This window comes from Nocardioides luteus (assembly GCF_015752315.1).
Taxonomy (GTDB): domain Bacteria; phylum Actinomycetota; class Actinomycetes; order Propionibacteriales; family Nocardioidaceae; genus Nocardioides.
In genome coordinates, this window is record NZ_JADOVJ010000001.1 from 1937568 (window position 1) to 2163350 (window position 225783).

General features: G+C 69.8%; 220 protein-coding genes, 2 pseudogenes and 1 riboswitch (2 of these 223 running past the window's edge). Of the genes and pseudogenes, 132 read left to right on the forward strand and 90 right to left on the reverse strand.

Features of this window, described 5'->3' with window-relative positions; translation table 11 throughout:
- Nucleotides 1-379, reverse strand: the 5' portion of a protein-coding gene (locus HD557_RS09285; protein WP_196873689.1) for a lysoplasmalogenase. The gene continues 287 nt to the left of window position 1, outside the view; the window shows 379 of its 666 coding nt (coding positions 1-379); the start codon lies at nucleotides 377-379; its stop codon lies off the left edge, out of view.
- A gap of 77 nt (nucleotides 380-456) precedes the next feature.
- Between HD557_RS09285 and HD557_RS09290 the strand changes: the two genes are divergently transcribed.
- The 4 genes from HD557_RS09290 (at nucleotide 457) to HD557_RS09305 (ending at nucleotide 7789) form a co-directional block, all read left to right on the forward strand.
- On the forward strand, nucleotides 457-3108 hold the full coding sequence (locus HD557_RS09290) for an FtsK/SpoIIIE family DNA translocase (RefSeq protein WP_196873690.1): 2652 nt from the start codon (nucleotides 457-459) through the stop codon (nucleotides 3106-3108).
- On the forward strand, nucleotides 3105-5090 hold the full coding sequence (locus HD557_RS28945) for a helix-turn-helix domain-containing protein (protein WP_196873691.1): 1986 nt from the start codon (nucleotides 3105-3107) through the stop codon (nucleotides 5088-5090). The genes HD557_RS09290 and HD557_RS28945 overlap by 4 nt, the downstream gene beginning before the upstream one ends.
- A 279-nt stretch (nucleotides 5091-5369) precedes the next feature.
- Nucleotides 5370-6740 carry a glycoside hydrolase family 16 protein gene (locus HD557_RS09300; RefSeq protein WP_196873692.1) on the forward strand — a complete coding sequence of 457 codons (1371 nt, stop codon included), beginning with the start codon at nucleotides 5370-5372 and terminating at the stop codon, nucleotides 6738-6740.
- Between the two features lie 32 nt (nucleotides 6741-6772).
- Nucleotides 6773-7789, forward strand: coding sequence for a LacI family DNA-binding transcriptional regulator (locus HD557_RS09305; RefSeq protein ID WP_196873693.1), 1017 nt, complete (start codon nucleotides 6773-6775; stop codon nucleotides 7787-7789).
- A gap of 9 nt (nucleotides 7790-7798) precedes the next feature.
- Here the strand turns inward: HD557_RS09305 and HD557_RS09310 are convergent, their stop codons facing one another.
- Together HD557_RS09310 and HD557_RS09315 are read right to left on the reverse strand one after the other, a co-directional pair.
- Complete coding sequence (locus HD557_RS09310; protein WP_196873694.1) at nucleotides 7799-8521, reverse strand: response regulator; 723 nt, start codon at nucleotides 8519-8521, stop codon at nucleotides 7799-7801.
- Nucleotides 8518-10185 carry a sensor histidine kinase gene (locus HD557_RS09315; RefSeq protein ID WP_196873695.1) on the reverse strand — a complete coding sequence of 556 codons (1668 nt, stop codon included), beginning with the start codon at nucleotides 10183-10185 and terminating at the stop codon, nucleotides 8518-8520. Before HD557_RS09315 ends, HD557_RS09310 begins: the two co-directional genes overlap by 4 nt.
- A 202-nt stretch (nucleotides 10186-10387) precedes the next feature.
- Here HD557_RS09315 and HD557_RS09320 point away from each other — a divergent pair, with 202 nt between their 5' ends.
- From HD557_RS09320 to HD557_RS09365, 10 genes are all read left to right on the forward strand, one after another.
- On the forward strand, nucleotides 10388-11335 hold the full coding sequence (locus tag HD557_RS09320; protein WP_307785572.1) for a Bug family tripartite tricarboxylate transporter substrate binding protein: 948 nt from the start codon (nucleotides 10388-10390) through the stop codon (nucleotides 11333-11335).
- The gene (locus HD557_RS09325; protein ID WP_196873696.1) at nucleotides 11332-11865 is read left to right on the forward strand and encodes a tripartite tricarboxylate transporter TctB family protein; all 534 of its coding nucleotides are present in this window, start codon (nucleotides 11332-11334) and stop codon (nucleotides 11863-11865) included. The genes HD557_RS09320 and HD557_RS09325 overlap by 4 nt, the downstream gene beginning before the upstream one ends.
- Nucleotides 11866-11875: 10 nt before the next feature.
- Complete coding sequence (locus HD557_RS09330) at nucleotides 11876-13402, forward strand: tripartite tricarboxylate transporter permease (protein ID WP_196873697.1); 1527 nt, start codon at nucleotides 11876-11878, stop codon at nucleotides 13400-13402.
- Nucleotides 13399-13821, forward strand: a complete 423-nt coding sequence (locus HD557_RS09335; RefSeq protein WP_040754989.1) for a universal stress protein — start codon at nucleotides 13399-13401, stop codon at nucleotides 13819-13821. Before HD557_RS09330 ends, HD557_RS09335 begins: the two co-directional genes overlap by 4 nt.
- A gap of 165 nt (nucleotides 13822-13986) precedes the next feature.
- A complete protein-coding gene (gene rimO, locus HD557_RS09340; RefSeq protein ID WP_196876343.1) occupies nucleotides 13987-15378 on the forward strand; it encodes a 30S ribosomal protein S12 methylthiotransferase RimO in 1392 nt (463 codons plus the stop codon).
- Nucleotides 15379-15388: 10 nt separating this feature from the next.
- Nucleotides 15389-16030, forward strand: a complete 642-nt coding sequence (pgsA, locus tag HD557_RS09345; protein ID WP_008357302.1) for a CDP-diacylglycerol--glycerol-3-phosphate 3-phosphatidyltransferase — start codon at nucleotides 15389-15391, stop codon at nucleotides 16028-16030.
- Between the two features lie 154 nt (nucleotides 16031-16184).
- On the forward strand, nucleotides 16185-18158 hold the full coding sequence (locus HD557_RS09350) for an ExeM/NucH family extracellular endonuclease (RefSeq protein ID WP_196873698.1): 1974 nt from the start codon (nucleotides 16185-16187) through the stop codon (nucleotides 18156-18158).
- A 60-nt stretch (nucleotides 18159-18218) separates the two neighbouring features.
- Nucleotides 18219-18704, forward strand: coding sequence for a CinA family protein (locus tag HD557_RS09355; protein ID WP_008357299.1), 486 nt, complete (start codon nucleotides 18219-18221; stop codon nucleotides 18702-18704).
- 60 nt (nucleotides 18705-18764) lie between these two features.
- Nucleotides 18765-19052: a helix-turn-helix domain-containing protein gene (locus HD557_RS09360; protein ID WP_040754988.1), complete on the forward strand. Its 288-nt coding sequence runs from the start codon at nucleotides 18765-18767 to the stop codon at nucleotides 19050-19052.
- 117 nt (nucleotides 19053-19169) lie between these two features.
- Entirely contained in the window at nucleotides 19170-19406 is a 237-nt protein-coding gene (locus tag HD557_RS09365) for a hypothetical protein (RefSeq protein ID WP_008357295.1), read from the forward strand.
- On the opposite strand, the gene HD557_RS28950 is transcribed toward HD557_RS09365, so the two are convergent.
- Nucleotides 19403-20155, reverse strand: a complete 753-nt coding sequence (locus tag HD557_RS28950; protein ID WP_196873699.1) for an Fpg/Nei family DNA glycosylase — start codon at nucleotides 20153-20155, stop codon at nucleotides 19403-19405. The genes HD557_RS09365 and HD557_RS28950 overlap by 4 nt on opposite strands.
- A 4-nt stretch (nucleotides 20156-20159) precedes the next feature.
- Complete coding sequence (locus HD557_RS09375; protein ID WP_196873700.1) at nucleotides 20160-24830, reverse strand: Lhr family ATP-dependent helicase; 4671 nt, start codon at nucleotides 24828-24830, stop codon at nucleotides 20160-20162.
- A gap of 50 nt (nucleotides 24831-24880) precedes the next feature.
- On the opposite strand from HD557_RS09375, the gene HD557_RS09380 reads away from it, so the two are divergent.
- Nucleotides 24881-25459, forward strand: a complete 579-nt coding sequence (locus tag HD557_RS09380; RefSeq protein WP_196873701.1) for a hypothetical protein — start codon at nucleotides 24881-24883, stop codon at nucleotides 25457-25459.
- Nucleotides 25347-26828: pseudogene (pdxR, locus tag HD557_RS09385) on the forward strand (MocR-like pyridoxine biosynthesis transcription factor PdxR); the annotation flags it as partial. The gene HD557_RS09380 and the pseudogene pdxR, both read left to right, overlap by 113 nt.
- Here pdxR and HD557_RS09390 read toward each other — a convergent pair.
- The 5 genes from HD557_RS09390 to HD557_RS09410 form a co-directional block, all read right to left on the reverse strand.
- A complete protein-coding gene (locus HD557_RS09390) occupies nucleotides 26715-28127 on the reverse strand; it encodes an APC family permease (protein WP_445321540.1) in 1413 nt (470 codons plus the stop codon). The pseudogene pdxR and the gene HD557_RS09390 sit on opposite strands and share 114 nt — an antisense overlap.
- 74 nt (nucleotides 28128-28201) lie before the next feature.
- Complete coding sequence (locus HD557_RS09395) at nucleotides 28202-29032, reverse strand: SDR family oxidoreductase (RefSeq protein ID WP_008357283.1); 831 nt, start codon at nucleotides 29030-29032, stop codon at nucleotides 28202-28204.
- Nucleotides 29029-30573, reverse strand: a complete 1545-nt coding sequence (locus HD557_RS09400; RefSeq protein ID WP_196873703.1) for a class I adenylate-forming enzyme family protein — start codon at nucleotides 30571-30573, stop codon at nucleotides 29029-29031. The genes HD557_RS09395 and HD557_RS09400 overlap by 4 nt, the downstream gene beginning before the upstream one ends.
- Nucleotides 30570-32159, reverse strand: a complete 1590-nt coding sequence (locus tag HD557_RS09405; RefSeq protein WP_196873704.1) for a succinic semialdehyde dehydrogenase — start codon at nucleotides 32157-32159, stop codon at nucleotides 30570-30572. Before HD557_RS09405 ends, HD557_RS09400 begins: the two co-directional genes overlap by 4 nt.
- Before the next feature lie 8 nt (nucleotides 32160-32167).
- Nucleotides 32168-33508, reverse strand: a complete 1341-nt coding sequence (locus tag HD557_RS09410; RefSeq protein ID WP_196873705.1) for a cytochrome P450 — start codon at nucleotides 33506-33508, stop codon at nucleotides 32168-32170.
- Between the two features lie 121 nt (nucleotides 33509-33629).
- On the opposite strand from HD557_RS09410, the gene HD557_RS09415 reads away from it, so the two are divergent.
- Nucleotides 33630-34796 carry an NAD(P)-binding domain-containing protein gene (locus HD557_RS09415; protein WP_307785574.1) on the forward strand — a complete coding sequence of 389 codons (1167 nt, stop codon included), beginning with the start codon at nucleotides 33630-33632 and terminating at the stop codon, nucleotides 34794-34796.
- Here the strand turns inward: HD557_RS09415 and HD557_RS09420 are convergent.
- Nucleotides 34706-35125: a pyridoxamine 5'-phosphate oxidase family protein gene (locus HD557_RS09420; protein WP_008357276.1), complete on the reverse strand. Its 420-nt coding sequence runs from the start codon at nucleotides 35123-35125 to the stop codon at nucleotides 34706-34708. The two genes, HD557_RS09415 and HD557_RS09420, sit on opposite strands and share 91 nt — an antisense overlap.
- Nucleotides 35126-35663: 538 nt before the next feature.
- Between HD557_RS09420 and HD557_RS09425 the strand changes: the two genes are divergently transcribed.
- The 3 genes from HD557_RS09425 to HD557_RS09435 all read left to right on the forward strand — a co-directional run bounded on the left by HD557_RS09425 (nucleotide 35664) and on the right by HD557_RS09435 (nucleotide 38484).
- Entirely contained in the window at nucleotides 35664-36938 is a 1275-nt protein-coding gene (locus HD557_RS09425) for an HNH endonuclease signature motif containing protein (protein ID WP_196873707.1), read from the forward strand.
- Nucleotides 36939-37020: 82 nt separating this feature from the next.
- Nucleotides 37021-37752, forward strand: a complete 732-nt coding sequence (locus HD557_RS09430; RefSeq protein WP_196873708.1) for a hypothetical protein — start codon at nucleotides 37021-37023, stop codon at nucleotides 37750-37752.
- Between the two features lie 36 nt (nucleotides 37753-37788).
- A complete protein-coding gene (locus HD557_RS09435) occupies nucleotides 37789-38484 on the forward strand; it encodes an aspartate/glutamate racemase family protein (RefSeq protein ID WP_196873709.1) in 696 nt (231 codons plus the stop codon).
- Here HD557_RS09435 and HD557_RS09440 read toward each other — a convergent pair.
- Both HD557_RS09440 and HD557_RS09445 read right to left on the reverse strand, forming a co-directional pair.
- Nucleotides 38474-39061, reverse strand: a complete 588-nt coding sequence (locus HD557_RS09440; protein WP_196873710.1) for a GNAT family N-acetyltransferase — start codon at nucleotides 39059-39061, stop codon at nucleotides 38474-38476. The genes HD557_RS09435 and HD557_RS09440 overlap by 11 nt on opposite strands.
- Nucleotides 39058-41172 carry a HelD family protein gene (locus HD557_RS09445; protein ID WP_196873711.1) on the reverse strand — a complete coding sequence of 705 codons (2115 nt, stop codon included), beginning with the start codon at nucleotides 41170-41172 and terminating at the stop codon, nucleotides 39058-39060. The genes HD557_RS09440 and HD557_RS09445 overlap by 4 nt, the downstream gene beginning before the upstream one ends.
- 139 nt (nucleotides 41173-41311) lie before the next feature.
- On the opposite strand from HD557_RS09445, the gene HD557_RS09450 reads away from it, so the two are divergent.
- From HD557_RS09450 to HD557_RS09480, 7 genes are all read left to right on the forward strand, one after another.
- Nucleotides 41312-41671 carry a hypothetical protein gene (locus tag HD557_RS09450; protein WP_307785575.1) on the forward strand — a complete coding sequence of 120 codons (360 nt, stop codon included), beginning with the start codon at nucleotides 41312-41314 and terminating at the stop codon, nucleotides 41669-41671.
- A gap of 55 nt (nucleotides 41672-41726) precedes the next feature.
- Entirely contained in the window at nucleotides 41727-42656 is a 930-nt protein-coding gene (locus HD557_RS09455; RefSeq protein WP_307785576.1) for an ABC transporter ATP-binding protein, read from the forward strand.
- Nucleotides 42656-43486: an ABC transporter permease gene (locus HD557_RS09460; protein ID WP_196873712.1), complete on the forward strand. Its 831-nt coding sequence runs from the start codon at nucleotides 42656-42658 to the stop codon at nucleotides 43484-43486. The genes HD557_RS09455 and HD557_RS09460 overlap by 1 nt, the downstream gene beginning before the upstream one ends.
- 1 nt (nucleotide 43487) lies before the next feature.
- On the forward strand, nucleotides 43488-44300 hold the full coding sequence (locus tag HD557_RS09465) for an ABC transporter permease (protein WP_196873713.1): 813 nt from the start codon (nucleotides 43488-43490) through the stop codon (nucleotides 44298-44300).
- Nucleotides 44301-44371: 71 nt separating this feature from the next.
- Nucleotides 44372-45514: a methyltransferase domain-containing protein gene (locus HD557_RS09470; RefSeq protein ID WP_008357265.1), complete on the forward strand. Its 1143-nt coding sequence runs from the start codon at nucleotides 44372-44374 to the stop codon at nucleotides 45512-45514.
- Nucleotides 45515-45539: 25 nt separating this feature from the next.
- Nucleotides 45540-45734: a DUF3046 domain-containing protein gene (locus HD557_RS09475; protein ID WP_008357264.1), complete on the forward strand. Its 195-nt coding sequence runs from the start codon at nucleotides 45540-45542 to the stop codon at nucleotides 45732-45734.
- On the forward strand, nucleotides 45731-46987 hold the full coding sequence (locus HD557_RS09480; protein WP_196873714.1) for an MFS transporter: 1257 nt from the start codon (nucleotides 45731-45733) through the stop codon (nucleotides 46985-46987). Before HD557_RS09475 ends, HD557_RS09480 begins: the two co-directional genes overlap by 4 nt.
- A 53-nt stretch (nucleotides 46988-47040) precedes the next feature.
- On the opposite strand, the gene HD557_RS09485 is transcribed toward HD557_RS09480, so the two are convergent.
- Both HD557_RS09485 and HD557_RS09490 read right to left on the reverse strand, forming a co-directional pair.
- Nucleotides 47041-47682 (reverse strand): DUF305 domain-containing protein, encoded by a 642-nt coding sequence (locus HD557_RS09485; RefSeq protein ID WP_196873715.1) that lies wholly within the window; start codon nucleotides 47680-47682, stop codon nucleotides 47041-47043.
- A gap of 94 nt (nucleotides 47683-47776) precedes the next feature.
- Nucleotides 47777-48217: a DUF6153 family protein gene (locus HD557_RS09490; protein WP_196873716.1), complete on the reverse strand. Its 441-nt coding sequence runs from the start codon at nucleotides 48215-48217 to the stop codon at nucleotides 47777-47779.
- A 130-nt stretch (nucleotides 48218-48347) separates the two neighbouring features.
- On the opposite strand from HD557_RS09490, the gene HD557_RS09495 reads away from it, so the two are divergent.
- The 8 genes from HD557_RS09495 (at nucleotide 48348) to HD557_RS09530 (ending at nucleotide 54450) form a co-directional block, all read left to right on the forward strand.
- Nucleotides 48348-49094: a DUF4396 domain-containing protein gene (locus tag HD557_RS09495; protein ID WP_231380241.1), complete on the forward strand. Its 747-nt coding sequence runs from the start codon at nucleotides 48348-48350 to the stop codon at nucleotides 49092-49094.
- Nucleotides 49095-49355: 261 nt separating this feature from the next.
- Nucleotides 49356-50405 (forward strand): recombinase RecA, encoded by a 1050-nt coding sequence (gene recA / locus HD557_RS09500; RefSeq protein WP_008357256.1) that lies wholly within the window; start codon nucleotides 49356-49358, stop codon nucleotides 50403-50405.
- Nucleotides 50406-50418: 13 nt separating this feature from the next.
- Complete coding sequence (locus tag HD557_RS09505; protein WP_307785577.1) at nucleotides 50419-51162, forward strand: regulatory protein RecX; 744 nt, start codon at nucleotides 50419-50421, stop codon at nucleotides 51160-51162.
- On the forward strand, nucleotides 51159-51659 hold the full coding sequence (locus HD557_RS09510; protein ID WP_008357251.1) for a phosphoribosyltransferase: 501 nt from the start codon (nucleotides 51159-51161) through the stop codon (nucleotides 51657-51659). The genes HD557_RS09505 and HD557_RS09510 overlap by 4 nt, the downstream gene beginning before the upstream one ends.
- Nucleotides 51660-51682: 23 nt before the next feature.
- Nucleotides 51683-52378: a GNAT family N-acetyltransferase gene (locus tag HD557_RS09515; protein ID WP_008357249.1), complete on the forward strand. Its 696-nt coding sequence runs from the start codon at nucleotides 51683-51685 to the stop codon at nucleotides 52376-52378.
- A gap of 40 nt (nucleotides 52379-52418) precedes the next feature.
- Nucleotides 52419-53261, forward strand: coding sequence for a PPK2 family polyphosphate kinase (locus tag HD557_RS09520; RefSeq protein ID WP_008357247.1), 843 nt, complete (start codon nucleotides 52419-52421; stop codon nucleotides 53259-53261).
- Nucleotides 53258-54040: a HipA family kinase gene (locus HD557_RS09525; RefSeq protein ID WP_196873717.1), complete on the forward strand. Its 783-nt coding sequence runs from the start codon at nucleotides 53258-53260 to the stop codon at nucleotides 54038-54040. The genes HD557_RS09520 and HD557_RS09525 overlap by 4 nt, the downstream gene beginning before the upstream one ends.
- The gene (locus HD557_RS09530) at nucleotides 54040-54450 is read left to right on the forward strand and encodes a DUF3037 domain-containing protein (protein WP_008357243.1); all 411 of its coding nucleotides are present in this window, start codon (nucleotides 54040-54042) and stop codon (nucleotides 54448-54450) included. Before HD557_RS09525 ends, HD557_RS09530 begins: the two co-directional genes overlap by 1 nt.
- A 139-nt stretch (nucleotides 54451-54589) precedes the next feature.
- Here the strand turns inward: HD557_RS09530 and HD557_RS09535 are convergent, their stop codons facing one another.
- The 4 genes from HD557_RS09535 to HD557_RS09550 form a co-directional block, all read right to left on the reverse strand.
- Entirely contained in the window at nucleotides 54590-55333 is a 744-nt protein-coding gene (locus tag HD557_RS09535; protein WP_008357242.1) for a sirohydrochlorin chelatase, read from the reverse strand.
- Between the two features lie 76 nt (nucleotides 55334-55409).
- Nucleotides 55410-56153 carry a phosphoadenylyl-sulfate reductase gene (locus HD557_RS09540; RefSeq protein WP_008357240.1) on the reverse strand — a complete coding sequence of 248 codons (744 nt, stop codon included), beginning with the start codon at nucleotides 56151-56153 and terminating at the stop codon, nucleotides 55410-55412.
- On the reverse strand, nucleotides 56150-56320 hold the full coding sequence (locus HD557_RS09545) for a hypothetical protein (protein WP_008357238.1): 171 nt from the start codon (nucleotides 56318-56320) through the stop codon (nucleotides 56150-56152). Before HD557_RS09545 ends, HD557_RS09540 begins: the two co-directional genes overlap by 4 nt.
- Nucleotides 56317-58041, reverse strand: coding sequence for a nitrite/sulfite reductase (locus HD557_RS09550; protein WP_196873718.1), 1725 nt, complete (start codon nucleotides 58039-58041; stop codon nucleotides 56317-56319). The genes HD557_RS09545 and HD557_RS09550 overlap by 4 nt, the downstream gene beginning before the upstream one ends.
- A gap of 465 nt (nucleotides 58042-58506) precedes the next feature.
- Here HD557_RS09550 and HD557_RS09555 point away from each other — a divergent pair, with 465 nt between their 5' ends.
- The 3 genes from HD557_RS09555 (at nucleotide 58507) to HD557_RS09565 (ending at nucleotide 60895) form a co-directional block, all read left to right on the forward strand.
- Complete coding sequence (locus tag HD557_RS09555) at nucleotides 58507-59949, forward strand: glycine hydroxymethyltransferase (protein ID WP_196873719.1); 1443 nt, start codon at nucleotides 58507-58509, stop codon at nucleotides 59947-59949.
- Nucleotides 59950-60033: 84 nt separating this feature from the next.
- Nucleotides 60034-60570 carry a GNAT family N-acetyltransferase gene (locus HD557_RS09560; protein WP_050800611.1) on the forward strand — a complete coding sequence of 179 codons (537 nt, stop codon included), beginning with the start codon at nucleotides 60034-60036 and terminating at the stop codon, nucleotides 60568-60570.
- Between the two features lie 34 nt (nucleotides 60571-60604).
- Nucleotides 60605-60895: a hypothetical protein gene (locus tag HD557_RS09565; RefSeq protein ID WP_196873720.1), complete on the forward strand. Its 291-nt coding sequence runs from the start codon at nucleotides 60605-60607 to the stop codon at nucleotides 60893-60895.
- A 104-nt stretch (nucleotides 60896-60999) separates the two neighbouring features.
- Here HD557_RS09565 and HD557_RS09570 read toward each other — a convergent pair whose 3' ends face one another.
- Nucleotides 61000-61743: a class I SAM-dependent DNA methyltransferase gene (locus HD557_RS09570; RefSeq protein WP_196873721.1), complete on the reverse strand. Its 744-nt coding sequence runs from the start codon at nucleotides 61741-61743 to the stop codon at nucleotides 61000-61002.
- Nucleotides 61744-61901: 158 nt separating this feature from the next.
- Between HD557_RS09570 and HD557_RS09575 the strand changes: the two genes are divergently transcribed.
- Entirely contained in the window at nucleotides 61902-63263 is a 1362-nt protein-coding gene (locus HD557_RS09575) for a cation:dicarboxylate symporter family transporter (RefSeq protein WP_196873722.1), read from the forward strand.
- On the opposite strand, the gene HD557_RS09580 is transcribed toward HD557_RS09575, so the two are convergent.
- A complete protein-coding gene (locus HD557_RS09580) occupies nucleotides 63260-63952 on the reverse strand; it encodes a response regulator (RefSeq protein ID WP_008357223.1) in 693 nt (230 codons plus the stop codon). The two genes, HD557_RS09575 and HD557_RS09580, sit on opposite strands and share 4 nt — an antisense overlap.
- A complete protein-coding gene (locus tag HD557_RS09585) occupies nucleotides 63949-65553 on the reverse strand; it encodes a sensor histidine kinase (RefSeq protein WP_307785578.1) in 1605 nt (534 codons plus the stop codon). Before HD557_RS09585 ends, HD557_RS09580 begins: the two co-directional genes overlap by 4 nt.
- Nucleotides 65554-65699: 146 nt before the next feature.
- On the opposite strand from HD557_RS09585, the gene HD557_RS09590 reads away from it, so the two are divergent.
- Nucleotides 65700-67052 carry a cation:dicarboxylate symporter family transporter gene (locus tag HD557_RS09590; RefSeq protein ID WP_196873724.1) on the forward strand — a complete coding sequence of 451 codons (1353 nt, stop codon included), beginning with the start codon at nucleotides 65700-65702 and terminating at the stop codon, nucleotides 67050-67052.
- A 56-nt stretch (nucleotides 67053-67108) separates the two neighbouring features.
- Here the strand turns inward: HD557_RS09590 and HD557_RS09595 are convergent, their stop codons facing one another.
- Nucleotides 67109-67453: a hypothetical protein gene (locus HD557_RS09595; RefSeq protein WP_196873725.1), complete on the reverse strand. Its 345-nt coding sequence runs from the start codon at nucleotides 67451-67453 to the stop codon at nucleotides 67109-67111.
- Between the two features lie 257 nt (nucleotides 67454-67710).
- On the opposite strand from HD557_RS09595, the gene HD557_RS09600 reads away from it, so the two are divergent.
- Genes HD557_RS09600 through HD557_RS09610 form a run of 3 tightly spaced genes read left to right on the forward strand, consistent with a single transcriptional unit; the run spans nucleotide 67711 to nucleotide 70843 of the window.
- Nucleotides 67711-69012, forward strand: a complete 1302-nt coding sequence (locus tag HD557_RS09600) for an ABC transporter substrate-binding protein (protein ID WP_196873726.1) — start codon at nucleotides 67711-67713, stop codon at nucleotides 69010-69012.
- Nucleotides 69009-70004, forward strand: a complete 996-nt coding sequence (locus tag HD557_RS09605) for a carbohydrate ABC transporter permease (RefSeq protein ID WP_008357214.1) — start codon at nucleotides 69009-69011, stop codon at nucleotides 70002-70004. Before HD557_RS09600 ends, HD557_RS09605 begins: the two co-directional genes overlap by 4 nt.
- Nucleotides 70004-70843, forward strand: a complete 840-nt coding sequence (locus tag HD557_RS09610) for a carbohydrate ABC transporter permease (RefSeq protein ID WP_196873727.1) — start codon at nucleotides 70004-70006, stop codon at nucleotides 70841-70843. The genes HD557_RS09605 and HD557_RS09610 overlap by 1 nt, the downstream gene beginning before the upstream one ends.
- A gap of 84 nt (nucleotides 70844-70927) precedes the next feature.
- Here HD557_RS09610 and HD557_RS09615 read toward each other — a convergent pair whose 3' ends face one another.
- Complete coding sequence (locus tag HD557_RS09615) at nucleotides 70928-72583, reverse strand: acyl-CoA dehydrogenase family protein (RefSeq protein WP_196873728.1); 1656 nt, start codon at nucleotides 72581-72583, stop codon at nucleotides 70928-70930.
- 37 nt (nucleotides 72584-72620) lie between these two features.
- On the opposite strand from HD557_RS09615, the gene HD557_RS09620 reads away from it, so the two are divergent.
- From HD557_RS09620 to HD557_RS09630, 3 genes are all read left to right on the forward strand, one after another.
- Complete coding sequence (locus HD557_RS09620; RefSeq protein ID WP_008357208.1) at nucleotides 72621-73715, forward strand: potassium channel family protein; 1095 nt, start codon at nucleotides 72621-72623, stop codon at nucleotides 73713-73715.
- A gap of 229 nt (nucleotides 73716-73944) precedes the next feature.
- Entirely contained in the window at nucleotides 73945-74229 is a 285-nt protein-coding gene (locus HD557_RS09625; RefSeq protein WP_008357206.1) for a DUF3263 domain-containing protein, read from the forward strand.
- Nucleotides 74230-74613: 384 nt separating this feature from the next.
- Nucleotides 74614-76950, forward strand: a complete 2337-nt coding sequence (locus tag HD557_RS09630; RefSeq protein WP_307785579.1) for a M4 family metallopeptidase — start codon at nucleotides 74614-74616, stop codon at nucleotides 76948-76950.
- 61 nt (nucleotides 76951-77011) lie between these two features.
- Here the strand turns inward: HD557_RS09630 and map are convergent, their stop codons facing one another.
- Genes map through HD557_RS09645 form a run of 3 tightly spaced genes read right to left on the reverse strand, consistent with a single transcriptional unit; the run spans nucleotide 77012 to nucleotide 79538 of the window.
- Nucleotides 77012-77785 (reverse strand): type I methionyl aminopeptidase, encoded by a 774-nt coding sequence (gene map, locus HD557_RS09635; protein ID WP_008357203.1) that lies wholly within the window; start codon nucleotides 77783-77785, stop codon nucleotides 77012-77014.
- 59 nt (nucleotides 77786-77844) lie between these two features.
- The gene (locus tag HD557_RS09640) at nucleotides 77845-79098 is read right to left on the reverse strand and encodes an RNA polymerase sigma factor (protein ID WP_196873729.1); all 1254 of its coding nucleotides are present in this window, start codon (nucleotides 79096-79098) and stop codon (nucleotides 77845-77847) included.
- Nucleotides 79095-79538, reverse strand: a complete 444-nt coding sequence (locus HD557_RS09645) for a YciI family protein (protein WP_040754983.1) — start codon at nucleotides 79536-79538, stop codon at nucleotides 79095-79097. Before HD557_RS09645 ends, HD557_RS09640 begins: the two co-directional genes overlap by 4 nt.
- Before the next feature lie 114 nt (nucleotides 79539-79652).
- On the opposite strand from HD557_RS09645, the gene HD557_RS09650 reads away from it, so the two are divergent.
- A complete protein-coding gene (locus tag HD557_RS09650; RefSeq protein WP_196873730.1) occupies nucleotides 79653-80423 on the forward strand; it encodes a GNAT family N-acetyltransferase in 771 nt (256 codons plus the stop codon).
- A 9-nt stretch (nucleotides 80424-80432) separates the two neighbouring features.
- Here HD557_RS09650 and HD557_RS09655 read toward each other — a convergent pair whose 3' ends face one another.
- Entirely contained in the window at nucleotides 80433-81377 is a 945-nt protein-coding gene (locus HD557_RS09655) for a D-2-hydroxyacid dehydrogenase family protein (protein WP_196873731.1), read from the reverse strand.
- Nucleotides 81378-81475: 98 nt separating this feature from the next.
- On the opposite strand from HD557_RS09655, the gene HD557_RS09660 reads away from it, so the two are divergent.
- Both HD557_RS09660 and HD557_RS09665 read left to right on the forward strand, forming a co-directional pair.
- Complete coding sequence (locus HD557_RS09660; protein ID WP_008357196.1) at nucleotides 81476-82108, forward strand: ClpP family protease; 633 nt, start codon at nucleotides 81476-81478, stop codon at nucleotides 82106-82108.
- Nucleotides 82105-82710 carry a ClpP family protease gene (locus HD557_RS09665; protein ID WP_196873732.1) on the forward strand — a complete coding sequence of 202 codons (606 nt, stop codon included), beginning with the start codon at nucleotides 82105-82107 and terminating at the stop codon, nucleotides 82708-82710. The genes HD557_RS09660 and HD557_RS09665 overlap by 4 nt, the downstream gene beginning before the upstream one ends.
- 21 nt (nucleotides 82711-82731) lie before the next feature.
- On the opposite strand, the gene HD557_RS09670 is transcribed toward HD557_RS09665, so the two are convergent.
- Nucleotides 82732-83052: a helix-turn-helix domain-containing protein gene (locus HD557_RS09670; protein WP_196873733.1), complete on the reverse strand. Its 321-nt coding sequence runs from the start codon at nucleotides 83050-83052 to the stop codon at nucleotides 82732-82734.
- Nucleotides 83053-83380: 328 nt separating this feature from the next.
- Nucleotides 83381-83764, reverse strand: coding sequence for a hypothetical protein (locus HD557_RS09675; protein ID WP_196873734.1), 384 nt, complete (start codon nucleotides 83762-83764; stop codon nucleotides 83381-83383).
- Between the two features lie 123 nt (nucleotides 83765-83887).
- On the opposite strand from HD557_RS09675, the gene HD557_RS09680 reads away from it, so the two are divergent.
- A complete protein-coding gene (locus HD557_RS09680; protein WP_196873735.1) occupies nucleotides 83888-84364 on the forward strand; it encodes a hypothetical protein in 477 nt (158 codons plus the stop codon).
- Nucleotides 84365-84377: 13 nt separating this feature from the next.
- On the opposite strand, the pseudogene HD557_RS28150 reads toward HD557_RS09680, so the two are convergent.
- Nucleotides 84378-84578, reverse strand: a pseudogene (locus HD557_RS28150) (MBL fold metallo-hydrolase); the annotation flags it as partial.
- 17 nt (nucleotides 84579-84595) lie between these two features.
- On the opposite strand from HD557_RS28150, the gene HD557_RS09690 reads away from it, so the two are divergent.
- On the forward strand, nucleotides 84596-86119 hold the full coding sequence (locus HD557_RS09690; protein ID WP_196873737.1) for a recombinase family protein: 1524 nt from the start codon (nucleotides 84596-84598) through the stop codon (nucleotides 86117-86119).
- A gap of 188 nt (nucleotides 86120-86307) precedes the next feature.
- Here HD557_RS09690 and HD557_RS09695 read toward each other — a convergent pair whose 3' ends face one another.
- Nucleotides 86308-86640, reverse strand: coding sequence for a hypothetical protein (locus tag HD557_RS09695; RefSeq protein WP_196873738.1), 333 nt, complete (start codon nucleotides 86638-86640; stop codon nucleotides 86308-86310).
- A gap of 40 nt (nucleotides 86641-86680) precedes the next feature.
- On the opposite strand from HD557_RS09695, the gene HD557_RS09700 reads away from it, so the two are divergent.
- From HD557_RS09700 to HD557_RS09730, 7 genes are all read left to right on the forward strand, one after another.
- Nucleotides 86681-86839, forward strand: a complete 159-nt coding sequence (locus tag HD557_RS09700; RefSeq protein ID WP_196873739.1) for a hypothetical protein — start codon at nucleotides 86681-86683, stop codon at nucleotides 86837-86839.
- Nucleotides 86839-87855, forward strand: coding sequence for an AAA family ATPase (locus tag HD557_RS09705; RefSeq protein WP_196873740.1), 1017 nt, complete (start codon nucleotides 86839-86841; stop codon nucleotides 87853-87855). The genes HD557_RS09700 and HD557_RS09705 overlap by 1 nt, the downstream gene beginning before the upstream one ends.
- 228 nt (nucleotides 87856-88083) lie before the next feature.
- Entirely contained in the window at nucleotides 88084-88296 is a 213-nt protein-coding gene (locus HD557_RS09710) for a hypothetical protein (RefSeq protein WP_196873741.1), read from the forward strand.
- On the forward strand, nucleotides 88293-88535 hold the full coding sequence (locus HD557_RS09715) for a hypothetical protein (RefSeq protein WP_196873742.1): 243 nt from the start codon (nucleotides 88293-88295) through the stop codon (nucleotides 88533-88535). Before HD557_RS09710 ends, HD557_RS09715 begins: the two co-directional genes overlap by 4 nt.
- Nucleotides 88536-88776: 241 nt before the next feature.
- Nucleotides 88777-89001: a hypothetical protein gene (locus tag HD557_RS09720; protein WP_196873743.1), complete on the forward strand. Its 225-nt coding sequence runs from the start codon at nucleotides 88777-88779 to the stop codon at nucleotides 88999-89001.
- Between the two features lie 348 nt (nucleotides 89002-89349).
- Nucleotides 89350-90507 (forward strand): phage major capsid protein, encoded by a 1158-nt coding sequence (locus HD557_RS09725; RefSeq protein WP_196873744.1) that lies wholly within the window; start codon nucleotides 89350-89352, stop codon nucleotides 90505-90507.
- Between the two features lie 297 nt (nucleotides 90508-90804).
- Nucleotides 90805-91422 carry a hypothetical protein gene (locus HD557_RS09730; protein ID WP_196873745.1) on the forward strand — a complete coding sequence of 206 codons (618 nt, stop codon included), beginning with the start codon at nucleotides 90805-90807 and terminating at the stop codon, nucleotides 91420-91422.
- 64 nt (nucleotides 91423-91486) lie between these two features.
- Here HD557_RS09730 and HD557_RS28955 read toward each other — a convergent pair whose 3' ends face one another.
- The 5 genes from HD557_RS28955 to HD557_RS09750 all read right to left on the reverse strand — a co-directional run bounded on the left by HD557_RS28955 (nucleotide 91487) and on the right by HD557_RS09750 (nucleotide 93853).
- The gene (locus HD557_RS28955; protein ID WP_196873746.1) at nucleotides 91487-92212 is read right to left on the reverse strand and encodes a DUF4145 domain-containing protein; all 726 of its coding nucleotides are present in this window, start codon (nucleotides 92210-92212) and stop codon (nucleotides 91487-91489) included.
- 178 nt (nucleotides 92213-92390) lie between these two features.
- Nucleotides 92391-92603, reverse strand: coding sequence for a hypothetical protein (locus HD557_RS09740; RefSeq protein WP_196873747.1), 213 nt, complete (start codon nucleotides 92601-92603; stop codon nucleotides 92391-92393).
- A 2-nt stretch (nucleotides 92604-92605) separates the two neighbouring features.
- A complete protein-coding gene (locus HD557_RS28635; RefSeq protein ID WP_269210636.1) occupies nucleotides 92606-92737 on the reverse strand; it encodes a hypothetical protein in 132 nt (43 codons plus the stop codon).
- 79 nt (nucleotides 92738-92816) lie between these two features.
- Nucleotides 92817-93194, reverse strand: a complete 378-nt coding sequence (locus HD557_RS09745; protein WP_196876579.1) for an SCO4402 family protein — start codon at nucleotides 93192-93194, stop codon at nucleotides 92817-92819.
- Nucleotides 93173-93853 (reverse strand): MBL fold metallo-hydrolase, encoded by a 681-nt coding sequence (locus HD557_RS09750; protein WP_196873748.1) that lies wholly within the window; start codon nucleotides 93851-93853, stop codon nucleotides 93173-93175. Before HD557_RS09750 ends, HD557_RS09745 begins: the two co-directional genes overlap by 22 nt.
- A 149-nt stretch (nucleotides 93854-94002) precedes the next feature.
- On the opposite strand from HD557_RS09750, the gene uvrA reads away from it, so the two are divergent.
- Both uvrA and HD557_RS09760 read left to right on the forward strand, forming a co-directional pair.
- Nucleotides 94003-96957: an excinuclease ABC subunit UvrA gene (uvrA, locus tag HD557_RS09755; RefSeq protein WP_196873749.1), complete on the forward strand. Its 2955-nt coding sequence runs from the start codon at nucleotides 94003-94005 to the stop codon at nucleotides 96955-96957.
- 76 nt (nucleotides 96958-97033) lie between these two features.
- On the forward strand, nucleotides 97034-97459 hold the full coding sequence (locus tag HD557_RS09760) for a Rieske (2Fe-2S) protein (RefSeq protein WP_196873750.1): 426 nt from the start codon (nucleotides 97034-97036) through the stop codon (nucleotides 97457-97459).
- Between the two features lie 47 nt (nucleotides 97460-97506).
- On the opposite strand, the gene HD557_RS09765 is transcribed toward HD557_RS09760, so the two are convergent.
- The 3 genes from HD557_RS09765 to HD557_RS09775 form a co-directional block, all read right to left on the reverse strand.
- On the reverse strand, nucleotides 97507-98790 hold the full coding sequence (locus HD557_RS09765; RefSeq protein WP_196873751.1) for a pyridine nucleotide-disulfide oxidoreductase: 1284 nt from the start codon (nucleotides 98788-98790) through the stop codon (nucleotides 97507-97509).
- Between the two features lie 70 nt (nucleotides 98791-98860).
- Nucleotides 98861-99880, reverse strand: a complete 1020-nt coding sequence (locus HD557_RS09770; protein WP_008357177.1) for a hypothetical protein — start codon at nucleotides 99878-99880, stop codon at nucleotides 98861-98863.
- A gap of 107 nt (nucleotides 99881-99987) precedes the next feature.
- Complete coding sequence (locus HD557_RS09775) at nucleotides 99988-101049, reverse strand: LacI family DNA-binding transcriptional regulator (RefSeq protein WP_196873752.1); 1062 nt, start codon at nucleotides 101047-101049, stop codon at nucleotides 99988-99990.
- A gap of 177 nt (nucleotides 101050-101226) precedes the next feature.
- Between HD557_RS09775 and HD557_RS09780 the strand changes: the two genes are divergently transcribed.
- The 10 genes from HD557_RS09780 to HD557_RS09825 all read left to right on the forward strand — a co-directional run bounded on the left by HD557_RS09780 (nucleotide 101227) and on the right by HD557_RS09825 (nucleotide 114153).
- Nucleotides 101227-105210 (forward strand): GH92 family glycosyl hydrolase, encoded by a 3984-nt coding sequence (locus HD557_RS09780; RefSeq protein ID WP_196873753.1) that lies wholly within the window; start codon nucleotides 101227-101229, stop codon nucleotides 105208-105210.
- 60 nt (nucleotides 105211-105270) lie between these two features.
- Nucleotides 105271-107247 (forward strand): excinuclease ABC subunit UvrC, encoded by a 1977-nt coding sequence (uvrC, locus tag HD557_RS09785; RefSeq protein ID WP_196873754.1) that lies wholly within the window; start codon nucleotides 105271-105273, stop codon nucleotides 107245-107247.
- 3 nt (nucleotides 107248-107250) lie between these two features.
- Nucleotides 107251-108117 (forward strand): RNase adapter RapZ, encoded by an 867-nt coding sequence (gene rapZ, locus HD557_RS09790; protein ID WP_008357169.1) that lies wholly within the window; start codon nucleotides 107251-107253, stop codon nucleotides 108115-108117.
- Nucleotides 108118-108119: 2 nt separating this feature from the next.
- Nucleotides 108120-109100, forward strand: a complete 981-nt coding sequence (locus tag HD557_RS09795) for a gluconeogenesis factor YvcK family protein (protein ID WP_008357167.1) — start codon at nucleotides 108120-108122, stop codon at nucleotides 109098-109100.
- Nucleotides 109101-109160: 60 nt separating this feature from the next.
- Nucleotides 109161-110147 (forward strand): DNA-binding protein WhiA, encoded by a 987-nt coding sequence (gene whiA, locus HD557_RS09800; RefSeq protein WP_008357163.1) that lies wholly within the window; start codon nucleotides 109161-109163, stop codon nucleotides 110145-110147.
- Between the two features lie 184 nt (nucleotides 110148-110331).
- Nucleotides 110332-111330 carry a type I glyceraldehyde-3-phosphate dehydrogenase gene (gene gap, locus HD557_RS09805; protein ID WP_008357161.1) on the forward strand — a complete coding sequence of 333 codons (999 nt, stop codon included), beginning with the start codon at nucleotides 110332-110334 and terminating at the stop codon, nucleotides 111328-111330.
- A gap of 38 nt (nucleotides 111331-111368) precedes the next feature.
- Entirely contained in the window at nucleotides 111369-112592 is a 1224-nt protein-coding gene (locus tag HD557_RS09810) for a phosphoglycerate kinase (protein ID WP_196873755.1), read from the forward strand.
- Nucleotides 112592-113401, forward strand: coding sequence for a triose-phosphate isomerase (gene tpiA, locus HD557_RS09815; RefSeq protein ID WP_008357157.1), 810 nt, complete (start codon nucleotides 112592-112594; stop codon nucleotides 113399-113401). Before HD557_RS09810 ends, tpiA begins: the two co-directional genes overlap by 1 nt.
- Before the next feature lie 30 nt (nucleotides 113402-113431).
- Complete coding sequence (gene secG / locus HD557_RS09820) at nucleotides 113432-113662, forward strand: preprotein translocase subunit SecG (protein WP_008357155.1); 231 nt, start codon at nucleotides 113432-113434, stop codon at nucleotides 113660-113662.
- A 131-nt stretch (nucleotides 113663-113793) separates the two neighbouring features.
- Nucleotides 113794-114153 (forward strand): RNA polymerase-binding protein RbpA, encoded by a 360-nt coding sequence (locus HD557_RS09825; protein WP_008357153.1) that lies wholly within the window; start codon nucleotides 113794-113796, stop codon nucleotides 114151-114153.
- Between the two features lie 127 nt (nucleotides 114154-114280).
- Here the strand turns inward: HD557_RS09825 and HD557_RS09830 are convergent, their stop codons facing one another.
- The 6 genes from HD557_RS09830 to tkt all read right to left on the reverse strand — a co-directional run bounded on the left by HD557_RS09830 (nucleotide 114281) and on the right by tkt (nucleotide 122366).
- Complete coding sequence (locus HD557_RS09830; protein WP_196873756.1) at nucleotides 114281-115249, reverse strand: type IV toxin-antitoxin system AbiEi family antitoxin domain-containing protein; 969 nt, start codon at nucleotides 115247-115249, stop codon at nucleotides 114281-114283.
- Nucleotides 115250-115419: 170 nt separating this feature from the next.
- Entirely contained in the window at nucleotides 115420-116604 is a 1185-nt protein-coding gene (locus HD557_RS09835) for an endonuclease (protein WP_008357149.1), read from the reverse strand.
- A 148-nt stretch (nucleotides 116605-116752) separates the two neighbouring features.
- Complete coding sequence (pgl, locus tag HD557_RS09840) at nucleotides 116753-117496, reverse strand: 6-phosphogluconolactonase (protein WP_196873757.1); 744 nt, start codon at nucleotides 117494-117496, stop codon at nucleotides 116753-116755.
- Complete coding sequence (gene pgi, locus HD557_RS09845; RefSeq protein WP_196873758.1) at nucleotides 117493-119148, reverse strand: glucose-6-phosphate isomerase; 1656 nt, start codon at nucleotides 119146-119148, stop codon at nucleotides 117493-117495. Before pgi ends, pgl begins: the two co-directional genes overlap by 4 nt.
- Nucleotides 119148-120251: a transaldolase gene (gene tal, locus HD557_RS09850; RefSeq protein ID WP_008357144.1), complete on the reverse strand. Its 1104-nt coding sequence runs from the start codon at nucleotides 120249-120251 to the stop codon at nucleotides 119148-119150. The genes pgi and tal overlap by 1 nt, the downstream gene beginning before the upstream one ends.
- 3 nt (nucleotides 120252-120254) lie before the next feature.
- Complete coding sequence (gene tkt, locus HD557_RS09855; protein ID WP_196873759.1) at nucleotides 120255-122366, reverse strand: transketolase; 2112 nt, start codon at nucleotides 122364-122366, stop codon at nucleotides 120255-120257.
- Between the two features lie 171 nt (nucleotides 122367-122537).
- Between tkt and HD557_RS09860 the strand changes: the two genes are divergently transcribed.
- Nucleotides 122538-123476 (forward strand): heme o synthase, encoded by a 939-nt coding sequence (locus tag HD557_RS09860; RefSeq protein ID WP_008357142.1) that lies wholly within the window; start codon nucleotides 122538-122540, stop codon nucleotides 123474-123476.
- A 169-nt stretch (nucleotides 123477-123645) separates the two neighbouring features.
- Here HD557_RS09860 and HD557_RS09865 read toward each other — a convergent pair whose 3' ends face one another.
- From HD557_RS09865 to HD557_RS09875, 3 genes are read right to left on the reverse strand one after another with little or no spacing between them, the layout of a single operon-like run.
- A complete protein-coding gene (locus HD557_RS09865) occupies nucleotides 123646-124548 on the reverse strand; it encodes a COX15/CtaA family protein (protein WP_231380242.1) in 903 nt (300 codons plus the stop codon).
- Nucleotides 124545-125330 carry an ABC transporter permease gene (locus HD557_RS09870; protein ID WP_196873761.1) on the reverse strand — a complete coding sequence of 262 codons (786 nt, stop codon included), beginning with the start codon at nucleotides 125328-125330 and terminating at the stop codon, nucleotides 124545-124547. The genes HD557_RS09865 and HD557_RS09870 overlap by 4 nt, the downstream gene beginning before the upstream one ends.
- Complete coding sequence (locus tag HD557_RS09875; RefSeq protein WP_008357136.1) at nucleotides 125323-126285, reverse strand: ABC transporter ATP-binding protein; 963 nt, start codon at nucleotides 126283-126285, stop codon at nucleotides 125323-125325. The genes HD557_RS09870 and HD557_RS09875 overlap by 8 nt, the downstream gene beginning before the upstream one ends.
- Before the next feature lie 247 nt (nucleotides 126286-126532).
- Between HD557_RS09875 and HD557_RS09880 the strand changes: the two genes are divergently transcribed.
- Both HD557_RS09880 and HD557_RS09885 read left to right on the forward strand, forming a co-directional pair.
- Nucleotides 126533-127174, forward strand: a complete 642-nt coding sequence (locus HD557_RS09880) for a glyoxalase (protein ID WP_196873762.1) — start codon at nucleotides 126533-126535, stop codon at nucleotides 127172-127174.
- On the forward strand, nucleotides 127140-127610 hold the full coding sequence (locus HD557_RS09885) for a PPOX class F420-dependent oxidoreductase (protein ID WP_196873763.1): 471 nt from the start codon (nucleotides 127140-127142) through the stop codon (nucleotides 127608-127610). Before HD557_RS09880 ends, HD557_RS09885 begins: the two co-directional genes overlap by 35 nt.
- A 6-nt stretch (nucleotides 127611-127616) precedes the next feature.
- On the opposite strand, the gene HD557_RS09890 is transcribed toward HD557_RS09885, so the two are convergent.
- Nucleotides 127617-128213: a methyltransferase domain-containing protein gene (locus tag HD557_RS09890; protein WP_196873764.1), complete on the reverse strand. Its 597-nt coding sequence runs from the start codon at nucleotides 128211-128213 to the stop codon at nucleotides 127617-127619.
- Between the two features lie 68 nt (nucleotides 128214-128281).
- Here HD557_RS09890 and HD557_RS09895 point away from each other — a divergent pair, with 68 nt between their 5' ends.
- The 8 genes from HD557_RS09895 (at nucleotide 128282) to HD557_RS09930 (ending at nucleotide 135036) form a co-directional block, all read left to right on the forward strand.
- Nucleotides 128282-128665 (forward strand): hypothetical protein, encoded by a 384-nt coding sequence (locus HD557_RS09895; RefSeq protein ID WP_040754980.1) that lies wholly within the window; start codon nucleotides 128282-128284, stop codon nucleotides 128663-128665.
- Between the two features lie 135 nt (nucleotides 128666-128800).
- On the forward strand, nucleotides 128801-129532 hold the full coding sequence (locus HD557_RS09900; RefSeq protein WP_196873765.1) for a helix-turn-helix transcriptional regulator: 732 nt from the start codon (nucleotides 128801-128803) through the stop codon (nucleotides 129530-129532).
- Nucleotides 129529-130947 carry a Fe-S cluster assembly protein SufB gene (gene sufB, locus HD557_RS09905; RefSeq protein WP_008357130.1) on the forward strand — a complete coding sequence of 473 codons (1419 nt, stop codon included), beginning with the start codon at nucleotides 129529-129531 and terminating at the stop codon, nucleotides 130945-130947. Before HD557_RS09900 ends, sufB begins: the two co-directional genes overlap by 4 nt.
- A complete protein-coding gene (sufD, locus tag HD557_RS09910; RefSeq protein WP_196873766.1) occupies nucleotides 130947-132128 on the forward strand; it encodes a Fe-S cluster assembly protein SufD in 1182 nt (393 codons plus the stop codon). The genes sufB and sufD overlap by 1 nt, the downstream gene beginning before the upstream one ends.
- Nucleotides 132125-132883 (forward strand): Fe-S cluster assembly ATPase SufC, encoded by a 759-nt coding sequence (gene sufC / locus HD557_RS09915; protein WP_008357128.1) that lies wholly within the window; start codon nucleotides 132125-132127, stop codon nucleotides 132881-132883. Before sufD ends, sufC begins: the two co-directional genes overlap by 4 nt.
- Nucleotide 132884: 1 nt before the next feature.
- Nucleotides 132885-134138 (forward strand): cysteine desulfurase, encoded by a 1254-nt coding sequence (locus tag HD557_RS09920; RefSeq protein ID WP_196873767.1) that lies wholly within the window; start codon nucleotides 132885-132887, stop codon nucleotides 134136-134138.
- A complete protein-coding gene (gene sufU / locus HD557_RS09925) occupies nucleotides 134138-134590 on the forward strand; it encodes a Fe-S cluster assembly sulfur transfer protein SufU (protein ID WP_231380243.1) in 453 nt (150 codons plus the stop codon). Before HD557_RS09920 ends, sufU begins: the two co-directional genes overlap by 1 nt.
- Before the next feature lie 110 nt (nucleotides 134591-134700).
- Nucleotides 134701-135036 carry a metal-sulfur cluster assembly factor gene (locus tag HD557_RS09930; RefSeq protein ID WP_050800687.1) on the forward strand — a complete coding sequence of 112 codons (336 nt, stop codon included), beginning with the start codon at nucleotides 134701-134703 and terminating at the stop codon, nucleotides 135034-135036.
- Nucleotides 135037-135105: 69 nt separating this feature from the next.
- On the opposite strand, the gene HD557_RS09935 is transcribed toward HD557_RS09930, so the two are convergent.
- The 6 genes from HD557_RS09935 to HD557_RS09960 form a co-directional block, all read right to left on the reverse strand.
- Nucleotides 135106-136284: a NosD domain-containing protein gene (locus HD557_RS09935; RefSeq protein WP_196873768.1), complete on the reverse strand. Its 1179-nt coding sequence runs from the start codon at nucleotides 136282-136284 to the stop codon at nucleotides 135106-135108.
- 26 nt (nucleotides 136285-136310) lie between these two features.
- Nucleotides 136311-136493 (reverse strand): hypothetical protein, encoded by a 183-nt coding sequence (locus HD557_RS09940; protein ID WP_196873769.1) that lies wholly within the window; start codon nucleotides 136491-136493, stop codon nucleotides 136311-136313.
- Nucleotides 136494-136498: 5 nt separating this feature from the next.
- Nucleotides 136499-137425 (reverse strand): carbohydrate ABC transporter permease, encoded by a 927-nt coding sequence (locus tag HD557_RS09945; RefSeq protein WP_231380244.1) that lies wholly within the window; start codon nucleotides 137423-137425, stop codon nucleotides 136499-136501.
- On the reverse strand, nucleotides 137422-138291 hold the full coding sequence (locus tag HD557_RS09950; RefSeq protein WP_040754978.1) for a carbohydrate ABC transporter permease: 870 nt from the start codon (nucleotides 138289-138291) through the stop codon (nucleotides 137422-137424). Before HD557_RS09950 ends, HD557_RS09945 begins: the two co-directional genes overlap by 4 nt.
- Nucleotides 138292-138369: 78 nt before the next feature.
- Entirely contained in the window at nucleotides 138370-139683 is a 1314-nt protein-coding gene (locus HD557_RS09955; protein ID WP_196873770.1) for an ABC transporter substrate-binding protein, read from the reverse strand.
- A 100-nt stretch (nucleotides 139684-139783) separates the two neighbouring features.
- Nucleotides 139784-140791 carry a LacI family DNA-binding transcriptional regulator gene (locus tag HD557_RS09960; RefSeq protein WP_196873771.1) on the reverse strand — a complete coding sequence of 336 codons (1008 nt, stop codon included), beginning with the start codon at nucleotides 140789-140791 and terminating at the stop codon, nucleotides 139784-139786.
- 171 nt (nucleotides 140792-140962) lie between these two features.
- Here HD557_RS09960 and HD557_RS09965 point away from each other — a divergent pair, with 171 nt between their 5' ends.
- Entirely contained in the window at nucleotides 140963-142315 is a 1353-nt protein-coding gene (locus HD557_RS09965; RefSeq protein ID WP_196873772.1) for a glycoside hydrolase family 172 protein, read from the forward strand.
- Between the two features lies 1 nt (nucleotide 142316).
- Nucleotides 142317-143588, forward strand: a complete 1272-nt coding sequence (locus tag HD557_RS09970; RefSeq protein WP_307785580.1) for a glycoside hydrolase family 32 protein — start codon at nucleotides 142317-142319, stop codon at nucleotides 143586-143588.
- Here the strand turns inward: HD557_RS09970 and HD557_RS09975 are convergent.
- Nucleotides 143536-144087 carry an Lrp/AsnC family transcriptional regulator gene (locus HD557_RS09975; RefSeq protein ID WP_196873774.1) on the reverse strand — a complete coding sequence of 184 codons (552 nt, stop codon included), beginning with the start codon at nucleotides 144085-144087 and terminating at the stop codon, nucleotides 143536-143538. The two genes, HD557_RS09970 and HD557_RS09975, sit on opposite strands and share 53 nt — an antisense overlap.
- A gap of 68 nt (nucleotides 144088-144155) precedes the next feature.
- Here HD557_RS09975 and ald point away from each other — a divergent pair, with 68 nt between their 5' ends.
- Nucleotides 144156-145271 carry an alanine dehydrogenase gene (gene ald / locus HD557_RS09980; protein ID WP_196873775.1) on the forward strand — a complete coding sequence of 372 codons (1116 nt, stop codon included), beginning with the start codon at nucleotides 144156-144158 and terminating at the stop codon, nucleotides 145269-145271.
- Nucleotides 145272-145363: 92 nt separating this feature from the next.
- Here the strand turns inward: ald and HD557_RS09985 are convergent, their stop codons facing one another.
- The gene (locus HD557_RS09985; RefSeq protein WP_196873776.1) at nucleotides 145364-145705 is read right to left on the reverse strand and encodes a WhiB family transcriptional regulator; all 342 of its coding nucleotides are present in this window, start codon (nucleotides 145703-145705) and stop codon (nucleotides 145364-145366) included.
- Between the two features lie 307 nt (nucleotides 145706-146012).
- On the opposite strand from HD557_RS09985, the gene HD557_RS09990 reads away from it, so the two are divergent.
- The 7 genes from HD557_RS09990 to HD557_RS10020 all read left to right on the forward strand — a co-directional run bounded on the left by HD557_RS09990 (nucleotide 146013) and on the right by HD557_RS10020 (nucleotide 151544).
- A complete protein-coding gene (locus tag HD557_RS09990; protein ID WP_196873777.1) occupies nucleotides 146013-147281 on the forward strand; it encodes a dicarboxylate/amino acid:cation symporter in 1269 nt (422 codons plus the stop codon).
- 64 nt (nucleotides 147282-147345) lie between these two features.
- Nucleotides 147346-148200 (forward strand): GNAT family N-acetyltransferase, encoded by an 855-nt coding sequence (locus HD557_RS09995; protein ID WP_196873778.1) that lies wholly within the window; start codon nucleotides 147346-147348, stop codon nucleotides 148198-148200.
- Between the two features lie 26 nt (nucleotides 148201-148226).
- Nucleotides 148227-148772, forward strand: coding sequence for an ASCH domain-containing protein (locus HD557_RS10000; protein WP_008357099.1), 546 nt, complete (start codon nucleotides 148227-148229; stop codon nucleotides 148770-148772).
- 10 nt (nucleotides 148773-148782) lie between these two features.
- A complete protein-coding gene (locus HD557_RS10005; protein WP_196873779.1) occupies nucleotides 148783-149139 on the forward strand; it encodes an MmcQ/YjbR family DNA-binding protein in 357 nt (118 codons plus the stop codon).
- A gap of 229 nt (nucleotides 149140-149368) precedes the next feature.
- Nucleotides 149369-150121: a hypothetical protein gene (locus HD557_RS10010; RefSeq protein WP_196873780.1), complete on the forward strand. Its 753-nt coding sequence runs from the start codon at nucleotides 149369-149371 to the stop codon at nucleotides 150119-150121.
- Entirely contained in the window at nucleotides 150118-150879 is a 762-nt protein-coding gene (locus tag HD557_RS10015; protein ID WP_196873781.1) for an OmpA family protein, read from the forward strand. The genes HD557_RS10010 and HD557_RS10015 overlap by 4 nt, the downstream gene beginning before the upstream one ends.
- A gap of 50 nt (nucleotides 150880-150929) precedes the next feature.
- Complete coding sequence (locus tag HD557_RS10020; protein WP_196873782.1) at nucleotides 150930-151544, forward strand: acVLRF1 family peptidyl-tRNA hydrolase; 615 nt, start codon at nucleotides 150930-150932, stop codon at nucleotides 151542-151544.
- Nucleotides 151545-151554: 10 nt separating this feature from the next.
- Here HD557_RS10020 and HD557_RS10025 read toward each other — a convergent pair whose 3' ends face one another.
- The gene (locus HD557_RS10025) at nucleotides 151555-151983 is read right to left on the reverse strand and encodes a hypothetical protein (RefSeq protein WP_196873783.1); all 429 of its coding nucleotides are present in this window, start codon (nucleotides 151981-151983) and stop codon (nucleotides 151555-151557) included.
- A 90-nt stretch (nucleotides 151984-152073) separates the two neighbouring features.
- On the opposite strand from HD557_RS10025, the gene HD557_RS10030 reads away from it, so the two are divergent.
- Nucleotides 152074-152985 carry a phosphotransferase gene (locus HD557_RS10030; RefSeq protein ID WP_008357086.1) on the forward strand — a complete coding sequence of 304 codons (912 nt, stop codon included), beginning with the start codon at nucleotides 152074-152076 and terminating at the stop codon, nucleotides 152983-152985.
- Between the two features lie 10 nt (nucleotides 152986-152995).
- Here HD557_RS10030 and ypfJ read toward each other — a convergent pair whose 3' ends face one another.
- Nucleotides 152996-153997: a KPN_02809 family neutral zinc metallopeptidase gene (gene ypfJ, locus HD557_RS10035; protein WP_231380245.1), complete on the reverse strand. Its 1002-nt coding sequence runs from the start codon at nucleotides 153995-153997 to the stop codon at nucleotides 152996-152998.
- A gap of 15 nt (nucleotides 153998-154012) precedes the next feature.
- Here ypfJ and abc-f point away from each other — a divergent pair, with 15 nt between their 5' ends.
- Nucleotides 154013-155611, forward strand: a complete 1599-nt coding sequence (abc-f, locus tag HD557_RS10040) for a ribosomal protection-like ABC-F family protein (protein WP_008357082.1) — start codon at nucleotides 154013-154015, stop codon at nucleotides 155609-155611.
- Here abc-f and HD557_RS10045 read toward each other — a convergent pair.
- The 5 genes from HD557_RS10045 to HD557_RS10065 are packed head-to-tail and all read right to left on the reverse strand — an operon-like array spanning nucleotide 155608 to nucleotide 159689.
- Entirely contained in the window at nucleotides 155608-156840 is a 1233-nt protein-coding gene (locus HD557_RS10045; protein ID WP_008357080.1) for a cytochrome P450, read from the reverse strand. The two genes, abc-f and HD557_RS10045, sit on opposite strands and share 4 nt — an antisense overlap.
- 35 nt (nucleotides 156841-156875) lie before the next feature.
- Complete coding sequence (locus tag HD557_RS10050) at nucleotides 156876-157460, reverse strand: GTP-binding protein (RefSeq protein WP_008357078.1); 585 nt, start codon at nucleotides 157458-157460, stop codon at nucleotides 156876-156878.
- Nucleotides 157441-157800, reverse strand: a complete 360-nt coding sequence (locus HD557_RS10055) for a DUF742 domain-containing protein (protein WP_008357075.1) — start codon at nucleotides 157798-157800, stop codon at nucleotides 157441-157443. Before HD557_RS10055 ends, HD557_RS10050 begins: the two co-directional genes overlap by 20 nt.
- A 4-nt stretch (nucleotides 157801-157804) precedes the next feature.
- Nucleotides 157805-158191, reverse strand: coding sequence for a roadblock/LC7 domain-containing protein (locus tag HD557_RS10060; protein ID WP_008357073.1), 387 nt, complete (start codon nucleotides 158189-158191; stop codon nucleotides 157805-157807).
- Complete coding sequence (locus HD557_RS10065) at nucleotides 158181-159689, reverse strand: ATP-binding protein (protein WP_196873784.1); 1509 nt, start codon at nucleotides 159687-159689, stop codon at nucleotides 158181-158183. Before HD557_RS10065 ends, HD557_RS10060 begins: the two co-directional genes overlap by 11 nt.
- A 226-nt stretch (nucleotides 159690-159915) precedes the next feature.
- Between HD557_RS10065 and HD557_RS10070 the strand changes: the two genes are divergently transcribed.
- Nucleotides 159916-161799, forward strand: coding sequence for an ABC transporter ATP-binding protein (locus HD557_RS10070; RefSeq protein ID WP_196873785.1), 1884 nt, complete (start codon nucleotides 159916-159918; stop codon nucleotides 161797-161799).
- An 8-nt stretch (nucleotides 161800-161807) separates the two neighbouring features.
- Here the strand turns inward: HD557_RS10070 and HD557_RS10075 are convergent, their stop codons facing one another.
- A complete protein-coding gene (locus tag HD557_RS10075) occupies nucleotides 161808-162695 on the reverse strand; it encodes an SURF1 family cytochrome oxidase biogenesis protein (protein ID WP_196873786.1) in 888 nt (295 codons plus the stop codon).
- A gap of 66 nt (nucleotides 162696-162761) precedes the next feature.
- Here HD557_RS10075 and moaA point away from each other — a divergent pair, with 66 nt between their 5' ends.
- Nucleotides 162762-163781: a GTP 3',8-cyclase MoaA gene (gene moaA, locus HD557_RS10080; RefSeq protein WP_196873787.1), complete on the forward strand. Its 1020-nt coding sequence runs from the start codon at nucleotides 162762-162764 to the stop codon at nucleotides 163779-163781.
- 48 nt (nucleotides 163782-163829) lie between these two features.
- Here moaA and HD557_RS10085 read toward each other — a convergent pair whose 3' ends face one another.
- The 3 genes from HD557_RS10085 to HD557_RS10095 are packed head-to-tail and all read right to left on the reverse strand — an operon-like array spanning nucleotide 163830 to nucleotide 165331.
- The gene (locus HD557_RS10085) at nucleotides 163830-164783 is read right to left on the reverse strand and encodes a nucleoside hydrolase (protein ID WP_196873788.1); all 954 of its coding nucleotides are present in this window, start codon (nucleotides 164781-164783) and stop codon (nucleotides 163830-163832) included.
- A gap of 24 nt (nucleotides 164784-164807) precedes the next feature.
- Nucleotides 164808-165002, reverse strand: coding sequence for a hypothetical protein (locus tag HD557_RS10090; RefSeq protein WP_008357063.1), 195 nt, complete (start codon nucleotides 165000-165002; stop codon nucleotides 164808-164810).
- On the reverse strand, nucleotides 165002-165331 hold the full coding sequence (locus HD557_RS10095) for a DUF3099 domain-containing protein (RefSeq protein WP_196873789.1): 330 nt from the start codon (nucleotides 165329-165331) through the stop codon (nucleotides 165002-165004). The genes HD557_RS10090 and HD557_RS10095 overlap by 1 nt, the downstream gene beginning before the upstream one ends.
- Before the next feature lie 140 nt (nucleotides 165332-165471).
- Between HD557_RS10095 and fabG the strand changes: the two genes are divergently transcribed.
- From fabG to HD557_RS10110, 3 genes are read left to right on the forward strand one after another with little or no spacing between them, the layout of a single operon-like run.
- On the forward strand, nucleotides 165472-166212 hold the full coding sequence (gene fabG / locus HD557_RS10100; RefSeq protein ID WP_307785581.1) for a 3-oxoacyl-ACP reductase FabG: 741 nt from the start codon (nucleotides 165472-165474) through the stop codon (nucleotides 166210-166212).
- Nucleotides 166213-166214: 2 nt separating this feature from the next.
- Nucleotides 166215-166988, forward strand: coding sequence for an enoyl-ACP reductase FabI (gene fabI, locus HD557_RS10105; RefSeq protein ID WP_196873791.1), 774 nt, complete (start codon nucleotides 166215-166217; stop codon nucleotides 166986-166988).
- 17 nt (nucleotides 166989-167005) lie between these two features.
- Nucleotides 167006-167512 (forward strand): SixA phosphatase family protein, encoded by a 507-nt coding sequence (locus HD557_RS10110; RefSeq protein ID WP_196873792.1) that lies wholly within the window; start codon nucleotides 167006-167008, stop codon nucleotides 167510-167512.
- Nucleotides 167513-167544: 32 nt separating this feature from the next.
- Here HD557_RS10110 and serB read toward each other — a convergent pair whose 3' ends face one another.
- Both serB and HD557_RS10120 read right to left on the reverse strand, forming a co-directional pair.
- Nucleotides 167545-168789, reverse strand: coding sequence for a phosphoserine phosphatase SerB (gene serB / locus HD557_RS10115; RefSeq protein ID WP_008357052.1), 1245 nt, complete (start codon nucleotides 168787-168789; stop codon nucleotides 167545-167547).
- Between the two features lie 34 nt (nucleotides 168790-168823).
- Nucleotides 168824-169606: a hypothetical protein gene (locus HD557_RS10120; protein ID WP_307785582.1), complete on the reverse strand. Its 783-nt coding sequence runs from the start codon at nucleotides 169604-169606 to the stop codon at nucleotides 168824-168826.
- 53 nt (nucleotides 169607-169659) lie between these two features.
- Here HD557_RS10120 and HD557_RS10125 point away from each other — a divergent pair, with 53 nt between their 5' ends.
- The 5 genes from HD557_RS10125 (at nucleotide 169660) to HD557_RS10145 (ending at nucleotide 173617) form a co-directional block, all read left to right on the forward strand.
- Complete coding sequence (locus HD557_RS10125) at nucleotides 169660-170457, forward strand: ABC transporter ATP-binding protein (RefSeq protein WP_008357048.1); 798 nt, start codon at nucleotides 169660-169662, stop codon at nucleotides 170455-170457.
- A 91-nt stretch (nucleotides 170458-170548) separates the two neighbouring features.
- A complete protein-coding gene (locus HD557_RS10130) occupies nucleotides 170549-171010 on the forward strand; it encodes an NfeD family protein (protein WP_008357045.1) in 462 nt (153 codons plus the stop codon).
- A gap of 46 nt (nucleotides 171011-171056) precedes the next feature.
- Nucleotides 171057-172166, forward strand: coding sequence for an SPFH domain-containing protein (locus HD557_RS10135; protein WP_196873793.1), 1110 nt, complete (start codon nucleotides 171057-171059; stop codon nucleotides 172164-172166).
- Nucleotides 172167-172928, forward strand: coding sequence for a sulfite exporter TauE/SafE family protein (locus HD557_RS10140; protein ID WP_196873794.1), 762 nt, complete (start codon nucleotides 172167-172169; stop codon nucleotides 172926-172928).
- Nucleotides 172929-172954: 26 nt separating this feature from the next.
- Complete coding sequence (locus tag HD557_RS10145; RefSeq protein ID WP_196873795.1) at nucleotides 172955-173617, forward strand: nitroreductase family protein; 663 nt, start codon at nucleotides 172955-172957, stop codon at nucleotides 173615-173617.
- A gap of 50 nt (nucleotides 173618-173667) precedes the next feature.
- Here HD557_RS10145 and HD557_RS10150 read toward each other — a convergent pair whose 3' ends face one another.
- The 3 genes from HD557_RS10150 to HD557_RS10160 form a co-directional block, all read right to left on the reverse strand.
- On the reverse strand, nucleotides 173668-175464 hold the full coding sequence (locus HD557_RS10150; protein ID WP_196873796.1) for a BCCT family transporter: 1797 nt from the start codon (nucleotides 175462-175464) through the stop codon (nucleotides 173668-173670).
- A 170-nt stretch (nucleotides 175465-175634) separates the two neighbouring features.
- Complete coding sequence (locus HD557_RS10155) at nucleotides 175635-176738, reverse strand: NAD(P)/FAD-dependent oxidoreductase (protein ID WP_196873797.1); 1104 nt, start codon at nucleotides 176736-176738, stop codon at nucleotides 175635-175637.
- Nucleotides 176735-177292, reverse strand: a complete 558-nt coding sequence (locus tag HD557_RS10160) for a type 1 glutamine amidotransferase domain-containing protein (protein ID WP_196873798.1) — start codon at nucleotides 177290-177292, stop codon at nucleotides 176735-176737. The genes HD557_RS10155 and HD557_RS10160 overlap by 4 nt, the downstream gene beginning before the upstream one ends.
- Nucleotides 177293-177471: 179 nt before the next feature.
- On the opposite strand from HD557_RS10160, the gene HD557_RS10165 reads away from it, so the two are divergent.
- The 3 genes from HD557_RS10165 to HD557_RS10175 are packed head-to-tail and all read left to right on the forward strand — an operon-like array spanning nucleotide 177472 to nucleotide 181197.
- Nucleotides 177472-178872 (forward strand): ethanolamine ammonia-lyase subunit EutB, encoded by a 1401-nt coding sequence (locus HD557_RS10165; protein WP_196873799.1) that lies wholly within the window; start codon nucleotides 177472-177474, stop codon nucleotides 178870-178872.
- Nucleotides 178869-179627 (forward strand): ethanolamine ammonia-lyase subunit EutC, encoded by a 759-nt coding sequence (eutC, locus tag HD557_RS10170; RefSeq protein WP_196873800.1) that lies wholly within the window; start codon nucleotides 178869-178871, stop codon nucleotides 179625-179627. Before HD557_RS10165 ends, eutC begins: the two co-directional genes overlap by 4 nt.
- 40 nt (nucleotides 179628-179667) lie before the next feature.
- Nucleotides 179668-181197: an amino acid permease gene (locus HD557_RS10175; RefSeq protein ID WP_196873801.1), complete on the forward strand. Its 1530-nt coding sequence runs from the start codon at nucleotides 179668-179670 to the stop codon at nucleotides 181195-181197.
- 23 nt (nucleotides 181198-181220) lie between these two features.
- Here the strand turns inward: HD557_RS10175 and HD557_RS10180 are convergent, their stop codons facing one another.
- Nucleotides 181221-182162, reverse strand: a complete 942-nt coding sequence (locus tag HD557_RS10180; protein ID WP_196873802.1) for an alpha/beta hydrolase — start codon at nucleotides 182160-182162, stop codon at nucleotides 181221-181223.
- Between the two features lie 12 nt (nucleotides 182163-182174).
- Complete coding sequence (locus HD557_RS10185; RefSeq protein ID WP_196873803.1) at nucleotides 182175-183593, reverse strand: hypothetical protein; 1419 nt, start codon at nucleotides 183591-183593, stop codon at nucleotides 182175-182177.
- Between the two features lie 38 nt (nucleotides 183594-183631).
- Between HD557_RS10185 and HD557_RS10190 the strand changes: the two genes are divergently transcribed.
- Entirely contained in the window at nucleotides 183632-184897 is a 1266-nt protein-coding gene (locus HD557_RS10190) for a glycosyltransferase (RefSeq protein ID WP_196873804.1), read from the forward strand.
- 35 nt (nucleotides 184898-184932) lie between these two features.
- On the opposite strand, the gene HD557_RS10195 is transcribed toward HD557_RS10190, so the two are convergent.
- A complete protein-coding gene (locus tag HD557_RS10195; RefSeq protein ID WP_196873805.1) occupies nucleotides 184933-186285 on the reverse strand; it encodes a hypothetical protein in 1353 nt (450 codons plus the stop codon).
- Nucleotides 186286-186598: 313 nt separating this feature from the next.
- On the opposite strand from HD557_RS10195, the gene HD557_RS10200 reads away from it, so the two are divergent.
- From HD557_RS10200 to HD557_RS10210, 3 genes are read left to right on the forward strand one after another with little or no spacing between them, the layout of a single operon-like run.
- The gene (locus HD557_RS10200) at nucleotides 186599-187984 is read left to right on the forward strand and encodes a condensation domain-containing protein (RefSeq protein ID WP_196873806.1); all 1386 of its coding nucleotides are present in this window, start codon (nucleotides 186599-186601) and stop codon (nucleotides 187982-187984) included.
- The gene (locus HD557_RS10205; protein ID WP_196873807.1) at nucleotides 187981-189438 is read left to right on the forward strand and encodes a condensation domain-containing protein; all 1458 of its coding nucleotides are present in this window, start codon (nucleotides 187981-187983) and stop codon (nucleotides 189436-189438) included. The genes HD557_RS10200 and HD557_RS10205 overlap by 4 nt, the downstream gene beginning before the upstream one ends.
- Complete coding sequence (locus HD557_RS10210; RefSeq protein WP_196873808.1) at nucleotides 189419-190789, forward strand: condensation domain-containing protein; 1371 nt, start codon at nucleotides 189419-189421, stop codon at nucleotides 190787-190789. Before HD557_RS10205 ends, HD557_RS10210 begins: the two co-directional genes overlap by 20 nt.
- A 28-nt stretch (nucleotides 190790-190817) precedes the next feature.
- On the opposite strand, the gene HD557_RS10215 is transcribed toward HD557_RS10210, so the two are convergent.
- Genes HD557_RS10215 through HD557_RS10225 form a run of 3 tightly spaced genes read right to left on the reverse strand, consistent with a single transcriptional unit; the run spans nucleotide 190818 to nucleotide 193381 of the window.
- Nucleotides 190818-191765 (reverse strand): ABC transporter ATP-binding protein, encoded by a 948-nt coding sequence (locus HD557_RS10215; RefSeq protein ID WP_196873809.1) that lies wholly within the window; start codon nucleotides 191763-191765, stop codon nucleotides 190818-190820.
- A gap of 4 nt (nucleotides 191766-191769) precedes the next feature.
- Complete coding sequence (locus tag HD557_RS10220) at nucleotides 191770-192567, reverse strand: ABC transporter permease (protein WP_307785583.1); 798 nt, start codon at nucleotides 192565-192567, stop codon at nucleotides 191770-191772.
- Nucleotides 192560-193381 (reverse strand): ABC transporter permease, encoded by an 822-nt coding sequence (locus HD557_RS10225; protein ID WP_307785584.1) that lies wholly within the window; start codon nucleotides 193379-193381, stop codon nucleotides 192560-192562. Before HD557_RS10225 ends, HD557_RS10220 begins: the two co-directional genes overlap by 8 nt.
- 137 nt (nucleotides 193382-193518) lie before the next feature.
- On the opposite strand from HD557_RS10225, the gene HD557_RS10230 reads away from it, so the two are divergent.
- The 3 genes from HD557_RS10230 (at nucleotide 193519) to HD557_RS10240 (ending at nucleotide 196124) form a co-directional block, all read left to right on the forward strand.
- Nucleotides 193519-194694 (forward strand): LLM class flavin-dependent oxidoreductase, encoded by a 1176-nt coding sequence (locus HD557_RS10230; protein WP_196876355.1) that lies wholly within the window; start codon nucleotides 193519-193521, stop codon nucleotides 194692-194694.
- Nucleotides 194691-195338 carry an FMN reductase gene (locus tag HD557_RS10235; protein ID WP_196873811.1) on the forward strand — a complete coding sequence of 216 codons (648 nt, stop codon included), beginning with the start codon at nucleotides 194691-194693 and terminating at the stop codon, nucleotides 195336-195338. The genes HD557_RS10230 and HD557_RS10235 overlap by 4 nt, the downstream gene beginning before the upstream one ends.
- A 117-nt stretch (nucleotides 195339-195455) precedes the next feature.
- Nucleotides 195456-196124, forward strand: a complete 669-nt coding sequence (locus HD557_RS10240; RefSeq protein WP_196873812.1) for a response regulator — start codon at nucleotides 195456-195458, stop codon at nucleotides 196122-196124.
- 33 nt (nucleotides 196125-196157) lie between these two features.
- Here HD557_RS10240 and HD557_RS10245 read toward each other — a convergent pair whose 3' ends face one another.
- Nucleotides 196158-196685 (reverse strand): YbhB/YbcL family Raf kinase inhibitor-like protein, encoded by a 528-nt coding sequence (locus HD557_RS10245; protein WP_196873813.1) that lies wholly within the window; start codon nucleotides 196683-196685, stop codon nucleotides 196158-196160.
- A gap of 82 nt (nucleotides 196686-196767) precedes the next feature.
- Between HD557_RS10245 and cobA the strand changes: the two genes are divergently transcribed.
- The 3 genes from cobA (at nucleotide 196768) to HD557_RS10260 (ending at nucleotide 200060) form a co-directional block, all read left to right on the forward strand.
- The gene (gene cobA, locus HD557_RS10250; RefSeq protein ID WP_196873814.1) at nucleotides 196768-198006 is read left to right on the forward strand and encodes a uroporphyrinogen-III C-methyltransferase; all 1239 of its coding nucleotides are present in this window, start codon (nucleotides 196768-196770) and stop codon (nucleotides 198004-198006) included.
- 113 nt (nucleotides 198007-198119) lie between these two features.
- A complete protein-coding gene (locus tag HD557_RS10255) occupies nucleotides 198120-198923 on the forward strand; it encodes a TrmH family RNA methyltransferase (protein ID WP_196873815.1) in 804 nt (267 codons plus the stop codon).
- Nucleotides 198924-199049: 126 nt separating this feature from the next.
- Nucleotides 199050-200060, forward strand: a complete 1011-nt coding sequence (locus HD557_RS10260; RefSeq protein ID WP_196873816.1) for an IS481 family transposase — start codon at nucleotides 199050-199052, stop codon at nucleotides 200058-200060.
- Here the strand turns inward: HD557_RS10260 and HD557_RS28160 are convergent.
- Both HD557_RS28160 and HD557_RS10275 read right to left on the reverse strand, forming a co-directional pair.
- Complete coding sequence (locus tag HD557_RS28160) at nucleotides 200057-201031, reverse strand: GNAT family N-acetyltransferase (protein WP_008356999.1); 975 nt, start codon at nucleotides 201029-201031, stop codon at nucleotides 200057-200059. The two genes, HD557_RS10260 and HD557_RS28160, sit on opposite strands and share 4 nt — an antisense overlap.
- Before the next feature lie 41 nt (nucleotides 201032-201072).
- Nucleotides 201073-202116 carry a LacI family DNA-binding transcriptional regulator gene (locus HD557_RS10275; protein ID WP_307785585.1) on the reverse strand — a complete coding sequence of 348 codons (1044 nt, stop codon included), beginning with the start codon at nucleotides 202114-202116 and terminating at the stop codon, nucleotides 201073-201075.
- Nucleotides 202117-202270: 154 nt separating this feature from the next.
- Between HD557_RS10275 and HD557_RS10280 the strand changes: the two genes are divergently transcribed.
- The 7 genes from HD557_RS10280 (at nucleotide 202271) to HD557_RS10310 (ending at nucleotide 211116) form a co-directional block, all read left to right on the forward strand.
- A complete protein-coding gene (locus HD557_RS10280) occupies nucleotides 202271-203539 on the forward strand; it encodes an extracellular solute-binding protein (RefSeq protein WP_008357001.1) in 1269 nt (422 codons plus the stop codon).
- Nucleotides 203540-203576: 37 nt separating this feature from the next.
- Nucleotides 203577-204575: a carbohydrate ABC transporter permease gene (locus HD557_RS10285; RefSeq protein ID WP_008357002.1), complete on the forward strand. Its 999-nt coding sequence runs from the start codon at nucleotides 203577-203579 to the stop codon at nucleotides 204573-204575.
- Nucleotides 204559-205434 (forward strand): sugar ABC transporter permease, encoded by an 876-nt coding sequence (locus HD557_RS10290; RefSeq protein ID WP_196873818.1) that lies wholly within the window; start codon nucleotides 204559-204561, stop codon nucleotides 205432-205434. The genes HD557_RS10285 and HD557_RS10290 overlap by 17 nt, the downstream gene beginning before the upstream one ends.
- A gap of 14 nt (nucleotides 205435-205448) precedes the next feature.
- Nucleotides 205449-207074: a glycoside hydrolase family 13 protein gene (locus HD557_RS10295; protein WP_231380247.1), complete on the forward strand. Its 1626-nt coding sequence runs from the start codon at nucleotides 205449-205451 to the stop codon at nucleotides 207072-207074.
- 155 nt (nucleotides 207075-207229) lie between these two features.
- Complete coding sequence (locus HD557_RS10300) at nucleotides 207230-207967, forward strand: NUDIX hydrolase (RefSeq protein WP_196873819.1); 738 nt, start codon at nucleotides 207230-207232, stop codon at nucleotides 207965-207967.
- Entirely contained in the window at nucleotides 207968-209125 is a 1158-nt protein-coding gene (locus HD557_RS10305; protein WP_196873820.1) for a 5'-methylthioadenosine/S-adenosylhomocysteine nucleosidase family protein, read from the forward strand.
- Nucleotides 209122-211116: a hypothetical protein gene (locus HD557_RS10310; protein ID WP_196873821.1), complete on the forward strand. Its 1995-nt coding sequence runs from the start codon at nucleotides 209122-209124 to the stop codon at nucleotides 211114-211116. The genes HD557_RS10305 and HD557_RS10310 overlap by 4 nt, the downstream gene beginning before the upstream one ends.
- 203 nt (nucleotides 211117-211319) lie before the next feature.
- Here HD557_RS10310 and HD557_RS10315 read toward each other — a convergent pair whose 3' ends face one another.
- Nucleotides 211320-212330 (reverse strand): IS481 family transposase, encoded by a 1011-nt coding sequence (locus HD557_RS10315; protein WP_196873822.1) that lies wholly within the window; start codon nucleotides 212328-212330, stop codon nucleotides 211320-211322.
- Nucleotides 212331-212456: 126 nt separating this feature from the next.
- The gene (locus HD557_RS10320; protein ID WP_008356997.1) at nucleotides 212457-213146 is read right to left on the reverse strand and encodes a Pr6Pr family membrane protein; all 690 of its coding nucleotides are present in this window, start codon (nucleotides 213144-213146) and stop codon (nucleotides 212457-212459) included.
- Nucleotides 213147-213373: 227 nt separating this feature from the next.
- Here HD557_RS10320 and HD557_RS10325 point away from each other — a divergent pair, with 227 nt between their 5' ends.
- From HD557_RS10325 to lhgO, 3 genes are all read left to right on the forward strand, one after another.
- Nucleotides 213374-214273: a patatin-like phospholipase family protein gene (locus tag HD557_RS10325; RefSeq protein ID WP_196873823.1), complete on the forward strand. Its 900-nt coding sequence runs from the start codon at nucleotides 213374-213376 to the stop codon at nucleotides 214271-214273.
- Nucleotides 214274-214396: 123 nt separating this feature from the next.
- Entirely contained in the window at nucleotides 214397-214744 is a 348-nt protein-coding gene (locus HD557_RS10330; RefSeq protein ID WP_196873824.1) for a YciI family protein, read from the forward strand.
- On the forward strand, nucleotides 214741-215925 hold the full coding sequence (lhgO, locus tag HD557_RS10335; RefSeq protein WP_196873825.1) for an L-2-hydroxyglutarate oxidase: 1185 nt from the start codon (nucleotides 214741-214743) through the stop codon (nucleotides 215923-215925). Before HD557_RS10330 ends, lhgO begins: the two co-directional genes overlap by 4 nt.
- Nucleotides 215926-215931: 6 nt before the next feature.
- On the opposite strand, the gene def is transcribed toward lhgO, so the two are convergent.
- Nucleotides 215932-216546, reverse strand: coding sequence for a peptide deformylase (def, locus tag HD557_RS10340; RefSeq protein WP_196873826.1), 615 nt, complete (start codon nucleotides 216544-216546; stop codon nucleotides 215932-215934).
- Nucleotides 216547-216641: 95 nt separating this feature from the next.
- Between def and HD557_RS10345 the strand changes: the two genes are divergently transcribed.
- The 4 genes from HD557_RS10345 to HD557_RS10360 all read left to right on the forward strand — a co-directional run bounded on the left by HD557_RS10345 (nucleotide 216642) and on the right by HD557_RS10360 (nucleotide 220780).
- The gene (locus HD557_RS10345; RefSeq protein WP_196873827.1) at nucleotides 216642-218006 is read left to right on the forward strand and encodes an acyl-CoA dehydrogenase family protein; all 1365 of its coding nucleotides are present in this window, start codon (nucleotides 216642-216644) and stop codon (nucleotides 218004-218006) included.
- A complete protein-coding gene (locus HD557_RS10350) occupies nucleotides 218006-219220 on the forward strand; it encodes an acyl-CoA dehydrogenase family protein (RefSeq protein WP_008356987.1) in 1215 nt (404 codons plus the stop codon). Before HD557_RS10345 ends, HD557_RS10350 begins: the two co-directional genes overlap by 1 nt.
- A 19-nt stretch (nucleotides 219221-219239) precedes the next feature.
- Nucleotides 219240-219776: a nucleosidase gene (locus HD557_RS10355; protein WP_196873828.1), complete on the forward strand. Its 537-nt coding sequence runs from the start codon at nucleotides 219240-219242 to the stop codon at nucleotides 219774-219776.
- Nucleotides 219777-219859: 83 nt separating this feature from the next.
- Nucleotides 219860-220780: a patatin-like phospholipase family protein gene (locus HD557_RS10360; RefSeq protein WP_231381038.1), complete on the forward strand. Its 921-nt coding sequence runs from the start codon at nucleotides 219860-219862 to the stop codon at nucleotides 220778-220780.
- A 108-nt stretch (nucleotides 220781-220888) separates the two neighbouring features.
- Here HD557_RS10360 and galK read toward each other — a convergent pair whose 3' ends face one another.
- Both galK and HD557_RS10370 read right to left on the reverse strand, forming a co-directional pair.
- A complete protein-coding gene (gene galK, locus HD557_RS10365; protein WP_196873830.1) occupies nucleotides 220889-222049 on the reverse strand; it encodes a galactokinase in 1161 nt (386 codons plus the stop codon).
- A gap of 50 nt (nucleotides 222050-222099) precedes the next feature.
- A complete protein-coding gene (locus HD557_RS10370) occupies nucleotides 222100-222675 on the reverse strand; it encodes a LysR family substrate-binding domain-containing protein (RefSeq protein ID WP_196873831.1) in 576 nt (191 codons plus the stop codon).
- Nucleotides 222676-222791: 116 nt separating this feature from the next.
- Nucleotides 222792-222855: riboswitch (guanidine-III (ykkC-III) riboswitch) on the forward strand.
- A gap of 10 nt (nucleotides 222856-222865) precedes the next feature.
- On the opposite strand from HD557_RS10370, the gene HD557_RS10375 reads away from it, so the two are divergent.
- Nucleotides 222866-223180: a DMT family transporter gene (locus HD557_RS10375; protein ID WP_040754974.1), complete on the forward strand. Its 315-nt coding sequence runs from the start codon at nucleotides 222866-222868 to the stop codon at nucleotides 223178-223180.
- A 108-nt stretch (nucleotides 223181-223288) separates the two neighbouring features.
- A complete protein-coding gene (locus HD557_RS10380; RefSeq protein ID WP_196873832.1) occupies nucleotides 223289-223972 on the forward strand; it encodes a TetR/AcrR family transcriptional regulator in 684 nt (227 codons plus the stop codon).
- A gap of 4 nt (nucleotides 223973-223976) precedes the next feature.
- Here the strand turns inward: HD557_RS10380 and HD557_RS10385 are convergent, their stop codons facing one another.
- A complete protein-coding gene (locus HD557_RS10385; RefSeq protein WP_196873833.1) occupies nucleotides 223977-224525 on the reverse strand; it encodes a hypothetical protein in 549 nt (182 codons plus the stop codon).
- Between the two features lies 1 nt (nucleotide 224526).
- Nucleotides 224527-225783, reverse strand: the 3' portion of a protein-coding gene (locus HD557_RS10390; protein WP_196873834.1) for a primary-amine oxidase. The gene runs 738 nt beyond the window's last position; 1257 of the gene's 1995 nt are visible here — the last part of the coding sequence; its start codon lies off the right edge, out of view; the stop codon is at nucleotides 224527-224529.

Sequence of the window (225783 nt, forward strand, 5' to 3'; positions counted from 1 at the left end):
TCGGGATCGCGAGCACGATCGCCGCGGCGAAGCCGGCCCAGGACCACGCGGGGGCGTCGAGGCCGAGGGTGAGGAAGGTCACGGCGTACGCCAGGTGGCCGACGAAGAACAGCCCCACTCCGCCGAGGAAACGGCGGGTCGAGGACCCGATCATCGAGATGTCCCCGAGCATCCCGAAGAAGAGCGCGACGAGCAGCCACCAGGCGGCCGGCTCCCCGCCGCTGACCAGCCCCATCAGCACCGTCAGCCCCATGAGCCCCACCATCACCAGCGGCTTGGTGACGTAGTGGAGCCGTCGCCAGCCGAACCACACGCAGGCCCAGTCGGTGACGGCATCGACGGCGGTGAGGAGGGCGACCAGGACTGTCAGGCTCTGCATGGCGGCAAACTACACTGCTGCAACACACCCCCATGGGGGTCCCGGAGCCCGGGCGCCCGGTCGAATACCCTGCTTGTATGGCGACCCGTACGTCTTCCCCGCCGGGTTCGCGGAGCTCGACCACCACCAAGAGCACCCGTCCCCGGAGTACGACCACGACAAAGCGAGCAACGGCCACGAGCCGGGCCCGCTCCAAGGCGACGCCGGCCAAACGCCGTCCAGCCGCCAAGAAGAAGACGACGAACCGTACGCCACCCCGTGCCGTACGCAGCGGGCCCAGCCCGATCGCGGTCCTCTTCGACGCCATCTTCTCGACCATCGCGAGCCTGTGGCTGGCGATCGCCGGGGGAGTGGCCGCCGTCTTCCGCGTCGGCGGCCAGGCTGCCAGCGACCTCGAGCCGGAGCACCGGCGCGACGGCGCCGGCCTGTTCCTGATCGGCCTCGCCGTCCTCGTCGCCGCCGGCGTCTGGTTCCAGCTCGGCGGACAGTTCTTCGACGTCGTCCGCATCGCCGTGGCCGGCGTGGTCGGCAAGGTCGGCTGGCTGGTGCCGGTCGGCCTCGTCGTCGCCGGCGCGCGACTGATGCGCGACCCGGTCGACGCCGCCCCGGTCGGGCGGCTCGCGATCGGCTGGGCCGCGTTCCTGATGGCGACGCTCGGCATCATCCAGATCGCCAACGGCAACCCGCAGCCCACCTCGGGCGACAGCACCGAGCTGCAGTGGGCGGGTGGCGCCATCGGCTACGTCGTGGCCAGCCTGCTGCTCGACGTCCTGCGCTCGACGGCCGTGGTCGTCGTACTCCTGTCTCTTCTCGTCGTCTTCGGTGTCCTGGTCATCACCGGGACCCCGCTCTACCAGGTGCCGGGCCGGCTGGTGGAGCTGCGCGACCGGGCCCTGGGCCTGACCCCGCCCGAGGAGCTGAGCGAGAGCGGCACCAACATCCGGCGGGTGCGCCGGAGCGGCAAGCTCTTCGCCGACGACGACACCTTCGACCCGGAGGGCTTCGAGCCCTACGAGACGCCGCTCCTCGAGGAGGAGAAGCCGAAGAAGAAGCGCAAGAAGGACGGGCTCGACATCGCGCTCGCTCTCGACGACGACTCGGACGCCGACACCCAGCCCGACGAGGTCGTGGCGAGCGACGCGGCCGGCCTCATGCCCGCGGTCTCGGACAGCGGCCCGAAGCCGGGAGCCAAGCGCGACCTCGAGCCGCCGCCGCACGCGGAGCTGCCGCAGCGCGTCGAGCAGCTGATGCTCGCCGGCGACGTCGCCTACACCCTCCCGGCCAGCGACCTGCTCAAGCCCGGCTCGCCGCACAAGGCCCGCTCGAAGGCCTCCGACGACATCGTCAACCGGCTCCAGGCGGTGCTGGAGGAGTTCAACATCGACGCCGCGGTGACCGGCTACACCCGTGGCCCGACGGTCACCCGCTACGTGGTCGAGCTCGGCGCCGGGGTGAAGGTCGAGAAGATCACCGGGATCCAGAAGAACATCGCCTACGCGGTGGCCTCCGCCGACGTACGCATCCTCTCGCCGATCCCCGGCAAGTCCGCCGTCGGCGTCGAGATCCCGAACTCCGACAAGGAGATCGTCACCCTCGGCGACGTGCTCCGCTCCAACGCGGCGCGCGGCGACCACCACCCGATGATCACCGGTGTCGGCAAGGACGTCGAGGGCGGCTTCGTGGTCGCCAACCTCGCCAAGATGCCGCACCTGCTGGTCGCGGGTGCGACCGGCTCGGGTAAGTCGTCCTTCATCAACTCGATGATCACCTCAGTCCTGATGCGGGCGACGCCCGACGAGGTCCGGATGATCATGGTCGACCCCAAGCGGGTCGAGCTGAACTCCTACGAGGGCGTGCCGCACCTGATCACGCCGATCATCACCAACCCGAAGAAGGCCGCCGAGGCGCTGGCCTGGGTCGTACGCGAGATGGACATGCGCTACGACGACCTGGCCAACTTCGGCTTCCGTCACGTCGACGACTTCAACAAGGCCGTCCGCGCCGGGAAGGTGCAGGTCCCGCCCGACTCCGAGCGGGTCCTGTCGCCCTACCCCTACCTGCTGGTGATCGTCGACGAGCTCGCCGACCTGATGATGGTCGCCCCGCGCGATGTCGAGGACGCGGTCGTACGCATCACCCAGCTCGCCCGCGCCGCCGGCATCCACCTGGTGCTGGCCACGCAGCGGCCCTCGGTCGACGTCGTCACCGGTCTGATCAAGGCCAACGTGCCCTCGAGGCTCGCCTTCGCGACCTCGTCGCTGGCCGACTCGCGCGTCATCCTGGACCAGCCCGGCGCGGAGAAGCTGGTCGGTCAGGGCGACGGGCTCTTCCTGCCGATGGGCTCCTCCAAGCCGATCCGTGTGCAGGGCTCGTGGGTCTCCGAGTCCGAGGTCAACGCGGTCGTGAAGTCGGTCAAGGGCCAGCTCGAGCCGGTCTACCGCGAAGACGTGACCGCACCCGCGGAGTCCAAGCGGGTGCTGGACGACGACATCGGCGACGACATGGACCTGGTCATCCAGGCGATCGAGCTGATCGTCTCGACCCAGTTCGGGTCGACCTCGATGCTGCAGCGCAAGCTGCGCGTCGGGTTCGCCAAGGCCGGCCGCCTCATGGACATCCTCGAGTCGCGCGGCGTGGTCGGTCCCTCCGAGGGCTCCAAGGCACGCGACGTACTCGTCAAGCCGGACGAGATCGACGGCGTCATCGCAACGATCCAGGGGGAGATGTGAGCGAGAACCCAGTGACGGCCGAGACCGTCGACCCTGAAGAGACCGTCGAGACTCCCGACGTCGATGTCGATGTCGATGTCGTCGAGGTACGCCGCAACGGCCGGCTCGCACTGGTGGTGGCGCTCGCGTCGCTGCTGGTCGGCCTCGCCTTCGTGCTGCGCGGCGGCATCGAGGGCTATCTGGTCGGTCTGATCCTGCTCGCCGTCGCGGCGGTGCAGGGCTGGACGGCCTGGGACTCCCGGATGCCGCTGCTGCTCGTGGACGAGCAGGGCGTACGTCTCCGCTTCGGCCAGACCTGGCAGGGCATCCCGTGGTCGAAGATCGAGTCCGTCGAGCACACCCCGCGTCCGGACGGGATCGAACGGTTCTGGAAGGACGGCCGCATCGGCGTGCTGCTGCACGACGAGGACGAGGTGCTCGACGAGCTCTCGCCGACCGCGCGGCGCCAGGCGATGCTGACCGAGCGTCTCTACGGCCTGCCGTTCTCGCTTCCGCTGGGCCTCTCGACCCGCGTCCTGGGCGCCGGCGACGATGTCACCGAGGCCATCGCGGTCGTCGCCGCCGAGGGTGTCGAGGTCGTCGAGATCGATCCCGGTCTCGACGCCGAGCCGGAGGCGGAGCCCGAGGACGACAGCGCCGAGGACACCGGCGGTGAGGCCGTCGACGAGGCCGTCGACGGCATCGTCGGGGCCCCGGTCGAGGACGGCGACACGGCCATCCGGCCGCCCCTGCCTGCGGGGGCCGGTGACACCAACCCCCGGATGCTCCGGGTCTTGGACGAGCCTGATATCAATGCCGCGGACGCGGCGGACGAGGCGGGGCAGGACCAGGTGGATCGGGACACTGAGACGACCGGAGTGACCGCGCGCAGCGCGGAGCAGGACGAGACGACGACCAAGACCGACGCCGAGCCTGCGCTGAAGGCCGAGGCGAAGGCGGAGCCGGTCGCGCCGCTTCGCGAGCCGTCGACGGCGGTCCGGGTCGACGTACGCTACGTGCCCGAGGAGCCTCAGGAGACCATCGCGGTCCACGGCGCGAACGCGCTCCAGCTGGAGCCGGCGGAGTCCGACGTCGTGGACGCAGAGACGGAGCCCGACGAGGAGACCCAGGTCTTCGCGATCGAGTCGGCCGACGAGGACGCCGAGCCCGAAGGCGTTCGGCCGCTCGCCGAGCCCGAGGAGGGCATCAAGGCGCTCGCCCCTTCGACGAGCTCTGTGCGCCGGATCGACGACGTCGACGACGAGCCCACCGAGGTGGTCCCGACCAAGGTCCCGGAGATCGGTGCCGAGATCGCTGCCGCCCGTCGCCGGCTCGCCCTCGACGTCGAGGGCCTCGCCGAGTGGACGCGGATCCGTCCGCACGTGATCGAGGCGATCGAGGTCGACGACTTCGGCCCCTGCGGTGGCGACTTCTACGCCCGGGGCCACCTGCGTACGCTCGCCCGTGTCCTCGGCATCGAGGTCGCGCCGCTGCTGCGCACCTACGACGAGAAGTACGCCTCCGGCCCGGTCAGCGCGCGCGCCGTCTTCGAGGCCGAGCTCGCCCACAGTGCGGCGATCCGCCCGGTCCGGCGGATGCGTGGCGGTCCGTCCTGGTCGGTCCTGGTCGCCGCCGTGATGGCGGTCATCCTGGTCTGGTCGGTCGCCCGTCTGGTCATCGACGGCACCCAGCACGAGCCCCAGGCCGGAGCGATCCAGCTCGACGGCTCGGCCGGCACCGACAGCCCCTACGGCAAGTCCTCGCCGGTCCCGGTGACCATCTCCGCCGCCGGAGGCGGTGCCCACGTCGTCGTACGCGACTCGCGCGGCAAGGTCGTCTTCAGCGGCGACCTCGCCTTCGGTGAGTCCAAGCAGCTCCAGGTCACCCCGCCGCTGCGCGTCCAGACCTCCGACGGCTCGCTCAAGGTCGCGGTCGGGGAGAGCAAGGCCAGGGCCCTCGGCAAGACCGGCGAGGCCGCCCAGCGCACCTACACCGCCAACTGACCCAACCCGCCGACTCGGCGCGTCTGTCCCGATGCAGCGCGCCGAGTCGGCGTCTCTGTCTCGCCTGACGCGCTCGAGTCGGCGCAACTGTCTCAAACCCGCGGGACATTAGCGCCGACTCGACGGTTGTGAGCGGGACAGTTGCGCCGGGTGGGCGGGATCTTAAAGAGTTCGGCGTTTGGTGACGCGCGTCACATCGCTTTGGGACCATGACATCCGAGAGAGCGCTCTCACGAGTCGCAAGGGCTCATCGCTCGTTCATTCGGAAAGCGAGTCATCATGAGAAGTCTCAAGGCATTAGGAGCCGCCGTCGTCGCGGCGGGTGTGGTCGCGGTGGCGATCCCGCTGTCATCGTTCGGACAGGCGTCCGAGGCGTCGGAGCCGGGCACGCCGGCCGGCTGGACCAAGGTGTGGAGCGACGACTTCACCGGTGCGTCCGGGTCCCGGATCAACACGAACAACTGGATCTACGACATCGGCCACTCCTACCCCGGAGGTGCCGCCAACTGGGGCACCGGGGAGATCGCGTATCACACCGACAGCACCCAGAACGTCTACCAGGACGGCGGCGGCAACCTCGTCATCAAGCCGATCCGCGACGGCGCCGGCAACTGGACCTCGGGTCGCATCGAGACCACCCGGACCGACTTCCAGCCGCCCGCGGGCGGCGTGCTCCGCGTCGAGAGCCGCATCCAGATGCCGAACGTCACCGGCGCGGCCGCGCAGGGCATCTGGCCGGCGTTCTGGATGCTCGGCGAGCCCTTCCGGGGCAACTACTGGAACTGGCCGGGCATCGGCGAGATCGACATCATGGAGAACGTCAACGGCGCCAACCAGGTCTGGGGCACGCTGCACTGCGGCACCTCGCCCGGCGGCCCGTGCAACGAGACCACCGGCCTCGGCGGGACCATCCAGGGCTGCCCCGGCTCGACCTGCCAGTCCTCGTTCCACACCTACGCGATGGAGTGGGACCGGAGCACCAGCCCGCAGCAGATCCGGTTCTACGTCGACAACACGCACTACCACACGGTCCGCTCGGACCAGGTCGACGCGACCACCTGGAACAACGCGACCAACCACGGCTTCTTCATCATCCTCAACGTCGCGATCGGTGGGGGCTGGCCCGGCAACCCGACCGCGGCGACCGCGTCCGGGGTGCCGATGCTGGTCGACTACGTCGCGGTCTACTCCAAGGGCGGAGGCACCACCGAGCCGACCGACCCGCCCGCACCGGGCAGCCGGGACGCCTACTCGACCATCCAGGCCGAGTCCTACAACGATCAGAGCGGCACCCAGACCGAGGCGACCACCGACACCGGCGGCGGCCAGAACGTCGGTTACCTCAGCAACGGCGACTGGCTCCGCTACGACGGCGTGAACTTCGGCTCGAGCGCGGCGCGCACGTTCTCGGCCCGGGTCGCCTCCGGTGCTCCCGCCGGGGTCAGCGGCCTGGTGGAGGTACGCCTCGACAACGTGAACAACGCCCCGATCGGCAGCTTCTCGGTGGCCAACACCGGAGGCTGGCAGAGCTGGCGTACGGTCCCGGGCAGCATCAGCGGGGTGACCGGTACGCACACGGTGTTCCTGCGCTTCACCAGCGGCCAGCCGGCCGACTTCGTCAACCTCAACTGGTTCACGTTCTCCCGGTGACCGTCGGAGCCAAGAGGCGATAGGTTCCACTCATGAACGAGACCCCGGCCGGCCGGCCGACGCTGGAGACGGTGGCCCGGGCGGCCGGGGCCTCGCGAGCGACCGTCTCGCGCGTCGTCAACGGCTCCACGACGGTGCGCCCCGACATCGCCGAGAGCATCCGCCGGGCCATCGCCGACCTGGGCTACGTGCCGAACCCGGCGGCGCGGAGCCTGGTGACGCAGCGTACGGACTCCATCGCGCTGATCCTGCCCGAGTCCGCCACCCGGGTCTTCTCCGACGACGCCTTCTTCCCGGGTGTCATCCGCGGTGTCGGCGAGGCGCTGGAGAAGGCCGACAAGCAGCTCGTCCTGCTGCTCGCCTCGACGCAGTCGAGCCACGACCGGATCCTGCGCTACGTGCACGGGCGCACCGTCGACGGTGTCGTGCTGGCCTCGATGCACGGTGCCGACACGCTGCCCGAGGAGCTGCGGGCGGCGGGCGTTCCGGTGGTGACCAGCGGGCGGCCGCTGGGCGAGGCCACCGTGCCCTACATCGACGTCGAGCACGCCAGCGGCGTGAAGGCCGCGATGCGCCACCTGATCGGCCTCGGCCGGCGCCGGATCGCGACCATCGCCGGGCCGCAGGACATGGTCGCCGGGCGCGAGCGGCTGGCGGGCTACCTCGCCGGCCTCGAGGCGCTGCCGGGCGCCGTTCCGCTGGTCGAGGAGGGCGACTTCATGCGCCAGTCCGGCATCGACGCCATGGAGCGGCTGCTCGAGCGTGATCCCGAGATCGACGGCGTCTTCGCGGCCTCCGACCTGATGGCCGACGGCGCCCTGCGTACGCTGCGACGGCTCGGCCGCCGGGTGCCCGACGACGTCGCGGTGATCGGGTTCGACGACGTCGAGGCGGCCCGGTTCACCGACCCGCCGCTGACCACGGTGCACCAGCCGATCCACGAGATCGGCACCCGCCTCGCCGAGCAGATCCTCCGCCTGGTGGCGGGGGAGGAGGTCGAGGCCTCCGTGGTGCTTCCGACGAGGCTGGTGATCCGGGAGTCGGCCTGAGCCGGCCTTCTAGGAGATCGCGCGGTAGCGGCGTTCGGGCCGCCCGGCGGTGCCGTAGTTGAGACGTACGCCGATCCGGCCCGTGCTCGCGAAGTGCTCCAGATAGCGGCGCGCGCTCACCCGGGAGACCCCGATCGCGTCGGCGCACTCGGTGGCGCTCAGCTCGCCGGCGGTCTGCAGCGCGGCCAGGACGGCGCGGGCGGTCTCGGCGCTGAGCCCCTTCGGCAGCCGCTCACGGGCCTCACGAGCGCCCTGGTGGCTGAAGACCTCGTCGATGCCGGCCTGGACCTCGTCGCGGTGCTCGGCGCCCTCGGCCTCCTCGGCACGCTGCCCGATCCGGGCGAGCGCCTCGCGGGAGCGGCGTACGTCGTCGAGCCGGGCGGCCAGGTCCTCGAACGGGAACGGCTTGACGACGTAGTGGGCGGCGCCGCCGGCCGCGGCCGCGCGCACGGTGTCGGCCTCGCGGGCGGCGGTGATGACGATGACGTCGGTGTCGTCGCCGCGGCCGCGCAGCCGCCGCAGCAGCTCGATGCCGCTGAAGTCGGGCAGGTGCACGTCGAGCAGCAGGACGTCGGGGGAGAGGCGCGCGGTCTCCTCGAGCGCCTGCGCGCCGGTGGCGGCCACGCCGACGACCCGGAAACCCTCGACGCGCTCCACGAAGCGGGTGTGGATCGAGGCCACCATGAAGTCGTCCTCGACCACGAGCACGGTGAGCTCCGGTGTGGACGTCATCGGGTCTCCTCGGGGTCAGCGGTGGTGGGTGGTGCGAGCGGGACGGCGCCGGGCAGGGTCGCGACGAAGACCGCGCCCGGGCGTTCCGCCGAGCCGGTATTCTCCACCTCGACCTCGCCGCCGCGTGTGCGGCACACCAGCTGCACCAGCGCGAGCCCCACCCCGCGGCCGCTGGCGTCGCGTGGTTTCGTGCTGAAGCCGCGCCGGAAGATCTCCGGCAGCCGCTCGACCGGTACGCCGCCGCCGGTGTCGGAGACACGCACGGTCACGGTCTCGCCCTCGGCCCTCAGCAGTACGCCGACCCGGCCGTCGAGCGGCCCGACCAGCGCGGCAGCGTCGACGGCGTTGTCGACCAGGTTGCCGAGGACGGTGACCACGTCGGCGGAGCCGTCGGAGGTGAGCCGGGGGAGCGAGCTGGCGGCGTCCAGGTCGATGCTCACCCGCCGCTCGGCGGCCAGGCTGGCCTTGGCGATGAGCAGGGCGGCCACCGCCGGGTCGTCGATCCGGGAGGTGATGTGGTCGCTCAGCGCCGCCCGGCGTGCGGTCAGCCCGGTCACGAACTGGCCCACCTCGGCGTACTCCTCCAGCTCGAGCAGACCGGTGATCGTGTGGAGCTGGTTGCTGAACTCGTGGGTCTGGGCCCGCAGCGTCTCGGTGACGCTCTCACGGGCGTTGAGCTCGCTCTGCAACGCGACCAGCTCGGTGCGGTCGCGCAGCGTGGTGACGGTGCCGGCGGGGCGGCCGGCGTGGTGGACCCGGTTGCGGTTGAGCACGAGCACGCGGTCGCCGGCGACCAGCGGCGCGTCGTGGACCTCCTCGGGGCCGCTGAGCAGGGCGAGGGTCTCGGCGGGCAGGCCGAGCCCGTCGAGACGGCGCCCGGTCGGGTCCTCGCTCAGTCCGAGCAGCTCGCGGGCGCTGTCGCTCATCAGGCTGACCCGGCCGTCGGCGCCGACGGCCAGGACCCCTTCGCGGATCGAGCGCAGCAGGCCCTCGCGGTGGTCGGCGAGGGCGGCGATGTCGCGGGGCTCCAGCCCACGCGTACGCCGCTTGATCAGCCGCGCCAGCAGCCACGAGCCCAGCACCCCGAGCGCGAGGCCGGCCAGCAGCACGGTCAGGGCGTCGGCCCAGGTGCGGGCGAGCCGCTCGGTCAGCGGTGGGTAGTCCTCGGTCACCACGACCACGCCGACGGAGCGCGGGGCCTGCGCGTCCGGGCCGGTCGACCCGCCGCCGTAGACCGGCACCTGGGCGGCGATCGCACGCCGGCCGGCGTCGTCGATGTCGCCGGACCAGGCCCGGCTCGCCTCGCGGCCGCCGAGGTGCAGCTTCTCGCCGAGCCGGGTGGGGTCGGTGGCGACGAGCACCTCGCCGTCGAGGCTGGTGAGGTAGCCGGTGTCGGCGCCCGCGTCCGCGGCCCGGGTCTGGAGGTAGAAGGCCAGCGCCAGCCGGTCGGGCGTGCCGGTCAGGCCGTCCTGCACGGCCGCGGTGCCGGCCAGGCTCTCCGCGGCGGCGCGCAGGCGGTCCTCGCGGGAGTCACGGAAGTCGGCGTCGCTCTGCCGCAGGGACACGATGCTGGTCGCCACGACGACGAGAAGCAGCACCGAGAGCTGCAGCACCAGCACCTGTCCGGCCAGCGACAGGTGGCGGCGCGAACCCTGTGACCACAAGTTCCACAACCTCCTTTGGTTGCCCAATGGTGACGGCGGTCACCGCGGGCTGTGACCATCGCCACTGACCGTTTCATCCCCTGAGTCTGGAGGCCAGCCGTTGTCGACCGCGACATCGCAGTCCCCGCCCCGGCCGCCGCTGCGGACGCAGCGCCGTCGGGCAGCGAGCATACGCCGTACTCGCGCCCTCACCGTCGTGCTCGTGACCTGCCTGCTCGCCGCGGTGTCCGCCTGTGGCGTGACCCGTGGCGAGGAGTCCCGTGACCTCGACATGTGGATCCCGAACAGCCCCGGCGGCGGCTACGACCAGACCGGCCGCGCGGCCGTCGGCGTGCTCGACCGCGACAACATGACCGGCGGCGACATCCAGGTCACCAACATCCTCGGCGCGGGCGGCTCGGTCGCGATGTCCCGTCTGATGAGCGAGGAGGGCAACGGCAACCTGCTCATGACCATCGGTCTGGGCGTGGTCGGCTCGACGTACTCCTTCGGCGTGGACGCGCGCCCCCAGGACGCCACCCCGATCGCCCAGCTCATCGAGGAGCAGGAGGGCGTGCTGGTCCCGGCCGACTCGCCGTTCAAGACCATCGACGACCTGGTGAAGGCCTGGAGCGAGGACCCCGAGTCCGTCGTCGTCGGCGGCGGTTCCTCGCCCGGTGGCCCCGACCACCTCTTCCCGATGCAGCTGGCCAAGGCCGCCGGCATCGACCCCAAGGAGGTCAAGTACGTCACGTACGACGGTGGTGGCCCGCTCACCAGCGCGCTCCTCGGCAACAAGATCGACGTCGGCTTCTCCGGTCTCGCCGAGTTCGAGGGCCAGGTGAAGGCCGGCGAGCTCCGGGTCCTGGCCACCTCCGGCGACGAGCGCGCCACCGGCGTCTTCGCCGACGCGCCCACGCTGACCGAGAGCGGCATCGACCTGGTCTTCCTCAACTGGCGCGGCATCCTCGCCCCGCCGGGGATCAGCGACGAGCGCCGCCAGGAGCTCATCGACCTGCTCACCCGCATGCACGACTCCAAGCAGTGGCAGCAGGCGCTGAAGGACAACGGCTGGACGGACGCGTTCGTCACCGGCGACGACTTCGACAAGCTGCTCGTCGAGCAGGACCAGCGCGTCGCCTCGACCCTGAAGGAGCTGGATCTGCTGTGAGCGTCCACGAGACCCAACCCTCGGCACCGGCCGAGTCCCGGCCCGCTCAGCGCCGGATCGACGTCGGCCAGTTCGGCCTGGCCGCGTTCATGGTCGTCGTCGGGATCTACACGATCGTCGACGCCGCCGGCCTCGACGTCGGCTTCGCCGACCCCGTCGGCCCCCGTGTCTTCCCGTACGTCATCGGCACCGGCCTCGTCCTGGTCGGCGTGCTGCTGGCGGTCGCCACCGCCCGCGGCTCGCAGCCGGAGCCCGAGGAGGGCGAGGACGTCGACCTGAGCTCGTCGGCCGACTGGGTGACGGTCCTCAAGCTGGTCGCGGTGCTGCTGTTCACGGTCGCGACCGTGAACCTGCTCGGCTGGGCCATCTCCGGCGCGGTGCTGTTCGCCGGCGCCGCCTGGTCCCTCGGCAGCCGCACGCTGGTGCGCGACGTGATCGTCGGGCTCGTCCTGGCGATCGGCAGCTGGTACGCCTTCTACGTCGGTCTGGGCATCCCGCTCACCCCTGGCGTACTCGACGGGATCCTGTGAGGACTGACTGATGGAGAACTTCGAACTGCTCATGGGTGGACTCGAGTCCGCCCTGACCCCGATGAACCTGCTCTACGCCGCCATCGGCGTGCTGCTGGGCACCTTCGTCGGCGTGCTCCCCGGCATCGGACCGGCGATGGCCATCGCGCTGCTGCTCCCCGTGACGTACCGGCTCGAGCCGACCAGCGCGTTCATCATGTTCGCCGGCCTCTACTACGGCGGCATGTACGGCGGGTCCACCACCTCGATCCTGCTGAACACACCGGGGGAGTCCGCCTCGGTGATGACGGCGCTGGAGGGCAACCGGATGGCCAGGGCGGGGCGTGGCGCGCAGGCGCTGGCGACCGCTGCGGTCGGCTCGTTCGTCGCCGGCACCATCGGCACCATCCTGGTGGCGTTCTTCTCGCCGGCCCTGGCCGACGTGGCCGTCGAGCTGGGGGCGCCGTCGTACTTCGCCCTGATGGTCCTGGCGCTGGTCATGACCACGACGGTGCTCGGCACCTCGGCCCTGCGTGGGTTCGCCGCGCTGTTCCTCGGACTGACCATCGGCCTGGTCGGCCTCGACCTCAACACCGGTCAGCCGCGGCTGACCTTCGGCGTGACCCAGCTCGTCGACCGGCTCGACATCGTGGTCGTCGCGGTCGGCATCTTCGCCCTCGGCGAGGCCCTGTGGGTGGCCGCCCACCTGCGCCGGAAGCCGGCGCACGTGATCCCCGTCGGCCGTCCGTGGCTGTCGCGCGACGACTGGGGCCGCTCCTGGAAGCCGTGGCTGCGCGGCACCGCCTTCGGGTTCCCGTTCGGCGCGCTCCCGGCCGGTGGCGCCGAGATCCCGACCTTCCTCTCGTACCTGACCGAGCGGAAGCTCTCCAAGCACAAGGAGTTCGGCAAGGGCGCCATCGAGGGTGTCGCCGGTCCGGAGGCGGCCAACAACGCCTCGGCCGCCGGCATGTTCGTGCCGATGCTCGCCCTCGGGCTGCCGGTGACGGCCACCGCCGCGGTGATGCTCTCGGCGCTCCAGGGCTACGGGATCACCCCGGGTCCGCAGCTGATGACCGACCACGCCGACCTGGTGTGGACGCTGCTGGCCAGCCTGCTGATCGGCAACACCCTGCTGCTGGTGCTCAACCTGCCGCTGGCACCGCTGTGGGCCCGGCTGCTGCGGATCCCGCGTCCGCAGCTCTACGCGGGCATCCTGTTCTTCGCCTGCCTGGGTGCGTACGCCACCAACCTGGACCCTTTCGACATCGGGCTGCTGGTCGCGTTCGGTCTGCTCGGGCTGATGATGCGCCGTTTCGGCCTGCCGGTGCTGCCGCTCATCCTGGGCGTCATCCTCGGGCCGCTGATGGAGACCAAGCTGCGTGAGGCGCTGACGATCTCGGGTGGTGACTACGGTGGGTTGCTGAACGAGCCGCTGGCGGTGGTCGTCTACGTTCTGATCGCGTTGTTCATCCTGGGCCGGCCGTTCATCGCCCGGGTCCGGGCACGGGCCGACGAGTCGGCCACCGTCGAGGACGAGAAGGAGCTGGTGAACCGATGAGTGAGACTCCCGCAGGTGGCTGGGTGGTCGTGGCGTGGGCGCCCGACGTCTACGGCGCGGTCGCGCTGGACTGGGCGCTGGCCGACGCCGAGCGCCGCGACCGTGGCGTCGTGGTCGTCAACGCCTCCCGGGGTGACGCCCTGGTCGACAACCGCTACGCCTTCGACGAGCAGCTCGCGGAGCTCGAGCGCCGGCTGTCCGAGTCCGGCCGGCCGCACGAGATCCGGCAGTCCATCGACCCGGACGTCGGCGGTGCCGTCCTCGACGCCGCCGAGCAGCTCGACGCCCGGCTGATCGTGGTCGGGCTGCGGCGGCGTACGCCGGTGGGCAAGCTGCTGATGGGCAGCGTCGCCCAGCGGATCCTGCTGGGCGCTTCCTGCCCGGTCCTGTCTGTGAAGCCGGGCTCCGTCCCGGACTGATCGACACCGCCGATCGACACGGGTCCGGCGCGAGGGTTCGGTGTCCGGGGCGTGTGCCCGTCATACTTCACGGTGATGAGCACTGCCACCGAACCCTCCGCCGAGACCGCCCCGACCGACCAGCAGGCCGACCAGAAGGCCGACCAGAAGGTCGTCTCGGTCGCCATGGTCACCCTCGGGTGCACCCGCAACGAGGTGGACTCCGAGGAGCTCGCCGGACGGCTCACCGCCGGAGGGTTCCGGCTGGTCGCCGACCCGGACGAGGCCGACACGGTGGTCGTGAACACCTGCGGGTTCGTCGAGCAGGCGAAGAAGGACTCGGTCGACACGCTGCTGGAGGCCGCCGACCTCAAGGAGACGGGCAAGGCCCAGGCGGTCGTCGCGGTCGGCTGCATGGCCGAGCGCTACGGCAAGGACCTGGCCGCCGAGCTGCCCGAGGCCGACGCGGTGCTCGGGTTCGACGACTACCCCGACATCGCCGCCAAGCTCCGCTCCATCCTGAGCGGCGAGACCCACCACCCGCACACGCCTCAGGACCGGCGTCTGCTGCTCCCGATCTCTCCGGTCGAGCGCGACGCCTCCGCCATCTCGGTCCCCGGTATGGCGGCCGTCGACCAGGTACCGGGTTTCGCGGGACGTACGCGGCTCGACGACGCGCCGTGGGCGCCGCTGAAGCTCGCCTCGGGCTGTGACCGCCGCTGCACCTTCTGCGCGATCCCGCAGTTCCGCGGCTCGTTCGTCTCGCGGCGCCCCTCCGACGTGCTCCACGAGGCCCAGTGGCTGGCCGAGCAGGGCGTCAAGGAGCTCTTCCTGGTCTCGGAGAACTCCACCTCCTACGGCAAGGACCTCGGCGACATCCGGCTGCTCGAGACGCTGCTGCCGGAGCTGGCCGGCATCGACGGCATCGAGCGCGTACGCGTCTCCTACCTGCAGCCCGCCGAGACCCGGCCCGACCTGCTCAAGGTCATCGCCACCACGCCCGGCGTGACGCCCTACTTCGACCTGAGCTTCCAGCACGCCTCCAACGCCGTCCTGCGCCGGATGAAGCGGTTCGGCGACCCGGAGAGCTTCCTGGGCCTGCTCGAGCAGATCCGCGGCTACGCGCCCGAGGCCGGGGTGCGGTCCAACGTCATCGTCGGCTTCCCCGGCGAGACCGAGGAGGACCTCGAGATCCTCACCGACTTCCTGGTCGCCGCCCGCATGGACGTCACCGGCGTCTTCGGCTACTCCGACGAGGAGGGCACCGAGGCCGCCGGATTCGACGCCTCGCTCAAGCTGGACGAGGACGAGATCCGCGCCCGCGTCGAGCACGTCAACGAGCTCGTCGAGGAGCTCACCGCCCAGCGGGCCGAGGAGCGGATCGGGGAGCAGGTCGTCGTGCTCGTCGAGGAGACCTCGGACGGTGAGATCTGGGGCCGGGCCGCCCACCAGGGCCCCGAGGTCGACGGGATGACCTCGCTCGACGGCGACGTCGACGGCGTACGTCCAGGTGATCTGGTGACCGCGACCGTCATCGCCTCCGAAGGCGTTGACCTGGTCGCTTCGGTGAACGGTTAGGGTGCAGCCCGTGAACGAGCAGCAGCCCCAGAACGCCGAGCCCGTCGTCAAGACGAGCAACTGGAACATCCCCAACGCGCTGACCACGCTGCGGATCCTCGCCGTCCCGTTCTTCGCGTGGGCGCTGCTCGCCGACGGCGGTGACAACCCGACGCTGCGCTGGATCGCCTTCGTGATCTTCGCGCTGGCGATGATCACCGACAAGATCGACGGTGACCTGGCCCGCAAGCACAACCTGATCACCGACTTCGGCAAGATCGCCGACCCGATCGCCGACAAGGCGGTCACCGGGATGGCCTTCATCGGTCTCTCGATCGTCGGCGACATCTGGTGGTGGGTCACCGTCATCGTGCTGCTGCGCGAGTGGAGCGTCACGCTGCTGCGGCTCTCGGTGCTGAAGAAGATCGTGATCGCGGCCGACCAGCTCGGCAAGATCAAGACCACCGTCCAGGCGGTCGCGCTCGGCGGGCTGCTGCTGCCGCTGCCGCACGGTTCGGCCCACGGCGGCGCCTTCGGCGACGCCCTGGTGTGGGAGCTGCTCTTCTACGCCTTCCAGATCTGTCTCGCGGTCGCAGTGGCCCTGACGATGTGGTCCGGCTTCCAGTTCTTCCAGGGCGTGTGGAAGCAGCGCGCGTCCCTCCGGTCCTCGTAGATCTCCAATTTCGGGTAGTTGTAACTCCGTTACCGGACGTTCATCGAAGATCCCCGCGAAGAAGGCGTACGCGGCGTTATTGTCGCGTTCCGGTCGGTGCTGAATCGGGCAGACCGCCCATCGCCTTCTACCTTCCACACGCGGGGAGTCATCCATGTTCTCAGCACGTCAGGTGCTCGGTTCGGTGGTCGGCCTGACGGCCGCCGTCGCCGGCATCGGCGCGGTCGCCATCCCGACCGCGCGCGCCACCACCACGGCCGAGGCCGTCGCGATCGCCGACATCCAGGGCACGGGCACCACCAGCCCGCTCGCCGGCCAGACCGTCACCACCAGCGGCATCGTCACCGCCGCCTACCCCTCGGGCGGGTTCTTCGGGTTCTACCTCCAGACCCCGGGCACGGGCGGCACCCTCGACCTCGGGTCCCACGACGCCTCCGACGCGGTCTTCGTCTACCAGCCCCGCTCGGCCGGTGCGGTCACCGTCAAGCCGGGCGACGCCGTGACCGTGACCGGCGAGGTGACCGAGTACGCCGGCCTGACCGAGGTCTCGGTGCCCACCGCCGCCGGCATCGTCACCGACGGCACCGGCACCATCGAGCCGGTGGTCTCGCAGTGGCCGGCGACCGACGCGCAGAAGGAGTCGCTGGAGGGGATGCTCTTCGCGCCCCAGGGCGACATCACCGTGAGCAACACCTACGGTGTCGAGAACTTCGGCGAGCTCGGCCTCGCCCAGGGCGACCGCCCGCTGATCCAGCCGACCGAGGTGGCGCGTCCCGGCTCCGCCGAGGCCGCGGCCGTCGCCGCCGACAATGCCGCGCGCGGGATCGTGCTCGACGACGGCTCCTCGACCACGCTGCGCCCGCCGACCAGCCGCACCATCCCCTACGTCTCCAACACCTCGCCCGTCGTGGTCGGCGCCTCCGTCGACTTCCGCGGCACGGTGATCCTCTCCCAGGGCGGCTCGCCCTCGGCGCCCACCTACCGCCTCCAGCCCACCCAGGTCGCCACCGCCGACCCGGCGTCGTGGCCGGCGGACTTCGGTGACGTACGCAGCGACGCCCCCGACGAGCGCAAGATCGGCCGCCGTGCCGACGTGAAGATCGCCTCCTTCAACGTGCTCAACTACTTCACCACGCTCGGCGACGCCGACGACGACAACGTCGGCGACGGCGGCTGCACCGCCTACAAGGACCGCGCCGGCGACGGCAACAGCGTCAGCGGCGGCTGCGACCAGCGCGGCGCCTGGGACCCGGCCGACTTCGGCCGCCAGCAGTCCAAGATCGTCGCCGCGATCAACGCGCTCGACGCCGACGTCGTCGGCCTGATGGAGATCGAGAACTCCGCGCGCCTCGGCGAGACCCCCGACGAGGCGACCAACTCGCTGGTCGCCGCGCTCAACGCGGCCGCCGGTCGCAAGGTCTGGACGGCCAACCCGTCCTCGGCCGAGCTGCCCGACGCCTCCGGCGCCGACGTGATCACCAACGCGATCATCTACAAGCGCTCGGCCGTACGCCGCCTCGGTGAGGCCCGCGCGCTGGGCGACCAGAGCGGCGACGACCAGGCCTTCGGCAACGCGCGTGAGCCGATCGGTCAGATCTTCAAGCCCGCCGACGGCGGTGCGCCGTTCCTCTTCGTGGTCAACCACTTCAAGTCGAAGGGCTCGGCCGGCCCGTGGCCGGGCGACGCCGACGCCGGCGACGGCCAGGGTGCCTCCAACGAGTCGCGGGTCCGCCAGGCCACCGCGCTGGTCTCGTGGGTCTCCTCGGTGCGGTCCGAGACGGGCGTCACCGACGTCGCGCTCGCCGGTGACTTCAACTCCTACACCCAGGAGGACCCGATGCAGGTCCTCTACGAGGCCGGCTTCGCCGACTCCGAGACGCTCAGCGGCAACGAGGAGTACAGCTACTCCTTCTCGGGCCTGTCCGGTTCGCTCGACCACGTGCTGCTCAACCGGCACGCTCAGCGCCGCTTCACCGGCTCCGACATCTGGTCGATCAACTCGGGGGAGTCGCTGCTGCTGGAGTACAGCCGCTACAACTACACCGGCATCGACCTGCACGCCGACTCGCCGTACCGCTCCTCCGACCACGACCCAGTCGTCGTCGGACTGACGCGCAACGCCGGCTAGACGCTCACCGCTCGCGCGGCCCGGTCACCGTTGTGGTGACCGGGCCGCTACGTTTGCCCTATGGCAGCTGTCGATGACCTTCATGCCGCACTGCGGGACGCCGGCGCGACCCTGGCGACCGCCGAGTCGCTGACCGCCGGACGCCTGGCCGCGATGCTCACCGACCCGCCCGGGGCGTCGAAGACGTTCCGCGGGGGCTTCGTGACGTACGCGACGGAGCTGAAGCACCTCCTGCTGGGCGTCCCCGTCTCGGTGATCGAGACTGTCGGGGTGGTCTCCGCGGAGTGCGCGGCGGCGATGGCCGCGGGGGCGCGGGAGCGTTCGGGGTCGACGTACGGGCTCGCGACCACGGGTGTGGCAGGCCCGGAGGAGCAGGAGGGAAAGCCCGTGGGCACGGTCTTTCTGGGCGTTTCCGGTCCACACGGCGAAACAACGGCGCAACTCGGGCTGTCGGGCTCGCGTGCGGAGATCCAGCGTGATACGTGTTTGTTCGCTGTTGATGAACTACTCGGACTACTTCGGCGGGAACATCGAAGGGTCAGGTAGCGTTGGGGCAGGACGTCACCCAGATGTCGGTGACTTGTGAACTGTAGGAGGCTGACCGCAATGGTGCTCTTCCGTCGACTTCTCGGCGAGGTGCTTCGTGCCCAGCGGCTCGAGCGCGGGATGACCCTGCGCGAGGTCTCCGCGGAGGCGCGAGTCAGCCTCGGCTACATCTCCGAGGTCGAGCGTGGCCAGAAGGAAGCCTCTTCCGAGCTCCTCGCCTCGCTCTGCAGCGCTCTCGACGTGGCTCTCTCCGATGTGCTCCGCGACGTCTCCGACGCGGTCGCCCTCGAAGAGGCCACCATTCTGCGGATGCCCGTTCGCGCCGCTGCCGACGCTGCCGCCGCCTGATCGTTCCCGATCGGGGAGATTTTTCCTTCGGCGTGTCTCAAAGCCGGCGCGCCCATCTCCTTGCTGACGTGGGCCCACCACGGGCCCGCGCATTCATGGGGAGATGGTGCGATGCGCATGGCAGTCGAGAACGAGCTTCCGGACCTGACGGTCCCGGGCCCGCGGGGCGAGGGCGACCCGGTTTCTCCCGACCTGCTCGAGGCTGAGCTCTTCGGGCTGGAGGAGACCCTGAACATCCTTCGCGAGGAGTTCACCTCCGTCGCTCCCGGTGAGCGTGCGCACGTCGCCCGCCACATGCGCGACACCCGGGTCCGGATCGCCCAGATCCGGTTGCGCCTGCTGCACGGTCGCTAGGGCTGGCACCTCGCGCAGTAGTAGGCCGGGCGCTCCTTGCCGGGCGGGCCGACCTTGGCCACGGTCACGGTGCCGCCGCAGCGGCGACAGGCCCGGCGGCCGTAGACCCACATCTGGCGGGAGCGGGACCAGTCGGCCTGCATCAGGTCACGGGTGCGCTGGAGGATCCGGGGGAGCCGGTCGCCGGCCTCTGCGACCGTACGCAGCGGGTTGATCCCGGCGATGAAGCACGTCTCCGCGGCGTAGATCGTGCCGATCCCGGCGAGGTTGGTCTGGTCGCGCAGCGCCTCGAAGAGCGGCCGCTCCGGCTGGTCGCGGAGGCGCTGTATGGCTGTGTCGGGGTCCCAGTCGTCGGCGAGGATGTCGGGGCCGAGATGGGCGACCAGCTGCTCCTCCTGGTCACGGGGGACCAGCTCGACGATGCCGAGCAGGAAGCCGACCGCCTCGGTGCGTTCGGTGCGAAGCACGACGCGCGCCTGGAAGCCGGGCTTGGGCCAGCGCCGGCCTGCCTCGAGGATCCGCCAGGACCCCTCCATCTTCAGATGCGTGTGGAGCGTCCACTCGCCGGTGCGGTGGTCGATCCGGGTCAGCAGGTGCTTGCCGCGGGTCGCCGTGCCGAGGACGGTGCCGCCGGAGAGGTCGGCCGTGGCCAACTGCGGAACCCGGAAGTCCGTACGCGTCAGCACCTGCCCCGCCAGCCCCTTGTCGAGGGAACGGGCGGTGCGGAGCACGGCGTCGCCTTCCGGCACGTCCTCACCTGCTCTGCGAGGTCAGGCGCAGGCCGCGCGGGGTGGCGATGAAGCCGGCGTACTGCAGCGCCTGACGCAGCGGTGTCTCGCCGGACCCGAGGAGCGGGGCGCCGTCGGCCTTCTCGACCGTGAGGCGTCCCAACGCGCCACGGCGGACGGCGTCGGCGAGGGCCTCGGCGGCGGGCTCGAGCAGGTTGGGGTCCTCGGACCAGGTCAGCAGCGTGCGGCCGCCGCGCTCGACGTAGAGCGCCAGCTCGCCGTCGACCAGGACCACGATCGCGCCCGCCTTGCGGCCCGGTCGGTGACCCTCCTCGGAGACCGGCCAGGGGAGCGCCGCGCCGTAGGGGTTGGCAGGGTCGGTCGCGGCGAGCGCTACGGCGACCGGCTTGTCGCTCGGCTCGACCCGGGAGAAGGTACGCAGCCGGTCGACCGAGCCGGCGGTGCCGAACTGGGCGGCACCCAGGCCCTCGACGAAGTAGCCCCGCCGGGCGCGTCCGGACTCCTCGAAGGCGCTGAGCACCTTGTAGACCGCGGCGAACCCGCCGGGCGTGCGCTCGGACTGGACCGCACCGCGGGTGACCACGCCGTGGCGGTCCAGCAGCCGCTCGGCCGCGGCATGGGCGCGCTTGGTCGGGTCGGGATCCGGCTCGGGCAGGATCGTCCAGCGCCCGGCGGTCTCCGGGAGGCTCGCTCGGGCCGGCATCCGCGCACCGCCGGTGTAGCGGCCGCCGCGAGCTCTTGGCGGTGGGCGCCGGGAGCGGTGCGAGGGCGTGCCGGAACGGGTCAGCGCCCGCAGCGGCAGCAGGGTGTCGTTGCTGACCCGGCCCGACCAGACCAGCTCCCACAGCGCCGCGCTCAGGTCGGCGTCGCTCGGCGTCTTCTCGTCGCCGGCCGCCACGGTCCGGGCGAGCTGGTGGAAGAACCAGGCGCCGCCGGGCTCGAGGGCTTCGAGGAGCCGCTCGGCCAGCGGGCCCGGTGGCATCTCGGTCGGTGGCGGCAGGGTCAGCTCGGCGGTGTCGGCCGGGTGCAGCGAGACCCAGCCGTCGGTGCCGGGCAGGGTGCCGTGACCGGCCCAGAGCACCTCGCCACCCGCGGTCAGCTCGTCGAGGAAGGCCGGCTCGTAGTCGACCACCCGGGCCGGCAGGATCAGGGTCTCCAGCGCGCTGGCCGGGACCGGGCAGCCGGCGAGCTGGTCGACGACGCTCAACACCCCGTCGACCCCGCGCAGCGCACCCTTGCGTACGGATGTCTTCTGCCACGCCGGCAGGAACCGGCCCAGCGCTGCCGGCTCGACCGGCTCGACCTCCTTGCGGAGCCGGGCCAGCGAGCGCCGCCGCAGCATCCGCAGCACCTCGGCGTCACACCACTCCAGGCCGCTGCCGCCCGGCCGGAACTCCCCGTCGAGCACCCGACCGCGTGCCGAGAGCCGCGCCAGGGTGTGTCGCACGACCGCCTCGCCCAGCCCCAGCCTGGCTGCCACGTCGGCTGCCGTGAACGGCCCGTGCGACCGCGCGTAGCGCGAGACCAGGTCGCCCACCGGGTCCTCGACCGGCTCGGTGAACGCCGACGGTACGCCCGGAGGGACCGCCACCCCCAGCCCGTCCCTGAGCCTGGCCACGTCCTCGACCACCGCCCACCGGGCCTCCCCGGCGACCCGCACCTCGACCACCCGCCGAGCGGTGGCGAGATCCGCCAGCACGTCAGAGACCTCACTGCCCTCGCTGGTCGAGCCGGATTCGTGAGGAACGAGCGAATCCGCGTCGAGACCAACACGGTCCATGTCGGCGCTCGAATCGACTGTGTTGGTCTCGACACGCTCGCTGGCGCTCGCGGCTCGACCAGCGGAGTGTTCCGTGCGGGCGGTGATCTCCTCGAGGGTCAGTGGACCGATGGTGCGGATGAGGTCGGTGATGCCTTCGGCGCCCCGGGCCTTCCGCCCCGGAGCGAGGCGCTGGAGCTCGGACTCGACCTCGGCCAAGACCTCGGGGTCGAGGAGCTCGCGGAGCTCGGCACGGCCGAGGAGCTCGGCGAGAAGGCCCTGGTCGAGGGTGAGCGCGGCGGCGCGGCGCTCGGCGAGGGGTGAGTCGCCCTCGTAGAGGAACTGGGCGACGTAGCCGAACAGGAGCGACTGGGCGTAGGGCGACGGGGTGGGCGTGGCGACGTCGACGATGGAGATCTCGCGACGCTCGATCCGCTGGAGGAGGCCGACGAGAGAGGGCAGGTCGTAGACGTCGCGGAGGCACTCGCGGACGGCTTCGAGGATGATCGGGAAGCTCGGATACTGCGAGGCGACCTCGAGGAGCGCGGCGGAGCGCTGGCGCTGCTGCCACAGCGGCGAGCGGCGGCCGGGGTCGCGGCGGGGGAGCAGCAGCGCACGAGCCGCGCACTCGCGGAACCGGCTGGCGAACAGCGCCGACCCGCCGACCTCGGTGGTGACCAGGTCCTCGATCTCGTCGGGCTCGAAGACGATGATCTCGCCGGTCGGTGCCTCGGCGTCGGTGTCGGGCAGCCGGATCACGATGCCGTCGTCGCTGTCGATCGCCTGCCCGTCGACCCCGTAGCGCTCCCGGATCCGGGCGTTGATCGCCAGCGCCCACGGAGCGTGGACCGGGCGGCCGTAAGGCGAGTGGACGACCAGCCGCCAGTCGCCCAGCTCGTCGCGGAACCGCTCCACGACGATGTTGCTGTCGGAGGGGAGGACGTTGGTCGCCTCGGCCTGCTCGTGCAGGTAGGTGACCAGGTTGGCGGCGGCGTAGGCGTCCAGGCCGTCCTCCTGCGCCCGCGACTCCGCCTTCTTCGCGGGCATCGCGGCGAGCTCGCGGGTGTAGGCGCCGACCGCCTCGCCGAGCTCGGCGGGCCGGCCCAGCGAGTCGCCCTTCCAGAACGGCAGCCGCCCCGGGATCCCGGGCGCCGGGGTCACCAGCACCCGGTCGTGGGTGATGTCCTCGATCCGCCACGACGTCGCGCCCAGCGCGAAGACGTCGCCGACCCGCGACTCGTAGACCATCTCCTCGTCGAGCTCGCCGACCCGGCGCCCGGCACCCTCGCCCGCGATGAAGACGCCGAAGAGACCGCGGTCGGGGATGGTGCCGCCGCTGGTGACGGCCAGTCGCTGCGCTCCCGGACGGCCGGTCACGGTCCCGGCGACGCGGTCCCACACGATCCGCGGTCGCAGCTCGGCGAACTCCTCGCTCGGATAGCGCCCGGCGAGCAGGTCGAGGGTCGCGTCGTAGGCGGAGCGGGGGAGGGTGGCGTACGACGCCGTCCTCCTGACCAGCGCGAACAGCTCCTCGACGTCCCAGGTGTCCAGGGCGGTGGCGGCGACGATCTGCTGGGCGAGCACGTCGAGCGGGTTGGCCGGCAGGCTCATCGACTCGATCAGGCCCTGCCGCATCCGTTGCACGCTGACCGCGGTCTGCGCGAGGTCGCCGCGATGCTTCGGGAACAGCACCCCGCGAGACACCTCGCCGACCTGGTGGCCGGCTCGCCCCACGCGCTGGAGCGCGGAGGCGACGCTCGGCGGTGACTCGATCTGGACGACGAGGTCGACCGCGCCCATGTCGATGCCGAGCTCGAGACTGGAGGTGGCCACCACCGCCGGCAGCCGGCCGGACTTGAGGTCGTCCTCGATCAGCGCTCGCTGCTCCTTGGACACGCTGCCGTGGTGGGCCTTGGCGATCACCGGGGCCGCCCCGTGGGACTGCCCGGACTGAGCCATCACCTGGGCAGGAGGCGGTCCGGTCTGGAAGACCCGGTCGGAGGCGATCTCGTTGAGCCGCGCGGTCAGCCGCTCCGCGATCCGGCGGGAGTTGGCGAAGACGATGGTCGAGCGATGGGCGGTGACCAGGTCGGCGACGTGCTCCTCGACGTGCGGCCAGATCGAGGAGGCCCGCTGCGGGTCGTCGTCCTCGTCGTCGCTGTAGGGGCTCGGCGCCGTCATGTCCTCGACCGGCACGACGACGCGCAGGTCCCACCGCTTCTCGGCCGGGGGCGCGACGATGTCGACGGGCTGGGCGCCACCGAGGTAGCGCGCGACCTCCTCCAGCGGCCGCACGGTCGCGGAGAGCCCGATCCGCTGAGCCGGCTTCTCCAGCAGAGCGTCGAGACGCTCCAGGGTCAGCGCCAGGTGGGAGCCGCGCTTGGTCGCCGCGACCGCATGGACCTCGTCGACGATCACCGTCTCGACGCTGCGCAGCGTCTCGCGGGCCTGGCTGGTCAGCATCAGGAACAGCGATTCGGGGGTGGTGATCAGGATGTCGGGGGGAGTGGTCGTCAGGCGCCGCCGGTCGGCCGCGGTCGTGTCGCCGGAGCGCACCCCGACGCGTACCTCGGGCGCCTCGACGCCCAGCCGCTCGGCGGTCTGCCGGATCCCGACCAGCGGGCTGCGCAGGTTGCGCTCGACATCCACGCCGAGTGCCTTGAGCGGAGAGATGTAGAGGACCCGGCACCGCTCCTTCTTCTCCGGCACCGGCTCGGTCAGCATCTTGTCGATCGACCACAGGAAGGCGCTCAGCGTCTTGCCCGACCCGGTGGGCGCCACCACCAGCGCGTTGCGTCCCGCCCCGATCGCCTCCCAGGCGCCGGCCTGCGCCGCGGTCGGCGCCGCGAAGGCAGCCGTGAACCACGTGCGGGTCGGGTCGCTGAACTGCGCCAACGCCGATGACGTGTCGCTCATAGGGACAAACCTAGTCGCGACCACCGACACTCAGCGGCCACACTGACCCCATGCATCTCATCAACCTCTTCGGCCCGCCGGCGGTCGGCAAGATGAGCGTGGGCAGGGAGATCGCGGCACGTACGCCGTGCCGGCTCTTCCACAACCACGCCACGATCGAGCCCTTGCTGGAGGTCTTCGACTGGGAGATGCCGTCGTTCGGGGTGCTCAAGTCGGAGTTTCGGCGACGGGTGATCGAGGAGGCGGTGGCCTCCGAGCTCCCGGGCCTGATCTTCACCTTCGTCTGGGCGCTCGACCTGCCCGAGGACACCCGGGCGGTCGAGACGCTGGTCGCCCCGGTGGCCGCGGCGGGTGGAAGGATCGACTTCGTCGAGCTGTACGCCGATCTGCCGACCCGCCTGGGCCGGGAGGGAACCCCGGAGCGGCTGGCCGCGAAGCCGTCCAAGCGCGACACCGAGTGGGCCAGAGCCAACGTGGTGGACTGGAACGAGCGCCATGAGCTCTCCACCGGCCCGGATGTGCCCTTCCCGCTGGACTTCCCGCACACCGTGGTCGACAACACTCGCCTCTCCGCGGCCGAGACCGCCGAGGAGATCATCACCCGCCTCGGACTGCCCACCCGTCCCTGAGCTGCGCCCGGGGTCCGAAAAGCATGGCGCGCCCGACGCCCAGGTGTGGTCCAATCCCGCTGTGGATCTTGCGCTCGATCTGACGGACCGGTCGGTGAGGTCCGCATCGCTCTACCAGGCGCTGCGCGACGCGCTCGGCGACGGCAGGCTGAAGGCGGGGGACCGGCTCCCGCCGAGCCGGGCCCTGGCCAAGGACCTCGGCATCTCCCGCAACACGGTCGCCACGGTCTACGAGCGCCTGGTCGCCGAGGGGTTCCTGGAGTCGCGCGTGGGCGCGGGGACGTACGTCGCGGCCGCCGCCGGAACTCGCAGAGCCAGCGCCCCAGGATCCCTGATGCCGCGCCCGGGCTGGCAGTGGGCGCCGCGGCCGACGAGCGCGGAGGCGGTTGTGCCGGCGTACGACCTGCGGGTGGGGATCCCCGATGCCGAGCTCTTCCCGTTCGACACCTGGCGACGGATCCTGGCGGCGGAGTCGCGGCTGCGCGGCCACAGCCCGGGCACCTACGCCTCGCCGGCCGGGCTGCCGAGGCTGCGCGAGGCGCTGGCGCACACGGTGGCCTACCACCGCGGGGTGCGGGCCGACCCGGGGCAGATCGTGGTCACCAGCGGCACCCAGCAGGCGCTCGACCTCATCGCCCGCGTCCTGCTCGAGCCGGGCGACATCGTGGCTGTCGAGGATCCGGGCTACCCCTCCGCGCGCGACCTGTTCGCCTCCCACGGCGCCCGCGTGGTGCCGGTCCCGGTGGACGAGGAGGGGCTGGTTGTCGAGCAGCTCCCGGAGCAGGCACGGCTGGTCTACACGACCCCGAGCCACCAGTTCCCGCTCGGCGTACGCCTCTCCCTCCCACGCCGCCGAGCGCTCCTCGACTTCGCGAACACCCACGGCGCGGGCATCGTCGAGGACGACTACGACAGCGAGTTCCGGTTCACCGAGCGACCCCTGGAGCCGCTGCACGCCCTCGACGACCAGGGCCGGGTGATCTACGTCGGCACCTTCTCCAAGTCGCTGCTGCCGAGCCTGCGCACCGGCTACCTGGTCGCACCCGGCTCCCTCGTCGACAGCCTCCTGGCCGCCAAGCAGCTCGGCGACGGCTTCGGCCCCGTCCAGCCCCAGGCCGCCCTGGCCCGCTTCCTGGAGGAGGGCCTGCTCGCCCGTCACGTACGCAAGGCGTCCAAAACGTACGCCGAGCGCCGCTCGATCCTCTTGCAGCATCTCGACACCTGGCCGGTCGAGGTGTTCCCCTCGGCCGCCGGCCTACACCTCTCCGCTCAGGCAGATCTCCCCGCCGACCTGGCCGAACGCGCCGCCGCCGAGGGGCTTGCCCTGGACACGATCGCCGCTCACCGCCTGCTGCCCGGCCGCGACGGGCTCTTCCTGGGCTACGGAGCCGTTCGGACCGACAGCCTCCCACGCGGGCTCGAGCTGCTGGCCACGCTGGCGGGCTGGGCGTGAGCGCACCAGCGACCAGGCCAGGCCGGCGCCCGCGCAGAGCAGCGGACCGAGCAGGTGGGCCCCGGTGAGCGCCAGCAGCACCAGCGCCGCGACCAGCGAGCAGACCGCGGCCCACCACGACCGCGAGCCGCGCGGCAGCAGCCGCAGCGCGGCGGCGGCCCCCACGACGTAGAGCAGCGAGAAGGTCCCCGAGGCCATCAGCAGGCCGATGTCCGTGGAGACCCGGGCGAGCCAGATCGCGGCGAGGGAACCGAGCGCGACCGCACAGATCGCGAGCAGCGAGCGGCGGGGGATGACCACAGCTGGGTCGGCGAGGAACCGGGGCAGCGAACCCTCGCGCGCCAACGAGGCCCCGAGGCGCGAGCCCCCGGCGAAGTAGGCGTTGATCGCGCCGATGGTCAGCATGACCGCGACGACGGCCGTCACCGGCCGCGCGCCCTCCCCGAAGCCGAGCACGAGCAGGTCGGACAGCGGTGCCGAGCTCGACGACGACCCGATCGCCGCGACGGTCACGAACGCGATGCCGAGGTAGAGCACCGTCACCACCCCGAGTGCCAGGTACGTCGCCCGGCGGATGTCGCGCGCCGGGTCACGGTACTCGGCCGAGAGCGAGGAGAGGATCTCCCAGCCCGCGAACGCCCACACCAGCATCGCCGCCGCGGTGCCGACCGAGCCCCACCCGTGCGGCGCGAACGGCGTCAGCCGCCCGAGCTCCGCGTGCGGCAGTGCCACCAGGACCGCCACCGCGAGCAGCACCGCGATCGCCCCGGCGATCGCCAGCTGCACGCCGCCGGACACCTTGATCCCGAACCAGTTCATGACGGTGACCAGCACGATGATCGCCGCCGTCGCGGCCAGCGACATGTTCTGGCCGCCACCGAAGGCGTCGGCGACGTAGGCCCCGCCGAACCCGGCCGCCACCGGGGCCCCGATGCCGATCGTCAGGTAGAACGTCCAGCCCACCATCGTCGCCACGTGCTGGTTGAAGGCCAGCCGGGCGTACGTCGCCACCCCGCCGCCGTCCGGATGCCGTGCCCCGAGCGCGGCGAAGGTCGTCGCCAGCGGCACCGAGAGCACGATCAGGGCCAGCCAGGCCACGAGCGAGGCCGGTCCGGCCTCGCTCGCCGCGAGGGCGGGCAGGGAGATGACACCGGTGCCGAGCACCGCACCGAGGGTGAGAGCCGCGCCCTGGGGCACGGAGAGTCCGTTGTTCACGCCTCCGACGCTAGTGAGCGCGGAGCCCTCCGCGCCCGGCCAATCGACCGCTCGTCTCCTGGGCCAATCCACCCCTACCGGACGTTGCGCCGCACCCGCTCCTCGTAGGCCGCCCGCGCTGCCGGGTCGACGCCGGCGAGCAGCTGCGAGGCGTTGGTGGTCCGGTCCACGAAGTCCTGGAACCGGCGCGGCATCGCCTGGGTGATCTTGGTCAGCGTCTGGGTCCAGTTGGGCACCCAGACCTCGGGCCGCGGCTCGCGGATGACCGACTCGATCGCCTCCGCGACGTCCTCGGCGGTGACCGGCTTCATCCCCTTCGCCGGTGGCACCCCGTCGGCCAGCTCGGTCTGCACCACGGTCGGAAGGATGAGGGACACGTCGACCCCCGCGGGTGCCAGCTCGAGACGCAGCGCCTCGGAGAAGCCGACCACGGCGAACTTCGAGGCCGAGTAGGTCGCCGCGTCCGGCACCGGCACCCGGCCGACGGCCGAGGCGACGTTGACGATGTGGCCCTGGCCGCGGTCGACCATGGCCGGAGCGACGGCCTTGATCCCGTTGATCGGGCCATGCACGTTGACGTCGAAGATCGCCCGGGTGAGCGCGTCCTCCTCCTTCAGGACCGACCCGAGCGGCATGATCCCGGCGTTGTTGACCAGCACGTCCCAGGGGCCTAGCTCCGCGACCGTGTCGAGGAAGCTGCGCCAGGACGCGGGGTCGGTGACGTCGAGACGCGCGGCCATCACGCGCGGCCCGAACTCGCCGACCACGTCGGCGAGCAGGTCCGGGTCCAGGTCGCCGACGGCCACCTTCGCCCCGGCGCGCGCGAGCCGCTCGACGGTGGCGCGGCCGATGCCACGAGCGCCTCCGGTGACGATGACGGCGGATCCCTCGATCTGGCGTGTCATGACTCTCCTTCGCTGGTGCGGACCATGCTGCGTACGGCTTTCCGGTCGGTCTTGCCGACGCTGGTGACGGGCACGGCGTCGAGGATCCGCACCTCGCGGGGGTACTTGTGGGCGGCGAGCCGTGTCTTCGCGAACGCGATCAGCTCCTCGGGCGTGGTGCGCGCGCCGGGATGGAGCGCGACGACGGCGACCACCTCCTCGCCGCGCTGGGCGTCGGGGCGGCCGACGACCGCGGCGGCGGTGACCGCCTCGTGGGCGAGGAGGGCGTCCTCGACGTCGCGCGGGAAGACGTTGAACCCGCCGCGGATGATCAGGTCCTTGATCCGGTCGTCGACGTAGAGGTAGCCGTCGGCGTCGAAGTGGCCGATGTCGCCGGTGTGCAGCCAGCCGTCGACGACGGTGGCCGCGGTCTGCTCGGGATCGTTCCAGTAGCCCTGCATCACCCCGGGGCCACGGACCCAGATCTCCCCCTCCTCGCCGGTCGCGACCGGTTCGCCGGACGGCCCGGCGATGATCACCTCGGCGTGGGACAGCGGCTTGCCGACGCTGCCGGGCCGCGACTCCTCCAGCGTCGAGGCGGCGATCACCGCGCTCGACTCGGTGCAGCCGTAGCCCTCCAGGATGGTCACGCCGAACGCCTCCTCGGCCTTCTCCCGCAGCGCCGGCAGCAGCGGTGCGCCACCGCTGCCGAAGGAGCGCAGCGCGCTCAGGTCGTAGTCCTGATACGGCTGGTCGAGCAGCATCTGCAGCATCGACGGCACCACCGTGCTCGACTCCACCCGGTGCTCCTGGGCGAGCTCGAGCCACCCCTTGGCGTCGAACCACCGCTGCAGCACCGAGCTCTGCGGGCGAGAGGAGTGCAGGCCGCTGATGACCACGATCAGGCCGTACGCATGGGAGAGCGGCAGCGGCAGCAGCCACCGGGTCGTGCCCTGGCTCTCCCCGACCCGGTGGAGCGCGTGCCCGGACTCCCACAAGCCGCGGTGGCTGAGCATCACGCCCTTCGCCCGGCCGGTCGTGCCGCCGGTGTAGAGCAGCGCCGCGAGGTCGTCGTCGCCGCGGGGCGCGATGTCGATCGGGTCGGCGCTCTCCAGACTCTCGTACGCCACCACCCCCGCCCCCTCCTCGACGCCTCCGGCGACGATGACGGTGAGCTCGAGGCCCTCGGAGGCCGCCTGGATCAGCGGCAGCAGCTCGGGCGTGACGATCGCGGCCCTGGCCCCGGAGTCCTCCAGGATGTGGCGCAGCTCGGGTGGCGTCTGCAGGAAGATCACCGGCGTCACGACCGCGCCGGCGCGCCACAGGGCGCGGTAGCTGACGAAGACCTCCGGGGTGTTCATCGTGAGCACCACGACCCGGTCGCCCGGCTCGATCCCGAGCTCCCGCAGGCCGCCGGCGACCCGGGCGGACCGCTCGGCGATCTCTGCGGAGGAGTGCCAGGTGCCCTCGAAGAAGACCATCGGATGGCCGCCGTGGCGGGCGTAGGACTCCTCGGCCAGCACCGCCAGGTTGTGCTTCCCCGGCGCCGTCGGCCCGCTCATCGTGCCCCCAGCTTCCTCAGGGCCTTGAGCTGTCCGTTGCCGAGCTGCACGAACTTCTCGACCGTCTGCCCCTTGAACGGCCCGATCGGGCCCATCCGCGAGGCGGCGAGGGTCTGGGCGTCGGTGAACTTCCGGATCCCGTCCGCGCCGTGGCGGCGACCGAGCCCGCTCGAGCCCATGCCGCCCATCCCGGCCTCGATGCTGCCGGCCGCCAGGGCCGCGCCATCGTTGATGTTGACCGCACCCGCACGGATCCGGCGGGCGATCATGTCGGCCTCGCGTACGTTCTTGCTGAACACGCTCGCGGAGAGCCCGGCCTCGCCCTGGTTGGCGATCCGGACCGCCTCCTCGTCGCTGTCGGCGCGGTAGAGCGCCACCACCGGGCCGAAGGTCTCGCCCAGGCAGAGATCCATCTCGGACGTGACCCCCTCCAGGACCGTCGGGGCGAAGGCGAACGGGCCCACCTCGGCGAGCGGCTCACCGCCGGCGAGCACCGTCGCGCCCTTGGCGACCGCGTCGGCGACGTGGGCGGTGACCTTGTCGAGCTGGGCCTGCGAGGCCAGCGAGCCGACGTCGGCCGAGTAGTCGAAGGTCTGCCCGACCACCTGGCCCTCCGTCTCGGCGACCAGCGCCTGGCGGAACGTGTCGTAGACGTCCGTGTGCACGACCACCCGCTCGATGTGGACGCACATCTGGCCGGTGTTGGCGAAGGCGGCCATCACCGTGCCGCGGGCGGCCTGGGCGAGGTCGGCGTCACGGCGGACGATGAGCGGGTTCTTCCCGCCGAGCTCGAGAGAGGCGCCGATCAGCCGGCCCGCCGCGCGCTGGGCCACGATCCGCCCGGTGGCCGTCGAGCCGGTGAACGCGATGTAGTCGACGTTGTCGACGACCGCCTCGCCGGTGGCGGCGCCCGGTCCGGTGACGACCTGCCACACGTGCTCGGGCAGCCCCGCCTCGGCCATCAGCGCCCGCGCCCACAGCAGCGTCAAGGGAGCCTGCGGGTCGGCCTTGCTGATCACGGCAGACCCGGCGAGGAGGGCCGGGATCGCGTCGCCGACCCCGAGATAGAGCGGGTAGTTCCACGGCGAGATGATCCCGACGACCTGCTTCGCCACCCGCACCTCCTTCACCGAGGTGACGCCGGGGATGGCGCCGCGGACGCGCTTGTCGGCGAGGTAGGCAGGGGCACGCCTGGCGTAGTGGCGGGCGATGTTGCCGACCTGCAGGACCTCCTGCCAGGCGTGGAAGCGGGCCTTGCCCATCTCCCACTGGATCAGGTCGAGCACCTCGTCCTGGCGCTCGACCAGCAGGTCGTGGAACCGGAGCATGACCTCGGCACGGTCCCGGAGATCGAGCGTGGCCCAGTCGGGCTGGGCCGCCCGGGCGGCGGCCGCCGCCTCGGCGACGTCCGCGGCCGTCACCGACGGCACCGGGGCGGTGGGCAGGGCGTCGTACGGTGCGATCGCGGTCAGCGTGCCCTCGCCGCCCGAGACCGGAGCCGAGACCCACCGGGTCCAGGAGGCGAGCCGTGACTCGTCGATCCAGCCAGGACGTACGCTCGCGGCCTCCGTTGTCTTCGTCGTCATCGGTCTCCTCAGATCCGGGTCAGGTGGATGGGGTTGCCGTCCTTCGGGAACGGCAGCGAGCTGTTGTCGAGGGGCGCGCGGTAGCCGGGGGAGACGCTCCACCGGTAGTCGCGCAGGAGCCGGTGCAGGATCGACTTGACCTCGAGGCCGGCGAAGTAGAGGCCGATGCACTTGTGCACGCCCCCGCCGAACGGCTCCCACGCCATCCGGTGGCTCTTGTCCTCGCGCCGGTGCGGCGCGAACCGCTCGGGGTCGAAGACGGTCGGGTTGGTCCAGTAGTCCTCCATCATGTGGCTGAACTGGACCCCGACCATCACCGCGGTGTCGGCGGGGATGCGTACGCCGAGGAGCCGGGTCTCCTTGACCGTACGCCGGATCAGCGCCGGCACCGGGGCCCGCAGCCGCAGCGCCTCCTTCATCACCAGGTCCAGGCTGGTGAGGCTCTCGATCTCGGCCATCGTGGGGGCAGGGCCGAGGGCGAGGGACTCCTCACGGCAGCGCTGCTGCCACTGCGGATGCTGGCCCAGGTACTGCAGCATCGTCGAGGTGGTGATGGTCGAGGTGTCGTGGGCGGCCATCATCAGGAAGATCATGTGGTTGACGACGTCCTCGTCGCTGAACCGCTCGCCGTCGTCGGTCTCGATGTGGCACAGCACCGAGAAGATGTCGTCGGTCTGCTGCGCTCGTTTGGCCGGCAGGTAGTGGCGCAGGAAGCCCTCCAGCACCTTCCGCCCGCGGAACGCCCGGCCCCAGCGAGTGAACGGCACATCGGCACGTACGACGCCCGCGGCGGCCTGCACGCAGGCGATGAACGCCCGGTTGACCCGGTCCATCTCGGCGCGGCTGGTCTCGGCCGCGCCGCCCATGAAGATGTCCGCGGCGATGTCGAGGGTGAGCTGCTTGAGCCGCGGATAGGACTGGAACGCCGGGGCGTTGGCCCAGCCGCGCACGCCGTGCGCGATCGCCGGGTGCATCGCGGTGGTGTAGGCGGAGAGCCGATCCCGGGTGAAGGCCTCCTGCATGATCCGGCGATGGACGTGGTGCTCCTCGAAGTCGAGCAGCATCAGGCCCCGGTCGAAGAAGGGGCCGACGATCTGCCCCCAGGCCGGCCCGTTGGCGTACGCCTTGTCCTTGTTGCGCAGCACCGCCTCGCAGGCGTCCGGGCCGAGCACGACCACGCCGGTCTCACCGGCCCGGAAGAACGGCGAGACCGGCCCGTACGTCTCCCACTGGTGCCGGTAGAAGCCGACCGGGTCGCGGGAGTAGTCCAGCAGCCGGCCCATCCAGGGGAGTCCGCGGTCGCCGGGGGCGAGTCGTGGGACCTCGCGAATCGTCTCGGCGGCTGTCATGGTGTCTGATCCATCGTGTCCGACCTCCCGATCCGAGTCTCAGTCGAGGGTAGTCAAGTAGAACGTGTTCCCGCAGCATTCCGTGGGTATGGAATTTATTCGGTGCGTTGTTGAGGTGTCTGTGGAGAGCTACGAGTCAGTGGTGATCGGTGCCGGCCAGGCCGGGTTGTCGGCGTCCTACCACCTCAGCCGGCTGGGCGTACGCCACGTGGTGCTCGACGCCGAGCGGCGCCCCGGTGGCGCCTGGCAGCACCGTTGGGACTCGCTGACCATGCACGACGTGCACGGCGTGGCCGACCTGCCCGACGGGCGGGCGCCGGGCGATTCCGGCGAGCGGGCCAACGTCGCGGTGCCGAGCTGGTTCGGGCTCTACGAGTCCCTGCACGACCTGCCGGTGGAGCGCCCCGTCTCGGTGAGGTCGGTGACCTCCGTCGGAGATCTGCTCGCGGTGCACTCGGCCGACGGGCGCACCTGGTTGACCAAGACCCTCGTCAACGCGACCGGAACCTGGACCCGGCCGTTCGTCCCGCACTACCCGGGCGCCTCGACGTTCCTGGGGGAGCAGGTGCACACCCACGACTATCCGGGTGCTGCTCACTTCGCCGGGAAGCGCGTCGCGGTGGTCGGCGGGGGAGCTTCGGCGGTGCAGTTCCTCGGCGAGCTCGCGCCGCTCACCCCGGTGCTCTGGATCACCCGCCGCGAGCCGGTCTGGCGCACGGACTTCGACGCCGATCGCGGGCGCGAGGCGGTGACGCTGGTCGCCGAGCGGGTCGAGGCCGGCCTGCCGCCGGCCAGCGTCGTCAGCGTCACCGGCCTCTCGTTGCGTCCGCAGGAGCAGGAGGCCGCGCGCCTCGGGGTCTACGAGCGCCGGCTGCCGATGTTCTCCCGGATCGAACCGTTCGGGCTGCGGTGGGAGTCGGGCGCGTTCGAGCCGGTCGACGCGATCCTGTGGGCCACCGGGTTCCGGCCGGCGATCACCCACCTCGCGCCGCTCCACCTGCGCAGCTCCCACGGCGGGATCCCGCTGCTGCGCGAGTCGGCCGACGTCCAGACCGCGGTCACCGCTGCGTACGACCCGCGTGTCCAGCTCGTCGGCTACGGGCCCTCGGCGAGCACCATCGGTGCCAGCCGCGCCGGGCGGGCTGCCGCGCGCGCCGTTCGGCGGCAGCTGGCCGACCCTCAGGTGGCGGCGGAGTCTCAGAAGGCGCCGAGGTCGGCCGAGAGCCAGTTCTCCGGCGAGAGCCGCACGGTCACCTCGGGCGGGAAGTTCGCCGCCTCCGCCAGGTAGGGCCCGACCGCCTCCGGTGGCAGATACCGTCGCGCCATCGCCTCCGACTCGCCCTCGGCGGCATCGGCGATCCGCACCGGACCCTCGACCGACACGTAGCGCACCGTCGGGTCCAGGCGCTCCACCATCAGCGTGCAGCGTCCCGCGGCCTTGATCAGCCGGGTCTTCAGCGAGTCCTTCCCGGTCACGAACCACACCTCGCCGCCGGGTGTGTAGTCGTACCAGATCGGCACCGTCAGCGGCCCCTGGCCGTTCTCTCTGCTCACCGAGAGGGCAGCGATGAGGGGCTGGGTCAGGAGCTCTTGGCGGTCTGCGAGTGGGATTCCCATGTTCTTGACCGTACGTCGGGAGCTGTGGGGGTGCTCGGTGTCGACTGACTGCCCGGTGGTCGAGCTTGTCGAGACCACGTTCCGGTGGTCGAGCTTGTCGAGACCACGCGCCGCGGACCAGCGATGCCCCGGTGGTCGAGCTTGTCGAGACCACCCTGCGCGCAACCGTTCTTCGTGGCCGGTATGGGCCGCCGACCCTTTCCTGAGGGTCTTCTCGATCTGGTCCGGCGTCAAGGACGGGCCTTCGGCCCGCCGGCTTCGCCGGCCGCTTCGCGGTCCTGGACTCCGGACCAGATCGAGAAAGATTTGGCTGGTTATCGGGGCGGCGGCCCGGGTGTGGCGCAGCGAGATTCTTGTCTGTTCAGGTCGGTGTTGAGGGGTGGAAGGGTGGCCCCGTTCGGGCCACTTACCATCCACAGGAGCGACGTCGTTCGCTAACCGCGAAAGTGGCTTTGACCTGGTGAAATAGGAGGATCGATCGGCTTTTAGGAGGTAGAATCAGACCCATCACAGCACACCTCTGAAGGAAGGATCGGTGATGAGTCTCGGGCGCGAGATCGACCACTGGGGCACCAATCCCGGCGATGCGATCGACGCTGCTCTGAGCGCCATCGAATCCGCCCTCCGCGACCTGCTGTCCAGCGACCCCGTCTATTGGCGGACCGATCAGAAGAAGGACCTCCTCGAACGACTTGAGAAGCTCCAGGCCCAACAGGCCGCCTTGAAGTTGCGGGTCCTCACGTCTGCTGGTGACATCGCCGAACAGACTGGCGCGAAGGACGCGGCGGGGTGGATGCGGACCGAGCTGCTCGTCGACACCGCGGTCGCCCGGTCTCAGATCAAGCTCGCCGCCAGTGTCGCGAAGTACGAGTTCGTTTCGGCTGGTCTCGCTGAGGGTGTGGTGTCCCCGGACAAGGCGCGGGTGATCACTTTGGCGTTGGACAAGATCGACGCTGATCCGGTCGCGAGCGCCGAGGACCTGATGCTGGCTGAGAAGCTCCTGGTCGACTACGCCACCAGGTTGACCGCCAACGAACTCCGCATCGTCGGCAAACGGATCCTCCGCGAGATCGACCCCGCAAGGTTCGAAGACGCCGAAGCCAAAGCCCTGTTGGCTGAGGAAGAACGAGCCCAGCAGAAGACCGCGCTGCGGGTGTGGGACAACCACGACGGCACCATCGGGTTCGACGGTGTTCTCCCGGTCTCGGTGGGGATGAGGTTCAAGCGGCTGGTCGAGGCCTACGCCCAGCCCCGCAAGCAGCGGCTCATCGACAAGGGCGCGCCCCTGCCGCCGTGGGAGCGACTGATGGGTCAAGGATTCGCCCGGCTCCTGGAGACCATCGACCCCGCATCTCTGCCCCGCCATGGTGGGGACGCGACGACCATCAACGTGATGATCAGCCTCGCCGAGCTCCGCAAAGACCTCGGCATCGCGACTCTGGGTTACGACGAGACCAACGGCACCACCATCAGTGCAGCCGAGGCCCGCAAGCTGGCCTGCAACGCCACCATCATCCCCTGGGTCCTCGGCGGCGACGGTGAAGTCCTCGACGCGGGTAGGGCGAGCAGGTTCTTCCAGCCGATCCAGCGCAAGGCGCTGCGGCTCCAGCAGAAGTGCTGCCAAGCCGAAGGGTGTGACATGCCACCTGAATGGTGCGACGCCCACCACCTCAACCCCTGGGCCGCCGGCGGCAAGACCGACCTCAAAGACGGGGCGTTGTTGTGCCTGCATCATCACCGTCTCGCGCACAACCCCGCCTACTTTCACGAACGACTACCCGACGGCACCATCCGATTCACCCGCCGTCCCTGAGACGCAGCGCGGGAACAGTCTGCGCCGAAAATGAGTATCGGCGCTCACGCCAGGCCCGATGAGGCCGTCGAGACTGGCTGACATGAAGACCTTGTGGGCCGTGCTTGCCGTCGTGGCGCTGACACTCGCCGCAGGTGCCGGCGCGTTCTGGGCGTGGGCTCAGGGATCGCCGGCGGAAGCGCGGACGCACACGCGCGCGGTGGCGATCTTCAACGCGATGGAGACCTATCCCGGCAGGACTGCCTATGACCAGGCGCGGGAGGGGGAGCGGCAGGGAGACGTGGAGATCCTGGTGGCGTCCGACAGTCCCGAGGACGGCAGGCGGATCGTGCTGGCGATCACGGCGCACCACGCGTGCCGGACGAACTGGGAGTGTGCCACCCGGATCTGGCCCGACTCCTCGAACACTTACTCTGCCACCCGCTGCTTCGAGTGGTCCGAGCCGCGCGAGTGGGACACTGCCGACGAGGTCGACTGTCCGAGCGAGCCGGAGATCGACACGACGACCGCGCAGTCCGTCGACCTGCCGAAGGATGCCGAGGTCCGGCTCGAGGCAGCCCTGGGCGCGGACGACGCGGCGGCGAGCGTACGCGCCCTCAACGATCTCCCGGGGCTCGAGGTGCAGTCGGAGGGGACGCGGGTCTACGTCGCCTCTGGTGGGATCACCGGCTACTGGACCGGGCGGATGTCCACCGACTGCGTGCTCGGGTGGAAGGTCGGTGGCGAGGTCGAGGGCGTACGTCTCTCCGCAGGTCCTCACGAGGATCCGGTGAGCTGTGGCTGGGAGGACGCTCGAGCCCGCGCGGAGGTGTGACGTTCGCGGTGTTGGCCGCCCGGGCAGACTGAGGGCATGCGACGGATCGGTGTGCTGGGCGGGATGAGCTGGGAGTCGACGGCGGAGTACTACCGCCTCCTCAACGAGATCACCGCGAAGCGGCTCGGCGGGCTGCACTCCGCCGACCTGCTCGTACGCTCGGTGGACTTCGCCGAGATCGAGGAGATGCAGGTCTCCGGCGACTGGGAGCAGGCCGGGGCCCGGCTGGCCGAGGAGGCTGCCACGTTGAGCGGGGCCGGGGCGGAGGTGATCGTGCTGGCCACCAACACGATGCACAAGGTGGCCGGGGCGCTGGAGGAGACGTACGGGGAACGTTTCCTGCACCTGGGTGACACGACCGCGGTGGCGGTGCGCGCGGCCGGGGTCGGGCGCGTGGGGCTGCTCGGCACCGGGTTCACGATGTCGCAGCCGTTCTACGCCGACCGGCTCCGTGGCCACGGCCTCGACGTCATCGTCCCCACCGAGCCGGACCAGGAGACCGTGCACCGGATCATCTACGAGGAGCTGTGCCTGGGGACGTTCCTGGACAGCTCGCGTCAGGCGTACCTCGAGGTCGTCGACCGGCTGGTCGCCGCCGGCTGCGAGGGCGTCATCCTCGGCTGCACCGAGATCGAGCTGCTGCTGCCGATGGAGACGTACGCAGGTGTGCCGCTGTTCCCGACGACCCGGCTGCACTGCGAGGCCGCGGTCGAGGCGGCCCTCAGCCTCTAGCGGCCCACTCCTCGGCCAGGATCGCGTAGGAGAGCCCGTCGAGCCAGCCCCGGGTGCGGTGCAGGGAGTCCTTGACGGTGTGCGACTCGCGGCGCATCCCGAGGCGCTCCATGAGCCGCCAGGAGGTCACGTTGTCGGCGAAGCACTCGGCGATGACGCGACGCAGCCCGAGAGGGCCGAAGCAGACGTCCATCACCGCGCGTACGGCCTCGGTCGCGTAGCCGTTGCCCTGGTGGGCGGGGTCGATGGTCCAGCCGAGCTCGGCCTGGGTGCCGTCGGCCTGGTTGCGCACCTCGGTCTGCGACCACGGGTCGGTGACCCGCAGCATGAGGTCGCCGACGATGACGCCGTCGCGCTCGATCACCAGGGCGGGCCCGAGGACGTCGGGGCGCTCGAAGATCCGACGGTAGGCGTCGATGTCCGCGAACGCACTCGTCACCCACTCGGAGACCTCGGGGAGGCCGCGGAAGGCCCAGGTCGGCTCGATGTCGGCGGGCGTCATCCGCCGGATCACGAGCCGTTCGGTACGCAGCGGCCACTCGGCCTTCACCAGCGGGTCAGGGCGGGTGTCGATCATGCGTCCACCTTCGCACCAACACTCTCCGGGATGCCACCCAGTTCTTCGGGAAGGCCGCCCTGGGTGAGCTCGGTGCGCACCACCAGGGACGTGACCGCGCGGGTGAGGCAGACGTAGAGGCGGCGCAGGCCGGTCTCGCGGTCGGGCTCACCGGCCACGATCGCCGTCGGGTCGGAGACGACGACGTGGTCGAACTCGAGACCCTTCGCCAGCGAGGCGGGGACCAGGTCGAGATGGGCGTCGAACTCGGTCTCCGCGTCGGCCGCGCTGACCTCACCGAGGGCGATCTCGGCGAAGGCGAGCCCGGCCTCGGTCAGCTCGGCGCGCACCGCCGCCAGCGCGGCGTCCGGCACGATCAGCCCCACCGACCCGGCCCGGTCGAGCACGTCCGCCAGTGCCTCCACGACGGTCGCGGAGGTGAAGGTGAGGTCGCCGCGGGTGCGGCGCACCGCGACCGGCGGCTCCAGGTCGGGAGCGATGTGGGGGAGGAGGCGGGCGGCGTAGGCGATCACGTCGGCCGGCACCCGGAACCCGCGGGTGAGCTGCTCGACATGGCCGTCCGGCTTGCCGAGATGGGCCAGCGCATCGGCCCAGGACGACGAGGCCCACGGCGTGGTCGCCTGGGCGAGGTCACCCAGGATCGTGAGCGAACCCGTCGTCGAGCGGCGGCCGAGGGCGCGCAGCATCATCGCGGAGAGATCCTGGGCCTCGTCGGCGACGATGTGGGCCACGGACGGCGTACGGTCGAGCAGGTCGGCGATCTCGTCGAGGAGCACCAGATCGGCCAGCGACCAGCGGGCCGCGCCGGCCGAGCGGGGCGGCTTCTCCCACCGCAGCAGCGCCTGCTCTTCCTCCGAGAGCACCCCGTCGGCGATCTGCGCCAGCCATTCCGCGTCGGTGAGCAGCCGGAACAGCACCCGGGCCGGCTTGAGGTCCGGCCACAGCGCGGTCGCATAGTCCTTGACCGGCTTCGTCCGCGCCACCGCGTCGTGCACCCGGTCGTCGGGGGAGTCGCCGGACCGCTCCATCTGCACGAGCACCCGGTGGGCCAGGGCCCGCGGCAGCAGAGCCCGGCCGGCTGCGTACCGGAGATCGTTGGCGCGCAGCCCCTCCACGGCCTCGCGCGCCTCCGAGGCCGGCACCCGCCAGCGTCGCGAACCGCGCGGGACCACCAGCGCCTCCGCGGGCTCGCCGACGTGGGACCAGACCGCCCGGCGGAGCACCTCGGCCATGCGTACGTCACCCTTCAGCGTCGCCACCGGAGCGGTGTCCTCCGAGCGGATGGTGCCGTGGTTCTGCCCGTTCTCGGCGACCAGCTCGGCGATCGTCGCCTGCTTGGCCTCGATCTCGCCGAGCGCGGGGAGGACGTCGCGGATGTAGCGCAGGAACGAGGCGTTGGGGCCGACGATCAGGACCCCGCGGCGGGTGAGCTGGTCGCGGTGCGCGTAGAGGAGGTACGCCGCCCGGTGCAGCCCCACGGCCGTCTTCCCGGTGCCCGGCGCACCCTGCACGACGATCGTCTGCGACAGGTCGGCCCGGACCAGGACGTCCTGCTCGGGCTGGATGGTGGCGACGATGTCGCGCATCGGCCCCACACGGGGCCGCTCGATCTCGGCCTCGAGGATCGCCGAGTGCTCCTGTGCAGGCCCGCCGTCGGTCAACGACTCGTCCTCGAAGGCGGTCAGCTCGCCGTGGGAGAACCCGTAGCGGCGCCTGCGCGCCAGCCCCATCGGCTCGGTCCGCGAGGCCCGGTAGAACGGGACGCTGACCGGGGCGCGCCAGTCGACCACCATCGGGTCGCCGGCGCTGTCGGTGATGTGGCGGCGGCCGACGTGGAACGACTCGGCTCCCGCGGCGGCGGTCCGGTCGATCCGGCCGAAGAAGAGCGGCACCTCCGGGTCGTCCGCGAGCTGCTCGAGGCGGTGCGCGAGCGTCGCGTCGAGGATCTCGGCGCTGACCCAGTTGCCGGCGTCGGAGGAGTCCAGCGACTCGACCCTCCGGCGCATCCGGGCCAGGTCCTGCCGGGAGGCGTCCAGATGGGCTCGTTCGGCGTCGAGCTCGCCGAGGTCGTCGTGGTTGGCTTTCTCGTCGAGTGTCCCGTCTATGGGCATGGCTGGTTCATCGCTTCTCCGTGGCGGCCGGGTGATCGATCGGGCGTGGGGTCAAAGGCTCCAAGATAGGCGAGCCCGGAGTGGCTGCCCAACAGGTTTATCGAGGCGCGCGTTGGGCACCGGGAGGCACAATAAAAGCGTGAGCCTGTTCGATCGACTTCGGCGCCGCGGGACGCGGATGAGCCGTCCCACCGGCGAGAGCTACACCGGATCCACCCGGGTACGCGCCTCGGACTCCACCGACCAGAAGCATCTCGAGCAGTTCATCGAGACCCGGCGGGGCGTCGAGGGGTTCGTGGAGCCGCGCACGGTCGTCAGCGAGGTGACCCTGCTGCTGGTCGCCCACGACGGCGAGTGGACCCGGCGGCGGGTGCCGTCGGCGCAGTGGGCGCACAAGTTCGCCAACAAGCACAAGGTTCCGTCCTACGACGCGGCCGTGGTCGGCGTACCGCAGCGGATGCGCGACTACAACCGGCGCCGGAAGCAGCAGGGCGGGTAGGCGCCGGCCGGAACTCGCTCGAAAGTGTCGGTGCGCGCATCTAGTCTTTGCCGACGTGGGTGAAGACCTGATGATCTCGGCGCGTGGCCTGCGCAAGTCGTTCGGCGACTTCGAGGCGGTGCGCGGCATCGACGTCTCGGTGCGGCCCGGGGTGGCCTTCGGCTTCCTGGGTCCCAACGGTGCCGGCAAGTCCTCGACGATGCGGATGATCTGCTGCGTCTCGCCGCCGACCGGGGGAGAGCTGCGGGTCTTCGGGATGGACCCGGCCAGGGAGGGGCCGAAGATCAAGGCACGGCTCGGGGTGTGCCCGCAGGAGGACACCCTCGACGTCGAGCTCAACGTCTACGACAACCTCTACGTCTACGGCCGCTACTTCGGGCTGCCGCGAGCCGAGGTCAAGGGCCGGATCGAGGAGCTGCTCGACTTCGTCCAGCTCACCGAGAAGGCCAAGGCGAAGGTCGACGACCTCTCCGGCGGGATGAAGCGGCGGCTGACCATCGCCCGGAGCCTGATCAACCGGCCCGAGATCCTGGTGCTCGACGAGCCGACCACGGGGCTGGACCCGCAGGCCCGCCACGTCATCTGGGACCGGCTCTTCCGGCTCAAGCAGGCGGGCGTGACCCTGCTGCTGACCACCCACTACATGGACGAGGCCGAGCAGCTGTGCGATGAGCTCGTGGTGATGGACCAGGGCCGGATCGTGGCCCACGGCACGCCGCTGGGGCTGATCCAGGAGCACTCCACCCGCGAGGTCGCCGAGCTGCGCTTCGGCGTCGGCGAGCACGAGGCGCTGGCCGCCAAGGTCGAGGACCTGGCCGAGCGGGTCGAGGTGCTGCCCGACCGGCTGCTGCTCTACAGCGACGACGGCGAAGCGGTCATCGAGGCCGTCCACAGCCGCGACCTGGCCCCGGTGGCGACGCTGGTGCGGCGCTCCTCGCTCGAGGACGTCTTCCTGCACCTGACCGGCCGGACACTGGTGGACTGATGACCGACTACGCCGACACGGGCCCGGCCACCGCGCCGACCGCGCCCTCGGGGCTGATCGCCGGTGCGCTGCGGATGGGCGACTACTGGCTCACGGTCCTGGCGCGCACCTGGAAGGGCGGGGTGATCACCACCTTCGTGACCCCCTTCTTCTACGTGCTGGCGCTGGGCGTGCTGCTGGGTGGGTTCGTCGACGCCGACCCGGCCACGCTCGAGGGCGCTTCGACCTACCTGGCGTTCGTGGCTCCCGGCATGGTGGCCGCTCACGCGATGACGATCGCCTTCGCCGACCTCACCTATCCGGTGATGGGCATGCTCAAGTGGCAGCGGATCTACTACTCGATGATCGCCTCGCCGCTGGCCCCGTCCCACATCGTGCTGGCCCAGCTCGGCTGGGTGGTGCTGCGGGCGCTGTTCGCCTGTGGGGTGTTCCTGCTGGTCCTGGCTGCCTTCGGGGTGTTCGAGACGGTATCGGGCGTACTGGCGGCCTGGCTGGTGCAGGGGCTGGTGGCGCTGGCCTTCGCCACCCCCGTGATGCTGTTCTCGCTCTCGATCAAGGGCGAGGAGTCCTTCGCGCTGATCTTCCGGCTGGGGATGATCCCGCTGACCCTGTTCAGCGGCACGTTCTTCCCGATCGGCAACCTGGGTCCCGTGCTCGAGAAGATCGCGATGGCCTCACCGCTGTGGCACGGCGTCGACCTGACCCGGATGCTCACGGTCGGTGAGCTCGACTGGAGCATGGTCGCGATCCACGTCGCGTATCTCGGCATCCTGGCGGTGGTCTGCTGGTGGCTCGCGATCCGTAAGCTCGGCGAGAGGCTGGTCTCCTGAGATGGCGATCCTCAACGCTGCGGTGAGCGCCGCCGTCGCCCGTCCGCTGCGGGGCGGCGAGGCCGCCCGGCTGCTGCTGTGGCGCAACATCCTCGTCTACCGGCGGGCCTGGCTGGTGTTCGTCACCGGCTTCCTGGAGCCGGTCTTCTACCTGTTCTCGATCGGCATCGGCGTCGGCGCGATCGTCACCGGGTTCACCTACGCCGGCGAGCCGATCGAGTATCGAGACTTCGTCGCGCCGGGGATGATCGCGGCCTCGGCGATGAACGGGTCGCTGCTGGACGCGACGTTCAACTTCTTCTTCAAGCTGAAGTACAACAAGCTCTACGACCAGATGCTGGCCACCCCGCTGCGCACGGTCGACATCGCCGTCGGCGAGATCCTGTGGAACCAGCTGCGCAGCGGCATCTACGTCGCGGCGTTCCTGGTGATCATGCTCGCGATGGACCTGGTCCACTCCTGGTGGGCGATCCTGGTCGTGCCGGCGGCGCTGCTGATCGGGTCGGCCTTCGGGGCCGTGGGCATGGCCCTGACGACCTACATGACCTCCTGGCAGGACTTCGAGAAGGTCACCCTCGCGATGATGCCGATGTTCCTGTTCAGCGCGACCTTCTTCCCGGTCACGGCCTACCCGGACTGGCTGCGCTGGGTCGTGGAGGTGACGCCGCTCTACCGCGGCGTCGTGCTCTGCCGCGAGCTGACGCTCGGGGTGCCCTCGTGGGGCTCGCTGGTCTCGGTGGTCTACCTGCTGGCCTTCGGCGCGATCGGGCTCGCCGTCGTGCGGCGCAGGCTCGACTCCCTACTCCTCACCTGAGCGGCAGCAACTCGCGTCTCACAGGCAGGATCTCCCTCGTGTCGGCCGTGGCCGGCCGTCAAGATGGATCCATGACCTATGACGCGATCACGCCCGACACCAAGGACTGGACCTGGGTCCTCGACCGGCCCTGCCCGGAGTGCGGATTCGTCGCCGGTGCGGTGACCGCGGACCAGCTGCCCGAGATCGTCCGGGACAACGCGACCTACTGGGAGATCTACCTCGCCGCCGACAACGCGCGCGACCGGCCGCAGCCGGGCGTGTGGTCGGCGCTGGAGTACGGCGCACACGTACGCGACGTCCACCGCGTCTTCGGGGAGCGGCTGCGGCTGATGCTGGCCGAGGACGAGCCCCGCTTCGCCAACTGGGACCAGGACGTGACCGCCCGCGAGGACGACTACGCGAGCCAGGACCCGGCGCTCGTGGCCGAGGAGCTGATGGACGCCGCGGACGCGGTCGCCACGATCTACGAGAAGGTCCCGCCGGACGCCTGGGGCCGCCGCGGCATCAGGTCCAACGGCGACGTGTTCAGCGTCGAGTCGCTGGGCCGCTACCACCTCCACGACGTCGTCCACCACCTGTGGGACGTACGCTCGGCCGCCAAGCAGGCGACCGTCGCCGCCTACGACGCCAGCGTCGCGACGTACGTCGAGGCCACCTCGTTCTCCGAGGAGAACCGTTCGATCCTCGACCGGTTCCTGGCCGAGCTCGAGCCCGGCGACCACGTGCTCGAGATCGGCACCGGCCCGGGCCACGACGCGAAGGCCCTGGAGGCCGGGGGAGTGCGGGTGCGGCGCACCGACATCAGCGAGGGATTCGTGGCGCACCTGCGCAAGCAGGGGTACGCCGCGGCCTGCCTGGACCCGCTGACCGACGACCTGCGCGACCCGGTCCACCCCGACGTCCCCTACGCCGCGGTCTGGGCCTCGGCGACGCTGCTGCACGTGGCCCGCGACGACTTCGCGACGGTGCTGGGCCGGCTCGCCGAGGTCACCCGGCCGGGCGGAGCGCTGCACGTGTCGATGAAGCAGGGCGACGGCGAGGAGTGGACCAACCGCGGCAACGTCGAGGCGCCCCGGCTCTTCGTCTACTGGCGCGAGCCCGCGCTGCGGGCGGCGTTGGACGAGGCCGGCTGGGAGGTGCTCGAGGTCGGGCACGCCGATGGCCGGCTCGGCGACGTCTGGCTCGATGTGCTCGCCCGGCGGCGCGCCTGAGCGCGGCTGAGTAGCATTCGGGGCGATGAGACACACGGAGTTCTGGTCGCGGATGGACGACGCGCTCGGCGAGGGCTACTCGCGAGCGTGGGCACGCCAGTTCGTGATGGGTGAGCTGGGCGGGCGCACCGCCCAGGAGGCACTCGACGACGGGGTCCCGCCGAAGGAGGTCTGGGCCGCGGTCTGGAAGGCCCTGGAGCTGCCGGCGCGTGAGCGGTGACCCTGGTCGCACCGGCCTCGGTGGCCGCGGTCCAGAAGCGCACCATCCTCACCCTGGTCGCCACCCAGGCGGTCGGCGCGATGGGGATCACCATCGGCATCGCGACCGCGTCCCTGCTGGCGCGCGACCTCTCCGGCTCGGAGTCGATGGCGGGCCTCTCGCAGACGACCCAGGTGCTCGGCGCGGCGGTGGCTGCGTACGTCCTGGGGCGGGTGATGGACGCTCGCGGGCGCCGCTACGGGCTGCTGGCGGGCTACCTGCTCGGGGCGGCCGGCGGACTGCTGGCGGTCCTGGCCGGCGTGGTCGGCTCGATGACGCTGCTGCTGGTCGGCGCGCTCCTCCTCGGCGCGACCACCGCGGCGAACAACGGAGCGCGCTACGCGGCCACCGACCTGGCACCTGCGACGAGCCGGGCGCGGGCGCTCTCGGTCGTGGTCTGGGCGACCACGTTCGGAGCGGTGATCGGCCCCAACCTGACCGGTGTCGCCGAGGTCTTCTCCGACGCCGTCGGGATCCCGGTGCTCACCGGGCCGTTCGCGGTCGGGTCGATCGGGATGCTGGCGGCCGCGCTCGTGGTCGGGGTCTTCCTGCGCCCTGACCCGCTGCTCGTCGCCCGCGAGGCCGCACCGGTCGCCGAGTCCACACCGGTGGTCGAGCCTGTCGAGACCACCAGCTGGCGCCGGGCGCTGGCCGTGATCCGGGAGCGCCCCGCGCTCGCGGCGGCGGTGGCCGGACAGGCAGCGGCGCACGCCACGATGGTGGCGGTGATGGTGATGACGCCGCTCCACATGGAGCACGGCGGCGCCGGGCTCGAGATCATCGGACTGGTGATCAGCGGGCACGTCCTGGGCATGTTCGCCTTCGCGCCGGTCGCCGGCTGGCTCGCCGACCGTGTCGGCCGGGCCGACGTGATGGCGCTCGGCGGCGGGGTGCTCCTCGTGGCCCTGGTCCTGTGCGCCGTGGCGCCGCAGGGGAGCTCGGGGCGGATCTTCGTGGGGCTCTTCCTGCTCGGTCTCGGCTGGTCGCTGGCCACGATCGCGGCCGCCACCTCCGTCGCCGACCACACCCCGCTCGAGGTCCGCGCCGACGTCCAGGGCAGCGCCGACCTGATCATGGGCGTCGCGGCGGCTGCCGCCGGGGCGGTCTCGGGCGTCGTCGTGGACGTGGCCGGATACCCGGCACTGGCGCTCGGCACGATCCTGCTGGTCGGGGTGCTGTTCGGGGCTGCGTACGTGGCTCGTCGGTCGGCCTGACCCGCGATGGGCAGGGCCTGCCGCGTGGGCAGGCCCTGCCCGCTGTCAGGACCTCAGCCGAGGATCTTCTCCATCGTGTCGATCTCGGTCGACTGGTTCTCGATGATGGTGCCGGCCAGGTCGACGGCAGGCTTGAACCGGCCCTCGCCCTGCTCGGTCTCGGACATCTCGACCGCACCCTCGTGGTGCTCGATCATCATCTCGAGCCACATGTCCTGGAACTCGGCGTCGGAGGCGTTCTCCAGGGAGTCCATGTCCTCGGCCGACATCATCCCGGGCATGTCGGTGTCCATGCCCTCCATCGAGTCGGACATGCTGCTGTCCTCGTCGCCGTGGCCCTCGTGGCCGCCGTTGACGTGGTCGCGCATCGTCGATGGCACCTCCTCGCCCCACTCCTGGAGCCAGGAGGACATGGTCTCGATCTCGGGGCTCTGGGCGGCCCGGATCGCGTCGGCCAGCTCCTGGACCTCGGGATCGAGCGTGCGGTCCATGGTCAGGTCGACCATCGCCATCGCCTGGGCGTGATGCTGGATCATGTCGGTCGCGAAGGCGACGTCGGCCTTGTTGTGCTCGGTCTCCGACAGCTCCTGCGGAGCCTTGGCCTCCTCGCTGCCGCCGCAGCCGGACAGGGTCAGGAGCACGGCCAGGCCGGCCGCGGCCCAGGTCGCGCGGATGAGGGGACGTTGCGTACGCATCTGTTGTCTCTCCTTGTCATGTGCTGTTTGCGGGGCTCGCCGACCCACCTGCGGACCTCGGGATACGCCGGGTCGCGGGTGGATCAGTGCCCGCTCAGCACCTGATGACGGAGAACGCCCATTCCGGCGGCGGCCCGGTCGCCGCACGGGTGACGAAGGGCGCGGGCCCGGTCGTGCGGGACCGCCCGCGCGTCGGGGAGAACCACCAGGCAGGCGTACGCCGCCACAGCCCGCTCAGGAGCAGCGCCCCGGCTGCGAGCAGGAACGCCGCGCACAGCACCATCGACGTGTGTTCCTCGCCGCCCGGCTGTCCGGCGTGGCCGGCGGCTCCGTGGTCGGCGTGCTCGAGGGCGTGCATGTGCTCCACGTGGGCGGCGGGGAGGCGCGGCGCGGCGTGCTCACCGTCGGTGCGGGTGCCGTGCAGACTCAGCGCATGCATGCCCAGCAGGCCGGCAACTGTGACCAGGACCGCTGCCAGCAGACCGGCGCGTACGGCCGGCCGGGTCGCCCGCTGTCGTCGTGCTGCCGTCCACACACCGCACACCCTAAGGACTCGTGTGCGGTTGGACAAAGCGGGCGTGCGGGCGGATATCGCTTGCGGATGCATACCCCCATGGGGTATGAATTGCCCCGTAGGCAGACGAACGATCGAGCAAGGGAGCGACATGAAGTCGCATGACGAGCACGTGCACGCCGGACATGAGCACTCGATGCACGAGGGCCACGAAGGTCATGAGGGTCACGGAGACCACTCCGGGCACTCGGCCCCTGACCATTCCGGGCACGGCGCCCACGGCGCCCATGGCGGGAGCGGCATCAACGCGATGGCCGCCAGCGCGACGCTGCACTGCCTCACCGGGTGCGCGATCGGCGAGATCGCCGGTCTGATGATCGGCACCGCGATCGGGCTGAGCACGGGCTGGACGATCGTCCTGGCCGTCGGTCTCGCGTTCGTCTTCGGCTACGCCCTCTCGACCCTCCCGCTGCTCAAGTCGGGTCTGGCCCTCGGCACCGCGCTCAGCGTCGTGCTCGCGGCCGACACGCTCTCGATCGCGACCATGGAGCTGGTCGACAACCTGGTCATGGCGCTCATCCCGGGGGCCATGGAGGCCGGACTGGTCAACGTCGTGTTCTGGGTCGGGATGATGATCGCGCTCACGGTCGCCTTCGTCGCCGCGTTCCCGGTCAACCGTTACCTGTTGCAGCGGGGGAAGGGGCACGCGCTGACCCATGAGTACCACGGGGCGGCCCCGGTCCGGCAGGGTTTCCACCGCTACATCCCGGCGTTCTCGAGCGGCGCCCTCGCGGCGGCCATCTTCGCCTTCATGCTCGGCGGCCTCTCGGTCTCCATCGCCGACGAGCTCGGCGCCGACCCGGCCCCCGCCGAGCAGATGGAGATGGAGGGCCACTGAGGGTCTGGCGACGGGCCCGGCGACGGGCTCGGCGACCCCGACACGCCCGAACAGGTGTTCACATCGAACGCTTGTTCGGGCTAGTGTGGGTGGTAGGTGGAGCGTGGTTCGTGCTTTGCGAGGGGTCGTGAAACACCGTGCCGGAGGGTCCCGTTCAGAAACTGTCGGTGGTCCCGTCTAGCGTCTGCCTTGATGACGACGAAGACACGTGGACAAGCGGCAGGCAGGGGCAAGAAATCTGCTCCTCAGGAAGGAAAGAACATGGCGGCAGGTGATCGCGAGAAGGCATTGGATGCCGCTCTCGCCAACATCGAAAGGCAGTTCGGCAAGGGCTCGGTCATGCGGCTGGGCGACGAGACCCGGGCGCCCCTCGAGGTGATCCCGACCGGCTCGATCGCGCTCGACGTGGCGCTGGGCCTGGGTGGTCTGCCTCGCGGCCGGGTCGTGGAGATCTACGGTCCGGAGTCGTCGGGTAAGACGACGGTGGCCCTCCACTCGGTCGCCAGCGCCCAGCGCGCCGGTGGCATCGTGGCCTTCATCGACGCCGAGCACGCCCTCGACCCGGAATACGCGAAGAACCTCGGCGTCGACACCGACGCCCTGCTGGTCTCCCAGCCCGACTCGGGTGAGCAGGCCCTGGAGATCGCCGACATGCTGATCCGCTCGGGCGCGCTCGACCTGATCGTCATCGACTCCGTCGCGGCGCTGGTGCCGCGGGCTGAGATCGAGGGCGAGATGGGCGACAGCCACGTCGGTCTGCAGGCGCGACTGATGAGCCAGGCGCTGCGGAAGATGACCTCGGCCCTGAACAACTCCGGCACGACGGCGATCTTCATCAACCAGCTGCGCGAGAAGATCGGCGTGATGTTCGGCTCGCCCGAGACCACGACCGGTGGTCGCGCGCTGAAGTTCTACTCCTCGGTGCGACTCGACGTGCGCCGGATCGAGACGCTCAAGGACGGCACCGACATGGTCGGCAACCGCACCCGCGTCAAGGTCGTGAAGAACAAGGTGGCCCCGCCGTTCAAGCAGGCCGAGTTCGACATCATGTACGGGAAGGGCATCTCCCGCGAGGGCGGCCTGATCGACGTCGGTGTCGAGGCGGGCCTGGTCCGCAAGGCCGGCGCTTGGTACACCTACGAGGGTGACCAGCTCGGCCAGGGCAAGGAGAACTCCCGCAACTTCCTCAAGGACAACCCCGACCTGGCCAACGAGCTGGAGAAGCGGATCCTGGAGAAGCTCGGTGTCGTTCCGACCGTCGAGGCAGAGGCCGCGCCCGCGGCCGAGCCTGCCGGTGTCGAGGACTTCTAGGTCCCTTTGATCCGTGGCTTCGTCCAAGCGTGACCGCTCGTCCACCCAGGACCCCTGGGTGGACGAGCGACCCGCGCCCGACTGGCTGGGGGACGTCTCCCTCGGTGTCGAGGCCTGGGCAGGCAAGGTCGACCCCACTCCGTCGGACGACCCGTCGGGCGTTGGATCGAGCCTGTCGAGATCACCAACACGGTCCCACCGACGCCAGAGCCGCCCCGCGGACCCCGCAGACCCCAAGAACGATCCCGAGCCCGACCACGAGGCGATCGCCCGCAAGATCCTCCTCGACGCCCTGACGGGCCAGGCGCGCAGCCGCAAGGAGCTCGCCGACAAGCTCGAGAAGAAGGAGGTCCCGGCCGCCCTCGCGACGCGGCTGCTGGACCGCTTCGAAGAGGTCGGCCTGATCGACGACGAGGCCTTCGCCAAGGCCTGGATCGCCAGCCGGCAGCCCGGAAAGGGTCTGGCGCGCCGAGCCCTCGCCCAGGAGCTCCGCCGCAAGGGGATCGACGACGACGTCGCCCGTGAGGCGCTCGACGAGATCGACCCGGATGACGAGCGTGAGGCCGGCCGGCGGATGGTCCGGCGCAAGCTGCGCTCGCTCGAGCGCTTCGACGACCAGACCAAGACCCGGCGTCTGGTCGGGATGCTCGCCCGCAAGGGATACGGCGCCGGTGTGGCCTACGGCATCGTCCGCGAGGAGCTCGCCCTTGCCGATGAAGATGACCCTGGTGGTCTCGTGTCAGAATCCGATCTGTGAGTGAGCAGCAAGAGCGCGAGATCCTGACCTACGAACTCTTCGGCACCGCGGTGCGCGAGATCGCCCAGAAGGTCGTCGACAGCGGCTACGAGCCCGACATCGTGCTCTCCATCGCCCGCGGTGGCCTGGCCCTCGGGATGGGCCTGGGCTACGCCCTCGACGTGAAGAACCTGTCCGCCGTCAACGTGGAGTTCTACACCGGCGTCAACGAGCGTCTCGACGTCCCGATCATGCTGCCGCCCACTCCGGCCGCGGTCGACCTGACCGGCATGAAGGTGCTCATCGCCGACGACGTCGCCGACACCGGCAAGACCCTGGAGATCGTGCACGACTTCTGCGAGGGCCACGTGGCCGAGGCCCGCACCGCGGTGATCTTCGAGAAGCCGTGGACGGTGATCAACGCCGACTACGTCTACAAGAAGACCGATCGCTGGATCGACTTCCCGTGGTCCTCCCAGCCGCCGCTCGTCGACCGCCGTGGCGGCAAGGCCCACTGACCCCTCGGCGCTAGCCTGAGGTCATGTTCACACCGGTCGCCGTCCACACCGGGACACAGCGTCTCGGTGGTGTGACGCGCCCGGGGGAGAGCTGGGCATCGGCGGCGACGAGGATCGCCGGGCGGCCTGCGTACGCGGTGGACCTCTCGGGCGAGGTGAAGGAGTTCTCCTCCGACCCGATGCCGGTGGTGGCGCTGCGGCCGATGACCCGCGGCGACCTCCCGCACCTGGTCCGCTGGCTCAACGCGGAGCACGTGCACCGGTGGTACTCCGTCGACGGTGAGCCCACGCCCGAGTGGGTGGCCGAGAACTACGGGCCCGACATCGACGGCAAGACGCCGGTGACCTTCTGGGTGATCGAGGTCAACGGGCGCTCGGTCGGCTTCTGCCAGGACTACCGGATCAGCGACGAGCCCGACTACGCCCTGCTCACGCCCGACCCGGACGCGATCGGCTTCGACTACGCGATCGGGGAGCCGGCCTTCGTCGGCCGTGGCATCGGGCCGCGGATGGCCTGGGTCTGGCTCACCACGATCCCGCGCCGCTATCCCGGCGCGACGGCCTGCTTCGCCGCCCCCGACCACCGCAACGCCGCCTCCTTGCGGATGCTCGACAAGGTGGGCTTCGAGCAGGGCACCTGGTTCGACGAGCCGCAACCCGACGGCTCGACGACCACGATGGTCGGCTGCTCGCTGGATCTTCGGCGCGTACTCGGGTGAGCCGCTCCGCTCGCCCCCGTCGCGGGCCTATCGTCAGGGCATGAGCCTTCTCGACGAGCTGCGGCTGCCGGCCGGACCGGTGGACCTGCGGAAGTACGACACCAACTCCGCGCCCGGCGTCGGCGCCGACAAGGAGACCGGCAAGCAGGTGCTCGCCGAGCTCGGCCCGACGCTGATCGAGCTGCAGACCAAGCTGTTCGCCTCCAGGGAGAGCGACACCCCGAAGCGGGTGCTGCTCGTCCTGCAGGGGATGGACACCTCCGGCAAGGGTGGGGTGCTGAAACACACCGTCGGGTTGGTCGACCCGGTCGGCGTGAAGATCACCAGCTTCAAGGCGCCGACCGAGGAGGAACGGGCCCAGGACTTCCTGTGGCGGATCGAGAAGGCGGTGCCAGGGCCCGGCTACCTCGGTGTCTTCGACCGCTCCCACTACGAGGACGTGCTGATCGGACGTGTCCGCGGTCTCGCCGCCCCCGAAGAGATCGAGCGGCGCTACGCCGCGATCAACGACTTCGAGCAGCGGCTGGCCGACGACGGCACCGTCATCCTCAAGTGCATGCTGCACATCTCGCCGAAGGAGCAGAAGAAGCGGCTGCTGGCGCGGCTCGAGGACCCGACGAAGCACTGGAAGTACAGCCCCGGCGACGTCGACGAGCGCCAGCTGTGGGACAGCTACCAGGAGGCGTACGAGATTGCGCTGGAGCGCACCAACACCGAGTACGCTCCGTGGTACCTCGTGCCGAGCGACAAGAAGTGGTATCGCAACCTGGCCATCGGCGAGCTGCTCCTGGAGACCCTGGACCGGCTCGATCTCGACTGGCCCGCGCCCAGCTTCGACATCGCCGAGGAGAAGAGACGACTGGAAGAGGACACCATCTCGTGAGTCTGGAGACGGTGCGGGTGACGCGGTATGTCACCCCGCTCCGGGAGGGCGGCAGCCTGCCCGGGATCGTGGAGGCCGATGACCTCGGCACCTATGTCTGCAAGTTCCGTGGCGCCGGGCAGGGGCTTCGGGTGCTGGTCGCGGAGGTGATCGTCACCGGCCTGTGCCGGGCGCTCGACATCCCGACCCCGGAACAGGTCGTGCTCGACCTCGATCCCGAGATCGCGCGCTACGAGGCCGACGAGGAGGTCCAGGACCTCCTCAACGTGAGCGCCGGCCTCAACCTCGGCATCGACTTCCTGGCGGGTGCGTTCGGCTACGACGCCGCCTACGCGCCCGAGCCGGCGCTGGCGGGGCGGATCCTGTGGATGGATGCGCTGATCGCCAACGTCGACCGCTCCTGGCGCAACCCCAACATGCTGCTGTGGAACGGTGCGCTCTACGTCATCGACCACGGCGCCTCGCTCTACTTCCACCACGTCTGGCCCGGCGGGGGCGGCGACCCGGCACGCTACGCGGCGCAGGCCTTCGACACCTCGGAGCACATCCTGCGCGCCTTCGGCGCCGAGGCGCTCGCCCAGAACGACGACCTCGCCGCTCGCCTCGACGATGCGGTGCTGGAGAAGGTGCTCGCCGACGTACCCGACGAGTGGCTCGAGCCCGTCCCCGGCTACGACACCCCGGAGTCGCTGCGCGAGCGCTACGTCGCGTTCCTGCGTGCCCGCCTCGACGGCGGGCGGCCCTGGCTGCCCGCGGCCGAGCCCGCCCAGGGGGCGTGATGGACGCCTACCAGTACGTCGTGCTCCGCTGCGTACCCCGGCCCGAGCGTGAGGAGTTCCTCAACGTCGGCGTCGTCCTCTACTGCCCCGAGCAGAAGTTCCTCGCCGCCCGCTGGACGCTCGACGAGCAGCGCCTCGCCACCTTCGCCCCGCGTCTCGACCTCTCCCTGGTCCGGGCGGCCCTGGAGTCGGTCGACCTGATCTGCGCCGGCGCGGCCCACGCCGGCTTCGGCGCGGGCGTCCGGGCCACGGCGTACGGAAACCGGGCGCTCTCCGACAACGAGTCGGCCCGCTTCGGCCTCCTCAAGGCCCCGAAGAGCACCGTCCTGCAGCCCGGACCCGTCCACGGCGGCGTGACCACCGACGCCGCCGCCGAGCTCGACCGCATCTTCGCCCACCAGATCGCCTGACAGCCGACCCTCTGGTCGAGCCGCCGGAGCCGCTGGGCGGAGGCGTGTCGAGACCAACACAGTTCCTATCGAGCGCCGAGAGGACCGTGTTGGTCTCGACACGCTCGCTGGCGCTCGCGGCTCGACCAGCGGTGGCGGATCAGACGGGGACGAGCTCCACGGCGCCGACGGCGTAGCGGGCCAGGATGGTGCGGGCCACCTCGGGGTGGGCGCCCATCGGGTCGCTGACCGCGACGGCGCCGGCCTCGAGGGCGAGCTCCTTGGCCCGGTCGGGCAGCTGCCCGGGAGCCAGGAAGAGCATGCCGACGGCGATGTGGCGGCGGCCCTCGGCGCGGAAGGCGCGGACGGCCTCGCCGGTCGCGGGCGGAGCGGCCGAGGCGTACGCAGCCACGACCGGCAGCTTGTGGTGGGCACCCCAGATCCGGGCCAGCCGGGCCACGGACTGGTTGGCCAGCGAGTCCGAGGAGCCGGCGGCGGCCAGGACGAGGGCGTCGAGCTCGCGCACCCGGGCGGCCTTCAGCGACTCCCGCAGGCGCTCGTCGAGCACCTGCAGGAAGACGCTCTCGAGGCCGAGGATGGCGCTGGTGTGGATCCGCAGGCCGGAGTGGCGGGCGGTGGCCTCGGCGATGACCGAGGGTACGTCGACGCGGGCGTGGAACGCCTCGGTCAGCAGCAGCGGCACGACGACGATCTCGTCGTGGCCGGCCTTGACCAGCTTGTCGATGACGGCCTGGAAACGCGGCCGGGAGTGGTCGAGGAAGGCGGCTTCGATGCGGAGGTCGGGGCGCAGGGCGCGTACCTCGGCCACGAGGGCGTTGATGGTCGCGGCGGACTGCGGATCGCGGCTGCCGTGAGCCAGGGCTACCAGAGCGGGAGCTGCCATTGTCTTCATCCTTCGGGTGTTGCGGGGAACGTCGGAAAGTCTGTGTCTGTTCGCGCCCTTCGGGCGGCGCGGCCGGTCAGGCGTGGATACCGCACTCGGTCTTGCCGGTGCCGGCCCATCGCCCGCTGCGCGGGTCCTCGCCGGGAGCGACCCGGCGGGTGCACGGCGCGCAGCCGATCGAGGGATACCCGTCATAGACGAGCGGGTTCACGAGCACTCCGTTGTCCTCGATGTATCGCTCGACCTGCTCGTCGGACCATCGCGCCATCGGCGAGACCTTGACCTTCTGGCGCTTGGCGTCCCAGCCGATGACCGGGGCGATGACCCGGTTCTTCGTCTCCGCGCGGCGCAGGCCGGTGGCCCAGGCGTCGTAGGAGGCGAGCGAGTCGGCCAGCGGCTTGACCTTGCGCAGTGCGCAGCACAGGTCGGGGTCGGTCCGGTAGAGGTCCTTGCCGTACTCCGCGTCCTGCTCCGCGACGCTCTGCACCGGGGTGATCGTCAACAGGTTGACCGGCATCGTCGCCGCGACCGCGTCGCGGGTGCCGATCGTCTCGATGAAGTGGTAGCCGGTGTCGAGGAAGACCACGTCGATCCCGGGCACGACCTTCGAGGCGAGGTGCGCCAGGACCGCGTCACCCATCGAGGACGTGATCGCGAACCGCTCGCCGAAGGTGGCGGCGGCCCACTCGATGATCGTCTCGGCCGGGGCGAGCTCGAGCTCGGCTCCCCAGTGGGAGACGATCTCGCGCAGCTCCTCGGGCGTACGTCCCTCGGTGTCGACCGCGCGGTTGGCCCGGGCGGCTGCTGTGCTGACGCTCATGCTTGCGCCTCCTTCGTGACGGTCCGAGAGATCTGTCCCAACGACTTCAGCTGGAAGGCCCGCAGGCAGGCGCGGCACTCCCAGGACCCGTGCGTCGCCTCGTGCGGCCACAGGTCGGTCTCCCCGCAGAACGGGCAGTGGAACGGGGTGCCGGCGCGCTCGCTCATGCGGGCACCTCCGTGAGGGTCTTCTCCCCGCGCAGCAGCACCTCGTCGGCGCGTGCGGTCCAGGCCGAGAACGTCTCGCCCTCGGTCCGGTCGGCCAGGTAGTTGACCACCAGCGCGGAGATGTAGTCGTCGAGCCCGGCCGAGGTGACCTTGTGGGCCCGCAGCTTGCGCCCGAAGTTGGCGGTGAGACCGGTCGCGCCGCCCAGGTGCACCTGGAAGCCCTCGACCTGGTTGCCCTGGTCGTCGAGGACCAGCTGGCCCTTGAGCCCGATGTCCGCGACCTGGGTGCGGGCGCAGGCGTTGGGGCAGCCGTTGACGTTGACGGTGATCGAGGCGTCGAGCTCGGGGAAGCGGGACTCGAGCGAGGCGATCAGGTCACGGGCGCGGTCCTTGGTGTCCACGATCGCGAGCTTGCAGAACTCGATGCCGGTGCAGGCCATCGTGTTCTGCCGCCAGTTGGAGGGCCGGGCAGAGAAGCCGATGGCGTCCAGGTCGGTGACCAGGTCCTCGACGACCTCGGGGTCGACGCCGATGAGCACGATCTTCTGGTACGGCGTGAGCCGGGCGCCCTCGACGGCGAACTTCTCCATGACGCCGGCGAGCTCGACCAGGTGGGTGCCGGAGATGCGGCCGGCGATCGGGGCCAGCCCGACGTACTTCTTGCCGTCCTTCTGGTCGTGGATGCCGACGTGGTCGCGGTGGCCCAGCGGCGACTCGGGGGAGGGGTTGGAGATCAGCTCGCGGTCGAGGTACTCGTTCTCGAGGACCTCGCGGAACTTCTCCTTGCCCCAGTCGGCGACGAGGAACTTCAGCCGCGCCCGCGAGCGCAGCCGGCGGTAGCCGTAGTCGCGGAAGATGCCGGCGACGCCGGCCCACACGTCCGCGACCTCCTCGAGCGGCACCCACACGCCGAGCTTCTCGGCCAGGCGCGGGTTGGTGGACAGACCGCCGCCGACCCAGACGTCGAAGCCGGGCCCGTGCTCGGGGTGGACGGTGCCGACGAAGGCGATGTCGTTGATCTCCGGCGCCACGTCGTGGGAGGGGTGGCCGGTCAGCGCGGTCTTGAACTTGCGCGGGAAGTTCGAGAAGGCGGGGTCGCCCAGGTAGCGCGACTCGATCTCGCGCAGCGCCGAGGTGCCGTCGATGATCTCGTCGGCGGCGACGCCGGCGACCGGCGAGCCGAGGAACGGACGCGGCGAGTCACCGCACGCCTCGGTCGAGTGCAGGCCGACCTCCTCGAGGCGCGACCAGATCTCCGGGACGTTCTCGATCTCGATCCAGTGGTACTGGATGTTCTCGCGGTCGGTGATGTCGGCGGTGTCCCGGGCGAAGTCGACGCCGATCTGACCCAGCGTGCGCACCGCAGCGGAGGACAGCAGCTTGCCGTCGGAGCGGACCCGCATCATGAAGTAGCGGTCGTCGAGCTCCTCTTCCTCGAGGATCGCGGTCTTGCCGCCGTCGATCCCGGGCTTGCGCTGGGTGTAGAGACCGAACCAGCGGAAGCGGCCGCGCATATCGGCCGGGTCGATCGAGTCGAACCCGCGCTTGGAGTAGGTGTAGAGGATCCGGTCGCGAACGTTGAGCGGGTCGTCGTTCTTCTTCGACTCCTCGTTCTTGTTCAGCGGCTCGGTGTAACCGAGGGCCCACTGACCCTCGCCCTTCTTGGGCCGGGGGATCTCGGTCCGGGTGGCGCGCTTGGCCTGAAACCGGTTGTCGCTCATGTCAGAGAAACCTTTGCGTCGGTCGTGGACGCACGGCGGAGCAGGGACGTGCTCGCGGCGGGCGCCCGGGATGTCTGTCGGGCGGCGGGCCAGCGGCTCGACGCGGTGGGATGCGGAGCGCTGGGCGTCAGTGGCGCCAACAGATCGAGCTGCGGATGCGGCAATAGTCCACGTGGCGTCGAACCACGAGGTGCGCATGTGTTGCAGCAGTGACCATGTCAAGGAGTCTCAGGGAGCGGACGGCCTCCACGCAATCTGGAATCCCGATATATGAGACATTGGTCCGTTATGTGGGACGTTCCCGCTCGTTCAGGCGGGCGATGTGGCCGAGGTCACCATCTGGTCACGGTCTCTTAACCCGGTTGAGTGGCGTCCCATTCCCGCGAGCGGTGATAGGGGACGTACGCAACCCACGGGGCGACCACGATGCTGCTCTCGTCCGCGCGGCTGACTAGGCTGTGATCCATGAGCGATCTGTCCGCCTTGACGAGTTCTGCCTACAACCAAGCCCTCGAGGTCATCGCCTCCGTGGAGCCCCGCATCGCCGAGGCGACCAAGCAGGAGCTCGCCGACCAGCGAGCCAGCCTCAAGCTGATCGCGAGCGAGAACTACGCGAGCCCCGCCACGCTGATGACGATGGGCACCTGGTTCTCCGACAAGTACGCCGAGGGCACCGTCGGCCACCGCTTCTACGCGGGTTGCCAGAACGTCGACACCGTCGAGCAGATCGCCGCCGAGCACGCCAAGGAGCTCTTCGGTGCCGAGTACGCCTACGTGCAGCCGCACTCCGGCATCGACGCCAACCTGACGGCCTACTGGGCCATCCTCGCCCACCGGGTCGAGGGCCCGTGGCTGGAGAAGATGGCCGTCAAGAACATGAACGAGCTCTCCGAGGCCGACTGGGAGACGCTGCGTGCCGAGCTCGGCAACCAGCGCCTGCTCGGCATGAGCCTGGATGCCGGTGGCCACCTCACCCACGGCTTCCGCCCCAACATCTCCGGCAAGATGTTCCACCAGAACCAGTACGGCACCGACCCGGAGACCGGACTGCTCGACTACGATTCGCTGCGCGCCAAGGCCAAGGAGTTCCAGCCGCTGATCATCGTGGCCGGCTACTCCGCCTACCCGCGTCGGGTGAACTTCGCCAAGATGCGCGAGATCGCCGACGAGGTCGGCGCCACCCTGATGGTCGACATGGCCCACTTCGCCGGCCTCGTCGCCGGCAAGGTGTTCCAGGGCGAGGAGAACCCGGTTCCCTACGCCCACGTCGTCACGAGCACCTCCCACAAGTCGCTGCGCGGCCCGCGCGGCGGCTTCATCCTGGCCACCGAGGAGTACGCGCCGAGCGTCGACCGCGGCTGCCCGATGGTCCTCGGCGGCCCGCTGAGCCACGTCATGGCCGCGAAGGCCGTCGCCTTCGCCGAGGCGAAGCAGGAGAGCTTCCAGACCTACGCCCAGCAGGTCGCCGACAACGCCAAGTCGCTCGCCGAGGGCTTCCTCAAGCGGGGCGCCAAGCTCGTCACCGGCGGCACCGACAACCACCTCGTCCTGCTGGACGTGACCAGCTTCGGCCTCACCGGCCGCCAGGCAGAGTCGGCGCTGCTCGACTCCGGCGTGGTCACCAACCGCAACTCGGTCCCGGCCGACCCGAACGGCGCCTGGTACACCTCGGGCATCCGCCTCGGCACCCCGGCCCTGACCACCCGCGGCTTCGGCGCCGACGAGTTCGACCGTGTCGCCGAGCTCATCGTCGACGTGCTCTCCAAGACGACCCCCGGCACCACCAAGGCCGGTGGGCCGTCCAAGGCGTCCTACGCCATCGAGGACGGCGTCGCCGACAACACGAAGGCCGCTACGGCGGAGCTGCTCGCGAAGTTCCCGCTGTACCCCGGTCTCGACCTGGCGTGACCTCATGAGCGAGCGTCAGCGAGCGACAACAGGCCTCAGGCCGCCGCGTCCGTATCATTGCGCTTGCGCTGAGGAGGTGGCCGCATGAGCGCCCCGAGAAGGCCGAGCTCGCTGCCCGGCGCCGGGACCCCTGCGAAGGTGGTCCCGACGGCGGAGGTGCGTGTCGTGGTCGAGGATGAGTGGCCGGCGCTCAAGCAGGTGCGCCTGGCGGCTCTGCAGGACACTCCCGAGGCCTACTGGGACTCCTACGAGGAGGTTGCCACCTGGCCCGACGAGCGCTGGCGGTTGTGGGCGGCGTCCGGCGCCGCCGTGATCGCCTGGGTCGGCGACAAGCCGTCCGGGCTCGCGGCCGGGATCATCCAGGACGACGAGCACCACATGATCTCGATGTGGCTGGCTCCGGACGCTCGTGGCCACGGCCTCGCCGAGGCGCTCGTCCACGGTGTCGCCGACTGGGCCCGCCGCGACGGTGCCACCGTCCTGACGCTGTGGGTCGTCGACGGCAACGAGTCCGGCCGTCGCCTCTACGAGCGGATCGGCTTCGAGCTCACCGGCGACGTCCAGCCCTTCCCCGAGGGCGACCCGCGCACCGAGTCGAAGATGGCGCTGCGCCTCACCTGACTCCGACGCCGCCGGGAGATCGTAGGGTTGGCCTGTGAGTCATGAGGTCGATGTGAGTGCCCTGGCGATCAACGTCGCCATCCCCGAGGAGCTTCAGTGGACCGACGCCCGCAGGGACGTGGCCTTCCGGCTCACCACCCTCAACGTCCGCCTGCTGCCTGACGGCCGACTCGCCGCCAAGGCGTACGGACGCCCGGTCGACGGTGGTCGAGGTGCCTACACCTCGTTCCCGGTGCCCGACCGCCCCGAGCTCGCCGGGCTCATCGGCGAGGCGGCGAAGGTCGCCGCGGAGCGGTGGCAGGCGGCGTACGCTCCGGGAGCATGACGCCCGCCGAGGCTCGAGGCGCATCACAAGATCGAGGTGTACCTCGACCGCGCCCCCGGCGAAGCCATCCGTGAGGCGATCCGGCTCGCCTGGGAGTTCCAGCGCTACTCGGGCTTGCGCCAGAGCGACACGTGACTGGTGGACTCGCTGGTGAAGTCGGAGCGGTCCCAGCCGGCGTACCTGGCCTCCGGCGTCATCCCGGCCAGCCGGGCCATCAGGTCGAGCTCGGAGGGCCAGACGAAGCGGAAGTTGTGCTGTCCATAGCGGAAGCGACCGTCGGCCTCGCGGGTGTAGTGGTGTGAGATCGCCTGCTGGGTGACCAGGTCGTAGGTGTCGAACCCCAGGTGACCGGACGAGACGTCGAACGGGATCGCCGGGCTCCCCGGCGGGAGCCGCCGCAGCCCCGGCACCCCGACCTCGACCAGGAAGCGACCGCCGGGAGCCAGGTGCCGAGCGGCGTTGGCGAAGCAGGCGACCTGCTCCTCCTGCGTACGCAGGTTCCCGATCGTGTTGAAGACCAGATAGACTAACGAGTACGTCCCGACCCCGGGCGCCTCGGCGGTGGCCATGTCGCCGACCACGACCGGGATCTCCTCCGCGGTGACCTTGCGCCGCAGGACGTCGACCATCGGCTCGGAGAGCTCGATGCCGGTGACCGGCACCCCCAGCTCCCGCAGAGGTACGCCGATCCGGCCCGTCCCGATGGCGAGCTCGAGCGCCGGGCCGCCGTCGGCGACCTCGGCGAGGAAGCGGGCGACCGGCCCGGTCACCTCGGGCGAGTTGACCCAGTCGTCGGGGTCGTCGTAGCGCTCGGCCGTCTCACGGTCCCACAGATCGCTGCTCGTCATGGGCGTCGACTCTGCCCGGCGACGTAGGCCGAGCGCGAACCATTTTGCGTCGCCCGCCGCCTGCCGATCGAGGGTCCCGGGCGTGGGAGCCTGGCCGCGACCGGGGGAGAGGCGGGATAGTGAGCCAGATCACCCCCGCCGTCTCGAGGAGCCTGAACATGGCTGGAACAACCGCCGGTCCCGCACCGTCACCGAAGAAGGACCGCACCCACTATCTCTACATCGCGGTGATCGCCGCGGTGGTGCTCGGCATCCTGGTCGGGTTGATCGCCCCGTCGTTCGCGGTGGAGCTGAAGCCGATCGGCACCGCGTTCGTGAACCTGATCAAGATGATGATCCAGCCGATCATCTTCTGCACCCTGGTGATCGGCGTCGGCTCGGTCGCCAGCGCCGCGAAGGTCGGCAGGGTCGGCGGTCTCGCGCTGCTCTACTTCATCGTGATGTCCACGGTCGCCCTGGCGATCGGTGTGGTCGTCGGCAACGTGATCGACCCGGGCAGCGGCCTCCAGCTCGACCCGGAGTCCTCCAAGGCCGGCCAGGACGCGGCCGCGGAGGGTCACGCCAGCACCACCGACTTCCTGCTCGGCATCATCCCGACAAGCCTGTTCTCGGCGCTGACCTCCGGCGAGGTGCTGCAGACGCTGCTCGTCGCGCTGCTCATCGGGTTCGCGCTGCAGCGGATGGGCGAGTCGGGCAAGCCGATCCTCAACGTCGTCGTGTGGGCCCAGAAGCTGATCTTCCGGGTGCTGGCGATGATCATGTGGGTGGCCCCGATCGGTGCCTTCGGTGCCATCGCCGGTGTCGTGGGCGAGACCGGCGTCGACGCGCTGAAGAGCCTCGCGGTGATCATGATCGCCTTCTACATCACCTGTGCGCTGTTCGTGTTCGTGGTGCTCGGTGCGCTGCTGAAGCTGGCCACCGGCGTCAACCTGTTCAAGCTCCTGCGCTACCTGGCGCGTGAGTTCCTGCTGATCCTCTCGACCTCCTCGAGCGAGTCGGCGCTGCCGCGCCTGATCGCGAAGATGGAGCACGCCGGAGTCGACCAGGCCACCGTCGGTGTCGTGGTCCCGACCGGCTACTCGTTCAACCTGGACGGCACCGCGATCTACCTGACGATGGCCTCGATCTTCATCGCCGACGCGATGGGCGACCCGCTGAGCATCGGCGAGCAGATCAGCCTGCTGCTGTTCATGATGATCGCCTCCAAGGGCGCCGCCGGTGTCACCGGCGCCGGCCTCGCCACCCTCGCGGGCGGGCTCCAGTCCCACCGCCCGGAGATGGTCGACGGCGTCGGTCTCATCGTCGGTATCGACCGGTTCATGTCCGAGGCCCGTGCGCTGACCAACTTCGCCGGCAACTCGGTCGCCACCGTGCTCGTGGGTCACTGGACCAAGACCGTGGACCGCGATCAGCTCGACCGTGTTCTGGCTGGTCAGGACCCGTTCGACGAGACCACCATGGTCGACGACCACGCCGCGCCACCGCCGCCGGCGGCGGAGGGCGAGAAGACCCCGGTCTAGATCCAGGAGTAGCCGACCTCGGGCCGGCCGCCGCTGGGACCGTAACGGACCCCGCGCGCGGCCAGGCCCTTGTCGGCAAGATGCTCGAGGTAGCGACGAGCGGTCACGCGCGACGCCCCGACCACTGCGGCGACCTCGCTCGCGGACAGGTCGCGCTCGGCCTCGCGCAGCGCGGCCGTCACGGCGCGCAGCGTCTCCGCGCTCATGCCCTTGGGCAGGGGCGTGCTCCCGGTGGGGCGCAGCGACCCCAGCAGCTGGTCGACCTCGTCCTGGACGACCTCCTCGGGGGCGGCCTCGAGCCGAGCCCGGTAGTCGGCGTACTGCTCGAGCTTGGCCCGGAACGTCGCGAACGTGAACGGCTTGAGCAGGTAGAGCACCACGCCCTGCACGACGGCCTGCCGCACCACCTTCGTGTCCCGCGCCGCCGTCACCGCGATCACGTCGCACAGATGTCCGGCCGTACGCAGCCTGTTGAGCAGCCCGAGCCCGTGACCGTCGGGCAGGTTCATGTCGAGCAGGATGAGATCGACCGGAGCACCGGCGTCGCGGGCCGCATCGAGCGCCCGGACCGTCTCGCGCGCCGACCGCGCGATCCCGGCGAGGGCGAAGCCCGGGACCCTCCCGACGTACGCCGCATGGGCCTCGGCAGCCAGCGCCTCGTCCTCCACCACCAGCACCCGGACACTCATGCCGCCACCTCCGTCGCAAGGGTGACCGTGAACTCGGCACCGCCGAGGTGCGAGCGGCCCACGACGACCTCGCCGCCGTGGCGCCGCGCGACCTGGACGACCAGCGCGAGGCCGAGGCCGCGACCGGTGCCGGGCTCGGCCTTGGTCGTCCAGCCGCGGTCGAGCACGCGCGCCGAGGCGGCGTCGTCCAGGCCGGGACCGCTGTCGCCCACGAGCACCGTGAGGGTGTGGTCGTCACCGGTGAGGCGCACCTCGACCTGACGCGACTCCAGGCCGGAGACGGCGTCGAAGGCGTTGTCGACCAGGTTGCCCAGCACGGTCACCAGGTCGCGGGGCGGGATGCCCGTGCCCGGCGGCAGCTCGCCGACGATACGGAACTCGACGCCCTGCTCGGCGGCCTCGGCCGACTTCCCGAGCAGGAGCGCCGCGACGACCGGGTCCTCCACCGCGCCGACGACCTGGTCGGTGAGGAGCTGGGCGACCTGCAGCTCCTCGGTGGCGAACTCCACCGCCTCCGAGGACCGGCCCATCTCGATGAGCGACACCACGGTGTGCAGCCGGTTGGCCGCCTCGTGGTTCTGCGACCGGAGGGACTCGGTGAGCCGGCGTACGACGTCGAGCTCACCGGTCACCGAACGCAGCTCGGTGTGGTCGCGCAGGGTCACCACCGAGCCGACGTCGCGGCCGTCCCACCGGGCCGGTGCCGCGGAGACGACGAGGATCCGCTCGCCGGCCAGGTAGAGGTCGTCGGACTCGGCGGTGCGGCCGCGGGCGGCGGCCACCAGGCCGGGCGCCAGGTCGAGATCCTCGATGCGGGTGCCGACCACGTCGTCGGGCAGCGCCAGCAGCCGCCGCGCCTCGTCGTTGACGAGCTGGACCCGTCCCTCGCCGTCGAGCAGGAGCAGACCCTCGCGGACCGAGTGGAGGACGGCGGAGTAGTACTCGTACATCCGGGCCAGCTCGTGCTCGCCCAGGCCGTGGGTCAGCCGGTGCAGGCGCCGGCTCAGCAGCCAGGCGCCGGCCAGCCCGGCGACCAGGACGAGCCCGCCGCAGAGCAGCACGATCCCGACGTCGCGCTTGAGTCCGCGGTTGATGTCGCTGACCGTGATGCCGACGGAGACGAGCGCGACGATCTCCTCGCCGTCCTCGACCGGGACCACCGCACGGACCGAGGGGCCGAGCGTCCCGGTGTACTGCTGGGTGAAGACGTCGCCCTCGGGCGCACCGCCGAGGTCGCCGACGAACTTCCCGCCGATCTGGTCCGGGTCGGTGTGGGTGTAGCGGGTGCGATCCAGGTCCATCACCACGACGAAGTCGGTGTCGGTGTCGTGGCGGACCTCCTCGGTCCAGGGCTGGAGGGTCGCCGTCGGGTCATCGCCGCGCAGCGCCGTACGCACGGTGGGGGAGTCGGCGACGGTCTGGGCCACGGCGACCGCGCGCTGGGTGGCTCGGCTGTAGGAGTCGCGGCGGGCGTCGTAGGAGGCCATCAGGATGCCGGTGACGACGAGCAGCAGCACCGTGCCGAACTGGAGGAGCAGCACCTGCTGAGCCACCGGACGATCGCGGATGGCGCGGGAGCGGAGCGGTCGGACACGGGGCACCACCTCATTCTCACCCACCCCGGTGGCACCGATGTGATGGCGGCCACGAACACAACGAACACAACCGTGACGGTCGTCACTTTCTGCCGCAGAGTTGCCGAGGTTGCCCCAGAGGGGCGCGGACACATACCGGACCAGGAGGAACGATGAGTACGACCACCACAGGGACACCACCTACGAAGGACCGGACCCACTATCTCTACATCGCGGTGATCGCCGCGGTGGTGCTCGGCATCCTGGTCGGGTTGATCGCGCCCGGCTTCGCGGTCGAGCTGAAGCCGATCGGCACCGCGTTCGTGAACCTGATCAAGATGATGATCCAGCCGATCATCTTCTGCACCTTGGTGATCGGCGTCGGCTCGGTCGCCAACGCGGCCAAGGTCGGCAAGGTCGGTGGCCTGGCGCTGATCTACTTCATCGTGATGTCCACGGTCGCCCTGGCGATCGGTGTGGTCGTCGGCAACATCATCGACCCCGGCACCGGCCTCCAGCTCAGCTCGGACGCGTCCCAGGCCGGCCAGGACGCCGCCGCCGGTGGCCACGCGAGCACGACGGACTTCCTCCTCAGCATCATCCCGACCTCGCTCTTCGCCTCGCTCACCTCCGGTGTCGTGCTGCAGACCCTGCTCGTCGCCCTGCTGGTCGGCTTCGCGCTGCAGCGGATGGGGGAGTCGGGCAAGCCGATCCTCAACGCCATCACCTGGATCCAGAAGCTGATCTTCCGGGTGCTGGCGATGATCATGTGGGCCGCCCCGATCGGTGCCTTCGGTGCGATCGCCGGTGTCGTGGGCGAGACCGGCGTCGACGCGCTGAAGAGCCTCGCGGTGATCATGATCGCCTTCTACATCACCTGCGCGATCTTCGTCTTCGTCATCCTGGGCGTGCTGCTGAAGCTGGCCACCGGGGTCAACCTGTTCAAGCTGCTCAAGTACCTCGCCCGCGAGTTCCTGCTCATCCTCTCCACCAGCTCCTCGGAGTCCGCCCTCCCGCGCCTGATCGCGAAGATGGAGCACGCCGGGGTCGAGAAGGCGACCGTCGGCGTGGTCGTCCCGACGGGCTACTCGTTCAACCTGGACGGCACCGCGATCTACCTGACGATGGCGTCGATCTTCATCGCCGATGCGATGGGTGACCCGCTGAGCATCGGCGAGCAGGTCGGTCTGCTGCTGTTCATGATGATCGCCTCCAAGGGCGCCGCCGGTGTCACCGGTGCCGGCCTCGCCACCCTGGCCGGTGGGCTCCAGTCGCACCGTCCGGAGATGGTCGACGGCGTGGGCCTGATCGTCGGCATCGACCGGTTCATGTCCGAGGCCCGTGCGCTGACCAACTTCGCCGGCAACTCGGTCGCCACCGTGCTGGTCGGCCATTGGACCAAGACCGTCGACTACGCCCAGCTGAACCGTGTTCTGGCTGGTCAGGACCCGTTCGACGAGACCACGATGGTCGACGACCACGCCACCACCCCGCCCGCGGCGGAGGGCGAGAAGGCGCTCGTCTAGACCCCACGAGACCAGGCCGTACGCAGCTCACCCGAGACGCTGCGTACGGCTTGTTGTCATCTGTTCCGGTAGAGGATGCGCGCCAGCTCGAACGGCGCGGTGCGCCAGGACCCGATCGGCTCGTCGTCGAGCCCGATCCGGCCGAGCGCGGCGACGATCCAGGAGAACGCGAAGCAGCCGATGCCGGCGACGGTCCAGATCCCGACCGAACGCCACGTCAGTCCTCCGCCGAAGGTCCGGAAGATGCCGATCACGGCTGCGATCAGGGCGATCGCGCCGATCAGCCAGAAGAGGATCGAGCAGATGGCGGCGGCCAGCCGGCCGGCCACGGCCAACGGGTCGCGGGGAGGCTGGTGGTGGGGCCCCGGGGGCCCGTGCTGGGGAGAGCGGGGATAGTTCATTTGGGCGCTGATTCTGGCGTACCTCGGCCTCCGGAGCCACTCGCCGCTGGCGGGTCTCCGTGGCGCCTGAGTGTCTGACAGGTATGGTCCTGCGCGTTCTCGGGTGAATGTTCGACAATTTGTCCGGGACATCGATGGACCGTAGCGACTAGTGTTACGGAGATCACATAACGAGGCGCTGCCTCGTGGACCCGACGCGGCCTGCGTGGCACGACTCCGTGGATCAAACGACGATGGAGGGTGCAATTCCAATGCACGTGCGCAAGTGGCAAATCGGAGCAGTAGCCGTAGGTCTGCTCGCCGTGACCGGCTGTGGTGTGCCGGGTGGCGGCGGCAGCAACGATGCCGGCGATACCGAAGAGGGCGACGGCAGCATCCAGATCCTCGGTGCCATCCCCGAGGGCGAGGCCGTGGGCCTCAATGCGGCGCTCAAGACCTTTACCGACGAGACGGGGATCAAGGTCACCTACACCCCGTCCACCGACTTCACGACCGAGATCCGCACCAAGGTCAACGGAAACGATGCCCCCGACATCGCGCTCTTCCCGCAGCCCGGTCTGGTGGGTGACCTGACCGAGTCGGGTGACACGCTTCCGCTCGACGACCTCATCGACGTCGACAAGCTCGACGACACGATGATCCCGGGCCTGATGGACTCGGTCGAGATCGACGACAAGACCTACGGCGTCCCGATCCGGGTCTCGATGAAGTCGCTGGTCTGGACCCCGAAGAACTTCGAGGAGTCCGGCTACAAGACCCCCACGACCTGGGACGAGCTGATGTCGCTCCAGGACGACATCATCGCCAAGGGCCAGACCCCGTGGTGCTTCGGTGCCGAGGCCGGCGCCGACACCGGCTGGGTCTACACCGACTGGGTCGAGGAGATCGTCCTGCGCCAGGAGGGCCCGGAGTTCTACGACGACTGGGTCAACCACGAGGTCCCGTTCAACGACCCGAAGATCGTTCAGGCGATCGAGACCATGGGCGACATCATCAACAAGCCGAAGAACGTACGCGGCGGGGCCGACGGCACGCTGAGCGAGCCCTTCGGTGACTCGCCCCTGCCGCTGTTCACCGACCCGCCGGGCTGCGAGATGCACCGCCAGGCGAACTTCATCACGACCTTCTTCCCGAAGGACGTCCAGCAGGACCTGGCCGGCAACGTCAGCGTCTTCGCGCTCCCGGGCAACATGGAGGGCGGCTTCGACGGCACTCCGGTGCTCGGCGGCGGTGACATGGCGACCGCCTTCACCAACGACACCGACGTGGTCGAGCTGATGGAGTTCTTCGCGTCTCCCGACTTCGGTGCCGAGTGGGCCAAGGCCGGCGGCTGGCTCTCGCCGAGCACCGAGTTCGACAACTCCAACTACGCCGACCCGATGTTCGGGGAGATCGCGACCCTGCTGCAGGACGCCGACACCTTCCGCTTCGACGGGTCGGACCTGATGCCCGCGCAGGTCGGCGCCGGCACGTTCTGGAGCGAGATGAACGCCTACGTCGGAGGTGAGAAGAGCGCTCAGGAGGCTGCCGACGCGATCGAGGAGAGCTGGCGAGGATGAGCGATGATCCTTTCCTGAAGATCGTCAACGGCCTGGTCGCGATCGTCCTGGGGGTCGGCGGCATGGCCGCGATCTACTGGGTGCTCAACTTCCTGGTGGGGCTGCTCCCCGGCAAGTGGGACAGGCGGATCAAGCCGTACGTCTTCGTCGGCCCGGCCGTTCTGGTGGTCACGGTCTTCCTGATCTACCCGGCCCTGATGACGGTGATCTTCAGCTTCGCCGATGCCAACAGCATCAACTGGGTGGGCTTCCAGAACTACACCGACCTGTTCCAGGACAAGGAGTTCCTCGGCACGTTGTTCAACAACCTGCTGTGGATCCTCATCGTCCCGGCGGGCAGCGTCATCGTCGGCCTGCTCGTGGCGGTGCTGGCCGACCGGCTCAAGGCGCTGCCGGAGCGGATCGCGAAGTCGGTCATCTTCATGCCGATGGCGATCAGCTTCGTCGGGGCGAGCACGATCTGGGGATTCGTCTACGCGACCCGGTTCGCGCAGGGGGACAAGCAGATCGGGCTCCTCTCGGCGATCTCGACCAGCCTCGGTTTCGAGCCGGTCGCCTGGCTCCGGATCCAGACCGGCAGCCTCAACGACCTGCTCCTGATCGTCATCATGGTCTGGCTGCAGGCCGGGTTCGCGATGGTGCTGCTCTCCTCGGCGATCAAGGGGGTCCCCGACGACACCGTCGAGGCCGCCCGCATCGACGGGGCCAGCGAGGTCCAGATCTTCTTCAAGGTCGTCGTGCCGCAGATCTGGCCGACGGTGATCGTGGTCTTCGTGACCATCCTCATCCTGGTCCTGAAGGTCTTCGACATCGTCTACGTCATGACCGGTGGTCGGTCCGGCACCTCGGTGCTGGCCAACACCTTCTTCGTCGAGCTCTTCGAGTTCGGTGACGCCGGCCGGGCGGCGGCGGTCGTGGTCGTCCTGATGATCGCCGTGATCCCGGTGATGATCTACCAGATGCGCCAGTTCAAGAAGCAGGAGGCCCGCTGATGAGGCAGTTGACCCTGGGCGGCCTCGCTGTCCGCGTCGCCATCATCCTGTTGTGCGTCCTCTGGTTCATCCCGACCCTCGGGCTGCTGGTCTCGTCGTTCCGCGACGAGGCCGACGTCAAGACGTCGGGCTGGTGGACGGTCGTCACCGACCCGTTCTCCCAGTGGACGCTGGACAGCTACTCCCAGGTCCTCGAGAGCGGGATGGCCAACGCCTTCGTGAACTCGATCGTCGTCTCCGTCCCCGCGACGGTGCTGCCGATCATGATCGCTGCGTTCGCTGCGTACGCGTTCACGTTCATGCGGTTCTGGGGGCGCAACGTGCTGTTCATGCTGATCGTCGGGCTGTTGGTCGTGCCTCTGCAGGTGGCCTTCGTCCCGCTGCTCAACCTGTTCAGCGACTACGACCTCAACGGCACCTTCCTCGCGGTGTGGCTGGCCCACACCGGGTTCGGGATGCCGCTGGCGGTCTACATCCTGCGCAACTACATGTCGAGCCTGCCGCACGAGATCATCGAGTCGGCCGAGATCGACGGGGCGTCCCACTTCCAGACCTTCTGGAGACTGATCGTGCCGATGTCGGTGCCCGCGCTGGCGGCGTTCGCGATCTTCCAGTTCCTCTGGGTCTGGAACGACCTCCTCGTCGCGCTGATCTTCCTCGGGGCGGGTGACAACGAGGTCGTCACGATCACGCTGCGTGACCTGATCGGCGACAAGGGCCAGGAGTGGCACCTGCTCACCGCGGGTGCGTTCATCACCATGACGGTGCCGCTGCTCGTGTTCTTCTCGCTGCAGCGCTACTTCGTCCGTGGACTCACCGCTGGGTCCGTGAAGGGCTGAGCTCCGTCCGCGCACGGCGGGCGTCATGTCTCCCTCGGGGGCGTGGCGCCCGCCGCGCCGTTCGTCCAGGCGACGACGCGACCGCTACAGCGTCGGTGTCGCCCGCTGCACGACGGCCTTCTGGTCGCCGCCCGCGAGCATGCCGTACGTCCCGCCGTGCCCGGAGAGCCGGCTGGCGCAGAAGATGTCGGCGACCTCCTCGGGGCCGTACCGGACCAGGAGGCTGCCCTGGAGGAGCGCGGCCATGCTGCCGGCCAGGCGCCTCGCGGAGCGCTCCAGCTCCTCCGGGCTGCCCATGGACTCGCCCAGCAGGGCGAGAGTGGAGTCGACGGCCCGGTCGTAGCGCCGGTCGGCACCCTTGGCGCTGCCCACCTCGGTGATCCAGGCGTCGAGGACCGAGGGCTCGCGCTGGATCGCGCGCAGGACGTCGAGGGCGTTGACGTTGCCGGAGCCCTCCCAGACCGAGTTGAGCGGGGACTCGCGGAAGAGCAGGGGCATCACCGACTCCTCGACGTAGCCGTTGCCGCCCAGGCACTCCAGCGCCTCCGCCACGTGGGCGGGGGTGCGCTTGCAGACCCAGAACTTCGCCAGCGGCAGGCCGATGCGGCGCAGGGCCTGCTCGTGCAGGTCGTCCGGACGGTCGACCGCCGCGGCCAGGCGCATCGCCAGCGCGGTGGCCGCCTCGGACTCGACGGCCAGGTCGGCGACCACGTTCTGCATCAGCGGCTTGTCGGCCAGCGTGCCGCCGAAGGCGGAGCGGTGGGCGACGTGCCAGCTCGCCTCGGCCACGGCGCGGCGCATCAGCGCGGCCGAGCCCAGCACGCAGTCGAGGCGGGTGGCGGCGACCATCTCGATGATGGTGCGTACGCCACGCCCCTCCGCGCCGAGCCGGTAGGCCGTCGTGCCGCGGAGCTCGAGCTCCGCGCTGGCGTTGGAGCGGTTGCCGAGCTTGTCCTTGAGCCGCACCACGTCCAGGCGGTTGCGCTCGCCTCCGAGCAGGACCCGGGGGAGCAGGAAGCAGGTGAGGCCGTCGGGCGCCTGGGCCAGCACCAGGAAGACGTCGTTCATCGGGGCCGAGGTGAACCACTTGTGCCCGTGCAGCTCGTAGACGTCGCCACCCATGGGCCAGGCCTCGGTGACGTTCTGGCGTACGTCGGAGCCACCCTGCTTCTCGGTCATCCCCATGCCCGCCAGGGCGCCGAGCTTCTCCGCGGGGTCGCGCAGGCCGAAGTCGTAGATCGTGGAGGCGAGCCTGGGCACCCACTCCGCGGCGAGGGACTCGTCGGCGCGCAGCGCGGGGACCGCGGCGTACGTCATGGAGATGGGGCACAGGTGGCCCGGCTCGGTCTGGGACCAGGCCAGGAACCCGGCGGCGCGGCGTACGTGGGCGTGTCCAGCCCCATCGCCCGCACCCGCCGGCGCCCACGGCGCCGCGGCCAGTCCGTGGCCCACGGCCCTCTCCATCAGCCAGTGCCAGGAGGGGTGGAAGGAGACCTCGTCGATCCGGTTGCCGTAGCGGTCGTAGGGGACCAGCTCGGGGTGGAAGCGGTTGGCGAGGCGCCCGTGCTCCTGCGCCTCGGCGCTGCCGGCCTCGGCACCCAGCGAGACCAGCGAGTCGAGGGTCTCCTCGTCGGCATGGCGCAGCACCGCCGCCGAGAGGGCGGCGTCGCCGGTGACTACGTTGTGACCGGCGAGCGGCGGAGCCTGGTTGGTGACACGACGGATGTCGGAGGCACTCATACGAGAGACGATAGAGGCTGGGCTATAGGGTCGGGACGTGTCCGAGACAAGCGCATACGCCCCCAGGTGGGCCGGGGTCGAGCAGGTCGCTCTTCCGGAGACGGTGCGGTCGCCGTGGTGGCAGCTCGGGCGCCGGCTGCTGGCCGCGATGGCGATCCTGGTCGGCACGGTCCTGCTGGTCTATCTCGACCGCGGCGCCTACGCCGACAACAACGATCCCACGGGCCGGATCAGCCTGATGGACGCGATCTACTACACGACCGTCACGCTGAGCACGACCGGCTACGGCGACATCGCGCCGGTCGCCGACCATGCCCGGATGATCAACGCGTTCATCATCACGCCGGCTCGCATCGCGTTCCTGGTGCTGCTGATCGGCACCACCCTCGAGGTCCTCACCAAGCAGGGCCGTGACCTCATCCGAGTCGCTCGCTGGAGGAAGAAGATGTCTCAGCACATCGTCGTCGTGGGCTACGGCACCAAGGGCCGCAGCGCGGTCGAGACGCTGCTCAGCAACGGTGCCGACCCCGAGGAGTTCGTCGTCGTCGACCCCGACCCGGTGGCCCGCTCGGACGCCCACTCGGACGGGATCGCGGTCGTCACCGGCGACGCGACCCGCCGCGAGGTGCTGATGCGGGCCGGGGTCAAGGACGCCGAGCAGGTCATCATCACCACCAACCGCGACGACTCCAACGTGCTCACCATCCTGACGGTGCGGCAGATCAACCCCCAGGCGTGGATCGTCGCCGCGGCGCGGGAGCGCGAGAACGCGCCGCTGATGAAGCAGTCGGGCGCCGACTCGGTGATCACCTCCGCCGACGCGGTCGGCCGGCTGATGGGTCTGTCCACCATCTCTCCGACCCTCGGCTCGGTCATGGAGGACCTGCTCAACTCCGGTATCGGGCTGGAGGTCGCCGAGCGCGACCTGCTGGTCAACGAGGTCGGCAAGCAGCCGCAGCAGCTCGCCGACCAGGTGATCGCGGTCGTACGCGACGAGAAGGTCTTCCGCTACTTCGACCCGGTCGTCGGCACCCTGTCGCGAGGGGACCGGCTGGTCGTCGTGCGCGCCGCGAAGGAGCTGCCCTGGGCGCCGCGGCCGGGCACGCACGGCGAGGACACGGCTGAGGCGTAGTCGCCCGCAGAAGACCCGGCAAAAACAGAAGTCAGCCGCTGGCGTCTCGGGTCACCAGCGGCTGACATGGAAAACAGTAGCCGACGATCTGGCGTGCATCAAAGAGTTGAACTGCAGTTTTATGAAGATGGCCCGGATGGGCTATGCCCCGTAGTTAGTAGGCAGAGCGTCCGAGGCGGTGGCGCGTGGCGGTTTCGACGGTGGATGTCGTGCCTGGGATGATGGACGCATGACCGAGGCGCCCCACAGCCCCGGGTCTGCCGATGAGCAGCCGGGCCTGTCCGAGAACGAGAAGCGACTGCTCGACTTCGAGCGCTCCTGGTGGTCGGCAGGCACTGGCCGCGACGAGGCCGTCCGGGAGCAGCTGGGGATGAGCGCTGCCGACTACCACCGTGCCGTCAACGATCTGATCGACAAGCCCGAGGCGCTCGCCTACGACGGCGTCCTGGTGCGCCGCCTGCGCCGCCAGCGGGACGCGCGACGTACGCAGCGCTCGAAGAACCCGCGTCAGTAGCCTTGCCGGACTACTTTCCATGGTCCGTCGGAATCATTTGCACACTTTTGCATTGCAGGTGCTTGCATAGCCGCGGATCTGTCGGCTAACGTTCTTCTTGTCAGCCGCTGGTGACCCGAGACGCCAGCGGCTGACTTCTATTTCGGGCCATCTCCGGGCCATCTCCGGGCCCGCCGTGGCAGGCGACCGCCTCCGGCTCGGCGCACGAAACTGACGCATCCGACATGTGCCCATGGGTATTCATATGTTGTCGTAAATGCGACTCGCTGCAGTGCGCGATCGTGAGGCAGCAAGCGCATTGACCGGCTCCGCGGCCGATCGCCAGTGTCCACTGGTCAACATCGGCTGCTCCGCCTCGGCGGGGCCGGCTCAAGGAGAGTCTGCGTGAACAACAGACGCGTAGCGCAGGGCCTGACCATGGCCCTCATCTCGGCAGTGGCCGCCATCAGCATGCCCACAGGCGTGCAGGCGGCCAGCGACCCCAAGCCCGCGAAGGGCACCGTCACATCCCAGGAGACCGACGACGGCCGCGCGGTCGTCAGCGGCAAGCAGGCGAAGAGCAGGGCGGAGCGGTCGGCCGCCGCCTTCGTCGCCGCCGATCCCGAGGTGCTGAAGCTCGGCGCCGCCGACGAGGCGGTCAGGCTGACGACGTACCAGTCCTCCGGGCTGCAGTACGTCTCCTACGACCGCACCCACCAGGGCCTGCGCGTCGTCGGCGGAGACTTCGTCGTCGCCGCCGACGCCGAGGGCAACCTGCTGGGCACCTCGGTCGCCCAGGACGCACCCGTCAAGGTGTCCACCACGACGCCTGCCATCACCGAGGCGAAGGCACGGACGGTCGCCAAGGGCCAGGTGACCAAGCCGGCCGTCGAGTCCACCGAGCTGGTCATCGTCCAGGGCGAGGCCGGGTCGGACCTGGCGTACGAGACGATCGTGACCGGCACCCGCGCGGGCGAGCCGTCGCGGCTGTCCGTCTTCGTCGACGCCGCCACCGGCAAGGTGCTCTCCACCAAGGAGCACGTCGTCGAGGGCACCGGCAGCTCGGGCTACTCCGGGACCGTCTCGATCCAGACGCAGCTCTCCGGATCCACCTACTCCCTGACCGACCCGTCGGCCACCACCCTCAAGTGCCAGAACTCCTCCGGCAACGTGACCTACACCGGCACCGACGACTCCTGGGGCAACGGCGACCCGACCAACCGGGAGACCGGCTGTGTCGACGCCTTCTACGCCGCGCAGCAGGAGAAGGGCATGCTCACCTCGTGGCTGGGGCGCTCGGGCATGGACGGCTCGGGCGGCTGGCTGCCGGTCCGCGTCGGCCTCAACGACGTGAACGCCTACTACGACGGCACCCAGGTGCAGATCGGCCACTCGCAGTCCGGCTCGCGCTGGATCGGCTCGCTCGACGTCGTCGCGCACGAGTTCGGCCACGGCATCGACGACCACACCCCGGGTGGGATCTCGGGTGGCAACACCCAGGAGTTCGTCGCGGACACCTTCGGTGCGGCGACCGAGTGGTACGACAACCAGACCGCCAACGACACCCCCGACTACCTCGTCGGCGAGGAGATCGACCTGGTGGGCAACGGACCGATCCGCAACATGTACAACCCCTCGCTGGCCGGTGACGACAACTGCTACTCGTCCTCGACGCCCAACGACGAGGTCCACGCCGCGGCCGGACCGGGCAACCACTGGTTCTACCTGCTCGCCGAGGGGTCCAACCCGACCAACGGCCAGCCGGCCTCGCCGACCTGCAACGGGTCCACCGTCACCGGTGTCGGGATCCAGAAGGCGATGAAGATCATGTACAACGCGATGCTGCTGAAGACCTCGTCGTCGTCGTACCTGAAGTACCGCACCTGGACGCTCACCGCGGCCAAGAACCTGTACGGCACCACGACCTGCACCGAGTTCAACGCGGTCAAGGCCGCCTGGAACGCCGTCTCGGTCCCGGCCCAGACCGGTGACCCGACCTGCACGCCCGGTGGCGGCACCGGCTCGGTCACGGTGACCTCGCCGGGCTCCAAGACCGGAACGGTCGGCACCGCGATCTCGTCCTTCGCGGTCTCGGCCTCCGGTGGCACCTCGCCCTACACCTACACCGCGACCGGTCTTCCCGCCGGAGTCTCGATCTCGTCCTCGGGCACCGTCTCGGGTACGCCGACCACGGCCGGCACCTATACGCCGACCGTCACCGCGACCGACTCGACCGGTGCGACCGGCTCGGTGCAGTTCACCTTCACCGTCTCCGGGACCGGTGGGGGCACCTGCTCGGGCCAGAAGCTGACCAACCCGGGCTTCGAGTCCGGCACGACCGGCTGGACCGCCTCCTCGGGCGTGATCGACAGCTCGACGGGCGCGCCGGCGCACTCGGGGTCGTACAAGGCCTGGCTGAACGGCTACGGCAGCACCCACACCGACTCGCTCTCGCAGTCGGTCACCATCCCGGCGGGGTGTGCGGCCACGCTGACGTTCTGGCTCTACGTCGACTCCGATGAGACGACCACGACCTCGGCGTACGACAAGCTGACGGTCAAGGCCGGGTCCACCACCCTGGCCACCTACTCCAACCTGAACAAGGGTTCGGGCTATGTCCAGAAGTCGCTGAGCCTCAACGGCCAGGCGGGGTCGACGGTCACCCTCACCTTCACCGGTACGGAGGACTCCTCCCTCGGGACGAGCTTCCTGATCGACGACACGGCGGTGAACCTGTCGTAGGCGTCAACGCACGGCGCCCCGCTCCCGATCGGGAGCGGGGCGCCGTCGCGTGCGTCGTGGATCAGTCGCTCTCGCGCGCGGTGAGGATGAGCGGCCCGTCCTCGGTGATCGCGACGGTGTGCTCCATGTGGGCGCCGCGGGAGCCGTCGGCGCTGCGCAGGGTCCAGCCGTCGGGGTCGGTGAAGATCTCGTCGGTGGTGTGCAGGAACCACGGCTCGATCGCGATCACGAGACCGGGCTGCAGCTTGAAGCCCCGGCCGGGGCGGCCGTCGTTGGCGATGTGCGGGTCGCCGTGCATCGTGCGGCCGACGCCGTGGCCGCCGAACTGGGTGTTGATCTTGAGGCCCTTGGCGCGAGCGACGCTGGCGATCGCGTGGGAGATGTCGCCGACCTTGTTGCCGACGCGGGCGGCGTCGATGCCTGCGGCGAGCGCCTGCGTGGTGGTCTCGATCAGGTCGAGGTCCTCCTGGCGGGGCGTGCCGACGACGACGGAGAGGGCCGAGTCGGCGACCCAGCCGTCGACGCTCGCGGCGAAGTCGACGCTGAGCAGGTCGCCGTCCTGCAGCTTGTAGTCGAAGGGCAGGCCGTGGAGCACGCCGTCGTTGACCGAGGTGCAGAGCACCTTGCCGAACGGCATCGCGCCGAAGCTCGGGTGGTAGTCGATGTAGCACGACTCCGCGCCGCGGTCCTTGATCATCTTGTGCGCCAGCTCGTCGAGCTCGAGCAGGTTCACACCCACGGCGGCGTGCTCGCGGAGTGCGGTCAGGACATCGGCCACGAATCGGCCGGCGGGCTTCATCTGCTCGATCTGGGTCGGCGTGCGCAGTTCGATCACAGGCACAGCGTAGCCTGAGAACGGTTCTCAGTAGAACTCAGCAGGGCCTCGCTTCCGCCTCAGCAGCGAGCATCGCGCAGCGCGGCCGCCTTCGACGTCAGGAAGCGGCGCTCGGCGAGGTTGGTGGCGCGCACCGACGCCAGCTCGTACGCAGCCGCAGCACCGTCCAGGTCACCGGCGAGCTCGAGCAGATGAGCGCGCACCGCGGGCACCCGCGGATGGTCGGCGAAGCCGGCGTCCCCGTTCTCGGCACAGCTGCGCAGGAGGTCGTCGAGGAGCGCCAGCGCGGGGCCCGGACCGTCGGCGTAGCCGACCGCGACGGCCTTGTTGAGGGTCACGATCGGTCCGGGCGCGACCTTCTCCAGCAGCCCGTAGAGCGCACTGATCTGCAGCCAGTCGGTCTCCTCCGCGGAGGCCGCCCGGTTGTGGAGCGCGGCGATGGCGGCCTGGATCTGGTAGGTCCCCGGCCGTCCGGTGCCGATGACGGCGTCGACCAGCGCGACGCCCTCGCGGGTGGCCTCGGGCCGCCACCGGCTCCGGTCCTGGTCGGCCAGCGGAACCACGGCGCCGTGGGCGTCGACCCGGGCGGGGCGACGCGCGTCGAGCAGCAGCATCAGCGCGAGCAGCCCACCGAGCTCGCCGTGGCCGGTCCCGGTCACCCGGGTGAGCGCGGTGCGGGCGAGCCGGGTGAGCCGGATGGCCTCGGCACACAGGTCGACCCGCTGCAGGCGGTCGCCCTCGGTCGCGACGTACCCCTCGTTGAAGAGCAGGTAGAGCACCTTCAGCATCGCCGGGATCCGCGCGGCGAGGTCGGCGGTGCCGTCGATCCCGAGCGACCGGCCCTTGATCGTGGCCTTCGCCCGGGAGATCCGCTGCGCCATCGTCTTCTCCGGGACGAGGTAGGCGTGCGCGATCTCCCGGGTGGTGAGCCCGCCGACCGCCCGCAGGGTCAGCGCCACCGCCGAGGCCGGGGTGAGGCTGGGATGGCAGCAGAGCAGGAGTACGTCCAGGGAGTCGTCGACCGCCGACGACGTCTCCTGCCCCTCGGGCTCGGCGAGGTGGTCGGCATGCTCGCGGTCACGCCGGCGCGACTCGCTGCGCTTGGCGTCGACGAGACGGCGCATCGCGGTGGTGACCAGCCAGCCCCGCGGCTGCTCGGGCACGCCGCGCTCCGGCCAGGTGCGTACGGCCTCGATCAACGCCTCCTGGACGGCGTCCTCGGCAGCGTCGAAGTCGCCCGAGCGCCGGGTCACGATGGCGACGACCTGCGGCGTGAGGTCACGCAGCAGGTCCTGCGGAATCGCCTCGGTCACTCGATGTTCGCCTCGCCGAAGGCGATGGTGTCGTCGACCGAGGAGCCGTCGGTGCCGTGGTACATCCGGCGCACCTGGATCGGCTGCTCGATCGGCCGCCCGCCCGGGCCCGGAGCGGCGGAGTAGAGACCGGCGATCTCCAGCGCACGCTCCTGGGTCTCGGCGTCGATGATCATGTAGCCGGCGACCCACTCCTTGAACTCCTGGAACGGCCCGTCGGTGACGGTCCTGTCGGCGCCGTCGGAGGTCACCACGAACGCCTGGTCGGGCGGTGTCAGCGCCTCGACGTGCACCAGCTCGCCGGACTCGGTCAGCGCCTTGTTGAGGGCTTCGTAGTAGCTCATGTGGCCCTGCACCTCCTCCGGCTTCCACCCGGCCATCCCGCCGGGGGTCTCGTCGGTGCCGGCTTGGTAGTCGAGGATCATCAGGTAGCGAGGCATGTCCTCACCCTTCCACTTCGGGCGCTTCTTGTAAGCGCCATTCACGAGGGGAACGGAGCCGGCCGTCGGATAACTACATGCTTCGGCGAATCCTTTCGGCGTAGGTTTCTCGCCGTGCTGAAGGCCTATGACGAACAGTTGCGAACCGATGCCGAGACTCCCGGGGCGGTGTCGGTGACCCGGCACGGGCCGCTGCGGCTGATCACCTTCGACGCGGGCCGCGGGTTCATCTCCTACCAGGACCTCGGCGGGGCCGACGAGGCCGGGATCGAGGCGCTGGTCGCGGCGGCGGTCGCGCACTTCGAGGCCGACCCGACGATCGAGGAGGTCGAGTGGAAGACCCGCGGCCACGATGTCGCTCCCGGGCTGCACGAGACCCTGCTCCGGCACGGCTTCGAGCCGGAGGAGCCGGAGTCGATCATGATCGGCGAGGCCCGGCTGCTCGCCGTCGACGTGCCGCTGCCCGACGGGATCGTCCTGCGCCCGATCACGAGCGCGGAGGACGTACGCGCCGCCGGCATCATGCAGGACGGCGTCTTCGGGTCACCGACCTCCGCGGGACGCCTGGACGACGTGGTGCGTCGGATCGCGGCGGGGGAGTGCGAGATGTGGGTCGCCGAGGCGGACGGCGAGATCGTCAGCGCCGGCCGGATCGACCCGGTCCCGAGCACCGAGTTCGCCGGCATCTGGGGCGGCGCGACGCTGCCGGAGTGGCGGGGCCGGGGCATCTACCGCGCCCTGACCGCCGCCCGCGCCCGCACCGCCATCGCCCGGGGCAAGCGCTACATCCACAGCGACTCGACCGAGTTCTCCCGGCCGATCCTGGAGCGCTCGGGGCTGGTGAAGGTCGGCACCACGACGCCCTACGTCCGGCGCTTCGGCTGATCGGGCTGATCAAGCGCCCTTCGGGGCCAGCCGGCGGATCGGGTCGCCGGCCAGCCAGGCGGCGATGTCCTCGACGGCGCCGCCGTAGAAGCGACGGTAGTTGTCCTCGGTGACGTAGCCGAGGTGCGGGGTGGCGACCACGTTCGGGAGGTGCCGCAGCACGTCGTCGGCGGGCAGCGGCTCCACGTCGTAGACGTCCAGGCCGACGCCGGCGATCGTGCCGGAGCGGAGATGGGCGACCAGCGCCTCGGTGTCGACCAGCCCGGCCCGGGAGGTGTTCACCAGGTAGGCGGTCGGCTTCATCGAGGCCAGGTCGGCGTGCCCGACGATGTGCTGGGTGGCCTCGGAGAGGACGAGATGGAGCGAGACGACGTCGCTGGTCTCGAAGAGCGTGTGTTTCTCGACGGCCCGCACCCCGAGCGGCTCGGCCCGCTCGGCGGTGAGGTGAGGGCTCCAGGCGACCACGTCCATCCCGAACGCCTGCCCCACGGCCGCGACCCGGGAGCCGATCTTGCCGAGCCCGAGCAGCCCGAGGGTGCGGCCGTGGAGGTCGCTCCCGACGGTCCGCTGCCAGGTGTGGCCGGTCGCCTCGGTCACGAGGTGGCGGGTCAGCGCGTGGATGAGCGCCCAGGTCAGCTCGACCGGAGGATGCGGGCTCGACGGCGTGCCGCACACGGCGATGCCCAGCCGGGTCGCGGCGGCCAGGTCGATCGAGGCGTTGCGCATCCCGGTCGTGACCAGCAGCCTCAGGGCCGGCAGCCGCTCCAGGACACCAGCTGGGAACGGCGTACGCTCCCGCATCGCCACCACGATCTCGACCCCGTCGAGCGCCCGGACCAGAGCGTCCGGTGCGAGGTGCTCGGTCACGGAGGTGACCTCGACGCCGTCGAGGGAGTCCCACGCGGCGTACGTCTGGGCCACGTCCTGATAGTCGTCGAGAATCACGCAGCGCACGACCGCAACCTATCGGGTGGGTGGGGTTCTGCTGTGGGCAGATCTGCCTGCGGCGGATTCGCTTTCGCACGGCCCCGGGGTCGGTCAGAGTCGAGGATATGACCCAGACACCCATCACCGCCGGGCCGCTCGACGAGCAGCTGACGGCGCGGCTGCAGAACCAGCGGATCATCGTGCTCGGCCAGGAGGTGGACGACGCGATCGCCAACCGGATCTGCGCCCAGCTGCTCCTTCTCAGCGCCGAGGACCCGCACCGCGACATCTCCCTCTACATCAACTCGCCCGGCGGCTCGGTGACGGCCGGGATGGCGATCTACGACGTGATGCACCTGATCCCCAACGACGTCTCCACGCTCGGCATGGGGATGGCGGCCAGCATGGGCCAGTTCCTGCTGACCGCGGGCACCCCGGGGAAGCGCTACGTGCTGCCGCACACCGAGGTGCTGCTGCACAAGGGCTCGGCGGGTATCGGCGGCTCCGCGGCCGACATCGAGGTGCAGGCCGCGCGGCTGGCGCGGATGACCCAGCAGATGCTCGAGATCACCGCCGCCCACACCGGCCAGAGCGTCGAGCAGATCGACCAGGACTCGCTGCGCGACCGCTGGTTCACCGCCGAGGAGGCGCGCGACTACGGCTTCGTGGACGAGGTGCTCAACGACGTGCAGTCGGTGACGCCGGTCCAGCAGCGGTCGGTCGCCTTCGGGCTGTCGGCGGCCGGGGGTGCGCGATGAGCTCCTACACGATCCCGTCGGTCGTCGAGAAGACCCCGCGTGGCGAGCGGGCGCTCGACGTCTACAGCCGCCTGCTCTCCGACCGGATCGTCTATCTCGGTACGCCGATCGACGACGGTGTCGCCAACGTGGTGATCGCGCAGCTCATCCACCTGGAGTCGGACGCGCCGGACACGCAGATCGAGCTCTATCTCAACTCCCCGGGCGGCGACCCGACCGCGATGTTCGGCATCTACGACACGATGCAGTTCCTGCGCTCGCCGGTCGCGACCACGTGCGTGGGCCAGGCGGCGGGTTCGGCCGCGGTGCTGCTGGCCGCGGGGGACCCGGGGCGGCGTACGGTCCTCCCGCACGCGCGGGTCGTGCTGCAGCAGCCGGGCCAGGACGGTCAGCGGGGCGATGTCACCGACCTGCAGGTCGCGGCGAAGGAGATCGGCCGGCTGCGGGCCGAGATGGACACGCTGCTGGCGCGCCACAGCGGCCGCAGCGCCGAGGAGATCCACGCCGACACCGAGCGCGATCTCGTCCTCGGGGCCGAGGAGGCGGTGGCGTACGGGCTGGCCGATGCCGTGCTGGAGAGCCGCAAGCTCACCTCGGTCTGAGAGGTGACCGGGTAGGTCGGGTCAGGCGGCGAGGGCCATCGGACCGGTCGGGCGGGCGCCCGCGCGCAGCGTGCGGGTGACCCGCTCGGTCAGGTCGACCAGACCCAGGCCGAGCGCACCACCGACGGCCTCGAGCACCTCGGAGCTGGGCTCCTTGCGGCCGCGCTCGATCTCGGAGAGATACTGCGTCGAGACACCGGCATCGCCGGCGACGTCGGCGAGCGTACGTTCCTGGCGGGATCGCTCCTCGCGGATCACCTGGCCGGCGGCCTCACGCCACAACGGCGCCGCTTTGTCGTCGTCCGGCAGCGCATGGCCGGGAAACCTGATCACTTCGCCCATGACAACACCCTAGCGCTGCGTACGAGGCCCGAGCGGGCCGTTCGCGCCGGGCGAACACGCCCCTTACCAGGGGTTATATCGGTCGAACGATAGATGACGGGGACTTGCCAGCGAGCTCCGACACCCCGATAGTGGTCGCACAGTTTCGATCTTTGTGGGTCTACTGTGCACGACCAGAGAACTTGTCGAGTCGTTGGTATCACGGGGGAATCGTGTTGCATCGCAAGCAGATCGCCTTGGCCGGAATGGCAACGGGACTGGCCATGACGAGCATCGGGATCGGTGGCCTGATCGTCGGCAACGCCGGGGCCGAGGAGCCGGGCCACAGCTACGCCGCGGGGGAGGAGTCGGGGGTCGACCTGATCTCTCCGGTCTCCCCGGTCGCGCCGCTGGAGAAGAAGCCGACCACGCCGACGGAGAGCGAGCCGCGCAGCTCGGCTCCTGGGAGCGAGGCGCCCGAGGCGACCGAGACGACGGTCCCGGCGAGCCCGCGCTCGGTCGAGGAGTCCACCGGGGAGTCGACGTCGCCGCTTCCGGCGCGGCCCACGCAGATTCCGTCGGAGGTGCGGCCCTCCAGCCGTCCGAGCCCGACGGCGTCGCCGAGCGAGTCCCCGAGCGAGTCGCCGAGCCAGAGCCCCAGCGAGACCCCGAGCGACACCGCCTCGCCGTCGCCGAGCGAGCCGGCGACCGAGGAGCCGGACCCCTCGGACACGCCCACCGACTGATCCCGGCTCCCGACTGTCGGTCGGCGATGCCCCGGGGAGGGTAACGCCCGAGGCATCACTGCCCTACGCTGTGCGCCACACCATGCGCGGGGCGGGTACAGGGAGTCGAGTTGCAGAGCAAGCAGGTCGCCGTGGCAGGCATCCTGACCGGCGCGGTCATGACCGGCCTCGGGGTGGTCGTGCTCCTCGCCGGGCTGGCGGAGGCCGAACGGCCCGACCGTGACCCGGTCACCGGATACGAGGACGTCGGGAACGCCTATCCCGACGTCGACCCGTTGCCGCCGATGCCTTCCGCCGGCCTGTCTCAGCGCCCCTCGGCGGGCACCTCGGCCGGTCCTGGCGCGGTGGGGCACGGTGACGGCGAGTCGGTCGGGCCGCGGAGGCCCGGACCGACCGTGACCGAGGACCCGCGCGTCCCGACGGTGCCCCGCGAGCCGGAGGAGCCGGTCGAGACCGGAGGCTCGACGCCCACCTCCGGCCCCACGGGTTCGGTCGAGCCGGAGCCGACCACCGAGCCGACCGAGTCCGCCGACCCGACGTCGGAGCCGACGCCGACGGAGACGGCGACCCCGACCACGGAGCCGTAGCCGGTCGTCCCGGTCACCAGCCCCTGTCGCGCCACTCGGCGAGATGGGGGCGCTCGGCGCCGAGGGTGGAGTCGTCGCCGTGGCCCGGGTAGAACCAGGTGTCGTCGGGGAGGGTGGCGAAGATGCGCTGCTCGACGTCGTCGAGCAGCTGGGTGAAACGTACGGGATCCTGCTGGGTGTTGCCGACGCCGCCGGGGAATACGAAGAGTTCTGGACGGGTAATATGGGTTCATGAACGAACCCAACGCGCCGAGAGTGGTGCTGTACGCGAGGATCAGCGAGGACGTCAGCGGCGATGGACTCAAGGTCGCCGACCAGTTGGAGCGATGTCGCAAGCACGCGGCGGATCGAGGCTGGGACGTCGTGGCAGAGAAAACCGACAACGACATCACTGCACTCAAGGGCGACGACCGGCCTGGCTACGCCGAGGTGCTGCGTCTCGTCAGGCTGCGCAAGGTCGACCACGTCGTCGTCTGGCAGACGTCGCGCCTGCTCCGCAACCGCCGCGAACGGGCCGAGGCCATCGAACTGTTTGGTCGCCAGCGCGTGGGCATCATTGCAGTGAAGGGCGTCTCCTTTGACCTCTCGACCGCCTACGGGCGCGGACAGGCTGGGATCATGGGGGAGTTCGACACGATGGAGTCCGAGGTGAAGTCAGAGCGCATCCTTGCGGCCGCGACCGAGCGAGCCGAGGCGGGGCGACCGGCCGGTTACCTCGGTTACGGCTGGGTGCAGCACGGCAAGGGCCGAGATGCGACATACGTTGAGGACCCGGAGCAGGCGAACATCATCCGCGAGATTGTCGACCGGTTGCTCGCTGGCGACACCCTGCTGGCGATCACCGAGGACCTCAACAGCCGAGACGTCCCCTCGCCGGAGGCGTCGATGTGGACGCGGCTCACGACTGAGGAGCAGGAGCGCCGTCTGCGCAACGGACGAAAGCCGCCGTCCAAGGCGTGGGGTAAGACCAGCGTCAAGAAGTTGGCGATCCGGCAGTCGAACGTCGCCATCCGCGTCCATCACCGAGGCAAGAAGGACGAAGCCGAGTTTGACGGAAGCTGGCCGCCCCTCGTGGACAAGAGCAAGCACGACCGGGTCACTGCGCTGCTGGCCGATCCGAAACGCCGCGTGAACGGCCTCAGCAAGGACGGACCGATCCGTCCTGGTGCTCGCCGCCATCTGCTGAGTTGGGGCATCGGCGAGTGCGGCGTTTGCGGCGACCGGCTCAGGGTTGCCCCGAAGCAGGGCAGGTACGGCAAGCGACACATCCTCTACACCTGCGACAGTAAGGGGTGCGTCGGACGCAACGAAGAGTCGGTGGACCTCCTAGTTCGGGCTGTCGTGCTCGACAGACTGTCCCGCCCAGATGCGTTCGACTGGCTCCGACGAGATGACGACGAAGTGCGGGTGCTCACCGAGCGGGCGGCGTCCCTACGCCAGCGGCTCGACGATGCCGCCGAGGACTACGCCGACGGTTTGATCGACCGCGAGCAGATGCGCCGAATCACCGCCCGCCTACAGCCCGAACTGGAGCACGCCGAGGACGAGCGCCGCCAGGCGTCGACTGCCGTCGGCGTGGACGTTCTCCAGCCACTCGCCGAGGATGGCGCAGAAGACCGCTGGGACGCCATGGGCATCACGGAGCGGCGGGCAGTGCTGGAGACTCTCGGTCTTCGGGTGCGGGTCAACCGACAGCGTCGCGGGCCTGGGTTCGATCCCAACAGCATCGAGTTCATCTGGCCGACGGCGAAGTAATGGCGTTGGGCTGGGCCATACAAGTGGTCGTCAACGCCCAACTGAATGTCGGTGACATTTCTTTGATCCGTGGCACTTCAGTCCGTAGCGTTTGAGGCGACCTAGCCAACCTAGGAATCGAGGCCGCTGCACGGCTTTACGTTGTGCAGTGAGAGAAGGGCTTCGACAGCGACCCCGCTCAACTGGAGTTAGTTGTCATGCCCATTTCGCCCGAAGTGGCGTACCTTCGCGCTCGCCACGCCAACGCGAAACTGCGTGGAGATGAGACCGTCGCGGCCGAGTGCAAGCGCGACCTCGCTGCCCAGCGCATCGAGGAGTTCATCAAGCGCACCGTTGACGCGGCTCCGCCGCTGACGAGTGAGCAGCGAACGCGCCTTGCAGGCATCCTGCGCGGTGCTCCGTCCGCTTCGTCCAGAGGCGGCGCCGATGCTGCCTGACAGCCAGCCGCCCCCAGGATCGGGAAGACCTCGCCCTGGCAGGGGCGAGGCCGCGATCCCGACATCATCGAAGATCACGCCCATCGTAGAGGAGCACACGGGCCGGTGCCCATGCTCGTGCGGCGTGATGCCGTGCCGCGACGAGAACCACCACCACGTCGCCCACCTCAAGGCGCTCGTCGGTGACGGCCCCAAGGTCGACGGCTTCCTCCGTCGTCGCCGTCGTGAAGAGCGTCGTCAGCGCCGCGCGGCGTGGCTGGAACAGAACGGCGGTGCTGCCTGATGACTGCCTTCGCCGACCACGATGACCACTCCAACGAGCCGGCGACCGAGCCCGAACCTCGCTACCTGTTCCGGCCTGGCGGCTCCTTCATCCTCGATGTCGACCCTGACCCGGTGGCGGTCTGGGGCGCCGGGTCCGAGGTGCTCGCCGCACGTGGCGAGGCACTCATGATCGCCGGACCTCAAGGCGTTGGTAAGACCACGCTCGGCCAGCAGTACGCCCTCGGCCGCTGCGGGTTCGACGAATACGTCAAGCTCCTCGGCTACCCGATCCTCCCCGGCAGCAAGCGCACCCTCTACCTCGCCATGGACCGCCCCCAGCAGGCAGCCAGGTCGATGCGCCGGATGGTCGGTGAAGCCTGGCGACATGAACTCGATGATCGCCTCGCCGTCTGGCCGGGACCACCGCCGCACGATCTGGGCAAGTACCCGTGGCTGCTCCGCGACCTGTGCGAGCAGGCCGGCGCCGACACGGTGATCGTGGACTCCCTCAAGGACGCGTTCATCGGCCTCACCGACGACGAGGCTGCGGCCGGGTGGAACCGGGCTCGACAGACCGCCATCGCCGACGGGGTCGAGGTCCTCGAACTCCAGCACCTTCGCAAGAACCCCAACGGCATCAAGTCGGCCGGTCCGACGATGGATGACGTCTACGGCTCGACCTGGCTCACCTCCGGCTGCGGGTCCGTGGTGCTGCTCACCGGAGCCCCCGGCGATCCCATCGTCGGCCTGCACCACCTCAAGCAGCCCGCCGACCCGGTCGGACCCTTGAAGGTCATCCACGACGCCGACGCCGGACGCTCCGAGGTGTGGCACGCCACCGACCTCGCCACGGTCGCCCTCGCGACCCCCGGTGGGATCACTGCCCTCGACGCCGCACGGGTGCTGTTCGACACCGACAAGCCGGATCTCTCCCAGAAGGAGAAGGCCCGCCGTCGCCTCCTCAAGCTTCCCGGCATCCGCATCGTCGACCCCGGCGACAAGGCCATGAACCGACCCACTCGATGGGGCGCGTGATGAGCGCCCTCCAGACCTACACACGACCTACACGCGGCCATTCCCTGCTCGTCCTCCACACGCCCACCACGGCCTGCACGACCCCCGCCCAAACGACCTACACGCACCCCTACACGACCTACACGCGGCCGCCCCCTACACGCCACCACCCCCTCCTAGAAGGGGGTGGCGTGGGGTCCTGGTGGTCCCGAAGCGTCATCCATCCATGACCCGAGAGGCACCCACTTCATGACCTCAGCCCGTGGCGTCGCCCGAGCCGCTGCCCACCTGCCCGCCCCCGACGTCGAAGACCTCGACGCGCTCGACCACCGCATCATCTGCCCGCACTGCCGACGCTCGTACGAGGTGGTCGGCGACTACAAGCTCCGCCGCATCGTGCCCAACCACAAGATCTGGTGCAGGCGCTACCGCCCCGCACCGAAGGAGGAGTCCCCCTCATGACCACCACCACCTCGCCCGACCGGCAGCGAGCCGCCCGGATCACCCTCGCCGTCCTCACCGAGGACAAGGCCGCCGCCAACGCCGCCATCACCGAGACCGCCGACGACGGGGCCCCTGCGCTCGCCCGGGTCGTGGCCGTCCTCGCTGGCGACCTGGCCGCCCTCATGCAGATGACCCACGGTGACGATGCTGCTGACAACGTCCGCCGCTACCTGCTCGACCTCGCCGCCCATGAATGAGCGCCAGCAGACGTCACAGGTCGCCCGCAGACGAACGGAAGCGAGTCGAGCGTCGCGGCGTACGGCGAGCGCCGGACAAGCCCTCAGATCGAAGCAAGCGATCTCGACGGGAGGGGTAGGGGCGTCACGATCGCTAGACCGATCGCCCCGGAGACCCGTGCCGGTAGGCACGCGTGCGGCCAGACGAGTTTCGCCAGAAGTTGCATCTTGAACTAACCCGATCCGCGAGGAGGATCATCACATGGATGACGACGACCTGATGCCCCTGCCGAACACCGGCCCGACCATGGCGGGCGCGGCCAGCGACCTCCGTCGCGACCTCGCCTGGCGGGACCTGTCCATGAAGCTGGAGGAGATCGACGCCGAGCATGTCGCGCGTCCCGGTGACCTTGCCGGGTGGCGCCGGATCGCCTCCCACTTCCGCGACGACGAGGACGGCTGGGAGCCGCTCCCGATCCGGCCCTGATGCCTGTGCAGATTCTTTGCAAAGGGGTCTCGCCGGAACCTAAAATCGGTCCCGAACTGAATACGCCGAATACGGCCAGCGGTCATACCGAGGTCAACCCCCGAGGAACCGGGAAGGTCAACGACGAAGGAGCCCAGGCGTGGGCCAACGTCGGAGGAACTGGAACGGCCAAGGGCCTAGGAACTAAGGGTCAACCCGTCCGTCAGTAGCGGCACCCACGCATAGGCCCAGCGGCCAGCGGTCGAGCAACGCACTCCCGCCAGTCGCTGTCTGGTGCGTGTCGTCTCGTTGACGACGCCAGCCACGTGCCTGTGGGTCCACCTACGGACACACGGGAGTGACCCCCTCATGACAGATGAGGAGCGCCTCGCCGCCATCGCGGACGAGGCCCAGAAGATCATCGACCTCGCCAAGCAGAACGACGGCGACGTCAGCGAGGCCCAGGCCAAGCGCCTCGAAGACCTGGCCAACGAGGGCGAGGCCATCAAGGCCAGGATCGACAAGCGCACCAAGTCCAAGCGGACGGCCGAGGCCCTCGACCGGCTCGGCAAGGGCGCCACCCTCGGACCTGACGGCCTGCCCGTCACCGGCCTGTTCAACCAGAAGCAGACCAACGACCTGATCCGGGCCGTCCGGTCCAAGACCGCCATCCGGCTCGACACCAGCCTCAGCAGCGCCCACTTCAAGGCCGCCGCCAAGGCTGCCCACACGGCCGGCTCTCTCAACCTGCCAGGCGTCGGCTCCGACGTCGTCACCGCCCCCGAGGGCCGCGCCGTCGTCGCGATCCGCGACTTCATGGAGGTCACCAACAACGCCCCCTCGAACGTGCGCTGGTACAGCCTCGCCAACCCCAGCGACACCGCTGTCGCCATCGTCGCCGAAGGCGGGCTCAAGCCCGAGGCCGACCTGGTTCCCACACCGCACGACGACCCGCTGATCAAGATCGCCACCCGGTTCGGGTTCACCGATGAGTTGATCGAGGACTCCAGCTTCATGGCGACCGCGATCCAGAACACCCTCCTGCGGGCGGTCATGGTGCGCGAGAACCGGTACATCCTCGACACCGTCGCCGCGACGTCCGGGATCATCACCGCCACGACCACCGCCGACGGGCTCATCGACGCGCTCTCGCTCAACATCGCCAACTCGGTCAGCCTCAACGGCGAGGCACCGTCGGTGCTGCTGATGAATCCGGCGCAGGTGGCCGCGATCCAGCAGGCGAAGGCGTCGACCTCCGGCGTCTACATCTCCGACCCGCTCGGACCAGGCCCGACCGCTGTCCACGGTGTCCCGGTCGCCGCCAGCCCGGCAGTGGCCGCAGGGACGGTGTACATCCTGACCCCCGGCTGGGGCCGGTTCTACACCCGCGGCAACGGCGCGCTTCAAGTCGACGTCGGGCTCGCTTCCGGCGACTTCGAGAACAACCGCACCAGCGTCCGGGTCGAGGAACGCGTCCTCGCCACCGTGCCGCAACCGACGCACGTCACGCGGCTCACCGTGGCCTAGGAGCTTGCCGGGTGCGTCAACGTCACCTCCCAGCGCCGAGGACACGTCCTTTCGGTCGGCGCAGGAGGAGCGATGGTGGCCGAGCGGTCGGTGAATCTCCTTTCTGCCGCGACGACAAGACCACCAGCGCACCCAGCACCTAACGCAGCCCCCGCCAACCGGTATCCACGGGACCCGGCGCGGGGGCTGCGTCATGCGTAGTGTCGGCAGCAAGACCCTCCTGAAATTTGGGTACGGCCACCCCTGACTTCCGCTGTTCCCATCCAGTCGAGGCCGCCGCTACGTGAGCATCACGACATGGACCCAACGACGGCGATCGCCTGGGTGAGCGCGGGCAGCGGTCTGGTCGGCGCACTCATCGGCGCGGGCAGCGCTCTCGGCGGCAAGTGGGTGGACGCGCACCATGCACGGAAGGCCGAGAAGCGTAGGGAGGCCAACGACCTCTTGGCCCGATTCTGGGAGGCGGCAGACCGCTACTGGCGGACGTCCAAGTCGCTGCGAGACATCGTCGAAGACCTCCAAGCCTCCCGCCAGGCCGGGCATCCGACCGATGACCTCAACGTGAGCCGCGAGCGAGCGATCGCTGAGATGAACAGCGCGCAACTCGATGCCCGATTCCTCCTGGCGAAGATGCGGCTCAACGGATGGCCGATCGCTCGCACCGCCGAATCACTCTTGGTGGCGTCGCAGTTCAAGGTGTTGGTGGATCCAGCCTCCGTCCACAGGATGCATACCGCCGCGCTCAGAGCGTTCGAGAAGGAGGCGCGCGCGATGACCGGAGCGAAGGACCCTGACCGGCAGGATCGTCGGCTCTTTCCTCGGACGCGCCGAGCATGGCAGCGCATCAGTTTCGACTACTTGTTGTGGGCGCTCTCTCGGCTCAACCGGACCTCCGGGCGCTCCGGGGAGCAATGATCGCCCGGACATCACCGGCGTCGCAGCGGGTTCTGGCTTGCCGCCAGCCGCAGGGTTCCCGGCTCTAGTTCTTAGCCTTCGCGGCATCCCGTCGCGCCTTGCGCGCTTCCCGCATCGCCTTCTTCTCCGCGGGCTGAACGTACAGGGTGATCGTGGCCTCCTCGATCAGATTCGCGACGTCCGCGACCTCTTCGGCCGAGTAGACGAGACCATCATGGATGGAGTCGTTGCCGAGCATCCGAGCCTCGTGCAGATCGTCCACCAGATCTCCGTCGAGGCCCTTCGTCTTCAAGTCCTCGATCCTGGCGTACAAGTTCTGGCCGGTCGCGCCCCGCTCCTTCACCAACTCCTCGACCGCTGCCCGGTACATCACCCCGGCAGCGCGTAGCGCCCCTGCCTGCTCACACGTGGACGCCTCCCCATACAGCGACCGGATGGCGTCCGGGACGGTCTCATGCAACTCCCTAGGCGAGGGATTGGGGTAAACCATCTCCCGACCGATCAGTCGCGGTGCCATGCGAGCAAGAAATGCGCCCGGGTCCTCATCGTCGCTCAGTGTCGAAGCTGGCGCTGCGGCCCAACGCTCCCGCCAGATCACGGTCTTCTTGCAGTGGAGACACCGCAGAATGAGCAGGTTCATCCATGCAGTTGCGGTCGGAATCCTCTGGGCTTGTCCCTCTGAGTCGATGTTGAAGTGCACTGTCGGCCAGGCCCGCATCAATTGCTCGCGCTTGAAGGCCGACCCGTGGTGGCAGTTCGGGCAGTCACCCGTCAGGTTCTTAAAGTCCACAGCAGGTCAGCCTAGGGCTGGCCTCCGACGACTTCGGGCAGTTCACGCGAACTACGAGCGTCCTCATTGCGCTCGGTGCCGTCCGCCTCCTAGGCGGTCACGAGCCCAGCAGCCAGCATCGCCGCCATTACATCCTGGCCCCGGGGAAAGCGCCGTGGCTGGTGTGACACACATCGTGTTAGCCCTCGGGGAGGGTCCCGTTGTCAGCCAAGGCCGTCCGTACCGCCTGCGCCCAGTCGTCGTGGCTGGCTGGGTCGCTGCGAAGGTACTCGAGGAAGAGGAGCAGGCCCTCGTCCGGGCTCGTCTCGAGGGACACGTACTGCTCCGTCAGATAGAAGGCTGCGCGGAACGCCGCTGCCGTGCCCACCTCGATGGGAGTCGAGTCATCCACGTTCACCATCTCCGCTCTAGCCACTCCGGAATCGATCCACGCTCGGCGCCGAGGGTCGAGTCGTCGCCGTGGCCGGGGTAGAACCAGGTGTCGTCGGGGAGGGCGGCGAAGATGCGCGCCTGCAAGTCGGCCATGAGGCTGTCGAAGTCAGAGTCAGTTGTTGTCCGTCCAGGACCCCCAGGGAAGAGCGAGTCGCCTGGGGCCTACGAAATGTCATTCCCTACGCATTAGGTCGACTGCTCTCGCCGCAAGTTCTTGAACCGTTGGCCACAGCCCATCGTTGTACCAATCGCGATCCGGAGCGCTAGGTCCCTGGCGATCGGAGACCGTGATAACGGCTTGGACGACGGAGCGACAGGCATCCGCCTCGGCTTCGCTTTCGAGGATGGTGCCGATCGATTGCTTCGGGTCATAGACGTCCCAAGGGGTGTCGTCAACGACTGCATGGATTGCTTCGGTGAGGTTGTACATGCGTGTATCCCAGCCGTCCGCCGTCAACGCCGGGGGCGGACTTGCAATAACTTCGAGGGCCTGAAGCACGTCCGTGCGCCGGTTGGGCCATTCGACACTCACCAGCGCCTCGCGAGCCATTCCGGGATCGAACCACGCTCGGCGCCGAGCGTTGAGTCATTTCCGTGGCCGGGGTAGAACCACGTCTCGTCTGGGAGCTTGTCGAACACTTTCTCCTGCAGGTCGCTCATGATCGAGTCGAAGTCCTCGGGGGTTGTTGTCCGTCCAGGACCCCCAGGGAAGAGACTGTCGCCCGTCCACAGATGGGGCGTGCCCTCCGGGTCGCGGTAGAGCAGCGCGACCGAGCCGGGGGTGTGCCCGCGAAGCGCGATCACCTCGAGGGTGCAGTCGCCGACGGCGACGGTGTCGCCGTGGGAGAGCGTGCGAGCGATGGGTACGCCGGTGGCCTCCGTGATCGCGGTCGCGTCGGCCTCCCCGGCGAGAGTCGCCGCGCCGGTCGCTTCGACGACGTCCGCGAGGGCGCGATGGTGGTCCCAGTGCTGGTGGGTGGTGACGACGGTGGCCAGGTTCTCGCCGACGAGGGGGAGCAGGGTCTCGGGCTCGGCGGCAGCGTCGACGAGCAGCTGCTCGCCGGTGGATCGGCACCGCAGCAGGTAGCAGTTGTTGGACATCTGCGCGTCGACGGCGACCTTGGTGAGGGTCAGTCCGCCGAGCTCGCGCACGTCGGCCGGGCCGCCCGGTTTCACCGCGCCTGTATAAGTGGTAGGGGCATCGCTCATGCGCCTATGCAAGCACGTCGGACACGGTCAGAAGTAAAATGTCGGTGCTCCGTGAGAGGGTGCCGTCTGGGAGTCTTCCCAGCGTCGTATGATGCGAACATCTGTTCGACGCGGTAGCGCGATGCGATAGCACTGGACGAGGAAAGAACGTGGCGGAGCAGCAGCTGATCATCCGGGGAGCCCGGGAGCACAACCTGAAGGATGTCTCCCTCGACCTGCCTCGGGACTCGATGATCGTGTTCACCGGCCTGTCCGGAAGCGGGAAGTCGAGCCTCGCGTTCGACACCATCTTCGCGGAGGGTCAGCGTCGCTACGTCGAGTCGCTCTCTGCGTACGCTCGCCAGTTCCTGGGTCAGATGGACAAGCCCGACGTCGACTTCATCGAGGGGCTCTCGCCGGCGGTGTCGATCGACCAGAAGTCGACCTCGAAGAACCCGCGCTCGACGGTCGGCACCATCACCGAGGTCTACGACTACCTGCGTCTCCTCTACGCCCGTGCCGGACGTCCGCACTGCCCGACCTGTGGTGCGCCGATCGAGCGGCAGACGCCGCAGCAGATCGTCGACCACGTGCTCACCCTCGAGGAGGGGCGCCGCTTCCAGGTGCTCAGCCCGGTGATCCGGGCGCGCAAGGGGGAGTACGTCGAGCTCTTCAGCCAGCTCCAGCAGCAGGGCTACTCGCGAGTGCGCGTGGACGGCGAGATCCACCAGCTCGACGCGCCGCCCAAGCTGGAGAAGCAGAAGAAGCACACCATCGAGGTGGTCATCGACCGGCTCCAGGTCAAGGAGTCCTCCAAGCGGCGGCTGACCGACTCGGTCGAGACCGCGCTGGAGCTGGCCGGCGGCCTGGTCGTCTTCGACTTCGTCGACACCGGCGAGCAGATGAAGTTCTCCGAGCGGATGTCGTGCCCCAACGACCACCTGCTCGACACCGACGAGCTCGAGCCGCGGTCGTTCTCGTTCAACTCGCCCTTCGGGGCCTGCCCGGCCTGCACCGGTCTCGGCACCCGGATGGAGGTCGACCCCGAGCTGGTCGTCCCCAACCCGGCCGCCACGCTGGCCGAGGGGGCGCTGCAGCCCTGGTCGCAGGCCCACGTCGCCGAATACTTCCTCCGTCTCCTGGAGGCGCTCGGCGGTGAGCTCGGCTTCGATCTCGACACCCCGTGGGACGCGATCCCGGCGGCCGGCCAGAAGGCGATCCTCGACGGTCACGGGCGCAAGGTGCACGTGGTCTCGGTCAACCGCTACGGCCGCCGCCGGTCCTACGACGCCGAGTTCGAGGGCGTGCGCCGCTGGGTCGAGCGCCGCCACAAGGAGGCCGAGTCCGACACCACCCGGGAGCGCTTCGAGGGCTACATGCGCCAGGTGCCGTGCCCGACCTGCAAGGGCACCCGGCTCAAGCCCGTCTCCACCTCGGTGACCCTGGGCGAGCGGAGCGAGGGCGGCCTCAACATCGCCGAGCTCTGCGCGCTGCCGATCAACGAGGCCGCCGAGTGGCTCGACCGGGTCGAGCTCACCGGCCGGGAGCGGCAGATCGCCGAGCAGGTGCTCAAGGAGATCCAGGCGCGGCTGCGCTTCCTCCTCGACGTCGGTCTCGACTACCTCTCCCTGGAGCGCCCCTCGGGCTCGCTCTCCGGTGGTGAGGCCCAGCGGATCCGGCTGGCCACCCAGATCGGCTCCGGGCTGGTCGGCGTCCTCTACGTGCTGGACGAGCCGTCCATCGGTCTGCACCAGCGCGACAACCACCGCCTGATCGAGACCCTCGAGCGGCTCAAGCGGCTCGGCAACACGCTCATCGTCGTCGAGCACGACGAGGACACCATCAAGGTCGCCGACTGGGTCGTCGACATCGGTCCCGGTGCGGGTGAGCACGGCGGTCAGGTGATCCACTCCGGCACGGTGAAGGAGCTGCTCGCCAACGAGCAGTCGGTGACCGGCCAGTATCTGGCGGGCCGCCGCGAGATCGCGGTCCCGGCCGTGCGCCGTCCGCGCACCGCCGGCCGCGAGCTCACCGTCCACGGAGCCCGGGAGAACAACCTCAAGGACATCGACGTCACCTTCCCGCTGGGCCTCTTCCTCGCCGTCACCGGCGTCTCCGGCTCGGGCAAGTCGACGCTCGTCAACGACATCCTCTACACCGCGCTGGCCAAGGAGTTCTACCGCGCCCGCACCGTCCCTGGCCGGCACACCAAGATCTCCGGCCTGGACAACGTCGACAAGGTGATCCACGTCGACCAGTCCCCGATCGGGCGTACGCCGCGGTCCAACCCGGCCACCTACACCGGCGTCTTCGACCACATCCGCAAGCTCTTCGCCTCCACCCCTGAGGCCAAGATGCGCGGTTACCTGCAGGGCCGGTTCTCGTTCAACGTCAAGGGCGGCCGCTGCGAGGCCTGCTCGGGTGACGGCACGATCAAGATCGAGATGAACTTCCTGCCCGACGTCTACGTGCCGTGCGAGGTCTGCCACGGCGCGCGCTACAACCGCGAGACGCTCGAGGTGCACTACAAGGGCAAGTCGATCGCCGAGGTGCTCGACATGCCGATCGAGGAGGCGGTCGAGTTCTTCGCCGCCGTCCCCGCGATCGCGCGTCACATGAAGACCCTGGTCGAGGTCGGCCTGGGCTACGTGCGCCTCGGCCAGCCGGCGACCACCCTGTCCGGTGGTGAGGCGCAGCGGGTCAAGCTCTCCGCCGAGCTGCAGAAGCGCTCGACCGGCAAGACGCTCTACGTCCTCGACGAGCCGACCACGGGACTTCACTTCGAGGACATCCGCAAGCTCATCGGGGTGCTCTCCTCGCTGGTCGACAAGGGCAACACGGTGCTGGTGATCGAGCACAACCTCGACGTCATCAAGACCGCCGACTGGATCATCGACATGGGCCCGGAGGGCGGCAACCGAGGCGGCACCGTGATCGCCGAGGGCACCCCCGAGACGGTCGCGGCGACCCCCGGCAGCCACACCGGCAGCTTCCTCGCGCCGCTGCTGGACGGCAAGGCCGCCGAGCAGCCGCCGGCCAAGCCGGTGAAGGCGAAGGCTGCTCCGGCGAAGAAGGCGGCGGCCAAGAAGAAGCCGGCGGCCCGGAAGAAGGTCAGCGCGTCCTGACCCCGAGTCCGAGATTTGCCTGAAGGTTTGCGCTCGGCGAGCGACGTCGCTCTGCGGGGTGCCTATTCTGGGCGGCATGAGTGAATCTCGAATCACCCGCCGGAAGGTCGTAGGCGGGGCCGCGGTCACGGTCGTCGGTGTCCCGCTCCTCGCAGCGTGCGGTGGCAGCGACTCCGGCGGCTCCGGCAGTGGCGGCGGGTCCGGGTCCGCGGAAGGCGGTCCGCTCGTCGCGACGAGCGAGGTCCCGGTCGGCGGGGGAGTGATCGTCGCCGACCGCAACCTGGTGGCCACCCAGCCGACCGAGGGCACGTTCAAGGTCTTCTCCGCGATCTGCACCCACCGCAGCTGCCCGGTCACGAAGGTCGCCGGCGGCACCATCGACTGCCCCTGCCACGGCAGCCGCTTCTCGATCGAGGACGGCTCGGTGGCACAGGGCCCCGCGGAGAGCCCACTGGAGGAGGTCGCCTTCGAGGTGATCGACGGAGAGATCGTTCCCAGCTGACGACTCGGCCGACCGGAGCGACGTCTCGGCAGAGGCTCCTCGAAGGATCAGGTCCGCGCGAGCGCCTGTGCGCGCCACAGCTCGTCGCGCGGCGAGCGCCGGCGGTCCAGGCGGGCATCGAGGAGCACCCGGGCCTCGTCCCAGCGGTCGGCACGGAGCAGCGCGGCGATGCGGGCCTCCTCGATGATCTCCCGCTGCGCGTCCGAACCGCCGAGCCGGCGGATCGAGGGCGCCAGCAGGGCGAGCCGGTCGGCGGCGGCCGAGTTCTCGTCGCGGGCCATCAGCCCCAGCGCCTCGGCGAGCGGGGAGACGACGGTGGCCATGGTCGGGTGTACGTGCCCGGCGGCCCACGACCTCAGCTCGTCGAGCGCGCCGGCGTCACCGGTGGCGAGGTGGGTGACCGCGGTGTGCATGGCCAGGAACGGGGTGGCGGGCCGGGTCATCGTCTCGCGGCCGGTGACACGTATGACCTCGGCGATGTCGGGCACGTCGTGCGCCCCCGGGGTGAGGGCCCAACGGAACAGCAGCGAGCCGGAGTCGACCAGCGCCCGGCAGCCCAGCGCGTGGCCGGGCTGGAGCTGGGACTCGTAGCGGCGGCGTACGGCGTCCAGGTCGCCGAGCGAGAGCTCATGGAGCGCGGCGTGCCAGGAGAAGTGGGAGAGCGAGTCGATCTCGGCGCCGTCGCCGAGCACCCACGACGACATCCAGGACAGACCCGCCTCGTGGTCGCCGGTCTCGTAGTGCGCGTGCGCGCGGGCGTGGGCGGAGTGGCCGGCGCCGGGCTCCACCGCCAGCGAGGCGCAGGAGAGCGACATCGCGTCGTCGAAACGGCGCTGCTCCTGGCGTACGAAGGCGAGCAGGCCGGCGAACCACCAGTCGTCGCCGTAGGCGGGCGCGGCGCGCTCCACGATCGCCCACGCCTCCTCGGGCACCTCGGTGGCGCCGGCGAAGGCGATGGTCGGCACCGCGGTCGACAGGAGCAGAGCGTCGCGCGGGAAGGCTGCCAGATGGTCGATCAGCGGCCGCGGGTTGCCACCGATGTGTGCGTCGATCGCGTGGACGTGGCTGCGCTCCCGCTCGGTCGCCCGCTGGGCGTGGAGCCGGGCCTGACGCAGGCGCGCGGCGACGTCGACGGGAGCGCACATCTCGTGTCCGAGCAGGGCGAGCGCGGCGTGGCCGAGCGCGAAGGTCGGGTCGAGGACGATCGAGGCCGCGAACGAGGACAGCGCGCCGTCACGCAGGCGAAGCACGTCGAGCAGCCCCTGGGAGTAGGCGAGGGCGGCTTCGTCACTGGTGGTCAGTGCGTATCCATAGCGGTCACGACAAGGCACATAACCATACTAGACCACTAGACTTTAAAACCCAGTGTGGCACGGCCAGATTTCCCCCAGAGTGTGGATGTCAGCTGGGCACCGCGAAGGCGTGCGTCATCCAGGACCTGTGGGTGGGGTCTGGCGGCGTCTCGTCGGTGAGGGGAGGCGTCGTTCCCTGGATGCCGCCGGTGTGGCCGGAGAGGTACTCGGCCTTGACGTAGGCGTAAAGGCGGTCGCACCCCGCCACCCGGCTCACCTTCGTGTAGAGCGGGATGGCCTTGTGGTGCGTCTGATCGTTCACCGCCACGTCGGTCCGCGCGATCGGCGCCGACGCGCATACGGTGCTCCCGTTCATCAGGCGTACGTACAGGGTAAACCGGGCCACCGAGGTGTCCGAGGATTCGCAGTCCGGCTCCTGGTTCCCATCGGCGTCGTCGGGCCAGCATGACTGGAACTCCGTGTCTGCGATGACGGCGACCTCGGTGTAGTCGGTCGGCAGCGTGCGGTCGAGCTTGGAGACGTAGAGCTCTTTCGTCAGCGTCGTCGGCGGACCGGCCGGTTCAGCGACCTGGATCGGTTGGCCCGAGGCATCCTCCTTGATGTCTGTCCCGGCGAACCTCAGCTCGCCACTCACCGTCATCGAGGACACGTTGGGGCTCAGGGAGATGGTCCTCAGATAGATGCTGCAGGTCATCGTGCCGCTGCTGGTCGCCTGGACCAGGAGCCGGGTGATGATCGAGATGGACTGCCGGTCCTCGAGCCCGGTCGGCGGGTCGATGTTCTCGCCCATCACGGCGCTTCCCGAACCTGCGCCGGAGCAGATGACCTCGTTGTCCACCAGGTTGACGTGTGCGGAGTCGTACGCATTCAGCTTGGAGTAGAGATAGGCGGTCTGCCCTGCCGTTACCTGCTCAGTGACGGTCTCCAGCCGGACCACCTTCTGATAGACCGTCTGCCCAGGCCGAGGGGCCGCTGGGATCCCGGTGATCACCCGCGGCGCGAACGTGACGGCTTGGGCTGCCGGCGCCACCAGGACCAAGGAGCCCGCGAACGTTGCTACAAAGACGACGATTGCGAGCAACCGATGCCTTCCCGAGACCATCTTCATCGGTGCCACTCCTCATCGAGATCGGGACAGGCGCGAACTGCGGCAACCCGCGCAGGGCGTGTTCACCGAGAACCTAGGAGCGGCGAGATTTCGCCGTCAAGGGAAATTCAGCCCCTCGGCGGGTGGGCGTCAGTGGGCCTTGGGCGTAGCTCGCCGGAGCCGCGAGGGATCAGCCGAGCGCCGATGGTGACCGTCTGTGGCGGGCCGGCGGTGTCGCCGGCGATGCGCTGGAAGAGCAGCCGTGCGGCGGCCGCGCCCATGGCGCCGGGGTCCTGGGCGATGACGGTGAGGCCGGGCTGGAGGAGGTCGCCGAGCTCGACGTCGTCGAACCCGACGAGCGCCAGTCGGGTCGAGCGCCGGGCGAGCTCGCGCAGCACGCTGACGGTGGTGCGGCTGTTGCCGCAGAGCAGCGCCGTCGCCGGTGACGGCCCGGCGAGCAGCCGGTCCAGTGCGGCAGCGGTCGAGTCGGGCGACGGCCGTGCCTGGGTGACGAGCTCGTCGGAGAAGGGGATCCCGGCGGACTCCAGCGCCTCACGGTAGCCGCGCAGCCGCTCGCCGGCGGTGTAGATCTCGGGCGCGTCGCCGATGAAGCCGATACGGCGATGCCCGTGGGAGAGGAGGTGCTCCACTCCGCGCCGGCTGCCGCCGAGGTTGTCGGTGAGGACCATGTCGGCCTCGATGTCGCCGGGCGGGCGGTCGACGAACACGACCGGGATGCCGGCCCGCATCTCGGGCAGGAGGTAGGAGTGGCTCGTCCCCGCCGGCACGATGATCAGACCGTCGACGCGCCGCTCGCAGAAGGCGAGCGCGAGGTCGCGCTCCCGGTCGGCATCCTCCGCCGAGGATCCGGCGAAGACCATCGTCCCGTGCTCCCGGGCGACGTCCTCGACCGCGCGGGACAGGATCGAGTAGAACGGGTCGGCGACGTCCTCGAGCAGCAACCCGACGGTGCCCGACCGTCCCTGCCGGAGGTCGCGGGCGCTGGCATTGCGCCGGAACCCGAGCTGCGCGATCGACTCGAGCACCGATGCCCGGAGGTCGTCGTTGACGTTGGACTCGCCGTTGACCACCCGTGAGACGGTCTTCAGGCTCACCCCGGCCGCCGCCGCGACATCCTTCATGGTCGGGCGGCGCTGCTGACGGGTCTGGTCGGACGGGGGTGATGCCACGTGCTCAGCGTAGACGCAGATCCGAGCGTGACAACGATGTCGCGATTCTTCTCGCATATCGGTCCAAATCACGGGGTGATCCGAGATCGCCCGCGTAAATCCTGCACAAACGCGTTGACAACGTTGTCATGACCCGGTTCCATCTGGGATGGCCCCCATGTGAAGGAGATCACACCGATGCACCGTTGGGACGCACCACCCAGAACCCGAGGCCGGGCTGCCCGCCTGGCCGCGATGATCGCCGCGACGGCGGCACTGATGGTCGGGATGAGCAGCACCGCACCCGCGCTCGCGACCCCTGAGTCACCCGAGCCGTCCGCTCCGAAGAGCGACACCGCCGACCCCCAGCAGGCCGCGGAAGGCGGTGACTGGACGACCTCGTTCGAGGAGGACGACCCCCAGCCGACCTGGGCCGATCTCGTCGACACCGGCGAGGACGGCACCCCGCGCACCGCGAACGTCGCCGGACCCGACGCCTTCGGCATCCCGGGCGACATCTCCGAGCACATCACCGGCGTCACCGCGAGCGGGGAGAACACCGGCTCCGGTGAAGGTGCCGCCGAGCTCGTCGACGGTGACATCAACACCAAGTGGCTCACCTTCGCGACCACCGGCTGGGTGCAGATCAAGCTCGACCAGCCCGTCAACGTCGTCAGGTACGCCCTCACCTCGGCCAACGACGCGGCCGAGCGTGACCCCAGGGACTGGGTGATCCAGGGATCCACCGACGGCCAGACCTGGACGACCGTCGACACCCGCACCGGCCAGTCCTGGGACGAGCGCTTCCAGACGCGAGAGTTCGAGATCGCCTCGCCGCAGGCCTACTCCCACTACCGCATCGACATCTCCGCCAACCAGAGCGGCGGCATCATCCAGCTCGCCGAGTGGCAGCTCTCCGACGGCTCCGAGCCCCCGCCGCCGCTGAAGAACATGACCAGCCACCCCGACGACGGCCCCGCCTCGGCGTACGCCGCGAAGTCGAAGGTCGGCTTCACCGGGGTGCACGCCTTCGAGTACGCCGGCAAGATCACCGCCGACAAGGGCCACTCCTACAACCGCGTCTTCGACGTCGACATCCCGGTCGGCAAGGAGACCGAGCTGTCCTACCTGGTCTTCCCGGAGTTCATCGACGGCGACCTGAGCTACCCGAGCACCTACACGTCGGTGGACCTGGCCTTCACCGACGGCACCCTGCTCTCCGAGCTGGGCGCGCTCGACGCGCAGGGCTACGTACTGTCGCCGAAGGGTCAGGGCGAGTCGAAGTCGCTGTACACCAACCAGTGGAACAAGAAGACCTCCGTCATCGGCGACGTCGCGGCGGGCAGGACGATCGACCGCATCCTGGTCGCCGTCGACGCGCCGAGCGGTCCGACGAAGTTCCGTGGCTGGTACGACGACATCGCGATCACGGCCTCCCCGGACGAACCGCAGCCCACCAGCCGCGTCGACTACGCCGTCACGACCCGTGGCACCCAGTCCAGCGGCAGCTTCTCGCGAGGCAACAACATCCCCGCGACCGCGGTCCCGCACGGCTTCAACTTCTGGGCGCCGATGACCAACGCCGGCTCGCTGTCCTGGTTCTACCGCTACCACCAGGACAACGACGCCCAGAACCGGACCAGCCTGCAGGCGCTGACGCTGAGCCACGAGACCAGCCCGTGGATGGGGGACCGGCAGACCTTCCAGGTGATGCCGTCGTCCGCCGAGGGCGTCCCCGACCCGGGGCGTAGGGCCCGTGCGCTCACCTTCGAGCACGACAACGAGACCGCCCGGCCCTACTACTACAAGGTCGGCTTCGACAACGGCCAGAGCGCCGAGATCGCCCCGACCGACCACGCGGCCGTGTTCCGGTTCACCTACCCCGGCGACGATGCGAGCCTGGTGTTCGACAACGTCAACAACGACGGCGGCCTGACCCTCGACCCGGCCGCCGGCACCCTGCAGGGCTTCACCGACACCCGCAGCGGCCTGTCCAACGGCGCCACCCGGATGTACGTCTACGCGACCTTCGACCAGCCCGTCACCGGCGGCGGCAAGTACGCCGGCGGCGAGCGCCCGAACGTACAGGGCCACCTCGAGTTCGACGCCGGTACGGACCGGACCGTGACGATGCGCATCGCCACCAGCCTGATCGGCATCGACCAGGCGAAGAGGAACCTCGAGCTCGAGGTCGCCGACGACTCCTTCGACACGGTGAAGGAGAAGGCGAAGGCGCTGTGGCAGGACAAGCTCGACGTCCTCGACATCCAGGGCGCGACCAAGGAGCAGCGGACCACCGTCTACTCCAACCTCGCCCGGCTGTTCCTCTACCCCAACTCGGGCCACGAGAACACCGGTACCGAGGACGAGCCGGTGTGGAAGCACGCCGTGCAGTCCACCTCCGGTGACACCAACCCGCCGGGCACCACGCCCACCCACACCGGGGCCGAGATCAAGGACGGCAAGGTCTATGTGAACAACGGCTTCTGGGACACCTACCGCACCACCTGGGCGGCGTACTCGCTCCTGGAGCCGAGCCAGGCCGCCGAGATGGTCAACGGCTTCGTGCAGCAGTACAAGGACAACGGCTGGATCTCGCGCTGGTCCTCCCCGGGCTACGCCAACCTGATGACCGGGACCAGCTCGGACGTCTCCTTCGCGGATGCGTACGTCAAGGGCGTCGAGGGCATCGACGCGGAGGCCGCCTACGCGGCCGCCGTGAAGAACGCCACGGTCCGTCCGCCGGGCTCGGCGACCAACTCCAACGTCGGCCGCAAGGGCATGCAGACCTCGGTGTTCCTCGGCTACACGCCCGCGGCCGTGAGCGAGGGCGTCTCCTGGGGTCTCGAGGGCTACATCAACGACTACGGCATCGGGAACATGGCCGCGAAGCTGGCGGCACGCGACGGGATCTCCGGCGCCGAGAGGAAGCGGCTGAAGGAGGAGTCGGAGTACTTCCTCAACCGCGCCCGCAACTACGTCAACACCTTCGACACCAAGGTGGGCTTCTTCCAGGGCCGCAATGCCGACGGCACCTTCAAGAAGTCACCGGCGGACTACAACCCGCTGGTGTGGGGCAGCGACCACGACTACACCGAGACCAACGGGTGGAACTTCGCGTTCCACACCCCGCAGGACGGCCAGGGCCTGGCCAACCTCTACGGCGGTCGCGGCGGGCTCGCGAAGAAGCTGGACACCTTCTTCGCGACCCCGGAGACGGGGGAGTACCCGGGCTCCTACGGCGGCATCATCCACGAGATCCGCGAGGCCCGTGACGTACGCATGGGGCAGTGGGGCTTCTCCAACCAGGTCAGCCACCACATCCCGTGGATGTACAGCTACACCGGCCAGCCCTGGAAGACGCAGGAGATCGTCCGTGAGACCCTGCGCCGGATGTACACCGGCTCCGAGATCGGGCAGGGCTACGCCGGCGACGAGGACAACGGCGAGACCTCCGCCTGGCACCTCTTCGCCTCCCTCGGCCTCTACCCGCTCCAGATGGGCAGTGAGAACCTCGTGCTCGGCTCGCCGCTGTTCACCAAGGCCACCCTCCACCTGGAGGGCGGCAAGGACCTGGTGATCAAGGCACCGAAGAACAGCAACAAGAACATCTACGTCCAGGGCGTCACCATCGACGGCAAGACGTGGGACAAGACGTACGTCTCCCACAAGGAGCTTGCCGACGGCGGCACCATCGAGTTCGACATGGGCCCGAGGCCGTCGCGCTGGGGCACCTCGCCGAGCGCCGTGCCGCCGTCGCTGACCACCGGCTCCGAGCCGGCCCGGCCGATCGCCGACAGGTCGGGTGCGGGCAAGGGCACGGTGACGGCCAGCGGGAACGACGGCGAGACGCTGGTCGACAACGACTCCGGGACGCAGACGACCGTGGCCGGCGACGGCTGGGTGGAGTACCGGTTCTCCGGGACCAAGGTGCCGGTGTCCTTCTACACCCTCACCAACGGCGCCGACGGCCGCTCGCCGAGCGGCTGGGTCGTCAAGGGATCCAACGACGGCACCGACTGGAAGGTCCTCGACCGGCGCTCGGGTGAGAAGTTCGACTGGCAGCAGGCCACCCGTCCGTTCAAGCTCGAGTCGGAGTCGAGGTTCAACCGGATCCGGATCGAGTTCACCGGTCCGGCCGGTGAGCCGATCACGCTCTCGGAGGTGGAGCTGCTGGGCTAGCTGATCCGGGCACGTCCACGTGCCGCCAGCCTGTCGGTGCTCGCCGATAGGCTGGCGGACGTGCCTGATCCGCAGAGCTATCGCCCGAAAGCTGGGAGCATCCCCACCCAGCCCGGGGTCTACCGGTTCCGCGACCCCAAGGGGCGGGTGATCTACGTCGGCAAGGCGATCAACCTGCGCCAGCGGCTCGCGAACTACTTCCAGCCGATCCCGAGCCTCCACCCGCGTACGGCGACGATGGTCACCACCGCGGCCAGCGTCGAGTGGACGACGGTCAACAACGACATCGAGGCGCTCCAGCTCGAATACACCTGGATCAAGGAGTTCGACCCGCGGTTCAACGTCAAGTACCGCGACGACAAGTCCTACCCATGGCTCGCGGTCACCGTCTCCGAGGAGTTCCCGCGGGTGATGGTCGGCCGCGGCGCCAAGCGCAAGGGCACCCGCTACTTCGGCCCCTACGGCCACGCCTGGGCGATCCGCGAGACCGTCGACATCCTGCTGCGCGTCTTCCCGATGCGCTCGTGCAGCAACGGCGTCTTCAAGCGCTCCCAGCAGATCGGCCGCCCCTGCCTGCTCGGCTACATCGACAAGTGCACCGCCCCCTGCGTCGGCAACATCTCGCCCGAGGAGCACCGCGAGATCGTCGATGACTTCTGCGACTTCATGGCCGGCCACACCACGACCTTCACGAAGCGGATCGAGAAGGAGATGTACGCAGCCTCCGAGGCCCTCGACTTCGAGAAGGCCGCGCGGCTGCGTGACGACCTGGCCGCGATGCAGCGCGCGCTGGAGAAGCAGGCCGTGGTGCTCGGGGACGGCGCCGACGCCGACGTCATCGCCCTGGCCGAGGACCCGCTCGAGGTCGGCGTACAGATCTTCTACGTACGCGGCGGCCGGATCAAGGGTCAGCGCGGCTGGGTCGCCGACCGGATGGACGACGCCGACACCGCCGGCCTGGTCGAGCACTTCCTGCTCCAGCTCTACGCGGGCGAGGACGCGGAGGCGATCCCGCGCGAGATCCTGGTCCCGGCGCTGCCGCCCGACCACGAGACCCTCGAGGAGCTCCTCTCCGACGTTCGCAAGGCGAAGGTCCGGATCCGGGTCCCGCAGCGCGGCGACAAGAAGACCCTGCAGGAGACGGTGGCGAAGAACGCCGAGCAGGCCCTCGCGCTCCACAAGACCAAGCGGGCCAGCGATCTGACCACCCGCAACCGGGCGCTGGAGGAGATCCAGGAGGCGCTCGAGCTCGACGAGGTGCCGCTGCGGATCGAGTGCTACGACATCTCCCACCTGCAGGGCACCGAGATCGTGGCCAGCATGGTGGTCTTCGAGGACGGCCTGGCCCGCAAGTCGGAGTATCGGCGCTTCATCATCAAGGGCCAGGACGGCTCCGACGACGTCCGGGCGATGCACGAGGTGATCACCCGGCGGTTCAAGCGGCTCCTCGACGAGCAGTCGACGTCGATCGTGTCGACGGACGTCGAAGGGGCCAACGGCCCGATGCTCGTCGATCCCGAGACCGGCCGGCCCCGCAAGTTCGCCTACGCCCCGGGCCTGGTCGTCGTCGACGGCGGCGCGCCTCAGGTCGCCGCCGCCCAGCGGGCCCTGGCCGAGCTCGGCATCGACGACATCCCGGTCGTGGGTCTGGCCAAGCGCCTGGAGGAGGTCTGGGTGCCGGACGAGGAGGACCCGGTCATCCTGCCGCGGTCCTCGGAAGGGCTCTACCTGCTGCAGCGGGTCCGCGACGAGGCGCACCGGTTCGCGATCACCCATCACCGCGGCCGGCGCAGCAAGTCGATGGTGGAGAGCCTGCTCGACGACGTACCCGGCCTCGGGGAGGTGCGCCGCAAGACGCTGATGAAGCACTTCGGCTCGTTGAAGAAGCTCCGCGCCGCGACCGCCGAGGAGATCGCCCTGGTGCCCGGCATCGGCCCCGCCACCGCGACAGCGATCAAGACCGCTGTGGAGCAGACGGCCAGGAATGGCAAGGTTAGCGGCATCAACGTCACCACCGGCGAGATCATCGAGGAGTAGGTCATGCACAAGGGGGAGGTCGTCGTCATCACCGGCATGACCGGTGCCGGGCGGAGCACCGCCGCCAAGGAGCTGGAGGATCTCGGCTACTACGTCGTCGACAACCTGCCGCCGAGCCTGCTGCCGCAGGTCGTCGAGCGGGTCGACGCGGCCCGGGGCCCGGAGCAGCCGGTGGCGGTCGTGACCGACGTACGTTCCGGCTCGTTCTTCGCCGAGCTCGAGGAGATCGTGGCCAAGAAGGCCACCGGGCGGCGTACGACGCTGGTCTTCCTCGACGCCGCCGACGACACGCTCGTGCGGCGTCAGGAGGCCGCCCGGCGGCCCCACCCGATGCAGCGGGGCAACGAGCGGCTGCTGGACGCGCTCGAGCGCGAGCGGGTGGTGCTGGCCAGCCTGCGTGGCGCCGCCGACCTGGTCATCGACACGACCCAGCTGAACGTGCACCAGCTGACCGCCCGGATCGCCGAGGCGTTCGGCACCCCGGAGCGGACGACCCTGAAGGTGTCGGTGGTGAGCTTCGGGTTCAAGTACGGGATCCCGGTCGACGCCGACTTCATGGCCGACATGCGGTTCCTGCCGAACCCTCACTGGGTTCCGGAGCTGAAGGACGGCAACGGACGCGACAACCCCGACGTCGCCGCCTACGTCTACTCACGTCCTGGTGCGGAGGAGTTCCTGAGCGGGTATGTTCCGGTGCTCATCGGAGTGACCAAGGGCTATCTCCACGAAGGAAAGAGGTTCATGCGCGTGGCAATCGGGTGCACGGGTGGCAAGCACCGCAGCGTGGCGATGGCGGAGGAGATCTCCAGGCGGCTCCGAGATGCCGGCCTGGATGCGAAGGCGATCCACCGAGACCTCGGGCGGGAGTGAGAGTGGCCGGGGCCGACCGACCCGGGGCAGATGCCCAGGCTGTCGTCGCCCTGGGGGGAGGGCACGGACTTCACGCGTCGCTGAGCGCGCTGCGACTGCTGGTCGACGACCTGACCGTCGACCAGCTCACCGCGATCGTCACGGTCGCCGACAACGGTGGCTCGAGCGGCCGGCTGCGCCGCGAGTTCGGGGTGCTGCCTCCCGGTGATCTGCGGATGGCGCTCGCCGCCCTGTGCGGCGCCGACCGCTGGGACGACACCTGGGCGCAGGTGCTGCAGCACCGTTTCGCAGGCGAGGGCGAGATGCGCGGCCACAACCTCGGCAACCTGCTGATCGTCGGCCTGTGGGAGCAGCTCGGTGACCACGTCGAGGCGCTCGACTGGGTGGGCCGCCTGCTGGGCGCTAAGGGCCGGGTCCTGCCGATGGCGCTGGTGCCGATGGACATCGTCGCCGACGTACGCGGCCTGGTGCCCGGATCTCCTGATGCCCTCACCTCGGTGCAGGGCCAGGTCGAGGTCGCCAGCACCGACGGGATGATCGAGTCGATCCGGCTCATCCCCGACAACCCGCCCGCCGCCCCCGACGCGGTGGCGGCCATCCGCGAGGCGGAGTGGGTGTTCCTGGGGCCCGGCTCCTGGTTCACCTCCGTGCTGCCGCACCTGATGGTCCGCGCCCTGCGCGAGGCCCTGGTCGCCACCTCCGCCAAGATCGTGGTGGTGCTCAACCTCGGCGAGCAGCCAGGGGAGACGACCGGCTTCGGCCCGGCTGAGCACCTCTCGGTCCTCCTCGAGCACGCCCCCGACCTCCGCATCCACACCGTCCTCGTCGACTCCTCCCTCGACGGCCTCGACGAGCTGTCGCGGGTCGCCGAGAAGTGCGGTGCGCAGGTCGAGGTCGCCGACGTCGCCGTCGGCGACGGGACCCCTCGCCACGACCCGGAGCGGCTCGCCGCTGCGTACGCGAGGGTGATCGGGGCGGGCTAGCGGGGCCCCGGACGTGGAACCGATTCGAGGGTCGTTGACATCAATGAAAGACTCTCCGGCATGGCGATGACGGGACAGGTGAAGGCCGAGCTGGCCTCCACTCAGATCACCAAGACATGCTGCCGCAAGGCAGAGGTTGCCTCGACGTTGAGGTTCGCTGGGGGGATCCACATCGTGGCCGGCAGGATCGTGGTCGAGGCTGAGCTCGACACCGGTCTGGCGGCACGGAGGCTGAAGCGAGACATCGCCGACGTCTTCGGTCACGAGGCAGAGGTGGCTCTCATCCAGGCGAGCGGGCTTCGTAAGGGCAGCCGCTACATCGTGCGCGTGGTCAAGGACGGTGAGGCGCTCGCGCGCCAGACCGGCCTTCTCGACCAGCGTGGGCGACCGGTGCGGGGCCTTCCGCCTGCCGTCGTCTCGGGCGGGGCCTGCGACGCCGTCGCCGCCTGGCGCGGGGCGTTCCTGGCCCACGGCTCGCTCACCGAGCCGGGCCGCTCCTCCTCGATGGAGGTGACCTGCCCGGGTTCGGAGTCGGCTCTGGCCCTCGTCGGCGTCGCCCGCCGTATCGGCATCTCCGCCAAGCCCCGCGAGGTGCGCGGCGTGGACCGCGTCGTGATCCGCGACGGCGACGCGATCGGCCAGCTGCTGACCCGGCTGGGCGCCCACGAGTCGCTGATGGCCTGGGAGGAGCGCCGGATGCGCCGCGAGGTGCGCGCCACCGCCAACCGGCTGGCCAACTTCGACGACGCCAACCTGCGCCGTTCGGCGCGTGCCGCCGTCGCCGCCGGGGCTCGCGTCGAGCGCGCCCTGGAGATCCTCGGTGACGACATCCCCGACCACCTGCGCCAGGCCGGCAAGCTCCGACTGGAGCACAAGCAGGCCTCTCTGGAGGAGCTCGGCCAGCTGCACGACCCGGTGCTGACCAAGGATGCCATCGCGGGCCGGATCCGCCGGCTGCTGGCGATGGCCGACAAGCGCGCCGAGGAGCTCGGGATCCCCGACACCGAGGCGTCGCTGACCGCGGAGATGCTCGCCGAGGACGCCTGAGAGCACCATTCACGACCTGAAACCGGCCCGAGCCCCTCGACTGATCGAGGGGCTCGGGCCGTTTGCTACTCGTCCGTCTTTTGGAACGATCCAACCCAGTCTCCCGCTGTTCAGAGGGGCTGGGTAGTGTCGGCGTCAGCGGGTGATCCCGCGCACAATCTTTCGACGCGAACCAGGAGTCCACGTGACAGTTCGAGTAGGCATCAACGGGTTCGGCCGGATCGGCCGCAACTTCTTCCGCGCGGTGCGCGCCTCCGACCTCGACATCGAGATCGTCGGGGTCAACGACCTCAGCGACAACGCAACCCTCGCGACGCTGCTGAAGTTCGACTCGATCCTCGGCCCGCTCGGCGCCGACGTGTCCGCCACCGAGGACGCGATCGTCGTCGACGGCAAGGAGATCAAGGCGTACGCAGAGCGTGACCCGGCCAACCTCAAGTGGGCCGACCTCGGCGTCGACGTCGTGATCGAGTCCACCGGCTTCTTCACCGACGCGACCAAGGCCCGCGCCCACGTCGACAACGGCGGCGCGAAGAAGGTCATCATCTCCGCCCCGGCGAAGAACGAGGACGCCACCATCGTCCTCGGCGTCAACGAGAACATCTACGACCCCGAGGCCCACACGGTCATCTCCAACGCGTCCTGCACCACCAACTGCCTGGCGCCGCTGGCGAAGGCGCTGCACGAGGGCATCGGCATCAACCAGGGCCTGATGACCACGGTGCACGCCTACACCGCCGACCAGAACCTGCAGGACAACATCCACAAGGACCTGCGTCGTGCGCGCGCCGCCGCGCTCAACGTGGTGCCCACCTCGACCGGTGCCGCCAAGGCGATCGGCCTGGTGCTCCCGGAGCTGAAGGGCAAGCTCGACGGCTACGCGCTGCGCGTGCCGGTGCCGACCGGCTCGATCGTCGACCTCTCCTTCGAGGCCTCGCGCGAGACCTCGGTCGAGGAGATCAACTCGATCATGGAGAAGGCCGCCGACGGGAAGTACCTGGTCTACTCGACCGACCCGATCGTCTCCTCCGACATCGTCACCAACCCGGCGTCCTCGATCTTCGACGCTCCGCTGACCAAGGTGATCGGCAACCAGGTGAAGGTCGCGGCGTGGTACGACAACGAGTGGGGCTACTCCAACAGGCTCGGTGACCTGGTGGCGTACGTTGGCGCGAGCCTGTGACCCAGCGGCGCTCGCCACAGGTTAGTGTCTAGCCCGTTATGTCTCTGAATCTCACGCAGCTCATCGAGCAGGGAGTCGCGGGCAAGCGAGTCCTCGTGCGCTCCGACCTCAACGTCCCGCTGGAAGGCACCACGATCACCGACGACGGTCGGATCCGTGCGTCGGTGCCCACGATCAAGGCGCTGGCCGACGCCGGCGCCAAGGTCGTCGTGGTCGCCCACCTCGGGCGTCCGAAGGGTGAGCCGGACCCGGCCTATTCCCTGGCGCCGGTGGCGACCCGCCTCGGCGAGCTGCTCGGTGCCGAGGTCGCCTTCGCGACCGACACCGTCGGTGACTCCGCCAGCTCGGTCGTCGGCGGCCTCGCCGACGGCCAGGTGGCCCTGCTGGAGAACGTACGCTTCAACGCCGGTGAGACCAGCAAGGACGACATCGAGCGGGCGACCTTCGCCGCCGAGCTCGCCGCCCTGGCCGACGCCTTCGTCTCCGACGGCTTCGGCGTGGTCCACCGCAAGCAGGCCTCGGTCTACGACGTGGCCAAGCTGCTCCCGAGCGCGCAGGGTGACCTGGTGGCCACCGAGATCGAGGTGCTCAAGCGGCTCACCGAGACCCCGGAGCGTCCCTACGTGGTCGTCCTCGGCGGTTCGAAGGTCTCCGACAAGCTCGGCGTGATCGACAACCTGCTCGGCAAGGCCGACAAGCTGCTCATCGGCGGCGGCATGGTCTTCACCTTCCTCAAGGCCCAGGGCTACGAGGTCGGTCAGTCGCTGCTCGAGGAGGACCAGATCCTCACCGTGCTCGGCTATCTCGAGCGCGCCGAGGAGATCGGCGTCGAGATCCTGCTGCCGACCGACATCGTGGTCGCCGACTCCTTCGGCGACGAGGCCTCGGCCCGCGTGGTCGCAGCCAACGCGATCCCGGCCGAGTCCCTCGGGCTCGACATCGGTCCGGAGTCCGCCCAGACCTACGCGGCCGCCCTCGACGGCGCCAAGACGGTCTTCTGGAACGGTCCGATGGGCGTCTTCGAGCAGGCCGCGTTCGCCGAGGGCACCCGTGCGGTCGCCCAGGCGCTCACCACGGTCGACGGGCTCTCGGTCGTCGGCGGCGGTGACTCCGCCGCGGCGATCCGCCAGCTCGGCTTCGCCGACGAGCAGTTCGGCCACATCTCGACCGGTGGTGGCGCCTCGCTCGAATACCTGGAAGGCAAGACACTTCCGGGCATCGCCGTGCTCGAGGAGTCGACCGTCGTCGGAGGCCTCGGCTGATGGCGGCCAAGAAGGCGGCCGCGGGCCGCACGCCGCTCATCGCGGGCAACTGGAAGATGAACCTCAACCACCAGGAAGCGGTGGTCCTGGTCCAGAAGCTCGCCTGGACGCTCTCCGACAAGCGCCACGACTTCGGGGCCGTGGAGGTGGCGGTCTTCCCGCCGTTCACCGACATCCGCTCGGTGCAGACGCTCGTCGACGGCGACAAGATGCGGATCACCTACGGCGCCCAGAACGTCTCGACCCACGAGTCCGGCGCCTACACCGGCGAGGTCTCGGCCTCGATGCTGGCCAAGCTCGGCTGCTCCTACGTGATCGTGGGCCACTCCGAGCGTCGTGAGCACTACGGCGAGACCGACGAGATCGTCGCGCAGAAGGCCAAGATCGCGCTCAAGCACAAGATCACTCCGATCGTCTGCGTGGGCGAGGGCCTCGAGATCCGTCAGGCCGGCAACCACCTCGACCACTGCACCGGCCAGGCCGAGGCCTCGCTGGCCGGTCTGACCGACGCCGAGGTCGCCGAGGTGGTGATCGCCTACGAGCCGGTCTGGGCGATCGGCACGGGGGAGACCGCCACCGCGCAGGACGCGCAGGAGGTCTGCGCCGGCATCCGGGAGCGCCTGGAGAAGCTCTACGGTGCAGAGATCGCCGGCGGCGTACGCATCCTCTACGGCGGCTCCGTGAAGCCCAACAACGTGGCCGCCCTGATGCAGGAGAGCGACGTCGACGGCGCGCTCGTCGGCGGTGCGAGCCTCTCGGTGGAGGACTTTGCCGCCATCTCGCGCTACTACGACCTACCGGTGCTGTAGGTTTCAGGGCCTCTAGATAGGATTTCAGACGTGGAACTTCTCTTCACCATCATCCTGGTCATCGCGAGCGCGCTGATGATCCTGCTCGTGCTGCTCCACAAGGGCCGCGGTGGCGGACTCTCCGACATGTTCGGCGGTGGCGTCTCGAGCTCGCTGGGTGGATCCTCGGTCGTCGAGCGCAACCTCGACCGGCTGACCATCGGTATCGGCGTGATCTGGTTCGCCTGTGTGATCGCTCTCGGCCTGCTGATGGCCTACTGAAACATTCCCCTTCAGCGCACGCGCGATAGCGTCTAAACTCATCGACGCTGGACGGAGATTTTGCCGTCCGATCCCCCAAAGTGGCCTCTCGGGGCTGCGAACTTTAAGTTGAGAGAGGACACCGCAGCACCATGGCAGGTGGAGGGAACGCGATTCGGGGCTCCCGGGTCGGTGCTGGGCCGATGGGTGAGGCGGAGCGCGGCGAAGCTGCGCCACGAAAGGCCGTCACCTACTTCTGCGCCAACGCACATCGCTCGGTCATCACCTTCGCCGTCGAGGCGACGCCGCCGGACTCCTGGGACTGCCCCAAGTGCGGGCTGCCCGCGGGTCTCGACGAGGAGAATGCGCCCCCGGCGCCGAAGATCGAGCCTTACAAGACGCACCTCGCCTACGTGAAGGAGCGCCGCTCCGACGCCGAGGCCGAGGACATCCTGGAGGAGGCCATCGCCCTGCTCCGCTCCCGCCGCAAGTCCGGCGAGATCATCTTCTGAAACACCCGCCGAGTCGGCGCATCTGCTCCAAGCAGAGGCGCCGACTCGGCGCATTTGTCCCGCTGGAGACGCGTGAGTCGGCTCGTCAGTCCCGTCTGAAGCGAACGAGTCGGCGCAACTGCCCCGTTCAGCTCGCGAGCCGTCCACCGCGTCGGCGGAGGGCCCGATGGTGCAGTTGCCGGATGCGTACGTCTGCGTCTCCGGTACGCGTGAAGAGATCGTTCTTCGTGAACGCCTCGACCAGCCATCCTTCACGGCATACGTCCAGGCGCCGTTCCCGGTCGCGTATCTGCTGGCCGGGGGAGGAGTGCCACTCCGCGCCGTCGTACTCGACGGCGGCGAGAAGGTCCTCGTTGCCCAGATCGAGACGGGCGATGAACTCCCCGGTCACGGTAGAGACCTCGACCTGCGGCGTCATGGGAAACCGCGCTTGATGGCAGCGCAGACCCAGCACCGCCTCGGGTGGCGACTCGAACCTGCCGTCCGCCAGCGGGCCGATCTCCCGAAGTGTCGTGACCCACCGCTGACCGCGGAACTGTTCGATCCCCTCGATGAACTCGTCAGGATCGTACGCACCGAGTCGATGCATCATCGAGACTCCGGCGATCGCCTCGTCAGGCCAGCGGACGCGACCGAGATCCCAGGCCGTACGCAGCGCACTGGTCACCCTCAGGCCACCGATCTCGTCGGTCTCGCTGTCCGCCACGGTGCGCTCGCCGCTGCTCGCGATGTCGTTGCGGAGACGGCCGCGGCCGGCCGGGCGGAAGAACGAGAGCGGGCGAAGGCTGATGTGCTCGCCGGGCGCGAGGATCATCTCGGCTCCGAGGAGCCAGCCGGCATGTCGGTCGACGACGATGCAGTCGGCGGGCGCGACCAGCCTCAGGCACGCGGCGCGGACGGCGAGGGAGTCGCCCACCTCGGTGGCCAGATACACGCCCTTGATAGGGCGGCGTACGAGGCCCGTCTCGAGAAGCGTGCCGAGCCGCCTCCGTGAGATCCCGGCTTCGCGGGCCATCTTGAAGGTGAACGGCTCGGTCGCCGGCAACGGGAAGGTGCTCCCGAGGCTTCCGTTGAACAGCATCTCGTAGATGTCCATGCCGGAGAGTCTGGGAGCCCGTCGCCGGCGCCGCCACCGCACATCAGCGGGCTGTGGAAAAGTCTGTGGACAACGTGGGGCTGACGCGCCGACTCGCGTCGTTCCAGCGGGACTGACGTGCCGAGTCGGCGCTTCTGCGTGGGACAGACGCGCCGACTCGGCGGGGTGGGTCAGCAGGTGGCGCCGAAGATGGACTCGGCGTACTCCGGGTGGTCGATGAACGGGTTCCGGTTGTGCTGGTAGGTCGAGTAGATCTTGTTGTTGCGCGCCTGCTCGGCGGTGGTGACGGGGTCGGCGCTGTGCCAGGCCAGGAGGACGCAGACCTTGCCGAGGTAGCTGGTCGCGCCGTTGACGGAGTTGTTGACCTCCAGGTCGGCGAAGCCGTCGTCGCCGTTGTAGCGAACGGCCATGTAGAGGATGCCGCGGGCCAGGTCGCCCTTCACGCTGTCGCGGGGCTCGAAGGAGTCGGAGTCGGTCCAGCAGTCGCTGCACTCCGCGACGGCCGAGCCGCCGAGGTCGAAGTCCTTGTTGCCCCGGGTGGAGTTGACGGTGACGTCCTCGGGCCGCAGGTGGTGCACGTCGGTGCCGGGGCCGTTGCTGGTGCCGAAGTCACCGTGGCTCTGCGGCCAGGTGTGCTCGCGGTTCCAGTTGTTTGCGTCGCCGCCGTTGTTGGTCTTCGGGGTGGAGACCCCGGAGTAGAACTCGATCACGTTCGCGGAGTTGTTCGGGTCCTGGTCGAGCACCTTCAGCGCCTCCCACACCGCGCTGTAGGTCATCGTGGTGTGCCCGTCGATGATGTTGTGCAGCGCCGACTTCAGCGCCGAGCCGGACAGGCCCTGGGCGGAGTCGTAGTAGCCCGCCGGGATGTTCGGGTCCGGGGTGGGGCTGGTGGTGGGGGTGGGCGTCGGGGTCGGCGTGGACCCGGCGAACGCGAAGGCGGTGGCGTTCTTGTGCCCGGGGTGGGAGAAGTACGCCGTCAGGGTGCCGGTGACATCGATCTGGCGGCCCTTCAGGGTCGGGTTGGACCGCAGGCCCCACGAGCTGCGGAAGGCGTCGGGGATCTGCACGTAGAGCATCCGTGACGTGCTGGTCTCCGCAGCCGAGTCGGCGATCGCGAGGGCATAGTCGTTGGGATAGTTGCTGGTCACGACGGTGTTGGTCGCGGTGGGCTGGCCGACGACGTAGCCGCGCACCGTGGCCGTCGAGCCGTTCTGGGTCGCGATCGCCGTGGATACGGTGATCGTGGCCGCCTGGGCCGGGGCGGTCGTGATGACGACCGCCATGAAGCTCGCCAGGGCGAGGGCAACGAGGCTGGCCAGGGTGAGGCGCAGCCGCCGAGAGGCGCTGAAGGACATGCTCGGATGGTGGCAGTCGGCAGGTGGTCGGGGAACCCGCTGCGGGAAAGATTTACCTGCCGTTAGCAACCCGGGTAACGGAGTTCCCGAGACATTTGCGCCGACTCGGCGCTTCCGGGTGGGACAGTCGCGCCGAGTCGGGAGGGGGTCAGAGCTTGGACGCGGCCGCGCGGTCCAAGAACCAGATCGTCTCGTTGGTGCCGATGACTCCGGTGGCGGGGATCTCGCTGATCGGGGCGCCGGCGTGGGCCTTGGCCACCGCCTCGGCCTTGCCTTCGCCGCTGACCAGGAACCAGACGGTCGAGGACCGTCGCAGGGCCTCGAAGGTGAAGGTGATCCGCTCGGGCGGGGGCTTGGGCGAGCCGGTCACGCCGACGGCGATCGCGTCCTTCGCCTCGAGCTGCGGGAAGCCGGGGAAGAGGGAGGCGATGTGGCCGTCGGGGCCGACGCCGAGCATCAGGATGTCGAAGCCGCCCGAGCCGTGGCTGCGTACGTCCTCGGAGAACTGCGCCGCAGCCTCGTCGACGCTCAGGCCGGAGTCGGTGGACGGCATCTCGCGGATGCGGTGGTCCGGGACGCCGACCTCGGTCAGGAACGCGGCGCGAGCCTGGCCGGCGTTGCGGTCGGGGGAGTCGGCGGCGACGTAGCGCTCGTCGCCGAAGAAGAACTCGACCGCGCCCCAGTCGACGCCCGACTCGGGAGCCAGACGCGCGATCTCACGGTGGATGGCCTCGGCGATGGTGCCGCCGGTGAGGCCGATGGTGGGTACGTCGCCGGCGGCCTGCAGGTCGGCCAGGCGACTGAGGAACTCCCCGGCCACCGCGGAGGCCAGCGCCTCGGCGGTGTCGTGGACCTCGATGAGTGACTCGGGATGACCGTCGCGGGTCGTCACGCTCGCTTCTCTCTGTAGTAGGCGATGAGGGACTGGGTGGAGGTGTCCTGCTGCTCGGCGGTCTTCGCGTCACCGGAGACGGCCGGGCTGATCTGCAGGGCGAGCTGCTTGCCGAGCTCGACTCCCCACTGGTCGAAGGAGTCGATGCCCCACACCACACCCTGGGTGAAGGTGATGTGCTCGTAGAGGGCGATCAGCTGACCCAGCACACCGGGGGTCAGCGACGGAGCCATGATCGAGGTGGTCGGCCGGTTTCCGGAGAAGACCCGCGCGTTGACGATGTTCTCCGCGGTGCCCTCGGCGCGCACCTGCTCGGCGGTCTTGCCGAAGGCCAGCGCCTGGGTCTGGGCGAAGAAGTTGGCCAGGAACAGCTCGTGCACGTCGATGTCGCCGTCCGCGAGGGGATAGGCGGGGTTGGCGAACGCGATGAAGTCGGCCGGGATGACCCGGGTGCCCTGGTGGATCAGCTGGTAGAAAGCGTGCTGGCCGTTGGTGCCGGGCTCGCCCCAGAAGACCTCACCGGTCGCCGAGGTCACCGCGGTGCCGTCCCAGCGCACCGACTTGCCGTTGGACTCCATCGTCAGCTGCTGCAGGTACGCAGGGAACCGGTGCAGCAGCTGGGAGTAGGGCAGCACGGCGTGGGTCTGGGCATCGAAGAAGTTGACGTACCAGACGTTCAGGAGACCCATCAGCGCCGGCACGTTCCGCTCGAGCGGAGTCGTGCGGAAGTGCTCGTCGATCGCGTGGAACCCACCGAGGAACTCGGCGAAGGCCTCCGGACCGACGGCGATCGCCAGCGAGGTGCCGATGGCGGAGTCGACGGAGTAGCGGCCGCCGACCCAGTCCCAGAAGCCAAAGGCGTTCTCCGGGTCGATCCCGAAGTTCGCGACCTTGTCCAGCGCCGTGGAGACGGCGACGAAGTGCTTCTTCACCGCGTCGGCGGCGTCCACGTCGTCGCCGAGCGCGTCGAGCAGCCACGAGCGCGCCAGGCGGGCGTTGGTGAGCGTCTCCAGCGTCGAGAAGGTCTTCGAGGAGACGATGAACAGCGTCGTCTCCGGATCGAGCCCCTTGAGCTTCATGCCCGCGTCGGTCGGGTCGATGTTGGAGATGAACCGGCACTCGATCTCCGGGTGGCGGAACGGCTCCAGCGCCTCGTAGGCCATCACCGGGCCGAGGTCGGAGCCGCCGATGCCGATGTTGACGACCGTGCGGATCCGCTCGCCGGTGACGCCCTTCCACTCCCCGGACCGGACCCGGTCGGCGAAGGCGTAGACCTTCTTCAGGGTCTCGTGGACCGCAGGCACCACGTCGGTGCCGTCGACGGTCAGGGACGCGTCGGCGGGAAGCCGCAGGGCGGTGTGGAGCACCGCGCGGTCCTCGGTGACGTTGATGTGCTCGCCGGCGAGCATCGCGTCACGCCGCGCCTCCAGGCCGACCTGCTCGGCCAGCGCCAGCAGGTCGGCCAGGAGCTCGTCGGTGAGGAGGTTCTTGGAGAGGTCGACGTGGAGGTCGGCCGCCTCGAAGGTGAAGCGTGAGGCCCGGCCGGGATCGTCGGCGAACCACGAGCGCAGGTCGGGCTCGAAGCCGGTCCGTCTCTCGGTGAGTGCCTTCCAAGCGTCCGTCGTCGTGGCGTCGACCGGGCCTCCGCTCACTACTTCACCGCCTCGATCTGGCCCTTCACGGTGTCGACGAGCTCGACCCAGGAGGCCTTGAACTTGTCCACGCCCTCGGTCTCCAGCACCTCGAAGACGTCGTCGAGGTCGACCCCGACCGAGCGCAGCGACTCGAAGACCGCGGCGGCCTCGTCGCCCTTGCCGGTGACGACGTCGCCCTTGACCTCACCGTGGTCGGCGAAGGCCTCCATGGTCTTCTCGGGCATGGTGTTGACCGTGTCGGCGACGACCAGGTCGGTGACGTAGAGCGTGTCCGGGTAGTCCGGGTTCTTGACGCCGGTCGAGGCCCACAGCGGCCGCTGGGCGTTGGCGCCGGCGTCGGCCAGCGCGGTCCAGCGCTCGCTCTGGTGGACCTCCTCGAAGGCGGCGTACGCGGCGATGGCGTTGGCCACCGCGGCCTTGCCCAGCAGCGCGCTGGCCTCGGGCGTGCCGAGGGCCTCGAGCCGCTTGTCGATCTCGCTGTCCACGCGGGAGACGAAGAACGAGGCGACGCTGCGGATCGTGGACAGGTCCTTGCCGGCCGCCTTGGCCTGCTCCAGACCGGTCAGGTAGGCGTCCATCACCGCGCGGTAGCGCTCGACCGAGAAGATCAGGGTCACGTTGACCGAGATGCCCTCGGCGATCACGGCGGTGATCGCCGGGAGGCCCTCGAGGGTCGCCGGGATCTTGATCAGCGCGTTCGGGCGGTCGACCTCGGCCCACAGCGCCTTCGCGGAGGCGATGGTCGCGTCGGTGTCGTTGGCCAGCGTCGGCTCGACCTCGATCGAGACCCGGCCGTCGTCCTTGGTCGCCTCGGCGACCGGGGCGAGGATGTCGCAGGCGTTGCGTACGTCCCGGGTGGTGAGGCCGAAGATGATCTCGTCGACGTTCTTGCCCTCGGCCACGAGCGATCGGAGCTGCTCGTCGTAGCGCTCGCCGTTGGCGATCGCGGCGGCGAAGATGGTCGGGTTGGTGGTCACCCCGACGACGGACTTCTCCTTGACGAGCTCGGCGAGGTTGCCGGTCTCGATGCGCTCACGGGAGAGGTCGTCGAGCCAGATGGATACGCCGGCCTCGGCCAGCGCCTTGAGACGGTCAGACATATTTCATGCTCCCTTGTTGATGGCGGCGAGGCTCTCCTTGGCGGCCGTGACGACCGCCTCGGGGGTGAAGCCGTACTCCTTGAACAGCAGCGACCCGGACGCCGAGGCACCGAAGTGCTCCAGCGAGACGATCCGGCCGGCGTCGCCGACGTACTCCCGCCAGCCCTGCTTCACGCCCGCCTCGACGCTGACGCGCGCCTTGACGTCGGGCGGGATCACCGAGTCGCGGTAGTCCTGGTCCTGGGCGTCGAACCACTCCAGGCAGGGCAGCGAGACCACGCGGGCGCCGATGCCCTCCTTCGCCAGCTCCTCGCGGGCGGCGACGGCGTACTGCACCTCGGAGCCGGTGCCGAGCAGCACGACGTCGACGGTCCCGGTGGGGGAGTCGATGAGTACGTAGCCACCCTTCGCCACACCCTCGGTGGTCGCGTAGCCGTCGACCCCGCGCGGGAACGTCGGCAACGCCTGACGGGTCAGGATGAGCGCCGACGGGCGGTCGTGGTGCTTGAGCACCTCGAGCCACGCGGCGGCGGTCTCGTTGGCGTCGGCGGGACGGACCACGTCGAGGCCCGGGATGGCCCGGACCGCGGCGAGGTGCTCGACCGGCTGGTGGGTCGGGCCGTCCTCGCCCAGGCCGATGGAGTCGTGGGTCCAGACGTGGATCACCGGCAGCTTGGACAGCGCCCCGACGCGTACGGCGCCGCGCATGTAGTCGGAGAACTGGAAGAACGTGCCGCCGAAGGCCTTGGTGGGCGAGTGGGCCACGATGCCGTTGAGGATCGCGCCCATGGCGTGCTCGCGGATGCCGAAGTGGAGCACGCGGCCGGCGTAGGGGTCGCCCTTCCACTCGTGGGTGGAACGGTCCTCGGGCACGAAGCTGGGCGCGCCGGAGATCGTGGTGTTGTTGGAGCCGGCGAGGTCGGCCGAGCCGCCCCACAGCTCGGGCAGCACCGGCGCGAGGGCGTTGATCACCTTGCCGGAGGCGGCACGGGTGGCGATGCCCTTGGCGTCGGCCTCGAAGAACGGCAGCGCGTCGGCGATGCCGTCGGGGAGCTCCCCGGCCTGCAGCCGCTCGAGCAGCTTCGCGCGCTCCGGGTTGGCCTCGGCCCAGGCGGCCTCCTCGGCACGCCAGGCCTCCTCGGCCTTCTCGCCGCGCTCGATGAGCTTGCGGGTGTGGGCGAGCACCTCGGGGTCGACGTCGAAGGTCTTGTCCGGGTCGAAGCCCAGCACCTTCTTGGTCGCGGCGACCTCCTCGACGCCGAGCGCCGAGCCGTGCGCGGCCTCGGTGTTCTGCGCGTTGGGAGCCGGCCAGGCGATGATCGTACGCAGCACGATCAGCGAAGGCTGGTCGGTGACCTCGCCGGCGGCGTTGATCGCGTCGAAGAGCGCCGGGACGTCCTCGGAGTAGCCGGTGCCGTCGTGGGTCCAGTCGACCTCCTGGACGTGCCAGCCGTAGGCCCGGTAGCGGGCGGCGACGTCCTCGGTGAACGCGACGTTGGTGTCGCCCTCGATCGAGATCCGGTTGGCGTCGTAGATCATCGTCAGGTTGCCGAGCTTCTGCGTGCCGGCGATCGAGCTGGCCTCGCCGCTCACGCCCTCCTGCAGGTCGCCATCACCGGCCAGGACGTAGGTCTTGTGATCGAACGGGCTGGGCTGGTCGACCGGGGTGTCCGGGTCGAGCAGGCCGCGCAGCCGGCGCTGGGCCATCGCGATGCCGACGGCGTTGGCGACACCCTGGCCGAGCGGGCCGGTGGTCACCTCCACGCCGCGGGTGTGGCCGCGCTCGGGGTGGCCCGGCGTGAGGGAGCCCCAGGTGCGCAGGCTCTCCAGGTCGCCGAGCTCGAGGCCGAAGCCGCCGAGGTAGAGCTGGATGTAGAGAGTGATGCTGGAGTGGCCGACGGAGAGCACGAACCGGTCACGGCCGAGCCAGTCGGTGTCGGCGGGGTTGTGCTTCATCACCTTCTGGAAGAGCAGGTACGCCGCCGGTGCCAGGCTCATCGCGGTGCCAGGGTGGCCGTTGCCGACCTTCTGCACGGAGTCCATGGCGAGAACGCGGACGGTGTCCACGGCCTTGCTGTCCAGATCGGTCCACTCGAGTACAGGTTTGGTGCTCACGAGGTGCCTTTTCAAATCGGTGGAGTCCACATGGGAAGTTCTTGGGCTGGCCGTGGGGGGCTGCCGAATCCGAGCCTACTCACGCCCCGGGTTAGACTGCGAGCCGCATGCTGTGAACTGCTTGTATGAGCCGCATGTGACGCCTCAACCCGATCGAGAAGGATCTTCTCAGTGACGCACGTCGAACAGCCGGTCCCCGACCTCGACCAGCGTAGCGACCGCGCGTCAATGCGCGATGTCATCTCGGCGTACGTCTCCCTGACGAAGCCCCGCGTGATCGAGCTGCTGCTGCTGACCACCGTGCCGGTGATGTTCTTCGCCGCCCAGGGTGTTCCGGGGGTCGGCCTCGTCGCCGCCACCGTCGTCGGCGGGATCTTCTCGGCCGGATCGGCCTCGGTCTTCAACTGCGTCTACGACCGCGACATCGACGAGCAGATGCGGCGTACGCGACGCCGGGCCCTGCCACGGCACGTGGTCACCCCGCGCGCCGCTCTGATCTTCGGGTCGGTGCTGGCCGTGCTCTCGGTGCTGGTGCTCGGGTTCTTCGTCAACTGGCTCTCCGCGGGCCTGTCGCTGGCCGCCAACGCCTTCTACGTCTTCGTCTACACGATGCTGCTCAAGCGGCGCACGACGCAGAACATCGTCTGGGGCGGCATCGCGGGCTGCTTCCCGACCCTGATCGGCTGGACCGCGGTCACCAACTCGGTGAGCTGGGAGCCGCTGATCCTGTTCATGGTCGTCTTCTTCTGGACCCCGCCGCACACCTGGGCGCTGGCGCTGCGCTACCGCGAGGACTACGCGCAGGTCGACGTGCCGATGCTGCCGGTGGTCAAGTCCGCCCGCCACGTCGGCGGCCAGATCGTGGCCTACTCCTGGGTCATGGTCGCCACCTCGCTGCTGCTGTGGCCGATCGCCTCCACCGGCTGGCTCTACCCGGTCGCCGCCATCGGCCTCGGCGCCGTCTTCCTCGTCCAGGCCCACCAGCTGCACGCGCGAGCCAAGGGCACCGAGGACCTCACCAAGATCCGCCCGATGCAGCTCTTCCACTCGAGCAACCTCTACCTGAGCCTGCTCTTCGTAGCCCTCGCGGTCGACCCGCTGATCGGCTGAGCTCCCGCCGAGGCGTCACCCGCGTCGGCCGAGAAGTCAGCTACGTCGGCCGAGAAGTCGCTAGCGCAGGCCGAGTGGGCAACACGCACCCCACTCGACTTGCGCGCGTGACGCTTCGACCTGCAGGAACGACTTCTCGGCCTGCGGGAGTGACGCCTCGGCGAGGGTGTCAGGCGGCGTGGGCGCGGACGGAACAGACGACGCGGGCGAGGCCGGCGGAGATCAGGGCGGCGCCGAGCATGTGGAAGCCGACCAGGACGACCGGGAGGTCGGTGAGGTACTGCACCCAGCCGATCAGGCCCTGGGCGAGCTCGATGACCAGCAGGACGACCGTGACCTGACGGACGTACGCATGCCTGCGGCCGAGCCACAGGGTGACCAGGGTCGCGGCGATGAGCGCGTAGACGGCGTAGGCGTGGATGTGGGACATCAGCGCCGGGTCGAGGCCGGTGCGGCGCGAGTCGAGGTCGCCGGAGTGGGGGCCGGAGCCGGTCACGACGGTGCCGAGCCAGAGCGAGAGCCAGCCGACGACGAAGGTGACGAGCGAGGCGATGCGGACGCTGCGAGGCGCCGCCTCACGCTCGGGGGAGCGGAGCTCGTCGAGGAGCCAGACGCACAGGCCGACCATCGCCATCGAGGCGAGCAGGTGGAGCGCGACGACGTAGGGATTGAGCTCGGTGAGCACCGTGATGCCGCCGATGACCCCTTGGAGCGGTACGCCGCAGGCGACGACGATCGCCAGGTTGCGGATGGCCCCCCGGCGGTTCCAGACGGCGACGACGACGGTGATGGCGATCGCGGCCAGGACGTAGGTCAGCAGCCGGTTGCCGAACTCGATGACCCCGTTGATCCCGAGCGCCTCGTGAGCCACGTAGGACTCCTCGGTGCACTTGGGCCAGGTCGGGCAGCCGAGGCCGGAGCCGGTCAGCCGGACCACCGCGCCGGTCACGACGATCCCGATGTTGGCGACCAGGTTGGCGACGGCCAGACCGAACGCGTGGGCGCGGAGCCAGGCGAGGACCTTGTCCTTGGCCGAGGGAGCCGGGCCGGTGGCGGGTTCGGTGGATGTCATTCCCACTTGAAGGTCCTAGCTGTGAGGGTTGAGCCGAGGACGGCCCAGATCAGAAGTACGCCGAGGTCCCGCCAGGCCGGGACGCCGTCGAGGAAGGCGGTGCGTACCGCCTCTCCCAGCGCGCCCGAGGGCAGCCAGCGGGCGACGTCTCCGTAGGCGCCGTACGCGGTCAGCGGCAGCACAACGGCGCCGCCGGCGAGGAGGAGCAGGTAGATGAGGTTGGCCGCGGCCAGGGTCGCCTCCGCGCGCAGCACGCCGGCGACGAAGAGCCCGAGCGAGGCGAAGGCCAGGGTGCCCGTCGCGATGGCCAGGAAGAAGGCGAGGACGGTGCCGAAGCCGGCGGCCGGGGTCCAGCCGAGGATCTGGCCGACGCCGCCGATGACGAAGAGCTGCACGAGCTGTACGCACCCCAGCGCGAGCACCTTGCCGGCGAGCAGGCCGATCCGGGGGAGCGGTGAGGCGCCGAGCCGCTTGATCACGCCGTAGCGCCGCTCGAACCCGGTCGCGATCGCCAGGCTGGTGAAGCTCGTGGACATGATCGCCAGCGCGAGGACGCCCGGGGTCAGGATGTCGACCAGTGCGCGGTCGGTGCCGAGGTCGAGGTCGATCGCGTTGCCGGCGGTGACGCCGCCGATCAGCACCATCACCGGGATCACGACGGCCAGGAGGAGCTGCTCGCCGTTGCGGAGCATCAGCTTCGCTTCCATCAGGGCCTGCGCGACCACCTGCCGGGTGATCGGGGCGCCGCCTGGCTTCGGGATGAAGACGCCTGCCTCAGACATGTTCGACCCCGTCCGTGAGATGGAGCTCTCCGGTGAGATCGAGGAAGACGTCTTCGAGGGAGCGCCGACCGAGGGTCAGCGACTCCGGAAGGACGTCGTTCTCCTCGCACCAGCGGCTCACCTTGGCGAGCGTGGTCGGGTCGGCCTTGCCGGTGACCCGCATCGAACGCTCGTCGAGCAGGACGACCTCGGTGTCCTCGCCGAGCGCCTTGCGCAGGGACTCGCGGGCACCGGGCGGGAACGGCTTGGTCACGACCAGCCGCACGGTCGCGGTCGCGCCGCCGCGGGTGAGCTCCAGCGGGGTCCCCGAGGCGATCATCCGGCCGCGATCGATGATGTGCACCTGGTCGGCCAGCTCCTCGGCCTCCTCCAGGTAGTGGGTGGTCAGCACGACGGTGACGCCGTCGGCGCGCAGCTCGCGCAGCAGCTCCCAGGTCGTACGCCGCCCCTGCGGGTCCATTCCCGCGGTCGGCTCGTCCACGAAGACCAGCTCCGGGCGGCCGACCAGCGCCATCGCCAGGCCGAGCCGCTGCTGCTGTCCGCCGGAGAGCCGCCGGTAGGGGGTGCGACCGCACTCGCCCAGGCCGAGCCGCTCCGCCAGGTAGTCGACGTCGAGCGGATGCGCGTGCAGCCGGGCGATGTGCTTGAGCATCTCCATGGCGCGTACGCCGCTCCACGCGCCCTGCCCCTGCAGCATCACCCCGATCCGGGGGAGCAGCTGCTTGCGGTCGGCGATCGGGTCGAGCCCGAGCACGCGCACCGTGCCCTGCTGGGGCTTGCGATAGCCCTCGCACGTCTCCAGGGTGGTCGTCTTCCCGGCTCCGTTCGGGCCGAGCACGGCCGTGATCGACCCCTCCGCGACGCTCAGCGTGAGTCCGTCGACGGCCGTCTTGTCGCCGTAGCTCATGCGTAGGTCGCGGACCTCGACAGCAGGCCGGGCGACGGAAGATTCCACGGCGGCAGTCTAAGAAGGCGCACGCCAGCGGCCCAATCGCGTGGCTGCGATCCGGTGGATTCTTAGCTGTCTGTCAGGACGTTGGCCGCCCAACTCCCACCGAAGGACGGCCAACGCGGGGATGAGACGCGATGCCCCCGGGGCCATGACGCGGTGTCTCAGAAACAATTTCTGCTCAGAAGAGCAACAACCAAGCCGGTCAGGAATCGAGAAGCCCGGGCGGCCCCGGGATTCCTAGGGTCAAGACATGTTCACTCTTCAGACCATCACCCTCGACGCCACCGACACCACGGACGCCCGCGCGTTCTACGAGAAGGCCTTCGGCCTCACCGACCAGATCTCCGTACGCCAGGGCCCCGGCACCGGCTCCGGCCGGCCGTTCACGATCTCGCTGGTGGTGAGCCAGCCCTCCACGGTCGACAGCCTCGTCGACTCGGCGCTCGCCGCCGGGGCCACCTCGCTCAAGCCGGTCGAGAAGTCGTTCTGGGGCTACGGCGGCATCGTCCAGGCCCCCGACGGCTCGGTCTGGAAGGTCGCGACCTCCGCCAAGAAGGACCGCGGCCCGGCCACCCGGGAGATCGACGACATCGTCCTGCTCCTCGGCGTCGCCGACGTCAAGGCGAGCAAGAGGTTCTATGCCGAGCGGGGCCTGGGCGTGAAGCGGAGCTTCGGCGGCAAGTACGCCGAGTTCGAGGCCGCCCCCGGAGCCGTCCAGCTCGCGATCTACCCCCGGCACGCCCTGGAGAAGGAGACCGGTGTCGCGCTCGACCCGGACGCTGCGTACGGCATCGTCCTGGGCGGCGGCAGCGAGGCCTTCACCGACCCGGACGGGTTCACCTGGCAGGCTGGGGACCATGGCACGCACGATCGCGACGAACACGACCGTTGATCTCGAGGGGCTCCTGGAGTTCCTACGTCCCCGCCACCAGATGATCCTGGTGACCAGCCGAGCCGACGGGTCCCCGCAGCTCTCGCCGGTCACCGGGGGCGTCGACGACGACGGCCGGATCGTGATCGCGACCTACCCCGAGCGGGCCAAGACCCGCAACGCCCGCAGACGTCCGCAGGTCAGCGTCATGGTCCTCTCCGAGGAGTGGAACGGCGCCTGGGTCCAGGTCGACGGCGAGGCGGAGGTCCTCGACGCGAGCTCGGGCGACGACGCCCTGGACGCCTTCGTCACCTACTTCCGCAACATCTCCGGCGAGCACTCCGACTGGGACGAGTACCGCCAGGCCATGGTCGACCAGGGCAAGTCCCTCCTCCGGATCACCCCGAAGCGCTGGGGCCCCGTCGCCACCGGCGGCTTTCCTGCGCGTCTGGCCTGAGCGGGTTCAGCGGCGCTGCCAGATCCCGAGGCGGTGGCTCCACGGCAGCCGCGGGTTCAGCCGGCGCGGCTCGGAGAGGTGGACCAGGTCGAAGTCTGGGCCGAGGGCGCGGGTCATGTCCTCGGCGACGTAGGTCCAGGGCGGGCCCGCCTCCTCACTCGGGCGGTCGACGGGGAAGACCCCCGAGGCCACTCGCCCGCCGGGGCGCACGACCGCGCGGGCCAGGTCGCCGACGCGGCCGCGCCAGGCGGGCGGCAGCGCGCAGAAGAAGGTGTGGTCCCACATCAGGTCGACCGGCCCGCCGGTCGCCTCCAGGACGACGTCGATGTCGAGGGCGTCGCCGACCACGTAGGTGAGGTCCGGGTAGTGCTCTGCTGCGTAGGCGGCTGCGGTGGGGGAGAGGTCGACGACCGTCGTACGCCATCCGGCAGCCGCCAGCCCCGCCGCATCGTGCCCGCGACCGGCGCCGGGCGCGAAGGCGGTGCCGGGCTCGCCGAACAACGCCGCGTCCTCCTCGATGTAGGCCAGGGGAGCGCCGAGGTCCCAGGCTGTCGTGCCACGGACGTACGCGCTCTCCCAGTCGGTGGGGTCGTTGACGGTCATGGACACAGTCTCTCCGACCGGCGCCCGGACGGTTCCCTGTGCCGTCGCCGACCGGTACGCTTTCGAACATGAGATCGACTGGCGGCGCGTCCCGACGCGACGTACCGCTGCCGTTCGACATCGCTCCCGATGCGGTGCCGGCGCCCGCGAAGCGCTCACCTGCGCCTGCGCCGGAAGACGGAGCGCAGGTCCACCGTCTCGTCGGTGCCCACCTCACCTCCCGCGGACTGCCGCCCGGGTCCGACCTGGTGATCAACCCCCGCCGGCCCAGGCGTGGAGAGGTGGCGGTCGTGCGTTCCGGTGGCCGCACCCGGGTCGGCATCTTCGACCTCGAACGCGGTCGCGCGGTCCTGCGCTCCGACCGTGGCACCCGCTGGCTGCCGCCCGACGCCGTCTATGTCGGCGTCGCGGCCCTCGTCTCCCCGACCCTGGACGGGATGCCCACGGGCTGATCGGCGATTCGCTGCTGAGCGGCTGAGCGGCTGAGCGGCCGTCGTCGTGACGTACGACACGTCCTCACCGTCCCGGCGGGCAGGTAAGGGTTGCCTTCGTTGAATCGCTTTGGGGAATAACGTCACAATGGTGTTGTGAAATTCGACGAGACCACTCTGCAGCCCGCAGAGACCAGCGAGGAGAGCACCCGCCAGCGGGTCGCTCGGTCGCTGCTCGTCGACGGTCCGCAGACGGCTGCGACGCTGGCCAAGAGGCTCGACCTCACCCCGGCCGCGGTCAGGCGCCACCTGGACGCCCTGGCCGAGGAGGAGGCGGTGGAGCAGCGTGAGCCGCGCACCGCGTCCACGCGTGGCCGGGGGCGCCCGGCGAAGGTCTTCGCGCTCACCGACCAGGGTCGTGACGGCTTCGAGAAGAAGTACGACGACCTGGCCGTCGAGGCGCTTCGGTTCCTCTCCGAGGTGGCCGGCGAGGAGGCGGTGCGGGAATTCGCGGAGCGCCGCGCGGCGTTCATCAAGGAGGGACTGGACCGGATCGCCGCAAGCGAGACGGACCTCAGCCCCGCTCAGGTGCTTGCGAACGTGTTCACGGCCAACGGTTACGCGGCCTCCGTCAGGGAGCTGCCGTTGATCAACGGTCATGACGCGGGTGAGCAGCTGTGTCAGCAGCATTGCCCGGTCGCCCACGTCGCCCAGGAGTTCCCCGAGCTCTGCGAGGCGGAGACGGAGGCGATCGCGAAGCTGCTCGGCACCCACGTACAACGCTTGGCCACCATCGCCCACGGTGACGGTGTCTGCACGACGCACATCCCTCCCGGGTCCTCCGGGTCCGGTGAAGTTTCGAAGAAGAAGGAGCAGGTCACGACATGACCTCCATCGAGGAGCTCAACCCCGAGCTGAAGGGCATCGGGAAGTACGAGTTCGGCTGGGCCGACCCCGACGTCGCCGGTGCCGCCGCGCAGCGTGGTCTCAACGACGCCGTCGTGCGCGACATCTCCGGCAAGAAGTCGGAGCCGCAGTGGATGCTCGACCTGCGCCTGAAGGGTCTCAAGCTCTTCGGCCGCAAGCCGATGCCCACGTGGGGCTCGGACCTCTCGGACATCGACTTCGACAACATCAAGTACTTCGTGCGGTCCACCGAGAAGCAGGCCACCAGCTGGGAGGACCTGCCCGAGGACATCAAGAACACCTACGACAAGCTCGGAATCCCGGAGGCGGAGAAGCAGCGCCTGGTCGCCGGTGTCGCCGCGCAGTACGAGTCCGAGGTCGTCTACCACCAGATCCGTGAGGACCTGGAGCAGCAGGGCGTGCTCTTCCTCGACACCGACACCGCGCTCAAGGAGCACCCGGAGATCTTCCAGGAGTACTTCGGCACGGTGATCCCGGTCGGCGACAACAAGTTCGCCGCGCTGAACACCGCCGTGTGGTCGGGCGGCTCCTTCATCTACGTGCCGAAGGGTGTCCACGTCGACATCCCGCTGCAGGCCTACTTCCGGATCAACACCGAGAACATGGGCCAGTTCGAGCGCACCCTGATCATCGCCGACGAGGGCTCCTACGTTCACTACGTCGAGGGCTGCACCGCCCCGATCTACCAGTCCGACTCGCTGCACTCCGCGGTCGTCGAGATCATCGTGAAGAAGAACGCCCGCGTTCGCTACACGACCATCCAGAACTGGTCCAACAACGTCTACAACCTGGTCACCAAGCGCGCCGTCTGCGAGGAGGGCGCGACCATGGAGTGGGTCGACGGCAACATCGGCTCCAAGGTGACCATGAAGTACCCGGCGGTCTACCTGATGGGTGAGCACGCCAAGGGCGAGACCCTCTCGATCGCGTTCGCCGGCGAGGGCCAGCACCAGGACGCGGGCGCCAAGATGGTGCACGCCGCCCCCAACACCTCCTCGAGCATCCTCTCGAAGTCGGTGGCCCGCGGTGGTGGCCGCACCTCCTACCGTGGCCTGATCCAGGTCAACGAGGGCGCCCACGGCTCCAAGTCCAACGTGCTGTGCGACGCGCTGCTCGTCGACCAGATCAGCCGCTCGGACACCTACCCCTACGTCGACATCCGCGAGGACGACGTGTCGATGGGCCACGAGGCGTCGGTCTCGAAGGTCTCCGACGACCAGCTGTTCTACCTGATGTCCCGCGGCATGGCCGAGGACGAGGCGATGGCGATGATCGTGCGCGGCTTCGTCGAGCCGATCGCCAAGGAGCTCCCGATGGAGTACGCCCTCGAGCTCAACCGCCTGATCGAACTGCAGATGGAAGGAGCGGTCGGCTGATGACCGCAGCTGTGCAGGAGGCCCTGGAGCTCGGCAAGGTCGAGTCCCACCTCCACCCCGAAGGCTCTTTCGACGTCGAGGCGCACGAGGTGCCGAAGGGTCGCGAGGAGATCTGGCGGTTCACCCCGCTCAAGCGGCTCAAGGGCATCCACGACTCTGCGCCGTTCGCCGACGGTGCGACCAAGGTGGAGGTCGAGGCGGCCTCCGGCGTGACCGTCGAGACCGTGGCGGCCGACGATGACGTACGCGGCTCCTCGGGTCTGGTCCCGACCGACCGCGTCTCGGCGCGGGCCTGGGCGGCCAGCACCGGCGCGACCGTCGTGCGGATCCCGACCGACACCGTGATCGAGGGCGCGACCGTGATCCGTCACCACGGCACCGGCTCGGAGACGGCCGGCGCCGGTCACGCGGTGATCGTCGCGGAGAAGTTCGCCAAGGCGACCGTCGTGCTGGTCTTCGAGGGCTCGGCCGTCGTCGCCGACAACATCGAGATCGTCGTCGAGGACGGCGCCGACCTCACCGTCGTCTCGGTCCAGGACTGGGCCGACGACGCCGTCCACCTCTCCACCCAGCACGCGAAGGTCGGCCGCGACGCCAACCTCAAGCACGTCTCGGTGAGCTTCGGCGGCGACGTCGTGCGTCACGACTTCTCGGCGGAGTACGCCGGCCCCGGCGGCTCCGTGGAGTCGCTCGGCCTCTACTTCGCCGACGAGGGCCAGCACATCGAGCACCGTCTCTTCGTCGACCACACCGCCCCGAAGACCAAGTCGCACGTGGTCTACAAGGGCGCGCTGCAGGGCGAGAAGGCCCACGCGGTCTGGATCGGCAACGTGCTGATCCGCAAGGAGGCCGAGGGCATCGAGACCTACGAGGAGAACCGCAACCTCATCCTCACCGACGGTGCCTGGGCCGACTCCGTGCCCAACCTGGAGATCGAGACCGGCGAGATCGAGGGCGCGGGCCACGCGTCGGCGATCGGCCGCTTCGACGACGAGCAGCTCTTCTACCTGCAGAGCCGCGGCATCTCCGAGACCGAGGCCAAGCGCCTGGTCGTGCACGGCTTCTTCAACGACCTGATCCGCCAGATCGGCGTCCCCGAGCTCGAGGAGAAGCTGACCGGCACGGTCGAGGCCGAGCTCGCCAAGAACATCAACACGCTTATCACGAAGGACAACGCATGAGCACGCTGGAGATCAAGGACCTGCAGGTCTCTGTCGAGACCGAGGACGGTCCCAAGGAGATCCTCAAGGGCGTCACGCTGACCATCAACTCGGGCGAGACCCACGCGATCATGGGCCCCAACGGCTCGGGCAAGTCGACCCTTGCCTACTCGATCGCCGGCCACCCGAAGTACACCATCACCGGCGGCACCGTCACCCTCGACGGTGAGAACGTCCTGGAGATGTCGGTCGACGAGCGCGCCAAGGCTGGTCTCTTCCTCGCGATGCAGTACCCCGTCGAGGTCCCCGGCGTCAGCGTGGCCAACTTCCTGCGCACCGCGAAGACGGCGTTGGACGGCGAGGCCCCCAAGCTGCGTACCTGGGTCAAGGACGTCAACGGTGCGATGGACAAGATGCACCTGGACCCGTCCTTCTCCCAGCGTTCGGTGAACGAGGGCTTCTCCGGTGGTGAGAAGAAGCGCCACGAGATCGCCCAGCTCGACATCCTCGACCCGGCCTTCGCGCTGCTCGACGAGATCGACTCCGGCCTCGACATCGACGCGCTCAAGGTGGTCTCAGAGGGCATCAACGACTTCCGTGCCCGCGAGGCCAAGTCGGTCCTGCTGATCACCCACTACACCCGCATCCTGCGCTACGTGAAGCCCGACCAGGTGCACGTCTTCGTCGCCGGCCGGATCGCGGAGTCGGGTGGCCCCGAGCTCGCCGAGGAGCTGGAGGCCAACGGCTACGAGAAGTACGTCACGGCAGGAGTCTGACATGAAGGGTCTGCTGCCCGACCTGGATCTGGTCCGCAAGGACTTCCCGATCCTGGAGCGCACCTTCGACGGCGGCGAGACCCCGCTGGTCTACCTCGACAGCGCCAACACCTCGCAGAAGCCGCAGATCGTGATCGACACTATGGTCGACCACCTGGAGCGGCACAACGCCAACATCGCCCGGGCGATGCACCACCTGGGTGCCGAGGCCACCGAGGCGTTCGAGGGGGCGCGCGACATCGTCGCGCGCTTCCTCGGCGCGCCCGAGCGTGACGAGGTGATCTTCACCAAGAACGCCTCCGAGGGTCTCAACCTGGTCGCCAACACCGTGCCGCTGGCTGCCGGCGACGTGGTCGTGACCACCGAGATGGAGCACCACTCCAACATCGTTCCGTGGCAGCTCGCCACGCAGCGTGCGGGTGCGACGCTGAAGTGGTTCGGGCTCACCGACGACGGTCAGCTCGACCTGTCGAACATCGACGAGCTGATCACGCCGGCGACCAAGATCGTCGCGCTGACCTGGGTCTCCAACATGCTCGGCACGATCAACCCGATCGGCGAGATCGCCCGCAAGGCGCACGAGGTCGGCGCCCTGGTCGTCGTCGACGCCGCGCAGGCGGCGCCGGTGGTGCCGATCGACCTGGCCTCGATGGCCGAGGAGGAGCGTCCCGACTTCCTCGTCTTCACCGGCCACAAGGTCGTCGGCCCGACCGGCATCGGCGTCCTGTGGGGCCGGCGCGCGGCGCTCGAGGCGCTGCCCCCGTTCCTCGGTGGCGGCGAGATGATCGCGACCGTCACGATGGAGAAGTCGACCTACGCGCCGATCCCGCACAAGTTCGAGGCCGGCACACCGCCGATCGCCGAGGCCGTGGGTCTCGGGGCGGCGCTGGAATACCTCATGCACGTCGGCATGGAGAACGTCCACGCCCACGAGCAGGCGATCACGGCCTACGCGCTGGAGCGTCTCGCGGGCGTGCCCGGTGTGACCGTGCTCGGCCCGGCCGACGCCGCCAAGCGTGGCGGTGCGATCGCCTTCGAGCTCGAGGGGGTGCACCCGCACGACGTGGCCCAGGTGCTCGACTCCAAGGGCGTCGCCATCCGAGCCGGTCACCACTGCGCCAAGCCGGCCCACCAGCGGTTCGGCGTGCAGGCCTCAAACCGGATGTCGTCCTACCTCTACACCACGCCCGCCGAGATCGACGCGCTGGTCGAGGGGTTGGAATACGTACGCACGTTCTTCAAGTTGGACCAGTGATGACTGCCGCCAACCTCGAAGCGATGTACCAGGAGATCATCCTGGACCACTACAAGAACCCGCATGGGAAGGGTCTTCGCGACCCCTTCGAAGCCGAGGTTCACCACGTCAACCCGACCTGCGGTGACGAGATCACCCTGCGTGTGCACGTCGACGGCGGCAAGATCGAGGACATCTCCTACGACGCCCTCGGCTGCTCCATCTCGCAGGCCTCCGCCTCGGTGCTCAACGACCTGGTCGTCGGCAAGAGCGTGGACGAGGCGATGGTCATCCACGAGGAGTTCCTGCGGCTGATGCAGGGCAAGGGTCAGGTGGAGCCCGACGAGGACATTCTGGAGGACGGCATCGCCTTCGCCGGCGTCGCCAAGTTCCCCGCCCGGATCAAGTGCGCGCTGCTCTCGTGGATGGCGTGGAAAGACGCCACCGCGAAGACTCTCGCTGAGGAGAACTGATGACTGAGACCGACCACAGCACACACGACCACGCCGGTCACGACCACGCCGGTCACGACCACTCGGGTCACGGCCATGGCCACGGTCACGAGGCCCCGGAGTGGCAGGGGATGCGTACGTCCACGGTCGAGGGCGCGAGCCTGAAGATCGAGGACGTCGAGGAGGCGATGAAGGACGTCGTCGACCCCGAGCTCGGCATCAACGTCGTCGACCTGGGCCTGATCTACGGCCTGCACATCGAGGACCACTCCAACGTGGTCATCGACATGACGCTGACCTCGGCGGCCTGCCCGCTGACCGACGTCATCCAGGACCAGACCGCCACCGCGCTGGAGGGCTTGGTCAACGACGTGCACATCAACTGGGTCTGGATGCCGCCGTGGGGTCCGGACAAGATCACCCCCGACGGCCGCGAGATGCTGCGCGCTCTCGGGTTCAACGTCTGAGGGTTTCGCCCGACATGGGAGTCCTGAGGTCACCCGGTGACCTCAGGACTCCACGTCATTTCCCTCGGTTCACGGGGTCGCCACGAGGGCGGTGCCCGAGCCGAGATCCTGCAGCTGACTGCTGGAGCCCGACCACAGCACCTTCGTGCTCGTCGCGCTCGCGTCCACGACGTGGCGTACGGCCACGTTGGACGTCAGCTGGTTGCTGGACAGGAAGTTCCGCGTCCCGCTCTTCACGAGCACGACCGTCGGGGTAGCGCCCGAGGGCACGATGCTCCCGGAGGGGACGCTGAAGGAGAAGAAGTTGGATGAGACGGCATTGTCGTTGCCGTTGAGGTGGACCATGCCGAACAGGTCGTCCTGAGGTGCCGGACCACCGTCGCCGAAGATCCGGCGGAAGTGGTTGCCACTGATCAGATGCTCGTGGCAGGTGGTCTCCTGCACGATCATCCCGGAGAAGTTGCTGACCAGCTTGTTGCCGGTGATGACGGCGCGGTCGACCCCCTTGAACTGGATGCGGGCGCCCCAGAGCAGGCTGTTGCCGCTGATCAGACAGTTCTCGACGTTCTCGATGAAGATCGAGTGTCCGCCCCACGGGGTCACGATGTAGTTGTTGGTGATCTTGCCGACGATCGACCCGTTGATCATCCGGATGCCGTTGCCGCACTCGCCGATGAAGTTGTTGGTGATGCTGTAGGCGTCGGCGTTGCGGATGGTCACGGCCTCCTGCAGGTAGACGAAGCCCATTCCCTCGACGCGGACGGCGTCCGAGTCGAACTGGACCTTGATCCCCACCTTCCCGTTGCCGTTCGCGCCGGTGTAGGGCTTGGAGCTGCTGACGCCGTCGATGCAGAAGTCCTGGAAGACGACCGAGTTGAGTCGCCCGTTGGCGCCTGGCTGGCCGCTCTTGTCGACGAGGAAGCCGACCTGGTTGGCGTTGGCGATCTGGACGTGGCTGGATCCGGGAAGCGTCTCGGTCCAGGCGGAGTGGTCGACGTCGTCGCGGATGGCCTCGGACAGGAATCCGTGTCCGGAGCCCTTGACGGTGATGAAGCTGCGATCGATGACCGCCGTCGTCGCGAGGGTGTAGTGGCCGGGCGGGATGTAGATGACGGCCCCGGGCCGGGTGGTCTGGCCGGACTGCTGGGTGCGGATGTCGGCCATGATCTCGTTGATCACCCGGCCGATGTCGGTGTACGGCGAGACGCTGGCAGGGAAGGTGGTGACGTCGTAGACGGTGGATGCCATGGCGATGTCCTGTCTTCGTGGGGTTGTCAGAGGAGGCCGACGATGGCGGCGTACGCCGGATGGCTGGTCGCGGCCGCTGCCTGTTGTGGGGGCACACCGACCGTGGCGACGATCGGCGAGGCGGCGACGGTGGCGGCGCCGACGATGGCGAGCAGCTGCCGGCGGGTGACCACCGGCTCTGCCGCATGCACTGCTGGAGGTGTTGGCATGGTGCTCATCCCTTCACTGCACCGGCGGTGAGTCCGGCGATCACATGGCGCTGGAAGACGGCGTAGATGGCGAGCTGGGGGAGGAGGACCAGCGTTGCGGCCGCCATCATGCCGCCGTAGTCGACGGTGTACTGACCCTGGAACCGGGACACGGCGAGGGACACGGTGGCCAGGTCGGGGTCGTTGATCAGGATCGACACGAACGGGAACTCGTTGAACACGTAGACCACGTTGAAGATGACGATCGTGGCGAGGATCGGGCGCATGGTCGGAAGGACCACCGACCAGCAGATCCGGAACAGCCCGGCGCCGTCCATGATCGCCGCCTCCTCGAGCTCGCTCGGGAAGTCGCGGAGGAAGCCGGTCAGCAGGAGGGTGTTGAACGGGATCGAGACCGCGATGTAGGGGATGACCACGGCCAGATAGGTCCCGTAGATCCCCAGCGCGAGGTCGAGGCGGTAGACCGGGAACAGCAGCACGTAGACCGGCACCGCCAGACCCGACAGGAGGTAGAAGCGGAGGAAGGACTGCGTACGTCGCCGCCGGAAGACCATGCGGGTCAGCGCGAAGGACACCATGAACGAGACGGCGGTGCCGACGGTCACCGATGCCACCGCGATGATGATCGTGTTCGCGTACATCCGGACCAGCGGCAGCGTCTCGAGCACGTTGCGGTAGTTGTCCAGCGTCAGCGAGTCGAGCGAGAACGGGTCGGACAGGATCGTGTCGCTCTGCTGGAACGACAGCAGCGTGATCCAGAGGATCGGCAGTACGACGAGGAACGTGATCAGGTACGCCGCGGCGCTGATGATGACGGCGGGCCGCCGCATCCGCCGGCCGGCTCTCGGCCTGGGCGTCGGCACCGGCGTACGAGATCCGCTCGTCGTCCTGTCCCTGCTGGTCGTGGCGCTCTCGGCCACCTGCGCGCTCATGCGAGCCGCCCGCGGCGCGAGAGGGTCAGGTAGGCGAGAGAGGTGAGCGCGCCGATGACGAAGACCACCATCGCGATCGCCATGCCCGAGCCGTAGCGCTGATCGGTGAAGGTGACGAAGTACATGTAGCTGACCAGGGTCTCCGAGCTGTGCACCGGCCCGCCCCCGGTGAGCATGTAGACCAGCTCGAAGATCTTGAACACGTTGGTGATCAGCAACAGCGACACGATCCCGATCGTCTCCCGCATCATCGGGATCGTGACGTAGCGCAGCTGCTGCCACCTGCTGGCCCCGTCGAGGGAGCTGGCCTCCATCACCTCCGCCGGCAACAGCCGCAGGCCGGCGTAGAAGATCGTCATCGCGAACCCGACGCTTGCCCAGATGAACACGACGGCGATCGAGTACGGCGCGAGGGAGTCGCCACCGATCCACTGCACGGGCGGGATCCCGAGCGGTTCCAAGAGGTGGTTGAGCAGACCCACCCGGGGGTCGAGGATGAACACCCAGACGAGCCCGACGAGGATCGGAGCGACGATCGCGGGACCGAAGAGGAGCGCCCGCAGGGCGCCGGCGGCACGGACGCGCTGCTGCATCAGCAGAGCAAGCCCGAACGAGGCCGGCACCAGGAATGTCACGCTCAGCACGAGGATGAGCAGGGTGTTGGTGACCGAGCGCCGGAAGAACGGGTCCTCACCCAGCGCGAGGTAGTTGTCGAGCCCGATGAAGTCGGCGCCGCTGAACCCGGCGGCGTCGGTGAGGCTGTAGCCGCCGGCGTACACGACGGGGTAGATGAAGAAGGCCGTGAAGAGGATGAAGGCGGGGAAGACCATCAGTGCGATCTTCCACGGGGAACTGACCCAGACCATGGGTGATGCTCGCTTCGCAGTAGTTCGGAGGCCGGTGTGGGCGTGGGGTGTGCCGCCGTCGGCACACCCCACGGAAGGTCACTGGTTGTCGAGCGCCTTCTGCACCAGCGCTGCCGCCTCGGACGGGCTCAGCTGGTCCTGGATGACGCCGTAGATGCTGTCGTAGATGGCGTTGGAGACGTCGACCGAGAACAGCAGGTCGGGCTGGCTCTCGGGGCTGGTGACGTCGTCGGCCTGCGCCTCGTCGATCGCCGACGCGAGCACGCTCTGCTTGACCGGGTCGAGCTTCGGCTCGTAGTCCGTCACCGGGGGCTGACCGTTGTCGACCAGGATCTGCTGGCCCTCGTCGCTGTAGTAGAACTCCAGGAAGTCCTTGACGGCGTCGAGCTTGGCATCGTCGTCTGCCACCTTCTCGGCCACCACGAGCGGCGCGGACGCGACGTTCATGACGATGTTCTGCTCGCCGACGCCGTCGGAGAACTCCGGTCCTCGCCAGAAGTCGGCGTCCGGCGCCACCTTGGACTCCTGGATGGCGCTTGCCGCCCACACCCCCGAGTCGAGGAATGCGGCCTTGCCCTGGAGGAACTGGTCGACCGCCTGCTGGTAGGTCTGGGTGGACACGTTCGAGGAGAAGGCGCCGGCGTCGCGCAGCTCGGCGATGTGCTCGTACATCCGGATGAAGTCGGGGTTGTCCCACTTCTCCGAGCCGTCCAGGAGGCCCTCGGCCTTGTCCTCGAAGCCGAAGCGGTCGAGCCAGACGAGGAACTGCCACACGCTGAAGGCGGACTGGCTGGCGCCGTTGGAGATGGTGACCACGCCCTTGGCGTCGAGTGCGCGTGCCACCGCGAGCAGGTCGTCGAAGGTCTTCGGCATCGACAGGCCGTTGTCGGCGAGGACCTTGTTGCTGACCCACAGGCCGGTCAGCAGGCCCTGGTAGGGAGCGCCGAAGACCTTTCCGTCGGCGGTGTAGTTCGCGACGGTGCTGTCCGGCAGCCGGTCGAGGATGCCGAGCTCGTCGAGTACGGGGGAGAGGTCCATGAGACGGTCGCCCTCGAGCATCTCCTCGGCGTTGGCCTTGTAGACCCAGAAGACGTCGGGCAGCGTGTCGCTCTGGGCCGCGATCGAGAGTGACTGCAGATGCTCGGCCACGGGTTGACCGCTGACCTCCACGTCGACGTCGGGGTTGGCGTCCTCGAACGCCTCGACGATGGCCCAGGTGGCCGGGTCGGCGGTCTTCACGTCGGCGTTCTGCATCGAGAGCGTGATCGTTGTCTTCCCGCCCTCGTCTGCATCGCTCGAGCAGGCCGCGAGAGACAGGATCGCGGTCACCGCGAGGCCCACGCCGACGGGGCGGCGGAGACGGCGGGACCAGGAGGGGTTCTGGCCAGGCATGGTGTGTCCTTCTGTTGGCGGTGCCCGAGGCTCGAAGTGCGATTTCATCGAAACGTTTGCGCGAATCGATTGCGAATCTAGTGGCGCCCGTCACACGCTGTCAAGAAGCTCGCGGCTCGTAGTTCTCGGTGGACTCGCGGAGCTCCAGCGTCTGGTTGAGCCGAAGGGTGCGAGGGCTCGCACCCGGTGCGGCCAGCCGGTCGATCAGCAGCGAGACCGCGGCTGCGCCCATCTCGAACGCCGGCTGTCGAACGGTGGTGATGGTCGGACGGAAGAGGTCCGAGTGGCTGAAGCCGTCGAATGCCGCGAACGCGATCTGGTCGGGTGTCGCCAGGCCGGCGTCGCGGAGGCACTCGAGCGCCGCGACCGCGAGGGGTGTGCTCGCCGCGATCACGCAGCTCGCGCGGTGTTGGTCGAGCGCTGTCGCGACTGCTTCCCGCACCTCGGCGATGTCGACCGCGTCGACGACGACCTGCTGGGGCAGGTCCGCATCCGGGATCGCGTCGCGAAACCCGCGGAACCGCTCGACGAGCGTGGGAACGCGCTGGTCGCCCGCGACGAGGACGAATCGGCGGTGGCCGGCCGCTTGGAGGTGCTCGACGAGCCTGCGCATCGAGTCGCGGTTGTCGGCGCCCACCTGGTCGTGGGGCGAGTTGTCGAAGACTCGGTCCAGAAGGACCACCGGGCGCGGCGCCTCCGACTCGAGGCGAGAGGAGACCGTCGCGCTGGACTCCGCGCACCGCGCGATGATCAGTCCGTCGACACGGCGGGAGAGCAGCGTGTTCACGGCACGCTCCTCGCGTACGGGGTCCTCGGCCGAGTTGGCGAGGATCAAGGTCAGCCCCCGTGCTGCCGCAGCGTGCTCGACGCCGTGGACCATCTCGGCGAACGCGGGCTCGCCGGCGTCGGAGATGACCAGTCCGATGCTGTCGGTGCGCGCCCGGCGCATGGCGCGGGCGACGGCGTCCTGGCGATATCCGGTCTTCTCGATCGCGGCCATCACCTTGGCGCGGGTGCTCGGCTCGACGTTGCGGGTGTCGTTGAGCACGTGCGACACCGTCGATGTGGACACGCCGGCAAGTCGCGCGACCTCGACGATCGTAGCCATCCGCTCTCCAATCAATCGTTTTCGTGACCGGTCGCGTCTGGGTGGCGCCCGGGATTTTGCAGGTTAGCGCCCATTGCGCCCGATGCGCGACTGGCTCTACCATCCACGAGCTAGACGCAAACGTTTCGATGAGCGTTCGGACTCCACCCCGGACGCAGTGAAAGGACAACCATGAGTGCGCCATCCACCCCCACCGGCCTCCTCGGTGATCTCACCCGGGCACGACCAGGACGCAGCGCGCGGGCCTCGAGCTTCGACCAGACCGGGCGCAACCGCGACAACTGGATCGTGATGCCCGGGGAGGAGCGGACTCTCGCCGACATCGAGGGCCCGGGGGCGATCACCCACATCTGGATGACGCAGTCCTGCCGGATCCAGCCCGGGCCGGGACAGATCGCCCCCGAGGTGGTCGGCGTGCCGATGCTCGAGATCCACAACGCCCTCGGCGTCAGCTGGGAGGTCGTGGATCCCGACTACTACCGGAAGATCCTGCTGAAGATCTACTGGGACGACCAGGAGACGCCGAGCGTCATCGCACCGCTCGGCGACTTCTTCGGGCTGATGAACTCGCTCAGCGGCAGCTATGACTCGTTGCCCCTCTCGGTGTCCGCGAAGGAGGCCGAGCTGCACACGTTCGGCGGCAGCGCCGCGTTCAACAGCTACTTCCGGATGCCGTTCGCGCACCGCGCCCGCGTGGTCGTCGAGAACCAGAACGACATCCCCTACCTGCAGTACTTCTACATCGACTACGAGCTCTCGCCGGACCCGCTTCCCGACGACACCGTGTACTTCCACGCCCACTGGCGGCGCTCGCTGCCCAACGTGGGCTGGGGACCCGACCTCCAGGCGAACAGCATCGAGACGACCATCCCCAACCTCACCGGCGCCGACAACTACGTCGCGCTCGAGACGACCGGGCGCGGCCACTACGTGGGCTGCAACGTCGCGGTGCGCCACTTCCAGGGATCGTGGTGGGGCGAGGGCGACGACATGATCTTCATCGACGACGACACCTGGCCGCCCAGCCTCCACGGCACCGGCATGGAGGACTACTTCGGTCACGCCTGGGGCATGCAGCACAACGCGTACAACTTCAACGGGACGATCGTGCACGAGGAGGACGTCCCCGGGTTCCACCACAGCTATCGCTTCCACATCGTCGACCCGATCCGCTTCGAGAAGCGGATCAAGGTGACCTTCGAGCACGGTCACGGCAACCACCTCTCCGACGACTGGTCCTCGACGGCGTACTGGTACCAGACGCTTCCGTCGCCCGTCCTGACCGTGCCCGAGGTCGAGGACCGGCTTCCTCTCCGTCCGGTCGACCGCGTCATCGAGGTCCCGCTCCCTCCGCTGAACGCCGACCAGCGGGCGGCCCGCGAGGCCGCGGCCGAGAGGATGGCGGCGTTCGTCGCGAAGCGGGACGCGCTGCGTGAGGAGCGCCGGATCGAGGTCGACGCCTGGGAGCAGGGCAACCGCGATCAGGCTCGTGAGATCCGGCGCGAGTACGACGGGCGGAACTGACGTGCGACCGACCCTCCACTTCACCGCGGCGTCCGGCTGGATCAACGACCCGCACGGCATCACGTTCCACGACGGCGTCTACCACCTCTTCCACCAGTACGTCCCGGGCAGCATGGTCTGGGCGCCGAACTGTCACTGGGGGCACGCCGTCGGCGACGACCTGCTCGCGTGGGAGCATCGTCCGGTCGCGATCGCACCGGGCGAGGGCGACGACGGCATCTGGACCGGGAGCCTGGTCCGCGACGACGACGGATCGGCGCGCATCCTCTACACCTCGGTGGTCCAGCCGGGCATCGGCATCGGCCGGATCAGGGCGGCCACTCCCGAGGACGGCTCCTGGACGGCATGGGTCAAGGGCGACGTACTGATCGAGGCTCCTGACGATCTCGACCTGATCGCCTACCGGGACCCGTTCGTGATGCGCGACGGCGACGGCTGGCGGATGTTCGTGGGTGCGGCCGACAGCACCGGCCTGGCCATGGCACTCACCTATACGTCGGCCGACCTCGACCAATGGACCTACGACGGGGTCGCGGTGTCACGGTCGACCGGCGAGACCGACCCGGTCTGGACGGGCGCGCTGTGGGAGTGTCCCCAGTTCTTCGAGATCGAGGGCCGCTGGGTGATGGTGAGCTCCATCTGGGACGACGACGTCCTGCACCACGCCGGCTACGGGATCGGGCAGCTCGCCGACGGGCGCTTCGTGGCGGACACCTGGGGCCAGCTCAGCTTCGGTGACAGCTACTACGCCCCGTCGTTCTTCCGCGACCGGCAGGGCCGTCACTGCCTGATGTTCTGGATGCGCGGGGTGAGTGATCCAGCCGAGGGCTGGGCCAGCTGCCTGAGCCTTCCCCATCTCCTCTCGATCCGAGGGGACCGGCTGGTTGCGGAGCCCCACCCGGACCTCGACGACCGCCGCAGCGAGGACGGGGCGACCGCGACCGCGTACGACGTCATGTGGGATCCGGCGCCTGACGGCGACCTCCTGGTCCTCAGGTCCCAAGAGGCGGAGAGTGCCGTCGTGTCGGTCCGCGACGGCGTCCTCCGGCTCGATCGCCCGGGCCAGAAGAGCGCCCGGATGCCGTGGACCGAGGGATCGGTACGCGTCGTCGTCGACGGCCCGGTCATCGAGATCGCCTCCGTGGACGGTCTGCTCGGAGGCGCGATCGACCCGGTTCGGCAGATCATGCCCACCCAGGGTGAGTCCCGCACGTGGACGCTCACGCGAAGCGCGGTGAGCGGGCGTGCTGGAAGATCAGGCTCGTCTCGGTGAGGGCGACATCCGGGTTGCTGCTCAGGTGCTCGACCACGAAGGCGTTGAGCGCTGTGGAGTCCGGTGCGGCGACGTGGACGAAGAAGTCATAGGTGCCGCCGAGCAGGAACGCGTTGAGCACTCCCGGCAGCTCCGAGAGATCCCAGAGGAACGGGTCGAGCCGGCTCCTCGCGTTCGGCTGGATCCGTACCGCCACCATCGCCTGGAGCGGCCGGCCGGCCAGTGCTGGGTCGATGTCGGCGTGAAAGCCGCGGATCACGCCACGCTCGCGTAGCGCTCGGATCCGCGTCAGACAGGTCGAGGGGGCGATGCCGGCCTTCGCCGCGAGTGCGTTGTTCGGGATCCGAGCATCGATCGAGAGCTCCTCCAGCAGGATGTGGTCGATGTCGTCCAGCGGCGGACGCTCGACCGTCCGCCGCTCCAACCCGCTGCGCGGTGCCCGAACATTGTTCGATCGGCCCGCGTGGATCCGGCCGGATTCCGAAGATCGCGATGTCATACGCCGATCCTAGAGAATTATCAGCGAATCTCTGGCGCTGGACCGAACATCATGTTCAGAGTTGAGCCATGAGAATCGGCGTTCCCAAGGAAGTCAAGAACCACGAGTACCGGGTGGCGATCACCCCTTCGGGTGTTCACGAACTGGTGGCCAACGGCCATGAGGTCTTCGTCGAGTCCGGTGCTGGTGTGGGCTCGTCGATCTCGGATGGTGAGTACGCCGCGGTGGGCGCGAAGATCCTGGGGGATGCGGATGAGACCTGGGGCAACGCCGAGTTGGTGTTGAAGGTCAAGGAGCCGGTCGCGGAGGAGTATCACCGTCTGCGGGAGGGTCTGACGCTGTTCACCTACCTGCACCTGGCTGCGGACAAGCCGTTGACGCAGGAGTTGTTGGCGAAGAAGGTCACCGCGATCGCCTACGAGACGGTCGAGCTGCCGAACCGGGCGCTGCCGCTGCTGTACCCGATGTCGGAGGTCGCCGGCTGCCTCGCACCGCAGGTGGGTGCCTACAACTTGATGAAGGCTCAGGGTGGTCGGGGTGTGTTGATGGGTGGTGTCGGTGGTGTGGCCAATGCCAAGGTCGTGATCATCGGTGCTGGTGTCTCGGGGCAGAACGCGGCCAACATCGCCCTCGGGATGGGCGCGGATGTGACGTTGCTGGATACCGATCTGGAGAAGCTGCGGATGTCGTTTTGGCGTTACTCCAACCAGGTCCACGGTCTCGCCTCCAACAAGCTCGTGCTCGAGGAGCAGGTGCTCCAGGCCGACCTCGTCATCGGCGCCGTGCTGATCCCCGGCGCGGCCGCGCCGAAGCTGGTCAGCAACGATCTGGTCTCGCGGATGAAGCCGGGTTCGGTGCTGGTTGATATCGCGATCGACCAGGGTGGTTGTTTCGAGGACTCCCACGCCACCACCCACGCCGACCCGACGTATCAGGTCCACAACTCGACGTTCTACTGCGTGGCGAACATGCCCGGTGCGGTGCCGAACACCTCGACCTATGCGCTGACCAACGCGACCATGCCCTACGCGGTCGCGCTGGCGAACAAGGGCTGGGCCCAGGCACTGCGTGAGGACGCCGCACTCGCGAAGGGTCTCAACACCCATGCCGGTGAGCTGACCAACGCCCCGGTGGGCGAGGCCGTCGGGATCGACACGGTCGCCCTGGAGACCGTGCTGGCCTGAGGCCGAGCCGGCGCGTTCTGACGCGCTAGCCCGCCGAGTCGGCTCGTCATGACGAGCCGACTCGGCGGTGTGTCACGAGGACGCCAGACGACTCAGGCAACGCTGCGAGCGCGCGCGATCGCCTCCTGGCTTCGCTTGTAGGGCTTCCGTCCGGGGGTCCTGGGGGTGTCCCGGGGTCTGCCGCTCTCCAGCAGGACACCACCCCAGACGCCCCATTCCCGCCGGTCGATGCCGAGGTCGAGGCAGGTCTGCCGCATCGGGCATCGCGCGCAGACCTCCTGGGCCTCGGCGAGCTGGGTGAGGTCCTCGGGGTGAAAGAGCTCCGGGTCCTCGCCCACGCAGGCCCACTCGTCGGTCCGGGGAGTCGGGTGCTTCAGCGTCAGCTCATAGGTCTTGGTGCTGAATCCCTCTCCGAAGAGTGTGATGATCTCCATCTCGTTCACCTCCTGGTGACTGTTGCTGAACATGAGAAAGGGCCGCTCCTCGTCGATCGGAGCGGCCCGGTGGGTGTGGTGAGCACCTACGTCTGATGCGGCTCCGGGCGCGCAAACTCCACGCCCCGGACCGGGCGGTCCAGGGAGGTGCAGATGGTCGTCTCGCGCATGACGCCCATGCTATTGACCGGGGCGGCGGCGAGACCACTGGTTTGTCGGGAAACGTGCCGGTGACGGCGGCTTAACCCGCTGCGTACGCGGCCTGGTTAGCGTCCGGGGACCGCCTCCCCGACGCTTAGGAGACCCGATGAAGGTCCTGAAGTCCCCGGCCGTCCTGATCCTCGTCGGTGCGATAGCCGGCATCGTCTTCGGCCTGGTGGCCGGGGAATGGGCGGCGAACCTCAAGTTCGTCGGTGACATCTTCATCCGGCTGATCCAGATGTCGATCGTCCCGCTGGTGGCCTCGTCGGTGATCGTGGCGACGGGCGCGATGACCGGGGCAGGCGCCGGCAGGCTGGCCGGAGCGACGTTCGGCTGGATGCTGGGCTTCGCCGTGGTCGCGGCCTTCGTCGGCTGGGGACTGGCCGAGCTGATCCAGCCGGGCTCGGGGATGCGCTACGACGGCGAGCTCGACCCGGCCCTGGCCGACTCGGCCGCGGAGACGGCGGTCGGCTGGCAGCAGACGGTGACCAGCTTCGTCTCCACCAACGTGGTCGAGGCGATGGCCAGCGGAGCGATGGTGCCGATCATCGTCTTCGCCCTGCTCTTCGGCCTCGCGCTCAACCGCTACACCGCCCTCAACGGCCCGACCGTCGTGCTCACCTTCTTCGAGCAGGTCCAGGCGATCGTCCTGCTGATGATCAGGTACGTCATGCTGCTGGCCCCGATCGGCGTCTTCTGCCTCCTCGCCGACCTCGCCGGCCGGGTCGGCTTCGCGGTCGTCACCACGGCCCTCGCCTACCTCGGGGCGACGCTGGCCGGGGTCGTGATCATCTTCGCCCTCTACCTCGTCGTGGTCGTCGCCGTCACCCGGCTGAACCCGCTGCTCATGCCCGCGAAGCTCGCCGAGCAGACCGTCGTCGCCATCACCACGACGTCGTCGGCGGTCACCTTCCCGACCGTGCTGAAGAACGCCGTCGAGAAGTTCGGCATCTCGAAGCGCGTCGCGGACTTCACCCTCTGCCTGGGGATGACGATGGGCTCGTGCGGCGCGGTCCTCAACTACACGCTCGTGGTGCTCTTCCTCGCCCAGGCCTCCGGTGTCTCGCTCTCGCCCGGAGACATCGCTCTCGGCATGGCGCTCGCGGTGCTGCTCAACATCGGCACGATCACCGTGCCGGGCGGGTTCCCGGTCGTCGCGATCTTCCTCGCCACCTCGCTGGACCTGCCCATCGAGGCCGCCGGACTGCTCATCGCCGTCGACTGGTTCACCGGCATCCTGCGTACGTTCCTCAACGTCAACGGGGACACCATGGTCGCCCTGCTCGTCGCGCACGGTGCCGACGAGATCGACCGGGACGTGTACGCCGGGACGAAGCCGGCGGTCGAGCCCGCCACCGAGGAGGCCGCGGCCTGACCCGCCCGCGCACTGCGGCCGGTCGGCCCAGGCCGGTGGACCCGGCCGGGTAGGCTCCGCGGACGTGGAGGCTCCCGGTCGGATCTGGTTCGGCTACATCGCCGCGGTGGGCATCGCGGTGGTCGGGCTGATCACGCTCGACCCGCTCGCGTTCGGACTGGCCGTCGCCGTGCTCGTCGCGACGGTGCTGGGGGAGTGGTACCGCGGTCGGCAGGCCGCTCTCGCTCTCGCGGCGCAGAATGCGGACCTCCCCGAGCTGGTCGCGCGATGGGCGCGGGGCTGGGCCTACTCGCGGGGCTTCCCGCGTCCCGCGGCGGTCCCCGGAGGCGTACGCGTCGAGGTGGGGGAGCCGGAGCGGCGGGTCGAGTGGGTGGCGACCGACGACGCGGACACGCTCGGCGAGCTCGTCGACACGGTCCGGGCCACGCCCGAGGCATGGCTGTCGGTGGTGACCGAGTCGCCTGCGGGCGTACGCCCCTGGTTCGCAGAGGTCGGGTTGACGGCGACCGATGCCGAGGAGGCGCTGATGTCTATCCGCCTCGCCGACCACGAGTCCCGGCCGCTCCCCGAGGGCTACCGCGTCGAGATGGAGCGTGACGGCGGCGTCATCGCGGTGACGGTGCGCCCGGACGACGCCGCGGAGGCGGTGGCGGCCGGCGGGCGGATCGCGGTCATCGGCGCCGACGCCGTCGCCGACCGCATCCAGACCGATCCCGGCCACCGGCGCCGCGGCCTGGGCGGCGCGGTGATGAGCCTGCTGGTCGCGGCCGCACGGGAGGCCGGTGCGGTCCACGGCCTCCTGGTCGCCAGCGAGATGGGCGAGGCTCTCTACGCCGAGCTGGGCTGGCGCGTCGAGGCCCGCCTGGTCACGGCCCGGTCGGACGCGCCGCGTACGTCGGCCGAGTCCCGGCACGGCTAGACCCGACTTGTGGTTGAGTGACGCCTATGAGCGACGACGTGACCCCTGCGCCCGAGGCCCCTGACTTCGACTCCCAGCAGGAGGCCGACATCGCCGCGTTCTGGGAGGACGTCAAGCACCACGCCCACCTCAGCGCCGCCCCCGGCTACTTCGGTGCCTCGCCGCTGGAGGCGCTGCAGCCCCCGGCCTGGGCCTTCGGAGGCACGCCGGAGCAGTCCAACGAGCTCCTCGAGCTCGTCCTGGAGGGCGTGAAGACCGCGACCGCCTCGGCGATGTGGGACTACGAGGCCGCCGAGGAGCCCATCCCGACCGTCGGCACCCTCGGCATCGTCCTCGACGGTGCCGGTCACCCGCGGGCTCTGGTCGTGACCACCGCGGTCGAGGTGGTGCCGTTCGACGAGGTCTCCGAGGAGCACGCTCGCGCCGAGGGCGAGGGCGACGGCTCGCTGGAGCACTGGCGCGAGGTCCACCGGCGCTTCTTCTCCGAGGAGGCCGGCCACGACCGCGGCTTCGCCGAGGACATGCCCGTCGTCCTCGAGCGCTTCGAGCTCATCTGGCCGAAGCCCGAATGAACCCAGCCGGATGTCGCCGCAGGAGCTGACCGACCGGGTCCGAGCGATCTGCCTCGGGTTCCCGGAGAGCGCCGAGCGGGCCACCCACGGCGCGCCCGGGTTCTTCGTGAAGAAGCAGTTCGTGATGCTGTGGCCACAGGGCCACCACGGGCGCGACGAGCCGCACCTGTGGGCGGCCGCGGCGGCGGGGGTGCAGGACGAGGTCGTCGGCGACGATCCCGAGCGGTTCTTCGTGCCTCCCTACGTCGGTGGGCGCGGCTGGATCGGCATGCGGCTCGACGGTGACGTCGACTGGGCCGAGGTCGCCGAGGTCTGTGAGGACGCCTACCGGCAGATCGCGCCGGAACGCCTGCTGCGCCGGCTGTGAGGGACATTTTCGTGGCCGTTCGTCCTGGTCTGACCGACAGTTCGGCAACGGATCGGTAGCCATCGCGCGGCGGGTCTTTCCATGCCGTGCGGACATGTGGGAGCGTCCGCGCGTTCGGCCGAGTTCGGCGGTCTGCGGGGCGACTTGCGGTGGTCCGTTCCCGTGCGCCCGTCGTTGGTGCCAGAGGCCGGTTCTCTCTCACACACCGCAAGTCATCTGGAGGTTCCTCATGGGCTGGTTCATCGCCCAGAGCTTGGTATTCATCCTGGTCGCGTTCGCGATCGGACTGCTCGTCGGCTGGCTGATCTGGGGCCGCCGTGGCAAGCGCACCGTCGTCGAGGAGTCGGCGGCCGCGGCGCCGGAGGCCGACACCACCTCGGAGTCGGAGGTCGAGCCTGAGGTCGAGGCTGCTGCCGTCCCTGTTGCTCGAGCCGAGTCCGAGGACGCGGTGGCTTCTGAGCCGGAACCTGAGCTCGAGCCGGCGGCCGAGGTCGAGCCTGAGGTCGAGGCCGCTGCCGAGGCCGCGGTCGTCGCCGAGGCGGAGTCGGTCGCACGCGAGGCGGCTGAGCAGGAGCCGGAGCCGGAGCCGCAGGACCTCAAGCGGATCGAGGGCATCGGCCCAAAGATCGACGCAGCGCTGAAGGCGCAGGGCTATGTGACGTACGCCCGTGTCGCCGCGGCCACGGAGGACGAGCTGCGTGCGGCGATCAAGGCGGAGGGCGTGCGGTTCGCTCCGTCGGCGAGCTCGTGGGCGCGGCAGGCGCAGCTCCTGGCCGAAGGCGACGAGGACGGTCTGAAGGAGTTCCAGGACTATCTGGTCGGCGGTCAGGACCGCAGCGTGAAGTTCAACGAGAAGGTCGACTTCGCCGACGTCGACGAGATCACCGACGCCGAGGACAAGGCCGAGGCGCTGGCCGAGGACGCGGCCGAGGTCGCCGCTGTCGAAGCCGCTGAGGACGACGCCTCCGGGGCGAAGGCATGAGGCTGCGCCGGATCGTCCTGCCCGTCATCGTCGGCATCGTCCTGCTCGGCGGGCTCACCGCGGTCCAGGACACGGTCTTCCGCGAGCGGATCGAGGACAAGCTGACAGACAAGGCGGCCGCCGCCCTGTCCGAGGCCGGGCTCGACGACGTGGAGGTCGCCTTCACCGGGCGCGACGGCGAGGTCACCGCGAAGACCGAGGCTGCCGCGGTCGAGGCCGGCGCGCTCGTCGAGGACGTCACTGGCGTACGCGTCGTCCAGGCCTTCGGCCCGGATGGTGCGGTCACCGGTGAGGACCGGAGCGGCACGGACGCAGTGGGCGGCGACAGCGAGGCCGAGGCGACCACGGAGCCCGAGCCGTCGGAGCCGGCCGTCACGGCGGAAGCGTCGCCGACGCCGACCACGGAGGAGCGCGAGGCGGCGCAGGCCGAGCTGGACAGGTTCCGGTCGATCGGCTTCGAGCACAACAGCGACGTGCTGACCGGCGACGGGCTCGGCGTGGTCAAGGCGCTGGCGGCGACGCTGACCGAGCACCCGGACGTCACGGTGCGGATCGAAGGGCACGCCGACATCACCGGGATGCTCGCGCACACCCAGGACCTGAGCGAACGCCGGGCCAAGCGGGTCCTGGACACGCTGGTGGGCCTGGGTGTCGAGGCGGACCGGCTCACCTCGAAGGGCTACGGCGAGACCCGGCCGATCGTCCCCGGCAAGCCGGACCCGGGCAACCGACGCGTCGAGCTCGTCATCACCAACTGATCCGGGCCGACTGATCGGCTCCCTGTCGACCGGGACGGTAACGTACGGCCATGCCCAACGTCGCCGTCCCGGTCGCTCGGATCCAGCGCTGGGTCGACAACTTCGCGGCACGTCACGGCGAGACCCGGCTCGCGGTCGACTCGGGTGCACTGACCGGTGCCGCGGCCGACGGGTCCTCGTTCATCGCAGCGCTGCCGTTCGAGAAGACGTACGCCGGGCCGGCCGAGGTCGAGGCGTTCATCGCCGCCTCGGCGGCCCCGCAGGACTGGGGCATCCTGCTGGTCCGCAAGGGCGGCTTCGCGATCGCCCGGATGAACGGCGCCGAGATCGCCGACCACAAGATCGGCCGCCGCCACGTCCAGGGGAAGACCAAGGCCGGCGGCTGGAGCCAGCAGCGCTTCGCCAGGCGCCGGGCGAACCAGGCAAGTGCGGCCTACGAGGCGGCGGCCGAGCACGCCGCACGGATCCTCGACGGGCTGAGCGGCCCGCTCGTCACCGGCGGTGACCACGGCGGCGTCGACGACGTGCTCGAGGACCGACGGCTGCGGCCGCTCACCGTCGCCGGACCGTGGCTGGCCGTGCAGGACCCCAACCGCGCGGTGCTCGATCAGGCGATCGAGGACGCGCAGAAGGTGCGGATCGAGGTCCTCAACGCCGACGGCTGACGCCTCGGCGTCAGGCGAGCTGCCAGACTCCCGGTGAACCCTTGATCATCGAGCCGTCGCTCAGGAGCGTCTGACGGGCGCGGCGGGCCGCGTAGCGCCAGCGGAGCTCGCCTTCCGGGGTGGTCTCGAAGTCGCCCGGCAGGAGCTGGTCGGCCAGCTGGCTCTCGAGCTCGTCGAGGACGGCGTCGGCCGTCATCGAACCGCCGGAGGCCTCGAGGATCTCGAGGATGAGCGGCGCGAAGGCGGCAGGTGGGGTCCACTTGCGCGGAGCGGACTTGGTGACGACCTTCGGGGCGGAGGCCGTCGAGCTCGTCGTGGTCTTGCGGACCCGGGTCGCAGGGTTCCGCACCGGAGCCGGAGCGGGCGGGGCCGGGGGCCGGCCGTGGATGCACTGTGACTTCGGCAGGTCACACAGCTCGCAGTAGTCAGTCTCGGACATCGGCTCAACGATATCGGCCCGATCACGCCGTCGTGGCATCCCGGCGGCGAATACGGTCACGACCTGCGAGGATGCGCTACTTTGGCAAGCATGTGGCAACCCGACCCCGGGTGGCTCGTCCTTCCCGGAGGCACCGGACCCTCCACGCTGGGGGTCTGGCGCACCGCCGTGGGCGAGGAGCCGGTCGTGGTCAAGCGGATCGGTCGCCCGGGGACGTACGACCCGGTCGAGCTGAGCCGGCGGCGACACTTCGCCTACTGGCGGCGGGCGGCGGACGTCGCCACCACCGGGCTGGTCGACGACACCCCGGGCATGATCTCCGCCCGCACGAGCGTCGCCGAGGACGACGAGGGCATCACCCTGACCACCGAATGGGTCGAGGACGCCGCCAACTCGGGTCTCTTCGCGGCCCTCTCGATGGGTCGATTCGCCGGTGCGGACCTCGGCGAGGCGCGCTGGCTGGCGCGCGACCAGTTCCGCGACCGGATGGCGCGGGTGGAGTACAACGGCGGCTGGCCGACCATGATGCGTACGACCGCCGCGGACATCGCCCACACCCTCTGGGAGCGGCGCGGTCGCTTCACCGATCTCCTCGACGGGCTTCCCCAGGTCGCCCAGCACGGCGACCCCGCGCCCCAGAACCTCCTCGGCCGCACCGGCGACGGCGAGCGGCTGATCGCGATCGACTGGTCGAGCCTCGGCCTGGGTCCCGTCGGCGGGGATCTCGGGCTCTACCTGCTGCACGCCCGGGAGTCGTTCGAGCCGTTGCTGGAGGCGTACGTCCTGGGATTGCCGCCCGGCATCGCGACCCGCGAGCAGGTGACCCTCGGGGCCCAGATCAGCGCGGTCTACACCGCGCTGAGCCGGGCCGAGTGGGCGCTGAGCCGGGTCACGCCCGGCGAGGGCCCGCTGCTCGCGAAGTTCCGCCATCCGGCGGTCGCGCCGCATCTGCGGACTCTGCAGAAGCAGGCGCCGCTGGTGGAGGCGCTGCTCGAGATGTGACCGGCGAGGGCTACGGGTTGTCGAGATCCCGCGCCTTGAACGTGTCGCAGCCCTTGATCGAGTCGGGGGTGGTCATGCCCTTCTTGAACCAGGCGATCCGCTGCTCGGAGGAGCCGTGGGTGTACTGCGAGGTGTCCACGCGGCCGGTGGTCCTGGACTGGATGTGGTCGTCGCCGACGGTCTTGGCGGCGGAGATGCCCTCCGAGATGTCCTGCTCGGTGATGTCCTCGATGAACTCGTCGCTCTCCGCGGCAGCCGTCCACATCCCGGCGTAGCAGTCGGCCTGCAGCTCCAGGCGGACGGCGTCGGAGTCGGGGCCCTGCTGGGTGCGGACCTGTCCCATGGTGCCGAGCAGGTTCTGGATGTGGTGACCGTACTCGTGGGCGAGCACGTAGGCGCGTACGAAGGTGGTGTCCTGACCGCCGAGCTGCTCGAAGATCGAGTCGAAGAAGGTCGGGTCGAGGTAGATGGTCTGGTCGGCCGGGCAGTAGAACGGTCCGACGGAGCTCGACGCGGAGCCGCAGCCACCGGTCTGGACCTGGTCGGCGAAGATCACCACCGACTGCTCGGGCTGGAACCGGCCGGAGAGGTCGGGCTGGGAGTCCCAGTAGCCGGTCAGCGAGTTCTCCAGCGCGACGAACGCGCAGTTCTCGTCGTTGTTGGCGTCCTCGCCGGTCCGGCAGGAACCGAAGTCGCCGGTCTCCCCGCCCTCGGCCGCCTGGAGGCCGCCGAAGGTGCCGGTGCCGACCGAGGTCGAGCCGCCGCCGTCACCGAGGACCTGGGGGCCGACGCCGGTGCACTGGGTGATGAGGAAGAAGACCAGCAGCACGATGACGGTGCCGATCCCGCCGCTCGCCTTGCCACCGGGGATCGGGATGCGGGCGCCACCTCCGCCGAACCCGCCACCGCCACCGCCGCCGGAGGTCCGGCTGGTGTCGAGTCTGGCCTTCGGGTTGAACCGCATCTTGTCCCCCTGGAGGTGGTGATGTGTGGAGCCGAGTGCCCCGCCCATACACTAGTGACGGTAATGATCACTGCCCATGACCTAGAAGTCCGCGTCGGCGCCAGACTTTTGATGGAGAACGTCACTTTCCGAGTCGGACCCGGCGACAAGGTCGGGCTCGTGGGCCGTAACGGCGCCGGGAAGACGACCCTGACGAAGGTGCTCGCCGGCGACCATCTGCCTGCCTCCGGAACGGTGTCCAACACCGGTGAGATCGGCTACCTGCCCCAGGATCCGCGGGTCGGCGACCCCGAGGTGATCGCGAAGGACCGCATCCTGTCGGCCCGCGGGCTCGACGATGCCGTACGCCGCATGCGCATCGCCGAGGAGGAGATGGGCTCCGACGACCCGAACGTGCGCGAGAAGGCGATGAAGCGCTACCAGCGCGCTCACGACGAGCTCGACGCCGGCGGTGGCTACGCGGCCGAGACGGAAGCCCTGCAGATCGCCCAGTCGCTCGGCATCCCCGACCGGATCATGACCCAGCCGCTCAAGACGCTCTCGGGCGGCCAGCGGCGGCGTGTCGAGCTGGCACGCATCCTGTTCTCCAGCGCCGAGGTGCTGATCCTCGACGAGCCGACCAACCACCTCGACGCCGACTCGATCATCTGGCTGCGCGACTGGATGAAGTCCTACAAGGGCGGCTTCATCGTGATCTCCCACGACAACGACCTGCTCGCCCAGACGGTCAACAAGGTCTTCCACCTCGACGCCAATCGCGAGGTGATCGACATCTACAACATGCCGTGGAAGCAGTACCTGACCCAGCGCGAGACCGACGAGGCCCGGCGCAAGCGTGAGCTGATGAACGCGCAGAACAAGGCCAAGACGCTCACCGACCAGGCCAACAAGATGCGGGCCAAGGCCACCAAGGCGACCGCCGCGCAGCAGATGCTCAAGCGCGCCGAGAAGCTGATGGAGGGCGTCGAGGGCGAGCGGCAGCAGGAGAAGGTCGCCGCGATCAAGTTCCCCTCGCCGGCGCCGTCCGGCAAGACCCCGCTCACCGCCAACGACCTGTCCAAGTCCTACGGCGCCCTGGAGGTCTTCACCGCCGTCGACCTGGCCATCGACCGGGGGACCCGGGTGGTCATCCTCGGGCTCAACGGCGCCGGGAAGACCACGATGCTGCGCATCCTGGCCGGGGTCGACGAGCCCGACACCGGTCGCGTCGTGCCCGGTCACGGCCTCAAGATCGGCTACTACGCCCAGGAGCACGAGACCCTCGACACCAAGCGGTCGGTGCTGGAGAACATGCAGTCCGCGGCGCCGCAGCTCACCGACACCGAGGCCCGCACCGTGCTCGGTGCGTTCCTCTTCACCGGTGACGACGTGCACAAGCCCGCCGGGGTGCTCTCCGGTGGGGAGAAGACCCGGCTGGCGCTGGCCTCCCTGGTCGTCTCCGCGGCCAACGTGCTCCTGCTCGACGAGCCCACCAACAACCTCGACCCGGCCTCCCGCGAGGAGGTGCTCAACGCGATCCGCCGCTACGAGGGCGCGATCGTGCTGGTCACCCACGACGAGGGCGCCGTGCACGCGCTGGAGCCCGACAAGGTGCTCATCCTCCCCGACGGTGTCGAGGACCTCTGGAACGAGGAGTACGCCGACCTGGTCTCGCTCGCCTAGCTCAACGTCCGCACGAACCTGACCGGCATCGAGGTCGGGTAGCGGTAGGAGAGCGAGTCGGTGTTGCGCTCGACCTGGTCGGCCGGCACCGCGAGGGTGACCTCGGGGAGGCGCTCCAGGACGGTGCGTACGGCCGCCTGGACGATGATCGTGCCCGGCCGCTGGGCCGGGCAGGAGTGCGGGCCGGCGCTCCACGACATGTGGGCCCGGTTGCCGATCTCGACCCACGGGTCGCCGCCGGTCATCAGCGGGTCGAGGTTGGCCGCGGCGATGCATGGCACCACCGCGTCGCCCTTCCGGATCAGCTGACCGCCGAGCTCGACGTCGCGCAGCGCGAAGCGCGGGGTGATGTTGTAGCAGGGCGGGTCACGCCACATCACCTCCTCGATCGCCTGGTCGACGCCGAGACGGCCGCCACGCAGCCGGCCCGCGAAGCGCTCGTCGGAGAGCATCAGCAGCAGCGTCTGGGTGATCGTCGCGATGGTCAGCTCGTTGCCGGCGATGATCATCACGATCATCGCCTCCATGACCTCGTTGTCGTCCCAGAGACCGGGGTCGTCGATCAGGTGCGAGGTCAGGTCGTCGCTCGGATCGATCCGGCGCCTGGCGATGTGGTCGACGATCTCGACGGCGAGCTCGATGACGCCCTCCTGGGCGAGCTGCCCACCGCCCAGGACCTTGTGCGCGGCCTTGCGCATCGAGTCGCCGACCTCGGGGCCCATGCCGAACATCGCGGCGACCGAGAGGAGCGGGATCAGCACGGCGTAGTCCTGGACCAGGTCGGCCTCGCCGCGCTCGAGCATGTCGTCGACGAGATCGTTGCAGATGCTGCGTACCTGCGCGGCGTAGCCGTGCTCGTCGACCCGGGACAGGGCACGGTCGACGGGCGAGCGCAGCCGCCGGCGCAGCTCGCCGTCGTTGTGGAAGGAGTTCTGCCGGGTCGTCACGAACGGGTAGATCGGCATGTCCGGCAGGATCTTGCCCTCCTGCACCGCGCTCCAGTTGTCGCCGTTGCGGGAGAAGACCTCCTCGTTGCGGATGACCTCGCTGAACTCGGCGTAGCCCATCGCGAACCAGAGGCGTACGCCGGGGGAGAGCTCGCCAGGGGCCACCGGACCCCACTCGGCCCGGAGCCGGGCGTGCACCTCCCGCGCCCGGGGCCCGACGGTGTCGGGCGCCTGGACGAGGTCGGTGAGGTCGGCGAGACGTACGGTGCGGGTCGGGGTCATCGCGGGGCCTGTTCGTCTGGGTCTGGGCTGCGGGGTCAGTGGGTCTTGAGGGCGTGGCGCACGAGCGCGGCGAGCGCTCGGACGCAGGCGTTGCGGTTCTTGGCGTTGCACACCACGATCGGGGTCTCGTCGTCGAGGTCGAGCGCCGTGCGGATCTGGTCGGGCTCGTAGTTCGGCGCGCCGGGGAACTGGTTGATCGCGACGACGAAGGGCAGCGACGTACGCGTCTCGAGCTGGTCCAGCACCTCGAAGGAGTCCTCGATGCGGCGGGTGTCGACCAGGACCAGGGCGCCGGCGGCTCCCTCGGCGAGGCCGGACCACAGGTCCCAGAAGCGGCGCTGCCCCGGGGTGCCGAACAGGTAGAGCGCGATCTCGTCGGTCAGCGTGATCCGGCCGAAGTCCATCGCGACCGTGGTCGTCGACTTCTCCGGCGTCGCCTCGACCGAGTCGATCCCCTCGCTGGCCTGGGTGATCGACTCCTCGGTGCGCAGCGGCTCGATCTCGCTGACCGCGCCGATCAGCGTGGTCTTGCCGACCCCGAAGGAGCCGACGACCAGGATCTTGACCGACTCGACGACCGTGGGGGCCAGATAGTGGTTGTCAGAGGTGGTTGAGAGCATGCAGCACCTTCTGGAGGGTTTCACGGGAGGGGCCGGCGGCGGTGTCGCTGTCGGGGCGTACGCCGATCAGGCCGGCGTCGATCATGTCCGAGGCGATCACCGCGAGGACGCTGACCGGCTGGCCGAGGTGGACGGCCATCTCCGCCATCGAGATCACGCCGAGGCACTGGGAGAGGACCTCGCGCTCCTGGCGGCCCACCGACGCCGGTGTGGCCGACGGGCTGGTGTGGCCGATCAGGAGCGTCGCTGGGGTCAGCCGGTGGGTCGGGCGGACGCGACCGCCGGTCCGGACGTAGGACCGGATCGGGTGGTCGACGTAGTCGTCAGGCACGTCGGGCATCGGCTCAGATCGAGCGTCTCGGGGTGCTCATCGCGCGCTCCCCGATCATCAGCACGGTCGCCTGCATCTGCTGGGCGACCAGCGCCGGGTCGATGCTCATCTCGGTGACCACCGCGAGCCGGGAGCCGTCACCGGCGCCACGGATGAACAGGAAGCCGCCGTTGAACTCGACCATCACCTGGCGGGGGTGGGCGTCGACGCCGAACTGGCGGCTGATCCCGTGGCCGAGCGAGGTCAGCCCGGCGCACGCCGCGGCCAGCTTGTCGGCCTCCTCGCGCGGGGTGTGGCTCGTGCGGACCCGGACGAGCCCGTCGGCGGAGAGGACCACGACATGACGTACGCCGCGTACTCCCGCGACCAGCTCCAGCATCCAGCTGTTCTCATCGGTCATGGTTCCTCCAGTGGTTCTCGGGTGCGGAATCGGTCTCCGCGGCGGTGCTGCCGTCGGTGGGATCGACGGCCTGGTGGGGGATGGTCGTGCCGGTCGCGGGTGTGGCCGGGGCACTGAGGAAGCTGCTCATCCACGCGCCGGCCTGCTCGGCCGTCGGCTCCGGGCGGGGCGGGACGACCCGGCCGACCGGTTGCTGTCCGGTCGCGAAGCGCTGGCCGCGCTTCGAGCGGCGCTGGGGCAGGCCGTCGGAGGTGAACAGCGACGGCTCCCGCTTGTCGAGGCCGGCGAGAGGATCGGGGGCCTTCGCGGCGGCATGGACCGGCCAGGCGGGCGTCGTCGACGCCGGCGGCGCCTTCGGGGCCTGGGCCAGGAGCGAGGCGGGCATGGGGGTCGAGACCGGCGTACGCGGCTCCGCCTCGACCGTCGGGGGGCTCAGCGGGGTGGTCATCGCCTCGGGGACGAGCACGGCGACCCGCAGGCCACCGTGGACCGACTCGGTCAGGTCGACCCGGAACCCGTGGCGGCGGACGTAGGTGCCGACCACCGCGAGGCCGGTCTGCGGGATCTCGCCGAGGTCCTGCAGGCGCACCTGCCGGGTGCCGGAGGCGATCTCACGCATCCAGGCGAGGTTGGTCTCGTCCATGCCGACCCCCGCGTCGTCGATCTCCAGGGCCGCCCCGCGGCGTACGGACCGGATGGTGACCAGCACCTCGGTCGCGGGCGGTGAGGACTGGGTCGCGTTGGCAAGGAGCTCGGCGACGAGGTGGATCAGGGGCTCGACGTACGCCCCCTGGACCGCGACCGGAGGGTCGCCCTCCACCCGGACGCGGCGGTAGGCGGTGATCCGGCCGGCCGCGCCGCGTACGACGTCGGCGATCGCGAGCGGGTCGCGCCAGTGCTGGCCGGGCTGCTCCCCGCACAGCGTGGCGATGCTCTGCGCCAGCCGCGCCTGCTGCGCCGCCGCGTGGTCGACCCGCATCCCGGCCTCGAGCACGTCCGGCTCGGCCGGGAACTTCGCCACCATCCGCGTCGACTCCTCCTGGATCCGGTGCGCCGACGCCTGCACCTTGCGCGACAGCGACAGCACCGCCACCCGCATCCCGGCGTCGCCACCCCGTCCGGCCACCCCAGCCGAGTCCGTACTTATGGGGGCCGAGTCCTCAGTTGTGGGGCCCGAGTCCGCACTTGTGGGGGACGAAACTGTCGTTTCGTCGTCCATATCTACGGACTCGGCCGCAACAACAGCGGACTCGTCGTCCACTTCTACCGATTCGGCCGCCACTTCTACCGATTCGGCGGGGGCGCGATCGTAGGCCATCGCGGTGAGCCAGAGGGTGAGGGCGACGACGGGTACGCCGGCGAGGATCCAGCGCCAGATCCACTGGTCACCGGAGGCGGTGACGAAGATGACGGGGGAGAGCGCGACGAAGAGAAGGATCGCGGTACTGCAGAACCATGGACCGGCTCGGTGGAGTCGGGCCAGGAGTGGTCGGGTCATGTCGGGCACCTGGTGTGGGGGTGAACAGTCAGGCATGAACCCGCGGGTCAGGACAGGGGGGACGATTCCTGATCCAGCCCCCGGAGACCGGCGCACACACGCGCACCACTTCATACCACCAACAGAGCGCTTGGTCACCTGATCCAGGTGATTTTGACCATATTTCGACGATGGTCCTGGAAGCGGCCGTACGCGTCCGGGCGACTAAGGTGTCGGGGTGTCACAAATGGGTCCAGGCTTCGGTGCGACCGGCGGGGCGATGGGCGGCGGCGGGATCATGCGCAACCTGCGCGCCGACCGCACCGTGCTCCAACGAGGGTTGCCGAAGGGCACCGTCAAGCGCGTCATCTCCTACGCCGGACCCCACCGGGCTCTGATCAGTGCGTTCCTGCTGTTCACCGTCTTCGACGCCGCGCTCGTGGTGGTCACCCCGCTGCTGACCCAGCGCCTCATCGACGACGGCGTGCTCGCCAAGAACCTCTCGCTCGTGATCTGGCTGGCCGCGGCGATGGCGCTGGTGGCGGTGGTCGACATGGCTTTCGGGGTGGTCTCGGGCTGGCTCTCGACACGGATCGGTGAAGGCCTCATCTTCGACCTGCGCACCCAGGTCTTCGGCCATGTCCAGCGCCAGTCGCTGGCCTTCTTCACCCGCGCCCAGACCGGTGCGCTGGTGAGCCGCCTCAACACCGACGTGCTCGGCGCCCAGCGGGCGTTCACCTCGACGCTGTCCAACAGCGTCTCCAACCTGATCTCGGTCTTCGTGGTCGGCGCGGCGATGCTGGTGCTCTCCTGGCAGGTGACGCTGATGTGCGTCGCGCTGTTCCCGATCCTGTTCCTGACCTCGCGCTGGGTCGGGCGCCGGCTGGCCGGGCTGACCCGCGAGCAGATGGACGGCAACGCGGCGCTGGCGACGACGATGACCGAGCGGTTCAACGTCGGTGGCGCCCTGCTGCTCAAGCTCTTCGGCCGTCGTGAGGAGGAGGATGCGGCGTTCGCGCAGCGTGCCGATGTCGTACGCCGCCTGGGGATCCGGATCGCGCTGCTGACCCGTCTGTTCGGGGCGACCATGCAGATGGTGCCGGCGCTGGCGACCGCGCTGGTCTACGGCTTCGGCGGCTGGATGGTGATCCGCGGCGACGTCACGCTCGGCACCCTGACCGCGCTCGGTCTGCTCCTGGTGAGGCTGCTGGGGCCGCTGCAGGCGCTCTCCAACGTACGCATCGACGTGATGACCGCGCTGGTCAGCTTCGACCGCGTCTTCGAGGTCCTCGACCTGCCCTCGCTGATCAAGGAGAAGCCGGACGCGGTCGAGGTGCCGGCCGACGCCGCGTCCGTGCGGTTCCGCCACGTCGCCTTCACCTACCCCCGCTCCGACGAGGTCTCGCTGGCGTCCCTGGAGACGATCGCGCGGCCGGAGAGCCGCGAGGTGCGCGAGGTGCTGTCCGACATCGACTTCGCCGCAGAGCCGGGCGAGATGGTCGCCCTGGTCGGCCCCTCCGGCGCCGGGAAGTCGACGATCACCCACTTGATCGCCCGGCTCTACGACGTACGCTCCGGCTCGGTCGAGGTCGGTGGTCTCGACGTGCGCGACGTGACCCTGGAGTCGCTCGAGGCCGCGGTCGGCTATGTCACCCAGGACGCCCACATGTTCCACGACACCGTCCGCGGCAACCTGCTCTACGCCCGCCCCGGCGCCACCGACGAGGAGGTCTGGGCGGCCCTCGAGGCGGCCCAGGTGGCCGGCGTCATCAAGGGACTTCCCGACGGGCTCGACACCGTCGTCGGCGACCGCGGCTACCGGCTCTCCGGCGGAGAGCGTCAGCGCCTCGCGATCGCCCGGCTCCTGCTGAAGGCGCCCCACATCGTGGTCCTCGACGAGGCCACCGCCCACCTCGACTCCGAGTCCGAGGCCGCGGTGCAGACCGCCCTGGACGCCGCGCTGGCGGGACGTACCTCCATCGTCATCGCGCACCGGCTCTCCACCATCCGCGCCGCCGACCGCATCCTCGTCATCGAGGCCGGCCGCGTCGTGGAGTCCGGCACCCACGAGTCGCTGCTCGCCGACGGCGGGCTCTACGCGGAGCTCTACGAGACGCAGTTCCGGCGCTAGGGCCTGGGTCAGCTCTTCCCGCTGCGTTCCTTCTCGTACGCAGCCTGGTAGGCCGCCTTCACGGCCTGCTTCTGAGCCAGCTTGGCGGCCTTCTTGCGGGCGCGCTCGTCGAGCTGGTCATCGCCGTCGGAGGCGTCATCGTCTGGTGCAGGCTCGTCCCGGCTCTGCGTACGCCGCTCGTCGTACATCAGGTAGAAGAACCCGGCGATCGCGAGGACGCCGAAGAACCACCACTGGAGCCCGTAGAAGAAGTGGGGGCCGTTGTCGAGCTCGGGGAGGTCGGCCCGGCGGAGCTGGACAGCGGGTTCGGGGGACTCGGTGTCGAGGTGGAGCCAGCCGGTCAGCAGCGGCTCGTCGACCACCTTCGCGACCTGGGCCGAGGAGAGCGCGCGGGTGGCGTGGTAGCCGTCGACCTGGGCGACGTCGGTGGAGTCGCCGGTGCCGTCGGCGCGTACCCAGCCGGTGATGGTGACCTCGCCGGTCGGCGGCGCCGGAAGATCGTCGAACTTCTCCTGCGACTCGGTCTGGAGCCAGCCGCGGTCGACCAGCACCGCGGTGCCGTCGGCGAGCACCAGCGGGACGATGATGTCGATCCCCTTGGCGTCGTCGGGGGTGCGGTAGCGCCAGATGATCGTGTCGTCGACCGCGTACGTCCCGGTGGCGGTCACCCGCCGCCACTCGTCCTTCTCGGCCACCTTCGTGCCCTCGGCCAGCACGTCGGAGACCGGCGCGGGCTCGGCGTGCTCGTTGGCGCGGACGATCTGGTTGCTGGCCTTGCGGTCCTCGAGACGGTCGAACTGCCACTGGCCCAGCCACCACGTCCCGTAGGCCAGGATCAGCACGAACACCGTGAAACCGGCCCAGCGACGGCTGAGCAGGAAACGGAACGAACTCACGCCACGAGACTAACTGGCATACGGTCCTCGCTCACGATCCGGGTCTCGGCTGCCTAGACTGGTGTGATGACGACCTCCCCGACAGATCAGGTCCAGCAGAGGCTGGTCGACCGGTTCGGCCGGGTCGCGACCGATCTGCGCGTCTCGCTGACCGATCGCTGCAACCTGCGCTGCACCTACTGCATGCCGCCGGAGGGGCTCGACTGGCTGCCCGGCGACGAGGTGCTCACCGACGACGAGGTCGTGCGGCTGATCGGTGTCGCCACCGGGCAGCTCGGGGTCCGCGAGGTGCGGTTCACCGGCGGGGAGCCGCTGGTCCGGCGCGGACTGGTCTCGATCGTCGCGCGCACCCGCGAGGTCGCTCCCGACGCCGAGCTCTCGATCACGACCAACGCGCTCGGTCTGGCCCGGATGGCCGGCTCGCTCGCGGAGGCCGGCCTCGACCGGGTCAACGTGTCCCTGGACTCGATCCGGCAGGACACGTTCGCGGAGATCACCCGTCGCGACCGGCTGCACGACGTCGTGGCCGGTCTCGAGGCCGCCGCGGAGGCCGGTCTGGGACCGATCAAGATCAACGCGGTCCTGCTACGAGGCGTCAACGACGACCAGGCCGCCGAGCTGCTCGGCTGGTCGGTCGAGCGCGGCTACGAGCTGCGGTTCATCGAGCAGATGCCCCTCGACGCCCAGCACGGATGGTCGCGCGACACGATGGTGACGGCCGACGACACCCTCGCCGCGCTGTCGGCGACGTTCGACCTGACCCCGGCCGAGGAGCCCCGCGGCAGCGCCCCCGCCGAGCTCTTCTACGTCGACGGCGGCCCGGCCAAGGTCGGCATCATCGCCTCCGTCACCCGCCCCTTCTGCGGCGACTGCGACCGGGTGCGTCTCACCGCCGACGGGCAGGTGCGCGACTGCCTGTTCGCACGCTCCGAGTCGGACCTGCGTACGCCGCTGCGTGCCGGCGCCTCCGACGCCGACCTCGCCGCGAGGTGGGTCACCGCGATGGCCGGCAAGCGCGCCGGTCACGGCATCGACGACCTCGGCTTCCTCCAGCCCGACCGTCCGATGTCCGCCATCGGCGGCTGACGAAAGTCGACTTTCGTCGCCCACAACGACAGATTCGGCCCCCACAACTCACTTCTCGGCGAGGGGGTGCCCGACGCGGTCGAGAGCGTCCAGGACGAGCTCCCAGTAGCCCTCGACGTCGAGGGCGATCGCGACCTGGGCGTTGGGCGGCTCGTCGAGGCGGCCGTGGAGGTCGACGACGGTGGCGCCGCGGGTCCAGCGGCCCTCGGTCTCGACGGCGACGAACGACTTGTGCCAGGTGATCAGGCCGGGGTCGATGAGCGCGGCGATGGTGCAGGGGTCGTGCACCGGGGGAGCGGCGAAGTCGAAGACGTCGGAGTAGGTGCCGCCGAAGAAGCCCATCAGGTCGGCGCACGCCCGGCCCACCGGGTGGTCCATGGCCCGCATCCGCGCGACCACGTCCGGCGTGGCCAGGGCCTGGTGGGACAGGTTGAGCCCGACCATCCGGATCGGGAGGCCGCTGGTGAGGACGACGTCGAGGGCGTCGGGGTCGGCGTAGGCGTTGAACTCGGCGGCCGGGGTGGTGTTGCCGCGGTCGGTCGAGCCGCCCATGAAGACGATCTCGGCGATCTTCGGGCCGACCTCGGGATGGTCGCGCAGCAGCACGGCGACGTTGGTGATTGGGCCGGTGGCGACGACGGTGACGGGGGCCGGGGCGTCCTGGAGGGACGTACGCAGGAAGTCGACCGCGCCGACGGAGACAGGGGGAGCGAGCGGCTCCGGAAGGTCGGGTCCGTCGATCCCGGTGGCGCCGTGGATGAAGTCGCCGATGTGCGCCGCGCCGGCCAGGGGCGCGGCGGCGCCGGTGGCGACCGGTACGTCGGGTCGCTCGGCCAGGGCGAGGATCCGCTGGGCGTTGTAGGTCGCCTTCTCCACCTGGCAGTTGCCGAAGGTGGTGGTGATGCCGAGCAGGTCGATACGAGGGTCGCCCAGCGCCAGCAGGATCGCGATCGCGTCGTCGTGTCCGGGGTCGCAGTCGAGGAGGACAGGGATCGGGTTCATCGCACAGCCTCTCTGTCGGAACAGCTAATGAGCGACGACGTCCTTCAGGAACCCGCGTGCGCCCAGGAAGTCGCTCAGTGACTGCTTGTGCGCCTCGCACGCGAGCCAGATCTTACGCCGCTCGGGCGTGTGGATCTTGGGATTGTTCCACTGCAGCTCCCACGACCCGGGGTCCTGGCAGCCCTTCGCCGAGCACAGGTCGGAGTCGAGGGCACCCATCAGTCGTCCTCACCCTTCTGGTGGAGCTGCTGCTGCTCGCGTCCGCTGGTGAGCTGGCGCGGGCCGTAGGGCGAGTCCATGAGGTTCATCTCGTCGCTCTTGGTGTTGGTCGCGTTGGCCATCACCACGGCGATGTAGGGCAGGATCAGGGCGGCCGCGATCAGGATCGGCCACAGCCACGTGACGCCGGCCAGGCCGGCGATCACGGCGCCGATGAAGCAGAGCGAGCGGATCGACATCGAGATGGCGTAGCGCTTCTGACGGATCGCGATGTCCTCGGCGCGGCTGCGCCCCGCCGTCGTGATCCTGATCGGTTGCGCCTTGGACATACCGCCAGTCTAGGTCGTGCCCGATGAGCGTCGGTCAATGGTGTGGTCCCAACAGGGGCGCTCCGAGCGCCGTTGGAGGGTTCTCACAAGCAAATCCAAGGCATTGGTCGTACGCCGAAGTAATCGCTACCGTCGCGCCTGTGACTGACAGTGAAGACCCCACAACGCAGAGCCCAGCGCGGGCACCCCGCTCGGTGCTCGTCACTGGTGGCAGCCGTGGCATCGGCCGGGCGATCGCGGAGGCCTTCGTGGCCAACGGCGACAAGGTCGCCGTGACCTCCCGCAAGGGCGGGGCGCCGGAGGGCGCCCTCGACCTGGTGTGCGACATCACCGACCCCGCCGCCGTCGAGGAGGCGTACGCCGCCGCCGAGGCCGCCCACGGACCGGTCGAGGTCCTGGTGGCCAATGCCGGGATCACCAAGGACACGCTCGTCCTCCGGATGTCGGAGGACGACTTCACCTCGGTGATCGACACCAACCTGACCGCGTCCTTCCGGCTCGCCAAGCGCGCCTCGAAGGGCATGCTGCGGCTGCGCCGCGGCCGGATCATCTTCATCTCCTCGGTCGTCGGCCTGTTGGGCAACCCGGGCCAGGTCAACTACGCGGCCTCGAAGGCCGGGCTGGTCGGGATGGCCCGCTCGCTCGCGCGTGAGCTCGGCTCGCGGGGGATCACCGCCAACGTGGTGGCGCCGGGGTTCGTGGAGACCGAGATGACCGCGGTGCTCACCGACGAGCAGCAGAAGGCGATCACGGACCGGGTCCCGCTGGCGCGCTACGCGACGCCGGACGAGGTGGCCTCGGCCGTGACGTGGTTGGCAGATGCGGGTTATGTGACCGGGGCCGTGATCCCGGTCGACGGCGGACTTGGAATGGGGCACTGATCATGGGTTTGTTGGACGGCAAGACTGTTCTCGTCGCGGGAGTCACGATGGACTCCTCGATCGGCTTCGCGGTGGCCAAGGTGGCCCAGGAGCAGGGCGCCCGCGTCCTGATCTCCAACTTCGGCCGCGCGCTGTCGATCACCAAGCGGATCGCGAAGCGGCTCCCCGAGGAGCCGCCGGTCCTCGACCTCGACGTCACCAACCAGGAGCACCTCGACGGCCTCGCCGACGCGCTCCGGGCCGAGGGCGTCGAGCGGCTCGACGGGGTCGTGCACTCGATCGCGTACGGCAACCCCGAGACGCTCCTCGGCGGCAAGTTCCTCGACGGCCCGTGGGACGACGTCTCCCAGGCCGTCCAGGTCAGCGCCTACTCGCTCAAGTCGCTCGCCATGGCCACCCGCCCGCTCCTGGGCCCGGGCTCGTCGATCGTGGGGCTGACCTTCGACGCGACGATCGCCTGGCCGGCGTACGACTGGATGGGTGTCGCCAAGGCAGCTCTCGAGTCGACCTCGCGCTACCTCGCCCGCGACCTCGGTCCCGACGGGATCCGCTGCAACCTGGTCTCCGCAGGCCCGCTCAAGACGCTCGCCGCGAAGGCGATCCCGGGCTTCGAGGAGCTCGACGAGGGCTGGGGCACCCGGGCGCCGCTGGGCTGGGACAACACCGACCAGGGCCCGACCGCCAAGGCCGTCTGCGCGCTGATCTCGGACTTCTTCCCGGCGACCACCGGCGAGATCGTCCACGTCGACGGGGGCTATCACTCGCTGGGGGCGTGAGGCCATAGGGTTGCCGCATGCGGACCCTTGTCATCATGCGGCACGCCAAGGCCGAGTCGTCGGCACCGACCGACTACGAGCGCCAGCTGACCGAGCGCGGTCATGCCGACGCGGTCGTGGCGGGCGAGTGGCTGGCCGAGCAGGGCGTGGACCCGGACTACGTCCTGGTCTCGGCAGCCGACCGCACCACCCAGACCTGGGAGGACGTCGCGGTGGGGGCGTCGTGGGACCTGACGCTGGCGGAGTACGACCAGGGTCTGTACGCCGCCGGCACCTCCACCGCCCTCGACCTGATCCGTGAGGTCGATGACGGCCACACCACGGTCGTGGTGATCGGCCACAACCCCACCATGTTCTCGCTGGTGCAGCTCCTCGACGACGGCGAGGGCGACGACGAGGCCGGCAACCAGCTCGCGCTGGGCTTCCCCACCGCCGCCGTCGCCGTGCTCACCTACGACGGCGACTGGTCCGAGCTCGACGAGGCCGAGGCCTCCGTCACCGCCTTCCACGTCGCCCGCGCCTGAGGCGCCACCGACTCGGCCGGGGATGACCCCTGTCAGAGCAGGGGAGGGGCGGGGGTGACGATCCCGGCCTCGGCGTCGGCCGCCTCGATCTCCTCGCGGGAGATGCCGAGGAGATACATGATCGTGTCGAGGTAGGGGACGTTGATCGCGGTCCCGGCGGCCGAGCGGACCGCGGGCTTGGCGTTGTAGGCGATCCCGAGCCCGGCGGCGGCCAGCATGTCGAGATCGTTGGCGCCGTCGCCGATCGCGACGGTGGCGGCCTCGGGGATGCCGATCTCGGCGGCGAACTCGCGCAGCGCGCGGGCCTTGCCGGCACGGTCGACGACCTCGCCGACCACCTCACCGGTGAGGACTCCGTCGACGATCTCGAGCTCGTTGGCGCGGGCGTAGTGGATGCCGAGGTCGGCCGCGAGCCGGTCGGTGATCTGGGAGAACCCGCCCGAGACGATGGCGAAGCGGTAGCCGAGACGGCGCAGGGTGCGGACCATCGTCCGCGCGCCGGGGTTGAGCTGCAGCCCGGCGTAGACCTCGTCCAGCGCGGTCGCGGGGACGCCCTTCAGGTACTTCACCCGGCCACGGAGCGACTCCTCGAAGTCGAGCTCGCCGCGCATCGCCGCCTCGGTGACCGAGGCGACCTCCTTCTCGTAGCCCGCGTGGGCGGCGATCATCTCGATCACCTCCCCGTCGATCAGCGTCGAGTCGACGTCCATGACGATCAGTCGCATGCCGCGGCGGACCAGGTTGGCGGGCTGCACCGCGATGTCGACGCCCTGGGCGGCGGCCTCGGCGGACAGCGTCACCCGCAGCTCGTCGGGGGAGGCCCCGCTCACGTGCAGGTCGAAGGCGGTGACCGGGTAGCGGGCGAGCCGGATGATCCGGTCGATGTTGCCGCCGGCCGAGGCGATGGTGCGCGTCACGGACGCGAGCGCGGCGGCCTTCAGGGGCAGGCCGAGGACCGTGACCCGGGCGCGGTCGGCGGGCTCGCGCGGGGTGTCGCCGACGCCCTCCTCGATCTCGACGGTCATGTCGAGGGCGTGGGCGGTCTCCTCGATCGCGTGCTTGAGCGCGTCGGTGCTCGCCGCGTCGGCAGGCGCCGTCACCAGCAGGCCGAGCACGAGCCGCGCGCGCAGCACGATCTGCTCCAGGTCGACCACGTCGACCCCCGCCAGCGCCAGCGTCGCCAAGGTGGCCGAGGTCAGCCCGGGTCGGTCGTTTCCGGCGAGGGTGATCAGCAGGGTGTCGGGACGGCGCTCGAGCGCGTCGAATTCCTCGGTCATCGCTGCACAGGATAGTGGAGTCACCGCCTGCGTCTCAGTCCGGCGGCCACACCTCGGGCGATCCCGCCGCCGTGAGCGCCCTCCGCGCCGCTCGGTCGAGGCCGACGAGCGCCTCGCGCCGCTGGAACATCTCCGAGGCGGAGACGGCTCCGCCCTCGTCCTCGAGCGCCACCGCGACGATCTCCCGGGCCTGTACGCCACGGGCGGCGAGCTCTACGCAACGCGCCGGCACCCCGGGCGCGCCGGCCAGCGCGGGCCGGTGGCGCAGGTTCATCAACCGGTCGGCGACCTCGGGCCGCCACCGGGCGACGTCGAGCTCGGCGAGCGCCGTCGCCGACTCGCTCAGGGCGAGCCGGAGAGCCCGGTCGGCCTCACCGACGTCGGGGAGCTGACGGCGCTGGGCTGAGTACGCCTGCCACTCGATCACCGCCCCGACCCGGACCGGTACGAGGCCGATGCCGGCGTCGCACATCACGGCCTCGCCGGCCTCGAGCGCGGCGTCGTTGAACGCCTTGGGGCCACCCAGCCCGACCGGGTCGCCCTCGGCCGGGAAGGCCACCCCGACGGCGGTCGCCCCCTCCGTACGCAGCCGCCCCATCCCGCTCACGAAGGTGTCCGCGACCCCCTCGGCGCCACCGAGCCCGAGCGCGGCGAGCCCGCTGACGGTGTGGGTCGCGTCGGGCCCGATCACCGCATCGAGCACCAGGTCGGTGACCGCCTCACCGCGCAGCCACGCCGTCACCCACCAGGCCAGCCGCAGCGCCTCAGGGGTGGTCTCCACCGACACCGGATCAAGCTCCGAATCCTCGACACTCACAGCTTCCCACCCTATCCCCGAGCCCACCGACCCCTGCCGATAGATTTGCCGCCATGGCAGCCGTGCTGGAGTTCACCGACGTCACCGTACGCCGCGGAGGCAACGCCCTTCTCGACTCTGTGAGCTGGGTGGTCGAAGAGGATGAACGCTGGGTGATCCTGGGCCACAACGGCGCCGGCAAGACCACGCTGCTCCAGACCGCCGCCGCCCAGCTCCACCCGACCTCGGGCGTCGTGAAGATCCTCGGCGAGCAGATCGGCCGTATCGACGTCTTCGAGCTGCGCCCGCGCATCGGTCTCACCTCCGCCGCGCTGGCCGACCGGATCCCGCGTCACGAGCTCGTCCGCGACGTCGTGGTCAGCGCCTCCTACGGGGTCGTCGGCCGCTGGCGCGAGCACTACGACGACCTCGACCACGACCGCGCCCAGGAGCTGCTGATCGAGGTCGGCATCAAGCACCTCGGCGAGCGGAGGTTCGGCACCCTGTCCGAGGGCGAGCGCAAGCGGGTCCAGCTGGCCCGGGCGCTGATGGTCGACCCGGAGATGCTGCTGCTCGACGAGCCGGCCGCCGGTCTCGACCTGGGTGGTCGCGAGGACCTCGTCTCGACGCTCTCGACCCTTGCCTACGACCCCGACAGCCCGGCCACGGTGCTCGTCTCCCACCACGTCGAGGAGATCCCGCCGGGCTTCAGCCACGTCCTGATGATGCGGTCGGGCCGGATCACCGCCCAGGGGCTCATCGAGGACACCCTGACCGCGGCCAACCTCTCCAAGACCTTCGGCATGCCGCTCGAGCTGGAGACCAGCGAGGGCCGCTACTGGGCCAAGCGCCGGGCCCGCCACACCCGGTAGTCAGCTCAGACACCGTCGGTAAAGAAACCGTTAGGAAGCCGGTACGGAAACATCCCCACGTTCATGGGGTCACCTGGATAGGGTGACGGCCATGGACTGGCAGGAGTGGGACTGGGCGATCTGGACGGCACTCGGAGCGCTACTCGTCGTCGGAGAGCTCTTCAGCCTCGACCTGATCCTGCTGATGCTGGCGACCGGCGCCTTCGCGGGCGCGGTGACCGGCGCGTTCACCGACAGCTTCGTGATCCAGGCGATCGTCGCGCTGGCGGTCTCGGTCTCCATGCTCGCGGTCGTACGCCCGGGGCTGGCCAGGCGGCTCCACAACGGCCCGGAGATCCAGATCGGCGCGCAGAAGCTGATCGGCGTCCAGACGGTCTCGACCGTCGAGATCAGCGCCCACAAGCCTGGGCAGCTCAAGCTCGAGGGCGAGCTCTGGACCGCTCAGCCCTATGACGAGACGCTCGTGATCGCGGCCGGTACGCCGGTCGAGGTGCTCGAGATCAGAGGAGCGACGGCCTACGTCCATCCTCTTCCGGAGCTCGGGACTCCGTAGTTTCCGGGCAACCTGACGCAACCGAAACAGACAAGGACTGATTGGCATGGGTGGCATCATCCTGGCCCTCCTGGTCATCTTGGCGGTGCTGGTGATCACCACGCTGGCCAAGACGATCAAGATCATCCCGCAGGCGCGGGTCGGCATCGTGGAGCGCTTCGGCAAGTTCCAGTCGAAGCGCGACCCCGGCCTGAACGCGGTGATCCCGTTCGTCGACAAGGTGCGCTACATGATCGACATGCGTGAGCAGGTCGTCGCGTTCGCGCCGCAGCCGGTGATCACCGAGGACAACCTGACCGTCTCGATCGACACGGTCATCTACTTCCAGGTCAACGACCCGGTCGCGGCGACGTACGAGATCGCCAACTACATCCAGGCCGTCGAGCAGCTCACCATGACCACCCTGCGCAACATCGTCGGTGGCATGACCCTCGAGGAGACCCTGACCAGCCGCGAGCAGATCAACTCCGGCCTCTCGATCGTCCTCGACGAGGCCACCGGCCGCTGGGGCATCAAGGTCAAGCGCGTCGAGATCAAGTCGATCGACCCGCCCATGTCCATCAAGGACGCGATGGAGAAGCAGATGCGCGCCGACCGCGACAAGCGCGCGGCGATCCTGACGGCCGAGGGTCAGCGTCAGTCCGCGATCCTCTCCGCCGAGGGAAACAAGCAGTCCGCCATCCTCAACGCCGAGGGTCAGCGCGAGTCGCAGATCCTGGCGGCGCAGGCCGACCGTGAGGCCGCGATCCTGCGTGCCCAGGGTGAGGGCCAGGCCATCCAGACCGTCTTCCAGGCGATCCACGACGGCCGCCCCGACCAGTCACTGCTGGCCTACCAGTACCTGCAGATGATGCCGAAGATCGCCGAGGGCGACGCCAACAAGGTGTGGATCGTCCCGAGCGAGATCGGCAAGGCCCTCGAGGGCCTCGGCTCGACGATGAACAGCCTCAAGGGCATCCCGGACGACGTCGAGGGTCCGCTCAAGCGCGTCGACATGGGCTCGGCCGAGCCGACGCTCGACCTCGAGAAGTCCTCCTCCGCGGCTGCTGCCGTCGAGGAGGCCCTCGCCGAGGCGAAGCAGGCGGAGGCCCCCAACCGGCCGCAGACGCAGGCGACCCCGCCGGCTCCGCAGCCTCCTGCAGAGCCGACCGTCTAAGTGGATCCTCTCCAGTCCGCCCTCATCCTGCTCGCCGGGGTGGGGGCGGGCACCATCAATGCCGCCGTCGGTTCCGGGACGCTGATCACCTTCCCGACGCTGCTGGCCTTCGGCGTACCTCCGGTGGTCGCCAACGTGTCCAACACGATCGGCCTGGTGCCGGGCTCGCTGGCCGGCGCCTGGGGCTACCGTCGCGAGCTCGCCGGGCAGCGCGGGCGGATCCTGCGGCTCGGCGTCGCCGCACTCATCGGTGGCGCCGTCGGCGGGATCCTGCTGCTGGTGCTGCCGCCGGGTGCCTTCGAGGCGATCGTCCCGGTGCTGATCGGGCTCGGCGTGGCGCTGGTGATCACCGGCCCGCGCATCTCCCGGTGGGTCGCCAAGCGGCACGGTGACGCGCCCGACGACGGCAGCGAGCGCTGGTGGGTCTGGCCGGCGGTCGCGATGCTCGGCGTCTACGGCGGCTACTTCGGTGCCGCCCAAGGGGTGCTGATGATCGCGATCATCGGCATCGGGGTGGCCGAGTCGCTGCAGCGGCTCAACGCGCTGAAGAACATCCTGGTCGCCACCACCAACGGCGTCTCGGGCCTCCTCTTCGCCGTCGTGGCCGACGTCGACTGGAAGATCGCCGCCCTCATCGCCGTCGGCGCGACGCTCGGTGGCCTGCTGGGCGCGCGGATCGGGCGGCGGCTGCCGCCCAACGTGCTTCGCGGCGTGATCGTCGTGGTCGGCGTCACCGCGCTGGTGGCCTTCCTCGTCAACTGAGTCCGGGCGTCTGATGGGATGGATCCATGGAGCTCTACGACGCGATGCGAACCACCCATGCCGTACGCGACTTCGCCGACGACCCGCTGCCCGACGAGGTCCTCGCCAGGATCCTCGACAACGCCCGGTTCGCGCCGTCCGGTGGCAACCGGCAGGGCGCGCACGTCGTGGTCGTACGCAGCCAGGAGACCCGTGAGCGCCTGGCCGAGCTGACGGCGACGGGTGCCCGTCGGTACATCGCGCAGCAGCGGGCGGGGGAGATGCCCTGGAACACCGTGCATCCCACGGCGGTGACCGAGGAGGAGATCGCCGAGACCCGGGTGCCACGGGGGATGACCGAGCCGCTGCGTACCGCTGCCGTGGTGCTCGTCTTCCTCGTCGACCTGGGCCTGGTCGCCTCCATCGACTCCGAGCTGGACCGGGTCGGCGTCGTCTCCGGCGCCTCGGTCTATCCGCTGGTGTGGAACACGCTCCTGGCCGCGCGCAACGAGGGGTTCGGCGGGGTGATGACGACGATGGCGGTCGCCGAGGAGCCGGCGCTCCTCGAGCTGCTCGGCGCCCCTGAGGGCCACGCCGTCGCCGCCGTCGTGCCGCTCGGCAAGCCGGTCAAGCAGCTCACCAAGCTGCGCCGGCAGCCGGTCGAGGAGTTCGTCACCCTCGAGACGTACGCCGGGGCGCCCCTGAAATGACTGATGGCGGGGTCCCGGAGGACCCCGCCATCAGCTCTCGGACCTGAGGGTCAGGCCTTGTCGGCAGGAACGGTGGCAGCGGCCGACGCGCTCCCGTTGCCGGTCCCGTTGCTGTGGTCGTCCTCGATGACCGCGAGCGCGAAGTCGTCGCCGTGCTCGGTGACACCGGTGATGACCGCCTGCTCGACCGCCTCCGCGGCGTACTGGCCACGCACAATGATCGGGTCGCTCTGCAGGTCCTTCTGCAGCGCCACGACCAGTCCGACCATGATGACCGTGAACGGCAGAGCCGCCACGATCGTGATCGTCTGCAGGCCGCCCAAGGCCTCCTCGCCACCGGCGATCAGCCCGAGGATCGCCACGACACCGGTCGCGACACCCCAGAAGATCACGGTGAGACGTTTGGGCTCCTCGGTGCCCCGCTCGGAGAGCGTGCCCATCACGATGGATGCCGCGTCGGCGCCGGAGATGAAGAAGATCGCGACCAGCACCATGACCAGGATGCTCATGACCGTGGCCAGCGGGAACTGCTCCAGGGTCGTGAACAGCTGCGACTGCGCGGCTCCGTCGCCGAAGATGTCGGCGCCGTCACGCTGCAGGTCGATGGCGGTGCCACCGAAGATGCAGAACCAGACCACGCTGACGGCGCTCGGGACCAGGAGCACGCCGGAGACGAACTGCCGGATCGTGCGACCCCGCGAGATCCGAGCGATGAACATGCCGACGAACGGCGTCCAGGAGATCCACCAGGCCCAGTAGAAGATGGTCCACGTGCCGAGCCATGCGGAGGTCTCTGCGCCGCCGACGCCGGTGCGGGCCGACATCTGGGCGAGGTCGCCGACGTAGGCCCCGAGCGAGGTCGGGATCAGGTCGAGGATGAAGACCGTGGGGCCGACCACGAACAGGAAGAGCGCCAGCAGCAGCGCGAGCACCATGTTGATGTTGGAGAGCCACTGGATGCCCTTGGCGACACCGGTGACCGCAGAGATCACGAAGCAGACCGTCAGGACCGTGATGATGCCGATCAGGACGGCGTTGCCGACCTTGCCGATCTCGGCGACGATCTGCAGACCGGCCGAGATCTGGTAGGCCCCGGTGCCCAGCGAGGTCGCCGAGCCGAAGAGAGTGGCGAAGATGGCGAAGATGTCGATCGTCTTGCCGACCGGGCCCTCGACGGTGCGCTTGCCGAGCAGGGAGGTGAAGGCGGAGGAGATCAGGCTGACTCGGCCTTTGCGGTAGGCCCCGTAGCCGATCGCAAGACCGACGACGGCGTAGATCGCCCACGGGTGCAGCGTCCAGTGGAACATCGTGGTCGACATCGCGTGCTCGATGGCTTCGGGGTTGCCCGCCCCGCCGGTGCCGGGCGGCGGGTTCACGAAGTGCCACAGCGGCTCGCCCACGCCGTAGAACATCAGCCCGATGCCCATGCCTGCGCTGAACATCATCGCGATCCACGAGGCGGTCTTGAACTCGGGCTTCTCGTCGTCACGGCCCAGGGGGATGTTGCCGTACTTACTCGCTGCGAGCCAGATGATGTAAACGACGAAGGCGCTGGCGGTCAGCACGAAGAACCATCCGGCGTTGTCGAGCACCCAGCCGAGAGCGTGATCGGACGCCTTGCTCAAGCCCTCGGTATTGATGAAACCCCAGGCCATGAACGCGATCGCGATGGCCGCGGCGATGCCGAAGACGACCCAGTCGATTCCCTTACGTTGTTCCTGTTCGCTCGAGATCGGCAGGTCCAGCGCAGGGTGGGGAACGACTTCGCCCGTGGGGGATTTGATGAGGTCAGAGGGGTTGTGATGGTCGGAATGGTTCGGACTGTCTGTCTTCTTCTCAGAAGTCACACTGTTGTCCTTCCGGTTGGGTTCGGGACCACAGCACCCTAACGCGCACTGTCTTTGCCTTCTGTTCACCGGGGTGGCAGCGCCACCGATTGACAACGAGTCCTGGACCGACCGTGTCGAGCTGGTTCGTGTGTTGTTCGGGTGCCGTGGGTCGCCGTGGTCGCCGGAAGCTAGTGCCGGGGTCGGCCGAGCTGCGCCTCGGGCGTGAGCTCGGCGGCGAGACCGTCGCCGGTCGCGGCCCGGGCCAGGGCGCGACCCAGCAGCGGTGCCTGCTTGAAGAGGTTGTGACCGGCGACGAAAGCGATGTTCCCCGCCTCCCAGACGGCCACGCCGTCCTCGCTCCACGGGAGGTCGGTCACCCAGCAGTGGACGAACTCCTGCGGCTCCGGGTCGAGGCCGGGCAGCGCCCGTGCGACGTACGCGCGTGCGCGTTCGTCCAGCGAACGAATCGCCGACGGGTCGATGAACGTCCCGTCGTCGCGGACGCCGACGGTCTGGCTGAGCCCGACCGCATAGCGGCTGTTGCCCGGCAGCGGCGTCGCGTAGACGCCGACCTCGCCGAAGTCGCCGCTGCCGTCCTGCAGGCACGCAACCCGCCCAGGAGCGGTGCCCTTCACGGCGAAGGTCAGCCGTACGTGCGCGGCGAGACGGACCGGCAACGAGAGGCCGACGCTCCGGGCGAGGCGGGCGGTCTCGCGGCCGGCGCACACGATCACCTTCGAGTAGACGGCGCGGTCGGTGACGCTGCGTACCTCGACCTCCTCGCTTCCGCGGGGTTCGATCGACACCACCTCGCCGGTCACCACGGCGTCGCCGAGCTGACCCGTGAGCGCATCGATGGCGGCACGCGTACGGATCGCTCCGCCCGCCTCGTCGAGCATCGCTGGTCCGGAGTACCCGGCGAGCAGCGGCATCAGCTCGGCGAGCTCGTCCGAGTCGATCGCGCGGGCGGCGACGCCGCCGACGCGGTCGAGCACACGAAGCCGCGCCAGTGCGCTTTCGCCGATCGCCACCGCACCGTCCGACGAGACCAGCTCGACGCCGAACCGTTCGGCCCACTCGGCCCACACCCCGCGGCTCTCGCGCGCGAACGCGACGAGCCGCGGGTCGTCGTGCGCATGCCGGAAGATCCGGGACTCCCCGGCGGACTGGCCGTGACCGGGCAGGCCGGTCTCGTACAGCCGCACCGAGACGCCCTGCTCGCGTAACGCGTAGGCGGTCGAGAGGCCGACGATCCCGCCGCCGACCACCCCGACCTCAGGTGACCCCGTCATCGGAGCGCGCGTGCTGACCCGAACTCGGACACGATCGTGTCGCAGAACGCGGGCAAATCATCGGGAGACCGGCTGGTGATCAGGTTGCCGTCGACCACGACGTCCTGGTCGAGAACCTCCGCGCCGGCGTTGCGCAGGTCGGTACGGATGCTCGGGAACGACGTCAGGGTGCGCCCCTCGACCACGCCGGCCTCGACCAACGTCCAGGGGCCGTGGCAGATGCTGGCCACCGGCTTTCCGCTGTTCACGAAGTCACGGACGAAGGTGACAGCGTCGGGGTCGACCCGAAGCTGGTCCGGGTTCACCGTGCCGCCGGGAAGCAGCAACGCGTCGTAGTCGGTCACGGAGGCGTCCGCGACCAGACCGTCGACGGTGACGGTGCCCGCTGCGTTCAGGTCGTTCTCACGGGCCTGGATCTCGTCGTCGTGGACCGACAACACCTGGGTCTGGGCACCGGCGGCCGTCAGCGCCTCGCGGGGCTGCTCGAGCTCGATGCGCTCCACGCCGTCCGCGGCGAGGATCGCGACCCTCGTGCCGTTCAGTTCCTGTGACATGAGAACCCTCCAGATCGATACCGTTCGGGGCGGGCGAACAAGGTCACCCGACGAGCCGGAAATGTGGTCGAGCGTCGGTCGACTGTTCCGACCTCCTGCGCCGACCCTGGTACCCGGGCCTACGGTGTTCATGCTCCACAGCCACATCGCCGAAATATTGCGGCCCTACCGTTGATCCCATGCGATACCGGCAGAGTCTCCACGGGCACGGCTTCGAGTTCGACGGTCTCGTGGAGGTGCTGGCGCGGGCGACGCCGCTGCGCTCCGGCGACGTCCTCGCCGGGTGCGCCGCCCGGTCCGACACCGAGCGGATGGCGGCTCGGATGGTGCTCGCCGACCTGCCGCTGAGTGTCTTCCTCGAGGAGCAGGTGGTTCCGGCCGAGTCCGACGACGTCACCCGGCTGATCCTGGAGACGCACGACACGGACGCGTTCGCCCTGGTCAGCGGCCTGACCGTCGGGGCCTTCCGGGAGTGGCTGCTCGCCGCCGCCGCGCGTCGCGACACCGGGCTGCTGACCGCCGCGGCGCCGGGCCTGACCCCCGAGATGGTGGCGGCTGTCTCCAAGATCATGCGCAACCAGGACCTGATCGCGGTGGCCGCGGCCACCGAGGTGGTGACCGGCTTCCGCACGACGATGGGCCTGCGGGGACGGCTGGCGACCCGGCTGCAGCCGAACCATCCCGCCGACGACCCGGCCGCCGTCGCGGCCTCGATCCTGGACGGACTGCTCCTCGGCTCCGGAGACGCGCTGATCGGCATCAATCCCGCCTCCGACAACCCGGGTACGGTCGCCGACCTGCTGCGTCTCCTCGACGACGTACGTCTCCGCTACGAGATCCCGACGCAGAGCTGCGTCCTGACGCACGTCACCACGACGATCGACCTGATCGAGGCCGGGCTGCCGGTGGACCTGCCGTTCCAGTCGATCGGTGGCACCCAGGGCGCCAACGAGGGGTTCGGGGTGACCCTGGCGATGCTGGCGGAGGCCGACGAGGCGGCTCGGACGCTGGGCCGCGGCACGGTCGGGGACGAGGTCATGTACTTCGAGACCGGCCAGGGGTCGGCGCTCTCCGCCGACGCCCATCTCGGCACCGGTGGACGACCGGTCGACCAGCAGACCCTGGAGGCGCGGGCGTACGGCGTGGCCCGGGCGTTCCGGCCGTTCCTGGTCAACACGGTGGTCGGCTTCATCGGTCCCGAGTACCTCTACGACGGCAAGCAGATCATCCGCGCCGGCCTCGAGGACCACTTCTGCGGCAAGCTGCTCGGCGTGCCGATGGGCGTCGACGTCTGCTACACCAACCACGCCGAGGCCGACTCCGACGACATGGACACCCTGCTCACCCTGCTCGGCGTCGCCGGCTGCACGTACGTGATGGCCGTCCCGGGAGCCGACGACGTGATGCTCGGCTACCAGTCGACCTCCTTCCACGACGCCCTCTACGCCCGGCAGGTCCTCGGCAGACGCCCGGCGCCGGAGTTCGAGGAGTGGCTGGACTCCGTCGGCCTGCTCGGCCCCGACGGCTCCGTACGCGACATCGACCCGGCCGCGACCGTGCTGAAGGAGCTGGCCCGGTGAGCGAGTTCTGGGACGAGGTGCGCCGGGCCACGCCGGCCCGGATCGGGCTGGGCCGGGCCGGCAACGCCGTCCCGACCTCCGAGGTCCTGGCCTTCGGGGCCGCCCACGCGGCCGCACGCGACGCGGTCCACCTCCCGCTCGACGTCGACGCGCTCGTCGAGGCGCTCGGCGGGCTGGGACTGGGTACGCCGCTGGTGGTCGTATCCGCGGCACCGGACCGCGCGACGTACCTGACCCGGCCGGACCTCGGCCGTGTGCCCGGCGCCGACCTGGAGCTCGGGTCGGGCGAGGCCGACCTCGCCGTCGTCGTCGCCGACGGGCTCTCCGCCGAGGCGGTGGCCAAGCACGCGGTGCCGCTCCTGGAGCACCTGCTCCCACTGCTCGACGGGACGATGACCGTCGCCGCGCCGGTGGTCGCCACCCAGGCCCGCGTCGCGCTGGGCGACCACATCGGTCGGGCGCTGGGCGCGCGGCTGGTCCTGGTGCTGATCGGGGAGCGGCCGGGGCTCTCCTCGAGCGACTCGCTGGGCGCCTACCTCACCTGGGAGCCACGGCCCGGCGTCCTCGACTCCGCCCGCAACTGCGTCTCCAACATCCGGCCGCCCCACGGCCTGGACCATGCGACGGCGGCACGCACCATCCTCAGCCTGGTCGCCGGGGCCCGCGAGCTCGGAGCGACCGGTGTGGCGCTCAAGGACGGATCTTTCACAGGGCTGTTACCTGGCGCGACGACGGCCGCCACGCACGATTCCTAGCCTCACGATCATCCACCCCCACGAGATCCGGAGGCGTGCCATGCCCGAGGCACACGAAACCGTCGAGCCGGTCCGGCTCGATGACGAAGCACATCTGGCCAGGCTCGGCTACAAGCAGGAGCTGGCCCGCACCTGGTCGGGGTTCTCGAACTTCGCCATCTCGTTCTCGATCATCTCGATCCTCGCCGGCTGCTTCACCACCTTCGGCCAGGCGTGGAACAACGGCGGACCGGTGGCCATCTCGTGGGGCTGGCCGATCATCGCCGGCTTCATCCTGATCATCGGCTTCACGATGTCCGAGCTGGTCTCGGCGTACCCGACCTCGGGCGGCATCTACTGGTGGGCGGCCAAGCTCGGCGGACCGGCGGCGGGCTTCTTCACCGGCTGGCTGAACCTGATCGGGCTGCTCGCGGTGACCGCGAGCGTCGCGTACGGCGCGGCGACCTTCCTCGACCTGACGCTCTCGACGCTGAGCGAGGGCTGGGCGGAGGGCTACTCGCTGGGCCGTGTCTATGCGATCTTCCTGGTCATCCTGGTGCTGGCCGCGCTCGCCAACATCTTCTCCAGCCACCTGCTGGCCGTCATCAACAACGTCTCGGTGTGGTGGCACGTCGCCGGCGCCGCGGTCGTGGTCCTGGTGCTGGTCATCGTGCCGGACCACCACCAGAGCTTCAGCTATGTCTTCACCGAGCGGATCAACAACTCGGGCTACGCCGACGCGAAGTACTGGTTCCTGGTGCTCCCGCTCGGGTTCCTGCTGACCCAGTACACGATCACCGGCTTCGACGCCTCCGCGCACCTCTCGGAGGAGACCCAGGGCGCCGCCGACGGTGCCGCCAAGGGGATCTGGCGCTCGATCTTCTACTCCGCGATCGGCGGGTACGTCCTGCTGCTGGCGTTCCTCTTCGCCGTGCAGGACCCCGAGGGCGTGAGCGAGGGCGGCGGCGCGGTCGATGTGATCTTCGGCCAGGCGCTGCCCACCTCCTGGCACTTCGTGGTGCTGCTGATCTCGACCGCCGGGCAGCTCTTCTGCGCCACCGCCTGCGTGACCAGCGCCTCCCGGATGACGTACGCCTTCGCCCGCGACGGCGCGGTCCCCGGCTCCTCGCTGTGGGCGAAGGTCAACGAGTCCCGGAAGGTCCCGGTCAACGCGGTGCTGCTGGTCGCCGTCGTCGGTGCGGTCATCACCCTCCCGGCGCTGTGGGGCGTCGGCGGCATCCCGCTCGCCTTCTACGCGGTCACCTCGGTCGCGGTGATCGGCCTCTACCTCGCCTTCGCGATCCCGATCTTCCTGCGCTGGAAGGCCGGCGACTCCTTCGAGACCGGGCAGTGGACCCTCGGCCGGCACTACAAGTGGCTCAACCTGGTCGCCGTCGCCGAGATCGCGACCATCTCGGTCTACTTCATCCTGCCGTTCGTACCCTCCGGCTGGATCACCAGCGACGACTTCTCCTGGGAGTCGGTCAACTACGCGCCGATCCTCACCGTCGGCTCGCTGATCGTCCTCGGGATCTGGTGGGCGGTCTCGGCCCGGACCTGGTTCAAGGGGCCGAAGACCACCCTCGACTGACGCCGGGCCTCAGACGTCGGGCCTCAGACGCCGTACGCAGCCAGCCAGCGCTCGATCTCGGCGTAGGCCTGCTTGCGCACCTCGGGGCGCGACAGGATCACGTCGTGTTTCGCGCCGGGGACGGCGACGTAGGTGACGTGGCGGCCGATCGCGGTCGACCAGCGGCGGATCTGGCGCACGTCGAGCACGATGTCGGTCGAGTGGACGAGCTCGCCCATCGCCTTGGGCTTGCTGGAGCGATCGGAGGAGAGGACCAGCACCGGGGCCTTCACGTCCAGGCCCCGGTGGAGCCTGGCGTGGCCGTCGCGGATCGCCTTGAGCCAGCCGAGCCGGATCGGGTAGGAGCCGACCGGCTTGAGGCCGAGGTCGAACTCCCACTCGCCGTCGTGCTCGACGTGGAGCGACATGGTGTAGAAGCCGCTCACGTCGCGGCCGAGCTCGCGCATCGGCGCGCGGTGGCCGATGCGGCGCACCACCGGCGTGGCGACCTCACGCAGCAGGAACGAGCCCTGCAGGTCGAGCCACGGGGAGTTGAGCACCATCCCGGCCAGCGCGTCGGGCTGGCGGTCGTCGGCCCACAGCGAGGTGGTCAGGCCGCCGGTGGAGTGGGCGCTGAGCATGACCTTGGAGTGGCCGTCGCGCTCGGTGATCCGCTCCCAGGCGGCGTCGATCTCGTCGAAGTACTCCGACAGATCGCCGACGTACGTCCCCGACTGGTGCTCGCGCAGGGACCGGCCGTACTTGCGCAGGTCGAGGCCGTAGAAGTCGTAGCCGCGCGCGGTCCACCACTCGGCGTACTCCTTCTGGAAGAAGTAGTCGGAGAAGCCGTGCACGTAGAGGACGGCGGCCTTCGCGTCGCCGTCGGCCGGCCGCTTGACCAGCGTGGCCACGACGGTGCCCTCGAAGTCGTCCGCGAGCTCGATGGTCTCGACGGTGTAGGGGTCACCGAGTACGTCGATCGTCATGACGGCATCTTCTCACCAGAAGGAAGGAACCAGGCCCCAACGTCCGTAGACGTCGGTCACGATCTCCTTCAGCCGCTCCGAGTCGGGGACCGCGTCGGGGTCGAGGGCGCGGATGCCCAGGTTGCAGGTGTCGCCGACCTCGCACCACCACGACGTCACCCCGCCCCGCATCCGGCGCAGCTCGCCGCGGGTCGCCCCGAGCGCGAGGCCGCGGAAGACGATCGAGTCGGCGGCCACGCCGAACGGGGCGACGAAGTCGGGGTCGGGACGGCCCAGGTTGGAGGCCAGGCCGAGCGGGGTGACGACGTTCTTGAGCAGCGACCTGGCGACGCGGTCCGGGATCATCTGCGCCAGCGGCGCGATGTGGGCGATCGGGTCGGGGCGGGTGCCCTTGAAGAGCGCGGAGAACTCCTTCTTCGCCCGCTCGCGGATGTGGGCGAGGTCGGTGACCCGGCCGACGCCGTCGCGCAGCTCGGTCTCGACCGCGATCGAGACCCCGGAGGTGGCGTTGGAGCGCAGGTCGCCCTCGCCGCGCATCGAGACGGGCAGCGACATCTTGACCGGTTCGCCGGGGCGTACGATCCCGGCCTCGAGGAGCACCTCCACCGAGATCGCGATCTGCAGCGTGTTGGAGGTGCCGCCGGCGCGCTCGACGGCAGCGTTCCACTCCGAGACCGGGCAGTCCGCGCCGGCGAAGGCCACCTCGTGGACCACGTGGTCGTCGGGCTGCGGGGGCGGCACCGGCCGCTTCTCGGAGGACTGGGCATCCAGCGCGGGCAGCTTCCCGGCCTTGCGGGCCGCCCGGAGGCCGCGGGCCGCGGCGCGCGCCATCGTCCGGGCGTCGCGCCGGTCGTCCTTCCGGGTGACCTCGGTCGCCCCGGGGTCGTCGAAGGGGAGCCGGGGCAGGGGCTGGCGGCGTACGGCCGCGATCAGGGCGCCGAGCTTCATCCCGCCGTCGCAGACGATGTGCGAGGCGTTGTAGGTCACGACCGTGCCGCCATCGGTCGTGTAGGCCATGAAGAACGCCCACAGCGGTCCCTTGACCGGGTCGAACGGCACCTCGTCGGTGGTGGTGTCGAGCCAGGCCATCACCTGGTCGGGCTTGATCCGGTCGGGGTGCAGGCGGACCGGCTCGGCCGTCGTCGCCGGCACCCAGCGGGACCGGGCGCCGGTCACCGTCGGGCGGACGACGAGGCGGTTGAGCGGGCCCTTGGCCAGCTCGTCGACCACCTCCTGGACCGCCTCGACCGGGATCTCTGCCGGAAAGCGCCAGGCGGTCTGGCCGACGACCGGGACCCCGATCACGGTCGCGGAGCGGAGAAAGACCTCGTCGTCGTACGTCAGCCGGTTGGTGCGCTCGGGAGCGAACGGTGCCGGGCGGGCGCCGAGGCTCGCGGGCGGCAGTGAGGGCAGCATCACAGGCTCGGGCATGTGGTCTGGGTCCTGTCGTTGGGGGATTCTGGGACGCGATGCGGTTCGTCTTCGGGTTGGTGGGCAGCCGCGGCGATGTGCAGCCGGCGCTCGCCGTGGCCCTCGAGCTGCGCCGTCGCGGCCACGAGGTCACCGTCGGGGTCGCGCCCAACCTGGTGCCGCTGGCGGCGCGGCTGGGGCTGGACCCGCATGCTGTCGGCCCTGACAGCGGTGCGCTGCTCGCCTCGTCCCTGGTCCGCGAGGAGATGCGCTCGGCTAATCCTCGCACCCGGGTGCGGGCGGTACGGAAGGTCTCCGCCCACGGCTGGGACGACTTCCGCGCCGACCTGGTCTCGCTGGCGGGGGAGCGTGGCAGCGCCGACGTCGTCGTCGCGGGCCTGCTCGGTCAGGAGGTCGGCTCGGCGCTCGCGGAGCGGATCGGTGCCGGCTTCGCCGCGCTCCACTACTTCCCGGTCCGCTCCAACCGGTCGGTGAAGGTCGTGCCCGGGCCCGAGGTGGTCCAGGAGAAGGCCTGGGACGTCGGCATGCGGATGCGCTGGGAGCTGACCCGCGAGGCCGAGAACGCTCAGCGCGCCGCCCTCGGTCTGGCCCCGGCGCGCACCCGGCTGCAGACCCGGCTCCGCGACCGCGGTGCGGTCGAGGTGCAGGCCTACGACCCGCTGCTCGTGCCCGGGCTGCCGCGGGAGTGGGGCATCCAGAGCCCGTTCGCCGGCTTCCTGGCGCTGAGCGCGGCCGACCGGCTGCGGCTGGGGGAGACCGCCCCGAGCGGGTCCAGTGCCGACGACCTCGGTGACTGGCTCGCGGCGGGCTATCCGCCGGTCTACGTCGGCTTCGGGTCGATGCCTGTGGCCGACCCGGCCCGGCTGGTCGCCGATGTCGCGGCCGCGACCGCCGATCTCGGCCTGCGCGCGCTGGTCAGCAGCGGCTGGAACTCCTTCGAGGTCGACGTCCCCGACCACGTACGTCTCGTGGGCGCCGTCGACCACGCCGCCGTGCTTCCGCGGTGCGTCGCCGCCGTCCACCACGGCGGCGCGGGCACCACCGCCGCGGTGCTGCGGGCGGGGATCCCGAGCGTGGTGGGGTGGTACTCGGCCGACCAGCCCGTCTGGGGTCGCCTGCTCGGCGACCTCGGCGTCGGCACCTCGTTCCGGGCGGCCCGCCTGGACCGAGACCGGCTCCGTGAGGCGCTTCGCGCGGTGCTGATGCCGGGCGTGCGTGAGCGGGCCGCCGAGGTGGCGACCCTGCTGATCACGCCCGAGGTCGCCGTCGCGCGGGCTGCTGACGCGCTCGAGCGGGCCTGCTGAAGCGAAGCCCGAAGCGATGTGCACTGCTGAGGGCGTCACCACACCTCGACGGTCAGACCCCACGAGCCGAGCTCCTCGACGACCAGCTTCTTCAGGAAGTCCAGGTCGGGCACGCGGTCGGGCTCGGCGGCGACCAGGTTGAGCGTCGTACGCGGCCCCGACTGGATCAGCCAGGCGATGATCCCGCCGCCGACGTCGTAGGCGTCCTGGGCGGTCGCGTTCTGGTAGCCGGCGAGCCCGGCCACGAGGCGTACGTCATCGCCCATCGCGTAGCGGTAGTCGTCCGGGAGCTGGGGCAGGTTGGAGGCCATGCAGGCCGCGGCCGGCGGCTGCGGCAGCTTGTCGAGCACCGCGTCGGGCAGCATCTGCATCATCGCCAGCGGCACCGGGACCAGGCCCGGACCGGCCTGGCCGAGGCGGATGTAGGCCGCCTTGGACAGCTTCTTGATCTCGGCGAGATCGCGCCGGTCGAGGACGTCGCGGGGCACCTCGACCATGGCCACCCGCGTCGAGTTGGAGCGTACGTCCCCGGGCTGGAAGTCGCTCATCGGCAGCGAGACCGGGACGTCACCCCGGTCGACCGGCACGTGGTCGATCCGGACGAGCAGGTCGGCGACCACGTTGATGAACCAGGCGTTGGTCGAGCCGCCGTGCTCGGCGGCGATCTTCGTCATCGTCTCGGTGTCGAACTCGGTGATCAGCCGCGGCATCCGCCACGTCTCCGGCGCCGGGTTCGGCGTGGTCTCCGGGTAGACGCGCGGTGCCTTGGTGGCGAGCGCGGCGGTGCCGTCCTTCTTCGCCCGGCGGCGGGCCTTGGCCCAGTCGCGGACGGCGCGCCACTGGCTTCGGGAGTCGGCGGCCTCGGCGCGGAGGCGGTCCCAGCCCGTGGCCGGCGCCGGCGGCAGCCGCAGCGGCTCGCCGCGGGAGGCCCGGCACACGGCGTCGAGCACGGAGCCACCGTCGCCGACAGCATGGGCCAGCAGCATCGAGACGACCGAGGTGCCGTCGTCGAGGTTGATCGCGGTGAGCCGGTAGGTCAGGCCCTCGTGCGGGTCGAGGTGGTCGCTGTGGCGCTCCTGGAGCCAGTCGGTGATCCCGGAGACCGGAAGGATCTCCTCGTAGAGCTCGATCGACGGCTCGCGATCGGCGTTGGTCCACAGGTCGCGGGCCCCGGGGAACCTCGCCCGGTGCAGCTGCCGCGACAGCCCGCCCTCGGCCAGGCCGGCGGCGATGTAGCGCAGCCGGTCGGCGTCGTAGGGGCTGTTGAGCCGCCAGATCCACTGGTTGGCGATCGGGCTTCCGAGCCCGCGATGGCGCCGGGCGAAGAGGTCGTCGGCGAACTGGAGTCGGCCGGAGTTGTCGATCGGTGCACGGGTGGCAGCGGGCATGGGGGGTCCTCGAGATAGAGCGGGCGGCCGGGCAAAGGCGTGTGAAGAGCGCGCGCAGGGGGAGGAGTCAATCGGAGTCGATACGTCATGTAAACCCCCCGGGGCAATAAAGAAGTGTGGTGATTCCCACGTCAGGGGGCAGTCGAATTCGGGTCCGCACCTGTGTGCACAATAGGCCGCGACATGGGACGACATCGCTGTCGTCGCAGGCGGTCGCCTTCTCGGGCTACGGCGTTCTTGAGGTTCGTTCGGGTCCCCGACTTGGCGTTGTGCCGCATTGAGCCCCCCACCTCAGAGAGGAACTCCACCTCCGATGGAGTACACCGAGCTGTCCGCGTACGACGTACCCCCGGGCGAGGTGACCGCGTGGATCCCCACCGCGGAGCCGAGCTCCTGGGTCGACGACGACCGCCGACTGTCGCACAACCACGAGCTGCACCTCGACACTGCCGAGGCGGGCTCCTGGATCGGGTCGATCATGCGGTTGACGGGGCAGCTCGACGTGACCGCACTCGACCTGGCGCTCCGAGCCTGGATCGGGCGCCACGAGGCGTTGCGCGGGACCGTCGAGGAGACCCCGGCCGGCCGGCGGCGTCGCACGGTCGCCCCCGAGGACGTGTCGGTGGCCACCACCGCGCTCGGCCGGTTCGACGGCGAGGACGCCCGCGGCCGCGTCTCGGACTTCCTGGCCGATCACATCGACCCGTCGGCCTGGCCCTACGTCGTCTTCGCCACGGTGGCCGACGCCGACGGCTTCACCCTGGTCTTCGGCGCCGACCACGGCGTCATGGACGCTTACTCCCAGCTGCTCTGGTTCGAGGAGATCGCCTCGCTCTACGAGCGGGCGCTGGCCGGTGAGCCGTTCGCCGAGCTCGCCGCCGTGACCACCGGCAGCCACATCGACCACGCCGCCGCCGAGCGGGTCACCGGCGAGGCGATGTCGCTGGAGAGCGAGTCGGTGCGGGTCTGGCGCGACTGGCTGACCGGTCCCGACGGGCAGCTCCGGTTCGCCGACTTCCCGGTCCCGGGGATCACCGACGTAACCGCCTCGGCGTCGCCGCTGCCGCAGGCGAGCCTGTCGCAGTGGCTCGGCGACCCGCGCCAGGCGCGGGCCCTCGGCGAGCTGTGCAAGAGCGCCGGCGTCTCCTTCCAGGCCGGGATGATGGGCGCGATGGCGTACGTCCTGCGTGCCCAGCACGGCGTGGAGCGGATGCGCTTCGTGGCCCCCATGCACACCCGCTACACCGCCGAGCACGCCGCCGCGGTCGGGTGGTACGTCGGTCTCGTCCCGGTCACCCTCGACATCACCGGCGCTGCGACGCTGCCCGAGGTCGCCGTCCGGGTCCAGGCCGCGCTGGCCGAGTCGAAGCCCCTGGTCCCGCAGCCGTTCGCGCGGGTCGCGGACCTGCTCGGCATCGACGACGCCCCGCACTTCGTGGTCACCTTCGTCGACACGCGCTTCATCTCCGGCGCCGAGCGCTGGAACGACTGGGACGCGCGTACGCTGCGGGCCCCCGTCCGCGCCGACGATGAGGTCTATCTCTGGCTCGTGCGCGACCGGGACGGTCTCAACGTCTCCACGCGCTACCCGGAGACGGTCGCCGCGGAGCGGGTCGTGCGCGACCTGATCGGCGGGATGAGCGATCTCTTCGACGAGATCGCGCAGCCCGAGACCGCCTCGCTCGAGGGGACCGCATGAGGATCGGGCCGCTCGCCGATCTGGCTCCCGCGCCGGGCCGGGTGGTCGTGCTGCGGCCGACGCCGGAGTGCCAGGCGGCGGCCGATGCCGCGCCGGTCTCGCCAGGAGCGCCGTCGTTCCTGCAGGCCGACCACCTCGACGCCTACCGCGCCAAGGTTGCCGCCGGTGGCGTGCACCGGGCCTGGACCGGCACCGCCGGTGAGTTCTCCGGCGCCTTCTCGGCTGCCGCCTATGCGGAGGCGCTGACGTCGTTCGTCGGCCGCCACGAGGGCCTGCGGACCTGGTTCGACCTGTCCGGTGAGATGCCGGTGCGGCATCTGGTGCCGGCCGAGGCGATCGCCTTCGAGGCCGTCGAGGTCGAGGCGCCGGCCGACTGGTCCGGGGGCTGGGAGGACCTCCTGGTCAGTCTCTGGGACGAGCAGTGCCGCCCCGACTCCTGGGCGCCGTTCCTCCTCGGCGCGATCGTGCGCGAGGACGGCTTCACCTACTTCTGGGGCTGCGACCACGCCTTCACCGACGGCGCCTCGCAGCTGATGGTCCCGGCCGAGCTCGGCGCCGCCTATGCCGCGGCGCTCGGGGCCGAGGTCGAGCCGCTGCCCGAGGCCGGCAGCTTCGTGACGTACGCCGCCGCCGAGCAGCAGGTCGCCGCCGCGTGCGACGCGGAGACGCCGGCGGTGCGCGAGTGGGTCGACATCGTCTCGCGCCACGGCGGGCGGCTGCCACGGTTCCCGGTCTCCCTGGGGCTGGACGCGGGGGAGACCGCGCCGGTCCGGGTCCGGCGATGGACCGCTCTCGAGGGCGAGGCGGTGGACGCGCTCGAGTCGCTGTGCCGTTCCGCCGGAGGACGGTTTGCCAGCGGCGTCTTCGCGCTCCTGGCCCACGCCGAGCAGCGCCTGACCGGCAGCTCGGACTACCTGGGGATCACCGTTCTCGGCACCCGGTCGCAGGAGACCGCGATGTCGCACGGCTGGTTCTGCAACTTCGCACCCGTCTCGATACCGCTGGGGCCCACAGTCGAGGAGACCGTCTTCGCGGAGACCGTGCTCGCGGCGGAGAAGGCCTTCGGCACCGCCCGCGAGCTGGCCCGCACCCCGGTCCATGTGCCGCTGGGCGCCATGGTCGCCGGCGGCGTCCTCGCACCGACGGAGCTGGCCAGCCCGCAGATGGTCTCCTACCTGGACGTACGCAAGTTCCCCGGCGCCGGCACGGAGCCGTTCGACACCGGTCTGCACTTCACCGGCGAGGGACGTACCGCCAACGCCAGCCTGTGGGTCAACCGCTTCGCCGACCGCTTCGAGATGGCCACCCAGAGCCCCGACACCGAGCAGGGCGGGCGGGCCGTGGTGACCTACGTCGAGGCGCTCCGCGACGTGCTCGCCGACCTCGGCCTGCCGGTGCTGCCGGTCGATGCCGACCAGATCATCGGGACCGGACATGCTGGTCACGACCGCTGACCTCTGGGAGCCCCGGCCGGGCACGCTGCTGCGCTGGGACCTCTCCGCCCCGCCGCACGGCGCACCGGCCGAGCTCTCGCTCAACCAGCGCAACCACCTGGCCGGTGCGATGGCCGGCGCCCCGACCGTCTGGCTCGCGGCCGCCTTCGACGTCGACGGGCCGATCGAGCCGGTCGCGCTCTCGCGCACCTGGCGCGCGTTCCTCGCCCGCCACGGCAGCCTGCAGCTCGAGGTCGTCGCGGGTGCGGACGGGCCGCAGGCGCGTCGCCACCATCCCGGCACCCTGAGCTGGTCGGTCGCGACCGTCGGCCACACCGGCACCGTCGAGGAGACCCGCGCCGCTCTGCACGCCGCTCTCGACGAGCGGTGCGGACCGTTCGGCTATCCCGCCTTCCTGCCGGCCGCTATCTCCCGCCCCGACCGCTCCACGATCGTCCTCGGCATGGACCACCTGCACTGCGACGCCCACTCGGTCGCCGTGGCGGTCGAGGAGCTCGCACACCTCTACGCCGCCTTCGCGGAGAGCGGCGAGGAGCCCTCGCTGCCGCCGGTGGGCTCGTTCCTCGAGGCCGTCTCGCAGGGTTCCGACGGCCCGGCCCGGGTGGCTGCCGACGACCCGCTGCTCCGCGGCTGGGGTGACTTCCTCGCCGGCCGCGGCCACCGGCTGCCGACCTTCCCGCTGCCGCTCGGCCTCGAGCCGGGCGAGCGGGCCGCCCAGGCCACCGCCGTGGCCACGCTCGCCGACGCCGACCTGATGGACCGCATCGGCGCCCGTGCCCGCAACAGCGGGGCCTCGACGTACGCCGCCGTCCTGGCCGCCCTCGCCACCGCGATCGCCGACCTCGGCGGCGGTGACCGTCTGGACACGATGGCCCCGGTCTCCACCCGCTCGGCCCAGCCCCTCACCCGCTCGATCGGCTGGTACACCACCACCGTCCCGCTCACCGTCCCCGCCTCGCTCACCGACCTGGGCCTGGCCGAGGCCGGCGACGCGGTCCGTCACGGCGTACGCCTCGGGTCGGTGCCGCTCGACCAGGTGCTCGGTTCGCTCACCGAGCCCCTGGTGCAGACGCGCAGCGACGTGTTCGTCGTCTCCTGGGTCGACTACCGCCACGTCCCCGGCGGCTCCTCCCACCTCGACCGCGATGCCCAGCACATCTCGGCCTCCACCCAGGCCGACGACGTCCAGATCTGGTTCTCCCGCACCCACTCCGGCCTCGCCGTCCGGATCCGCTACCCCGACACGTCGGTGGCCGCGGCGTCCGTCGAGTCCCTCCTCGACCGCCTCCGCCACACCCTCGTCGATCTCTCCCGTCAGCCCGACGACCTCGCCATCCTCCGGATCGACTGAACGGGCGAACCGACTCGCCACGGTGCCCTCACCCTCCGTACAGCGCGCGGATGACGTCCTCGATGGCCGGTTCGTGGATCGACAGGTCGGCGACGTCGTACGCAGCCGCCACCTGCGCGACGAGGGGAGCCGCGGAGGCCGCGGCCGGGAAAGAGAGCCACTGGCGCGGCCCCTCGACCTTGACCACCCGAGCTCCTTCGACGGCGATCGCCGGGGCCTCGTCGACGAGGTCGACGACGAGGGTGCGGGAGGCATCGCCGTTGAGGCGCAGCGAAGAGAGCGGGCCGTCGAAGACGGCGGTGCCGTGGTCGATCACGATGACCCGGTCGCACAGCGCCTCGATGTCCTGCAGGTCGTGGGTGGTGAGCATCAGGGTCGTCCCGCGCTCGTGGTTGAGGGCGCGCAGGAACTCCCGCAACCGCCCCTTGGAGATCACGTCGAGCCCGATCGTCGGCTCGTCGAGATAGAGGATCTCGGGGTCGTGGAGCAGGGCGGCGGCGATGTCGCCGCGCATCCGCTGCCCCAGGCTCAGCTGCCGCACCGGGGTGTCCATCAGGTCGCCGAGATCCAGCAGCGCGACGTGGTCGTCGAGGTTGCGGCGGAAGGTCTGGTCGGGGATCCGGTAGATCCGCCGCAGCAGCTCGAAGGAGTCGCGCAGCGGCAGGTCCCACCACAGCGACGTACGCTGCCCGAAGACGACCCCGATCCGCCGGGCCAGCTCGCGGCGCTGGCGGGCGGGCTCCAGGCCGGCGACGAGCGCCGACCCGCCGGAGGGCACCAGGATGCCGGTGAGCATCTTGATGGTGGTCGACTTCCCGGCGCCGTTGGGGCCGATGTAGCCGACCATCTCGCCGGCGTCGATCTCGAACGACAGGTCGTGGACGGCCTGCTTCACCACCGACGTACGTCGCAGCACACCCGCCCGCTTGCGGATGGTGAACTCGCGGGACAGGTCCCGCACCTCGATCAGTGGCACGAGATCAGCTCCCTGTGGATCGGTAGCGGCGAAGCCCCTGGCGCCACACCAGCGTGGTGAGGCCGACCAGCGCCAGGGCGGCGAGGGGCGAGGCGAAGCGGAACCAGTCCGGTGCGCCGTACGGGTCGGTGAGACCGAGCAGGAACAGGCACGGATACCAGTTCACGAAGGCGAGCGGCAGCAGATAGGTGAGCGACCGGACGACCTCGCGCGGGAAGATCGTCATCGGGTACTGCATGATCGTGTTGCCGCCGTAGGTGAAGGCGTTGGCGAACTCCGAGGCGTCGGTCGTCCAGAACTGGATCGTCGAGAACGTCACGAACACGCAGAAGTAGATGACCACGCCCGAGACGAGCGCCACCACGAGCACCAGCAGCCGTTGCGGGTTCCACTCCACGATCGGCGCCGCCCATGCGAACACCGCGAGGCCCTGGGCGATCTGCCCGAGCCGGCGCAGCTCGAACCGGTCGGCGCACAGCTGCACCAGCACCGGGACCGGCTTGGTCATCATCGCGTCCAGGTCCCCGCTGCGTACCTTCTGGCCGATCTTCTCCACGCTCCCGACCAGCATGTCGGCGACCCGGAACGCGAGCGAGGTGACCCCGTAGAGCAGGGCGATCTCGCGCAGGGTGAAGCCGCCGTAGGTGTCGAGGTGGCTGAACATCAGCCAGATCGCCACGAAGTCGAGGAAGGTGATCAGCACCCCGCCGACGGTCATCGTCCAGAACGACAGCGGATAGGCCATCGACGCCCGGATCCACAGCGCCGCGATGAGCCAGTAGGCGCGCACCGCATCAGCCACCCTGGACCACCACCTTGCGGGTCGCGGCACGCAGCACGAGCGCGCACACGGCCAGCATCACGACCGCCCACAGCACCTGCAGGCCGATGGCGGCGAGCAGGTCGAGCCCGGTGTGGCGGCCCAGCCAGATGTCGGCCGGGGTCTGGATGTAGGAGGCGAACGGGAGCGCCAACGCGACCTGGCGCAACCCGTCGGGGAAGAGGTTGAGCGGCAGCGTGAGTCCGCTGAAGAAGGTGGCCAGCACGCTCAGCAGCACCCGCGGCCCGGTCGCGTCCAGGAGCCAGAACGCGCTGGCCGCGAAGAGGAACCGGACGGCGAAGCTGACCACCACCGCGAGTGCGACGCTGACCAGGAATCCGGCCGCGCCGGCGGGGGAGGGCAGGACCAGTCCGAAGAGCAGCGCGCCGATGATCGTCGGCGCCACGCCCCGGGTCGCGAAGTGGTAGAGCCCGCGGCCGAGGTCGGCGGCGAGGTACCAGCCGAGGACGCTGACGGGACGGTAGAGGTCGACGGCGATGTCGCCGTTGCGGATCCGCTCGGCGAGGTCGTCGGTCGCGCCCCCGCTCCACAGCGCGATGGTCATCAGCAGCGCCTGGCCGATCCAGACGAAGGTGACGGCCTGGTCGGCCTCATAGCCTCCGGCCGACGGGTTCTGCTCCCACAGCGCCAGATAGGCGAAGCTGAGGATGATCCCGAAGACCGAGTTGGTGAAGATCCCGGCGAGCGTGGCCGCGGTGTAGGTGGAGTAGCGGCGGAAGGACCGGGCCGCGATCGCGGCGTACAGACTGAACTGTGGATGCAGCGCCCCGGACACCTGACGTACGTTGGCACAGGAGGGCCTGCGTACGCCAAGGGGTTTCCTGGAATAACGTTGATGCGGCAACTGTTTGCCGAGTAGTTCGGATTTCAACTATCGTGGCAGGACCACGAAAGGGGCAGTGAACAATGGGTATGCAGTTCGGCATCTTCACCGTCGGCGACGTCACCACGGACCCGACGACGGGCAAGACCCCGACGGAGCACGAGCGGATCAAGGCCACCGTCGAGATCGCCAAGCACGCCGAGGAGGTGGGCCTGGACGTCTTCGCGACCGGTGAGCACCACAACCCGCCGTTCATCGCCTCCAACCCGACCGCCACGCTGGCCTACATCGGTGCCCAGACCGAGAACATCATCCTGAGCACCGCGACCACGCTGATCACCACCACCGACCCGGTGCTGATCGCTGAGGACTACGCCAAGATCCAGCACCTCACCGACGGCCGCGTCGACCTGATGATGGGCCGCGGCAACACCGGCCCGGTCTACCCCTGGTTCGGCAAGGACATCCGCCAGGGCATCAACCTGGCGATCGAGAACTACGCCCTGCTCCGCCGCCTGTGGAGCGAGGACGTCGTCGACTGGTCCGGCCGGTTCCGTACGCCGCTGCAGGGCTACACCTCGACGCCGCGGCCGCTGGACGGTGTCGCGCCGTTCGTCTGGCACGGCTCGATCCGCTCGCCTGAGATCGCCGAGCAAGCTGCGTACTATGGCGACGGCTTCTTCCACAACCACATCTTCTGGCCGGCCTCGCACACCAAGCAGATGGTGCAGCTCTACCGGCAGCGTTTCGAGCACTACGGCCACGGCACCGCCGACCAGGCGATCGTCGGGCTGGGCGGGCAGTTCTTCATGCGGCCCAACTCCCAGGACGCGATCAACGAGTTCCGGCCCTACTTCGACAACGCCCCGGTCTATGGCCACGGCCCCTCGCTGGAGGACTTCAGCGAGGCCACGCCGCTGACCGTCGGCTCGCCGCAGCAGGTCATCGAGCGGACCCTCTCGTTCCGGGAGTACGTCGGTGACTACCAGCGCCAGCTCTTCCTGCTCGACCACGCGGGGCTGCCGCTGAAGACGGTGCTGGAGCAGCTCGACCTCTACGGCGAGATCCTCCCGACCCTGCGCGCGGAGTTCGAGAAGCTGCGCAAGCCCGGTGTCCCGGACGCCCCGACCCACGCCTCCCTGGTGGAGAAGGCCGGCGGCGCCAAGGACTCGACCGTCTACGCCGAGGGCGACTCCGCCACCGGCTCGTCCGACCGCGACCTGCACGACCCGGAGGTCGCCAAGGTGCTCGAGGGGGAGCTGTGACCCGGATCGTCGTCGTCTCGGCGGGGCTCTCGGTCCCGTCCTCGACCAAGCTGCTCGCCGACATGCTCGGCGAGGCGACGACCCGGGCCGTCCAGGCCCGGGGCGCCGAGGTCGAGGTCGAGCACATCGAGCTGCGCGGCCTGGCGCACGAGCTGACCGACAACCTGCTCACCGGCTTCGCCAAGCCGGCGCTGCAGACGGCCATCGACCACGTGCGCCGTGCCGACGGCGTGATCGCGGTGACGCCGGTGTTCTCCGCGTCCTACTCGGGCCTGTTCAAGACGTTCTTCGACGTCCTCGAGCAGGGTGTCCTCGACGCCAAGCCGGTCCTGATCGCCGCGACGGCCGGCACCGCCCGGCACTCGCTGGTGCTCGAGCACGCGCTGCGCCCGCTCTTCGCCTACCTGCACGCGGTGATCGTCCCCACCGGGGTCTTCGCCGCCACCGACGACTTCGCCGGTGGCCCGGAGCTCCCCAAGCGGGTCGACCGGGCGGCCGCGGAGCTGGCCGCGCTGCTGGCGGTGGGCGGCGGCGCGACCGCCGCCCCGGCACCGCACCGGACGCTGGTGGAGGACGAGTTCGCCAACCCGACCTCCTTCGAGACGCTGCTCAAGCGAGCCTCCGAAGGGCCGCCGGAGTTCTGATCCCGGGCCGTCCGCCTCGGCTGGCGACGCGAACACGGACGCGAGATACCGGGGGTTTGCGGTGGAGTGCGACAGAATGCGTATCGACCGCTACCCCCAACACCGAGCGGAGCCGTCGTGCCCAGCTATGAGCCGAGCGTCGTCGTTGCCGACGAGTCGCCGCTCCTTCGTGCTGGACTCACGACCCTGCTCGCGCGTGGTGGCTACCAGGTGGTGGCCGACGCCGGCGACGCCGAGGCACTCGTCCAGGTCGCGACCGACACCCTGCCGACGCTGGTCGTCACCGACGCCCGGCTGAGCGGGAGAACGGCCGACGATGGCATCGGCGCCGCGGTCCGGCTGCACGAGAAGGTGCCGGAGATGGGCATCCTCGTGCTCGCGGACTCGCTCGACACGGCCTACGCCGCCCCGGTCTTCGCCAGCTCCGGCACCGGCGGCCTCGGCTACCTGCGCAAGTCACGCGTACGCACCATCCCGCACTTCCTCGACGTCATCGGCCGGGTGTCGTCGGGTGAGGTCGTGGTCGACCCCGAGGTCATCTCTCGGATGGTCGAGGCATCGCCGGACGCCGACGGCGAGGCGATGGCACGGCTGTCGATGCGGCAGAGCGAGGTGCTGGGCCTGATCCAGGCCGGGTTCCCGGACCGCGCGATCATCAGCAAGCTCTTCAGCGGCAGGCGGCAGTTCGAGCGGTGTCTGAGCGAGATCTTCCTCGCGCTCGGTCTCTCCGGCGAGGTCGAGCACCGGCGTACGCCGACGCTGCTGACCCACCTCGCCTCGGGCTGACGGTGGGAGCCCTGGGGCTCCCACCGCCGGAGCTCAGTGCTGGTAGGTGCCCACCAGGACGGCGCGGGCCAGGGCCTTGAAGGCCAGGTTGAAGGAGACGACCGCCGGGGTGACCTCGTCGTTCACGCCCAGGGTCTCCTCGCCGACGGCGTGGACGACGAAGTAGTAGCGGTGGACCTGGTCGCCGGCCGGGGGAGCGGCGCCGCCGAAGTCCTTGGTGCCGAAGTCGGACGCGACGTGGAACGCCTTGCCCGGGAGCTCGGCGTCGCCGGCTCCGGCGCCGGCGGGCAGCTCGGTGACGTCGGCGGGGACGTCGACCAGGGCCCAGTGCCAGAAGCCGCTGGGGGTGGGCGCGTCGGGATCGAAGCAGGTGATGACGTACGACTTCGTCCCCTCCGGCGCGCCGCTCCAGCTGAGCTGCGGGGAGGTGTTGCCGCCGTCATAGACCTGGTCCTGCTTCAGCGGCTGGCCGTCGGTCACGTCCTGGCTGGTCAGCGTGAAGGAGGGAAGGGCGGGCATGAGCGAGTAGGGGTCCGGTTTCACCGGGCGGTCGAGTGCCATGGCCACCAACGTAGCTCACGAAGCCAGTCCGCGAATCGACCCGTTGTCAGGACACGGCCGGGTGTTGGGCGAGGATGTACCCATGAGTTCTGAGCATGCCGTTCCCTATCCCGCCGGCCTCATCCTGGAGGGGCGGAGGGTGGTCGTCGTGGGTGGTGGCCGGGTGGCGCAGCGGCGCGTGCCGGCGCTGATCGCCGCGGGTGCGCTGGTCGAGATCGTCTCGCCCTCGCTGACGCCCGCCCTGGAGGGCCTGCTCGGCTCGGGCGAGATCACCTGGCGCTCGGAGCGTTTCACCGCCGACGTGCTCGACGGAGCCTGGTACGTCATCGCCGCGACCCAGAACGCCGACGTCAACGAGGAGGTCTCGGCCGCCGCCGAGGAGCGGCGGATCTTCTGCGTACGCTCCGACGACGGCACGCGGGCCACCGCCTGGACCCCGGCGACGGGGCAGGACGGCGACCTGACCGTCGCCGTGCTCGCCAACCGCGACCCGCGGCGCTCCGCGGGTGTGCGCGACCGGATCCTCGACGGCCTGCGCTCCGGTGACCTCATCGCTCCGCACGAGCGCCAGCGGGTGCCCGGTGTGACCCTGATCGGTGGCGGTCCGGGTGACCCGGGGCTGATCTCGGTCGCCGGCCGCAAGGCCCTGATGGAGGCCGACATCGTCGTCGCCGACCGGCTGGCGCCGCGCGAGCTGCTCTCCGAGCTGCCGGCCGACGTCGAGCTGGTCGACGTCGCCAAGCTTCCTCGCGGCCGCTCGGCCCAGCAGGAGGAGATCAATCGGATCATCGTCGAGGCGGCCAAGGAGGGGAAGGCGGTCGCACGCTTCAAGGGCGGCGACAACTTCATCTTCGGCCGTGGCTTCGAGGAGGTGCTCGCCTGCCGTGAGGCCGGCGTGCCGGTCCACGTCATCCCCGGCCTGACCTCCCCGGTGACCGTCCCCGGCGTCGCCGGCATCCCGGTGACCCACCGCGGCGTCGCCCACGAGTTCACCGTCATCTCCGGCCACGTCCCGCCGGCCGACCCCACCTCGCTGACCAACTGGCCCGCCGTCGCCCAGCTCGGCGGCACCCTGGTCCTCCTCATGGCCGTCCAGAACGCCCCGGCGATCGCGACCGCCCTGATGGACGGTGGACGTGCCGCCTCGACCCCCGTCGCGGTCATCTGCGACGGCACGATGCCCACACAGCGTACGGTCCTGGCGACCCTCGAGACCCTCGAGAAGACCTTGGCCGACGAGAACGTCCAGCCCCCGGCGATCATCGTCGTCGGCGAGGTCGTCCGCGTCGCCCACCCCGACTCCTTCTCGACGCCGGCGTAGTTCCCCACTCGAGTGGAGCTTCCCCACCCTCCGGAGCGTGGGGAAGCTGAGCACGGGTGGGGAAACGTACGGATGTGTGGGGTCGTCTCGTCCGGACCTACGCTGGACCCCTCATGGCAACCCTGATCGAGATCTCCGACCCCGACGATCCTCGTCTCGCCGACTACCGCGACCTGCGTGACGTCGAGCTGCGCAAGTCGCTGGAGTCCTCGGAGGGGCTGTTTCTGGCGGAAGGCGAGAAGGTCGTACGCCGCGCCGTGACCGGCGGCTTCGAGCCACGCTCGTTCCTGATGGCGCCGAAGTGGCTCGACGGGCTTTCCGACGTGCTCGACTCGACCGATGCGCCGTGCTACGTGATAAGCGAGAAGGCGGCCGAGGAGGTGACCGGGTTCCATGTGCACCGTGGTGCGCTGGCGTCCTTGAAGCGGCGGTCGCTGCCGTCGGTTGAGTCGGTGCTCGAGGGTGCCCGCTCGGTCCTGGTGCTGGAGGACATCGTCGACCACACCAACGTGGGTGCGATCTTCCGGTCGGGGGCGGCGCTCGGGTTCGATGCGGTGCTGCTGGCGCCGCGCTGCGCCGACCCGCTCTACCGACGCTCGATCAAGGTCGCGATGGGTGCGGTCTTCGCGCTCCCGTGGACCCGTCTCCCGGACTGGTACGAAGCACTCCCGTCCCTCTCCGCCGCCGGCTTCACCACCGTCGCCCTGACCCTGGCCGACGACGCCGTCGACATCGAGAAGGCCGTCGAGGGTGTCGACAAGGTCGCCCTCGTCCTCGGCTCCGAAGGCCACGGCCTCTCCCCGCGCTGGCAGCAGGCCGCCGACCGCCGCGCCATCATCCCGATGTCCGCCGGCATCGACTCCCTCAACGTGGCCGCCGCCTCCGCCGTCGCCTGCTACGTCACCGCCCGCCGCTAGCTGTGATGCCCAGGCACGTTGGTCGAGATCCTGCGACGACACGGTCTGACTGGTAGATGGACGAAGGCCTCCCCGGTGTGGAGTGGAGCTGTCTAGGAACCAGTTCCGCCACCAGGAGAGGCCTTCGTGTCCCACGCTACCCATGCCAACGCTGCCCTGACCCCTCGCGCCCGGCTCAGGCTCGCGCGTCTCATCGTTGAACACGGCTGGCCACCGGCCCGCGCGGCGGAGCGTTATGACGTCTCGTGGCGTACGGCGAAGAAGTGGGCTGAGCGCTACCGCAACGAAGGACCGGCCGGCATGCTCGATCGGTCCTCGGCTCCGCACCGTCAACCGAACCGGACCCCGGCCCCGGTCGTGCGCAAGATCGTGCACCTGCGCTGGAAGCAGCGCCTTGGGCCGGTCGAAATCGCCCAGCGGCTCAACATGGCATCCTCGACCGTGCACGCGGTCTTGGTGCGTGCTCGGATCAACCGGCTCACTCACATCGACCGAGCCACAGGCGAGCCGATCCGTCGCTACGAACATGACCACCCCGGCGACCTGATCCACGTCGACGTCAAGAAGCTCGGCAAGATCCCCGACGGCGGTGGCTGGCGCTACCTCGGCAAGCAGCGCGGGGACAAGAACCGCTCCGCGACCGCCAAACGCACCGGTGGGCCCAAGAACAAGCACTATCAGCCACTGATCGGGACCTGCTACCTACACACCGTCATCGACGACCACTCCCGCCTCGCCTACGTCGAGGCCCGCGACGACGAGACCAGCCAAACCGCGACCGAGGTCCTCAAGAACGCGGTTGCCTGGTTCGCTGAGCGTGGTGTCCTCGTCAAGCGTGTGCTCAGCGACAACGGCAGCTGCTACAAGTCACACCTGTGGCGCGAGACCTGCGCAGATCTAGGCATCACACCCAAGAAGACCCGGCCCTATCGACCACAGACGAACGGGAAGATCGAACGTTTCCACCGCACCCTGGCAGAGGGCTGGGCATTCAAGAAGTTCTACACCTCCGAATCAGCCCGACTCGCCGCCCTGCCAGGATGGGTCCACGAGTACAACCACCACCGGCCCCATTCAGCGATCGGGAAGGCAGCCCCCATCACCAGGTTGAACAACCTGGCTGGACATCACACCTAGCGGTTGCGGATCATCCAGCGCTCGGGCGCGGGCAGCGGCTCCCAGCCGTACTTCGAGTAGAGCTCGTGGGCGTCCTCGGTGGCGAGCAGGGTGCGGCGGATCCGGTAGGGCTCGAGGTCGGCGACGACCCCCTCGATCAGCCGCTTGCCGATGCCCTGGCCGCGTACGCCCGGGTCGACGATCACGTCGCACAGCCAGGCGAAGTCGGCGAAGTCGCTGACCACGCGGGCGAAGGCGACCTGGTTGCCGGCCGCGTCGTAGACGCCGTAGCAGCGCGACCCCTTGTTGGCCGCGTCCTGCACCTCGCGGGTCCGCTCGCTCGCCCAGTAGGACTGCGAGAGCATCCGGTGCACCCAGTCGGGGTCGATCCGGCTCTGGTCGGCGGAGAAGGAGTACGCCGCGGGCTCCTGGACCGCGGGCGGCTCCGCCGTCAGCAGGCCGAGCAGATCGTCCGGCTCGTCAGGCTGCGGTCGCGCGACCTGAGGAGCGATCGCGGGCGCCTCCACGGCACCGGCGAACCCCGGGCCGGGGTCCGGCGTGCGGCCTTCCTGATAGGCCAGCGCGGCGCCGTTCGCGAGCCGGTCGGCGGCCTCGTTGAGCGGGTGCCCGGAGTGGCCCTTGATCCACTCGAAACGTACGTTGCGGCCCTGCATCGCCGCGTCGAGCTCCTTCATGATCTCGACGTTGAGGACGGGCTTGCCGTCGGCCTTCTTCCAGCCCTTGCGCTTCCAGCCCGCCATCCACTTGGTGACCGAGTTGATGACGTACTTGGAGTCGCAGTAGATGAGCAGGGGCTCGCCGGTGTGGGCCGTCTGCTGCAGCAGGTCGAGGACGGCGGTCAGCTCGCCCTGGTTGTTGGTGCCGTGGGGCCATCCGCCGCACGCCCAGGTGGACTCGTCCACGTACCAACCCCACCCCGCGGGACCCGGGTTTCCGAGCGCCGAACCATCAGCAGCAGCCACAATCGTCACGCGCCCATCCTGCCAGTCGCGTGCCGGCTCCTCCCGACAGGTCAGGGGTTGACGCGCGGGCCGGACGCGGTGGATCCGCGAACGACCAGCTCGGGGTGGAAGACGAACTCCGAGTGCGGTGCGCCGGTGCCGGCGATCTCGTCGAGGATGGCGCGCACCGCGGCCTGGCCCATCGCCGGGACGGGCTTGCGCACCGTGGTCAGCGGCGGATCGGTGAAGGCGATGAGCTGGGAGTCGTCGTAGCCCACGATGGAGATGTCCTCGGGGACCTGCAGGCCGCGCGAGCGGGCGGCACGGATGGCGCCCAGCGCCATCATGTCGCTGGCGCAGACGATCGCGGTGAAGCCCTCGTCGAGGAGCGCGGAGGCCGCGGCCTGGCCGCCCTCGAGGGTGAACAGCGAGTCGCGGATGTGGCTCTTCTCGACCTCCTCGGCGCTGAGGCCGAAGCGGTCGACCATGGTCGCCACGAAACCCTCGATCTTCCGCTGGACCGGGACGAACCGGCGGGGGCCGACGGCCAGGCCGATCTTGGTGTGACCCAGCGTCGCGAGGTGCGTGACCGCCAGCTGCATCGCCTCGCGGTCGTCGGGCGAGATGAACGGCGCCTTGATGTCGGGGCTGAACCCGTCGAGCAGCACGAAGGGAACGCCCTGGGCGCGGAGCTTCTCGTAGCGGGTCATGTCCGCGGTGGTGTCCGCGTGCAGACCGGAGACGAAGATGATCCCGGTGACGCCGCGGTCGACCAGCATCTCGGTGAGCTCGTCCTCGGTCGAGCCGCCGGGGGTCTGGGTCGCCAGCACCGGGGTGTAGCCCTGCCGGGTCAGCCCCTGCGCGATGACCTGCGCGAGCGCCGGGAAGATCGGGTTGTCGAGCTCGGGAGTGATCAGCCCGACCAGGCCCTCGCTGCGCTGGCGCAGCTTCACCGGGCGCTCGTAGCCGTGGACGTCGATCGCCGCCAGCACCGCCTCGCGCGTCGCCGCCGCGACACCCGGCTTACCGTTGAGGACGCGACTGACCGTCGCCTCACTGACGCCCGCATGGGCCGCGATGTCAGCAAGACGGGCGGAGGCTGGTGTTATGGGCACGGTCACATCATGCCCCCTCACCACATGGCCTGCAAGAAGTTTCAGCAAGTTTGCAACTTTTGCTGAAAGGCTCTTACATTCTCCTCGACGCGGGGTTACCTTCGTCACACCACCGGGCGGATTCCTCGCCCGGCCCCATATCGAAGGAGAACTCATGCGACGTGGCATCGTGGCCACCGCAGTGGCGGCATCGCTCGTCCTCGCGGCAACGGCATGTGGCGGTAGCAGCGGCGACAGCAGCGACGGCCCGGTCACCATCACCTGGTGGGACACCTCGAACGCGACCAACGAGGCCCCGACCTACAAGGCCCTCGTCAAGGACTTCGAGAAGGCCAACCCGGACATCAAGGTCAAGTACGTCAACGTGCCGTTCGACCAGGCGCAGAACAAGTTCGACACCGCGGCCGGCGCCAGCGGCGCCCCCGACATCCTCCGTGCCGAGGTCGGCTGGACCCCCGCGTTCGCGCAGAAGGGCTTCCTCGCTCCCCTCGACGACACCGAGGCGCTCGAGGAGAAGGACGCCTTCCAGCCCAACCTGATCAAGCAGGCCGAGTTCGACGGCAAGACCTACGGCGTGCCGTTCGTCACCGACACCCTCGCGCTGGTCTACAACAAGGCGCTCTTCGAGAAGGCCGGCATCACCGAGGCGCCCGCCACCTGGGACGACCTCAAGAAGGACGCCGCGACGATCAAGGCCAAGACCGGAGTCGACGGCTACTGGGGCTCGACCTCGGCCTACTACGCCACCCCGTTCCTCTACGGCGAGGGCACCAACATGGTCGACGCCGAGGCCAAGAAGATCACCATCACCTCCCCGGAGGCCAAGAAGGGCCTGACCACCTGGCAGGGTCTCTTCAACGGCGCGGGCCTGCACAAGGCGGACACCACCGCCGACGCGTACGCCCACATCCAGGACGCCTTCGTCAACGGCAAGGTCGCCGCGATCATCCAGGGTCCCTGGGAGATCACGAACTTCTACAAGGGCTCGGCGTTCCAGGACAAGAACAACCTCGGCATCGCGACCGTCCCGGCCGGCTCGACCGGCGAGGCCGGCGCCCCGACCGGTGGTCACAACCTGTCGATCTACGCCGGCTCGGACGAGGCGCACCAGGAGGCCTCGGCGAAGTTCGTGAAGTTCATGACCTCGGCCGACACCCAGGCCCAGATCGCGCTGAAGAACTCCACGCTCCCGACCCGCGACGACGCCTACACCGACGAGGTCAAGGCCGACCCGGGCATCGCCGGGTTCCAGACCGTGCTCCCGGCCGCCCAGCCGCGACCGGAGCTGCCGGAGTACTCCTCGCTGTGGGGTCCGATGGACCAGGAGCTCCCGAAGATCGCCTCCGGCGCCGAGACCCTCGACAAGGGCCTGGCCACGCTGGACACGGCCTTCGCCGACCTGCTGCCCGACTTCTCCAAGTGACCCAGTTCCGACTGAGCCAGGAAGATCAAGTCATCTCATGACTCTGACAGCACCAGCGCCCGCCGCCGAGACCCCGCGGTCTCGGCGGCGGGCGCCCCGCCCCGTCCAGCGCGTGCGGGACTCCTACCGCCGCTACTGGTACGCCTACGCGATGGTCGCGCCCGTCGTGATCGTCCTCGGCGTCCTGGTCGGCTACCCGCTCGCGCGCGGCTTCTACCTGACCCTGACCGACGCCAACAGCCTCAACTCGGCACGCACCATCGGCGTCAACACGATCGACGCGACGTACAAGTTCATCGGTCTGGACAACTACGCCGAGATCCTGTGGGGCCCGGCGGCCTACGACCGCTTCTGGTCCCATTTCGTCTGGACCATCGTCTGGACCGTCACCTGTGTCGTGCTGCACTACGTGATCGGCCTCGGGCTGGCGATGCTCCTCAACCAGCGGCTGCGCGGGCGCGTGGCGTACCGGCTGTTGCTGATCCTGCCCTGGGCGGTGCCGACCTTCGTCACCGTCTTCGCCTGGCGGATCATGCTGGCCGATGCCGGCGTCATCAACTCGATGATCGGCGCGATCGGCCTGGCCGAGCCGAGCTGGCTCGAGGACCCGACCTGGCAGCGTACGGCCGCGATCCTGGTCAACACCTGGTGCGGCGTGCCGTTCATGATGCTCTCCCTGCTCGGCGGGCTGCAGTCGATCGACGAGAACCTCTACGAGGCGGCCGAGATCGACGGCGCCAGCGCCTGGCAGCGGTTCCGGCACGTCACCCTGCCGGGGCTGTCCTCGGTGAGCTCGACCGTCGTGCTGCTCGGGGTGATCTGGACCTTCAACCAGTTCGCGATCATCTTCCTGCTCTTCGGCAACACCGCGCCGGACGCGCAGATCCTGGTCACCTGGGCCTACCGACTCGGCTTCGGGCAGCAGCCTCGCGACTTCGCCATGTCCGCGGCGTACGGCGTCCTGCTGCTCGCGATCCTGATCGTCTTCACGTCCTTCTACTACCGGTGGTTGAAACGCAATGACCAGCTCGCCTAGCACCCACGCGCCCCGCAAGCAGCGCCGACGCGGCGACCTCGGCCCGGTCGGGCAGGTGGGCACGCACGTCACGCTCGCGGTGGCGTCGCTGATCGCGCTGTTCCCGATCGTCTGGCTCGTCTACCTGTCCCTGGGACCCGACAAGGACGACTACCTCCACCCCGGCGGGATCTTCGCGAAGGCGACGCTGGACAACTACTCGTTCGTGCTGACCAACACCGCCTTCTTCAACTGGCTGTGGTCGACGCTGGTGGTCGCCGGAGGCACGACCCTGTTCGGCGTGATGTCGGCGGCGACGACCGGCTACGCGGTCTCCCGGATGCGGTTCCCGGGTCACCGGCCGCTGATGTGGGTCCTGCTGCTGACGCAGGCGTTCCCGATCGCGGTGCTGATCGTGCCGATGTACGAGATCTTCTCGCAGCTGCGTCTGGTCGACTCGCACCTCGGTCTGATCCTGGTCAACTGCACCACGATCGTCCCCTACTGCTCCTGGCTGCTGAAGGGCTACTTCGACACCATCCCGGTCGAGCTCGACGAGGCCGGGATGATCGACGGGCTCACCCCGTTCGGTACGTTCTGGCGGCTCATCCTGCCGCTCGCCCGTCCGGGCCTGGCGGTGGCCGCGTTCTACGCCTTCATCACCGCCTTCGCCGAGGTCGCGTTCGCCTCGACGTTCCTGCTCGACGACTCCAAGTACACCTTCGCGGTCGGCCTGCAGAGCTTCATCAGCGAGCACGACGCGCAGTGGAACCTGATGGCCGCCACCGCCGTCCTCATCGCCATCCCGGTCACCGTCTTCTTCTATCTCGTCCAACGACACGTCGTCACCGGTCTGACCGCCGGCAGCGTCAAGGGCTGAAAGGCCAAGGAAATATGAACAGCCTCTCCATGAGCACCGAATGGTGGCGCGACGCCGTCATCTACCAGGTCTACCCGCGCAGCTTCGCCGACAGCGACGGCGACGGCACCGGTGACCTCCCCGGGATCCGGTCCCGGCTCCCCTACCTCCGCTCGCTGGGCGTGGATGCGGTCTGGCTGAGCCCGTTCTACGCCTCGCCGCAGGCCGACGGGGGCTACGACGTCTCCGACTACCGTGCGGTCGACCCCCGGTACGGGACGCTGGACGACGCTCGCGCGCTGATCTCTGCTGCCCATGAGCTGGGGCTCAAGATCATCGCCGACATCGTCCCCAACCACTCCTCCGACCAGCACGAGTGGTTCCAGCAGGCGCTGGCCGACGGGCCGGGCTCGCCGATGCGCTCGCGCTACCACTTCCTGCCCGGACGCGGGCCGGACGGCTCGGAGCCACCGAATGACTGGGACTCGATCTTCGGCGGTCCCGCCTGGACCCGCGTGGCGGACGGCGAGTGGTATCTCCACCTCTTCGCGCCCGAGCAGCCCGACTTCAACTGGAACTCCCCCGAGGTCGCCGCGGAGTTCCTCGACATCCTGCGGTTCTGGCTCGACCTCGGCATCGACGGCTTCCGCATCGACGTCGCCCACGGCCTGGTCAAGGCCGAGGGCCTGCCGTCCATCGGCCACACGGACCAGCTCCACCTGCTCGGCAACGACGTGATGCCGTTCTTCGACCAGGACGGGGTCCACGAGATCTACCGCACCTGGCGGCAGGTGCTGTCGGACTACCCGGGCCGGATCTTCGTCGCCGAGGCGTGGACACCGACGGTGGCGCGGTCGGCCAACTACGTACGCCCCGACGAGCTGCACCAGGCGTTCAACTTCGAGTACCTCGACACCGCCTGGGACGCCGCGGCGTTGCGCAAGGTCATCGACAGCTCCCTGGACGCGATGCGTCCGGTCGGTGCTCCGGCAACCTGGGTGCTGTCCAACCACGACGTCACCCGACACGCCACCCGGTTCGCCAACCCTCCGGGGTCGGGGACCCAGATCCGTACGCCTGGTGACCGCGCTTTGGGGCTCCGGCGAGCTCGCGCGGCGACGCTGCTCATGCTCGCGCTCCCGGGGTCGGCGTACGTCTACCAGGGCGAGGAGCTCGGCCTCCCCGACGTCACGGACCTGCCCGACGAGGTCCGCCAGGACCCGTCCTTCCACCGCGCCAACGGCCAGGACGGCTTCCGCGACGGCTGCCGCGTGCCGCTGCCGTGGACCCGGACGGGTTCGTCCTACGGCTTCGGCGACGGCGGCTCCTGGCTGCCCCAGCCCGACTCGTGGGGCGAGCTCAGCGTCGAGGCGCAGACCGGTGTCGAGGGCTCCACCCTCGAGCTCTACCGCTCGGCGCTGAAGATCCGTCGCGAGGCCTCCGGCCTCGGCGCCGGCGACGCGGTCACCTGGCACGACGAGGCCCCCGCCGGGGTCCTCTGGTTCGAGCGCTCTGGTTTCGTGTGCACCGTCAACACCACCAAGGAGCCCGTACGCATCGCCGCCCCCGGCGACGTCCTCCTCTCCTCCTCGGGCCCCGTGCCCGTCACCGACGGCTCCGCCGACCTCCCCGGCGACACGACCGTCTGGTGGGAGATGTAACCCTCCAGCACGACACCGGCGTCGGTCGGGCTGACACCTAGCTGTCAGCCCGACCGACGCTCTTGTTTTCGCTCATGTGTCGCCCAATGGCACAAGCGGAGCGTTTCATGCGATCTTCCTGTCAATCTGACAGTAAGTGGTCTAGTGTGAAGTGCATGCCAGTTGAAGCATGGACACCGCCACCCGTACTGCTCACGGTCGATCTCGTCATCCTGACCCTGCGAAAGGGCCAACTATGCGTGCTCCTTGTAGAGCGAGCCGAGGATCCATTCGGCGGGATGCAAGCTCTCCCCGGAGGATTCCTCAACAACGACCGCGAGGAGATCTTGGACGCGGCTCGCCGTGAGCTGCAGGAGGAGACTGCGCTCGACATCGACCGCGTGCATCTGGAACAGCTCGCCATCTACGGCGCCGTTGACCGCGACCCCCGAGACCGGGTCGTCTCGGTCGCCCACCTGGCGATCGTGCCGGACTTACCCGAGCCGGTCGCAGGAACCGATGCCAAGGCAGCCGCCTGGGTCCCGGTAGAGGAAGTCCTGACCGGGGAGATCGACCTTGCCTTCGACCACCACCGGATCGTCACCGATGGTGTCGAGCGGGCCCGCTCACGCCTCGAGTTCACCGCGCTCGCGACCGCGTTCTGCACGGAGCCCTTCACCATCGCCGAACTCCAGCACGTCTACGAGACCGTATGGGGCACCGAGCTCGACACCCGGAACTTCTACAGGAAGGTACGTGCCGCCACCGGCTTCGTCGTGCCAGACGACGCCGGCTCCAAGAGCACGCGTGGACGGCCAGCGCAGCTCTACCGCGTCGGCCCGAGCTCCACACTCGCACCGCCGCTCACTCGGCCACCGTCGAGCGAGAAATCGATGAGAGAGGGATCATCCTAGATGTCGAAGAATCTGGTAGTGCTCCTCACCGCGATCAACACGGAGTACGACGCAGTGCGTCGTCGGCTCGTCGGGCCCACGCCGCACCTGCACAAGCACGGGACGCGGTTCGAGACAGGCACCGTCCGGCACAGCACATGTCGGGTGGCACTCGGACTGACCAATGTCGGCAACGAGTCAGCCGCTGTCATCGTCGAGCGCGCGGTCTCAGAGTTCGATCCTGCTGCTGTGATCTTCGTCGGGGTCGCCGGCGCCCTGTGGGACAGCGCCCGACTCGGCGACGTCGTGTTCGCGAAGCACATCTACAACTATCAGGGCGGCACCAGCGAGGATGCCGGCCTCATGGCCCGTCCACGCGCCTGGGAAGTAAGCCACCCGATCTTCCAGCTCGGGTCCGAGCTTGCACGTCGGGGTGAGTGGGCTGACTCGCCTCCCCCGGGCGAAGACCCGCCACGGGTGCACATCGCCCCGATCGCCGCGGGATCCGTCGTCCTGAACTCCCTGACATCAAATCATGCCCAGTGGCTGCGAAGCCGCTACAACGACGCGCTGGCCGTCGAGATGGAGGGAGCGGGCGTCGCGCAAGCCGCCCATCTCAGCGGATCGCAGGTCGCCGTCATCCGCGGCATCAGCGACCGCGCAGACGGCACGAAGGACAGCGCAAACGATCGAGACTGGCAACCACGCGCGGCTGCGAACGCAGCAGCCTTCGCCACCCGCCTGGCAGTGAACATCATCAAGGACAAGGAGCAGCTCACGATGGCCGACGAAGACCGCACCCGTCCGACTTACCACACCCAAGTCAGTCCGACGATCCACAACAGCACCGTCGGCAACATCACCGGCTTCGTGAACAACGGCAGCAGCTATGGGGCGGTCTCCCCGATCGCGGTGTCCCCTGCGGACCTCATCGCGGAGCTCGACAGGTTCAGCCGGCTCCTCGAACAGCACCGCGCCGCGGGCGACCTCGACGATGCCACGCTGACCGGCGCACAGCTCCAGCTCGACACCGCGCGTAAGTCCGCCCAAGCAGGCACCCCGGAGTCGAAACACATGGTGACCACAGCCCTCGAGCGACTGCGAGGCTTGGTCTCCGACGTCGCAGACCTGGCCGCCAAGATCGCACCGCTAATCGTGATGGCAGGAGGCCTGTCATGACCGAGTTCCAAACGAAGGTCGACCCGACCCTGCACAACTCTCAGGTCGACGCGATCATCGGCACGCATATCGGCGTCCACCACGAGGACAACAGGACGTACGTCACCAGCGAAGGCGCTTCGCCCGAGGAGAAGTTCGAGTCCGCTCTCAACGCCATCGACGGCGGGCTCTTGGACCGTGCCCGCATGCTTATCGACGACGTGATCGCCAGTGACAGCCGGAGTGCCAGAATCTACTTCTACTGGGCGATCGCGGTCCTGGGGAGCAAGTCACAGCACGATCTCACCTCCAAGGACAAGCGCGAGCTCAACATGATCGTCGAGCGCGTCGGACGAATCCCCGACGACTCCTGGAGGCTCGCGCTCGAGGTCGTCCTCGATCTGGCAGGGTATCGGCCGAAAGACGTGGGCTGGTGGCGCACCTGGGAGGCGCACCTGGACGCGTTGACCATCGAGCAACAGACCATGGTGAACGAGCACCTCGACCGTCTCATGCCCTCCGCAGCCCTGGAGGCGATCTGGACACAGCGGTGCGCCACAGCTCGGAGCAACCAGTTCCGCGACAACCGGCGCGGACGGATCGAGCTCTTCTTCGAGGCTGAACCCGCAGAGCCACGCCTCGTGGCTCCCCATGACAACAGAGCCGGCGACACTCAGGCGTCGCTTCCGGGCCGGTATGCACTGGTGGCGGTCGCAGCCCTCGTCATCGGGGTGATCGCCCTCCTGACACAACCGCTGCTTGCAACAGCAGAGCTCACCATGACGGCCGCCACCGCCGTAGCGGCCCTAGCGTTCGGTTGCCGGTGGGCCGACCGAGTCGCGGACCTGGCTCCGTCACCGTCCGACGCCGTCCCTGCCTACACCACCGGACAGACGGGCTTCACCCATCAGGTTCGCCAACGGTTCACCGAGCACTTCACGACGTATCGGCCCCCCGCCTTCGATCTGTCAGCCTGGCTGGCCGAAACAACGACCGAGCGAGAACGCCTCGCCCACGAGATCGCCCGATCGTATCGAGAGTCCACGACGACGGTCGAAAACCTCGACTGGATCATCCGACATCTGGCCAGGGAAGCGCGAGACCACGCGGTGTCTGCCCAGTCTCCTGAGCCCTCGGAGAGACTGTCCCCTGCTGCTACCAAGGTCCTCTGCATCGGACTTACCTCCGCGGCCGGCGTCGCCCTGCTCGCCACGTTGGTGACCATCGTGTCGGGCTTCGAACCGTCCCACATCGGACTGTCGCTGACGGCATCTCTCCTGCTGATCTGGTCGCTGAAGCGCGCAGTGCCGGACACGTTGGAGGTCAGGAGCGAACAGCGCCGGCTCGATCGTGAGCACGCCGAACGTCGAACGGAGTACGAGTCCCGCATGGCTGCCTACCGGCGCTGGAAAGCACGGCTCGAGGATCGGCCATCGGAGACCGAGATGCAGACGTGGCTCAACGCCGACAAGACCATCTTCATCGCCGAGGTTCTGGACAATTACCGCCTGCGCTGGTCAAGGCTGGTCACCCACACGTTTCTGGTGACCCCGAATCCCCCGTACCGTAAGGCCCGCGTCAAGAACGGGCCGTGGCGCTACACCCGATACGCATTCCACCTGTTCTTGGTCACCCCGGAAGGCGTGCGCGAAGTGAGCACCGAGATCGACGCACAGTCGGCTCGTCGTGGCAAGGAGCTTCGCGACAGCTACCGCTTCGACGCACTCACCTCAGTCCGGGTGACCGACGACAAGCGCGCGGGCTACAACCTCGAACTCACCCTCACCAACGGTCCGGCCCGTGAGATCCACATCAAAGATGCCAACGCCCAGCAGGTGCTTCCTGCCAACGGCGAACCGCAGATTTACGATCACGAGGAGTTCAGCAGGATCGATCTCGACGCGACCGGTTTCGTCCACACCTTCCACCTGCTGGAAGGAATCGCGGCCGACGGAAAGGCCTGGGCTCGCGACCATGGCCTCCCGCAGCCCTCGAGCACCCCGACAGCGTAGCTAGGAGGACCCACGCGCAGCGCTCCGTCGCGTCAGCAACCACACTGACGAGCAAGGCCACGACCAAGCAGCGGCACATGTCCTCGATCTCAGGCACAATCCGTTCCGCCGAGCTGGCGCCACCTCACCAACTCGGCCAGCAAATCAAGCCCTTCCCCCGACGCACGTGACGCTTCGGCCGACGTACGTGACGCCTCGACCGGCTAGCTGTGATGTCCAGCCAGGTTGTTCAACCTGGTGATGGGGGCTGCCTTCCCGATCGCTGAATGGGGCCGGTGGTGGTTGTACTCGTGGACCCATCCTGGCAGGGCGGCGAGTCGGGCTGATTCGGAGGTGTAGAACTTCTTGAATGCCCAGCCCTCTGCCAGGGTGCGGTGGAAACGTTCGATCTTCCCGTTCGTCTGTGGTCGATAGGGCCGGGTCTTCTTGGGTGTGATGCCTAGATCTGCGCAGGTCTCGCGCCACAGGTGTGACTTGTAGCAGCTGCCGTTGTCGCTGAGCACACGCTTGACGAGGACACCACGCTCAGCGAACCAGGCAACCGCGTTCTTGAGGACCTCGGTCGCGGTTTGGCTGGTCTCGTCGTCGCGGGCCTCGACGTAGGCGAGGCGGGAGTGGTCGTCGATGACGGTGTGTAGGTAGCAGGTCCCGATCAGTGGCTGATAGTGCTTGTTCTTGGGCCCACCGGTGCGTTTGGCGGTCGCGGAGCGGTTCTTGTCCCCGCGCTGCTTGCCGAGGTAGCGCCAGCCACCGCCGTCGGGGATCTTGCCGAGCTTCTTGACGTCGACGTGGATCAGGTCGCCGGGGTGGTCATGTTCGTAGCGACGGATCGGCTCGCCTGTGGCTCGGTCGATGTGAGTGAGCCGGTTGATCCGAGCACGCACCAAGACCGCGTGCACGGTCGAGGATGCCATGTTGAGCCGCTGGGCGATTTCGACCGGCCCAAGGCGCTGCTTCCAGCGCAGGTGCACGATCTTGCGCACGACCGGGGCCGGGGTCCGGTTCGGTTGACGGTGCGGAGCCGAGGACCGATCGAGCATGCCGGCCGGTCCTTCGTTGCGGTAGCGCTCAGCCCACTTCTTCGCCGTACGCCACGAGACGTCATAACGCTCCGCCGCGCGGGCCGGTGGCCAGCCGTGTTCAACGATGAGACGCGCGAGCCTGAGCCGGGCGCGAGGGGTCAGGGCAGCGTTGGCATGGGTAGCGTGGGACACGAAGGCCTCTCCTGGTGGCGGAACTGGTTCCTAGACAGCTCCACTCCACACCGGGGAGGCCTTCGTCCATCTACCAGTCAGACCGTGTCGTCGCAGGATCTCGACCAACGTGCCTGGGCATCACAGCTAGGGCGTCGCCTCTGTGGTGGACGGCTCGACCGGGGCGACGTCGCGCCGGTGCCCGACGCTGACCACACCCCAGGCGACCAGGGTGAAGGCCGCGGCGATGCCGGCGACGTAGAGCGCGACGACGAGATAGCCGTCCTGGACGTGCGGGTTGAGGAACGGGTAGGGGTACCACCAGCCCTCGCCGGTGAGCGGCGAGACCACGAACTCGCCGCGCAGCAGCGTGTAGACCACCCACACGATCGGCCAGGAGATGACGACCGCGATCGTGCGCCACGGCAGCCGGCGGCGCGGGGGAGCGAAGAGCAGGTCGGCGACGAGGAAGATCGGGCCGATGAGGTGCAGCACCTCGTTGGCCCACGGGGTCGCGGCGAGCGCGATCCCGCGCAGCAGCAGGTTGTAGACGAGACCGGTGATGGTCATGAACGTCGTGGCCGCGGCGAGCAGCACGGCAACCCACACCGGCTCCTGACCGGAACGGGTCAGTGCCCAGGCCGCGCCGGCGACGAGCCCGGCGACCGCGAAGAGGTTGGACTCGATCGTGAAGTAGCTGAAGAAGTTCACCAGGACCGTCCCCGTGCTGGAGCCGTCGGCGGGCACCGTGCGCAGCGCGTTGCGGAACTCGGCCAGGACGGCCGCGAGGATGAGCGCCGCCATCGCCAGGCGCAGGATCGACCAGGTCTTCGTCACGGACTCACCGTAAGGCCGCGACATGCCGACCGTGGTGCTAATTCGAGGTGAGCCACGTCGTGTCTCCGTGCTAGCTTCGTCGCGATCGTGATCCGACGGCAGGAGGTGAGACCCGTGTACGCAACATCCACAGCGGGTGCTCCCCGCCGCCCACGATCGCGCGGCTGAGCCCAGATCCGGGCCGGCCACCGGGAGCGCCTGCGGAAACGCTTCGAAAGGCGACTCCCATGAACACGACTTCTCCTTCGCAACCGGCCTTCGCCGACAAGCGCGCGCTGGTCCTCAGCGGCGGCGGATCGGCAGGCAACGCCTGGCTGATCGGCGTCCTCGCCGGACTGCTCGACGGCGGCTTGGACGTGACCGGGGCCGATCTGGTCATCGGCACCTCCGCCGGCGCGACCGCCGCGGCCCAGCTCGGCGGGGCGAGCCCCGCCGACCTGCTGGCCGCCATCCTCTCGGCGCCGACTCCCCAGGCCGGGCCAGGACACCGCGGCCCCATCTCCTGGGCCCACCTCGAGCGGACCGACGCCATCATCGCGGCATCGGCCGACCTGCCCGACATGCGCCGCCGGATCGGCGCGGACGCGATCGAGATCGCCGAGGCCGCGGGCGCGGCCGGGCGGGATCGCTGGCGAGAGACCGTCGCGGCCCGGCTGCCGAGCCCGCACTGGCCGGCGGGCAGGACCCTCCTCACCGTGGTGGACGCCGACACCGGTGAGCCCGTCGAGCTCGACCGCGACAGCGGCGTCGACCTGGTCGACGCGGTCGCCGCCAGCTGCGCGGGCGGCCCGGCGTACGCGATCGGCGGCCGCCGCTACATCGACGGTGGCTACCGGCGCTCGAGCGAGAACGCCGACCTGGCGGTGGGGCACGGGCGGGTCCTCGTGCTCTCGCCGCTGGGCGGCCGGACCCGGCATCCGGCCGGCTGGCGCAGCGATCTCTCCGCGCAGGTCGACGAGCTGCGCGCGAGCGGCAGCAGGGTGGAGACGATCCTCCCCGACGCCGGCTCGCGCGAGGCGTTCGGCGACAACATGATGAACCCGGCGACCCGGCCGCCCGCGGCTCGGGCGGGGCATCGCCAGGGTCTGTCCCTCGCCGAGGAGTTCGCCGGGTTCTGGGGGCGATGACGGCAGCCGCGGCGTACGTTCTTCCCGGGTAGTTCTTCCCGGGGAGCTGTCGAAAGCGGCTGGACCCGTTCGTGGAGCGAGTGAGGGTGGCGACGAGCGCTGCCCGAAGACAGGAGGTTGCCGATGACCAAGTATCTGATCTCGTTCCGCGACGAGGCGGTCGACCACCGCGACGAGGACGTGGCCGACATCGCCGAAGCGTCCTCCGAGATGACGCGCGAGGCCGTGGCGGCCGGCGTGTTCGTCTTCGGCGGTGGGATCAAGGGCGGTCTCGAGGACGCCTGGACGGTCGACGAGGCCGGCGTGGTCACCGACGGTCCCTACCCGGAGAGCAAGGAGCACCTCGGCGGCTTCATCATCGTCGACGTGGACACCCTCGAGGATGCGCTGATGTGGGCCGGGAAGTGCGCCGCGGCATGCCGAGCCACCATGCAGGTCCGCGAGCTGCTCTCGGGGGCGGAAGCGCGTTGACCACGACCGGGGTCGTCGGTGGCGGGATCGTCGGGCTGGCGGTGGCGCGGGAGATCCTGCGCCGCCGCCCTGCCGAGACGGTGATCGTCCTCGAGAAGGAGAGCACGCTCGGCGCCCATCAGACCGGCCACAACTCCGGGGTCGTCCACGCCGGCATCTACTACCGGCCCGGCAGCCTCAAGGCCCGGCTCTGCACCCGCGGCCGCGACCTGCTCAAGGAGTTCGCGGCCGAGCACCGGATCCCGCTCGAGGAGTGCGGCAAGCTGGTCGTCGCGGTGGCGGAATCCGAGATGGGCCGCTTCGACACGCTGGAGAAGACGGCCACCGAGAACGGCGTGCCGGGGCTGAGACGGGTCGGCCCCGAGGAGATGAAGGAGATCGAGCCGTACGCCGCGGGGCTGGCCGCCCTGCACTCGCCACGGACCGCGATCACCGACTACGTCGCCGTCACCGAGGCCCTCGGCCGCAGCATCACCGAGGCCGGGGGAGAGGTACGCCTCGGCGAGGAGGTCACCGGCATCCACCGCGTCCCCGGCGGCATCGAGGTGGCGACTCCCACCGGCCGGACCCGGGTCGACCACCTGGTCGCCTGCGGCGGCCTGGAGTCCGACCGGCTCGGCGAGCTGACCGGCGGGCCGAAGGCGCCCCGGATCATCCCGTTCCGCGGTGAGTACATGCAGGTCAGCAGGGCGAAGCAGGATCTCGTCCGCGGCATGGTCTATCCCGTCCCCGACCCGCGCTACCCGTTCCTCGGCGTGCACTTCACCCGCCGGGTGGGTGGTGGCCTCGAGGTCGGACCCAACGCCTTCCTGGCGCTCAGCCGCCGGCGCTACGGCCGGACGTCGCTGACACCGCGCGACCTCGTCGACACGCTGGCGTGGCCCGGGTTCTGGCGGTTCGCCGCCGAGCACTGGCGCACCGGGTTCACAGAGCTTCGCGGCGTACTGTCGAAGCAGGCCTACATGCGTGAGGCCCAGCGCTACGTGCCCGAGATCGGCGCCGCCGACGTCGAGCGCGCGGGCCTGGGGCTACGGGCCCAGGCCGTCGAGCGCGACGGCTCGCTCGTCGACGACTTCGTCATCCACCACTCCGACGGCATCACGTCCGTGCGCAACGCGCCGAGCCCGGCCGCGACCTCCAGCCTCGCCATCGCCGAGTACGTGGTGGACCGGATGTCCTAGCGGGACTCAGTCGACCTGCTCGCCGGCGGGCCAGTCGGCCGGGTAGTCCTGGGCCACGCGGTCGTGCTCCTTGGTGAGCTTCTTGCGGGCCTTGGCGGAGATGCGGTCGCCGAAGACGGTGCCGTTGGTGTGGTCGGTCTCGTGCTGGAGGCAGCGGGCGAGCAGGCCGTTGCCCTCGAAGTGGACCGGCTGCCCGTCGAGGCCGAGGCCGTCGACGGCGGCCCAGTCGGGGCGGCCGCAGTCGACGAAGGCGCCGGGGAAGGACAGGCAGCCCTCCAGGTCGACGTCGAGGTGGCGGTCGTCGCCCTCGGGCAGGGTGAGCACCGGGTTGCAGACGACGCCGACGGTGCGCCGGCCGGTGGCGTCGGGGCAGTCGAAGACGAAGATGGCGACGTCCTCGCCGATCTGGTCGGCGGCCAGGCCCACGCCCTCGGCGGCGTACATCGTCGCGACCATGTCGGCGGCCAGCTCGGTGAGCGCGGCGTCGAAGACCTCGACCTGCTTCTTCGGCCGGTGCATGACCGGGGTGCCCCAGCGGGTGATCGGCCGCACCCTCCCACCCTCGGGCAGGGCGCCGTGGGGCGCGAGCGGGGCAGCGGATTCGAGCGAGGAGTCGGCCATGTGCCAACCCTATAAAGAAGCGCTGGATGGTTTGTTACCGCCATCACCACGGCCAAGTGTAGACCGCGTTGTAACTCCCAGTTACAGTTCTACCCATGAGTATCCTCCAAGGCCTACGTGGCGGGCTCGCGAACGGCGTCCCGTCCGGCGAGTCGCGTGATCCGATCGGATTCGCCGTGGCCGGTCTGCGCAAGCTCTCGCAGAGCCCCGCGCTCGACCGGCTCGGCGTCCGCAAGCAGACCGAGCAGGTCGTCTTCACGGTGACCCGCAGCGGGTTCAAGACGATGGCGGCGACCAGCCGCGCGTTCAAGAAGAAGGGCAAGCAGGGCGCCCCGGGCGTACGCGTGCCCAACGCCATCCCCCACGGCGTCTTCGACCTGACCCCGAGCGAGGACGAGCAGATGCTCGTCGACGTCGTCACCGAGTTCGCCGCCGAGGTCGTACGTCCCGCGGCGGCCGAGGCCGACGAGGCCTGCGCCGCGCCCGACGACCTGCTCAAGTCCAGCCTGGAGATCGGGCTGCCGATCCTGGGTGTCCCCGAGGAGCTCGGTGGCATCTCCGAGACCCGCTCGGCCGTGGCCGGCACCCTGGTCGCCGAGGCCCTCGCCAAGGGCGACCTCGGTCTGGCCGTCGCGGCGCTCGCCCCCGGCTCGGTCGCGACCGCGCTCGGCCTGTGGGGCACCGACGAGCAGCAGCAGACCTACCTGCCCGCGTTCACCGAGGGCAACGTGCCCGCGGCCGCGTTCGCGCTCAACGAGGACAAGGTCCTCTTCGACGTGCTCTCGCCGTCGACGACCGCCACGAAGACAGCCGACGGTTACACGATCACCGGCGCCAAGTCGCTCGTCGCCCGCGGCGCCGAGGCCGAGCTCTTCGTGGTCGGCGCCTCGCTCGACGGCAAGCCGGTGCTGTTCCTCGTCGAGTCCTCGACCCCGGGGCTGAGCATCGAGTCCGAGCCCGCGATGGGCGTACGCGCCGCCTCGCTGACCAAGCTGACCCTGACCGACGTGAAGGTCCCCGCGACCGCCGTCCTCGGCGAGACCGACGGCTCGACCTACACCGAGGCCGTGCGGCTCTCCCGCCTCGCCTGGTGCGCGCTGTCCATCGGCGTCGGCCAGGCCGTCCTCGACTACGTGACGCCCTACGTCAAGGAGCGCGAGGCCTTCGGCGAGCCGATCGCCCACCGCCAGTCGGTCGCGTTCATGGTCGCCAACATCGCCATCGAGCTGCAGGCGATGCGCCTGGTGACCTACAAGGCCGCCAGCCGGGTGGCGCAGGGCATCGACGCGACCCGCGAGATCGCGCTCGCTCGCAAGCTGTGTGCCGACAAGGGCATGCAGATCGGCCTCGACGGCGTCCAGCTGCTCGGTGGCCACGGCTTCGTCAAGGAGCACCCGGTGGAGCGGTGGTACCGCGACCTGCGTGCGATCGGGATCATGGAAGGCACGGTGCTGGTCTGATGGCCATCAATCTGGAGGACCCCAAGAAGCTCAAGCCGCTGCGCGAGCAGATCCACCAGGTCGCGATGAACATGCTGCGACCGATCTCGCGCAAGTACGACAAGGCCGAGCACGAGTACCCGACCGAGCTCGACATGCTCGCCGCCATGGCCGACGGCCTGGCCGAGTCCGGGCAGGGGGAGGGCGCGGGCGCCACCGGCGTACGCCGCGACTCCAAGCCCGACGACGGCAAGGTCAAGAACGGTGCCAACATGTCCTCGGTCATCTCCGTCTCGGAGATGTGCTGGGGCGATGTCGGGCTCACCCTCGCGATGCCGCGCCAGGGGCTGGGCAACTCGGCCATCGCCTCGGTCGCCAACGACGAGCAGCACGAGCGCTTCGACGGCGTCTGGGCCGCGATGGCGATCACCGAGCCCGGCACCGGTTCGGACTCCGCGAACATCAAGACCACCGCCACGCTCGACGGTGACCACTACGTGCTCAACGGCGAGAAGATCTTCGTCACCTCCGGTGACCGCTCCGACGCGGTCGTGGTGTGGGCGACGCTCGACAAGGAGCTCGGCAAGGCGGCGATCAAGTCGTTCGTGGTCGAGAAGGGCACGCCGGGGATGAAGGTCGAGCGTCTCGAGCACAAGCTCGGGATCAAGGCCTCCGACACCGCCACGATCACCTTCACCGACTGCCGGGTGCCTGCCGAGAACCTCCTCGGGAGCCCCGAGATCAACGTCAAGGAGGGCTTCGCCGGCGCGATGGCCACCTTCGACAACACCCGGCCGCTGGTGGCCTCGATGGCGGTCGGCTGTGCCCGCGCGGCGCTCGACTACACCCGCGACCTGCTGGAGAAGGCAGGCGTCGAGATCGACTACGACCGCCCGGCCCACCTGCAGTCGGCGGCCGCGGCGAAGTTCATCCAGCTCGAGTCGGACTACGAGGGGGCGTACCTCCTCATGCTCCAGGCCGCCTGGATGGCCGACAACCGCCAGCCCAACTCCAAGGAAGCCTCCATGGCGAAGGCCAAGGCCGGCCGGATGGGTTCGGACGTGACCCTGTCCTGCGTCGAGCTGGCCGGCACCATCGGCTACTCCGAGGGTGAGCTGCTGGAGAAGTGGGCCCGTGACTCCAAGATCCTCGACATCTTCGAGGGCACCCAGCAGATCCAGCAGCTGATCGTGGCGCGACGGGTCCTCGGGCTCTCGTCGGCGGAGCTCAAGTAGGTCAGTAGGGTTCGGCGCCATGAGCGTTCTTGTGGTGTCGGCGACCAGGGCCGAGGCGGCCCATGTTCCTTCCGGTCTCAAGGTGGTGATCACCGGGATGGGGAAGGTGGCGTCCGCCTCGGCCGTCTCGCGTGTGCTGGCGGCCGACAAGACCATCCGGCAGGTCGTCAACATCGGCTCCTGCGGGGCGCTGCGCGACGACCACACCGGGATCTACGAGGTCGGGACCGTGCTCAACCACGACTTCTCCTCCGCCGCCATCCGGGCGCTGGGTCACCCGGTGGAGGACGCGCTGACGGTCGGGAAGTCGGAGATCGTCTGCGCCACCGGTGACCTGTTCGTCACCGACACCGCCGTACGCGCCGAGCTCGCCCGGCGGGCCCACCTGGTCGACATGGAAGCCTTCGCGGTCGCGTGGGCCTCCCGGGAGGCCGGCGTCCCGGCGCGTGTCGTCAAGCACGTCTCGGACAACGCCGACGAGTCCGCCCTCGACTGGGCCAAGGTCGTCGACCGCTCGGCCCGCGACCTCGGAGCCTGGCTCGCCGCGAACGTGTGACGTGCGCCCCTGTCCCGGCGTGTCGGAGCGACCCGATGCCGGGACCTACTCATCGGTAGCACCACAATCCAGGTGTGGACGCGATGCAATCGGGAGTGGTGGAGCTGCTGCGCTCCCGCCTCGGCGGGAACGGTCGGAACAAGAGTGACGGGGCGACGCTCGCCCTCGTGATCGAGGGCGGCGGCATGCGCGGGATGCTGTCGGCGACGATGGCCTCGGTGCTCGCCGACCACGGCCTCGTGGATGCGGTCGACCTGGTGGTCGGCACCTCCGCCGGCGCGGCCAACGCGACCGCGGTCGCGGCGGGGACGATCGGTGCCTTCAGCGAGTCGTACGCCTCGGTGTTCGCCTCGCCCGAGTACATCGGTGCCGGGCGGATGCTGCGGCGCAAGTCGATGGTGGACACCCGGGGGATCACCACCCGGTCCTCGGAGCTGTTCGAGTGGTCGCTGGCGCTGCGCGACGGCGCACCCCGGCTGGCGGCGGTCGCCACCGACGTGGTCACCGCGAAGGCCGTCCCGCTCACCGACTTCGCCGACGCCACCGACCTCGCCGACTCGGTGATCGCCTCCAGCCAGCTGCCCCTGGCCGGCGGCCTCCCGGTGACCGTACGCGGCCGCCGCTGGCTCGACGGCGGGCTGATCGAAGCGGTGCCGGTCGCCTCGGCGGCGGCGCTCGGGGCGACGCACGCCATCGTGCTGGTGACCCGCCCGTTCGGGACGGCGCCCAGCTACGGTCCGGCCGACCGGGTGATCGAGCGCTACCTGCGCCGGGTGAACCCCGAGCTCGGCGACCTCTACCGCAGCCGGCCGGACCGCTACCGCAGCACGGTCGCGGAGATGCGGGCCGGCAGCTACGCCGGCGTGCACACGCTGACCTTCGCACCCGGCGCGGACGACCCGATCCCGGGTCGCACCGAGACCCACGTCGACCTGTTGCGGGCCGCCCGTGACGCCGCCGTCGCCACCGCGACCAGGAGGCTCGCCGAGGCGGATCTGGTCTGAGCCGGCGGGCCGGGCGGCATGCTGACCGAGGTAGCTCGGTCAGCGGCCACTGACCTCGTGGAACTCCACGAAGTCAGTGTCAGCTCACCGAGCTACCCTTCGACAGGCTCAGGACATCGCCTCGGTGAACATCGCGCCCGCCGACGGGCTGGCGATCAGGTGCCCCGGGGCGCCGTAGCCGGCCTCGGCGAAGGCCTTGTCGATGGCCGCGCTGACGGTCTCGACGGCGGCGGCGGGGAGGATCGAGACGATCGAGCCGCCGAACCCGCCGCCGGTCATCCGGGCACCGTCGACACCGGCGCCGACCGCGGTCTCGACGGCGAGGTCGAGCTCGGGCACCGAGATCTCGAAGTCGTCGCGCATCGAGGCGTGGGAGGCGGCGAAGAGCTCACCGATCGCGGTCCACTCGCCCGCGCCCAGGGCGGCCACCGTCGGCTCGACCCGGGCGATCTCGGTGACGATGTGGCGGGCCCGGCGGCGTACGACGTCGTCGCCGAGGGTCTCGACCTGCGCCAGGGTGGCCTCGCGCAGCGAGCGCAGCCCGAGGTCGGCGGCGGCCTTCTCGCACTGGGCGCGCCGGGAGGCGTAGCCGCCGTCGGTGAGCTGGTGCTTGACCCGGGTGTCGGTGACCAGGATCGTGCGCTCACCGAGGGCCAGCGGGACGCTGCGGTGCTCGCCGGACTCGAAGTCGATCAGCAGCGCGCCACCGGCCTCGGCGAAGACCGCGACCGACTGGTCCATCCCGCCGGTCGGCGCGTTGGCGACCTCGGTCTCGGCCCGGATCCCAGCGGCGACGACAGCCCGCTGCAGCTCCTCGTCGAGCTGCCGGCCGGCGACACCGAGCGCCGCCATCGCGGTGGCGCACTCGACCGACGCCGAGGAGGACAGGCCCGCGCCGAGCGGGACCGACGACTCCAGGTGCATGTCCAGGCCACCGGTCACGAGGCCGGCCTCGCGCAGGGTCCACAGCACCCCCGCGACGTACGCGGCCCAGCCCTCGATCTCCGGCCCGAGCTCGTCGATGTGGCCGGTGAACGGCTCCGGCTCCTGGGCCGAGGCGATCCGGATGACGCCGTCGGTGCGGGGCGCGGCCGCGGCGTAGGTGGCGTGGGGGAGCGCCACCGGGAGCACCAGACCGGCGTTGTAGTCGGTGTGCTCGCCGATCAGGTTGACCCGTCCCGGCGCCCTCCCCACCACGGTCGCCTCGGTGCCGAAGGAGGTCTGCAGCGCCTCGGTCGCGCGGGTGGTGAGATCGGTCGGTTCGAGCATGGCGCAAAGTCTGCCCGGTCGCCCGCCGGAAGGGCTCATCCGGGTGTGCCTCAGTGCCGTGAGGAGTTGCGCGAGCGGCCACGGACGATGCCGATGAAGGTCTGCACGCGCTCGTCGTCGTTGTCGATCAGCCAGGCCAGGCCGACGGTGGTTGGCTCGACGCCGGCCACCGGCCGGAAGACCGCGTCCTTGCGGTGGTAGAGCCGTGCGATCGACATCGGCACGATCGCCACGCCGGTGCCGGCCGCGACCGTCTCGACGGCGTCCTTCTCGCTCATCGGCGGCCAGGCCAGCTGCTCGGCGCTCGGCGTCCAGCCCCCGCGCTCGGGGATGACCAGCTGCTCCTCGGCGAGGTCGTCCAGGGTGACCTCCTCGAGCAGGGAGAGCAGGTGCTCGTGGCCCATCACCGCGACCGGCTGCTCCTCGTAGAGCGGGATGCAGTGGAGGCCGTCGCGGTCGACGGGAAGCCGCACGAGGCACATGTCGAGCTCGCCCTCCCGCAGCAGCCGCTCCTGGTCCTCCTCGGTGACCGGGACCAGCTCGAGGCGCTCACGGCTGCGGTCACGCCAGATCCGGGCCCACTTGTCGGGAGTGGCTCCGGTGACGAAGCCGACGGTGAAGGTCACCGTCGCATCCTCTCATCATCCCGCGACGAACCCGGCCTCCGATCCCGCGCAGAAGAATGCGGCGTTCCTTACCATCCCCAAGTTTCTATCGAGTGACAGTTTTGCTAAGGTCGACGACGTCAGCCGAGACCGGCTGCCGGACGAGGGAGCCGTACCCGGAAGCGCGACAAGACGGCCGTCTGGAGTGGTCATGTCCTGGCTTTTTCTTGTTGGATCCGGCGTCCTCGAGGCCGTGTGGGCGCTCGCCCTGGGGCGCACCGAGGGGTTCTCGCGGCTGGTCCCGACGGTCGTCTTCGGCATCGCACTGTTCGGCAGCCTGGTGGGGCTCGCGATGGCCATGCGCACCCTGCCGATCGGCACCGCCTACGCGGTCTGGGTGGGGATCGGCGCCGCGCTCACCGTCGGCTACTCGATGGTGGCGGGGGAGGAGGCGATCAGCCCCGTACGCGTCGTGCTGATCATCGCGCTCGTCGGCTGCGTCGTCGGCCTCAAGCTCACGCACTGAGTGGTTTGCGGGCGGACACGTCCCTCGGCGCTTGACTCTTTCGATATGAGTGCGAAACTTGCTCTCTCCAACGTTACCTATCGTTCGACAGAAAAAGGCGATGCCACGGTGTCACAGATCTCGCCGCGTCCGGGTCGCGGCCGTCCACGGCTGCTCCCCGGCAAGATTGCGGCGAACCCCCGAGATCAGATCCTCGCTGCCGCCGCGGAGCTCTTCGTGGGCCGCGGCTATGCCGGCACCACCACCCGCGAGATCGCGGAGGGTGCCGGGCTGAGACAGGCCTCCATCTACTACCACTTCGGCAGCAAGGAGGAGATCCTCGCGGAGCTGCTCGAGCGATCGATCCAGGACCGCGTCGAGCAGGCCGGGAAGATCGAGGCCGGGATGGCGTCGGCCACTCCCGACGTGGGTCTCTACGCCCTCGCCGTCAGCGACATGAGCGCGCTGGTCGCGATGCCCTACAACATCGGCATGCTCTATCGGCTCCCCGACGTCATCGCCTCACCCGTCTACGACCGCTACGGCCATCTCCGCGACGACCTGGTCGCCGGCTACGGCCGGGTCGCGCAGCTGGCCGCCGGCGCGCGGCTCTCGGCGAGCAGCGGCGAGCCCGGTCTCGGCGAGCTGCTCGTGCAGATGGTCGAGAGCGTGGTCAGCCTGCGCCGCGACGACCGGGTCGGCAGCACGACCGTCGCCACGATCGCCTCGGCCTGCCTGAGGCTGTGCGGCGTCGCCGAGGACGCGATCGAGCAGGCGCGCGAGGCGGCGCTCACCGCACTGGCGCGGGCCTGAGTCCTCACCGCACGCACATCGCAGCCATCGCCACGACCGAGACCGACGAGGCGCCGAGCTCGAGCCGGCCGAGGAGCGTCGTCCGGTCGCGGCGGCTCTCCCCGACGGCGTACGCGACGAAGGCCCCGGCGACGACGACGGCCACAGGTGCGGCCAGGCCGGCCGCCACATGGGCGTGCTCCCCGGCCGAGTGGTTCAGATGATGCTCGAGGCCCGGCGGTGCCATCGCCACGGCGAGGGCCGCCATCGCGATCAGGTGGAGCCCACGAGGGAGCCGATCGGGGTGGACGCGACGCGTCCCGACGAGCCCGGCGCCGAGGACGCCGAGGACGAGCGCCCACGACGTTGCCGGGAGGACGGACCCGCCGCCCGTCCCACCCATCCCGCCCATCCCGAGCACCATCGTGTCGGCCATCGCGGCCAGCATCAGCGCCATCGCCCCGAGGGCAGTGACGTCGACGCCGCCCGGGCACGCCGTCCGGCCGGCGCCGGCCGCACAGCAGCCGGCGCCGACGACGGCGGGCACCAACGAGAGCACCACCAGCGCGGTCATCTCAGCCCTCGTGGTGACAGCACGCGTCTCCCGAGGACGCCTCCGATGACGGCTCCGCTGACGGCGCACAGTGGGCCGCCGCGCTCGCCGGCACGTTGAGCGTCGGGTTCCGGTCGAAGAAGCCGTACGGCACCAGCTTGAAGCCCGCGTAGTCGACCGGCATCACCGGCCAGTCCTCGGGCCGCGGGAAGTGGGTCAGCCCGAACGTGTGCCACAGGACGACATCGGCTCCGTCCAGCGGTCGGTCGGCCGCCATGTAGGCCGGGAGCCCGTCGCCGCCCGGGTTCTGGTTGACCAGATCACCGGCCGGGTAGCGCTCCGAGGGCGAGTAGGCGGTGACGAAGAGCTCCTTGGTGGTGAAGCCCGCCCGCGCCGCGATCGAGGAGGACGGGTCCGCGAGCAGCGTCGGGTTCTGCTCGGCATGGAGCGCGTAGCCGGTCGGCCGGCCGTACGCGTTCGTACGCTCCGTGGAGACGACGTGCCAGGTGCGGCCCAGCGCGGAGTCGGCCGAGCGGGCGCCCTCGGCCTCCGAGGCCAGGCGGGTGGAGGAGTAGGTGAACGCGTTGCCGTACGGGTTCGTCTCCGAGACCGGCAGCCGGACCGCCTCGACCTCCTCGACCGCGTTGCTGACGCCGTCGACCATCATGTCCAGGCGGGCGCTGAACAGATGCTGGTGGAACGGCGCGCCGACGCCGGGCGCGACCTCGGTGGCGTACGGCCACTCCTCCATGCCCTTGTAGGAGGACGGGAAGAGGATGCCGGTGAGCTTGGCCTCGCACTCGATCTTGCCGTCGAGGTAGAGATACCAGTAGAAGCCGTAGTCGTAGTTGCCGACCGTGGTGAAGAACGAGATCACCAGACGGCGCTGGCGGCGCACCTCGGAGACGCCCTCGACGAAGAGGTCGGTGTGCTTCCACAGCGTGCCGAAGTCCTCCTCGTGCATGCAGATCGCGTTCGGGATGATCTGCGGGTTGCCGAACTCGTCGGCGAGGGTCGCGTCGAAGTAGCGGATCTCGCCGAGGCAGTCGCAGCCGAGCTTCAGGGAGTTCGCGAAGCGGCCGAAGATGTACTCGCCGGTGTCGAAGTAGTTCTGCCAGAACCGGGTGGGAGAGGGGTCGGCGTACGGCACCACCATCTCGGCGATCGAGGCCCGGTAGACGACCGGGCGGACCTCGCCGTCCTTGTCGGGGTCGCTGTAGGCGAGGTTGTGCAGGACGAGGCCCTCCCGGGCGTCGAAGCCCAGGCCGAAGCTCCAGTT

Bases quoted from the DNA above. Each gene is read 5' to 3' on its own strand.
- HD557_RS09290 (WP_196873690.1), top strand. From the start codon at position 457: ATGGCGACCCGTACGTCTTCCCCGCCGGGTTCGCGGAGCTCGACCACC.
- HD557_RS09300 (WP_196873692.1), top strand. From the start codon at position 5,370: ATGAGAAGTCTCAAGGCATTAGGAGCCGCCGTCGTCGCGGCGGGTGTG.
- HD557_RS09305 (WP_196873693.1), top strand. From the start codon at position 6,773: ATGAACGAGACCCCGGCCGGCCGGCCGACGCTGGAGACGGTGGCCCGG.
- HD557_RS09310 (WP_196873694.1), bottom strand. From the start codon at position 8,521: ATGACGTCCACACCGGAGCTCACCGTGCTCGTGGTCGAGGACGACTTC.
- HD557_RS09330 (WP_196873697.1), top strand. From the start codon at position 11,876: ATGGAGAACTTCGAACTGCTCATGGGTGGACTCGAGTCCGCCCTGACC.
- HD557_RS09335 (WP_040754989.1), top strand. From the start codon at position 13,399: ATGAGTGAGACTCCCGCAGGTGGCTGGGTGGTCGTGGCGTGGGCGCCC.
- rimO (WP_196876343.1), top strand. From the start codon at position 13,987: ATGGTCACCCTCGGGTGCACCCGCAACGAGGTGGACTCCGAGGAGCTC.
- HD557_RS09350 (WP_196873698.1), top strand. From the start codon at position 16,185: ATGTTCTCAGCACGTCAGGTGCTCGGTTCGGTGGTCGGCCTGACGGCC.
- HD557_RS09355 (WP_008357299.1), top strand. From the start codon at position 18,219: ATGGCAGCTGTCGATGACCTTCATGCCGCACTGCGGGACGCCGGCGCG.
- HD557_RS09360 (WP_040754988.1), top strand. From the start codon at position 18,765: ATGGTGCTCTTCCGTCGACTTCTCGGCGAGGTGCTTCGTGCCCAGCGG.
- HD557_RS09365 (WP_008357295.1), top strand. From the start codon at position 19,170: ATGGCAGTCGAGAACGAGCTTCCGGACCTGACGGTCCCGGGCCCGCGG.
- HD557_RS09375 (WP_196873700.1), bottom strand. From the start codon at position 24,830: ATGAGCGACACGTCATCGGCGTTGGCGCAGTTCAGCGACCCGACCCGC.
- HD557_RS09380 (WP_196873701.1), top strand. From the start codon at position 24,881: ATGCATCTCATCAACCTCTTCGGCCCGCCGGCGGTCGGCAAGATGAGC.
- HD557_RS09395 (WP_008357283.1), bottom strand. From the start codon at position 29,032: ATGACACGCCAGATCGAGGGATCCGCCGTCATCGTCACCGGAGGCGCT.
- HD557_RS09400 (WP_196873703.1), bottom strand. From the start codon at position 30,573: ATGAGCGGGCCGACGGCGCCGGGGAAGCACAACCTGGCGGTGCTGGCC.
- HD557_RS09405 (WP_196873704.1), bottom strand. From the start codon at position 32,159: ATGACGACGAAGACAACGGAGGCCGCGAGCGTACGTCCTGGCTGGATC.
- HD557_RS09410 (WP_196873705.1), bottom strand. From the start codon at position 33,508: ATGACAGCCGCCGAGACGATTCGCGAGGTCCCACGACTCGCCCCCGGC.
- HD557_RS09420 (WP_008357276.1), bottom strand. From the start codon at position 35,125: ATGGGAATCCCACTCGCAGACCGCCAAGAGCTCCTGACCCAGCCCCTC.
- HD557_RS09425 (WP_196873707.1), top strand. From the start codon at position 35,664: ATGAGTCTCGGGCGCGAGATCGACCACTGGGGCACCAATCCCGGCGAT.
- HD557_RS09430 (WP_196873708.1), top strand. From the start codon at position 37,021: ATGAAGACCTTGTGGGCCGTGCTTGCCGTCGTGGCGCTGACACTCGCC.
- HD557_RS09435 (WP_196873709.1), top strand. From the start codon at position 37,789: ATGCGACGGATCGGTGTGCTGGGCGGGATGAGCTGGGAGTCGACGGCG.
- HD557_RS09440 (WP_196873710.1), bottom strand. From the start codon at position 39,061: ATGATCGACACCCGCCCTGACCCGCTGGTGAAGGCCGAGTGGCCGCTG.
- HD557_RS09445 (WP_196873711.1), bottom strand. From the start codon at position 41,172: ATGCCCATAGACGGGACACTCGACGAGAAAGCCAACCACGACGACCTC.
- HD557_RS09460 (WP_196873712.1), top strand. From the start codon at position 42,656: ATGACCGACTACGCCGACACGGGCCCGGCCACCGCGCCGACCGCGCCC.
- HD557_RS09465 (WP_196873713.1), top strand. From the start codon at position 43,488: ATGGCGATCCTCAACGCTGCGGTGAGCGCCGCCGTCGCCCGTCCGCTG.
- HD557_RS09470 (WP_008357265.1), top strand. From the start codon at position 44,372: ATGACCTATGACGCGATCACGCCCGACACCAAGGACTGGACCTGGGTC.
- HD557_RS09475 (WP_008357264.1), top strand. From the start codon at position 45,540: ATGAGACACACGGAGTTCTGGTCGCGGATGGACGACGCGCTCGGCGAG.
- HD557_RS09485 (WP_196873715.1), bottom strand. From the start codon at position 47,682: ATGCGTACGCAACGTCCCCTCATCCGCGCGACCTGGGCCGCGGCCGGC.
- HD557_RS09495 (WP_231380241.1), top strand. From the start codon at position 48,348: ATGAAGTCGCATGACGAGCACGTGCACGCCGGACATGAGCACTCGATG.
- recA (WP_008357256.1), top strand. From the start codon at position 49,356: ATGGCGGCAGGTGATCGCGAGAAGGCATTGGATGCCGCTCTCGCCAAC.
- HD557_RS09515 (WP_008357249.1), top strand. From the start codon at position 51,683: ATGTTCACACCGGTCGCCGTCCACACCGGGACACAGCGTCTCGGTGGT.
- HD557_RS09520 (WP_008357247.1), top strand. From the start codon at position 52,419: ATGAGCCTTCTCGACGAGCTGCGGCTGCCGGCCGGACCGGTGGACCTG.
- HD557_RS09530 (WP_008357243.1), top strand. From the start codon at position 54,040: ATGGACGCCTACCAGTACGTCGTGCTCCGCTGCGTACCCCGGCCCGAG.
- HD557_RS09535 (WP_008357242.1), bottom strand. From the start codon at position 55,333: ATGGCAGCTCCCGCTCTGGTAGCCCTGGCTCACGGCAGCCGCGATCCG.
- HD557_RS09540 (WP_008357240.1), bottom strand. From the start codon at position 56,153: ATGAGCGTCAGCACAGCAGCCGCCCGGGCCAACCGCGCGGTCGACACC.
- HD557_RS09545 (WP_008357238.1), bottom strand. From the start codon at position 56,320: ATGAGCGAGCGCGCCGGCACCCCGTTCCACTGCCCGTTCTGCGGGGAG.
- HD557_RS09550 (WP_196873718.1), bottom strand. From the start codon at position 58,041: ATGAGCGACAACCGGTTTCAGGCCAAGCGCGCCACCCGGACCGAGATC.
- HD557_RS09555 (WP_196873719.1), top strand. From the start codon at position 58,507: ATGAGCGATCTGTCCGCCTTGACGAGTTCTGCCTACAACCAAGCCCTC.
- HD557_RS09560 (WP_050800611.1), top strand. From the start codon at position 60,034: ATGAGCGCCCCGAGAAGGCCGAGCTCGCTGCCCGGCGCCGGGACCCCT.
- HD557_RS09570 (WP_196873721.1), bottom strand. From the start codon at position 61,743: ATGACGAGCAGCGATCTGTGGGACCGTGAGACGGCCGAGCGCTACGAC.
- HD557_RS09575 (WP_196873722.1), top strand. From the start codon at position 61,902: ATGGCTGGAACAACCGCCGGTCCCGCACCGTCACCGAAGAAGGACCGC.
- HD557_RS09580 (WP_008357223.1), bottom strand. From the start codon at position 63,952: ATGAGTGTCCGGGTGCTGGTGGTGGAGGACGAGGCGCTGGCTGCCGAG.
- HD557_RS09590 (WP_196873724.1), top strand. From the start codon at position 65,700: ATGAGTACGACCACCACAGGGACACCACCTACGAAGGACCGGACCCAC.
- HD557_RS09595 (WP_196873725.1), bottom strand. From the start codon at position 67,453: ATGAACTATCCCCGCTCTCCCCAGCACGGGCCCCCGGGGCCCCACCAC.
- HD557_RS09605 (WP_008357214.1), top strand. From the start codon at position 69,009: ATGAGCGATGATCCTTTCCTGAAGATCGTCAACGGCCTGGTCGCGATC.
- HD557_RS09610 (WP_196873727.1), top strand. From the start codon at position 70,004: ATGAGGCAGTTGACCCTGGGCGGCCTCGCTGTCCGCGTCGCCATCATC.
- HD557_RS09615 (WP_196873728.1), bottom strand. From the start codon at position 72,583: ATGAGTGCCTCCGACATCCGTCGTGTCACCAACCAGGCTCCGCCGCTC.
- HD557_RS09625 (WP_008357206.1), top strand. From the start codon at position 73,945: ATGACCGAGGCGCCCCACAGCCCCGGGTCTGCCGATGAGCAGCCGGGC.
- HD557_RS09645 (WP_040754983.1), bottom strand. From the start codon at position 79,538: ATGCCTCGCTACCTGATGATCCTCGACTACCAAGCCGGCACCGACGAG.
- HD557_RS09660 (WP_008357196.1), top strand. From the start codon at position 81,476: ATGACCCAGACACCCATCACCGCCGGGCCGCTCGACGAGCAGCTGACG.
- HD557_RS09665 (WP_196873732.1), top strand. From the start codon at position 82,105: ATGAGCTCCTACACGATCCCGTCGGTCGTCGAGAAGACCCCGCGTGGC.
- HD557_RS09670 (WP_196873733.1), bottom strand. From the start codon at position 83,052: ATGGGCGAAGTGATCAGGTTTCCCGGCCATGCGCTGCCGGACGACGAC.
- HD557_RS09690 (WP_196873737.1), top strand. From the start codon at position 84,596: ATGAACGAACCCAACGCGCCGAGAGTGGTGCTGTACGCGAGGATCAGC.
- HD557_RS09695 (WP_196873738.1), bottom strand. From the start codon at position 86,640: ATGGGCGTGATCTTCGATGATGTCGGGATCGCGGCCTCGCCCCTGCCA.
- HD557_RS09705 (WP_196873740.1), top strand. From the start codon at position 86,839: ATGACTGCCTTCGCCGACCACGATGACCACTCCAACGAGCCGGCGACC.
- HD557_RS09710 (WP_196873741.1), top strand. From the start codon at position 88,084: ATGACCTCAGCCCGTGGCGTCGCCCGAGCCGCTGCCCACCTGCCCGCC.
- HD557_RS09715 (WP_196873742.1), top strand. From the start codon at position 88,293: ATGACCACCACCACCTCGCCCGACCGGCAGCGAGCCGCCCGGATCACC.
- HD557_RS09720 (WP_196873743.1), top strand. From the start codon at position 88,777: ATGGATGACGACGACCTGATGCCCCTGCCGAACACCGGCCCGACCATG.
- HD557_RS09725 (WP_196873744.1), top strand. From the start codon at position 89,350: ATGACAGATGAGGAGCGCCTCGCCGCCATCGCGGACGAGGCCCAGAAG.
- HD557_RS09730 (WP_196873745.1), top strand. From the start codon at position 90,805: ATGGACCCAACGACGGCGATCGCCTGGGTGAGCGCGGGCAGCGGTCTG.
- HD557_RS28635 (WP_269210636.1), bottom strand. From the start codon at position 92,737: ATGGCCGACTTGCAGGCGCGCATCTTCGCCGCCCTCCCCGACGACACC.
- HD557_RS09745 (WP_196876579.1), bottom strand. From the start codon at position 93,194: ATGGCTCGCGAGGCGCTGGTGAGTGTCGAATGGCCCAACCGGCGCACG.
- HD557_RS09750 (WP_196873748.1), bottom strand. From the start codon at position 93,853: ATGAGCGATGCCCCTACCACTTATACAGGCGCGGTGAAACCGGGCGGC.
- HD557_RS09760 (WP_196873750.1), top strand. From the start codon at position 97,034: ATGAGTGAATCTCGAATCACCCGCCGGAAGGTCGTAGGCGGGGCCGCG.
- HD557_RS09770 (WP_008357177.1), bottom strand. From the start codon at position 99,880: ATGAAGATGGTCTCGGGAAGGCATCGGTTGCTCGCAATCGTCGTCTTT.
- HD557_RS09780 (WP_196873753.1), top strand. From the start codon at position 101,227: ATGCACCGTTGGGACGCACCACCCAGAACCCGAGGCCGGGCTGCCCGC.
- rapZ (WP_008357169.1), top strand. From the start codon at position 107,251: ATGCACAAGGGGGAGGTCGTCGTCATCACCGGCATGACCGGTGCCGGG.
- whiA (WP_008357163.1), top strand. From the start codon at position 109,161: ATGGCGATGACGGGACAGGTGAAGGCCGAGCTGGCCTCCACTCAGATC.
- HD557_RS09810 (WP_196873755.1), top strand. From the start codon at position 111,369: ATGTCTCTGAATCTCACGCAGCTCATCGAGCAGGGAGTCGCGGGCAAG.
- tpiA (WP_008357157.1), top strand. From the start codon at position 112,592: ATGGCGGCCAAGAAGGCGGCCGCGGGCCGCACGCCGCTCATCGCGGGC.
- HD557_RS09825 (WP_008357153.1), top strand. From the start codon at position 113,794: ATGGCAGGTGGAGGGAACGCGATTCGGGGCTCCCGGGTCGGTGCTGGG.
- HD557_RS09830 (WP_196873756.1), bottom strand. From the start codon at position 115,249: ATGGACATCTACGAGATGCTGTTCAACGGAAGCCTCGGGAGCACCTTC.
- HD557_RS09835 (WP_008357149.1), bottom strand. From the start codon at position 116,604: ATGTCCTTCAGCGCCTCTCGGCGGCTGCGCCTCACCCTGGCCAGCCTC.
- tal (WP_008357144.1), bottom strand. From the start codon at position 120,251: ATGTCTGACCGTCTCAAGGCGCTGGCCGAGGCCGGCGTATCCATCTGG.
- HD557_RS09865 (WP_231380242.1), bottom strand. From the start codon at position 124,548: ATGACATCCACCGAACCCGCCACCGGCCCGGCTCCCTCGGCCAAGGAC.
- HD557_RS09870 (WP_196873761.1), bottom strand. From the start codon at position 125,330: ATGTCTGAGGCAGGCGTCTTCATCCCGAAGCCAGGCGGCGCCCCGATC.
- HD557_RS09880 (WP_196873762.1), top strand. From the start codon at position 126,533: ATGTTCACTCTTCAGACCATCACCCTCGACGCCACCGACACCACGGAC.
- HD557_RS09885 (WP_196873763.1), top strand. From the start codon at position 127,140: ATGGCACGCACGATCGCGACGAACACGACCGTTGATCTCGAGGGGCTC.
- HD557_RS09890 (WP_196873764.1), bottom strand. From the start codon at position 128,213: ATGACCGTCAACGACCCCACCGACTGGGAGAGCGCGTACGTCCGTGGC.
- HD557_RS09895 (WP_040754980.1), top strand. From the start codon at position 128,282: ATGAGATCGACTGGCGGCGCGTCCCGACGCGACGTACCGCTGCCGTTC.
- sufB (WP_008357130.1), top strand. From the start codon at position 129,529: ATGACCTCCATCGAGGAGCTCAACCCCGAGCTGAAGGGCATCGGGAAG.
- sufD (WP_196873766.1), top strand. From the start codon at position 130,947: ATGACCGCAGCTGTGCAGGAGGCCCTGGAGCTCGGCAAGGTCGAGTCC.
- sufC (WP_008357128.1), top strand. From the start codon at position 132,125: ATGAGCACGCTGGAGATCAAGGACCTGCAGGTCTCTGTCGAGACCGAG.
- HD557_RS09920 (WP_196873767.1), top strand. From the start codon at position 132,885: ATGAAGGGTCTGCTGCCCGACCTGGATCTGGTCCGCAAGGACTTCCCG.
- sufU (WP_231380243.1), top strand. From the start codon at position 134,138: ATGACTGCCGCCAACCTCGAAGCGATGTACCAGGAGATCATCCTGGAC.
- HD557_RS09930 (WP_050800687.1), top strand. From the start codon at position 134,701: ATGCGTACGTCCACGGTCGAGGGCGCGAGCCTGAAGATCGAGGACGTC.
- HD557_RS09935 (WP_196873768.1), bottom strand. From the start codon at position 136,284: ATGGCATCCACCGTCTACGACGTCACCACCTTCCCTGCCAGCGTCTCG.
- HD557_RS09940 (WP_196873769.1), bottom strand. From the start codon at position 136,493: ATGCCAACACCTCCAGCAGTGCATGCGGCAGAGCCGGTGGTCACCCGC.
- HD557_RS09945 (WP_231380244.1), bottom strand. From the start codon at position 137,425: ATGAGCGCGCAGGTGGCCGAGAGCGCCACGACCAGCAGGGACAGGACG.
- HD557_RS09950 (WP_040754978.1), bottom strand. From the start codon at position 138,291: ATGGTCTGGGTCAGTTCCCCGTGGAAGATCGCACTGATGGTCTTCCCC.
- HD557_RS09955 (WP_196873770.1), bottom strand. From the start codon at position 139,683: ATGCCTGGCCAGAACCCCTCCTGGTCCCGCCGTCTCCGCCGCCCCGTC.
- HD557_RS09960 (WP_196873771.1), bottom strand. From the start codon at position 140,791: ATGGCTACGATCGTCGAGGTCGCGCGACTTGCCGGCGTGTCCACATCG.
- HD557_RS09965 (WP_196873772.1), top strand. From the start codon at position 140,963: ATGAGTGCGCCATCCACCCCCACCGGCCTCCTCGGTGATCTCACCCGG.
- HD557_RS09975 (WP_196873774.1), bottom strand. From the start codon at position 144,087: ATGACATCGCGATCTTCGGAATCCGGCCGGATCCACGCGGGCCGATCG.
- ald (WP_196873775.1), top strand. From the start codon at position 144,156: ATGAGAATCGGCGTTCCCAAGGAAGTCAAGAACCACGAGTACCGGGTG.
- HD557_RS09985 (WP_196873776.1), bottom strand. From the start codon at position 145,705: ATGGAGATCATCACACTCTTCGGAGAGGGATTCAGCACCAAGACCTAT.
- HD557_RS09990 (WP_196873777.1), top strand. From the start codon at position 146,013: ATGAAGGTCCTGAAGTCCCCGGCCGTCCTGATCCTCGTCGGTGCGATA.
- HD557_RS10000 (WP_008357099.1), top strand. From the start codon at position 148,227: ATGAGCGACGACGTGACCCCTGCGCCCGAGGCCCCTGACTTCGACTCC.
- HD557_RS10005 (WP_196873779.1), top strand. From the start codon at position 148,783: ATGTCGCCGCAGGAGCTGACCGACCGGGTCCGAGCGATCTGCCTCGGG.
- HD557_RS10010 (WP_196873780.1), top strand. From the start codon at position 149,369: ATGGGCTGGTTCATCGCCCAGAGCTTGGTATTCATCCTGGTCGCGTTC.
- HD557_RS10015 (WP_196873781.1), top strand. From the start codon at position 150,118: ATGAGGCTGCGCCGGATCGTCCTGCCCGTCATCGTCGGCATCGTCCTG.
- HD557_RS10020 (WP_196873782.1), top strand. From the start codon at position 150,930: ATGCCCAACGTCGCCGTCCCGGTCGCTCGGATCCAGCGCTGGGTCGAC.
- HD557_RS10025 (WP_196873783.1), bottom strand. From the start codon at position 151,983: ATGTCCGAGACTGACTACTGCGAGCTGTGTGACCTGCCGAAGTCACAG.
- HD557_RS10030 (WP_008357086.1), top strand. From the start codon at position 152,074: ATGTGGCAACCCGACCCCGGGTGGCTCGTCCTTCCCGGAGGCACCGGA.
- ypfJ (WP_231380245.1), bottom strand. From the start codon at position 153,997: ATGGGCGGGGCACTCGGCTCCACACATCACCACCTCCAGGGGGACAAG.
- abc-f (WP_008357082.1), top strand. From the start codon at position 154,013: ATGATCACTGCCCATGACCTAGAAGTCCGCGTCGGCGCCAGACTTTTG.
- HD557_RS10045 (WP_008357080.1), bottom strand. From the start codon at position 156,840: ATGACCCCGACCCGCACCGTACGTCTCGCCGACCTCACCGACCTCGTC.
- HD557_RS10050 (WP_008357078.1), bottom strand. From the start codon at position 157,460: ATGCTCTCAACCACCTCTGACAACCACTATCTGGCCCCCACGGTCGTC.
- HD557_RS10055 (WP_008357075.1), bottom strand. From the start codon at position 157,800: ATGCCCGACGTGCCTGACGACTACGTCGACCACCCGATCCGGTCCTAC.
- HD557_RS10060 (WP_008357073.1), bottom strand. From the start codon at position 158,191: ATGACCGATGAGAACAGCTGGATGCTGGAGCTGGTCGCGGGAGTACGC.
- HD557_RS10065 (WP_196873784.1), bottom strand. From the start codon at position 159,689: ATGACCCGACCACTCCTGGCCCGACTCCACCGAGCCGGTCCATGGTTC.
- HD557_RS10070 (WP_196873785.1), top strand. From the start codon at position 159,916: ATGGGTCCAGGCTTCGGTGCGACCGGCGGGGCGATGGGCGGCGGCGGG.
- moaA (WP_196873787.1), top strand. From the start codon at position 162,762: ATGACGACCTCCCCGACAGATCAGGTCCAGCAGAGGCTGGTCGACCGG.
- HD557_RS10085 (WP_196873788.1), bottom strand. From the start codon at position 164,783: ATGAACCCGATCCCTGTCCTCCTCGACTGCGACCCCGGACACGACGAC.
- HD557_RS10090 (WP_008357063.1), bottom strand. From the start codon at position 165,002: ATGGGTGCCCTCGACTCCGACCTGTGCTCGGCGAAGGGCTGCCAGGAC.
- HD557_RS10095 (WP_196873789.1), bottom strand. From the start codon at position 165,331: ATGTCCAAGGCGCAACCGATCAGGATCACGACGGCGGGGCGCAGCCGC.
- fabI (WP_196873791.1), top strand. From the start codon at position 166,215: ATGGGTTTGTTGGACGGCAAGACTGTTCTCGTCGCGGGAGTCACGATG.
- HD557_RS10110 (WP_196873792.1), top strand. From the start codon at position 167,006: ATGCGGACCCTTGTCATCATGCGGCACGCCAAGGCCGAGTCGTCGGCA.
- serB (WP_008357052.1), bottom strand. From the start codon at position 168,789: ATGACCGAGGAATTCGACGCGCTCGAGCGCCGTCCCGACACCCTGCTG.
- HD557_RS10125 (WP_008357048.1), top strand. From the start codon at position 169,660: ATGGCAGCCGTGCTGGAGTTCACCGACGTCACCGTACGCCGCGGAGGC.
- HD557_RS10130 (WP_008357045.1), top strand. From the start codon at position 170,549: ATGGACTGGCAGGAGTGGGACTGGGCGATCTGGACGGCACTCGGAGCG.
- HD557_RS10135 (WP_196873793.1), top strand. From the start codon at position 171,057: ATGGGTGGCATCATCCTGGCCCTCCTGGTCATCTTGGCGGTGCTGGTG.
- HD557_RS10145 (WP_196873795.1), top strand. From the start codon at position 172,955: ATGGAGCTCTACGACGCGATGCGAACCACCCATGCCGTACGCGACTTC.
- HD557_RS10155 (WP_196873797.1), bottom strand. From the start codon at position 176,738: ATGACGGGGTCACCTGAGGTCGGGGTGGTCGGCGGCGGGATCGTCGGC.
- HD557_RS10160 (WP_196873798.1), bottom strand. From the start codon at position 177,292: ATGTCACAGGAACTGAACGGCACGAGGGTCGCGATCCTCGCCGCGGAC.
- HD557_RS10165 (WP_196873799.1), top strand. From the start codon at position 177,472: ATGCGATACCGGCAGAGTCTCCACGGGCACGGCTTCGAGTTCGACGGT.
- HD557_RS10175 (WP_196873801.1), top strand. From the start codon at position 179,668: ATGCCCGAGGCACACGAAACCGTCGAGCCGGTCCGGCTCGATGACGAA.
- HD557_RS10180 (WP_196873802.1), bottom strand. From the start codon at position 182,162: ATGACGATCGACGTACTCGGTGACCCCTACACCGTCGAGACCATCGAG.
- HD557_RS10185 (WP_196873803.1), bottom strand. From the start codon at position 183,593: ATGCCCGAGCCTGTGATGCTGCCCTCACTGCCGCCCGCGAGCCTCGGC.
- HD557_RS10190 (WP_196873804.1), top strand. From the start codon at position 183,632: ATGCGGTTCGTCTTCGGGTTGGTGGGCAGCCGCGGCGATGTGCAGCCG.
- HD557_RS10195 (WP_196873805.1), bottom strand. From the start codon at position 186,285: ATGCCCGCTGCCACCCGTGCACCGATCGACAACTCCGGCCGACTCCAG.
- HD557_RS10200 (WP_196873806.1), top strand. From the start codon at position 186,599: ATGGAGTACACCGAGCTGTCCGCGTACGACGTACCCCCGGGCGAGGTG.
- HD557_RS10205 (WP_196873807.1), top strand. From the start codon at position 187,981: ATGAGGATCGGGCCGCTCGCCGATCTGGCTCCCGCGCCGGGCCGGGTG.
- HD557_RS10210 (WP_196873808.1), top strand. From the start codon at position 189,419: ATGCTGGTCACGACCGCTGACCTCTGGGAGCCCCGGCCGGGCACGCTG.
- HD557_RS10230 (WP_196876355.1), top strand. From the start codon at position 193,519: ATGCAGTTCGGCATCTTCACCGTCGGCGACGTCACCACGGACCCGACG.
- HD557_RS10245 (WP_196873813.1), bottom strand. From the start codon at position 196,685: ATGGCACTCGACCGCCCGGTGAAACCGGACCCCTACTCGCTCATGCCC.
- cobA (WP_196873814.1), top strand. From the start codon at position 196,768: ATGAGTTCTGAGCATGCCGTTCCCTATCCCGCCGGCCTCATCCTGGAG.
- HD557_RS10255 (WP_196873815.1), top strand. From the start codon at position 198,120: ATGGCAACCCTGATCGAGATCTCCGACCCCGACGATCCTCGTCTCGCC.
- HD557_RS10280 (WP_008357001.1), top strand. From the start codon at position 202,271: ATGCGACGTGGCATCGTGGCCACCGCAGTGGCGGCATCGCTCGTCCTC.
- HD557_RS10285 (WP_008357002.1), top strand. From the start codon at position 203,577: ATGACTCTGACAGCACCAGCGCCCGCCGCCGAGACCCCGCGGTCTCGG.
- HD557_RS10290 (WP_196873818.1), top strand. From the start codon at position 204,559: ATGACCAGCTCGCCTAGCACCCACGCGCCCCGCAAGCAGCGCCGACGC.
- HD557_RS10295 (WP_231380247.1), top strand. From the start codon at position 205,449: ATGAACAGCCTCTCCATGAGCACCGAATGGTGGCGCGACGCCGTCATC.
- HD557_RS10300 (WP_196873819.1), top strand. From the start codon at position 207,230: ATGCCAGTTGAAGCATGGACACCGCCACCCGTACTGCTCACGGTCGAT.
- HD557_RS10305 (WP_196873820.1), top strand. From the start codon at position 207,968: ATGTCGAAGAATCTGGTAGTGCTCCTCACCGCGATCAACACGGAGTAC.
- HD557_RS10310 (WP_196873821.1), top strand. From the start codon at position 209,122: ATGACCGAGTTCCAAACGAAGGTCGACCCGACCCTGCACAACTCTCAG.
- HD557_RS10325 (WP_196873823.1), top strand. From the start codon at position 213,374: ATGAACACGACTTCTCCTTCGCAACCGGCCTTCGCCGACAAGCGCGCG.
- HD557_RS10330 (WP_196873824.1), top strand. From the start codon at position 214,397: ATGACCAAGTATCTGATCTCGTTCCGCGACGAGGCGGTCGACCACCGC.
- def (WP_196873826.1), bottom strand. From the start codon at position 216,546: ATGGCCGACTCCTCGCTCGAATCCGCTGCCCCGCTCGCGCCCCACGGC.
- HD557_RS10345 (WP_196873827.1), top strand. From the start codon at position 216,642: ATGAGTATCCTCCAAGGCCTACGTGGCGGGCTCGCGAACGGCGTCCCG.
- HD557_RS10350 (WP_008356987.1), top strand. From the start codon at position 218,006: ATGGCCATCAATCTGGAGGACCCCAAGAAGCTCAAGCCGCTGCGCGAG.
- HD557_RS10355 (WP_196873828.1), top strand. From the start codon at position 219,240: ATGAGCGTTCTTGTGGTGTCGGCGACCAGGGCCGAGGCGGCCCATGTT.
- HD557_RS10360 (WP_231381038.1), top strand. From the start codon at position 219,860: ATGCAATCGGGAGTGGTGGAGCTGCTGCGCTCCCGCCTCGGCGGGAAC.
- galK (WP_196873830.1), bottom strand. From the start codon at position 222,049: ATGCTCGAACCGACCGATCTCACCACCCGCGCGACCGAGGCGCTGCAG.
- HD557_RS10375 (WP_040754974.1), top strand. From the start codon at position 222,866: ATGTCCTGGCTTTTTCTTGTTGGATCCGGCGTCCTCGAGGCCGTGTGG.
- HD557_RS10385 (WP_196873833.1), bottom strand. From the start codon at position 224,525: ATGACCGCGCTGGTGGTGCTCTCGTTGGTGCCCGCCGTCGTCGGCGCC.